Genomic DNA, 172,448 nt, shown 5'->3' with positions numbered 1-172,448 from the left:
TTATCTGCTCTATGGTAAAGAATGGCTTTTCGTTCTTATCATCAATGGCAATATCAAGTCTTGTAAAATGGAAGTTATCCAGTCCGTATCTTCGCTCACAACGTCGGAACATATCTCCAAAGGTACAATTCCTACTATCGAGAATACGGAAAATATCATCACAACCTCTGCCAGTCATAACAAGATAACAGCCTAGCCCCTGTGGGTTGTCCTCTGTCTTTCTTGCGTCCCCCGATACATAAATATCTCCAATCTGCCAGCGTGCTTGATAAGTCTTGAATTTTATCGTTGCTGGATAAACATTGAAAATGTCAGTCGGTAAACCTAAAATGTGCATGATTACATCTTCAGCGGTTGCAGTATCAAATACAATGCTGATGTAATCAATCTTAACGGATAAATTTTTGTGTGTAGTTATAGTGCATTACTCCTTTCGTACTTCCCGTTTTTTTGCGGGGTAAAAATCGTGTTTTGTCCTTTATTTATCACAGTTTCTAGGTACTATGACATGTATGCGCAGGGCGGTGTTACATATACGCCCTTTATGAACGCCTAAAGGCGTTCCCTTTCTTCCTGTGTCTGATCCGTTCTTAACGCTCACGAGCCTTGTAAGACTCGTGGCTAAACGGAACAGCCCCAGTCAGAAACCTTATTTTCGGTCTGATAGTCCATGCTTATTCATGCTATCAAAATGAAAATACATCTTTTCTATGCTTACTCAAGCGTGTGATTGACCCTAGCGTGCTTAATCACCCTATCTAATACGATAATAACGCCATTAGAATTACTTGTCAAGAAGTTTTGATTGACTTTTTAATAAATATTAAGTATGATATGCTTATAAACACCGAGAAAAGCAACGAAAGGAGCGGTTATACTAAGTTATGGAACATTACGAAAAGAAAATCAGTTTCTTAGGAGAGAATATACAGACCATAAGAAAACACAGAGGAATGAAACAACAGGAACTTGCGGATAAAATCGGTATCAATATGCAGAGCCTTTCCAAGATTGAACGGGGTGTGAATTATCCTACCTTTGACACATTAGAAAAGATAATGGACGTGCTGGGAGTAACGCCCAATGAATTATTATCAGGAGAATGGAAGTATATTGACCACACCGAACCATATATCATGGATATTATCAAACGGGAACAGGACTTCAATGTTTCCTTAGATTATTTGTCTGAAAATGAATTTTTCAATGATGAAAAAGAATGCAGATTTTACATGGAAACCAAACTCATACAGTATATCCATAACTACATTACCAATGAGGTTACGGAGTTAGAAGAACTTATGGAAATCAAGCAGTTGATACAACGTCAAAAAATAGAACGCATGATGAAAGTACATAAGGAAATGCGAGGGTTAGACCGATACAGAGAACAGCCCAAAGAGTATAAATACCATGACCCTTATGATGACTGGATATTCCGTCAACTTGCGGACATAGACAGCAGAAATAACATTCCCGACACTTCGCCACAGTTAGATTTTGATGAAACGGACTATGAAGATTATCTGAAAGAGAAATGGAACAGAGGTCTTTAATTTTCCTCTTGAATGAAAGATACAGCAAACAAAAAGCCCAGTAAAGAGTGCAAAGCACCACCAATGGTGGCAAGGCTCTTGACAGGGCTTTTTCTTTTCTGTGGTTGGTAATCAAGAGGAAGAAAGAAAAAGTGTGTATTTTTCAAGACAGAAAAATGTCAAGGGGGGTGTGCTGATTTTTGTTGTGGCGGATATATGGAACTGTTATAATATGGATATGTTTAAATTACGTTATAAGCAAGAATATTCTGCTGATTTGTCAAAAAACATCATTGCAACTGCCAGTTGACATATTTCCATATCTAAATGGTGGCTATGCAACTGATAATATTGCTAAAATTACACCATGAAAGAAAGGAGTGTTAGCTAATGAATATGGCAGACAGAATACAATATTTAAGGAAATCAAAAGGAATATCACAAGAGGAACTTGCGGATAAAGTTGGAGTTTCAAGGCAGGCTGTTTCCAAATGGGAAAGTGAACAAAGTACGCCTGACTTAGAAAAAATAATTATAATGAGTGATTTTTTTGGAGTAACAACTGACTATATCCTAAAGGGAATTGAACCAGTAGCAGACAAAGAACAAAAAAATAAAGAGCTTACGAGTAAGGTACTTTATATATCATCAACAGCTTTTGTTGCTATTGGGCTGTTTTGTGCATTTGGTAATTGGTATGCAGAACAAACAATGGAAGCAGTTTGGGGTTCAATGATTATTCAAGCTATAGGGATTGTTGGATATTTTATAGCGAGAATACTATCGGAAGAAAAATCCCCCTTTTATGTAAATTGGCTTAATATAATCGGAGTTGCTTTTATGCCTATTTCTATGATTACAGGATATATTTCAGGATTGGTTTTCAAACTAGAAGGGTGGATTGCACCTTATCCGATAGGAATATTTCATACTTTAGTTTTCGTGTTAGTATTCTTTGTAGTTGTGATTGCAAGCTATATTATTCTAAAGAAACAAACAAAATAGTGATTACCTTTATTTTGCAAAAGCAGTTAGTCTTAGGATTGACTGCTTATTAATAAAAGACACCACTTCAATGTGTCAATGGTGTCTTTTTAGTGCTATTTTATCGTCATATCAAGGCTCGTTCAATCGTGGTATATTCGTGGTAAAATGAGTGTTTTTCTATACTTCGAAATGCTTGAAAGTGTAATATTTATAGGGATAATCAAAAATCAGATATAAAGTTTATTGATAAATATACTTCATAAATTTTCTTTTTCCAATGTTTCCATCGAATCTGATCTAAACTCCCCTCCTCTAAACATTCTAGCACAGAATATCCATCTACCTGTTCATCCAGAGAAAGTGATTCTATAAATTCCAATATCAAATTTTTACCGGATGCTGCCTGATAATAATGAAGTTCCATATATTTTCCTTCTTCCCTTTTAATTTACAACATATTTATTGTATTGTAAACACTTTTATTAAAAGGCAGTTCAGAATATGTAATATGCAGGAATATGGAATAGAAATGTAACTGTCTTACAGCAGTTCTTGTTCCTAAATATTATCACTTTATACTCTATCGTCAGGGAATTAAAAATATCTTATTCCCTTCTTTTTTCTGAAACATCTCAAACCCTTTTTTCCATTCTGATAATGGCAGCCGCTGGCTTACCAGTTCTTCCAGCTGCAGGTTATCCTGTTGGTATAATTTCAAAAGTTTTTCCCAGGTTGAATGGGCTGTGGCAAAGGTTCCGTGAAACTCAATTTCTTTCCTGCAGATCGTATCCATGTCAACAGAAATATTCTTTCCGAACATTCCCACCTGAGTATAACGCCCCTGCTTGCGGATCAGTTCCAGCGCTCCGGCCATGGCCCCTGCGCTTCCTGAACACTCAAGTACCACATCCACGCCCTGCTCTGTACAGGAAGCAACAATTTCCTTTAAAGTATCCGGCTGATCTGCTGTCTGGTCCGCTCCCTGTTTTTTTGCAAGCTTTAGCCTCTCTTTATCCAGTCCGGTACCGGACACAATCACATAGGCCCCGCACAGTTTTGCAAGCTGTGCGCAGAGCAGCCCAATGACCCCCGGCCCTGTTACAAGCACCTTATCTCCCGGTCCGATTTTTGTCTGTTCCAAAACTCCCCGGACACAGCAGGCAAGAGGTTCGCTCAAAGCCGGAATATCCTTTCCTTTCATAGATTCCGGAACAACCATTGCATGGTCATAAGGAGCTGTCACATATTCTGCCATTCCTCCGTTTAAATTCACACCAATGGACTGTTTTTCGCTGCAGAATACATAATCCCCCTTCATGCAATAATGGCAGTGCCCGCACCCGATAATATTATGTACAATCACCTGATCTCCTATGGAAAATCCTTTAACGTCTTTGCCCATTTTCTCTACTATCCCGGTAAATTCATGGCCTAAAACTACCGGAACACTGTGGGGATAAGCATCTTCCATAATATGAATATCTGTGCCGCAGATTCCTGCCGCCATAACTTTAATCAGCAGCTCCCGGCTTTCCGGCTCCGGTTTTGGGATATCACACAGCACAATTCCATCCATCCCTCTGCCTGCTTCTTTTTTCATTAAAGCTTTCATTTTATATTCCTCACCTTCTGGTTTTTCAGATTTTAAGCCAGCGCTTTTTTTACTGCCGCAAGAATTTCCGGACATTTGCAGTCTGCCTCAAACAGTTCCAGACGTTTTCCTGCAAAAGCCTCCCGGATCATTTCTTTTACATCGGCGTCTTTACTGGAAAGAATTTCTTCCAGACTGTGATGAGAAGCAGCTTTTAATTTATTCAGCAGAGCCGCGTTTCTCTGCTCAGATGCTGCCGCATGCTCCGGATATCCGCCTCCCGGCTCTTTGGCAAACAATTTTTCAAAAACATACTCCAGATTGATTTCGGCGCCCCAGCCCCAGCCTTTTGCAAATGGAAGAGACATGCAGTTTCCGCCGTTTACCTGAGTGAAAAGGTAAGAATCCGCAGGATCCACAACAAATCCGCAGCATACCCCCGGCATAGCATTGGCTGCCAGCATTGCCCCCTCTCCGGTTCCGCAGCCGGTAATCACAAAGTCTGCTGCTCCTGAATTTAGAATTGCAGCCGTTAAGACCGCATTCTGATTGTAAGTCTGTCTATGGTCTTCCATATCAAACTGTCCATAATTCACCACCGTATGTCCATTTGCTTGGGCAGCCTTCTTTAATGTCTGATAAACGATCTCATTTCTCTCACAGGTACTCCATTCCATTACTAATGCAATTTTCATTTTTCTTCTCCTATTTTCTTATCATTCTTTCATCTAATACCATTCTTTGTTCATCTGCAATAATATCTGCAATCAGCCGGTGCCCCTGCCGGTTTGGGTGTACACCGTCAAAAAAATAATCCTGAATCCGGCCCTGAGTACGTTTTTTAAACCGGTCATATAAATTGATAAACGGCACCTGAAATACCCGGCAGAATTCCTCCATCCAGATAGACATCTGAAACAATTTCTGATCCACTTCACAAAAGTCTGAAATCTGCTTCCAGTCCGGACGGATGTGCGCCGTATCACCGGAAATTTCCGCACAGGCAATCACGTTTATTTTTGCAGCATAGGCCTGATGAACCATCGCCATAAGATTTGATTTTACAACGCTGATATCACATCCCATAATCAGATCGTTAGATCCGCCCATAATCAATACTGTGTCCGGCATTTCTGCCAATACCTCTCTGTGAAATCTTGCCAGCATTCCTCCGGAAGTATCACCGCTGATTCCCCGATTAATCACCTGACGAAAGCTTCTTTTATTTAAAAGCTCCACCCAGTTATCCTCTACAGGAACACCAAGCCCGTAAGTAAGACTGTCCCCGATACAGATCATCTTCTTTTCTTTCATCATTTTTTTGTTCTGTGCCCTTAATCCTTCTTTCCTACATTGCATGAACCGCTTTATCATAAGCAGACATAAACGCTTCCATCACTGCTTCCGAAACGGTAGGATGAGGATGTACTGCATGGAGCACTTCTTCCGCCGAAGCTTCCAGATTCATAGCCGCAGACACCTCCGCAATCATATCTGTGGCATGTACACAAAACATATGAACCCCCAGGATTTCATTTAGGTCTCCATCTAAAATAACTTTGATCATACCTCCCGTTTCACCTTCAATCAGCGATTTTCCATTGGCAGACATAGGGAATTTTCCAACCTTTATATTTTCGTACTTCTCCTCTGCCTGCTTTTGGGTAAGGCCGATGGAGGCAATTTCCGGCTCTATATAGATACAGGAAGGAATTGCATCATAACTCATCACTGCCGGTTCTCCCAGAATATTTTCAACAGCTGTAATCCCTTCATGACTGGCTGTATGAGCCAGCATAGAAGTCCCGTTTACATCTCCAATGGCAAATATATTCTCTACACTGGTACGCATATGCTCATCGGTTCGAATTGCTTTTTTATCAAAAGCAATCCCAATTCCTTTTGCATTTAATTCTCCGGTATAAGGAACTCTTCCCACTGCCATCAGTGTCATTTCAGCGTTTACTGCTTCTTCTGTGCCATTTTTTTCAAAAATGACATTTGTATCTTTTATCTTTTTCACTTTTGCCCCTGTATGGAAGACGACTCCTGCTTTTTCCAGAGATTTTCTGGCCAGCTTTGAAATATCCTCATCTACCATGGGAAGAATCTGTTCCATCAGCTCCACAACTGTTACCTTTGTTCCAAGATGCGCATAGATATACGCAAATTCAATTCCGATAACACCTCCGCCGATAATAACCATACTCTCCGGAATTTCCTGCAGGGAAAGCGCTTCTGTGCTGGTAATGATTCTGGTATCTCCCTCATACGCTATAAAGCCCGGCATTAATGTTTCCGAACCGGTGGCAATGATGAAATATCCGGCAGTCACGCTCTGTTCCTTTATCTGCACTGTATGTGCATCCGCAAACCGGGCCGTTCCGGATAAAATCGTCACTTTGTTTCCTTTCAGCAGTGCATTCACGCCCCCTGTCAGCTGTCTGACAATTCCCTGTTTTCTTTTCTGAAGCTTTTCCATAGAAACAGTAACCTTTGACAGGTCAATTCCTTCAATGGCAAAATCCGCTGAGCGCAGAATTTCTTCATAGACATTTACTGTTTTTACAAGAGCTTTTGTGGGAATGCAGCCTACATTCAGACAGGTTCCGCCTAAGCTTTCCTTTTCTATAATGGCCGTCTTTTTGCCGGCCTGGGCGGCTTTTATGGCCGCCACATATCCTCCCGGTCCGCCGCCGATTACTACCACATCATAATCGTAACTCACTGATATATTCACCTCCTGTCTGCTACATCAGAATTTTTAATGGATTTTCCAGCAGTTCCTTCATATAGCCTACAAACTGCGCAGCCAGCAGACCGTCGATCAATCTGTGGTCCACCGACAGCTGAATATTCATCATGGGACGGATTTCTATTTTGTCCTCTCCGTCTTTCTCCACAACCACCGGAGTTTTTCTCACGGAACTGACCGAAAGAATTGCCGCTTCCGGAGGATTAATAATTGCTGTAAAATTATCAATTCCAAACATTCCCAGATTTGAAATAGAAAAAGTTCCGCCTGTATATTCTTCCGGTTTTAAGTGACCTTCTTTTGCCCGGTCCACCAGATCTCTGTTTTCTTCCGAAACTTTTGTCAGGGATTTCTCCTGTACATTTTTAATTACCGGAACAACCAGTCCATTGTCCCCTGCCACGGCCACGCCAATATTAGTGCTTTCATAAGTAACGATATTTCCATCAACCAGAGAAGTATTAATACCCGGGAATTTTACAAGGGCCTTGCCTGCCGCATAAACCAGCAGATCTGAAACTGTAATTTTGCGCTCGGATACCTGATTCATCTCTTTTCTGAAAGCAGTCATATTGGTGGTATCCACTGCATCGGTAAAATACAAATGCGGTGCAGTAAATTTACTTTCTGCCAGCTTATCTCCGATAATTTTGCGGACGCCTTTATAGGGAACTGCAGACAGCACTTTTTTCTCAGATGTATCTTCTGTATAGGCCTGATGTTCGGCGGCTCTTTTTACGTCCTCTTTCATAATTTTTCCGTTTACACCAGTACCCTCTACTGCCAGGAGATCAACTCCGGATTTTTCTGCAAGTTTTCTTGCCAGTGGAGAGGCTTTGATATCTTTTGCAGTGATTCCTCCCTGATATCCGGTTCCGGTAATCTTGGCAATAGACACCGGATCCAGGCTTTCATCCAAAATCAGCTTTCTTGCTTTTGGCGTCAGTTTTAAGTCTTTGATGTCTGTTTCTGATACACCGCTCTGGCACTGCGCCTCTGACTGGGGCTCTTTTTTGTTTTCTTCTGCTTTCCCATCTGCTGATGACTCATCTACCCTGCCGTCTAAAGAAGCAGTTGCCACTCCCTGTGCCAAAACAGCATCCGGATCCTCGCCTTCCTGTCCCACCACAGCTACCGGTGTAAATACCTCAACAGTCTCTCCTTCTTCCACCAGAATTTTTAATACCACTCCGTCGCTGGTAGCTTCAATGGGCATTGTTGTTTTATCCGTATTGATCTCAAAGAACAGTTCTCCCTTTGCGATGGGATCTCCGGCTTTTTTATGCCAGCTTACCAGTTCTCCCTCATCCATATTAAAACCTAACTTCGGCATAATAATAACTTCTGCCATAATTTCCTCCTTCTTCTGACCCTTTTATATCAGATGTGAGATGACTCCCGCCTAATATACGCTCTCGCGAGACTTGAATCTCATTTGATTTCTTATCCAAGAATTTCCTTTACCGCTGCCTTGATAGATTTTAAATCCGGAATTAACGGAAACTCCAGCGCCGGACTGAATGGAAGAGGCACATCTGCCAGACCAAGACGCATAATCGGGGCTTCCAGATCATAAAATGCATCTTTCTGAACGCGAAGCGCGATTTCTCCGCTGATTCCAAAACTTTCATGCCCTTCATCTATAATCAGCAGTTTTCCTGTTTTTCTCACAGATTTTAGAATCGTATCCATATCCAGCGGCACGATGGTCCGCGGATCAATAACTTCTATACTCTTTCCTTCTTTTGCATATGCTTCCGCCGCTTTCACGGCATGATTTACCATTGTGGAAGTAGCTACAATGGTAAGATCCGTTCCTTCTCTTACTACATTTGCCTGGCCGAAGGGAATCAGATATTCTCCCTCTGGAACTTCAAAGTTCTGGGTATACTGCAGTTTATGTTCTATAAAAATAACTGGACTGTTATCACGAATGGCTGTTTTTAATAATCCCTTTGCATCTGCTGCATTAGAAGGCATAACAACTTTAAGTCCCGGAATATGTGCAAAAAATGCATGAAGATTCTGAGAATGCTGAGCTGCTGAAGAACGGCCGGCGCCCATTGTGGTCCTTATTACCATAGGAAGTTTTGTCTGTCCGCCGGACATATAAATAATTTTTGCTGCCTGATTGCAGATCTGATCCATACACACCAAGGCAAAGTCATTAAACATCAGTTCCGGCACCGGACGCATACCTGCAATTGCCATACCGACACTCATACCGATAAATCCGGACTCACTGATTGGCGTATCTTTACATCTTAAATCTCCGTATTTTTCTCTCAATCCCGCAGTACATTTAAAGGTACCGTCATTAACCCCTACATCCTCACCTAAAATTACAACATTTTCGTCCCGTGCCATCTCTTCATCCAGCCCTTCGCGAATGGCATCTCTGTACATGATTGTTCTCATATTATGTTTCCTCCTGCAGCCTGATTAATCTGAAAATACATCCGTATATGCTTCGCTGACATCTGCATACGGGCTTTCTTCTGCAAATTTGCATGCTTCTTCGATTTCTTTGTCAATATCATTTTTGATTTTCTGAATTTCTTCTGTTGTCAATAATCCCAGTTTTTCCAGGTTTAAAATCGGCTCTTTCTTTTTCCACTCTTCCAGTGCTCCCTGTGGTCTGTAAGCAGCCGGATCCCCTACATGATGTCCCTGCCACCGGTAAGTCTTGCACTCAACAATTGTGGGTCCCTTTCCTTCTCTTGCACGTTCTGCCCCGCGTTTTACTGTCTCATACACCTTAAACACATCATTTCCGTCAATGGTAACACCTTCTATCCCGTAACCCACTGCACGTTTCGCCAGATCATGTTCTTTCGTTACCCGGTGGATATCCACGGAAATACCAAAGGAATTATTCTCAATAATATATACAATAGGCAGATCCCAGGCAGCCGCCATATTAATGCTTTCATGGAATGTTCCCTGATTTGAAGCCGAATCCCCAAGAAAACACAAAACAACCTGACCACTGTTTCTGTATTTCGCCGCATAAGCAGCACCGGTTGCAATGGGAATCTCTCCTCCTACAATACCATTGGCCCCGAGAATTCCTTTATCCATAGCAATAATATGCATAGAGCCGCCTTTTCCTTTGGAATACCCGGTAGCCTTACCTAAAATCTCTGCCATCATACGTTTTGTATCAGCTCCTCTTGCCACCAGATGACCGTGGCCCCTGTGAGTACTTCCGATATAATCCTTTTCTTCCACCGCCGCACAGGCTCCGGCGGCAATGGCTTCTTCTCCCAGATACAAATGCGCCAGTCCCGGCATCAGACCTCTTTTATAAAATTCAAATACCTCTTCCTCAAATCTTCGGATTCGATACATAGATGTATAAAATTCCCTGGCCAACTGCTTCTTTTCTTCTGCTTTCATTTTAAAACACCCTCCTTCTATCATCTGCCTTTTATTTCGGCATACCTGCAATCACTAACATAGATGCAGGCATATTCGTTTCATTGATCATTGCTTTTTTCTCTCCGATATTAAAATGAACGGAATCGTACTTCTGCAGCTTACAGGTTCCCTCTTCTGTAACCAGCGTAAGCTCCCCTTCCAGTACAAAATAAATCAGCTCCACACCTGCCTTTAGAAAATCTGTTTTTCCTGCCGGCAGAAAATGGGAAACACCCAGGGTGAAATCCTGGCAATTGCTGGTGTCTGCTCCCTGGAGCCGCAGACAGCGCATATCATAATGTCCTGTTGTGGGGTACTCTTTTGCATCACTGACTTTCATTATCTTCATGGTTCTTCCTCCTCGTCTTATATAGCCATAAGCGATGCTGCTTATTACTGTAATTTTTTCTTTCTCATTACTATGAAGCAATATCCATACTAGTTTTTCTTTTATGCATGTTCCAGCTTCGCTGCTTCTTCGGCACTCTTTTTCTGAGATACATTATTAAAACGAACGGTAATACACAAAATAACAATCAGCAGAATCCCTTCCACTGCTTCCGCAATGGTACTAGAAACCTGACATACTGTTAAACCATTCTCAATTACAATAATGGTAATGGAACCAAGCAGCACTTTATAAAGCTTAGCGGAAAATCCTCCGCTTACCAGTACTCCTCCCAGGAAAATGGCCATCTGAATTCTCATTTCCATCATATTGCAGAGTGTATTTGTGGAACCGCCTACTTTGCACAGCTGGATAAATCCGAAAATTCCAGCCATACATCCGGATAAAGCAAAGCAGATCAAACGGATTTTATTAACATTGACACCAACAGACCGGACCGTTCTCTCATTTTCTCCAATGCATTTACAATAAAATCCGAACTTTGTATGTTCAAAGATAAAATAAATCAGCACAATCAAAATAATAAGAATCAAAAAACTAAACCAGAAACTTGTAACAAAGGATAATTCAGCAGGCGCATACACAAGCTCCAGCGTTAATACATAATTTAATAATCCTTTAATGGCAATTAAAAATGCCAGTGTCGTCATAAAAGAATCCATTTTAAATTTTGTTACAATAAATCCAATGAGCATTCCCATGGCTATACTAAGTACCAGTGCAAGTGGAATTAGAATCCACGGGCTGATCCTCCCTGCAAGCATAGCTGCAATGGTAGAACATAACGCCGCACTGGCTCCTACAGAAATATCGGTGCTTCCAAGGGCCACTACAAAAATAACACCAAGACTTCCGATGGCAACAGGCACTACCTGGCTGACCAGATTTTTTAGATTATAAGCGGTTATAGTATTGCCGTCAGAGGCAATTACAAAGATCAGAAAAATAACTGCCAGAGTTATCACAGGTATAATATCCAGTAAATTTACAGATTTAAGTTTTTTCATCAGATCATCACCTCTATCATTTCTTCTTCATTAAAGTGGGAACTCCGGGCAATTTTCTTTTTAATGCCTCCGTTTTTCATAACAATAATGTGATCGGACATACCCATTGCTTCTGTTAACTCATCGGTAATGAGAATCATAGAGATTCCCTTCTTTTTTGCTTCTTTCATACACTGATAAATATAAGATTTTACCCCTACATCAACACCTCTGGTGGGACAGTCAATAATAAGAAGCTGAAGATCCTTTAACAGCCACCGGCCCAGATTTACTTTTTGTTTATTACCGCCGCTTAAACCATTCATGTTCTGCAGAACACTGGTACATTTAATGTTAAATTCCGCTTTTGCATCCTCCGCCATTTTTTTCATATGGGATGCGCTGATATATCCCGCTTTTCCTCTGATCTGCTCCATGGAAGTGAGGCAGAGGTTTCTTAAGATTGTCGTTTTCATCATTAAAGCTTCGCCGTCTCTGTCCTTGGGCACATATGCCATTCTGTGATTTAAGGATACATTGGTACTGACAATTTCAACCTGGTCCGAATGAAGCATAATCTTTCCTTTTTCCGGTTTCATAAGCCCGTAAGCTGCCTGTCCGATATCATGTATCCCGGAATCACTTAAACCGCAGAACCCAAGGATCTCTCCTTTATGAACATCAAAGGACACGTCTTTTAATCCGCTTTCTGTGGAAACTTCTGAGAACGAAAAAATTACTTCATCTTCATAAATTTCTTCTTCATCACTGCGGTAATAGTCACCTTCAATATTTCTGCCTACCATACGCCGTTTCAGCTCATCCTCTGAAATTTCCCTGCTGTTTACTGTATCCAGAAGTTCTCCGTCTCTTAAAATTGAAATGGTATCAGTAATTCTTAAAGTTTCTTCCAGATCATGGGAAATCAAAATAATGCTCCGGTTCATTTCTTTAAATTTTTTCAGCAGCTGATAAACAATATTTCTGTTATCATGGGACAAAGACTGGGTGACTTCATCCAATATCAGAATATCCGGATCACTGGAAAGGGCCCGCACCAGCTCTATCATTTTTCGATTCTCAACATTCATGCCTCCGGCCAGAGAACGGAAATTCATTTTGGGCAGTCCCCATTTTTCCAGTTCCGCATTTGCTGCCTGATATACTTTTTTCAGGCTCAGATATCCAAATTTTGTAAACTGTCCTGTTTTTCCAAGAAACGCATTGACCCCTGCCGGCAGATCTGCAATCAAACCAAGCTCCTGTACTACAATGGCGATTTTATGGTCTCCCGCATCAATGGGGTTTTTTGGTGCATAAACTTCTCCGTCTTTATACATAGTTCCGGAATCGCTGTGATAAATCCCTGCGATCTGTGAAAGCAGTGTGGATTTTCCACATCCGTTTTCCCCTGACAAACCACGGATTTCTCCTTTATGCAGCTCCATACATATATTTTTATTGGCATGAGTAATGCCAAAACTTTTATTCAGGTTTTCTATTTTTAATACGCATTCTTTTTTCACTATTTTACAACCCCCTTTACATTCTTCTGTGCCAGGATGCCAAATACTACAACAATAACGCCAAGCAGTGTTTCCTGGAATGTTCCGGAAGGCACTCCCAGCAGCGTCAGTACATTAAATACAAGAACAATCAAAAATGTTCCGATTGGAATCGCTGCAATTCTGTTTATGTATTTGGAAAGGGCTTTTGCAAGCAGCACAGCCGCCAGAGGCTGAAACGTGGTAGAAAGACTAGAAAGACCGCTCTGGGCATTTACAAAGCTTGCATAACTTTCCTTGATAATACCTGCATATCCAAAAAAGAATCCGGATACCAGACCTCCGAGAATTAAAGCCTTTGAAACACGAATTCCCATAACAGACGCCACATCCTCATTACAGCCTGCAGCCCGCATATTAATTCCAAGGGTTGTGTGGTTATACAGAATATAAGCTGCCACCAGTCCGATTATCAGCATAATATAGATTCCCGGCTGCTGCCCCAAAAAGCGCTTATCGTCTTCCAAAACAACTACTTTTAATCCCTGTGCTGCACGAACACTGGAATAATATCCTACAATCGCTTCATAAACCATGGTCATGCCCAGTCCCGCAATCCATGGGGGAATCTTTGTTACTCTGTAAATCGTAAAGTTTAAAAGACCGCATCCCATACCAAGCAGAATACTGCCGATAATCATAGGGACGACTCCGAACTGATTTCCAAGCACACCGGCTGCGGTAGCTGTGAGAATTACCAGTGCACCCGGAGAAAGGTCCGTAACATTACATGCAAACAAAAATGTGAATCCCAGAGCAATCATCGTTGGGACGGTTGCCGAACTGATCATAATCTTGATATTTGAAACTGACAGCAGCTTCCCTTCTGTAATAATGTTTAAAATCACCAGAGCGGCAATGATGACTATCAGGACCGCAATCGCTTTTGTATAAGCTTTTAAACTTCTTGCAGAGATTTCCTTTTCTTTCATTTTGTATATCCTCCGTTTTCCATTTACCTTCTCTTCTTACTTTCCTTTTTCGAACAGATTATATACAGATACCAGTCTGACAAAATTGTTTCCTTTTCACCTCCATATCATGACTGTACACACTTTTATATCTGTCTCTATTCCTGATCTCTGCTCTTATATTAAGCAATTTCTATGCCATTTTTCAGATCAGGACAGGTTTAAGTCTCGCTCTTGCGAGACTTGGTGCAGCGTATATCAGATGTGGAATTGGCTGTTCAAAGGCTCATAAATCAAAGCAGAGGAAAAATACAAGAAGAACATTCCAGATTTTTTTCTTTTATTTCTAAGTTCTTCAGACCGTCAGTTTTTTTTCGCTGGTATTTTTTGCATGACTGCTTTTTCTCTTTTCCATTTTGCAAAAACCTGGCGTCCACCTGCGAAAAAGGCGGCAGACCATTTTCATGTCTGCCGCCTTTTTTGCTGCTGTAAATGCAGTAATATTTTATTTTACTCCTACTTTTTCATAAACAGATGTTTCATAATTTTTCAGAAATTCATCATAATAATCATAATCTACATCCGGATTATTTCTGTACAGTAAATTCTGATATTCTTCTGCTGTAATTGTTTCGGTACCGTGATCCTTCAGGAATCCATAAAACTGATCTGCTGTCTCTTTTGTAATAACATACTGAGATTTTTCTCCAAAATATGGCGGATTTCCATCTTTATCCAAAATCGGATGCCCGTCCAGATAATTTATCAGTAATGGCAGAGCCAGAGCGCCACATACCCCTTCACCGCCTGTAACCGCTTCCACTTTACCTTCTTTGATCAGAGTGCACACATCCGGACTGGCATTGGAACCATATATTTTACAATCCTTCACAGAAGCAGAATCCAATACTGTTGCCGCCGCTGTAATATAATCTTCTCCAGCTCCGTAAATACAATCAACATCCGGATATGCAGTTACAAGATCACTTGTTTTTGTAACACCTTCTGAAGGATCGGCTGAATGAGCAACCGCATGTACGGTTCCACCTCCTGCTTCAAAGGTCTCTGTAAATCCGTCAATTCGTCTGTCATGGGCATAATCGCCGGCTGCTCCTGCTGAAATAACCGCTGTCTTACATCCGTCATCTAAAGCCATCTGAGCCATACGTTCCCCTTCCTCTGTGGGACTGTAAATAACCATTCCACAATAATTGGGATTTTCAGAAATCTTTTTCATATCCTCGTCTGTAGGACTGCAGGCGTAAAATACATACGGTGTATTAGCATCCTCACAGATCTTTGCCGCTGTGGGGAACAATGTTTCCGAAATTCCCAGGAAAGCCACGCCGTCCGGCTGCATGGCAAGCTGGCTTTGCAGCTGAGTAATTACTTTATCCACGGTAAATTCATTATCCGTAATGTTTAATTCCATTCCTGTGGCATTGCAGGCTGCCTGTTCATTCTGTACCATCATATCCAGAGGATATGCTCCGGCTCCAAAATTGTTTGTTACAAATAAGTAGGAATCTTTCGAGTCTTTTTTCTCTGCAGATTTTTCTCCTTTGGCAGAAGTATTTGTGTCTTTTTCATTTCCACATCCTCCAAGTACCATTGTTCCAAGCAACGCGCCTGCCAGCAGCATGCTTACAATTTTTCGCTTCTTCATATTTCTTCTCCTTTTTCATTTTATCATTTATTTAATTCTTACGAATTAGATACTTTATTTAAAAGCAATTATCATGCCAACAAAAATCTCACAAAATCTTCCTCTTTTTTTCAAATATTACAGATTATTTTTGCATTTCTGCAAGTTTCATTTGCATTTCTGTCTGATCTGTCTCTTACAATCTTTCCCCCTGAACCTCTGTGCCATCCTAATCTTTGACTTGCACATTTCTTTTTTTCTTTCTATAATATTTTTAGTCATCTTTTGACTAAAGTGCACAGATAAATATTTACAAACTCTGTTCTGCTGTCTTCCAAAAAATCTTCCGTATGCAGGTTTTACAGCAGAATATTTATAAATATCCAAAGATGGAGAAATGAGGGAACTTTTATGACAGACCGGCAAATTATGCTGAACGCAGAACAGCAAACCAATGAATTAATCAACCTGTTATCTGTTGACAGACCTGTCAATCGGATGGACATACGTCAAAAACTGGTGGAAATCAGAAATCACATTCATAAGGTGACAACCAGTGCCATTGATTATCAGGTCATTGTAGATAATCTGGATGATAATATTCTGATTACAGATGCAGATGAACGGGTTTTATATATTAATCCTGCCTATGAACAGCACACCGGGATTCCCAAAGAGGAAATTATCGGTCAGACTGTCACGGAAATTTTAAAAACAAAAAAATATTTCACAGTAGCTACCGTTCCGGATGTCATTAAACGAAAAGAAAAGGTAATGAAGCTTTCTAATATGTCAGCCAAAAAGAATCCTGGAATCGTTATCGGCGTTCCGATTTTTGATCCACAGAATAATCTTCAATATGTAGTAGCCAGCAACCGGGGACTTTCTACTTTTGTAAATCTACGGGAAAATTTTGACCATTTTGTGCACTCTCTCAACGATCTGCAGCAGGACACGGATGCAGTTCAGATTTATGAAAGCTCCAGCAGCGTACCGCAGGAACATACCATGATTGGAAATGGTGTGGAAATGCAGAAAATACACCATTTTATAAAAAATGTCGGAATGACGGATGCTACTGTTTTAATTACCGGAGAATCCGGAACAGGTAAAGAATTAATTGCAGATGCGATTTATAAAAACAGCAGACGTTCGCAGAAACCCTTTATAAAAATCAATTGTTCTTCCATTCCTGCCAGCCTGCTGGAATCAGAGCTGTTCGGCTACGAAAAAGGGGCATTTTCCGGTGCCAGCGCCCAGGGTAAAAAGGGACTGTTTGAAGCGGCCAATACAGGAACGCTTCTTCTGGATGAAATCGGCGATATGCCTATGGATCTTCAGGCGAAACTGCTCCGGGCAATCCAGAGCAGTGAGATCACCCGCGTAGGAGGAACCGCCCCCATCAAACTTAATATCCGCCTGATTGCATCTACCAACTGTAATTTAAAAGAAAAAATTGCAAATGGAACCTTTCGAAGTGATTTGTATTACCGGCTGCATGTTATTCCTATCAGTGTACCCCCTCTTCGGGACAGAAAGGAAGATATTCCTCTTTTGTGCCGGCACTATCTGAATATTTTTTCCGAAAAATATAACCGGCCGGTCTCTTTGTCAGAGGAAAATCTGGATACACTCACCAACTATTCCTGGCCCGGCAATATCAGAGAACTGAGAAATATTATGGAATATCTGGCAGTCTGCTGTGCAGATTCTCCCCAGATTGAAAACTCCTTTTTGTACAGTATCTTTGATATGGAAACGGATAACGCTTACCTTGAGCTGAATCAGAATATGACCTTAAACGAAGCTGTTTCTACTTATGAAAAAGAATTTTTAAAAAATACCATCAAGGATGTAAAAAATCTAAAAGAGGCAAGCCAGATTTTAAATGTAGATATTTCTACTGTCTCCAGAAAATTAAAACAATATGGTCTCTCTATCAAACATTAATAAAAGCTGTCTTTTTTCCCGTTTTTTAAAAATTATAAACTGGCACGAATATTGCTGTAAAATACTTGGCAGACATTTCTAATATATAAAGACCTGTGCCTCTCTCCTATATGATTGTGCTTAAAGTTTACCTCCTTACATAATTTTTTCAAAAATCAGGTACAGGCTCTTGGTCCTTTAAAGGACACAAACAAGCTCCCTTCCAGGTGACAGGCTTTTATTATTTTACCTGTCCGCCCGGAAGGGAGCTTATCATATAATCAAAAACACATTTTTATTCTGCTGTTACTTTAGAATTGCAACTTCCTCAACGAAAACAAGACACCTTTTTAAACAAATATTTTTAGCCCAAATATGTAGGAATAAAATATAAATAATCTACACTTAACCACTTTCATCTATTTGTAAAATTCTTGCCTTGTAACCATTCCTTCATTACATTTTCACAACAAGAAAAATCGCAATATTTATGTCTAACAATCTGTGTTTCTTTTTGATGTTTATAAATTTTTTCTGCTCTTTTTAATATCTTATCTTTTATCGTCAAGCAGAAAGCATATTCTTTTTCAAATAAATCTTTATATCGCTCATCGCTCAAGTCCTTAAACACAATTCTTTCATAAGCATTATCCGGAACCGGTATCATTTTCTTCATATCCAGCACAGACATCACATGCATCTTCTTTTCATCTGAATATGCTTTATATACATCACTTGGAATATTTATAGATTTATCTATGATTTCATATATCAAAAAATGCTCATCACAACTATTTTTCCATTTTACATGTTTTTCTTTCGCAGAAGTTAGCGGAATGAAATATTTACAAATTGTCATATCTATTATAATACCGATAAACGGTTTTATCGCATTTCTATAAGATGCATTGTAATATACTTCCGAATGCTTACTATTTAAAAATTCCAGATAATCTGTGTCAATGGTATAAAAACCAAAGTTCTCAAATTCAGCCATATTTCTCCTTAAACAAAAAGTGGAGAAGATTTCTCTCCTCCACTAAACTTTAATGTTCCACCTTTGGGATATAGGTAGCGGGACACCTTCTTTAACGTTCCACCTTTACAATGGGTAGCGGGACACCCTCTTTAACATTATCTCTTTTCTTACTTCGAATATACATTAGTATATGTTCAAAGTCAATAAGTTTTACAAAATCATGACAAAATCGGTAAAAGCTTATCAAAAATAGTAAATATTCACCTTATAGGAATATCCTATAGAATTAATATAGGAATAACAACACTTTTTCACATTATCCCACTACTAACTATTGCAAAAAACGGCTTAAACACGCCATTTACTAGAATCTACCCTCTTTTGAAGCCATCTCAACAGCCACCGCTACTGCCACTGTTGCGCCTACCATCGGGTTATTTCCCATGCCGATCAGTCCCATCATTTCTACATGGGCCGGTACAGAAGAAGAACCTGCAAACTGAGCATCGGAATGCATACGGCCCATAGTATCTGTCATACCATAAGAAGCCGGTCCTGCCGCCATATTATCCGGATGAAGGGTACGGCCTGTACCACCGCCGGAGGCAACGGAAAAATACTGTTTTCCCTGCTCGATACATTCTTTTTTGTATGTACCTGCTACCGGATGCTGGAAACGTGTAGGGTTGGTGGAGTTGCCGGTAATAGATACGCCTACATTTTCGTGATGCATAATAGCAACGCCTTCTACAACATCATCTGCACCGTAACATTTTACAGAAGCTCTCAATCCTGTAGAATAAGATTTTTCATATACAACCTGAAGTTCATTTGCTTTGTAATCAAACTTTGTCTCTACAAAGGTAAAACCATTAATACGTGAAATAATCTGAGCCGCATCCTTTCCAAGACCGTTTAAGATAACCCGCAGTGGTTTCTGGCGTACTTTATTTGCTTTTTCTGCAATACCGATAGCACCTTCTGCTGCTGCAAAGGACTCATGTCCTGCCAGGAAACAGAAGCATTCTGTCTCTTCTTCCAGAAGCATTTTTCCAAGGTTTCCGTGTCCGATACCTACATTTCTGTGGTCTGCTACAGATCCCGGAATACAGAAGGCCTGCAGGCCTTCACCAATGGCCGCTGCTGCATCTGCCGCTTTCCGGCAGCCTTTTTTAATTGCAATAGCTGCACCTACGGTGTAAGCCCAGCACGCATTCTCAAAACAGATCGGCTGAATCTTTTTTACCTGCTCGTAAACATCCAGTCCAGCATCTTTTGTGATTTTTTCTGCTTCTTCAATAGAAGCAATTCCATAAGTATTTAAAACAGAATTGATTTTTTCAATTCTTCTTTCATATGATTCAAACAATGCCATCTTTAATTACTCCTTTCTTGGGTCAATGATTTTTACTGCGTCATCCACACGGCCATACTGACCTTTTGCTTTTTCCCAAGCAGTATTCGGATCATCACCATTTTTGATGAAATCAGTCATTTTTCCAAGGCTTACGAACTGATAACCGATTACTTCGTTATCTTCGTCAAGAGCAATGCCTGTGACATAACCTTCTGCCATTTCCAGATAACGGACACCTTTTTTCTTTGTGCCGTACATAGTTCCAACCTGAGAGCGGAGTCCTTTTCCCAGATCTTCCAGTCCGGCTCCTACCGGGAGGCCGTCATCAGAAAATGCACTCTGGGTACGTCCGTAAACAATCTGCAGGAATAATTCTCTCATCGCTGTGTTGATTGCATCACAGACAAGATCTGTGTTTAATGCCTCCAGGATTGTTTTTCCCTGTAATATTTCTGCTGCCATAGCTGCAGAATGTGTCATACCGGAACATCCGATTGTTTCAACTAATGCTTCTTCAATAATACCTTCTTTGACATTTAAGGTCAGCTTACAGGCTCCCTGCTGTGGAGCACACCAGCCTACGCCATGTGTTAAACCGGAAATGTCTTCAATTTTTTTGGAATGAACCCATTTACCCTCCTCTGGAATTGGAGCAGGTTCATGCTTTGCGCCTTTTGCAACAGGACACATTAATTCTACTTCTTTTGAATAAATCATTGTTGAACTCCTTTCTCTGTGTATGTTTATGGCTCTTGCCGTCATAACATTGTTATGTTTTTAACACAATCTCATTTTGCCATATTTTGCGCATTTCGTAAAGATATTTTATCAAATTTTTTCCACTATTTCATTCCTGTTTTTGTAGATAGAATTAGCAGGTACAACGCCTCTTACCATAGACAGCGGATAGATATTGGAATTGGGACAGACAACGGTTCCCGGATTTAATACACTGTTGCATCCCACCTCCACTTCATCTCCCAGCATTGCACCGAATTTCTTTCTGCCGGTTTCAATTTCTTTTGTTCCGTCTTTTACAACTACCAGCGTTTTGTCTGATTTCACATTGGAAGTAATAGATCCCGCCCCCATATGAGCTTTATACCCAAGAATGGAATCTCCCACATAATTGTAATGAGGAACCTGTACTTTATTAAATAAAATCACATTTTTAAGCTCTGTGGAATTCCCCACAACCGCCCCTTTTCCTATAATGGCAGAACCGCGGATAAATGCGCAGTGGCGCACCTGTGCCTCCTCATCAATAATCAGCGGAGCGCCAAGATAAGCAGTTTTGGCTGCTTTGGCAGATTTCGCCACCCATACATCCTCTTCTATCTGCTCATAAACTTCCGGGTCCAGCGTACGTCCAAGTTTTCTGATATAATCCGATAAACCGGCAAGAAGTTCCCAGGGATACTCTGCCGTCTTTAAATATTCTGCGGCAATGGTCTCTTTTAAGCAATACATATTTTCAATTCTGCACTGTTTCATATTTTATGTTACCTCTTCTTTTACTTCTTTTTCTGCTTTTTTCTTTTTACTTTCCGCTTCCGAATCCTTTCCGGTGTTCTCTTTTGTTTTTTTATCGGTTTTCTCTCCGGCCTTTTTTTGTCCTTTTGTTGTCCCGGAGGATTTTTTATAATGTACCGATGCATTTTTAAAAGCAGTATTTAAAAGACTCTGATTCCGAAGCCCCAGCACCCCGCTTGTTCTGGAACGGATAAAGTTCTCAAGTTTATCCATATACTCCTTGGGTGTAATACTTCCCTGGGCCACATAGTTTAAGCCCTTTTCCCAGCTGGCTGTCAGCTCCGGATTTAAAAGGGAACGAATGGAAGCGTTTACCACATCAAAAATCATTTCTCCCTGAAGAGTAGGGGTAATAATCTGCGTTTTTTTATTCAGATCTAAATATTTATTATTCACAAGTTTTTTTAAAATTTCAGCTCTGGTGGCGCTGGTGCCGATCCCGCAGCCTTTGATCTGGGCTCTCAGTTCCTCATCTTCAATAAGCTGTCCGGCATTTTCCATAGCCAGAATCATAGAACCTGAATTGTATCGTTTCGGAGGGGATGTCTCCCCCTCTTTGATGGTCAGCTCCTTCACAGGCAGGACAACGCCTTTTTTCAGAGCCATTACTTTTTCCAGAAGATCTGCGTCACAGACAGTTTCATCCGTATCCTCAGTTTTCCCCGGATCCTCACCTTTTTTCTTTGTCTCTTCCTCCGATTCTTTGTCAGGCCTTTTTTTCTTAAAGGAATAATCCATAACCTTCAAATAGCCCGGATCCAGCAGTACCTTAAAAGATGCAAAAAAGGATTCTGTCTGCATCTTTGTGCTGAAAGAAACTTTCTGATACACGGCCGGAGGATAAAACACTGCCAGAAACCGCCGGACAATTGTTTCATATACTTTTAAGGCCAGAGGGTTTAAAGAACGCATTGCACCAAGCCCCTGTCCGGTAGGTATGATCGCATAATGGTCGGTAATCATTTTATCGTTTACATACCGGGTTTTTGCAATATTTTTATAGCTTCCCTGCTCTAAAATCTCTTCGGCAAATGCTTTTACTGAATTTATGTTTTTCAGACCGCTGATATTCTTATATATTTCTTTTGCCACAGCCGACGAGAGCACTCTGGCATCTGTTCTTGGATAAGTCACAAGCTTTTTTTCATACAGCTCCTGCACCACCCTGAGTGTCTCATCCGGACTGATTTTAAAAATTTTAGAACAATTATTCTGGAGCTCTGCCAGATTATACAGCAGGGGCGGATTTTTTTTCTCTTTTTTCTTCTCCACACCGGCTACCGTACACTCCATGGGATCGGGCTCTGACAACATCCTGATCAGTTCTGCGGCATCTTTTTTCTCTTTAAAACCATTTTCCTTATAAAGCTTTGGAGACTGAAAGTACCTGGAGCCTTCTACTGCCTTCCATTCTCCTTCTATCTCCACCCCGTCTAACTCCATAGAATTTAATACCCGGTAAAAAGGGGTTTTTACAAAGTCCCGGATTTCACGCTCACGCCGGACAACCATCCCCAATACACAGGTCATCACCCGTCCTACAGATACCACAGCATATTTTTTATTCAAAAATGCGGCAATGGTATTTCCATATTTTAAGGTCAGAAGTCTGGAAAAATTAATTCCCATCAGATAATCTTCTTTGGCCCGCAGATATGCAGACTCTGACAGATTGTCATAATCTGATAAGTCCTTTGCCTCATGGATTCCCCTTAATATTTCCTCTTCTGTCTGAGAATCAATCCAGACCCGCCGGCGCGCCTTTCCCTTTACCCCTGCCATCTGCTCCACCAGACGGTAAATATATTCTCCTTCCCGCCCGGAGTCTGTACATACATAAATAGTAGAAACATCCCCACGATTTAAAAGATTGGATACAATTTGAAACTGTTTGCTGACTCCCGGAATAATTTCATATTTAAACTGTTCCGGTAAAAACGGAAGGGTGGAAAGGCTCCACCGCTTAAGTTTTTCATCATATACTTCCGGATAACTCATGGTCACCAGATGTCCCACGCACCAGGTCACAACGGCATGTTCTGATTCCATATAGCCGTCTTTTGTTTTCATTTCTTCCTTTAAAGCTTTTGCGAATTCCCTTGCCACACTTGGCTTTTCCGCTATGTATAAAGATTTTGCCATAATACTTCTTTCTATTGCAGCTTAATTTATTATTCTACACTCTTTTTCCTGCCAAATAAGAAATTTTCTACAGCATGAAAAAGAGCAGTACAGATCTTTTGAATCCATACTACTCTTTATTTTAGCAAACTTTTTCATGCAAAACAACCGCTGCATCATTTTTACTCAGGCTTTACTTTTTTGCAATATACCCTCTGGATTTTAAAAGTTCAGCGCACAGAATTGCTCCTCCTGCAGCTCCCCGGACCGTATTGTGGGACAGTCCCACAAATTTCCAGTCATAAACCGTGTCTTTGCGGAGACGGCCAATGCTGACGCCCATTCCGTTTTCATAATCCACATCCAGCTGAACCTGAGGACGGTTATCCTCCTCCATATACTGAATAAACTGTTTCGGCGCACTTGGAAGGTTCAGTTTCTGAGGTGCTCCCCGGAACGTTACAAGTTTTTCAATCAGTTCTTCTTTTGTAGGTTTCTTTCTGAATTTTACAAATACTGCTGCTGTATGCCCGTTTAATACCGGAACACGGATGCACTGGCAGGTGATAACCGGTGACTGGGCGGGAACAATGACACCGTCTTTGATCTCTCCCCAGAGACGAAGTGGTTCTTTCTCGCTTTTTTCTTCTTCTCCTCCGATATACGGAATAATATTTCCAAGCATTTCCGGCCAGTCCTTAAATGTCTTTCCGGCCCCTGAAATTGCCTGATATGTAGTTGCTACCACTTCATATGGCTCAAATTCCTTCCATGCTGTCAGAACCGGTGCGTAACTTTGAATGGAACAGTTTGGTTTTACCGCTACAAATCCCCGCTCCGTACCGAGACGTTTTTTCTGAAACTCGATTACTTCCATATGCTGGGGATTGATTTCAGGTACTACCATCGGTACATCCGGCGTCCATCTGTGGGCGCTGTTGTTGGACACAACAGGAGTCTCAGCCTTTGCATAAGCATCTTCGATTGCTCTGATCTCTTCTTTTGTCATATCTACAGCGCTGAATACAAAATCAACGCTTTCTGCAACTTTTTCCACTTCATTGACATTCATTACAACAATGTCTTTTACAGCTTCCGGCATTGGTCTTAACATTTTCCACCGGGAACCAATGGCATCCTCATACCGTTTTCCTGCGGAACGCTCACTTGCTGCAATGGTTGTCACCTCAAACCAGGGATGATTTTCCAGCAGCGAAATAAATCTCTGGCCTACCATACCGGTTCCGCCAAGAATACCAACTCTTAATTTATCACTCATATTAATATCTCCTTTTCTCTCCACTTTTATTATGAAACACACTTTTTATTTTATGTCCGTTTACCACGTACATTTGTCTTTCTGTTAAGAATACTAAAACAAATGGAAAGAAAATGCAAGCCTTATTTTAAATATTCTTTGCAAATTTCAATGACTTTTTTCATGGCATCCTCTCCCGGCGCCCCGATAGTCAGACGTTTATTGACACAGGTTTCCATGGAAATAGCGTCAAAAATGTCTTCTTCAAACACCGGGCTGATGGCTTTTAACTCCTCTAATGACATGTCATCAATGGCAATGTTTTTATCAATGCAGTAAAGTACAATCTGCCCCACAATACCATGTGCATCCCGAAAGGGCACCCCATGGTTTACCAGATAATCCGCCGCATCTGTGGCATTGGTAAATCCGTGGCGGGCGCTTTTACTCATAACTTCTTTATTAAATTTCATGGTTGCAATCATACCTGTAAACAGCGCAAGACATCCTTTCACTGTGTCAATAGCGTCAAAGGATAACTCTTTGTCTTCCTGCATGTCTTTATTATAAGCCAGAGGGATTCCTTTCATAGTAGTCAGAAGAGACATCAGGGCACCATATACACGGCCGGTTTTTCCTCTTACCAGCTCCGCAATATCCGGGTTTTTCTTTTGAGGCATAATACTACTTCCGGTACTGTATGCGTCATCCAGCTCCACAAACTGGTATTCATTGGAGTTCCAGATAATGATTTCCTCTGAAAAACGACTTAAATGCATCATAATCGTACTCATAGCCGATAAAAATTCAATGAGATAATCCCGGTCAGATACCCCGTCCATACTGTTTAATGTGGGGCCGTAAAATCCCATCAGCTGCGCTGTATAATCCCTGTCTAAAGGATACGTGGTTCCTGCCAGCGCGCCGGAGCCTAAGGGGCAGTAATTCATTCTTTCATAAATATCATGTAACCTTGACCTGTCCCGCTTAAACATTTCAAAATAAGCCCCCATATGGTGAGCCAGCGTAATTGGCTGAGCCTTCTGCAGATGGGTAAAGCCTGGCATAATGGTATCTGTATTTTCTTCCATGATTTTAAGGATCGCTTTTAACAGATCTTTTACCAGCTCATCCATTACAAGTACTTCCTGTCTTGTATAAAGGCGCATATCAAGAGCCACCTGATCATTCCGGCTCCGTCCGGTGTGAAGTTTCTTTCCGGTATCTCCCAGACGGTCAATCAGCTCTGCCTCCACAAAGCTGTGGATATCTTCATATTTATCTGAAATTTCCAGCTTGCCGCTTTCCACTTCTTCTGAAATTTCTTTCAGTGTTTTTACAATCTCCTGCATTTCTGCTTCTGTGAGAATCCCCTGCTTTCCAAGCATAAGCACATGGGCAATACTGCCTTCAATATCCTGTTTATAAAATTTCTGATCAAAAGAAATAGACGCGTTAAAGTTATAAACCAGCTGATCTGTTTCTTTTGTAAATCTTCCTCCCCATAACTGAGCCATTGTTTTTCATCCTTTCTTATCCTGCCGCATTCGTTCCTGACGGGAAAAAATACATCCGCAGTAGTCCTGGCGGTACAGATCATATTCCCCGGACAATTCCACCGAACGCTTATATCCGTTTTTCTTCTTAAAATCTGAGTTCAGAAAAGAAACCTGGTATTCCGCTGCTAAAGCCTCTCCGATTTCATTCAGCTTCCCGGCATTTTTTAAAGGACTGATAGTCAGCGTTGTTGTGAAAAAATCAAATCCTTTTTCCCTGCAGACTATAGCAGCCTCCTCAAGACGCAGCCTGTAGCAGGCAAAACAGCGCTCTCCGCCTTCTAACACCTGTTCCATTCCTTTGACTGCCGCAAAAAAACGCTCTGGTTCATAATTTCCCTCCAGAAAATCTACCGGATACTTAAAAGGCATACGGGAAATCAGATGCTTTTGCTCCCTGACTCTTTTCTGATATTCCTCTGCCTGAGTAATGTTGGGATTATAGTAAAATACTGTAATCTTAAAATACTGTGACAGGTACTCCAGAACATAACTGCTGCAGGGTGCACAGCAGCTGTGCAGCAGCAGTGACGGAACACAAGCCTGCTCTGTCAGGGTTTTTAATTTTTTTTCCAGTTCTTTTTGATAATTTCTTTTCTGATCCATGGAAATTATTTTATATGATTCAGCTCATTTTTACAATAGCACATTCCCTTTCTTTTCATACATTAGAGTATAGAACAAAAAAGGAGGCATGGTATGGAATCTATTTTTGAAGTAAATCATGTAAACTTCGCTTATCATTCTATGCAGGGTGAAGTTCCTGCTTTATCAGACATTTCATTCTCGGTTCAGCCGGGTGAATTTATAGCCATCGTGGGCCCCAGCGGATGCGGCAAGTCAACACTGCTGAATCTGCTGGCGGGTATGTTACAGCCCGAATCCGGAAGCATCTATTTATTCGGTCAGCCTCTGACCCCAGAGCTTCGCTGTCATATGGGTTATATGCTGCAGGATGATCAGCTGCTGGAATGGCGAAGTATTTATAAAAATGTACTGCTGGGTCTTGAAGTCAGACACCAGCTGACAGAAGCAAATAAATCTTATGCAAAAGAACTTCTTGAAACTTACGGCCTTTTGGCCTTTGCCGATGCAAGGCCATCTCAGCTGTCCGGAGGTATGCGCCAGAGAGCCGCCTTAGTCCGCACCCTTGTGCTAAAACCGGATCTTTTGTTTTTGGATGAACCATTTTCGGCGCTGGATTATCAGACCCGTCTGACAGCAGCTAATGATATCGGAACCATTATCCGGTCAGAACAAAAAACTGCGATTCTTGTCACCCACGATCTAGCGGAAGCGGTCAGTCTCGCAGACCGTATTATTATCTTAAGCAAACGCCCCGGAAGCATTCAAAAAATTGTCTCTGTGAAGCTTCCCGAAGGTTTAACACCTATGCAGCGGCGTAATGCAGATGATTTCAAACACTATTTTAATCTTATTTGGAAGGAGCTGAATCATGAGCCAGAGTCTCTCCAATCAGGAACAATACCTGAAACAACAACTGAGGCATAAACGCGTAATCACCTGGATGCGGATTTTGATTTTCGTATCTTTTTTTGCTTTATGGGAGCTTGCTGCAGATCTTGGCTGGATTGATGACTTTATCTTCAGCAGCCCCAGCCGTATGGTCAAATGTTTTATTTCCATGATCGCTGACAAAACTCTGTTTGGCCATCTTGGAATCACCCTGCTTGAAACACTGGTAAGTTTTGGGCTTGTGGTGGCATTTACACTCATCATTACCATCCTTTTATGGATGAATGAATCCGTCTCAAAAATTGTAGAACCGTACATGGTTATTTTAAACAGCCTGCCAAAGTCAGCCCTTGCGCCGCTTTTAATTGTATGGCTGGGCGGAAATTACAAAACCATTATTGTCACAGGTATGTCTGTCGCCATTTTTGGTTCAATTTTAAGTCTTTATACAAACTTTATGGAGGTGAATCCCAACAAAATCATGCTGATTAAAACCCTTGGGGGAACCCGCAGGGATATTTTATTTAAAGTGCTGCTCCCGGCCAATATCCCTGCTCTTTTATCCATTATGAAAGTAGATATCGGCCTTTGTCTGGTAGGCGTTATTATTGGCGAATTTATCGCTTCCCGGCAGGGACTTGGATATCTGATTATATACGGCAGCCAGGTATTCAAGCTTGACTGGGTTCTTATGAGTATTGTAATTCTATGTATTATCGCTATGATTCTTTACTGGATTATCAACAGAATTGATAAACAGTATCTAAAGAAGTTATAGACAGCCAAAAACAATTCCGGCGCACAGTCTAAATTTCTGCACACAAAAAACCACCCAGATATCACAGAGAATTTTCTCCGGATATCTGAGTGGTTTTCTAGTTTTTTATTACCATTCCAACAACTGACTAAGCATTTCCTTATTATGACAATCTGACAAAACCGCAAGATATTGCTTCTGTACATCTACAGGTACAATTAACTTCTCCTTAAAATTAGTTTCTTCCAATGTGTCATACATTTTTTTACAGTCACGTTCCAGTACCGTTTTTAGAAGGCTCTTTAATTCATCCTTATCATAATTTTTCTCTATAATCTGTTTTGGAGTCTCACTCATCTCATAAGAAAAATAAAAATCATACGTATTTTCTTTATATAAGTATTCCTGCATTTTTGCTGCATCCACAAATATTCCTTCTACCTTAATATCATATTGTCCGAACTGATCTGCAAACTCTTTATAGTACATCCTTGCAATGGTATTGTCGGGACATAAAAATTTTAACGTGGCTCCATTTAACTGTTCTCTTAAAGTTTTTGACAATTTTTCTGCATTCAGCCCCTTTGCCAGCTTTCGAAAAGATTCTCCGCCTTTTGCAGCTGCAGTAATTCCTTCTGCCGTCATATATTCTACAGATGGACTGTTTACAGAACGAATATTGCGGTATATCCCTGCAGGATCAGTTACTGCACAGACAGCCTCCTGCACTGACTTCTTACAGTCCGGAGAAAACCCTATATAAGAATAGTTCCCGGAAGGAAAACCATAAATATCATAACACTCCTGCTGCTTAAACAGATCTAGACTCGTCTGTGCACTGATAATCACTGCATCCGGCGAAAACTCTTTCATCTGACTATTTAAAACCTCTAACGGCATATTTACAAATCGTATCGTACTATATTCATACGGATTCTTTTTGGCATAAGTGTTTTCTGACAGTATAATTTCCTGCATTCCTTTTACACTTTCAATCTGATAGGGCCCCGTACCGGAGTATGTTTCTTTATTTTCAATCTTATGTATCACTGGCATGGAAAAAACCTGCATATTATTCAGAAGAACATCCTGAAACTGAAATCTCAGCTGTTTTTCGGAAAGAACTTCTATACCTGAAATATCTTCCGCTGTTCCCTGCTGATATTCCTCCATTCCCACAACTGACTTCATCAGATCCATTCCGGCATAAGAAGACCCTGGCTGATTTAATATAAGATAGGCCTCTTTCACTTTCTCTGCAGTAAGGGCTGTTCCATCAGAAAAAACAGTTTCACGTATTACCACATCCGCCACGGTCCCTTCTTCATGGAAAGAAATCTCTTCTGCCAATATAAATTCTATATCTTTTGTTTCCGAAATAGAAACCAATGATTCATAGATAAAACGGGATATCATTTCAGCTGTTTTTCCACTTTCCCACAATACCTGGCCTGACTGTGGAATATCGGAGCTTCCAATAATAAATTGCTGCATCCGCTCCTGATCTTTATCTATCTTACTTTCTGTCCCCTGATATTCCAGATATGGATGTTTTGTTGACGAAAAATACTTCAAACTGAAAAATAAAAGACCTAACACTGCAAGTGCCACAACTGCCAGGATCATTTTTTTCTTTTTCATAAACATTTATCTGCTCCTTACATCTCATTGCTTGTAATAGTATATCATAAAAATAACACGGAGAAAATTTTCTCCGTGTTATTTACTAACATTTCTGTCTTTTTCTAGAATACAAAACAACAAAGATAAATAAACATGACACACCAGACATTAAGAGCAGGAAGCTCCACCTTGATTCATCTCCTGTTTTCGGCGCCAGAATCCTGCGAAGCACATCTAAAAATCCCGCATTCATCTGATCCTCCAAAATTGGTTTTACAAAATCAAAGCCTTCTGATACATATGCTTTATTTGTAGTAGCATCGGCTGTTCTAGAAAGCACCAGACACTGGTCCAGCTCAGAGGATGTGTTCAGCAGCTGAAAATTTTCCTGTAATAATTTACTGTCCTTTATACCGTGGTTGGCCATATATGAGGTGACTTCTACATTTTCAGGAATATTTTCCACTTTTAACTGATATCCTGTCATACAACGTAAAACACTGCCATCCTCATTTGTGTATTTCAAATAAAGAGGTAAATTATCTACAGCATATTTTCCATTCTCATCACTGTAAACCGATTGTGAATATTCCGGAACAAAAATCCACTGTCCATCTATCCTTACATACTGATGAACGGAAATCTGTATGCCAGGAATCTTCATTTCACTTTCATCCAGCACTCCATCTCTGTTCTCATCCAGCCATACAGTACCTTGAATTTCTCCGTTTTCAAAAAGTGACAGCCCTGCATCATAACCGGTAATATCTTCTGCATATAAAATACTATACCGGCTGCCGCCGACAGTTCTTATTGTATTCTCACCGGCATTATCATGATTCTGAGTACTTTCTTTTGCAAGAACAATGTATTCATCTTCCTCTAAAAGCTCCAGATTGTCCGATCTTAAATCACTGTCCAGATCACGCTGGCTGCCCTGACGGTATTTTCCTACAGCCCATTTATCCGGTATACTTTCTAATCAAAATTTTGATACCTACAATTCTTTAACACCTAACTGGTATTATAAAGTGTTACGATAAAATCCGCAATGCCTTGATTTTACTACAGTTTTGGCAAGTGAGCTTTCCCTTAGACTTTCCCTTATGTTATATCCTTTTCCCTTGTGTTACGACACCTCATAAGGGCAAAAACAAGGGAAGCAAAATCCGGTAACAGCTAATAACATTATATAAATCACATAATCGGCTGGAACTGGTCAAGATGCTTCTACAACTGAAACAGATAAGAGAAAGGACTTTGCAATATGAATATCGTTCATGCAGAATATAATAAATATCACAACATCATAGACATCAATTATTACAATGGCTACATACTTCGGATTGACTGTGGCAAGGCAGAAGATGGATTGATTACTACTCCTAACTCTCAACGAATGTTGGATGCACTGGCGATTGACAATCCACTAGAATATGCCCGTTTGTATCTTGATTCAGAAATGCAAGATTGGGTGAATGCGATGAATATGGAATGGTATAGCACTTGATAAAAGAACATAAAAATGAGAAGAAATCTGTCAAAAGTATTTCTATAAAATACGATATTTCTTTAGCCCTTCCATAAATAATGAAATAGAGCCGATAACTCACAATCGAAATAACGAGTGATTCATCGGCTCTATATTTTATGGTTATGGATATCATGAGTATCGCTTTATATGCAATTGCTATTTTGTTAATTCCCAATATTTATGACCCATAAAGAAGATTGTTAATTCGTTTTGATCTACTTCTATCTCAAAATTCACGCTATTATCTCTCTGTTCCACAAAAATCATATTTGAGGAAGATATGCTATATAATGCATTGCCACAGGTAATACCCAATTCGGGCATATCTTTGTTTACAACAAGTCCTCCATTTTCTTGAAAGGTAAACACTTCCTCTGCATTTGCATTCTTCCATGTACCAATAATATTTTTTTTATTCTGAATGTGCTTTATTTTTCCAACACATACAACGATAAGTATAGCTACACTTACAATTAAAGCAATGCCTACAACACTCTTTGCCAATTTCTTTTTATTCAATTTCTATTATCTCCATTTTTAGTTTCTTTAAGATTGAATGATTCCATATTGCTTAATTCAGTATCTCCATGAATTTCTAACATTGATACGCTTCTCACAGGAAATAGAATAGGAGAGATTCATTCATAAATAATTAAATCATTCATACTTACCTGAATTTGTAATGTTTTTCCATATTTTCTCATAATTATCTACTATAGTTTTTTCTGAGGTCAAAAATGCAAACATAGATATACTTGAATAGAGAGTTTCCGCCGAATCAAAAACCACACAACTTTCATCATGAGTTAGATTTCTCTTTGAATATATTTCCGATACAGGCATAAATGAATTTTCTTCCTCTTTGGTGTATTTATACCCATCAATACATCCTAGATTTTTTAAAAATATTAAATAAGTATCTTCGGTCTTCAGATATTGCCATCCGTTAGTGTAAAATTCTTCACCTCTAACAAATGATACAGGTTCTATAATGTAAATACAGTCACCTACTGAAAGATTAGCAGAATTATCCTTATAGATTTCCTCTATTTTTACCATTGTTTTTGTTGATCGTAAACTCATTTCACGAGAATTTGTTACAGTTATACGAGCTATTAAAGAAGAATCTTTTTCCATATCATCCAATGAGTAATTACTTTCATTGTTAAAGTAAGAAGTTTTCTGCCCTCCTGTATAGAAAATTTCCATAGCTGTATTTTCTGATAAAGCAATATCAGGATCATGAACCCCTGTAGTTGTTTTTATCCCAGTCTTTCCATAGAATAAGGCTGTCACCATACAAATGATTACAACACAGATAGTTAATACAAATTTCTTCATTACATCAACTCCTTAATTTTACCAAATTCCATGCATATCTTCTCATCCGCTAATATTTCAATATCTTCTTTATTATGGCTTGTCAGTATAGTAATGGTATCATTCTTTTTTTCTTCCAATATACGTTCACGAAATAAATCAATGCTATGCTGATCCAATGCGTTAGTTGGCTCATCCAAAAGCAAAATTTTTGGATGTTCCATCAGTGCTTGACAAAGAGCTAGTTTTTGACGCATTCCTAATGAATATTTATTTACTTTTTTCTTTGATTTGGGATCAAGACCAAAGTATATCATTATTTCATATATTTCTTCATCTGATACAATTCCTTTTATATTGGAAAGCATTTTCAAATTTTCAAATCCTGAATACATACTCCAAAAAGAAATATTTTCAATAACAGCTCCTAAATCTGGTAAAACATCCATATCTTTATGTAATGCCTTGTGATTATATTTTATGTATCCTTTGTCTGTATTTATAAAACCTGCAATGGCTCTGAGTAGCATTGTTTTACCTGAACCATTTTTACCATATATTCCATATATTTTACCAGATTCAAATGTATAACTGATATCATCAAGCACTTTTTCACCTTTAATTGACTTTGAAATAGATTTTACATATAAATTCATGGATATCATTCACCTCACAATATTTGTTTTTTTTCGCAAAGAAATTTACCTATCCACACCAAAACAGCGGATGATATAACTGAAATGAGACAGCTTGACTTAAAATTCAATAAATCTATATTGCTTGTAGTCCATTCGTAATTTTCTTCGACATAATATATAATAAGCTTGTTATGCCAATTAAATAAAGGAATATGTAGCAAGGAATAATGCCAAATTTTCCATATAACATTTCCCATTGAAAAATAAAATCCACACACCATTACTGGAATAAAAAATACAATAAATGCAACGATGTATCCTATAATTGAATCTTTCCAAAATGAAAACAAATAACTAATCATTTGCAAATGAAAAATCTCTATCAATAGCATAAAAATAACTTTGAAATCTTCTAAGCCATTAGAGGTATGCTCTACAAAAAGAAAAAACAAATAATCGGAAACAACTACAATACAGTCACGTAATATCATTTTTATTAATATATCCTTATAAATTATGTGTTTTTTCCCATAACGAGGAAGTAGAATTACCATGTTATCATTTGCATCATTAAATAAGTCCATTGTAAGATAACAAATCTCAAGGATAAACAAAATCGCAAAAAATGATAAAGATATAAGGTCAAACGAATGATCTATTAGTATTCCCCCAAAATATATTTGTGAACGTACTCCTTCTGTTATTGTAACCAGACTATTATGAAACCCCAAGTACACATTAGCATAAAAATATCTAATTACAAATGTTATAAGTGATACTAGTAAGCATTTTCCAACATTAACATTCAAAATTTTTTTCTTATATAACTTCATAATTTTTTATTTTTCTCTGTATAATGCCAATACTTAATCCAAAAATAAGCAATATCAGAACAATTTCTCCTATTATATTTCCATGAACATTAGGCATAATATAACCTTGTATAGAGAATTCATTTAGCCCAAAGACAGAAACAATCAAATTAAAAACAATATAGAATATAAACAAAGCACCAGGTATCTTTGCGAAATATAGAACTTTCATTTTGTTATAATATGAAAGAGCATAAGCTAAGATAGCTAATCCCGAGCCAAAAATTCCGTAATTAAAAATGTATATTAGATTATATAAAGTTGGATGTTGCAATCTCACCATATCAAGAAAATTGTCAGCGTTATATGATACCAAACCTATAGCGTAATCAGGTTCTCCCCAAGCACTGTCATATCCATGTATTGGATATGTCAAGTGGCATAATAATAAATTTATGAGCATTGGTATTGTTATTGTCAAAAAGGTTACAATCAGAATGCCAAATAATTTTCCTGCTAAATATTTCTTTTTCCCGATTCTTTGAATAAGTAGGATTGAACTATTGCTTTTTTCTTCTCTTATTAAGGAAAGTGATGCAATAATTGTTGCATAAACAGGCAATAACAGATACATTATATATGGAATATATGCCGCTTCAGTGCCCTGTAATACGAAATTTTCATTTGCTGAACGAATAAATTGATAACTTTTTCCTATATCATTTTTTACACATAAAATATACGAAGCAATATTTAAAATCATTAGAGCAATAAAAACAACTTTATATTCTGCACGATCAATACAATGTTTGATTTCTATAAGAACCATTTTTTTCATAATCTTTACCAAAAGGGCATAAACCCACGAAGAGGTTTATGCCCATCCCTTCTGTTATCTAAAATCTACATTTCCACTTACAAATGCAGTTGATAATTGAGATTGATAATTTTCCATTCCCATACCGACCTGTGTGTTAGTAGAATTATAACCGCTCTTGGTAAAGATTAAATTACAAGATCCTGTTCCAACACCCTGCTTATACTTATTAGATATTTTACTCTTGCTGTTATTGACAGCCCAGAAATTTGCGTAAGAGGTATTGGTAATTGCTGTTACCTCATTTGTGATGTAATCATCGGATGTTGTTTTTGCATGCATAGAGGTAAAGTTATTAGTCTTATTCAGTTTAAGTGCATAAGCGGTGTAAGATGCCGCCTGAGAATATGCTGCTGAAGAAAGAAATACACATCCTGCACAAAACAAACCAATACCTACTTTTGCAATCTTCTGTTTTAAACTTTTTAACATCATAGTCAATTCCTCCCAATCTTATTTTTTTAACTGCGTTGGTACTTTTGGTTCATACAACAAACCACGGCACAATGAATTTGCATTACTTCGAGCAATAGCAGTCACTGCCTGAAGTACGAGACGGGCACTTTTCTGGGGTGCCTTGTTTACTTGCTTATTGTCCATCGTTTTCACCCCCCCCCCTCCTTAATTGTCTGACAATTACAGACAACTTTATTTGTTTACCATGGTATGTGCTTAATATAACAGAGTATTTAATTTTTTTCAATCCCTCTATGCACGAATGGTAGCCCAACATGCACGAACTGTTCTACATATAGGTATAAAACCGAAAAGATGGCAGATAGGTTAAGCACCTACCTGCCATCTTTAATCTATATATTTCAGAAATAATGATTAATTATTGTCAGTCTCATATATAGATTTATAACGCTCTCGATCAACTGGAATAATCTCATTATCATTAGCATCTTTATATGTAATAAACTCATCGTATTCTGTAACTGATTTTTCCTCTGAGACAGAATTAATAGAATACATATTCGAATCGTTACACATTACATTTGAATTTGGACCAGAAATTAGTAACGAACCATCCTCTTGTGCATATGCCAAAAAGATATAAATGGAATTTTCGGAAGGCAGTGAATCATTCTCAAACAGATAAATAGCATCTTGTTTTTCTGAAATTCCGCCTTGTTTAACAATAGGAATAGGTTTATCTGTAATAAGTTCACCTTTTATATTTTCGAGAACCTGAATAGTATAATTAGTGTAAGGCGAACCGACCTCCTTAGGATTTCCTTTTTCATCTTCAGTCGTTATAACATTTCGATACTCGGTTCCATCGCAACTGACAACCTTTGCTACAAATACGTAATCACAGATACCAACAGCTTCGCGAATGTTATCAGTATCATATACAAAAGATGCGTGCATCTGGTGGATTGGCAAGTTAGATACATTTGTATTCAGTTGACTTGCATTATTTTTGGATGCACATCCTGTAAAAAACATTCCTACGATAAGAACAATAGACAAAATACCATAGATACTTGATTTTTTCATAGCGTTCTCCCTCCCCTAATAATTATTATATGCGGCATCATATGAATCTTTATCATTTTGAGATAATGCCTGCGTACTAGTATGTCCCGTAATTGCTGCATCCATAACATCTGTTGAAGTACTGTGATCCAACCCTAATGCATGTCCCAATTCATGTGTCGCTACATTCTGTTTTTTACTATTACTATAACCGCTCATATAATAGGTATTGAGTTCAATTTTACCACTAGAATATGTCATGCCTGCCCATCCATTCGAAGCATTGACATCGCTTACGTATACATCTTCTACAACAAAAGCACTGTCTTTTCTGATTACTCCAGATTTATATGCATTCCATGTGGCAGCCCCAGTGTTAATATAACTCATGTAAGTGCTGTTTCCGTCATAGTCTAGATGTTTGCCAGAATCAACAAGATCCCATGTTTGTACATAAGCTTGTGCAAATGCCGTAATAGGAAATAGCATTGCTATAGCCATTAAAGTTATAATGCTATACAATAAATGATTTTTTAAAACAGATTTTTTAAAATGCATACTCCTTCACTCCTTTTCAATCATGTAACAACGGTTATCTTCAATTATTCTTAAAGGTTATCTTTATGAAAATTGAAACGCAACACATACTAGTACACATTATATATCCTGTTAATATTCCTAAAGTACGACATCTTATCATCTCCACTCCATATTATAGATTCTCAGAATACTTAAGATGTAGTAGTATACCTTGAATATAACAAAATCTTTATACTTTTCAATACCTCTATGCATGAATGGTAGCTCACTATGCACAAACGGTAGCATATTATGTTGTGTACCTACTTTATTGATGATAAAATATGACGGAGAATGATTAAAGGAAGTGGTAGCTATGCTATATATTGACTCAATATGGGAATATATTGTTAATTTCTTAGAACTGGCATTGTTTATAATATTTATCCATAAAAAATTGCGTATTCGAGCAAATTATAAACATCAAGCAGTTTTGATGTTTCTTTTCGTATCATTTCAGTTTGCTGTGTTATGCACGCTGAATAAAATGGGAATATCATCCTACAGCACTTTGATGTCATCTTGTGTTTTGGACATTGGATATGCAGTATTGTTCTATCGTGATAGTATAATTCGCCGTATCTTTTGGGGCTTTTCGTATTCCATCATTTGCTTAGTTGCAGAACAGATTTCGTTCTTTATTCCCGTTACTCTTTATAAAGGAGCGTCTCTGGAGCTATTATTAGGTGGAACATTACGGAAGCCATATACCATGTTATATTTGGCAATGATAGCTGTTTTTGTCTTGTTATTTCATTCTATTGGAAACAAAGACATATCTCTTTCACCGTTCCAAAAAGTTGCATATATTTTCATCGCAATTTCTGGACTTGCAATCGGGCACTACATATTAAGGCTGACTTTGGAATCTGTTGATAAATTTGGTGATTCATCCTTTTCAGCTAGGCTATCATTGGTTGACTTGTTTTTTATTATTTTATTTTTAGTATTGATGCTATACATATACCAGCTAGGTTATTCAAAAGAAGAAAACATACGATTACTGGAAGAACAAAAGATTTATGAGCTGGAAAGGACTGAGTTCAATAGCTTATCTGAGACAACTGAACGATTACGAAAAATGAAACATGATATGCAGATTTATGTGGATGCAATCAACGTATTAGCAAAAGACAAGAAATGGGATGAACTTATAGCATATACAGAGCAATACCATAACACTCTTGCAACTACGCAAAGTGCCATAGCAACGGGAAATATTGCTATTGACTGCATACTTACCGCAAAACTTGATTATGCTGAAAAACACGGAATTAAGACAGAATATTCTATTATGGCTCCTGAAAATTTTCCGCTTGATTCTGTTGAGCTTTCATCCATACTTGGAAATATATGGAATAATTCCATTGAAGCAGGAGAAAGACTTATAATCTCTGATCCAACCGAGCATCCATACATTTATTTTTATATTAAACCTTACCAGAATATGATACTGATTCACATTGAAAATAATTATGATGGTGTGATAAAAGGTAGCATTGATGGAGACATTTTGAGTGTTAAACAAGGAAAAGAACATGGACTTGGGATAAGACGAGTAAAAGAGCTTGTAGAAAAGGCAGATGGCGTATTGCAGATTACATCTGATAACAAAATTTTTTCCGTACATATTATGATACCGGATAAGGAGAATAACAAACTACTATGAAAATGAAAATAACCATACTTGAAGATTCTGTGATCGAATCAGAACGGCTGAAAAATGGAATAAGAAAATACGGGCAGCAATATGATTGGGATATTGAAATTGACGAATACGAATCGGGCGAAGAATATTTTTCAAAAAATTCTGAAGGCACAACTATACAGGCTTCAGCATTTTTCCTTGACATACAAATGGGGCAAATGAATGGAATTGAGGTTGCTAAACGCCTTCGTGAATCTGGTTATCAAGGTATTATTGTATTTTTAACAGCTTTTAGAGAATATGTATTCCGAGGATATGAAGTCAGAGCTTTAAACTACTTGCTAAAACCCGTCAAGGAAAATACTCTTTTTCTGTGTTTGGATGAAATCGCGAAGGAGTTATCTAATAATACCTACATATACCGAAACAAGCAGGAAATTGTAAGTATTCCCTATGCAGATATATTGACATTTTCGAGCAGATTACATTATGTGGATATATTGACCGTAGACGGCAAATGCTATGAACAAATGTCTACCCTAAATAAGATTATTGTCCATTTGCCAAGTGAATTTATCCGAACCCATCGTTCTTATATTGTAAATATGGCACATATCTATCGTATTACATCAGGAACGATTGAATTGTCAAATCATCTAACTACACAAATCGCACGTTCTTATTCCAAAGACGTGATAAGTGCTTTTGCCAAATATACAACAAGATTTGATACAAGCGGGGATTTTGAATGATTACGAAGTGGGCTACATCTATTGCTAATAAGTTAGCAGAACTATCCGGGGAGGATGTTTCTGCGGATCAATTAGAAATATACATATATGGCTTAGAATGTTTTTTGAATACTTTTATAACCATAGTGTTATTGTTCGTATGGGGAGTTTTATCACATACACTCGGCTATACCCTAATTTGGGTAATTACCTTTTCATTGTTACGACATTATACCGGAGGTGCCCATGCTCCAACGCAGTTAACATGTATCTTAGGCAGCTTTTTTCTCGGTTGTCTTGATAAGTGGGCTATAATCTATTTAAAGCCAACTGTACTAGGATATTTGATACTTGTCCTTATGTGTATATTATTTGCACCTATAAGTAACCATAAAATATGTTTAACCACCAAACAAAAATGGATACATAAACTTATTTCTGTGATAATTGTTAGCATTGGATTTCTGCTGTTTTATAAAATTGGAAACACGAAGATGAATACCACATTGTTTTATTCCTTTTTCTGCGTAATCATTCTTATGATAGTCGAAACAATTAAAAATCTAATGAGACACTTTAAATAGCAGGATGACTTTTCATAAATATTCAAAAAAGATAAAGAATTTGATGGTCTTTATCTTTTTTGAATTTAATTAGATTATCTAGCTCCTCTGTCTGATGGCGAACGATAGTTAAAATCTCTGTCCTGTTCCCGTTTCTGAACTTCTGCCTGTTTTTCTGCCAGCTTTCGATGGATTGAGTTTTCTCCATACTTGGAGTTCCATTCCTTGTTTGCTTTGACATAGGATTCATACTCGGACTTGCCTTGTTTATAGACTTGCAGGAACGCATCTACCGTTGGATATTTGTAATCCTGCACGATATGGGATAATCCCTGCTTCATAATCTTAATCGTTTCTGCGTATTTGTTAGACTGTGCCTGCAATTCCTTTCGTTTCTTTCCTTGGAATAATCCTGTACAGTTCTTCAAATCCTCGTCAATAAGGTCTTTTTTCACTTCCTGCGTATGAATGGCTCTGTTTTGTCGTTTAAGTTTCTCCATAATCTCTTCAAGTCGCATCTCATAATCGTGTGCCAGCTCAGACATTCTTGGTCTTGGCGGAATAACGGTCTTTTCTGCGGTAGTAGTAGCAGGTGCTTTGAATGGTTGGGTCACAGCAGGAATTGTCTGATTGTCTGTCTGTGTAACGGATGGAGCTGGTTGTTTCTCTTGTTTTTCATTTCTTCGCTCCATAAGGTCGGAGATTCTGGCTTTCTGTTGTTCCTGTTTCTGTATCAGCAACTTTATGAGTTCTTTTAACAGCTCGATTGCCCGAAAGATAATCATAAACAAAAGCTCCGGATGATTGCCATACTTGTGAATGGATTCCTTAATCGGAGTTGAAATCTGTTCCTGCTTTACCTTTAAGATTTCCTTTCGCTCCATCCCCGATACCAAAGCGTGATCCACAGTACGATTCCAGTCCTGTATGACCTTATTATTGAGTGTAATCTTATCTGCCTTTGGATTGTTCTTACCGATTTTCTTAGTGGCAAGATAGACATCCCCACGCTTGAATGCAGACAGCTTTTCTTTCTCATCTTTGACAAGTCCGTTGATGACATCGGTATAAAATACCTTGACCTCATCTAAGAAATGTTCCTGCTTAAAGCGAGCGTCCTTGATGGTAAACATCTGTCTTTCGTAGACCTCACCTTTCTTGATCACCTTACACCTTTTACGGATAGTTCCATTCTCGTCTAGGATTTCTTTCTTGGTACGAACATGATTACCTTTCTCATCATAGAACATATTTCTGGTGGCAATCTTTTCTATCGGTTCGTCAAGATAATTTCGTTCTGCAAAGATAAGATGGATATGATAATTCGTCTTTCGTTTGTTATGATGGAGTGCTGCAATACAATCAACACCATACCGACTTTTGAATTTATCCGTCATATATTTTAATAGTCCGTCTGGCGGATAATCCACAAAGGATTCCGGCAGGGCAATGATAAATTCTCTTGCTTCGATACATTTTCCCTCTGTACCGCTTTTCTTAAATTCTGCCTGATTGCACTTGGCAAGTTCTGTCCAAAATTTTCGGTCTGTGGTTTCATATACCGCATAGAGATTTTCCTGTTTTTTGTCACTGGAGATATAATAGATTCTTCCACGAACATTATGGAGCTTTGACATCTGCACAAATGAATTTCTTGGCATAGCGATTTCCTCCTTTCCCAGTTTTGATTTTGGAAAAGAGGACAGATAAGATAGATGAGATGTGAGTAGTAAACTTTCCCTGTGAGCGAGTGCATAGGCACTCGTCTTGCGAACACATCCGCCTTGTGGCGGCTAAGCCTCGCAGAGCGAAATACACAGAGTACAAAACGAAGTTTTGTGCGATGGGTGTATTTCGCTCTCAAACGCCGAGGGCTTGCTTATGAAGTTCACTTTTAGCTGTAACTGTTCCCTCAGCACCTAATTTTGTGCCTTTAATGGCACACTTTTTATGTGCCGTATCCGGCACTCCCTTTTCTTAACAGAAATGCTAGAAGATTGCTATGAAAATCAGCGAAACAATAGACGAATCCGTTAGCACTTTTGCCTTAACAATAGCATTGTTCTATTATTCAGACTTTTTAGCAAAAACCGTAGAAACAGTAGAAGTCTGCTATTAAAATCGAAAAAACAATAGCACGATTCGTTAGCATTTTTGCCCTGACAATAGCATTGTGTTACTTCGCTTACTTTTAAACTGTGTCTGGCAAGGAAGTGGTAGTAAAAGTTCCTATTAAATTTCATTTTTAATAGTGCATTGTTTTATTACATTTTGATTTTAATAGAGCTTTTTACTATTAACTCTTTGAAAATGTACCCCATAGATTGGACACTCAAAATCATAGTAGCGTACACTTTTTGTCATAGGTCGGACAGCTTTTTTCATAGCTACACTTGGTATGACTTCTCACAGCACTTTTTGTAAGTTGGGTGGACTTGTCCTACCAGTCGGCTTCACTTGGGTGGATGGTTGCACCCACTTCATTTTCTGGCTTGGGTGGACTATTCATAACACCTTTTGCATCTTGGGTGGACTTGTCCTACCAACAAGCTATAACTGGGTGGACGATTGCACCCATTCACATCCATCTTGTCCTCATTTTCCAAAAGTTCTGGTTGTATCTGAGGACTTGTCCGTGATATAATCTATTTGCGTGTAGGTATATCATGGCTTTTAGTCAGATACATACCAGAGGGATGGTCTTAGGACTGTCCCTTATTCATTTTTCATTGTTCCCTTGACCGCTTTTACTGCGTGTCTGTCTCGTAAATCCTTCCCCTCATTGAGAATCAGAAACTCGTCTAATCGTTCCCTGCGGATTAAGATTTTTCTTCCCACTCTAAGGATAGGCAGCTTTTCCCATTCCACAAGATTTCTAAGAGTGTTTCTTCCGATACCTGTATAGTCGGCAGCTTCTTCAATGGAGAGAGCAAACTTTAATTCTGTCATTCGATCACCTCATTCCTGCGTAGGATTACAAGTCTTGTATATCAGAGGATGTTCCTTTTTGAAGAAAGGATTAGCCTTTTTTAAAACTTGCGTTACGCAATTCTGATTAAAGTATATATCTTTTATAACGCTATGTCAAGCCTTACGAAATTCTATCATCTTTTATAGAATTGCGTATTGCAATATATCGTGTTATGTGGTATAGTAATGACATACCGAAAAAGGAGGTTCGCAAGTATGTTAAAAGATAAAGAATTGCGAAAGACAATCGGTAGCAGAGCAAAAAGCCGTAGACAGGAGTTAGGATTGAACCAGCCTTATGTCGCTGAAAAAATGGGCGTGACAGCCTCAACCATTCAGAGATACGAAGCAGGAACGATTGATAACACCAAGAAAATGACCTTAGAAGGTCTGGCAGATGCACTTCATGTATCTGTGGAATGGCTGAAAGGTGAGACGGACGAATACGAAACAGACATTACGGATAAAAGAGAATTACAGATTCGTGATGTGATGACTTCCATTCTGAATAAGCTCCCTTATGATATGGAACAGTCCGAAAGTGATTTTTCCAAAGACCTGCTACTACTGATGTTACGGGAATACGAGCTGTTCGTGGATTCGTTCCAGTTCGCTTGTAAGAATTTCAAAGGAAATACAGATAACAAAATGCTCGCCCAGACAATGGGGTTTGAATCCAATAAGGAATACAATGAGATTATGTTCCTTAGAGAAATCACCCACACCGTCAACGCATTGAACGATATGGGCGATATTGTAAGACTGTATTCTAAGAATCCTGAGACAGCGAAAAATCGACTAGCCAATCTTTTATCAGAAAAAGATCCCGATTCGGTATAGATAGGCAGACGGAGCTATGATATACTTACACGCAAGAAGCATTTCACCAGTTCCGATTGCCGATATCGAAAGGAGAAACGATTATGGCAAAAGGTTCTGTAAGGAAGAAAGGCAAGAAATGGTACTACCGCTTTTATGTGGAGGATGCAAGTGGTAACTTGGTTCAGAAAGAATTTGCAGGTACGGAGAGCAAATCAGAGACAGAGAAAATGTTACGCAAGGCTATGGAGGATTATGACGCAAAGAAATTTCTAGCCAAAGCGGACAACCTCACACTCGGACAGATGCTAGATGTATGGGCAGAGGAAGATTTGAAAACGGGTTCACTTAGCAACGGTACAGTCGGTAACTATTTACAGGCAGTAAACAGGATTAAACAACACCCAATCGGAAACAGAAAACTAAAGACAGTCACTTCGGAGCATTTGCAGAAGTTTATGGATTTACTTGCATTTGGCGGTGAGGAAGGAAATTTTAAGTCAAAGGGTTACACCATCGACTATATCCGTTCTTTCCACGCAGTCCTGCAACAGTCCTTCCGATTTGCAGTCTTTCCAAAGCAGTACATCACATTCAATCCAATGCAGTATGTGGTAATGCGTAGGAAAGCCGAGGAAGATGTGGATTTGTTTTCTGATAATGATGAGGATGCAGAGGTTATCAACCCGATTACACCAGAGCAGTATCAAACGCTTATGGAGTATCTGGAAGAAAGAAACAAGCCTGCTGTCCTGCCGGTACAGATAGCGTACTACACAGGTCTTAGACTTGGAGAGGTATGCGGACTGTCTTGGAGTGACATTAACTTTGAGGAACAGTATCTGACAGTACGAAGAAGTGTCCGTTACAACGGAGCAAGGCACAAGACCGAGATTGGTCCGACAAAGCGAAAGAAAGTCCGTATCGTGGATTTCTGTGATACGCTCGCTGACATCTTAAAGAAAGCGAAAAAGGAACAGAGAAAGCAGGTATTCAGTTACGGAGAACTCTATCAGAGGAACTACTACAGGGAAGTTAAGGAAAAGAATCGTATCTACTATGAGCTTTATCATTTGGATGGCACAGAGGACATTCCGCTTGATTACAACGAGATTAACCTTGTATGTATCAGACCGGACGGAGCATACGAAGCCCCTGCAACGGTTGAGACAGCTTTAAGGACAGCAAGGAAACGATTGTCGGAGCTTGATGATAATTTCCACTTCCACACCCTGCGACACACTTATACCACAAACCTGCTCTCAAATGGAGCAGCACCAAAGGATGTACAGGAATTACTTGGACACTCGGATGTAAGTACCACTATGAATGTCTATGCACACGCTAACCGAGAAGGTAAGCGAAACTCAGCCCGACTACTTGATAAGGTGGTTGGAGAATAAAATCGAATAAGAAAAACTTTCCCTTGTAGATACCTCATAAGGGCAAAAACAAGGGAAAAGGATACATATAGAGTGGCAAGGCATACCGCCAAGTCGCATAAAATAAGGAAAGTTGAGATTTTAGTTATACAAATTTCAATTTATAAGAAAGCAATACATCCTTTTCTTCTTCCCAGCCAGAATCATTCCATTCCATACGCATAGAGGTTGGAAGATCATCAAAGTGATACCAGCCTTCCTCATTAGTCTTAGCTGTCATACGGAAAGAATCATCTTTCTTCCATTGAGAATCATGGTAATAATAACGCTCTAATACAACCTCCAGACCAAAAACACCGGGTTCTTTTGGATCTCTGATACCATCATAACTCTGATCATCCCAGATCATACCTGAAACAGATCCGGTCTCATGAGCCGTTATGCCGCCGTCACAGCCAGGAATCTCTGTTCCGTGTACGATATCGTATCCTTCCACAACATTTCCAGGATCTTTTACAGATTCACTGTCCGCTTTAACTGCTGTAATCAGATACTCATCTTTTTCAGTAAGATATCCGCTGTCATAAATTAAGTCACTGTCTGCCAAACTATCATCCCCCATCTGATAACGGGTTACTGAATAACCGGATGGAATTGTGCTTAATTCAACCCGCACTTTATAGCCAAACAAATATTTTGTTCCATCAATGACACAATATGTATCCAGTGCATCAAACAGATAGCTTCCATCTGCTCCTGTCTGTACGGTATACTCCGCAAACGTCTCATCCTTTTCCCAGGAGCCTTCTTTTAAGAGATAACGCTCCAGTGTCACAGACACATCCTTGATTCCGCTCTCTTTTTCCTGGCGGATTCCATCATAGTCTGCATCCTCCCAGACCACTCCGGTGATGCTTCCTCCATCGTACTCTGAAAGTCCCCCGTCATAACCGCTTACAACTCCCGCTGTCAGCATGTCATAGCTTACCCTGCGGCCCTCCACATCTGTGAGGTCTACCACGGAACTGTTGGCCGGCTTCTCTTCGTCTTTCACTAACGCCACCGGTATGTATTCCCCGTCTCTTACAAGAGAGCCGGTAGAAGCAATCAGGTTGCTGTCCGCTCCCCGGTCCTCTCCTCTCCAGTACTTGGTTACGGCACGGTCTGACGGCAGATCTTCCACATACAAACGATAGCCTGCAAGACACTGCTTTCCAGATATCTTTATACTGGCTTCCAGATCTTTAAATTCATACCTGCCGTTTTCATCACTTTCACTGGTTAAGGCGCCAAAGCTGTCATCCTTTTTCCAGTTTCCGGCAGCTTCATCATAATAATAGCGCTCCAGCACAACTTCCAGTCCTTTATAACCGGCTTCTTTCTCCTCACGGATTCCGTCATAGTCCGCATCTTCCCAGATCACTCCGGTGATGCTTCCTTTCTTGTACGGTGCAAAGCCCGCGTCCTGGCCGCTGTAAGTGCGGGATTTCAGCATGTTATATACTGCTTCGTCTCCGTCTGCTGTCTTAACTGCTGCCTGGGCAAGATCAGGGATCTCTCCTTTTGTTCCTTCTCCGGCCGCCACCAGGTATTCTCCATCTCTTGTCAGAGAAAGTGTATCCGCACGCAGGTCACTGTCTTTCTCCCGGTTATCTCCCTGGCGGTAACGGGTGATTCCATAGCCATCCGGCACTCCGTCTACACGCAGCTGGTACCCTGCAAGATATACATGATTGTCAATCTGTACATTTGTTTCCAGTTCTTTAAATTCATAGCTTCCATCTGTCCGGCTTATTTCTTTTAAATCCTGGAAAGACGAATCTTTTTTCCATTCTTTTCCATCATAATAATACCGGCTCAGCGTCAGTTCTCTTCCGGCAATCCCCGGTTCTTTCTCATTCTGGACACCGTCATAGTTTTCATCACTCCATACCTGTCCGCGGATTACTCCGGTTGGAAACAGCACCAGGCCTCCGTCATAACCGGACAGCTCTAAGCCCCGCACCACATCGTATCCTTCTACGATATTTTCCGGATCCTTATAAGACTCACTGTCCGCCTTCTTCGCCGGAATCAGATATTCGTCTTCTCCGGTGAGGTAACCTGTTTCGTATATCAGATCGCTGTCTGCTTCTGTCCGCTCTCCCTGACGGTACTGCGTCACTGCACTTCCTTTGGGGAAGCTGTCTTTGTCTGTCCTCAGGCGGTACCCGTACAGATATTTCACCTGGTCTATCACACAATGCGTATCCAGTGCATCAAACAGATAGCTTCCATCTGCACCTGTCTGTACGGTATACTCCGCAAACGTCTCATCCTTTTCCCAGGAGCCCTCTTTTAAGAGATAACGCTCCAGTGTCACAGACACATCCTTGATTCCGCTCTCTTTTTCCTGACGGATTCCATCATAGTCTGCATCCTCCCAGACCACTCCGGTGATGCTTCCTCCATCGTACTCTGAAAGTCCCCCGTCATAACCGCTTACAACTCCCGCTGTCAGCATGTCATAGCTTACCCTGCGGCCCTCCACATCTGTGAGGTCTACCACGGAACTGTTGGCCGGCTTCTCTTCATCTCTCACTAACGCCACCGGTATGTATTCCCCGTCTCTTACAAGAGAGCCGGTAGAAGCAATCAGGTTGCTGTCCGCTCCCCGGTCCTCTCCTCTCCAGTACTTGGTTACGGCACGGTCTGACGGCAGATCTTCCACATACAGACGGTAGCCTGCAAGACACTGCTTTCCAGATATCTTTATGCTGGCTTCCAGATCTTTAAATTCATACCTGCCGTTTTCATCACTTTCACTGGTTAAGGCACCAAAGCTGTCATCCTTTTTCCAGTTTCCGGCAGCTTCATCATAATAATAGCGCTCCAGCACAACTTCCAGTCCTTTATAACCGGCTTCTTTCTCCTCACGGATTCCATCATAGTCCGCATCTTCCCAGATCACTCCGGTGATGCTTCCTTTCTTGTACGGTGCAAAGCCTGCGTCCTGGCCGCTGTAAGTGCGGGATTTCAGCATATCATATACTACCTGGTTCTGATCTGCATCCTTTATTCCTACCGCAGTATAATGATACAATCCGCCATCCGCATTTTCTGTTGCAGTATCTGCTGTAATCAGATATTCATTGTCTCTTACCAGCGATAATGTGTCAGCCCGCAGATCACTGTCCTTGTGACGGTCATCACCCTGACGGTAGCGGGTAATTCCATAGCCATCTAAGACTCCGTCGATGTTCAGCTGATATCCTGCAAGATATTTTTTACTGCCTATCTGAACATATGTGGAAAGTCCATCAAACTCATACTGGCCATCCTGCCGGATAACAGTTGTTTTGTCTGAAAATCCCTGATCTTTCATCCATGTTTTTCCGTCATAGTAAAAACGGCTCAACGTCAATGTGCTGCCTGTAAGTCCTGCCTCATTTTCATCCTGAAGTCCATTATAGTTGAGATCTTCCCACACAAGACCACGAATAGATCCTTCTGTAAAGGCTACAAGCCCTCCATCCTGGCCGGAAATATCCGCCCTTGTCAGCATATCATATGTTACAGACTGTCCATCTGCATTCTGAACTGTTACAAGCTGCTGACGGGATCCGTCCAAATCTGTGTCTTCCTCTGCAGCACCTGCAGGAATCAAATATTCCTCCGGCCTTACTAAAAACAAATCATCCACTTTCAAATCACTGTCAAGGGAACGATCTGTTCCCTGGCGGTAACGGGTAATTCCATAATTATCCGGAATGCTATCTCCGTCTACTTTTAGGCGATAACCGGCCAGATACACCTTTCCTGCCACTGTTACCTGAGTATCCAGATCATCAAACTGATAATTCCCCGAGATATCTGTTCTGTCATCTTTTGGAGAAAAGGCCGGATTTTTCTCCCAGGTGCTGCTTTCGCTTACATAATAATACTGCTCCAGCACTACTTTTATCTGTTCTATACCGGTCTCATTATTATCCTGAATACCGTTATAATTAGCATCTGACCAGATTTTTCCTGAAATCTGACCATTGGGGTACGGAACCATGCCTCCATCAATCCCGCTGATATCTCTTCCCGTTAAAAAGTCGTACACAATACCATCGTGGAAGGAATCTGTTACCTCTACACTATGATAAGGATACTCATTACCTTCCTGATTTCTGACAGCTTCTTTAGCCAAAATCAGATACTGTCCCTTTTGTACCAGTTTTAGGTCTTCCGCCATAAGATCACTATCTTTTGCCGGATCGCTCCCCTGATGATATAGAGTCACGCCATAACCGGACGGTAACTCATTCACCTTTAACTGATAACCAGCCAGATATTTTCTGCCATCCTTTTCCATATAGGTGGGAAGATTCTCAAAGCTGTATTCCCCTGTGGAACTGCTGGTCTGAGTTATGGGAGCCTCATTGGCCGGCTTCCAGCGGCTTCCATCATAGTAATAACTTTGCAGTTCTACATCCACTCCGGACATGACATCTTCTCCGGGGTCTCGAAGCCCATCATAATTACGGTCTTCCCAGATGATTCCCTGAATGTCTCCCGTTGGATAACGAAGCAGGCCACCATGATACTCCTTAATATCGCCCTGTTTATGGATGATATCATACGACGTATTTCCATCATTCAATACATAAGGAGAGTTTTTCAGAGTATCCGTTTTTTGAGCAGCCAAGAAATAGTCTCCCGCGTCAGGCGATGTCAAATAATTCTCAGAGCCGGCGTACTGATTTGTAATCCAATCGCTGTTCAATGCCCCGTTTTCTGCTGTCTGCTGATATCGGGTTACACCATATCCATCCGGAACATCTGCCCGAAGCCGATAGTAACACAGCTTCTTTTCACCGCCGATCGTAAGAAATACCGGCACCTTTGAAAAGCAATAGCCTCCATTATCATCGGTTTTAACTGTCTGTGTACCTTCATAATCGGTCCCATCTGCCCTTTTTGCCGCCGAATCCTTTTCAACCTTTTCAAATGTTCCGTCTGCTTTTTTATAATATGTTTCCAGATATACTGTAACATTTTTAAGCCCGGTTTCATCCTTATCCATAATACCGTTATAGAAATGATCCTCACTTCCGTTGTCATTCCAAATGGTGCCTTCTACTTCACTGTACTCATAAGCCGCAAAGCCGGCATCATAGGTCAGAATTGTCTCTGCATCACTGATATCATAAGTCTTTCCCTGATAAGAAACTGTATTCTCAGGCACCGAATTTTGATCTGCCTCTACCGCAATAATAATATAATCATCATTCAGATAATAATTTCCATCAGCAATGTCCAGATCACTGTCCTGAACACCATGATTTGCCTGATAGTGAGTAACGCCATACTGTTTGAAAATCTTATCATTTACAGTTGGATCAATCTTCATCCGATATCCGGTCAGATAATTCTGTCCGTCCGCCTGATAATAACTCATGACATTGTCAAATACATAGACACCAGCGTCATTGGTTGTCATAGTACGTTCTGATGAACCTCCCGGAATTGGATACCACTGATTATTTTTATAATAATAAGATTCTAACGTGACAGTTACATCTTTCATTCCGCCCTCAGACGCATCCATAATTCCATTGTAATTCTCATCTTCCCAGACAAATTTTCCAAGAAATCCCCGTCCGGAATGAATCATCCCAAGATCAATATTCCTGTTAAATTTGAAAGACTGCTCTGTACTGTCTTCAAATACCGGATTTCCTGATGCGTCAAATGGAATCTCAGCTTTAAATGCTTTTGTCTCATACTCTTTGCCAATTTTCGAAAGGTCATTATCACTGTCGGCCTCTAAAGGATTATTCGTAAATGTCCACGGTGTAGGCTTTAGCATACGGGTTTCTTTTGTTGATTTATCTTTTGCCCGAATAATATACTCTTCCCCAGGTTTTAAACGGAACTCATACTGCCCGTCAGAAAGCGTCTTGTAAACTGCCGGATTTCCATCCCCGTCCAGACAAGGCTCAGACATATCCTTTGTGTTATAGACAGATACTTCGATATCTTCTAGCGGTGTCTCCCCAGGCGTAATATAACCGTCGCTTTCAATTTTTTGTCCGCCGCTTCCATCCGAAACCAGGCTTTCATCCAGCCAGACTTCTCCTCCGTATGTATAGGCCCGTCCTACTCCTACATTATAAGAAGTCATCTTCTGATCGTATTCGGCAAAGTTTTTTTCATCAACTGCAGAAATTTCAACTGGCCGCGCAGTCTGTATTACCAGACGGTCCTTTGGTAAATCTCTGACTGTGGATGCGCCCGTTTCCACTCCGCTGTACACACACTCTCCATCACGATAAACAGCAACCGGAATTTTGGTATCTCCTAGTTCCGTTGTAGTTACAGAGTACTGATTATAAGTTTCCGGAAATGTATATTTTAAGTTATATTTTCCGGGTTTTAAGTTCGACAAAATATAATAACCGTCTTTTCCGTAATAATCACTTTCTGTATCAAATTCCACTGGTCCGCCATGTTTAGAGTGCAGATAAACGGTATCATGATCTGTAGACGGCGTCTGAATCGGCTGTCCGGTAATCTCATCAATTAAAAGATAATGTCCCTCATGTCCTTCTTCCGGAATCACTGCTTCACCTTCCCGGTTGCAGGGATATCCATTCTCCGTCAGCAGCTGGACTTTTACTCCATTAATACCTGGATCGTCCTTTGTTTTGTCAAAATCCAGATCAGTGGTCCGGTTTTTAAGATGAATACGTCCGGTTTTTTCTTCTGCTGCATATTCACCCTCACCATCATCAGGAACACCGCTGTAATCCGCATCATTCCAGATATAACTGCCAATATACCCCCGCCCGGACGGCGCATTTACATAAACTCCCGCTTTCACATTCTCAATCCGGTCGCTGTCCCAATGAGAAACAAAAGTATTCCATCCGCTGTATTCAGCAACGGTCTCATTATATTCAAGATTTGGATCTTTTACCGTCTCATCCGATGACAGACTTACAGTTCCCGGATACGCAGGCAGGTTTAATGGACTGTGCATACTGAAAACTAATTTCAGCCGCTCATTTGCATCAAGGGAAACATTATCTTTCATCTGTACCCAGACTGCCCGGATACTTTTTACAAGTGTTTCCTTTTCCATGCCCTCCGGAAGATTTTGTATATCAGAAAGTTTAACAAAATATCTGGATTTTTCGGCTGTACTGCTGCGCAGTATATCATAAGTTTCTTTTTTATTTAATTCTTCCTGGGTTGGAAGATCTGACACATCACCCACACGCACTGTTCCGTCCGGCTGTTTTACCATGGGCCCTACCCAGATTTCATAATCTGACGGGTCCACCTGATGCTCTTCTGTCTCACTTCCTCCCGGCAGTACCTGATAATCCACAACCTTAATGGTATCCGGAAGGATCCAGCCATGCCATTTGGAATTACGGGGAACTTTGGCGCCGGTACTGCTGTCCGTATTTTTAATCTGATAATCACCGGTATCCGGAAGCACATCATAAAAGACAAGTTCATCATAAGAGTTACCTGAACTTTTATTAATCATAGACGCTTTAAATTCATAATCCTTTCCTTCCGGAACAGGAACTGCCCTGGAGTCAATATTACTGTCAAGCTCTGTAGTAGTTGTTTTATTCTGAACAATACTTGATGTTGACTTAAATGTAATTGCATTAGACAAACGGGTAATCGTCATATCTTTCTGTGATCCGTTTTCATTTACGTCATTGCTGTCATACTCATAGCCAAGATTATTCCAGGCACTGCCATCAGGCTGAATATGGGGTTCAAAACTTCCCTTTTTAAATCCAAAAGCTTTGCACTGCAGCATATTGGTTGGCACAGCATTACCATCTGTATCCTCGATAGGAACCATAAATTCCACCATAAGCTTTTGGCCCGGCTTTAGCTGTCCTTCAAAATAAAAATTCAGAATTGTACGCTGGTTTGTGGTCATATCAATGGCCTTACGTACAAACACAGGATCCTGTTTCAGTTCCAGATCCTTCTTCAGTTCATCCGGCATTAGAACAGAACCATCAGCATTCAATACATACCATGTCCACAGAGGTGTATAGTTGTCCAGATTATGTTCAACTTTGTCTCCTCCGTTTTCAGTATTTCCATATAGGTCTCCCAGGTAATAATCGCCCTGATATTTGCCGTCTGCATCCGGAATCTGATATTCAGCATACTGAAACTCTTCCTGCTTTAACCGGTCAACATAAGGAACAGCTACCGCAATGCTGGGGTTCGTTACATTATCCTGCGTAATATTAGGATCTTTCTCTTTACTGATACTTTCATAACCAACCTTATATTTTAATACTTTGCTGATACCGGTATCTACAATTACATTTGAATCCCACTGATATCCTTTTTGAATGCTTCCGCCAAAATACAGAGTATCAATGGTAAGATCCACCACCGGAACCTCTGGATCCACATAAAAGCCTGCCCGGGCTCTTTCAGAAGTCTGACTGAATTTGTAATCATCGTACTGTGGAAATGCTGCTGCGAAATGATTGGTATGTTTGTTTACACCATCATCATCGTTTTTTGGCGCAGTCTGAAGCTCAATAAAGGCACAGTTATCACGCACATTCTGCTCTGCCTCTACCCTGTTTAACCGCTCCGGATCAATATCATCCATTTCCTGTTTTCCGTTGGAATCATCTCCGTCAGCGTCTATATCCATCCGGAAACCAGCTGGTACCGGATAGTAAACAGGCGCCTGTACATCACTGTACTTTGTATTATCCTCGCCGGTAAAACTTTCACACTTAACCACCCAGCGCACCTGATACGTGCTGTCTGCCAGTTCTTTATAGTCTTTTTCAAAATCTATAACTGCATTTTCCGTAAGTCCGTATCCCTGGGTTTTCCCTATTGTCTGCCACTCCTGGCTGTCTGACGGGCCCGGATAATAGTTTCCTGTTTCCGCCCAGGGATCTGTCTTTTTCAATACCTGAACATATACTTTCAGATGTTCTTCTAATATTTCCCTGGATTCCTGATCCACGTCAGCATCTGCCGGAATTTCCCATGAACCGCTCCGCAATTTATGAATGGTCTGCTTCATCGGCTTACCATTGGATGCGTCTGCCGGATTCGAGGTCCCTTCATTTGTCCCATAGTATGGCAGATTATAATTCACAATAAATGTATTTACTGCTGCTGTTTTATTGACTGCCTGATCCAGCCGCATCTGCATAATATAAGCAGATCTTACGTGAGCATCCTCCATAATATACCGATCTGAATCGGGATCATTCACCCTTAAACGGATTTTACTTGTATCCAATCGAACACTAGCTGCAGGTTTTACCAGAGCAATTTCCCCTGACCCGGATGTTACATAATTGCTATCGTACTCCTGATCCCGGTCATAGTCCTTTATCAGAGAATCATCCGTATCTTTTTCATCTGAAATTTCCTGCTTTTCATTCCAAAGACACTGCTGCTGCCCTTGTTCCGTAAAGGCATGTCCTTCTGCATTTTTAATATCATAACCGTTATAATTTCCTGCCGGAACAGTAACGGCTCCGGTATCATCCGGCTTAGCAAATGTTCCGTCAGCTGCCAGAGCATATTTTCCATCTGTATCATGGATTGTTGCATACACCTGGGAACGGTACCCCTCCCAGATCTCAGGCTGTTCCATCACATTTGTTTCCGGCTCTTGATTCACTCTTGTGCGGATTTTGAAATTCATCCAGCTGCCGGAAGGGAAATACCCTGCAGGTTTTTCTCCTGCAACATAGGAATTATAATCCGTAAAACCAGATGTCTTCGGGGTTGTAATTTCAAATGTAACAACCTGTCCGTCGCGGCTTAAGGATGCAGGATCCCATTCTTTAGAGGAGTCATTCAGCAATTCAACGCCCCATCCCTGTTCCCGCATTTCCTTCTGGGTTAACATTATTGTTTTCTTTTCCACAGGATCATAATATTCCAGACAAAAATCATTCAGGTTATTATACATATAGCCCTGATCATTATTTTCCACATTCCAGTTTGCGGATCCTGTATACTGTACAGACTCCGGCAAATGGAAGGCTACAACCATTTTTGAATGATGCACAGCTCCTTTTTCTGAATAATCCTGATCTGATATTGGACTGTTGGTAATTTTAGCGCTATACCATACAGAATCCGAATACTCAAATTCCTGCTGGCTGCCCCCTTGAGTTTCTCCAAGACTTTCGGCATCCGGCGCCGCAAAATGTTCCACTGAAAGCCTCGGGACAGACGTACGGATCTTCAGGGTATTCATAATACCCTGGTCGCTCAGCGGCTGGGTCTTGTCCCAGTCTGTATAGGTCAGCTGTCCATTGGCATTAAAATCTTTCTGCGTATCATTTAAAACAGCCGGATTATTAACAGATAAATAGTCTTCGATCTGATGCGTATCCGTCTCTTTATACTTTTTCAGCGCTCCAATCAGAGGCGTATTTGTTTCATATGTATGATCTAATCTGTCATCCGGCAGATTGCCTCTCTCATAGCTTGTCTTATTGTACGTATAACTTTTTTGAACTGCATCCAGACGCGCATCCGGTATCTGGCCATTATAAAGGAACTGTCCATAGGAACCTACCGTATACGGATTTGTAAAGCTTGTAGTTTCTGCACTGCTCTTTTTAATATCCTCGTCTACAAGGTACTTAAATCCATCTATTTTACTTCCAACATAGGTTCGGTTATTTTGATAATTCTTGTACAGTTCACTCTGAAGTCCTTCATGATCTGTTTCGGCTTCAGGAGCACTCACTGTAAAGGTATCAATGGAGTAAATATTAGCTTTCTGCGATGCAATACGCGCTTCTTTCTCAAACGCACTGCCATCTGCATCAGCGGCTGGTATAAGCCGTACAACATAGCGGCCTTGCGTCTGCCCGGTACTATTTCCCTGACTGTCCTGGCACTCCACCTGTTCATAAGTTACAACGCCTTGATATTTTGCCTTTTCTTCCGGTGCTTCTATAACACTCTTTACATCTGCACCGGCAGTCAAATCCCTCTGATACAGTGTCCAGTTCAATTCTTTTACAGCATTCTCATCATTATTCTGTGAAAACAGCGTACCATCCTTGGCCACAGGGACCACGCCATATGGAAGAATATTTGTGATAACCGGAAGAATCAATGTTCCTCTAGAACCGCCGTCCACTTCATAATTATGTACAAATTTAGAATACTGATAGCTGTACTTGCTTTCTGCATTTGGAGCATATTCATCCAGCCAGTACTTATTCTCCACATGAATATTCAGCTGGTTCCGCTCTCCTTCTGTGTCTGTATAATAGTCTTCTCTGGTATTTCCAGTGACATCATCGCCTATAGTCGCCCACATCCGGACAAACGGCTTCCTCATAACCGCCCTTGTACCGGTCTGAGCATACAGATTTGTTTTATCCGCATCTCCATAAGCAGTATATGCGTTATCGGTAACAGTTCCCATATAATCGCTGCCGGAAATCTGCACCTCATTATTTTGAATATTATATCCGTCAATATAAGGCGTATTTGGAGAACCGCTGGTATATTCATAAGCATCCTTCCAGTCATCATACCACATATAATCCATGCCATACTGCTGGTTATGACGCATTTTATCTTTTACTGCACCTTCCCAGTGATCGTAATCCAGAATCTGATAATAGTAAAAATTCTCAGAGTCCGGTGCTGTATAAGGCCTGACTGTCACCCGGTCGTACCAGTGCTCATTCTCATTTGTCAGATATACATTTCCCGGAATCTCAACCTGTATCTTATAACCACTGGCACTTCCCCGGTTAAACCACTTTGTCAGCGGCTTTTTCACTACAATTTTCAACACCCATGGCTGCGTATCTTTCGTATTTTCTCCGGCTGCATAATAAGTATCATCTACCTTCGAATTCCACAACGGATCCTGCTCTTTATCTGGAGCCCGATATCCCGCATCCGCTCCGTCAGGTGTCTGTAAAACAGTCACTTCAATATCCTGCTCCTCAATAGGAGTATAGGTTTCTTTTCCTGCACCTGCCACTGTGGATAGAATCTGTGCTTTTACCTCAGAGCCGTCTATCTGCCCCTCAGCATTCAGTTTCGGCCGTATTCCTCTTGGCATCGTATAGATAAATTCCACACCGTCCAGATCCCAGTCTCCATAGTTTAATGCATGCAGACGTATTGTAAAATCTTCATTATATTCCAGTGCTGTGATCCTGCTGTCATCTGTTAGTTTTCGATATGTATTATCTTGTCCGTCACTAGAATAATAATTTTTATTTGCAGAGTAGTTTGGGTGAGCTGCAAATCCAGTCGTAAGACCATCCCCGCTTGTAGCCTCATACTGATAGTTACCTGCTTCAAACTGACTAGCTCCTACCAGCCAGGCTTTATTCAAATGAAGCCTGGTTTCACTCCACAGCACAGGCATCTGGTCAGGATTCTGATCCATACCATCCCAGTTCTGACCAAACCTCGTTCGATGAGCCAAAATCAACTGATACCAGTCCCTGACATTTTTCCCATTTGTCATCGTCTGTCTCTCAGGGAGCGCATCTGTATTTTTGTTTGTACTATCCCCGGAATAGATTACATTCTGCTGATAATTGGCAGTGTTAATATCTTCATCAAACAATACACCGTTATTGCCAAGATAATTATTTCTCCAACTAGAATAATCCTGAGAACTCCCCGGTATCCTTGTCTGGCTTCCATTTAAAAACTCCCACCGGTCAACCTGCTCATTTTTATCCGCAGACAGCCCAATATCGTGAAGCAGAAAATCCAAATCCATCTGCCTGTTTTGATTCGTAATAGCTCTTGCCCCGTCAGTTCCTGAAGAAGCAAATGGAAAAGCCTCTCCGTTAGAATCCACTGACTCATCATAACTGTAATACTCTCCATTTCTTGGAAAATAACCTGGATGCTGATCTTTAACAGTGCCTAGATCCCGGTCTTCATCTACATAAACCATAGGCAGATTGTCTTCTCTAGCCTGTACCTGATACCAGATCTCAATGGTATCCCCTACTTCAACCCGGACATCCGCTCCGTCTTTTTTCTGAAAACGCATCTCATAAACGGTATAATCTATTTCTTTGGAATTTTCTTCCGTAACCTTAAGATCACTAAAGTGTTTCATATTCTTATTTGCGGTTGTATCTGCATTGGATTTCGGATAATACATCCAGCCGCCATAATCATGCTCTCTTATATTACGGGTTTTTTCTACCTTCAAAACAGCATCCGGGTTTTTAGGGTTACCATCAATATCTTCCCAGCGAATTTTAAATTGACTGCTCTCCAAGTGCTCAGAAGATAAATATTCCGGAAGTTTATCATAAAAGACCGGATTTAAAAGTACACCCTGATCTGCCGTCTGAACTCCGTTCTTCGCTGAATGCTGATTCAGCAGCACAATTTTCTGCCACATTTTCTCATTGGGACGATAACCGGTTTTCTGCTCCTTATTCAGCTTATAGGAGGCTTCAGCCTGATCTTCCTGATCAAAAACCTGTGTATAAAACTCTACCTGTGGATTCTCCCTGTAAACATCCCGGTTATATACAGCTGTCTCCGTTAAATCCGCCGTTTTATCCAATGTCACGGACTCCTGGGAATCCAGCACTGTCTTGGTCTCCTCATTATGATGTACATGCTGAACCTGAGCCTGTATTTTGGCATTATAGATTTCTGCCATGGAATCTTTAGAATGATCTGGACGAATGTCCTCGTATTTTCCTTTTCCATTTAAAATGACATCATCAAATAGTAATTCTTTCTGGTCTGTGCCATAGGCATCAATTTCATAATAGGTCCAGCGGATCTTTTCTACCGTCTCAAAAAATTCTGCACTGGCAGAATCTTCAGCCTCAGTCCAGTCGTCCGCGCCTTCGCAGAAATATTCCAGTTTAATTCCCGGTTTTGACGCCGCATCTGCTAGCAGCTTTGGATATGATATCTCCGGTTTTTCTGTCAGCGTAAATCCCCGCAGACCATCCGCATCCAGAAAGGAAAGAGTGACAGTCATACTGTCAAGGGCATGGAGGGTATCGTTCCGGATTCCGGATACAAGAAGTCTTGCTTTCTGGCCATCATAAGCATACTCTTCATCTTTAAATTTATAATCCACTTTCACAGCTTCGGTATCTTTGTATTTCAAAGTATTAACCATGCGGGACTCATAAATCTGATTCTCACCTCCCTTTTCTGCAGCCTTATAATTTCTGGAATATTTTGTACTTCCCCCAAGATCCGTGTCTGTCCGGTACTGCCCTAGTTTTGACGTGGAGCTGTTTCCATAAACAGACTGCTCTTCTACAGAATACTGTGGATATGCATGGGAATGGTCTGCCGTTACCCAAATATTCGTATCCAGTTCCTGGGACTCAAATGTACTATTCTCTGTTTTGAGTTCTTCTGTCAGCTGAGTGGTAATCCGCAGGCGAATGGTCCTGCCCTTTGGAATCTCTGCTCCTGTTTCTCCGGCGGTAACTGTCAGCTTTCTGTAAAAAGCAGGCTCGCCATTTGAAGTCAGTGAATAATCGGTGAGCGGCCTAGCAGTTTTATCTGAACCGTCATTCCCCGATAATACAGCTGTAATCTTATCATCCGGAATCCCGGTATCATTTGATATAATTTCCCACTTTACAAGCTGCTGCCCTTTTGGTACTTCAAAGTTCATAACAGGGCGTTTCAGATTAATTGGCGAATCTTTTTCTGCACCAAAAGAAACCGTATATTCCACATAATCATATGGAAGCAGATGATCCTTATCTACCTCAAGAGGACTTTTGGGATTTTTGTCATTGTCATAAGCAAAAACTTCTGACTGCCCATCCGCTGCTATACGATTTCTAGTAACGTTTGTAACCATCGTTGCCGTCAGATTTCGCACATTGTTGTAATCCCATTTTTTTGAATTGGTCAAAATCGTGCTCTGATAAATATTCGCATTGGGATCAACAGATTTAAATTCCGCCGTTACACTGTTATACAGACTCCAATATCTGTGATAATAGTAATCTTCGGTATCGTGAAAGAATGTATTTGGGTTCTTCCCAAAGGAAGGCGTGGAATTTTCTGTCCATGTATTATCCTTAAATTCCTCTTCTGTCCGGTCCACATATATACCATCATACCAGTATGCGTATCCGTTCTTTTTATCAACAGATAAATATTCCCCATTTTCCAGAACAGACCCTGAATCCTCCCGGGTTGGATTCACCGCCCGGAATGTAATATCAAATCCGGATACATAGGCTTTTATATAAGTTTCCCAGTTAGTCTGGCCGTTTGCATATGAAACAGCATACTGCTCCATGTTATCCCGTATCAGCTGTTCCACATCAATCTCATAACAGCCCGGCTTGCTGGCAGAAACAGTCAGCAGTTTCGGTTCTAGTACCACACTGTGAGCCTTTCCATTTATATTTAGGTTCAATGCCGATGCCCGAAACCAGTCCCCGGTAATAAACTCCTCCGGAATATAAATATGCCGCAGGCGGTAATAATTATTAAAGGTATTTTTAGCGACAGCCTCTGACACCCTGGCCACCTGATGTTCACCAGTATTATCACCTGTGTTATACTGGTTATAAAGTTTCACGCCAAAGCCTGCATTGGTGGGCGTCTCATTGTCTGCTTCGTAATCAGTAATTGCTACAGGTGTTACATCCGCATCTCTGTCCAGAGCATATCCTGCATGAAAATCAATCAGAAATCCCATTAAACGAGCGGTATCATAATACGTTGTGTTATTATGCTCCGAAATAATAATATTCTGATATTCTTTCTCTTCATAGTCTGTCTTCGTAAATGGCTGAATCTTATTTGTGCCATCTGCATCCGGATCATTCCGCTTTACAGTATATGGCTTTCCGTAAATAATCAAATCAGTATCGTTGCTGCCGCCATTTAGATCAGGGGTTCCTTTTAAACCAACTTCTTTATTATATTCACCATTTCCCATCATATCTTTCAGGTGAATATCATAACCAACCACAAACTGTCCCGGTCTTAATATCAGCTTCCCATCCGTTAATTCCTCTGTCAGCTCTGTTCCTGGAACCGGATTGGAATCCGAATCTTCCTCTGCATACTCAAAATCCAGTGTCTTTATTCCATTTTCGCTCTTCAGATCTGAGGAATCCACTGTAATCGTTTTCTCCCTTGTTCTAACTCCAGCTTCATCCACATAGGCCAGTTTCAGCTCCATCGTATCCAGATACTTTGCAATGGCCGGCTTTAGCTCAAGACCGGCTGCCAAAAAACCATAATATTGATAGGTACTGTCAGGACGGATTACTGGCATGGTATCTCTTAAAATCACCTCATCCGCATATCCGATTTTTCCTTTCCAGTCATCCGCATCCTGTTCATACCAGTTATTTTTATTACCTGTAGTCTGGTACTTATAGTAATAATCCGGATTATACCTGTCATACCGGCTGTTTCTGTAAAAACTCACAAGAAACTGATTCGGCTGTCCAAAATCTGCTTTATCGTTATACTCATTCCCCGGCGTTGTAGTAGCACCTTTAATCACCCGGTCAAAATCATGAACTACATGAACATACGTCTCAGATTTCAGATTGGCCGATCTGAAAGGTGCCTCCGTTTTATTAGAATCATAATACGGATATACATAATAGTAATAATAATCCTGAAAACTCCATTTGGATTTTTCGCTGCTTCCGGAAGTTTTACGTTCCTGGCTTCTCCCGCCGCCGATGGTCAGATCAGTTGTTGCAGTTGCTTTTACCTGTCCGTTTTGATTAGGATTTTCTTCCATCTTGTAATAACGGCCGCTGACCTCAAACATATATTTGGCATTCTCATCCGTATCAAGATACCAGGTTCCATAATCAGGCTTATTTGCAATATCTGTATTATCCTCTGTATGACTCTGCTTCTGGTTAATACTTAAATTGATAATTACCGACTGAACCGGATTTTCCGGATCTTTTTTTTCATAGGATTCCGGTGTCCGGTAGAAATCCTCTTCTTTGCTGGTAAATCTTGTATCCGAATCCGCCTTCATAAGATTTACACGGCAGAACGCTCCCTGATCATTTGTCTCCTGAGCGCTGTACTTTAACTCCTCTCTTTCTAGTACCTCTTTGGTTCCATCTTTTCGTATTGTAGTAATAGAATTGATATAATCCTTGGCCCGGGGATCTATTTTCAGATAATAAGCTTCAAAACTTTGATACGGAAGATCTACTTTCATATTTACAGTAGCTGCAGTATTTAATGACTGTGGTTTTACATATGAAAATGTCTGATGTTCCTGCCTGCTTGCTCCATCCGGCAGACTGGATCCCGTATTCAGATACTGTCTGAAATCAATCATAAAAGAGCCCAGGGCTTTATAACCAATTTCCAGCTCACTGTTGTCCCCAAAGCTGCCGCCGCTCTTGTTATGCTGTGTCCGGACATCTTCTAACGGTGTTGACACCTTGGAAAATTTGCGGTCCGTCTCATTATCGTTATATCCGGCAGTAATAATCGTATCAAAATACATTTTAGACACATAGGTCAGCACATCGTCTTTTGCTTCCACCTCATATGCTTGCGCATCCCGCATGCCATCCAGATAGTTGCTGCTTTTAGCAGTCTGGATTTCACTGCTTCCAAGAGCCGCATCCTCATATCCGCAAAAATCCACATAATACTGCTTCTTTGGATCTGTTATCTGATATCCGGTTCCGGTCATCAAAAGTTCCGTCAGCTCATCCATCCCAAGTTCCGATTCCATCTGTTCTTTTGTCAATCGGAATCCATCGCTTTGCAATGAGCCGATTACCTTCCCCGTCTCATTTTGAAACGTCTGCTCCTTGGCATGGTAAGTCAGAAAGACCTCTTTATTATTGATATCTGTCAGCTTCAATCCTGAAAATTCCCGGTAATTTTTAATAACTTCCGGATAAATGCAAAAGGATGTGGTATGAAATCCTCCGTCAGTTTTACTGAGTGCAAGCTGAAATGTTGTATCTACATCATCCAATACAGATATAGTCTCATTGACTATCTCATTTCTGAAAATGAAATCACGATCATAGGGAACAGCAAGAGCCATTCTGTTATTATCACTGTTTTCGTCATTAACAGTAGATTCCTCTTTGACATCATCGTAAATCACATGAGAATAGATTCCCTGCGCCGGACGCTGTACATAAAATGCTGCTGTTCCTGAAACAATGTCTTTTTCCGTATAAATTTTTTCTTTTGGTATAAAAGAACATTCTGCATTTAACGTATCATACCAGTCTGTATTTCCATGAATCTGCAAATGAAATGCTGTATCTTTTTCCTGGTCTGCGGTTGTTTCTCCGAAAAACTGATCGCAGCAGATTCTGATAAACTTTAACCTTGTTATTTCCTTATAGGCCTGACGGGGCAGTACAAGACTTCCATCTGCCTGTTCATATGCATCTTTCAGCTCCTGCAGCGTAAAGCTTACCTTTGGAGAATCCTTCCCGGGATCCTGGTCCCAATCGAATAAATCAATCCGCTGAATAGACGCTGCCTGCTCATAAGATTTGCCGATTATAATCTTACCGGTGTCAAACCCCTGAACCTGAACATCTGCTCCATCTTTTTTATTGCCCACGCTGGACAAATCTACCGTGATTTCTGAAGTTTTCGCAGACGATTTGGATTTATTTTCAATTATAAAATCATACCAGCCTTCTGCTTTGTTGGGAACCGTCAGCGGATTTCCTGATTCGTCCTGATAATTTGCTGTTCCGGTGACCTTTGGTTCTATTTTCAATACGCTTAAATATGCCGTTCCCTCTGCCAGATCATCTTCTATATCATCAACATTATACTGGGTAGTCCATACTGCGTCAGCGCTGTAATCCCCTACTTTATTGGGAACTCCCCGAAAGTCAACAAATGCCTGCTGTGCCAATTCCACTGAGCCGTCAAAGCTTTTAAATATAATTTCTGCGCTGGTTAACGTCTCAAAATCTGCATCTGCCTTTTTCCATGTTTCCTCTTTTAAAACAAGGTCATCTCCAGATTTTTGCAAAGAGGAGGAGGATAGAGTCACGGTTCTTCCATTCTGGTCAGTCAGCACAATCTCTTTTACTTCCGAATGTTCATTTAACACCGCTGAAAAACAAAGTTCATGAACAAAAAGTCCATGAACCTCACCGTCCTTTTCTACTGTCACCAGCGGGCCAACTGTCAGTTTACCCGGCCACATTTTAGAATCGCTGCTGTTTCCCAATACATACCGTACTGCAGACGCATCTTCATTTACCGGAACATTCTGGGCCTCATTTACCGGTCCCGCTTCATCTTTATGATCCTTTCGAAAAACTCCATAAGTTTCTATCAGGGGCATTGCCCTCCGGGCAGTCAAAGAAGCCTCCTGTGGGGAAGCTTTCTTTCCGCCTTCCACTTCATATCCATCCGTGGGGTTATCTGCAGTGGCAAGACGATAATACCAGTGTTCATATTCTGTATTTAACTTATTAACATATTTATACAACTGAGGCATCGTACCAGTCACGGCGATTTTTCCATCAAACGTTTCCCCAGGTTCGATCCTTTCTTTCAGATAAAAATTTATATTTCGGTTAAATTTCCAGTCCTTATGCTCCTCCTGAGCCAGAAAATCTGCGACAGCAGACCCCAAAGGATACTGCCATGTTACATTTCCGGATGCGTCTGTACTCTCTCTAGGGGATACTCCCAGCTCTGACACGGAAACTTCCACGATCTTATCCGACTCATTTAAAAATTCAAGTTTTATGGGTTCTGTTTTAAACCAGTCAGACAATTGAGGTGAAGAAGCGGTTTTAGTTTTATTTAATGTAACAGAAATTTCATCCAGCTGCATTTTATCCGGAAGAGAATCTTTTGCAACCGCATTAAATACCGGAACATTTCCTGTATTGTCAAATCCGTCCAGATAATAGCTGTCTGATGCACCGATGGAAATACTTTTATCATCTTTCGCCTCATTACTGTCATCATCTAAAACATACTTTCTATTCTGAAGCTCATACTTCTTCTTTATAAATTCTCCAGTAAAATTCCCGGTATCTTTTGTCCAGGCTAAATCTCTTCCTCCAAAGAAAATAGTTGGCCGGAACACAGAGACACACTCCAGACTTCCACGGAAATTATTTGGATAGGGAACCGCAATATAATATTCTCTGTAATTATATTTTGTTTTCCCGTCTGCAGCTGATTTCGGATACAATTTCCCATTTTCCCCGGAAATCGGCACACCGATAACGCCTGCACTTGAATAATTATAAGGAAGTGCTTCTCCAAGATTCGTGAAGTCTTCCAAATCAAATTCACTGCGTTCTTCTTCTGAAAAATCAGTTACATCATAAATAAGCGCCCCTCCCTGATTCGGGACGCCAATAAAACTTTTTTCTCTGGCAGCATCTGTATAATCATCATTTTTAACAGGGCCTTCTTTTGTATCCTCCCACTGCATCATGTCCTTTTCTAGTACTCCGCCCCGGCCTTCTGAGGTAACATCACTCTGGGTAGAAAAAATCAGCGTATACCTGTCAATCATACTGCTTTTATCTTCCGAATCATTTGAAACTTTTACTTTATATACAAGGTAATTGTATTTATCCCATAACACAGATGTTTTCACCAGACTGATCTCCGGTTTCCAAAGCAGGTTGGAATTAACCAGATTAATAATTCTTAAAGAAGAATCATCCCCGTCAGGATTTGCCGCCCCCGGTTCAATATCATATCCATAGCTGGACTGGTTCCCATTTTCATCATGATAATATTGATATCCAGCCCCTAGTTTCACGGAAACAGACTCATTTTCCGGCAGCTTCCCAAAAAAGCGCAATGTAATATCAAAGGATTTCGGCTGGCTAGATACTTCAACAGTATCATTATATGTACGGATCAGCAGCACTCCCCTGCGGAAGCCATCTGCCCCCCTCTCTCCTTCACTGTTCTCTACTGTCCAGTTTCCAAGGGCTGTTTCAGATATATTTGCTTCCACACCCATAAGCTGGTCTTCTGGAACATCATCAGGTTTCTTGTCTGAAATCACAAGTTCCCCATCACTATCTTTATACAAATACGGAAGCACCATTTTAATATAGGCCCCGGTCACATATCCATCCGTATAATTGGGGGTATATCTTACTGTCATTACGATCTCAGAGTCATTACTGACTAAATAAGTCCCTTTGCTCACGGCGTCTCCGCCGCTTAATGGCTTTTCTTCAAAGGTAACGCCTATGGATGGAACCGCAGCCTCCTTGTTTCCAGCCGCATAAACAATACCAGACATTGTATCCAGGCATATATTTAACAAAAAGACAGCTGCAAGGAAAAAACAAAAACCCCTCTTCCATGCTTTTGTTTTCTTTTGTTTCATAGCTTTTGTACCTCCTAATTTTTCTAACTCAAAATCCCCAAAAGGACTTATTTTATTTACAATTTTATTTTGATAAGTTACGGTTTCTTATCAATTATAATTGTATTCATATTTCTTTGTCAACTAGTGCAGAATCATATTTCTTATTATCACTTTTTGTTACAAATCTTCCATTTTTTTCTACATTCCACCCCAGCTTATACTTCTTTACTTCTCTTTAGTCCTTTTTAACTTCCACTGACACTCCTCCGGATGGAACAACAGCACAAAGGGCACCATTTTTCCTTCCACTAATGCCTGGCAGGTATATTCCCAGGTCAAAATACCCGCATACCATTTTTTCTCTGCGCGCAGTACGATAATATGATCCACAGTTAAAATTTCCTGCCGGTCACTTTGAAGTTTCATCATCAGAGGCATCGCTTTTCCACCTGCTGTAAACCAGCATTTTACTGCTGCTTTTTGCAGTGTTCCCCTAATACTTCCAAAATCCCGGCTTCTGATATCTCCTTCTGCCCGAAATGCCATTTTTACCACTTCCTTTCTGACTCTTTTTGTTCTGCTTCATAATCCACAGTTCGTTTTTCACGGCTGATGCCTCCGCTCATATGATCTATGTTCAGCGGATGATTCACAAATACCCCGCGCCTGAGAGCATCCGGTCCATAACGCTTTCGCACACTGTCAACTGCCAGATTCCACATCTTTAACTTCCCATAGTCTGTCCTGTCAAACATATCAATCTGCCTCATATCCAGAGCTTCCCTGATTTTTCCGGTGTAAACTCCAAGATGCCGGATGGGTGTGCCATCCCACATCTGCATAAAGATCTCCACGGCATACTTATAAATTTCTTCTGTAATGTCAGTGGCAGAAGAAAGCGTCATCTGATGTCCGTAATATCTGAAATCATATGTTTTTATTCCCACTGCAATAACTTCTGCCTGTACTTTTGCCTGCCGCAGACGCATACCAACTGTTTCTGCTAATGCCAGCAATACCAGCTTTGCTGTGGGTACATCCCTTACATCAAAAGCAATGGTAGTGCTGCTTCCATAACCTTTTTGCGGCTCCGGCACGGCCTGTACAGGATCAGCATCCCGCCCGTTGGCAAAAGCCCAGATGATTTCCCCGTGCTTTTTCAACGTTTTTTTCAAAAAAGCGGGGTCTGTCCGTGCCAGCTGCCCTATGGTGGATATCCCAAAGCTGTGCAGTTTCTGTTCCGTGGCCCGTCCCACAAAAAACAGTCTGCCCACTGGAAGACTCCACATCTTATTTTCTATCTCTCCCGGAAATAATGTATGCACCCGATTGGGCTTTTTAAAATCTGATGCCATTTTCGCCAGAACTTTATTTGTAGAAACTCCTATATTTACAGTAAAGCCAAGTTCTTTTAAAATTTTCCCCCGCACCTGCTGTGCCGCCTCCTTTGGCGTTCCCCACAGCCATTTTGTTCCACTCATATCCATATATGCCTCATCAATGGAATACTGCTCCACACAAGGAGTATATTCTTTTAAAATCTGCATCAAAGCTTTAGAACAGCGCTCATACAGATCATAATGAGGCGGTACCACAAGCAGTCCGGGACATTTTTGCCTTGCCTTTAAAATACTGTCCCCTGTTTGAATTCCGTATTTTTTTGCAGGAATCGACTTTGCCAGAATAATACCGTGGCGCATAGCTGTATCTCCTCCCACCGCCGAAAGTTCTTCCCGCAGATCTGTCTGCACCCCCAGATAGTTCATCCGATGTACCGCCTCCCAAGATAAGAAAGCAGAATTGACATCCACATGAAAAATAATCGGTTCCATAAAAATAAGCTCACCTCTTCCCAGCATTCTCAGAACTGTGAATGATTCTGTTATTATATATGCATTATACCGAACATATATTCGTTTTTGTAGTGTAAATGTCTTCCAGCACAGAATGCCAGGGAACAGACCGACTTCTATAGAAAAGAATGTGTAAAGCACATTCTCCGCCTGCGGCGGGTCGCTTTTGCGACATGACTCCATTCCGCCGCAGTGCGATCCACAGCGAAGCGTTTTTTTGCTCTATAGGAATCGGTACTTTTCAGTTTTATCGCAACACAGCATTTCCTATAGAGTAACAAAAAACTCTCACGGAAAAGTATTCTAAACCAGATAAAATTCTGTTTAAAATACCCTTCTGTGAGAGTCTCCTTCTACTTTTTCCTATCCAAGAATTGCCTTGTCATTTGAAAATTCTCCACCGCTGGCCTGCTCAAATTTATGCAGCAACTCCTCTACCGTGAGTTTTTTCTTTTCTTCACCCCGGATATCCAGAATCACTTTTCCTTCCATCATCATAATCAGTCTGTTTCCATGGGCGATGGCATCTTTCATATTATGGGTAATCATCAGCGTTGTCAGATGCTCCCTGTTTATAATTGTTTCTGTGGTTTCCAGCACTTTTGCGGCAGTTTTTGGATCCAGAGCCGCAGTATGTTCATCTAAAAGCAGCAATTTGGGCTTTTTTAAAGTCGCCATCAGCAGTGTAAGCGCCTGACGCTGGCCGCCGGATAACAGCCCTACTTTGGATGTCAGTCTGTCTTCCAGACCAAGATCTAAAATTTTTAACAGTTCTTTATATTCTTCCCGTTCTGATTTTTTAATACCGGGACGCAGAGTCCTTAGACATCCCCGCCTTTTTGCCAGCGCAAGGTTTTCTTCAATTCCCATGGTGGCGGCAGTCCCTGTCATAGGATCCTGGAACACACGTCCTAAAAATTTAGCCCGTTTATGTTCCGGCAGCCTTGTTACATCCTCACCGTCAATAAGAATCTGACCTTCGTCTACAGACCAGGCTCCTGCAATCGCATTAAGCATGGTGGATTTCCCGGCTCCATTTCCGCCGATGACGGTAACAAAGTCCCCTTCCTCCAAAGTCAAAGATAATCCGTTCAGCGCTACTTTTTCATTTACAGTACCGGGATTAAAGGTTTTGTATATATTTCTAATTTCCAGCATTTGAAGCGCCTCCTCTTCTTATTCCTTTTGAAAAATATCTGCTCTTCCAGTATGGAACCGCAAGGAATATAGCTACTACAACAGCTGTCAGTAATTTCAGCAGGTCTGTATCCACGCCCATAAGAATCACAATCTGAAGCACCAGATAATAGATGATAGATCCAAGTGCAACAGCAACCAGACTTAAGGCAAAATTTCTGAAAATCTTTCCGAAAATCGCCTCACCGATAATCACTGCTGCCAGGCCGATAACAATTGCTCCACGTCCCATATTAACGTCTGCAAAACCCTGATACTGCGCCAGAAGCGCACTAGAGAGACCTACCAGTCCATTTGAAATCATCAAACCAAGCACTTTATTAAAATTCGTATTAATCCCCTGTGCTCTTGCCATATTTCCATTACATCCGGTAGCCCGGAGCGCACACCCGATTTCTCTTCCGAAAAACCAGTACAGCACGGCAACCAGCACTACAATCATAATGGCAACTACAAAAATGGTATTTTTATACCACGGAACATCCTTTACAAAACGCAGGGAAACTAACAGATCATATTTATCCACATTAATAGACTGATTTGCCTTAGTCATAATTTTCAGGTTAATGGAATACAGCGCCAGCTGTGTTAAAATACCGGATAAGATTGCCGGAATCCCCATAAACGTATGAAAAATTCCCGTAATCAGTCCGGCCGCCATACCCGCAAGCGTAGCCACAATCAAAGATACCACAACTCCGTGACCAGAAAGCATCATCATAATACAGACTGCTCCACCGGTACACATACTTCCATCCACCGTCAGGTCCGCAATGTCCAGAACTCTGAATGTTACATAAACGCCGATAGCCATAATGCCCCAGATCAGCCCCTGGGCAACTGCTCCCGGCAGTGCATTCAATAAAATTGGAATACTCATGTTCCTTTCTCCTCTCGAATTATCTCTCAGTCGTTTTTAAACAATAAACAGTAAAATGGCAGCGAAACCACCATCTCGCTGCATAGAAGTACGGGAAACCAGTGCAGCCGGCTTTCACCGAAGGCTGCACTGCTGTATACAGGATTCCTCCTGTATAAAAAACCCTTCTTTATTTTTCAATTGCCACCGCTTCATCCGGAACTTTAATGCCCAGTGCCTCTACATTCGTAGGATTGTATTTCATTGTAATATTCTGTGAATATTCAATGGGCATCTTAGAAACATCTGATTCACCGGTCAGAATTTTAGCTGCCATCTCTCCGGTGGTGTAACCGATGTCATAATAATCCACGCAGATTGTAATCGTACCGCATCCGCCGCAGATTCCCTGGTCTCCGCCCACTACAGGTACTTTGGCTGGAAGGCAGATATTATCAATGATTCCTGTATTAGATGCAACCGTATTGTCTGTGGGCACATAAATCAAATCGCTTGCTCCTGCTGCTGAACTTACAACTGAAGACAAATCATTAGAATCAGAAAAAGCATAATATTCGCATTTATATCCCATTTTCTCAAGATACTCTTTCATAGTATCTACCTGGTATTTGGAATTTGCCTCTGCAGAGCAGTAAAGAAGCCCAACATTTTTTGCATCCGGAAATACACTCTGAACAAGCTCTGCTTGTTTATCCAGCGGCGCCAGATCAGCGGTTCCTGAAATATTTCCGCCTACAGTACCGTTGAAATCGTCAATCTCCAGGGCAACACCATACTCTGTTACACAGGTTCCAAGAACCGGAATGGTATTGGTTCCTGCTGCTGCCGCCTGAAGCGCCGGCGTGGCATTCGCCAGAATCAGGTCAACGTCATTGGAAACAAATCCGTTAATAATTGTAGAACATGTATTAGAATCATTCTGTGCATTCTGCTCGTCAAATTCTACCTTATCTCCCAGCTCCTCCTTCAATGCAGCCATAAATCCTTCTGTAGCCGCATCCAGAGACTCATGCTGTACCAGCTGGCAGATACCAACCTTATATTCCGCCTTCCCCGATGCGCTGTTCTCAGACTTTGCTGAAGATTTAGAATCATCTGCTTTTCCACAGGCCGCAAGCCCGCATACCATTAATGCAGTCAGTAAAACTGCTACCATTTTCTTTTTCATCTCGTCCTCCATTAGTCCCAAATATGTTTATTATTTTACATTCTCTAATCCGTAAAGTCAATTTAATTATGACTTTTTCTGCATAAAAATCATAACATTTTTTTTATGAAACAAAATTATCTTATAAAAAGAACCAGTGCGCTCCTGCATGGAATATTTTTCTGTTTGACAAGAATTTTAAAGAAAATAAAAAACCAGCCTTTAAAATCTCCTCCTATGAGATGATTCCAAAGACTGATTTTTTTCATCTGAATATTATTTTGATATTTCTGCTGCTTTTCCTTCACAGCCTAATACTTCACGGATCTTATGAGAAACTACCTCTTTTACATAGGCACGGCCTACTTTTAAATATTCTCTAGGATCAAATGCTTCCGGATGCTGGAACAATACTTCTCTGATTCCGGCTGTCATTGCAAGACGAAGGTCGGAGTCAATGTTAATTTTACATACAGCTGACTTTGCCGCCTGACGAAGCATCTCCTCCGGAATACCAATAGCATCCGCAAGATTTCCTCCGTTTGCCTGAATAATCTTTACATATTCCTGAGATACGCTGGAAGCTCCGTGCAGAACAATCGGAAACTCTGGGAGACGCTTTGTAATTTCTTCCAGAATATCAAAACGAAGCATTGGCTTTTGTCCCGGTTTAAATTTAAATGCACCGTGGCTTGTTCCAATTGCAATTGCAAGAGAGTCAACTCCTGTGCGGTCAACAAACTCTTCCACTTCATCAGGATGTGTATATTTCGCGTCTTCCGCGCTGACTTTTACATCATCTTCCACACCTGCCAGCTGGCCAAGCTCACCTTCTACAACAACACCTTTGTCGTGAGCATATTCTACAACTTTTTTTGTCAGCGCAATATTATCCTCAAAAGAATGATGAGAACCATCAATCATAACGGATGTAAATCCACCGTCAATACATGCCTTACAGATTTCAAAATCTGCGCCATGATCCAAATGTAATGCAATGGGAAGATCATTTTCAATCAGCGCAGCCTCAACCAATTTCACCAGATAGGAATGGTTTGCATATTTTCTTGCACCTGCAGATACCTGCAGAATCAACGGTGCATTTAACTCTCCGGCAGCTTCTGTAATCCCCTGCACAATTTCCATATTGTTTACATTAAATGCTCCGATGGCATAACCGCCTTCATATGCTTTTTTGAACATCTCTTTCGTCGTAACTAAGCCCATTTCAATAAATCCTCCTTGTTAATATCAATCAGAATTGGATAAGAAACTAACAATATCCATACGTATATCTTTGCGCATTTAAGACGCTTTGTCAATAAAATCTTTGCTTATTTCTGCATTCCTGACAAAAAATTAACAAACTGTTGAGCTGTTCTTCCGGAAATTCCTCCATGACTCAGTTCCCATTTATTTGCCTCCCCACACAGCAGCTCCTCACTCATAGTAATCCCGTTCTTTCTGGCAAGCTCTGTTACAATATGGAAATACTCTTTCTGGGTGGGTTTGGAATAATTTATAGTACAGCCAAAACGATGCACAAGGGAAAGTTTTTCTTCCATTGTATCTGAACGGTGCATTCCGTCAGCCTGCTCCACATCATTTCTGTCGCTCCAGTTTTCTTTAATTAAATGACGTCTGTTGGAAGTTGCATAAATCAGAATATTATCCGGTTTCGTTTCCACACCGCCCTCAATCACTGCTTTTAAAAACTTATATTCAATCTCAAATTCTTCAAAGGACAGATCGTCCATATAAATAATAAAACGATAATTTCTGTTTTTGATCTGAGCAATCACATTGGACAAATCTTTAAACTGGTGCTTATAAATCTCTATCATCCGCAGGCCCTGGTCATAATATGCATTTACAATGGCTTTAATACTGGTAGACTTCCCGGTTCCGCTGTCCCCAAACAATAAAGCATTATTCGCTTTTCTGCCCTGAACAAATGCTTCTGTATTCTCAACCAGTTTCTTTTTCTGAATCTCATATCCCACCAGATCGTCCAGCATAACTTTTTCCATATTATTGATAGGCAGAAACGTTACCTCTCCATCATTGCGGTCCTGAATCCGAAATGCTTTATTCAGGCCGAACATTCCAACGCCATATTCTTTATAAAAATCTGTAACCATCCGGAAAAATTCCATCTCATCTTCAGCAGTCTCAAGTTTTTCGCTTAAAGCCTGCACCTTTTCACTGACATTTTTATTATACATCAGCTCTTTTTTTACAATAGCCTTATAATTGGAAATATGACTGAAGCAATCAATCTGGAGTTCTTTTTCTATGGTTGAAAAATCATAATCAAAGAGAGCTTTCAGTGCTTTAAAATCATTCAGTGCAAAATAATTCACACTTCCATCGTTGGCACCAACCTTTTCGCTTGTTATGCTAAAAGAATTTTCATTGGTAATCAGAAAATAAGTGAGATAATTATGCCACAGATTTTTATCAAACCCATATTCTGTGGACAGATTCAGCAAATGCTTGATCTGAGTATATATTTCCCTTGTTAATCCCGCACGGGAAACTGTTTTTTCCTCAAATTTCCGAAAAATCTCCCCCATCTGATATAAAATCGTATCTTCTTTTAAATCTCCATATAAAATCAGTTTTGCAATCTCCTGATACATAACCGTTCATCTTCCTTCCTCTATCGGATTTTTGTATATGCTGAAAGGGAGACTGTATATCAGCCTCCCTTTAAACAAGCTTCGAATGGGACTCGAACCCACGACCCCTTCATTACGAGTGAAGTGCTCTACCAGCTGAGCTATCGAAGCGGATTTGAAATTTCATCTCTTGAAAAACCTTTATTTATACCATTTTCCTTGATTTATCAGGCTTTTCAGCTATTCTTATATCACTTATTAGTTGTCTGACAATTCCTTTTTAATATCCACAGATCTTATTAAAGTTGAAGCTAATTGTGGTAGAAAACTCCATTGTGATAGAATTGTAATAGAATCAATTTCTCATGCGTAAATCAGTGTAAACGATTCAATAGTTCTTGTCAATATATTTATGACAATTAGGGCGTATTCCATAGAAAAAGAATCAATACTCCAGAAATTAACTTTGGCGGAAAAACTGAGAGAAATCATAAATGCAGAAATAAAATAAGCCGAGAGATCCCCTGTTAAGACAAACCTCCCGGCTATGTAAAGTTCCTTTATTGCTGCTGTAAATGGCCTACAGACCGTAACCCACTTTACAAGTCATCACTTTGTCAATTTTTTCTTTTTAATTATAACTATCCCAATTGCCCATAGCAAGGAAGATATCGCAGCTAAAGAAATATAGAATTCCATATTGAATCCATCACCTGTCTTTGGATTATCCAAACTTTGAGTGGTATTAGATACAGACGGTTTATCTGGCATCTGTGGTTCATCGGATATAGACGGCTTATCTGGCACCTGTGGTTCATCTGGTATAGATGGCTTATCTGGCACCTGTGGTTCATCTGGTATAGACGGTTTATCTGGTATTTCATCTTTTTGATTGATAAACAAGACTTCCGCATTTCCATTTTCCGGCACTGCTCCCTGGGCATTCTTGGCAGTTGTCTGATATCCTTCCTGGTCTGCTTCCTTTTCTTCTACCCTATAGCCAGTCCCGGACGGAAGCTCCTCTGCCTTCCTGCTCTCCTGGTCTTTCAAGGTGAATTCCGCGATTCCCTCTTTAAATTCCATATCCCCGTATCTTCCGCTGATTGTTTTATCATCAAGAATAACTGTGAAATGAAACTCTTTATTCGTATCTCCATGCGTTCCTGCAACTTCCTTTGTTACTGTCAGGCTTCCTTTTATACTTTTTGCATTTGTAAACAAGACTTCCGCATTTCCATTCTCCGGCACAGCTCCCTGGGCATTCTTGGCAGTTGTCTGATATCCTTCCTGGTCTGCTTCCTTTTCTTCTACTCTATAGCCTGTTCCGGACGGAAGACCCTCTGCCTTCCTGCTCTCCTGGTCTTTCAAGGTGAATTCCGCGATTCCCTCTTTAAATTCCATATCCCCGTATCTTCCGCTGATTGTTTTATCATCAAGAATAACTGTGAAATGAAACTCTTTATCCGTATCTCCATGTGTCCCTGTAACTTCCTTTGTTACTGTCAGGCTTCCAAGTTTTGGCGGTTGATACGTGTTGGTAATTTGAATCGTAATAGTGCGGGCATCATGGTCAATCATTGCTTCTGTATAACTTGGTATAAAGTTATCTGGTACTGGTTCCTCTACAACAGCGTATGAAAGAGCATCTGCCAGCGTATCGGGAGCCGGAAGCTGTGTAAATTCTGATTCCCATTTATTTGTCTCATCAAGTATTATCGAATCAAGAACAGTATCTCCGACCTTTAGATAAACTGTAACGGGCTCTTTTAAATTTTCATCCGTGTCTTTCCAATCTTTTTTTACCTTCAATGTATACTCATTATCTTTTTCTCCCATGATAATGGCTCCATTTGTACCGATACCGCCTCCACGAGCTGCTTTATTATTTCTGATAAAGAGATCTGCGCTACTTTCCGCAATTTTTTTTGCATTATCAGAAACAACGGCCTTCAAAGCATAGGGCTCCGTACTATTTTTAATTTGTGAAATTGGCTTATCATTACCTTCAGGATTATAGCGTGCAGAACCATCTGGATTTCCTATGACACTACTATCTGCAGCCAGTCCGCCATCTTTGTACCAAAGTACTTGTCCCCCGCCCAAAATACGGTCAGCAAGTGTTAGTATGTAGTTCTTCCCGCTAGTCTTAACGGACACCACATCATCTCCAGCACCGTCTGAGGTATTGTCATAAATCCCCACACCATTCGTAACAAACACCTCTGTATCGCCAGTAGGACACGCCCATACGCCACCCCCAAGTATGGTCGCCTTATTGCCAGTTACCACAGCGTCATGAATGGTCAATTCGTAAGGAACCGAACCGACATACACACCTCCTCCCTGTTTTTCGGCTTCATTATTTTCAATGACCCCCTTTTTAAGGGTTACTTCATTTGAAGAAGAATAAATACCTCCGCCGCAGCCGCCGTCTCCGCCGATCTCTCCCTTTGTCACTTTATTGCCACTGATTGTTCCTCCATTCATTGTAAAACCGGCAGGATACCATTTACTATATGTACCGATGGGCCACCCCTGCTGTTCCGCCTGCTCTACACTTCCAAAGGTACTTAAATATCCGTCAGCGGTAGCCACGCCGCCACCTAATCCACTATTCACAGTATTATTTGAGATTTCTCCTCCCTCCATAGAGACTACAGCATTCCCCTGAATATAAATACCTCCACCTGCCGCTTGGTAGGAGCTATTCGATTGCTTCCATCCCGTACAAGTATTATTTCTAATAACCCCTGCATTCATAACCATCTCTGCACGATGCTCATAATTAGAGCCGATAACGGAAACACCTCCTCCACGATAGCTCGTATTATTTTCAATGAAGCCGCCGTTCATTTCAAAATAAGTGGAACTAGTCGTAAGTCCAGCTTCTCCAAGAACTATAACGGCACTGGCATTGAGCTGCCCATTGTTATTGATATCCATTATCGTCCCATTATTCATAAAGAACTTTCCATTACAACACACCCTAACACCGCCAGCACCATAAAGTGGCACGGCACTCTTTATCGTACCACCGTCCATGATAAATACAGCTTTGTTTCCGCAGACTTGAACAATACCTCCGGCATAATCTGTTTTATCCCATCCATCATTAATTTCATTCCCCTGACAATCCAACGTTCCTTTTTTCAGTTCAAAGGTACCATGACAAGCAATCAAACCACTTAAATAGTCTTGGTATTTCTCTCTTTTGAGGGTTAAACAATCGCTGTCGATGACAAGGGCAGCCCCCGGCTCGATGACAAAAGCTGCATAGTTTGAATTTTCTTTCATTGAAGTCATCATAACCGTATGCTGATTTTCATCACTTGTCAGCGTAACTGACACACCTTTAGGTATCGTAATACTTTTAGACAGTTCTATATCGGACACCACTTTTACTGTAGCATCATCTGTAATATTTTTAATTGCTTCATCAAGGGATGCATACTCTGTATCACCGACTATAGCAACCGTATCAACCGTAAGTGTACTGGTCTTTTCGTTTTTCCTGACTTCATTTTTAATTAAATTTTCGCCACTGACATTACTATCCTGCGTTTCTTCACTATTGGTATTTTTCTTATCTTGATCGCCAGTCCCATTGTTCTCTGATATCATTTCCACACTTTCCGTTTCTTCCTCTATATGGGGTCCAGTGCTCTTCAACACTTCCTGGGACTTCGCGCTTTCATTATTTTGATTGTCCAACACATCATTGTCTGGCATTTCATCTCCATCTCTCATTTCAGATGAGGTCTTTTCCAAACTGTTATCCTTCGCATAAATAGTAATCGGAAATCCACTTGACATACCAGAACATACCAATGCAAAAATTAAGAAAACAGTTATCAAAACCTTTTTCTTTCTTCTCATTCCAATTTTCCTCCTTCACGCTATATAAAAATCTATATAAAAAGGCGCAAACCACCTATTAATTAGGTAATTTGCACCTTTAGAATTTTTATAAAAATATGTATGAAAAAAGAACAGACCTATCTGTCTGTCTGTCTGTCTGTCTGTCTGTCTGTCTGTCTGTCTGTCTGTTCAGAACATACCAGTTACTAAACATAACTGTCAAGTCCTTTCTTTAATATTTTCATTTATAATACTATATCTTCCCCAAAATGTCCAGTATACTTAAATCTTTTATAGACATTCAATCCGAAGTTTATAAGAACAGCAAACGATAAAGTCCTCTATTATGACTGCCAACAAACTACTTCTTTGAAATGTACGATAAACCTAATGCAGTAAAAACTGCAATTTTACTATTTTTCTTTTTTATGAGGTATGTTATATTTTTAATGTAAAATTTTTCTTTATCAAGTCTTCATAATTCTATTACACATTCCCGGACTCCCATTCAGGAGTATTATGGTTACAAAACTACTTAAATTTACCGGAAAATTTTTTCTTTTTTCTGTTACAGGATTTCTTCTGTTTCTGCTGTTACTGCATCTTAGCGGTTTCAAATCCTATTATGTTTTATCAGGTTCCATGGAACCTGAGATAAAAACCGGAAGCATGGTGATTGTAAATACAAATGCAGACAATTTTCAAATTGGTGACATTATATGTTACCAGCTCTCAGATACCCGTGTTACACACAGGATTTTGTCTATTACATCAAAAGATTCTTTTATCACCAAAGGGGATGCAAACGAAGCTCAGGATTTTTTTCCTGTAAACCGGAATATGATTATTGGAAAAGCAGTATTCCACATTCCTTATCTGGGATATCTTTTTCAGATGATTTCAGAAATCCTTACATTCAAATAAATCTTCTGCTTACAAGAAAAATACTTGTAAATACATCATTCGTGAACTGAACTTTAAAGCAGCCACGATATCATTTCTGTCCCGCAAAACAATCCAAATACCAGATATCTGGTCCGGGTAATCTTTCATCTTTTGCGGGACAGCTTAAAATATTTTGTCTCTATTTTACAGTTATTGAATTATTAATCATATCTGTGTGGGTATAATCATCCCAGATACATTTTACATTTTCAAACGTGACAGATGTTCCTTTTAGTTTCTGCTGTAAATTTACAGTAGTCTTAAAAAGCTCTGATGGTTTGTCTCCATACGCACCCTCTTTTATCTTCTGTATGGTAACATTATTATACAAACTGCTGACATTCTCCAGACGGTAACGCAGAGAAAAATTTTCTTCTACCTGATAAGCGGTACCGGCAGGTATATTGAAAAATGTATGAGATACTGTTACAAACCCGCTGCCATCCGGCTTCAATTCATCTGTAAACTCCAGCACCGTACCATATTCATGAGATTTTCCGGCCAGATCCTTTCCGCTGACAGTAAACCGGAAGATAGGATTTCCGTGTGCAAAGGTAATTTCCGAAAACTTCAGTTTTTTTACAACAGTAAGACTGCCATACGGAACATCCTTCATTTCAAAAGTCTGGATTTCCGGTTTCTCTTCGATTTTCACTGTTACCGGATCAGCCAGCGCATAACCTTTGGGCGCTTTTGTTTCTATCAGCGTATAGGTTCCTGCCGGAATCCGGGCAATCTGTTTTGGCGTATCCTTGCTGACAAATGTCAGATAAGTTTTATCGGAGCTGTCCACCAGCTTTAAATGTGCTCCGGCCAGGGGCTGTCCTGTAACAGCATCCAGTTTCCTGATCTGTATTTGGATAGGGGAATTTTTAACCTGAAAGGTTTCCTTCACTTTTCCCTGAATCAGACCTTCATCATCCACCAGAAACTCCCTGACAGTGTCATCCTTTATATATCCTGACGGCGCACCGGTTTCCTGATAAAAATATCTGCCCGGTTTTAAATCTGTCAGTGTAATTTTACCACTGTCATCAGTTTCTAATATCTGATCAAAGGTTTGATCCTCTCTCCAAATATGAAACTTTACCTGACCTATTTTAACTTCCTCCGTTTCCGAAAAAACTTTTTCAGACACTTTTTGCAATATTACCGTTGAGTCCACAATCTTATGTTTTGCCTTTACAATGACAAGATTGGTTTCCATATCAGAATCATTTCCAAAACGCTCCATATGACGCTGTGCAGTATTTTCCCAGGAATAAGTCTCTGTCACAATCCCGTTAGATGCGGTTTCACTGCTCATTTGTTTTTCCTGACTGTTCTTTAGCGAATCCAGATCTTTCACACAACATTTAATTCGAAACTTATAACTGTGCCCATAAAAGCTGTTCTTTTTCAGATAATCTGCTTTTGCCCGAAAAGTAACCTTACTCCCTTTTACAGACACATCAAAATATTTCGTAACATCCGTTCCGTTTTCGTTGTATACACTGCACTGCCCGGTATCTGTTTTCAGAAAATCTCTCAACGTATCTGTAATTTCCAGCTTATCATACTGAAATTCTGCAAGGCTTTCATATGGCACATACTGGTAAATATTGTAATAAAACAGATGATCTGTTTTTCCCAGCAATGCTTCATTCAAATCTTCCTGGACACTAGAAACATGATTTTCTGTAAAATCAGAAGCTTCTACACTTATTGTTTTTACGGGATCCGGCATATTCTGCGCCATAGGTGCATCTGCACTTAATTCAAAAAATGTGTTCATAAACATACCGCCATCATATTTCGAATTTGAATCCTGATAATTATATCCGGTATAGTCTTTTGCATCATAAGCACTCTTACACAAATCATAAAAATGCTGCCATTTGCTGTTGGTTACATTTCCATAGATTTCCTGAAATGCTCCTTTGATAGACTTGGCCGTTCCATTAGTACCGGGACGGTATTTCCCATAATAATAGAAACTCACTTCAGAACCGCTAAAAGACTCCATCACCATAGCTTTTTTCAGGCCATTGGCAAAATTGGTATCCGTATCTGCATAAAAAACATATCCGGATGAATATCCAGTGGTATTCACTTTCAAATTACTGTCCGAATCATCATACACATAGTATTGCTTTACATTGTTTTTGTACATCAGAACTCCCTGATTTACATCCACATCTCCAATATTAAAATGCCCTGACAAGTTCAGTTTTTTGTTGGTCCCATGCTCATAAAAAGTCAGTGTCATCTTGACTCTTCCATACCTGGACATAAGTATTCCAATAGACCCTTTTTCAGCCGCAAAACTAAACGGGAAATTATTTCCGTCATCGGTTTTCGCAAAAGAAACACTATTTACCGTTACTTTAATATCCACAATATGAGGATTGTCTGAATTATCATACCAGGTTCCCACATTTGCATATTTAATCCAGCAGTCTGAAAAATCTTCTTCTGATGTTCCGGCAAAAATAAAGCACGGCTTTGATAAAATATCTGTTTTGGAACAATTAGACATTGCAGGCGAATCATTGGCCCCTTTTAAAGCTGTACCTTGGGCTGTCACCACAGTTTTACTGTTAACTCTGGGTGTAAAGGAGTAGGTTCCGGAAAGGGTGGACTTATCATTTACAACCGTAATCAATTTGTCCCCGTCCATTTTATATGCATACTGGTCTGCAGCATTTACCGGCATAGGCAATAACAAAAACACCATACAGAGTATAACCGCGATACATACAGCAGCAACGGACTTCTGTGTTAAATCAGCTCTTTTTCTCAAGAAATCCCTCCTTCTTCAGCCTGCCAGAAAGATATCCTACACCAGCACCTAAAATGCCTGCACCCCCAAAGCATAACATACTCTTCCATAGAAAATCTGATGTTTTCGGAACCTGTATGACAGCACTCTGGTCATCATGATATTGTGCAGTGAATATCCACTGAGTTTCACAGGTTTCCAGTGCATATGTATTATCCAGCTCTTCTGGAACTGTCAGCTTAAAATCCAGTCCCGCATTTGTTTTACCTTTAAATGTTCCAAGCTCCATTCCTTTTTCCAGTATTTCAGAAGACAGTTCTCCATGAAATAATCTCTCTTTGTCACAGGAAATTGTAAGCTGGATTTCTTCCATTAGTTTTTTCTGAATATCTGATAAGCTTTCCGGATTTTTTACAGAAAACAAGATACTTACATTTTTTTCGGATTCATTATTCAGATAAATCTGATCCTTTAGCTTATCCCCAGGCATCAGATTCTTTAGATTTATGAAAAAATCATCCGGCGCAGAAAGCAGTTCTGACGCTGCTCCATTAAAAGTAACTGACAGATTCTGATACTCGCTTTGTCTGGATACAGCCTTTCCATTGCTCTCTTTTATACTTTCCAGAATTTTTTCATCCCTCCAGGGCTTCTGTGAATCAAAATCCGGTATAAAATTATCTGCCTGGATTGCATCCGCCTGAATCAGAATACATGTGTTCTGATCTGAACTTTCTTCTGTAAAATATTCTGGAAAAGCAACCTCCCGAAATAATTCTACACATTCTCCCGTGTTAAGAATCTCTTTGTAATAATAATAATCACCGATTTTTAACCATTGGTCACTGATCCCTTTCAGGCAATTTTCGTCTGCCAGGAAAATCTGTTCCGGCTTTTCCGTCCTGGCGCTGACATTTTCAAAAGAAACTTTTGCCCTGATGTAAACCGGTTCATTCTGGTTTGTAATCGTGGGAATTTTAGACACTGTCTGCCCGGGAACAATAATCTGATAATCAGTAAATTCCTCTTTTTCCCCGTCATCATTGACAGCATATTCTTTGAGTCCAATCCGAACATTCCCTACTTGTGCATGATTTGTGACCGCAGTGACAAAAGACCGCATAGCAAAAACCCCCTGAATCGTACAAACAACTGCCGCAGCTGCCAGAAACACAGGCAAAATTATATACTTATTTCTCTTCACTTATATCCCCCTGTCTCTGCTCTGTATAATAATTCCACGCTTCTTTATAATCACGAAACACCCGATTACCATGTACTGCCTGTACAGACTCCTCCGAAACATATACCTGGAAGGATTCTGTTTCCGTCAGAGAACCGGTATCTTTTTCTTTGGGTATCTTAATACCATCAAAAAGATCTGTAGTGGATTCTCCCGGTGAAAGCATTTTCCTGTAATAATAACAGTCGTCTTTCATATCATAAATCCAGTCATCTGTATCCAGATTCAAAAGCTCTGCATTCCAGTCACTGCTGCTGAATGTCACAGACAGACGGACATAGGAATCAACGATGCCGTTGTTTGTAACACATGCCTTTTTGCTGATAATTTTCTCTTCCTCTTTCTCAAAATCTTCCGGATAAAATTCTTCTGTTACAGATGTATCCAGCTTTCCAATCATAAACTGATTTACAGAAGGTTCCCCTTGATCACTTAAAAAGGCCTGTGTCCCGGAAAAAATCCCCCAAATAGCAGCAATAGAAAAAAACAAAGAAAAAATCACGGTTAATTTCCTTTTATATCTTTTCATTCATATACAGCAGCGGTCTGCCTGCCTCCTTTTTTCCGTTTTTCTATTTTTCTTCTTTTCCATTTGTATTTACCACCGTTCCTTCCTGACCAAGATTCTGAATAATATATTTGTCATAGGCATTTTTAGCCTGCTCTGTAACACTCTCAGAATCCCCTCCGGTATTTAAGGTCTGTATTGCATAATACCCTACCTTAACATCCAGCTTTTCTTCATCCAGCTGCCCTTCTACCACATTAGCAAATGTAATCTTGTGAAACAGCGGTTCCGAAGTTTCCTCCGGTTTTAAAATTTTATTAAAACAAAACGTATAGACCATGCAGTTATTTATTTCTTTTTTGTAAAGAAGTGTCCACGAATCATTCTGTTCACTGATACCAATCCCATCTGTTAATGTCTGAACAACTTTCTCTTCACCATCAAACTCAAACAATTCAATATGAGATAGTTTTCCATCATTGGCCCTTTTTCCTGATGCATCCGTATAAATAACATCTGCCATAGGAACCGACACTTCCATATACACATAGGCGTCATTTTTCCCGACATTTCTGATCTGGGGATCTTTCCTCCAGGATTGTGTCGGCACTATATCTTCTGCAATTCCACCCGGATCATCGTTCCCGTCCGGGTCCCACCCGGGTTCCTCTCCTTCAATAGATACTTTCCCTACTGTAAATGTGTTAACAGTCTCTTTATGATCCGTCAGATAAGCCATAGTTCCACCGGCAAGACCCGCTGCACTAACGGCACAAAACAGAACTGCCAAAAATCTCAGTGACTTTTTGTTCTTTTTTAAAGCTTTACGAAATGCCATATAAATATCTGTTCTCCTTTTTGATTCAAATTAAATTTTTTGTTTTTTGGAAATAACGTACAGAATTGTACAGGATAAAAATTGTAAGATGACCTCTCAGTCCGTGTATGTACGACAAGTATATCACAGCAAAATATTTTTTCAACTACATTTTTTATTTTTAGTTATAATACACAAAAAAATTAAACTATTTTTGTACATATATATTTCTGTAAACTACTTGCTGCCATAAAAATTTCATGCTACAGTTTAACTATCATTTTCGTCCACACTATTCCTTTCCTGAGAAGGAGGAACAATGAATTATCAATCTTTTAAAAATTCTATTATAGAATATATCCGGTATCAGCTTGGCAGTACCTATCATATCTTTATTCAGTCAATTATAAAAAACAATGGTATCCGGCTGGATGGATTAATCATCATGCCGGAAGAAACTAATATCGCCCCTACCATTTATTTAAATTACTACTTTCAAAAACTTAAACAGGGAATCCCTTTTGAAAATATCTGCACAGAAATTATAAATTACTATCAAAAGCACCATCCGGAATCATCTGTTGATATTCAGTTCTTTACTGATCTAGAACAAATCCAAAGCCACATTGCCTATAAATTAATTAATTTTGAAAAAAATTTAAGTCTGCTGGATGATATTCCCTATATTCGTTTTCTAGATCTGGCAATCGTATTTTACTGTCTGCTCCCTTCTTCCTCAGAGCAAAATGCTTCTATTCTCATTCACAATCAGCATCTGAGTATGTGGAACCTTTCCCTGACAGATCTCTACTCTATTGCCAAAACAAATACACCTGATCTTCTTGGATATGAACTTCTAGATCTGCATTCCATTTTACGTAATTCCGATGTTTCAGAAATTCCCCATCAGGAATTTTGTCTGACAGCCACCCCCTGTGCCTCTGATGAACAGTATCCCATGTATGTTTTAAGCAGTCAGAACCGTCAATACGGAGCTGCCTGCATTCTTTATCAGAATCTGCTAAAACATTTTTCACAAAAAACAGATATGGACTTCTATATTCTTCCCAGCAGTATTCACGAAGTGATACTCGTTCCTACTGCCAACAGGTATTCACTTTTTGAACTCTCCGAAATGGTCAGTTCTATCAACCATTCAGAAGTAAATCCCGAGGATGTTCTTTCAGACCACGCCTATTACTATTCCAGAGAAGAGGATCGTATTTCCATGTGACAATCACAAACTGGAATTCAAGTCTCGCTATATGAAATCAGCAAAAAATAAAGGCAGACTGCTCTGATCCTGTCTTTGGATATCCCTGCAACCTGCCATTCATTTACTTTCGCTTTTTACTAGTTGATCTTTTATTTTTTCCTGCTGTTTTCTTTGGTTTCGAATCCTCTACCTTTTTTCCCATAGACTTCTGAGACAATGTCTCATCTACTTTTTTCCGCAGCAGAACCGCAGCCTTTTCCGCTTCCTGCCGCACCTTCTCCTGTTCAATTTCTGTACTTTTTATTTGAACTAACATATCATATAATTCCGCATATTTTTCAGCTGACTTTATCCAGGAATAATCCTGCTGCATTCCCCTCAACACAACATCATTCCACTGTTCTCTATGATTCCTGTATACATGGTAGGCACAGCGAATCACAGACATCATATCATCTGCATGGTACGCGGTAAAAGAAAAACCTGTCCCTGTTTGATTACCTTCTTGATATGGCTTGATAGTATCCTTTAACCCTCCGGTCTCCCGCACAATTGGAACGGTTCCGTATCTTAGGCTTATTAACTGGCTTAAACCGCATGGTTCAAACATAGAAGGCATTAAAAAAGTGTCTGCTGATGCATAAATACGATGTGCCAGCTCCTCTGAATATCCGATTCTCACCGCCATGCGGTGTTGATACTTCTTGGAAAAACTCACAAGCATTGATTCGTATTTTTCTTCTCCGCTCCCCTGCAGGACAAGCTGTACATCCTGCAATTTCATAATCTCTTCTATTTTCTGCGCTACAAGATCAAAACCCTTTTGATCTGTCATTCTGGAGACCATTCCGATTAAAAAAACATCATCCCGGACTCCAAGTTCCATCTGTTCCTGCAGCGCTTTCTTATTCAGTTTTTTTTGGTCCTGCCAGTTTCCAACACCAAAATTCGCCGCTATCAATGGATCTGTCTCAGGATTATATACTGAATAGTCCAGACCATTTATAATTCCAAACAGCCGACAGCCGCGCGCCCGCATCAGACCATCTAGGCCTTCTCCGCCGTCACGCTCCTGAATTTCCTTGGCATAACTTTCACTGACAGTTGTAATGATATCGGATTCTACAATCCCGCCTTTAAAAGGATTCGCCTGACCATAACATTCCATTGTGTCCATGGTAAAACAGGAATCCGGAAGGCCGGTAATATCCCGATATGCATCCATATACCATCTTCCCTGGTACCGCATGTTGTGAATTGTAAATATTGTTTTTATATGCCGGTAAAAACTGTCTGCCTGAAACTGTGTTTTTAAAAACACAGGAATCAAACCGGTCTGCCAGTCATTGCAGTGAATAATGTCCGGGCAAAAATCAAGCAGGGGCAATACAGTAAGAACCGCTTTTGAAAAATATGCGAACTTCTCTGCATCCAGATAGATTTGATCATACGGAGCCGGGCCTGAAAAATAATATTCATTATCAATAAAATAATAAATAATCCCGTCTGCCTCTCCCTGATACACCCCGGCATATTGCTTTCTCCAATTCAAACAGACCTCTGTCTCCGCTGATTTTTTTAATCCTCGCAAAAGAGACCTGTCCATACATGCATATTTCGGTAAAATCACACGTACATCATATTCTTTCTTATCGAAATATTTGGGCAGCGAGCCGATCACATCAGCAAGCCCCCCTGTTTTTATAAATGGAACAGCTTCAGAAGCTGCCAGTAATACGTTTTTCATCTGCTTTCCTCCGGGACTCATCCACGTACTGTCAAATAAAAAGCTTAAGTCATTAACAACTGTCTTTTTATATGACCCATTATACATGATTACCCGTCAGGAAACTACTGTTTTCCACCTATAAATCATATTCCAGTCTGATTTTATCAGATATTAAAGCTATAAACTCTGAATTTGTAGGTTTTCCTTTTCCATTATGTATGGTATAACCAAATAATTCATCAATTGTATCCATTTTCCCTCTGCTCCATGCTACTTCAATAGCATGACGAATCGCCCGTTCTACTCTGCTTGGCGTAGTCTGATATTTTTTCGCAATGGTAGGATACAAGATCTTTGTAATAGAGTTCAGCATATCAATATCATTTACAGACATGATAATTGATTCTCTTAAGTACTGATAGCCTTTGATATGTGCCGGTACTCCGATTTCATGAATAATATTTGTTACATCATTCTCCAGATTTCTTTTTGAAAACTGTTTCACATTTTCATAGGCTCCAACGGAACGGATCTCGTTTGGTCTTTTCTGATTATTTCTCTTCACCATTTTAATCCTGTTGACAATAATATCTCTGTCAAAAGGCTTCATGATATAGTAATCTGCACCTCTGCGGAACGCATCTTCTGTAATTTTTTCCTGCCCGATTGCACTAACCATGATGAAATTCGGAAGTTTTTTCAAATTTTTGTCATTTCTTACTTTATCCATGACACCCAATCCGTCGAGTTTCGGCATGACAATATCTAACAATACCACATCCGGTTCCTTCGTTCGAATCATTTCATATGCTTCTTCTCCATCTTTCGCAGTTCCTATCACTAGTAATTCTTCATCATTTCTGACAATATCTGAAAGTAAACGTACCATATTCTCGTTATCATCTGCGATAGCGACACTTAACTTTTCCATAATTACCTCCGTTTTTGTCAAAAGTATTCTATCAATGGAACTAAAGGTATTATAATCATACTCCAGATAGACTATTGTCGAAGACTGTCGATACCATAAACCAATATAAAACGTTAAATTCCTTCAAATTTCTTCATTTCATATTGTTTCGGTATATTATCATGAAAATCCACAAAATACTAGGCGTAAATCCATATTTTTCCTATTTCACTAAATATTCAGCAATAACCTTGCTGTCAATGGTAAATTCTGACGGTCCCATATAGCCTGGTGCCACTTCATACTTGTCAAAACAGATCACAATATTACCTTCCCTGTCAAAATAAAATTTTTGGTTTTCCTGAATTGCTTTAAAATTTCCATCTCCTATTTCCGAATTGTTTAACCAGTAAATCACATCCGGATCCGCATCCATCTCCTTTTTCATCTGCTTTTTAATTTCATTGCTGATAACCGCTCTATAGTCTGAACCCCGTTTAAAAATGTCTTTCAGCTGAGCAATTTCACCTGTTACTTTGTTAATATGATAAAAATAAGAATAAAAATTACTGCTTCCTGCAGCTTCATATACATCAATCCGAAGAGTAAACCACTGATCCGTATTTGTTACAACCTTATGGCTTACGGTGACTCCTCCGTAACTTTGTCCGTTTTTTACATCAGCTTCAAATTGCTGAATCAGACGTTTTGTCATCTCATCAACTTCTCTGTTAATTTCATCCGCCGATTTTTCTATACCGGCTGTTGATGTACTCTCTTCTACCACAAGCCTGGGTACTGACACATCGGCCTGATATCGCTCGCTTTCATAGCGGTATTCCTCTGGAACTACAACACTGATAACAGCACCCAGAACCGGTATTTTCTGCATAGCATAGGCAATTGTTTTAGAAGTATTGGGCAACACAAAAATCAGCAGCAATACAGCCGCAGCTGCCAAAACACGTCCCAGAAACCGTTTTCTTTTTCTATCCCTCTTTATTTTTACTGCCAGTTTTACGGCTGTCTCTACACCGGATCTTCCTTCTGATGGAACCGGAATATTCTGATACTCTTTTTTCAGTTCTTCAAGTTCTCTCCATTCCGTCAAGATCACCCCTCCTGTTCCATTGCCTTTTTCAAGGATTTCAAAGAACGATACAGTCTGCTTTTTACGGTGTTCTCATTCTCTTCCAATATTTTAGCAATCTGAGAGATAGGCAGTTCCTCAAAAAACCTTAATCTGATAATCGTACCTGCAGGTTCTCCCAGCTGCCGGATAGCATTTTTCAGATCCACATTTTCATAATGATCTTCTATTCCTTCTGCAATATCAGAAATCTCAGCAAACTTCTGTTCCTGTTTCCGTTTTTTTATATAATTCAAAGCAGTACGGATCATCACACGATAGATCCATGTTTCTATAAATTCTTTCTGCCGGATACTGCCGCATTTTAAAATAGCTCTGTAAGCCCCTTCCTGTACAATATCCATAGCATCCGCTTCATTTTTTGCATAACTGTATGCCAGACGGTAATACCTGTCATAATTTTTCGTCAGCGCCTGATGAACACAGTGCTCTATATTCAAAGCTTCTTTTTTCTTAACAGTTTTGTCCTTTTCCAAATCACTGTTTTTGCTATTGACTTCCTTCATAACATTAGACACTTTTCTTCTCCCAAAAGTTTCTCTTAAAGTTAAATTTCACGTACTTCATATTTTCTTCTGCTGCAAAGACTTGCATGTTTTGATCTATCTCTTATAATAAACATAGTAAATGAAAGGAGTATGTTGTTTATTATGCAGTCAAAAATTCAGCCTTCTGAATCTGTTTTTGTTATATCACTTCTGGCAGTCACCGGCGGTTTTTTAGAATCTTACTCTTTTGTCTGCCGGGACCAGGTTTTTGCCAACTGTCAGACCGGCAATCTGGTTTTGTTTGCTATGTATCTATCTTCTCAGGAATTTTTCCGGGCTCTTTTCTATCTGATTCCTATTTTGGCATTTATCGCCGGTATCCTGCTGACAAACCGGATTCGAGACCGGCTGTCCCCAAATTTTCTGCACTGGAGACAGATGACCCTGGTACTTGAAATGATACTGATGTTTCTTGTGGGCCTGATTCCCTACGGCACTTACAATATAGCTGCAACCACACTGATTGCTTTTGCCTGCTCCATTCAGGTAGAAACTTTCCGGAAAATAAAAGGAACCGGCTGTGCAACTACCATGTGTACAGGAAACCTTCGCAGTGCTGTCGATTTTTTGTATCAGTTTTTTGTAAACAGAGACACAAAAAATCTGACAAAATCCAGGTATTATTTCATTATTATCGGAACCTTTTTGCTGGGTGCAGTACTTGGCAGTATTACAACAGGCATCTTTGGCATTCCCGCTGTCTGGTTCACTTTGATTACACTTGCGGCCGCCTTTGCCTCCATGTTTCGGAAAGCCTAATCCCACTGACGGTATCCCTGCTTATTTTACTTTAATCTCCAATTTTATACAATAAAAGAAATCCTTAATTTCAATGGAAGGCGTTACTTATGATAACAAAAAATATGATTCAATCAGAAATAGAACACTTTATTCAAAAGTATCCGCTGCCGGATGATTTCTCCCATATATGGGAAGCACCATTGACAGGATATGCCGATGCCTCCCACCCTTACTGGAAAGAATTAAAAAACCTGGTACACCGGGAACATGACCAGCCTATGGAGATTCTTCCGGGCGCAACAGTTGTTCTGGCATATTTCATTCCATTCTCTAAAAATATCGGTCAATCTAACCGTTTTTGCGGACTTGCTTCTCCGGAATGGGCCAGAGCCTATGAAATAACCAATGCAATGTTTCCAAAATTGAACCAGCATATCATTCATTTTATTACAGAGCACGGCTATCAGGCAGCTGTTTCAAAGGCATCCGGATTTTTTGATCGTGAAAATATCACCGGCAGATGGTCATTCCGACATATTGCCTTTCTGGCAGGCCTTGGGACTTTCGGTCTGAATCGTATGCTGATCACAAACAAAGGCTGCTGCGGCAGATTAAACGCCATTGTTACAACACTTCCCTTTGCGGCAGATGAACCTTCTGTATCTGAAAACTGCCTGTATAAATCCTCCGGCAGCTGTATGGCCTGTGTCAAAAACTGTCCTTCAGGAGCTCTTACATCTTCCGGATTTGACAGAAAGCTCTGTTTTACGCAATGCCTGAAAAACGCATCCGTGTACACCCAGTTTGGAAGTTCCTATACAGAAGGAAACGGCAGTGCATCCGGCAGTGAAGTCTGTGGAAAATGTCTTACACCTCTCCCATGCACATTTCAAAATCCCTGCCAAAAACAGAACTGACATCCTCTCTGTTATTGCAATAAAAAAAGAATCCCGCAAAAGCAGGACTCTTTTTCTATTGCAATACCTTTAATGATAGTTTCCTGTGGCATCAGGAACGATAATCTCCGTTAATTTTTACATAATCATATGTAAGATCACATCCCCAGGCTTTCGCACAGGCATCTCCTTGATTCAGATTAATCTCAATCCCAATTTCATCTGCACTAAGTACTATTTTTGCCTCATCTTCTGAAAAGGGAACACCTGCTCCATTTTCACAGACATGAATCCTGCCCTTATCAGAGACAAGGTCTACCGCTACTTTCCCTATATCAAATTCAGCGGGAGCGTATCCCACCGCGCACAAAATTCTTCCCCAATTGGCGTCTTCCCCAAACATCGCACATTTAAAAAGCGGAGAACGAATTACACTTTTTGCAACGACAATCGCAGTATCCAGGTCAGGGGCCTGGCTGCAGGTACACTCTAACAGCTTGCTTGCGCCCTCTCCATCTTTTGCCAGCAGTTTTGTCATAGTCATCATTACCGCATATAAAGCATTTTTAAATACCTGATAATTTTCATCCTCTGATGAAATCTGTTCATTCCCTGCCATTCCATTTGCAAGAATACACACCATATCATTGGTAGAGGTATCTCCGTCAATACTAAGACAGTTATAAGTTATCTTTACAATTTCTCCCAGTGCCTTTTTTAGCAGCTCAGAAGAAATATCTGCATCCGTTGTAATAAAATTCAGTGTAGTTGCCATATTCGGATGAATCATTCCACTGCCTTTTGCCATTCCGCCAATCCGGCAGACCACATCTCCAATTTTAAAAGATACCGCCACCTCTTTTGGAAATGTATCTGTAGTCATAATGGCATTGGCCGCCTTTACATGATTCTCTGTGGAAAGACCTTCTGACAATTCCTTTATATGAAGCTCTATTGGTTCAATGGGCAGAACCTGGCCAATAACCCCTGTGGAAGCTACAATCATCTCTTCCGGCTTCACCATAAGAGCCTCTCCGGCAAGGCGGCACATGGCTTCTGCCTTTTTAACCCCGTCAGCATTGCATGTATTGGCATTTTTGCTATTTACAATGACACCTCTTGCTCTTCCCCCGGTAAGTTCCAGATTCTTCTTTGTAACAAGAATTGGAGCCCCTTTCACCTTATTTAAAGTATATACTGCAGCTGCATTACATACACGCTTACTGAAAATGAGACCCAGATCATTTTTTTCCTTTACCGGATTTAGTCCGCAGTTGAGACCATTTGCCAAAAATCCCTTTGCTGCACATACACCGCCTTCTTCACATAAAAAACCTTCAATTTTTTTTGCTGTCATATCAATCACTCCTGTTCCTTTCCGGCCGCCGGACCTTCTTTTGTACCCGCCTTTTCATTCAATCGTTTTTCCCACAGATAATATCTGGTTTCTTTTACAACTACACCGCTTAACAATAGCAGTGAAATCAGATTTGGAAATGCCATAAGTCCATTCATCAGATCTGAAAAAGTCCAGATAATATCAAGAGATATTACTGCACCAACAAACAGTACTGCCAAAAAAATAATTCTGTATATTTTTACACTTTTTAATCCAAACAGATATTCCGAACAGCACTCTCCGTAATACGACCACCCTAAAATTGTAGTAAAGGCAAAAGCACTTAAGGCAATTGTTAAAATCAGGCCACCCCCTGCAGGCAGCTGGGCAAAGGATATCTGTGTCAGTCCATCATCTGCCGCCTGAGCAAACTGCCCCGGAATGTGAAGCATGGAACTTACAATCACAATCCCCGTCATTGCACAAACAATAACCGTATCCCAGAAAGTTCCCGTCATAGATACCAGCGCCTGACGAACTGGATTTTTCGTCTGGGCAGAGGCAGCCGCAATGGGTGCTGTTCCAAGCCCTGATTCATTGGAAAATAAGCCCCGGGCCATACCATACCGGCAGGCAGTCATTATGGTACTTCCAATAAATCCGCCTGTTGCCGCCTGAGTTGTAAATGCAGATTTTAAAATCAGCGAAATTGCAGGAATCAAAAACTCACGGTTTATGATGAGAATTGCAATACATCCGATAATATAAAACAGTGCCATAAACGGAACCAGTTTTTCACATACTTTTGCTATAGTTTTCACACCGCCAAGGATAACAAAAGCACACAGCACCGTTACTACTGCTCCGCTGACAGCAGGCGGTACATGATATGTAGTCTCAATAATATTAGTAATCGCATGGGACTGAACGGTACACCCTGCTCCAAAGGTGGCAAGAATCGTAAATAATGCAAAAATCACTGCCAGCCATTTACATTTCAGTCCCCGTTCAATGGTATACATAGGACCGCCCTTCATAGAACCATTTTTATCCTTGACTCTATATTTGACCGATAATACAGCCTCAGAATATTTCGTGGCAATACCAAATACACCGGTAATCCAGCACCAAAATACCGCTCCTGCACCTCCAAGAGCAATGGCTGTAGACACACCAATAATATTTCCCGTTCCAATAGTAGCTGCCAGAGCCGTGGCCAAAGCCCCAAACTGACTGATATCTCCCTGGCTGTCCTCATCTTTAGTTACACACAGCCGGATTCCTTTAAACGTATATTTCTGAATAAATTTCAAACGTACTGTTAAAAACAAATGTGTTCCGAATAAAAGAATCAGCATAGGCGCGCCCCAGACGACGCCATTAAGCCCCGATAAAACATTTCCTATCATTTGCATATTTCTTTTTCCCCTTTTTGACCATAATGTATTAATTATAGCAATATATTGATTCCCCTGCAACCAGAATCCAAATTCCTTCCCGCTGTATTTTGGAACCTGTACTTTTTGAATCCAAACTGAATATTCAAGTCTTGCTCTCGCAAGACTGTGTGCGCGATTCGGGTCAGCTTTGCTGACAACATTCTATTCCGAATCTCTGCACATCCTCGCGGAGCGTATATCAGGTGGGGGATTGACTCCCGCCACTGATATCTACTTGTTGCTCACCGCCTATAGAGGCGGGAGTCATCTCACATCTGGTATATTTTATTCAAAGAAAAATACAGGCAGTCTCTGAATAAATTCTTCATTAACTGCCTGATTGCTGGAGAGGAAATTCTTTACGCACATTTTTCTGTTTCTTCTAGCATTGTTTCCGCAAATATTCCATATCCTTCTGTGGGATCGTTCACCATTACATGGGTAACCGCCCCTATTAGTTTACCATTTTGAATGATTGGACTGCCGCTCATTCCCTGGACAATTCCTCCGGTCTTATTCAGAAGACGTTCATCTGTCACATGAATCAGCATACTTTTATTTTTGTTTTTGCTGTTAATATTTACCTCTTCAATTTCAATGTCGTATTTCTGGATTTCTCCATCTACATTACACTGAATCTGAGCAGGACCTGTTTCAATCTCCTGTTTATAAGCCACAGGAATCGCCTCCATATCTGCAAGTTCATCTGAAGCATTTTCTAATCTGCCAAAAATTCCGGCCTGACTGTTGTACTGAATATTTCCAAAATAGTTATCCGACGTGTAATAAATCATGCCTACCAGTTCTCCGGGGGTTCCCTTTTTCCCTTTGTTGACAGCTACAATATCAGACTGATACAACTTGCCGCTGCTTAATGAAATCAGCTGCTGTGTCTCACTAGAACTGATACCATGCCCCAGAGCACCGAAACGTCCTTGTTCATCAATATACGTAATGGTACCCACCCCCGCAAGATCATCTTTTACCCAGAGTCCGATTTTATAATCGTCCTCTCCGGTTTTTACAGGCTTTATTTTACAGTCCATCTGTTCCCCGTTTCTTACCAGAGTAAGAATCAGATCTTCCCCCTTACAGGAAGCCACTGCTTTTGATAGATCCTCCTTCGTGGAAACAGCCGTTTTATTCACAGCTTTGATGTAGTCGCCGGGCTTTACAATATGACTGGCCGGATCCTGAAACTTTCCGCTGACGTCTTCTATTTCACTGGTATCCACAACATATACTCCATCCATTTCCAGAAGAATGCCGGCGGTCGTACCGGCCGGGATTACCTGCTGTTCATCAACTACCTGTACCGTAACACTTTTTACAGGTATAATTCCAAGAAACCTGCAGTTCAGCTTATAGGTGTCACTGGTTCCTCCTGCGAACACTTCCTCTTCATCTTTCCACTGGTAAGAAACCGGAAGATTCTGTCCGAGAGTCAGCTTAGAAGGATCCGAAATCTGTATACGGTCCGGAATCAGCTGTATCAGCGAAAACCAGGCAAAAACCAGCAGTCCCATAAACATTCCGATAAAAATACTTTTTCTTTTTAACTGAAACCATTGAAAAAATTGCACCTTAAACACCAGACTTTCTTTTCATTGGAAAGAAAAAAGGATACACCAATTTGTGCATCCTAAAATTTTTTCATTCCTGAAATAGTATGTGAAAGAAAGCCTGTATCCACACAGGTATTATTTTACCGAATCTGCCATTTCTTTCATTTCTCTGGCACTCTGTTTAACAGTATCCGTGATCTTTGCCCCGCCAAGCATTCTGGCCAGTTCCAGGATACTTTCTTCTCTATCCAGAGGACGGATATTTGATACGGTTGTTCCCTGTCTGGCTTTTTTTTCAATTAAAAAATGAGCGTCGGACATAGATGCAATCTGGGGAAGATGAGTAATACAGATAATCTGATGTGCCTTTGCAGTCATCTTCATTTTCTCGGCAACCTTCTGAGCCGTTCGTCCGCTGATGCCAGAGTCAATTTCATCAAAAATTAAGGTCTCTATCTCATCATTTCCGGCCAAAACTGTTTTTAAAGCCAGCATGATTCTGGAAAGTTCTCCACCAGAAGCCGTCTGTTCTAACGGTTTTAATGCCTCTCCCGGATTCGTGGATATAAAAAACCGAACCTGGTCAGTTCCCTCTTCCGTAAAATTTTTTGTTTTTTCAAAGCGGATATCAAACTGTACATCCAGAAAATTTAAGTCCTGCAGTGCCTGCGTCATCTCCGCTATAAGCTCTTTTGCATATTTTCTGCGGATCCGGCTAATTGTATCCGAAAGCTCTGTAAGAATTTCTTCCAAATTTTCCAGATTTGTCTGTAGTTCTTTTCTATAATTTTCATAATTTAAAAGCTGTTCAATCCTAGCTTCTTTTTTTTCTTTTTCTTCTAAAATTTTTTCTACAGAATCTCCATACTTTGATTTCAGATGATTAATCAAATCCAGTCTCTGCTGAACCTTAACAAACATTTCATCAGAAAAATCAGCCTCTGAAAGATAATCAGAGATCTCCCGGTTAAAATCACTCAGCAGACTGTCAATGTCCTGCAGCTGTCCTGTCAATTCTTCCAGCTTTGGGTCATATTCACTGACAGACATCAGTTCTCTTAAGGCACGTCCCATCAGATCAGATGCATTTTCCACTGCGTTTCCTGTAAACTCATAGGACAATCCTGCCGCTTGTATAATCTTTCTGCTATTAGAAAGTTTCCGATATTCTGATTCCAGATCCTGATCCTCCCCGGATACCAGACATGCCTCCTCAATCTCATGAACCTCAAACTGAAGAAAAGAGATTTCTCTTGCCTGCTGTTCTTCGTCCATCGACGCTGCATGTAACTCTGCCTTCTTCTCCTGATATTTATGAAATGCTTCTGAAAGCTGCTTTTTTAATCCGTCAAGGTCCCCCTGCCCGTATGCGTCTACATACTTTAAATGATTTTTAGCTAAAAGCAGGGACTGATGCTCATGCTGTCCGTGTATATCAATCAGCAAAGATGCAATGGTCCGCATATGAGAGGCTGAAACGGTTTCCCCGTTAATTCTGCAGATGCTTCTGCCAGTCATAATCTTGCGGGTCATAATAATTTCATCCTCTTCCGGAAACACCTCCAGCTGGTTCAGCCTTTTTCTTAATATTTTATCCTTTACAGAAAAAACCAGTTCCACCAGCCCGTACGGGGCATCCTTTCTGATCAGATCTGCAGAGGCCTTTGCTCCCAGGGCAAGATTCACCGAGCCTATAATAATAGACTTTCCGGCACCGGTCTCCCCGGTCAGTATATTTAATCCATTTTCAAAATTTACTTCCGCTTCATCAATTAAAGCAAGATTTTTTACATGTAAGCTCTGTAACATAGATACTTCTTTCTACTCTCCCGTATCAATCTCATTCATCATTTTCCGCAGACGGTTCATCAAATTTGCCGTATCTTCTGTTGTTCTGACAGCGCACATAATGGTATCATCGCCTGCAATGCTTCCCACAATTTCATCAAAATCCATGGCATCTAAAGCAGCAGCCAGAGCCATAGCCATTCCCGCAACTGTTTTTATTACCAGAATATTCTGCGCCATATCCATAGATATAAAACCGTCTTTAAAAATCCGGATAAATTTCTCACCCATATTATCCCGCTTATCCGTCAGCGGCATATATTTCTGGCGCCCTTTATTATTTGAAACTTTCGTCAGCTTCAGTTCCCGTATATCTCTAGATACAGTCGCCTGAGTCACCCGATATCCTTCCTGATTTAATTTTTCGCACAGCTCCTCTTGAGTCTCGACTTCATATTTTCGAATAATCTCCAGAATCTTAGCATGTCGGTTTGATTTCATTCATGCCTCCTAATGGTATTCCTGCATCTTTTTCCGAAGAATCTGCAGAAAACTTACGCGGTTTAATCGGACAATTTCCGTACATTTATCAGCTTTTTTTACAACCAGTTCATCTCCTACGTGCATATGAACGATTCTGTCGCCGTCAAAATTAATCCAGGCTTCTTCATCCCGTTCCGCTCTGCGCTGAGCTACCTTAACAGTTACCACGGCATCAGCTCCAACCACGATACTTTTAGAATTTATATCATGGGAATTAACAGGAGTAATTAAAATCAGATCTGCTTTGGGGTCAACAATTGGTCCCCCGGCGGACATGCTGTAGCCGGTAGAACCGGTAGGTGTTGAAAGAATAATCCCATCTGCACTGTAAGTATTCAGATATTCGCCGTTTACAGAAACAACCAGATCCATAATCTGCGTCATCCCTGCTCTGTGAATTACAATATCGTTCAGCGCAAGAGTCTCACCCTGTTCTTTCCCCCCACAAATACCAACGCCGCCCAGCAGCATCCTGTGTTCAATATCGTAACGGTCCTCAAACAATCTGTCAATGGCATCAAATACTGTTTTCCGCTCCAGCTCACACAGATATCCAAGCGTTCCTAAATTAACACCAATCAGAGGAATCCCCTCCCCTGCCAAATCCCTTGCGGCACGGACTAACGTCCCGTCTCCTCCAAGGACAATTACACATTCTGTATGTTCCGGAACAACCTTCTTTTTTTCCTGGTTTTCCTCATTCCAGTTTGATTTTGTACTTACAAAATAACTGCAGGTTCCTCCCTTTTTCAAAATGTAATCCTGAATTTCTTTTGTCACATTCAGGCCTTCATCTTTATGTTCATTGGTAATTACAAAAAAATTTCGCATATTACTTATCAAGTTCTGCATGCGCCTGCTCTACAACCTCATGCGCATTCACTGTTTCCTCCTGTAATTCATTGCTTCCTTTTTGAAGATGTACCAGATACTCAATATTTCCCTCCGGTCCTTTGATGGGAGAATACTCCAGATTTAATACTGTAAATCCTGCCTCTTTTGCAAAACGGATAATCGTTTCAATGACTTCAAGATGTACTGCTTTATCCCGCACTACACCTTTTTTCCCAACTTTTTCTCTGCCGGCTTCAAACTGCGGTTTAATCAGGCAGACCATCTGGCCCCCATCCCGCAGCAGTTCCTTTGCCGGCTTTAAAACTTTTGTCAGAGAAATGAATGATACGTCCACCGACGCAAAATCAAGCATATCGTCAATATCCTTTGGAGTTACATACCGTATATTCGTTTTTTCCATACAGACCACCCGTTTATCCTGCCGGAGCTTCCAGGCAAACTGTCCGTATCCTACATCTACCGCATAGACTTTCACAGCTTCATTTTGCAGCATACAATCGGTAAATCCGCCGGTGGAAGCACCGATATCCATGCACACACAGCCTTTCAGCGAAATCTGAAAATGCTTCATGGCCTTTTCCAGCTTTAGGCCTCCGCGGCTCACATATTTCAATGTATTCCCGTGAATTTCAATGGGAATTTCTTCCGGAAAAGAAGTTCCCGCCTTATCCTCTCTCTGGCCGTCCACAAACACATTTCCAGCCATAATCATAGCTTTGGCTTTTTCCCGTGAAGGCGCAAGCTGGCGTTTTACCAGCAGCACATCCAGACGTTCTTTCATGTCTTTTCTTCCTTTTCTATTTGTGACAGGAGAAACCTGTTTCTCCTGAAATTACCTGCCTAAATCTGATCAAACCCCCGAATAATCTGCTCTGTTACTGATTCAGCATCAAGGCCGATGGCTCTGCGAAGCTGTTCTACACTTCCCTGCTCCACAAAACAGTCTCTAATTCCAAACATTTCCACCTTCGTCTGAATACCGGCCTGCTGCAAAGCAGCCATCACAGACTCCCCGTATCCGCCTTTGATTACATTATCCTCCAGTGTTGCAATCATCAGATGCTCCCTGGCTGTCTCAAAAAGCATTTCTGTATCCAGAGGCTTCACAAACCGTGCATTTACCAGCGTACAGTCATAACCTCTCTCTTTTAACAGATCATGCACTTTTACTGCTGTCTCCATCATATTCCCCACGGCAAACAATGCAATCTGGCTCTCATCATATATTTTCTCACTTTTTCCAAGAGCAATTTTCTGATGATAATTTTTAAGCCCCTCATAGGCCTGGCCTCTGGAATAGCGCAGAGCAACAGGGCCCTCAAAATTCACAGCCCATCTCAGCATTGCCGCAAGCTCCCACTTATTTTTAGGCGCCATCACCGTCATTCCCGGCATCATGGACAAATAAGACAAATCAAAAATTCCCTGATGGGTCTCTCCATCCGCCCCTACCAGTCCTGCCCGGTCTATGGCAAATGTAACCGGCAGCTTCTGCATACAGACATCATGGACAATCTGGTCAAATCCCCTCTGTAAAAAAGAAGAATATACGGCAAATACCGGTTTTAACCCCTGTGCTGCAAGTCCTGCCGAAAAAGTAACTGCATGCCCCTCTGCAATTCCAACATCAAAAAAACGGTCTGGAAACGCATTGCGAAAACGCTTTAATCCAGTGCCATCCGCCATGGCAGCCGTCACCGCCACCACAGAAGGGTCCTGGTCTCCTATTTTTTTCATTACGGAAGAAAAAACATCTGTATAATCTGCTTTTTCCTTTACTTTTTTCAGTTGTCCGCTTTCAATATCAAAAGCCGCTGTTCCATGAAACTTTGCAGGATAACGCTCTGCCGGCGTATAGCCTTTTCCTTTTTCCGTCAGAACATGTACAACCACCGCTCCGTTTACTTTCACGGCCTCCCGCATAATCCGAAGCATATCCTCAATATTATGTCCGTCCACGGGCCCAAGATAAGTAACTCCGAGATTTTCAAACATCATGCCCGGAATTAAAAGCTGTTTCAAACTGCTTTTTGTTTTCTGTATTCTGCGTATCACGCGGTCCCCGTAAGGCAGTTTATTTAATGAAGAATGCACGCCGGATTTAAAATCCTGATAAGCTTCCGCTGTGCGCAGAGCCGCAAGATGTGTGGAAAACCCTCCGACGTTTTCCGAAATAGACATTTTATTATCATTTAAAACAATAATAAAATTTGTTTTTAACCTGGAAGCATTATTTAATGCCTCATAAGCCATGCCGCCGGTAAATGCCCCGTCGCCAATTACAGAAATCACTTTATAATCCTCTCCCAGAATCTCTCTGGCCTCCGCAAAACCAAGTCCTGCAGAAATGGAGGTAGAACTGTGGCCGGTATTAAAGCTGTCGCAGGCACTTTCCGAACGTTTCGGAAAACCGCTTAAACCTCCAAACTGTCTTAATGTATCAAATGCATTCTTTCTTCCCGTGAGAATTTTATGGGTATAGGACTGGTGGCCTACATCCCAGATCAATTTGTCCTTGGGAAAATTACAGATTAAATGAAGCGCCATTGTAAGTTCCACCGCTCCCAGATTAGAGGCCAGATGCCCTCCTGTAACGGAAATGTGCTCAACCAGAAACTGGCGGATTTCCTCTGCCAGCAGATTTAACTCCTGGCTGTTTAAATCCTTGATATCATTCATCTGATTTATTTTATCTAAAATTGCCATTTTACTTTCCTTTATTATTTTTCACGATCCATCAGGTATAAAAGCAGTCTGCCTAAAAATTCATTTTTCACAACCAGTGAATCCATCAGGTCTAACGCATCATTCATCAGATGCTGCACATCCCGCTTCGCCTTTTCAATCCCTTCTAATGTAACATATGTTACCTTTTCATTTTTCTCATCACTTCCAATGGGCTTTCCAAGTACTTCTACCGTACTGGTCACATCCAGAATATCATCCTGAATCTGAAATGCAATCCCGATATTTTTGGCAATCCGCAGTACCGTTTCCTGTTCCCCCTTGGTTGCCCCTGCAAGGATTGCGCCAATCAGCATAGATGCTTCTATCAAAGCTCCGGTTTTTAATTCATAAATAAAGTCCAGTTTCTCTTTATCTAACGCTTTACCCTCATGTTCCACATCTACTGTCTGACCGCCCACCATGCCGTAAATCCCTGCCCGGCCGGCAAGAATCCTAAGGGCCTTTCCCGTCCTTAGATTTCCCGGATCCTTAAAAAGAGCCTCTACAGCTGTCTCATACGCAAGATTTAACAGTCCGTCCCCTGCTAAAATTGCCATAGCTTCGCCATATACCACATGAGTCGTCCTGCGCCCTCTTCTATAATCATCATTATCCATAGCCGGGAGATCATCATGTATCAGGGAATACGTATGAATCATCTCTATGGCAGCCATAAAAGGCTCCACAATCTCAGAACGCCCCCCGAACATCCGGTAAGTCTCCAAAAGCAGCATGGGACGCAGCCGCTTCCCCCCGGAGAGAAAACTGTAATTCATAGCCTCTATCACTGTTTTCTGATATCCTTCTTCTTTTGGAAGGTATTTTTTAATTATGTCCTCCACCTGACTTGTGTGGATGGCAATTTCCTGTCTGATTTCCATGGCCTAACCTCAAACTCTATTGAAACGGAACCGTCTCACCATTCTGGTTCAGTTCCAGCATTTTCTTTTCTATTATATCCAGTTTTTCATTACACTGTTTTAATTTTTTCAATCCGCTTTCATACATGGCAAAAGCCTGATCCAAAGGAAGCTGATCCTGTTCCATTTGTTCTATCATCTCATCCAGCTGATGAAACATTTCCTCAAGAGAAATCTCCTGGTGCTCTTTTTCACTCATTTGTCACTGACCTTTCTGTAATTTGGGCTGACGCTTCCCCATCCTTCATTCTCAGCGCGATCTGGTCTCCCGGCTGCAGTTCTCCCACAGTCTGTATCAGTCTGCCGTTTCTGTCTGTTACTAAAGCGCAGCCCCCGCTTATTTTCTTAAGAGGCGACAGGCCGTCAAGAAGGGAAGCATACATCTGAAGCTTATGCTTTCTGTCTTTTAGGAGCCGCTCCATACGCCAGCTGAGACGTTCTTTTAATTCATCACAAATCTGACGTTTTTCCTGAAGCTGATTTTGAGGGTTATAATAATTCAGCCTGGTTCGATATTGTTCCAGAATCCCTGCTGTCTGCTCCAATCGCCGTACCATAGCGCAGTTTAAATGCATTTTCTTTGTGTCAAGCTCCGCAAGTATCCCCCGCAGATCAAAGACAGCAAGTTCTGCTGCCGCAGATGGTGTAGGTGCACGCAGATCTGCAGCATAATCAGCAATAGTTGTATCCGTTTCATGCCCCACCGCTGAAATAATCGGTACTCTGCACTCAAAGATGGCCCTTGCAACGATCTCCTCATTAAAAGCCCATAGATCTTCAATAGAGCCACCTCCCCGGCCTACAATCATAACATCCACACCGTAATCTTCCAGGGCACGGATTCCTTTTACAATACTCTGTGCCGCACCTTCGCCCTGAACCTGGGCCGGATACAGCACAAGCTGGACGCAGGGGTTTCTTCTGGATGCAATATTCTGGATATCCCGTACTGCAGCCCCGGTGGGCGCTGTGACAACTCCAACGGTACGCGGATAAGAGGGGATTGGCTGTTTATATTCTTCCGCAAACATCCCCATCTCTTCCAATTCCTGTTTTAACTGCTCATATTTCTGATATAAAAGACCGGCGCCTTCCAGTATAATGCTCTCCGCATACAGCTGATACTTTCCGTCTCTTTCATATACCCGGACAGCTCCAAGAACAACTACCTTGTCCCCTTCTTTCATCCGAAATCCCAGTCCCATTTTTCTGCTGCCAGAAAACATCACAGCACTTAAGGTCCCTGTTTCGTCCTTCATAGTAAAATAAATATGCCCGGATGTATGATATTTGCAGTTGGAAATCTCACCCCGGACATAAATATGATTCATCATAAAGTCCTGGGCGAACATATTTTTAATATAGGTATTTACCTGTTTTACCGAATAAATATTTTTTGTCATACTAACTTGGCCAGAATACCATTGACAAATCCGGCCGATTCGTCTGTTCCAAATTTCTTTGCCAGCTCTACCGCCTCATTAATGGCCACGGAAACCGGTATTTCCTCATCATAACGCATTTCATATACGGCCAGCCGGATAATCGTTAAATCTACCTTGGCCATACGGGAAGTTTTCCATTTTTCTGCAGCTTCATTTACAGCCTCATCAATGGTATCCAGAACTTCTTTGATTTTAGTTATTTTATTTTCAATGTACAAAAGATCCGCCGGGCTGATATTTTCAAGATCTTCCTTAAACAGCTCTATCTGCTCCGGCAGTTCCTCCTGGGTGTAAAATTCCACCCGGAACAGCATTTTAAAAATCTGTTCCCTGATTTCTCTTCGACTCATTCTTTTCCTCCGGGAGTTTCTTAATTTATTATTACCATAACGGCGCTGTACCACAGATACGATCTGCCACAGAATGCCGCACCAAACGTATTTCTTCTGAATATGTAAAGCAGGGTGCCGGCAAAACAGCACCCTGAAATTTAAGATTCATTCCTGTATGCTTTATACACAATCCGGATCCGTTTTTATAACATGTTTCTTCTCCTAATTGCCGCACATCTGGCCTATCTTATTTTTCCGCTTTCATATCTACCTGTGCAATCCGGATATTAACTTTGTCCACTTCCAGCCCCGTCATATTTTCAATAGCGGTTTTCACACGGTCCTGAACTTTTTCGGACACAACCGGAATTTCATATCCATATGCAATATTGATTGCAAGATCTACGGATACTACATTGCTGTTCATTGAGATACGCACCCCTTTAGAAAGATTCTTCATTCCAAGACGGCTTACCAGATCATTTGTTATATTTCCAGCCATTGAGCTGACACCTTCCACTTCAGTTGCAGCCAGTCCCGCAATAATAGCAACCACTTCATCTGCAATCTGAATTTCTCCAAGATTGTCCTCTCTGATCTTATATCCTTTTCTATCGTCAGTCACAATGCTACCTCCTCATTGTTATTTCTCATACTTTTGTCTATTATAGCAAAATTCACTATATTTGAAAAGATTACAATCTCATCTTTTCCCCAAAGGGGCACCCAGAATCTACTTTTTCACTGAACCTCTGCTCTGTAAATACACTTTATCCGGAAGTTTAACCAAGCCAGAGCCCCAGCAGATTACATGCTCCAAGAGATATACCTGCAGAAAGCAGAACCATAAAGATCGGCCGGACCTTCCCTCTCTTTTTCCACCACAGATTTCCAAGATAAATACCTCCGGTAAGAAGCAGCACAGGCCAGAAGGGCCAGCTATTTTCAGCAGCAATTTCCATGTTCTGATAAAGCATAGAAGCGCTGACACTTAACAGCAGACCGGCTACAATCGGGCGGATATATATTTTTATCATGTAAAAAATATCAAGATTTTCAAATCTCTCATATATGTACATCGCTGCTGAAAATGTCCCGCCGGATGCTGCCACACTGCAGGCAAATCCGCAGAGAGCCAGCGCAAACCCCGCCAGCATATTATTTTCAGCTCCGTATCCGATAACGTATCCGATTCCCGCTAAAACCTTACAGAGTATGGAACCTGGCAGAGCATTTGCCGAAGCTGCAATTTTTTGATAAAAGTCAGAATAGCTGATCATATCCGTATTGACAAACATGCCGTCAGCAATAGCAAGATATGCGTCTCCTCCCCCAAAGGATAAAACCGCTGACAGCAGTCCTTTTCCCGCAAACAAAAGCGTGTCTTTACAGAGAATAAACGCCGGAATAGATAAAATAATCAAAAACAAAAACCAGGAAACTTCTTCCGCCAAAAGCTTTTTAAAGGATCTTAAGGAAAACTGCATTCTGCCTTTCAGGCTTCTTGAGAGCCCGAAAAGGGCCAGAACAATCATTAAAATCTGTAGAACACTCCGAAACCAGACAGCAGAAATCAAATGCGCCTTTCCCACGCAAAGCATATATAAAACAACAACTGCCGCCGATATCACAGTATTCACCCGGGTCATTTTTCCTCTTGTAAAAAAGATAACAAAAAAGGTCATGGCCAGAATCTGAATAGTAGATATATCAAATACAGGAGTTGCATCCAGCTGAAAAATCTGAAACAATTCCTTTCCGCTGGTAGCCAGAAATACCGCCGCCAGAAAAAACATCCCGCTCCTGGCATTTCTGTTTATTCTGCACTCCCGAAAGGTTCCTTTGGCATATTCAATCAGCATGAAAATAATATATGCCGTGACTCCCGCTGACGCAAATAAAATCTGCTGCAGCAGTCCGGAACTTGATTTATTAATCATAGATATAATGGCCACAGTTAAAAATGTTCCGGGAACGGCCATCAAAACTGCCGCCAGAATCATACCTCGGATACCATTGACTTTTCTGCCGATTCCTGCCGCAATTTCCACAGGAAGTGCTCCTGGTGTAATATTTGCAACGATAACATCTTTATTATATTCATTTTCGTCAATCAGCTGGTATTCTGAAACTGCCTCTTCTTCTATGACCGGAATCAGCGCGCTGCCGCCTCCGAAACCGATACACCCAGTTTTAAACATAACAGAAAGAAGCTTTCCCATCTTTCCGCTCTTTTTCTCTTTCTTTGTATGCTCTGTCATACTGCTATTTTCCAATCATTTCTATAAACTGTTCTTCTGTAATTACCGGGATTCCAAGCTGCTGTGCTTTTACCAATTTACTTCCTGCATTCTCTCCGGCCAGCACATAGTCCGTCTTTTTGGATACAGAACCAGAAGCCTTGCCGCCGTATTTTTCAATTAATTCAACAGCTTCCCGGCGTCCAAGTCCCGGAAGAGTTCCTGTTACTACAATTGCCTTTCCCTCTAAAAGCTGCGGTGTGTCATCCTCTTTTATCTGCATATTAACCCCCGCATCTTTCAGCCGTTTTAACATCCGCCGGTTTGATTCTTTCTGAAAAAATTCCCGGATAGCAGCGGCGCTGACAGCACCCACATCATTTACCTGCTGCAGCTCTTCTTCGGAAGCATCTGACACCCTGTCAATAGATTTGAAATATTTCAATACCGATTTTGCCGCCGCTTTCCCGATATTGGGAATGCCAAAACCTGTAAAAAGCTGGAAGGCCTCATTCTGCTTTGATTTTTCAATCATATCCAGAAGTTTATCTGTATTTTTTTCTTTTCCGATGAGCCCCTTTTCAATTAGTTCTTCTCTGTAGTTTTTCAGCTCATAAATATCTGCAATGTCCTTTAAATATCCCTGTTTTACCAGTTCTTCCACATAAGCGGCTCCAAATCCTTTAATATCCATGGCATCTCTGCCCACAAAATTAATAATATGCCGTTCTTTCTGCGCAGGGCAGTCCGGAGACGTACAGCGTATATCCGCTGTATCCTGCTCCCGGACAGTATGAGAGCCACAGACAGGACATAAATCCGGAATCTGAAAACGCACCACTCCCGGCATCCGCTTTTCTTTAATTACTTCTTTGATTTTAGGAATAATCTCTCCTGATTTATAGACAACAACGGTATCTCCAATTCCCACATCCAGTTCATTAATAAAATCCTGATTATGAAGGGTTGCTCTGGATACACTGGTTCCACACAGACGTACCGGCTCAAACACCGCAGTAGGCGTAATCCGCCCGGTCCTTCCTACTGACAATTCAATGTCCAGAATTTTGGTCTCCTTTTCTTCCGGAGGATACTTATAAGCAACCGCCCACCTTGGAACTTTAGAAGTGGCCCCAAGAAGTTCCCGGTCTGCCAGACTGTTGATCTTTACCACCGCTCCGTCGATATCATATGGCAGTCTGCCTCTGCTGTCTCCAATTCTTTCAATGGCATTCCAGACTTCATCCGCTGTTTTGCAGACGGTATAATCCTCTATAACAGGTATCTGATTGGACTTTAAAAACTCATACCCTTCTGTATGGGTTTTAAATTCAGCTCCCCGTATCTCCTGGATGTTAAACACAAACATGGAAAGGCCTCGTTCCCTGGTCACTTTACTTTCCAGCTGACGCAAGGTCCCCGCCGCACAGTTTCTGGGATTTGCGAATTTCTTTTTGCCAAGAAGCTCCTGCTGCTCATTTACCCTTTCAAAGTCTTCATTTTTCATGTATACTTCACCCCGGACTTCTATATACGCAACCGGGTGCTTTAGCCTGCATTTCACATCTTTAATAACCTTGGCATTGGCAGTAACGTCTTCCCCCTGAAACACACCATCCCCTCTGGTAACAGCCAGTTTCAGCTGGCCGTCCTCATACCGCAGTGCCATAGAAAGACCGTCTATTTTGTATTCAACTACAAACTCCGGCTCCTCAAGCTTTTCCTGCATCTCCTCCACAAATTCATAAACATCTTCTTTCTGAAATACATCCTGCAGGCTGAGCATGGGAACGTTATGCCGTACTAAAACCCCTGCGGTCCGTTTCGCACTGCCCCCCACTTTCTGTGTGGGAGAATCTTGTGTAATCCAGTCAGGATGCTCTTTTTCAATCTGCTTTAATTGCTGCATCAGCATATCATACTCGTAATCACTGATCTTTGGCGCGTCCATATTATAGTAAAGATTACTGTGGTATTCTATTTTCTTTTTTAACTCTTCCAGATACTTCTGGTCTGCTTCTATTTTCTCCATGTTCTGCCGCCTCCAGCCCATTCGTTTATTACCGTTGTCTGAGAAGAATGTTTTGTCAGATTCATTAGCACCTGATACTCTTCTTTTGTTACTTTCCGATAAGCTCCGGGCTTTAAGCCGCCCAGATGGATGTTCATAATCCGAACCCGTTTCAGGCTGACTACACGATATGAAAAAACCTGGCACATTCTGCGAATCTGACGGTTATATCCCTGCGTAAGCACAATGGTAAACTGCCTTTTTCCTGTCTGACTGATTTTACATCTTCTTGTGGTAACATCCAGCTCTTTTAAATATACGCCATTTGCCATTCCCTGAATAAAATCCGGTGTTATCTCTTTATGAACCTCTACAATATATTCTTTCTCATGCATATTTCCCGCGCGCATAATTTTATTCACCAGAGCCCCCTGATTAGTCATCAAAATCAGCCCCTCGGAATCTTTATCCAGTCTTCCCACCGGATAAATGCGTTTGGAATATCCGACAAAATCTACAATATTATTTCTTTCTTTTTTCTGAGAAGTACAGACAATGCCTCTGGGTTTATAAACCGCCAAAAGAATCTTTTCCTCTTCCTTCTGCACAGGCCTGCCGCCAAGATAAACTGTCTGTCCGTCTATCACCCGGTCTCCTATCCGTGCCGTTTTTCCATCAATTGTTACATTTCCGGCCTCGATCTGTCTATCTGCCTCACGTCTAGAGCAAATCCCTGCTTCACTGAGATACTTATTAATTCTGATCCCATTTTCAGTTCCGTTCTGATTCATCCTCTATCCCCTGTTATTCAATTTCTGCAATATCTGCGTCTCTAAAATTTGACAACGGTGATATTCTAACATATTCCGGTAAAATTATAAAGAATAAGGCAAAAAAAGAATCCTGCCGCTTTAAAGACCTCCGCTGATACACACCAGCGGCTTTTATAAATAAATTTTCAGCTTCTTTGCCGCAGCTTCCTCAAAATCTATGATCTCCTTTGCCAGCTCCGTGGCATAAAGTCCCGCTTCTTTCCATTCATGAATCACATATTTCAAATGATCTGAAGTCTTCTGGTTTTGATCTATAAGCCTTTGTACCAGCTGCTCATCCGGCACTTTGGATATCCTTTGTTTTTCTATTTTTATGTCTTCTAGATCTGTCAGCTTTGTTTCCTGCTGTTCCTCCAGGTTCTTTCTCATTACAGCCTTCCAGATCTCTGATTGATCTGTTGCAAGCTTTGAGTTGTCCAGAACATCTGTATCTATTCGTTTTTCCGCCTTTTTTGCAAACAGCTTCCACTGTTCCAAAAACAGATTCATTTCTAGACTAAGCTCTTCATCCAAAATTTTTGCCAATCCCTGTTCAATCTCTTTTGCTGCCTGACTTGCGTCTTTATACACCTGTTTTAATACCTGCTGTTCATCCTGCCTGTTCATACCATTCTCCTTTTCTAATAGTATGAACCTTTCCCTCTTTTTCTAATCAAAAAGCAGGATATCTGTTCATAAGATATCCCGCTGTTTTTACTTTACATCCCGGCAAGTACATCTGTTTTTATATATCCTACTTTACCGTTCCAATTTACTTTTGTCCAGCCCTGTGCATAGCTTTCCACTACTGTAACTGTTTCTCCGGAATAAGCCACACCAACCCGGTCAGAGCCTTCACTCATAGCAGATCTGACATTTACCGTATCCTGCAGATAAATCTTTTTCCCTGGAGTCAGGGAACCGGTCTTTGCAGCAGGTTTTTTCGTGGAAATAAACTCCGATTTCACATAGCCGGTTATATTTCCGGTTTTTACTTTGCTCCATCCGCTGTCTAAAACTGCAACCCGGGTCATTTCTGCTCCATAAAGAGCCGAGCCAACGGTATCCGCTTTTGTACTGGCTGACTTGCGGATGTTAATATTATCTGTTGCATATACCTTTTCATTTACTGCCTTTTCTTTCTTTGCAGCTTCCTGCTTTTTCTGCTCTTCTTCCTGTTTCTGCTTTTCTTCTTCCTGTTTTTTCTGCTCCTCTTCTTGCTTCTTTTGTTCCTCCTGCTGAGCCTCTGTATCGTCTTTTTCAAGCTCCTGCGCCCAGTTAGAAACAGCTGCCGGAATGGTCTCTTCTACCAGCTTTTTCAGATCAGCATCTTTTTCTACCGCTTTATCGTACTGCGCCTGTGTCTGGCTTATCAAATCCTGAGTATCCTTTGTCTCTTCGTACCTGCCGATCATAGCCGATGTTTCTGAATCCTGTTCTAGTTCCTGATAATTCAAATTGTACGCACTGTATACGTTATCAATATATACTTTTCCACTGTCATCTGTTTTTACATAAAAGAAATATAATCCGGGAGCGGCTGTTTTAATGTCTTTAAATTTAACGGCTGTGTATACGGATACTATATAGGTTCCCGCATCGTCTCCGGATTTTGTATAACAGTTAATGTTTTCAAACTTGTCCACGTATTCACTGTACAGCTTGATATAGCTCTTTTCCTTATCCGTAACCGGATATGCATAATTCATCAGCTCATCGGTATCACCCGCCGCGTAAGCGGTAAAATAGTTTTCAATTAATTCATTAATATCTTTATGCTCATTTAATTCATAGCTTTGTTCTGAACTTTCTGTGACTGCCGGTGCTCCTTTCGGACCGCTGTGTTTTTTCACTGCCACAACAATGGCCGCAATAGCAACTACCACTACCAGAACGGCAATTCCTATTATGTGTATATATTTTCTGCAAAAGTCAATAGATTTATCCCGCTGAATCTCCATGGAATCTGATGTTCTGCGCCTTGTTTTTTTCCATTTTACATTTTTATCCTCCGCAGCAGATACATCCGCCATTTTCGACTTATCTTTTACTGATTCCTCATCTACAAATACAAGATCCTCATCTAATATCTTTTTTTCTTCTTTTTTATCTGACATTCAGGCCTACCTCCTTAAAAGCTAAAAAAGCAGCCCGGAGAACTCTTCCGGATATGCTGCTGCCCCCTTTTAATATGTAAAAGGTGTTCCAAAACTAGTATTCACTCTATAAATCTGCATATGAAATCTTGCGTTTTCATATTGTTTAACACACACCATAATACCATAGTGACAAATATTCGTCCAGAAGCATTCTGATTTTATATCCATAGGAATATTTCCTGTTATACCAATTTCTGGCAAATTTCGTAAGACGTAAATTTCTATGATATGAAAAAGAATGTGCAAAGCACATTCTTTGCCTGCGGCGGGTCGCTTTTGCGACATGACTCCATTCTACCGCAGTGCGATCAAAAGCGGAGCGTTTTTTTGCTCTATAGGAATCGGTACTTTTCAGCTTTATCACAACACGGTATTTCCTAGAGAGCAAAAAAAGAATCATTGAAACCATCTAAACATGCTCAACGACCCTTCATCTAAATGCAACCGGCGGGAATCGAACCCACATTACAGGAGTCGGAGTCCTGTGTTCTATCCGTTAGACTACGGTTGCGAATATACGACTGAACAACTTTAAAGGGGATAACATCCAAATTCTGTCATTCAGCGCTTCTTATTTTACCACAAGCTTTCAAAAAAAGCAAAATAATTTTTAATTTTTAAACAAAGAATCTCTCAGGGGAAATTGAATACGCCTGCACCTACAGCTTTTCTGCAATTTCCTGTGCAATTTCTAATGGGGTTTTTCCGTCGGTGGATACCATTTTATCACAGGATTTTTCATAGACCCCGCTCCTTTGTTCCATCAGCTGGGAAATTCCCGAAATACTCATCCGGTCCTTTAAAAGAGGACGGTCTTTTCCATGTTTCACTCTGTGATACACGGTATCCGGACGAGCCGTCAGCAGAATAATCTGTCCGCTTTCTTTCATCAGCTTGACATTTTCCTCCCTTAAGACTGCTCCGCCGCCGCAGGAAACAATGGAACTATCTGTTTTGGAAATGCTTACAATACACGCCGTTTCCTGTTCCCTGAAATAGGCTTCTCCATATGTTTCAAATATTTCCGGGATTGACATGCCGCAGCTCCTGGCAATTTCTTCATCCATTTCTACTTCTTCCCAGCCCAGCAGTTTTTTTAGTTCTTTAGACACAGTGCTTTTTCCTGTCCCCATAAATCCAATTAAATATATATGTTTCTTCATTTTTATGTCCTTTTGTTCTGCTATGCCTGTATCAGACTTTCGTGGAGTACATCCAGAATCTGGTTTAATGCATCCGCCTGTATCTGTCCGGGAGCCGAAACCTTTCCGGCAGCCCCAAAGGTAATACAGGAGCCAAAAAATTCTCCGCTGATTCTGCTGATAACTCCATAAGGCCCCATAGCCATTGTCACAACAGGTAAATCCGGATACTTTACTTTTATGTCAAAGGTAAGCTCAAGCAGCCTTAATACATCCTCCGGCGACTTTGGCATTACGGCCAGCTTTGCAATATCTGCACCCCCGGCTTCCATCTGCTCCATGAGCATCCTCATAATCCTTTCATCAGGAGTATCTGAAAAATCGTGATGGGATGCAATCACCTTTACCCCCATACGCTGAAATCTTCGGATTTCTTTTTCCGGCCGGCTGGCCTCAAAAAATTCCAGATCAATCAGATCTGCACAGCCGGATTTGGCAGCCAGCTCATTCAGATACAAAATTTTCTTTTCTTCTAGATCACTGCAGCCTCCCTGCTGTCTGGTCCGAAAAGTAAACAAAAATATGGTTTCCCCCAGCATAGGACGGATTTCTTCTAAAATCTCCTGCACCTGCTTTGGATCTGTATTTCCCAAAAATGTATCTGAGCGCCATTCAATCATCTGAACCTTTTTTTCTGTCAGTTCTTTTATCTTTTTTATAATCTGATCTTTTTCTGTTTCTACTACAGGAACACAGACAACCGGTCTGCCCTGCCCCAGGGTAATCCCTTTTATCCGGATTTCTTTTCTCATATGATTTCCCTTTTTTCTCCTAATCTCTGGATTTCCATTGCAAATAAGTATATAATATCCAGATTAATGACGCAAGCCATTGACATTTTTTTTCATTCAGACTATGATATTATTTACAAATAAGTTATGAAAGGTATAACAAAAACATTATGAATATTACAGGAACCACTATTTTGACGGGGCTGCTTGGCAGTCCGGTTTCTCACAGCATCTCACCTCAGATGCACAATGAAGCCTTTCGTCTTCTGGGTCTTGATTATGCCTATCTGGCGTTTGATATAGGAGAAGCGCAGCTAAAAACGGCTGTGGAAGGTTTAAGAGCACTTGGTGTCCGGGGTTTCAATCTAACTATGCCCCATAAAACTGCTATCCTTCCACTGGTAGACGAGCTTACGCCGGCAGCTAATCTCTCCGGCGCCTGCAACACCGTAATCAATGAAAACGGGCGGCTGATCGGACATACTACAGACGGCGTTGGTTTCATGCGTTCTGTGAAAGCTGCCGGGCATACTATTATCGGAAAACAGATTACACTTCTTGGAGCAGGAGGCGCTGCCAAAGCGATCTGTACTCAGGCTGCGTTAGACGGTGTCAGAAAAATTACAATTTTCAGAAGAAATAAGGAGCAGGCTTTCGCTAAAACTGTGGCCTTCGCCAATAAAGTAAGCAGGCACACCGGCTGTCAGATTACAGTCTGTGATATTGCCGACACTTCTTTGTTAAACCAGATGCTTAAAACAAGCGCTCTGCTTGTTAATGCCACAAATGCAGGAATGGAGCCTGCACCGGAGGGCTGCCCCATTTCCCATGAAGTGATTCTGCCGCCCCAGACAGCAGTCTGTGATATCATCTATAATCCACGCACTACCAGACTTATGGAGAGGGCCAGACAATCCGGCTGCGATACCTTTAACGGTTTATATATGCTGCTCTATCAGGGAGCCGCTGCATTTACCTGCTGGACCGGCAGGGAAATGCCGGTAGAACAAATCCGGCAGAAATTTTTCAGCTGAACAGATCAGGCTGTCAGACCAGACATCCATTATTTTCACACTGCCAATACGGCACAACCATTGATTATAACTAATTTGATAAAGAAGGGACATGAACATGAGCTTTACATTTATGAAAAAACTTCCCACACCGGAAGAGATCAAAAAGGATTATCCGCTTTCTGATCATCTAAAAAAAATAAAAGCGTCTAGAGACGCTGAAATTGCCGATATTTTAAAAAGCCAGTCTGATAAATTTCTTGTGATTATCGGCCCCTGCTCCGCAGATAATGAGGACGCCGTCTGCGACTATACTCTGCGGCTGGTGGATATTCAGGAAAAAACCAAAGAAAAATTAATGATTATACCCAGGGTATACACAAATAAACCCCGTACCACAGGAGCCGGCTACAAGGGAATTGCCTCTCAGCCTGACCCGGAAAAACAGCCTGATATGCTGGCAGGCCTCATTGCCATGCGGAAAATGCATCTGCGCATTTTTCAGGAAACCGGGCTGTCTGCCGCAGATGAAATGCTGTATCCGGAAAACTGGGGCTATGTAGAAGATCTTCTCTCCTATGTTGCAATCGGAGCACGCTCTGTAGAGGATCAGCACCACCGGCTGACTGTCAGCGGATTTGATGTGGCCTCAGGCATGAAAAATCCAACCAGCGGCGATTTTTCCGTTATGTTAAATTCCGTCTATGCTTCACAGCATGCACATCAGTTTGTCTATCGGGGATACGAAGTAAATACAACCGGAAATCCTCTGGCCCACGTTGTGCTCAGAGGCGCCGTGGATGCTTTTGGAAATAACAAACCCAACTATCACTATGAGGATATCCGCAGACTTATAGAAATGTATCATGAAATGGAACTGGTAAATCCTGCCTGCGTCATTGACGCGAATCATTCTAACTCAAACAAACAGTACGCCCAGCAGGTACGCATTGTAAAAGAAATTCTGCACAACAGAACGGAAAGCACAGAAATTCACAATATGGTGAAAGGCCTGATGATTGAAAGCTATATCGAACCCGGCTCGCAGAAAATCGGGGAGCACATTTATGGAAAGTCTATTACAGATCCTTGTCTTGGCTGGAAGGAAACCGAAGAACTCCTGTACTATATTGCAGACCATACCTGATATTCATTCATCAGAAAATTTTATAGTAAATCTATTGCTGACTCTGATTAAGAGCATCAAAAAGGAACCCGCTGATACCGGAAAAACCGGCTGGCAGGTTCCTTTTCTCATTCATAAATACTAACATTTTATTTTGTTCTGTCATCCCCTGGGATGAGCTTTTTTATATTCTTCCTGCAGCTTTGTCCTGGCCATATTGGCATAGATCTGAGTAGTAGAAATATCAGAATGCCCAAGCATCTCCTGCACAGAATGCAGATCTGCACCATTGCTTACAAGGTGGGCCGCAAAAGAGTGTCTGAGCGTGTGGGGCGTCAGCTCGCCATCAATCCCCGCCAGTTTCCCGTATCCTTTGATGAGTTTCCAAAACCCCTGGCGGCTCATGGCATGACCGGAACAATTGGTAAACAATACATCTGTATCTTCATTGTTTACTAATTTGGGCCTGCCGGATTTCAGATACTTCTTTACCGCATCTTTTGCCACATCTCCAAAAGGAATCATCCGTTCCTTGTTTAAGTCCCTGCAGACCATATATTGAAGCTGAAGGTTCAAATCAGAAACCTTTAAAGAAATCAATTCACTGACGCGGATACCCGTTGCATAAAGCAGTTCCAGCATAGCCCGGTCCCTTAATTCCTTCGGACTGCTGCCGGATGGCTGCTCTAACAGCCGTACCGTCTCATCCATAGACAAAATTACCGGTACTTTTTTTTCTATTTTAGGAGCCTTTAGCTTAAGAGCGGGGTCATAGTCTACTGCCTTTGTTTCCAGCAGATACAAAAAAAAGGCCTTCACAGAAGCAATATTCCGCGAGATTGTCGCCGGTTTCATTCCGTCCTGCTGCAGATGTTCTAAATATTCATCCAAAATATCTTCTGTAATCAGCGAAACAGACCTGATTCCCCTGGCCGTACAATACATATTCAGTTTTTTTAAATCCCGGGCATAAGAAAGCTGCGTATTTTTCGACTTCTGCTTTACCTCCTGTAAATACCCGGCAAATTCCCGAATATAACTTTCCATGAACTCAATTACTCCATTTTACCTTAAAAATCAGTGAAAATATGACCTTCACACTCCACCTGACCTAAAAATACCAGTCAGGTCTATTATAAGTGCTATTTTACATAAAATCAAATACTAATTAACTTAATTACAATATGATTACAGTATTTTTACAATTTGATTTAATATGTATGGGTTTACATAATTTTCCGCAAATATGCCGCACAAGAATACTGCTGATAAAATCACACAAAACACAAGATAAACCACTTTTTTCTGTACGGTCATACTGCCGCCCCTGCCAATCTGTTCCTGTTTCCCTCTCCGGTACATCAACATCAGCCGGTACATCAGAATAAAACTTACAAGATAAATCAAAAATTGAGGAAAACACATTCCTGCAAAAACTGCAATTCCCCGAATCCCATACCGCGCCAGCATAGCAGAAAAAATGAAGCCAAAGGAAATCCCCTGCCAGCCCGCAAACACTCCCGCATAAATAAGCCCGGGAACGGTCTGGCTAAAGCAGACTAAAATCAGCCAGTAAGGCAGTCTTTGTTTTAAAATCAATGCCATGTGGCTTTCTATCTGGCCTGTACCTGCCATCTGTTGAATAAAACTGTTCTCGTTTAAATAGCCGATCCAGGACGCCTCGCTTTTCCACCCAATATTGGCAAGTAATATAGCAGCAAAAAAGCACCCGAAAAACAGCAGGCGGTAAATAAGGGCCGCTGAAATTTTTGACGGATACTTTTGTACATATGTATAAACATCGTGTTGATAACTTTCCATACAGACACAATCCTTTCTGAAATAAGACTTCTCCTATAACAGCATATGCCTGTCTGAGAAAATTATTTACAATATTTAGATATGGGAATGTTCCATTCTGCATTTATAGGCCAGAATACCTGATACTGTTTTTGCATCCGTAATTTCCTGGGTAAAGATCTTATGGCACAGTGTAGGAAGATCCCAGATCTCCACCTGAAGAAATTCATCCCTATCAAGCTGTTGATGGGTTTTTATCAGCTCTGTTGCCAGATAGATCTCGATGGACTCATTACAAAACGCTCCCGTTGTGCAGACTGTAATCAGCTTTTCCATTTTCCCGGCCCGGTAGCCGGTCTCTTCTTCTAGTTCTCTGGCCGCACAAGCCTCAGATGGTTCAGTTCTTCCGTCTTTAGCTCCCGCAGGAAGCTCTAACATCTCCCGGTTTAACGCATTCCGGTACTGGCGGACCATTAAAATTCTGCCGTCAGAAAGAACAGGCAGTACTGCTGCAGCGCCGTTTCTGTGTTCAATATAATCCCAGTGGGACACAGAGCCGTCCGGAAGCTCCATCAAATCATCATAAAAGTCCAGAATCGCTCCCCGGTATTTTAAAACTCTGTCAATTCTTTCTGCTTTTTCCATATTTTACAGACCTCTCATCGGTTGTCTATTTTTTCCGGATACAGATCATGATTGGCCAGCCTGTTCCATGCCACTTCTTCCCATCTTGTTCCCGGTTTTCCATAATTGCAGTAGGGGTCAATAGAAATCCCTCCTCTTGGAGTAAACTTTCCCCATACCTCGATATATTTAGGATCCATAAGACGTATCAGATCATTCATAATAATGTTCATACAGTCCTCATGAAAATCTCCGTGATTGCGGAAACTAAACAGGTACAGTTTTAAGGATTTACTCTCCACCATCCGCTCTCCAGGCACATAAGAAATTGTAATTGCCGCAAAATCCGGCTGGCCGGTAATGGGGCACAGACTTGTAAACTCCGGGCAGTTAAACTTCACAAAATAATCATGGTTGGGATGTTTGTTTACAAATGTCTCAAGTACCTGCGGAGCATAATCATCCGGATAAGCCGTTCCCTGATTTCCAAGGAGTGTAATTCCCTTTACTTCTTCCTGATTTCTTCCTGTCATAAAATACCTCCTGTTAAATCCCTGCTGGATCGCTGATCCCGTTTTCTTCAAAAGCCCGTGCCCGGTCCAGACACGTCCCGCAGACACCGCAGGGATGCTCTGCTCCCTCATAGCAGCTCCAGGTCAGTTCATAGGGCACCTTAAGGGCAAGCCCCGTCTTCACAATCTGTGCTTTGGAAACGTTCACAAAGGGCGCCTCAATAGCCACCTGTTTTCCGCTTCCCAGATAAATGGCTTCGCCCATAGCCCGGTTGAACGCCTCAGAGCAGTCTGGATAGGCGCTGCCCGCCGCATCATCACTGTGGGCCCCGTAATAAATAACACTGCAGTTTCTGGATAAGGCAATACTTGCAGCACTTGATAAAAACAGTCCGTTTCGAAATGGTACGTATGTGGACACCGGCTTACCGCCACTTTTTTCTATCTGCTCTGCATAGGATTCCTCAGGTATTTCCCGCTCCGAATGAGATAACAGGGAACAGTCGCTGTATTCAAAAATCTCCCCCAGGTCCAGGTACAGATGCTCAACCTCATAATATTCCGCAATCTTTTTAGATGCTTCAATTTCTTTTACATGTTTCTGCCCGTATGACACGGACAGAGCTGTAACATTTTCTTTTCCATATTTTTCTACTGCCAGAGCCAGACAGGTTGTACTGTCCACGCCTCCGCTGAATAATACCAGTGCTCTCATTTTTTATCCTCTTATTTTACATTTAGTCTCATCTGAAGCATAACATCTGTCTGAAATCTGCCCCTGAGTGTACTTGTATATGTTTTTGCATCCGTTTTTTTAATTCCTCTAGCAGTCATGCAGCTGTGACATCCTTCAATCAGTACCGCCACATCCTCGGAACCGGTTACTTCCTGTATAATCTCCGCAATATCTGTTCCAATCCGCTCCTGTAACTGCAGACGTTTTGACACCATATCTGCGATTCTGGCTATTTTGCTGAGGCCTATCACCTTTCCTCTTGGAACATAGGCCACCGTAACCTTCATGTCATACATCAAAGCCATGTGATGCTCGCAGTAACTGAAAATATCTATATCTTTTACAATTACAAAATCACTGTTTTCCCGCGAAAAAGTCAGATCTTCTTCAAAGGTTTTGTCAAACATCTGCGCAATCTCATGGTTGGTATAATTCATTCCCTCAAACACTTCCGCATACATCCGGGCCACTCGCTTAGGCGTATCCTTCAGCCCCTCTCTGTCTGGGTTATCTCCAAGGGCTGCCAGCAGACCTTTAATATGCTCTTCTACTGCCTTTTGATCAATTGCCATTCTGCACTCTCCTCTATACGCCCCGCAGCTGTGGATCCCAGATAATTTTATGCATCTGCAGCTGCATCGTCACTCCATTCATACAATTTCGTTTCATAAAATACACGATCTCTTCCAGGTCTATTTCTCCGTATACAGGACTTAAATAGACACTGCATTGTTTTGTCAGATCAAACTGTTCAATAACCGCTTTGGCTCTCACAAGATCTTCCCAGCCAGCCACAACAAACTTTACCGTGTCTCTCTGATCCAGACAGCTAAAATTTTCCGTCAGCATATGAGCTTCCATTTCACTGCCCGGCAGCTTATAATCCATGGTAAAAGAAGGTCTGTTTTCCATTGCAAGAAACGGTTTTAAATCAACACTTCCATTTGTTTCAATCTCAACATGCAGTTCCTTTTCTTCTGCCAGATTTTCTAATAATACGCCAATATCCTTTTGCAGCAGAGGTTCCCCTCCTGTAATTGTAACATTTTTAATCCCCATACTGTGAATCAGTTCCAGTATTTCTTCTGTGGAAGTCCAGTGATACCGGCAGTCTTCTTCATTGGCCCATGCAGTATCACAATATCTGCAGTTTAAATTACAGCCCTGCATCCGGATAAACACTGCCAGCTGGCCGGCCCGTTTACCCTCTCCATTAATACTGCTGAATATTTCTACTACTTTATAATTAGCCATTCTGCCTCTCTTTCTGCTCACAGTATACGGCACAATTATTTGGCGTCTCATATACAGATACCGCATGCATCTGATATCCCTTTTCCTTTAACAGCTCATAAAAATGTCTGGAAAAATTTTCTGCTGTAGGGCGGAAGGGCACCCAGATAATCCGAAAGCCTTCCTCCTTGAAAGCCTCTTTTGTAGCCGGCTTTAGCGTCCCCTCTTCTGCAATCAAGGCATGATCATAAAAATCTGCCAGCTCCTGCAAATCCTTCTTTATATCTCCAAAGTCTGTCACCATTCCTTTCAGCTGGCCTTGTGGCTGCAGCGTATCGGCACAGATCTCTGCCACCACACGCCATCTGTGACCATGGAGATTTCTGCATTTTCCTTCATACCCATATAAAAAATGGGCCGAATCAAAACTTTGTTCTGTCTTTAATATATACATAAATTTCCTCTCAATCTATTCAACTGTTTAAAAAAGAATGTGCAAAGCACATTCTCCGCCTGCGGCGGGTCGCTTTTGCGACATGATTCCACTCCGCCGCAGTGCGAGCATCAGCGGAGCGTTTTTTGCTCTATAGGAATCGGCACTTTTCAGCTTTATCACAACATGGTATTTCCTATAGAGTAAAAAAAGCCGCAGAACAGACTGCGGCCTTTACGATCTCTCATAAATTGGTAGTCCTGGTTTTATTTAATGACAGGATGGTACAAACGAACTGTCAGTTATTTAGCTTCTTACCATTTCTGAAATTGTGTGAATCATCTCCATATCTTCTTTGGTAAGTTTCACATTTGTGGAGAGTTCTTTCCCCTCTGTTGTTTTTATGGAAATGGATATTACGCTTCCTTCCTTTACACCGGATTTAGCGGCCGCAGAAAAAAACTGCCGGAACTTAGGATGATTTTTCTGAAATTTTCCCCACATTGGTTTTAACTGAATCAATTTCATTGGATTTATCATAATCGTATACCTCTTCTTTATTGTATTAATTCTGGGCTTCTAACATCTCTATAATGCCGTACAGTTCACTTCCATGTGCCGGTGCATCGCCTATAATTTCGTATTTTCCTTCCAAAGTTACACAGCCTAGTTTATTATCATCTGCATCCTTTGTTTTTTCAATGGTATAATACTGTACTTCATCTGTCTGTGGATTCCATACCAGATAAACGCTCTGGCAGATTCCCGGGGCAAGATTTTTCTCCGGAAGCCCTATAGCTGTCACTGATAATGTATCGCTGATCTCTAAATCCATAATATCAAAATCATCTTCCGTATACGGAAACGGCGCCTGGTCTTTATACAGGCTCTTATAAATATTCATCACCGCCAGCTCCCGGTCCTTTGAGATGCGCTCCATAAACTTTCCCTTTTCCTGAAAAGCCAGCTTTGGAAGCAGACCAACCTCTACATTTCTCCGGATAAATACATGAAACTGCTCCGGCGTCATACGGATTTCCTTTTTCTCACCACTTTCTGCCGCGCCTGCTTCTTTTAGTGCATCTTCCACAGACATCCCTTTCACTACTTTTTCCATCAAAGTCAAAAGTTTCGGATTTAAAATCAGCTTTGTACTTCCCGGATTAATCAAAATCCCTCTGGTATTTGTGTCTTTGGCATTTGCCACCTGAAGCACCGCTACAAAATCCACAGTCATAATAACATTATATTTATGATTTTCAGGCAGATGTTCCTTAGCCGTAAAAGCCGGGGCAAATCTGACACCGTCTTTATTTACAACAAGAACCGGCATCATTCTTGGAAGCTCTTCCGGTTTTAACCGTTCTTTGTTTTTCATTTTTTCCATAACTGCCGGGTCAATCTTTTTGGGAAAATCAACGGGCACTAAAAATTTCGCATCTTTTAACGCCTTTATAAAATCTACAAGGCTCTCAGGTGTCTTTGCTTCCATATAAACCTTCATGGCCTCTTCTAGCTTCTGATTATCCAGTTCTAATACTTCCGGATTTAAATATTTTTTCTCCATATTATATCCCCTATATCATCAAAGTGATCTCTTATTTATAAGAACCATCTGCAAATATCCCGCCGGTTCCAGGTTTAAAATCCAATCCGGCTCCATAAAACAAAAATATCTGCAGATTAGGTAAATTCCTGAGTTATTATAGCATAATTTCCGGTTACTTGTACAATGAATTTATGGAAGTTTCATTTTTCCGGAAAAGCAAAAGCACTTTGTGCAAAAAAACACGGAGCCGGAACAAAAAATACTGTTGATGCGCACCAGCACGGATTTTTTCTGTTTCACCGAACCGATATAGAAATAACCGGGAATCCTCCCGGCCATTTCTAATCATATTGGTGCAGCCCCATACATCGGCTGATTTCATCACTGCGAAATCCTTTGCGAAGTAAAAAATTATAAATTTTTCTGCGCTGTGAGTCATCCGTGCATCCCCGCTGGTATCCTTTTTTCTCTAACAGCTTTAAAATCAGATCTTCAGAAGAAACCTGACATTCTTCCTCCATGGCATTGTCTATGATTTCGGAAGAAATACCTCTCTTAAGCAGATCCATTTTCATCTGAAGACGGCTTTTTTTCTCCTGCTGATAACGGATTAAATTTCTTGCGTACCGTTCATCATCAATATAATGATACGATTTCACATAATCAATAGCTGCGTCCATAACGTCTGCAGGATACATGCCTTCTTTCAGCTTATCCCGAAGCTGCTTTTCCGAACGGTCCATTTTCTCTAGAAGATGCATGGCCCGTTTTTTGGCCCGCTTTTGCAGTATCTCTGTCTTTATGTAAAGCCACTGCTCTTCTTTCAGCTCATCCCCTGCTTTCAGCTGGAACTTTCCTGCTTCAGACTTATAAAGCAGGAATTCTATATGATCTTCCAGCCGGATTTTTACTTTTCCGTTTTTCATTACAGTTATCTCTTCAATCAGCATCTTCCTTTGCCTCACAAACAATCTGCCGCGCAGCTATCATTTAAACCTCCTGCTCTGATACCCCTTCTTCGTTCTCAGGAATTTCCTCACCTCCGTTTAAGTGATAGAATCCACGGACTTTCACTTCAATCTCATCCCGGATGGCAGGATTCTCACGCAGAAAGTTTTTCGCGTTTTCCCTTCCCTGTCCAATCTTCTCTTCATTATAGGCATACCATGCGCCTGATTTGTTCACAACACCAATATTTGCCGCTAGATCAAGAATATCTCCTTCTCTTGAAATGCCCTGGCCAAACATGATATCAAATTCCGCCTCCTTAAATGGCGGAGCAATTTTATTCTTTACTACTTTGATCCTTGTACGGTTGCCCACAATCTCACCACTCTGCTTCAATGCCTCGATCCTTCTGACATCCAGACGGATGGAAGAATAAAACTTTAACGCACGGCCTCCTGTAGTCGTCTCCGGATTGCCAAACATAACCCCTACCTTCTCACGAAGCTGATTGATAAAAATAACAATACAGTTGGACTTGCTGATAACCGCAGTAAGCTTACGCAGGGCCTGAGACATCAGACGGGCCTGAAGTCCCACATGAGAATCACCCATGTCTCCGTCGATCTCTGCCTTTGGCACCAGTGCCGCCACAGAGTCCACAATTACAATATCAACCGCACCGGAACGCACCATGGTCTCTGTAATCTCCAGGGCCTGCTCTCCATTATCCGGCTGTGAAATATACAGATTGTCAATATCCACTCCGATATTCTTGGCATAAACAGGATCCAGTGCGTGCTCTGCATCAATAAATCCGGCAATTCCGCCGCTTTTCTGAACCTCCGCAACCATGTGAAGCGCTACGGTTGTCTTACCGCTGGACTCCGGTCCGTACACTTCTATAATTCTGCCCCTTGGCACACCTCCCAGCCCCAGAGCGATGTCAAGACTCAGCGCCCCTGTAGGAACCGTTTCTACATTCATATCAGCGCCGGAATCCCCAAGCTTCATCACAGCGCCTTTTCCATATTGTTTTTCAATCTGCGAAATTGCAGCATCCAATGCTTTTAATTTATCGTCTTTAGCCATTTCTAATCTCCTTATACGAACTTATGTTCGTTTGTCTATGTCTAATATATTATAGATTCAGAAAAAAGTCAACTCAAAGTTTTATCTTTTCTTTTTGTCAGGCCGGTATGGAAATATGCCCTTAGATTCCAGGCAAACATGCACAAAGATCATCTCGCTGATAGGAAAACTATACACTGCCGGACCTTTTCCGGCAAGCAGTTTTTATATATCAGGGAAGACGTTGGCAAAAACTTTCCTGTAACGTAAAATACCGGCAGCCAAAACCTCTGGCTGCCGGTAAACATTCAAGTCTGATATATTTAATTTCTTCCAAACTCAGATAACATTAAACCTTCATTTCGATCCAGGGTCATACCCACGCTCCAGCTGTTTACAAACAAAAGCAGCGGATTTCCCTTCAGATCTTTTATTTTTTTCATGTCAGAGGTTCCGGACAGCTTGTCCAGATCAATCTCTTTATTTTCAATCCAGCGGATATGCTCATATGGAAGATTATCCAGACGGATTTCTACATTATATTCATTTTCCAAGCGGAATTTTAAAACATCAAACTGAAGAACACCTACTACACCCACAATGATTTCTTCCATTCCGGTATTATATTCCTGGAAAATCTGAATGGCGCCTTCCTGGGCAATCTGGGTAATTCCCTTCACAAACTGTTTCCTCTTCATGGTGTCTACCTGACGTACCCGGGCAAAATGCTCCGGCGCAAAGGTGGGAATTCCCTCAAAGGCAAATTTATCCGCAGAAGTGCTTATGGTATCTCCAATGGAAAAAATCCCGGGATCAAACACACCGATAATATCCCCGGCATAGGCTTCCTCCACAATTTTACGTTCCTGTGCCATCATCTGCTGGGGCTGAGAGAGCTTCATCTTCCTGCCTCCCTGAATATGGGTCACTTCCATCCCCGCAGTAAACTTACCGGAACAGATACGCATAAATGCGATTCTGTCGCGATGGGCCTTGTTCATGTTGGCCTGTATTTTAAACACAAATGCGCTGAAATCTTCTGAAAAAGGATCTATCTGGCCAATATCCGCATTGCGGGGCAGCGGAGATGTGGTCATCTGAAGAAAATGCTGTAAAAATGTCTCCACTCCGAAATTTGTCAGAGCCGACCCGAAAAACACCGGAGAGAGCTCTCCTTTGGATACCAGCTCCATATCAAACTCTGCACTGGCCCCGTCTAAAAGCTCAATTTCCTCCATCAGCAGATCTTTTTTTTCATCGCCAATGACTTCACAAAGCCTTGGATCGTCAATCTCATATTCCGTTTCAACACCCTCTTTTGTTCCTTTCAGAGTGTCGGAAAAAGTCATTACTTTTTTTGTATTTCTATCATAGACCCCTTTAAAATTCTTACCGGATCCAATGGGCCAGTTTACCGGACAGGTGGCAATTCCAAGCTCTTTTTCAATTTCATCCAGAAGATCAAAGGTATCGTTGGCATCCCGGTCCATTTTATTAATAAATGTAAAAATGGGGATGTGACGCATAACACATACCTTAAACAGCTTTCTTGTCTGAGCCTCTACACCCTTAGAGCCGTCAATTACCATAACAGCAGAATCTGCCGCCATCAGCGTACGGTAGGTATCTTCTGAGAAGTCCTGATGCCCCGGCGTATCCAGAATATTAATACAATAGCCGTCATAATTAAACTGCAGCACCGATGAAGTTACTGAAATACCTCTCTGTTTTTCAATTTCCATCCAGTCTGATACCGCATGCCGTGCCGTCGCTTTTCCTTTTACGGAACCAGCCAGATTAATAGCTCCGCCATAAAGCAGAAACTTTTCTGTCAGGGTTGTTTTTCCTGCATCCGGATGGGAAATAATCGCAAAGGTTCTTCGTTTTTCTATTTCTTTCCTTAAATCAGCCAAAATGCTTCCTCCAACTGTTTATGATTTCTATTTCTGATCATTCACAAACTTTAATTTTAAAGGAGCAGCAATCCGTTGTCAAGCATACTCTTTCCGCTGATTTTGGGCTTAATCCGAAAATAATCAAGGACCGAGGCCCCGATATCCGCAAAGCTTTCTCTTGTTTTTAAATTTACTCCCCCTTTTACCGGTTTTCCATAAATAACAAAAGGTGTGTACTCTCTGGAATGATCTGTAGAGGGCGTACTTGGATCACAGCCGTGGTCTGCCGTAATCATCAGAATATCCTCTTCCTTTAATTGATCTAATATTTCCGGCAGACGGCTGTCAAAATAAGTCAGAGCTTTTGCATATCCGTCCACATCATTGCGGTGGCCGTACAGCATATCATAATCCACAAGATTCACAAAGCACAGCCCTTCAAACTCCCGCTCCATATACGCAAGCATTTTGTCAATGCCGTCCGCATTATTTTCGGTCCGCACAAACTCTGTAATTCCCTCTCCGGCAAAAATATCATTGATTTTTCCCACTGCCAGCACCTGATATCCGCTCTCTTTTAACTGATCCAGCATGGTTGTCTTTGGGGGCTTTACAGAAAAGTCATGGCGTCTGGCGGTTCTTACAAAACTGCCCGGTTCACCGGTAAAAGGTCTTGCAATAACCCTGCCAACATTATGCTCCCCGCTTAACAGTTCTCTTGCCATCCCGCAGTACTCGTACAGGGTCTTAACGGGTATGACATCCTCGTGGGCGGCAATCTGGAATACAGAATCCGCTGACGTATATACAATCAGCTTTCCGGTTTTCATATGCTCCTCTCCGTAATCACGGATTACCTCCGTTCCGGAATATGGCCTGTTGCAGAGAATGCCCCGCCCGGTTTTCTGCGAGAAGGCTCTGAGGATTTCATCCGGAAAACCCTGGGGATAAACAGGCAGAGGTTTTTCTGAAACGATTCCCGCAATTTCCCAGTGGCCAATGGTGGTATCCTTTCCCCTGGAACGTTCTGTCATTCTGGCATAAGAGCCTTCCGGCTGCCCCTCTTTTTCTCCAATCTGCACGCCATCTATATTAAAACAGCCCAGTTTCCGCATATGCTCCATGGAAAAATACGGACTTTCAGAAGCAGCTTTTAAGGTATTGCTTCCTGCATCATTATATTGATCTGCATCCGGCATTTCTCCAATTCCCACACTATCTAGTACAATTAAAAATATGCGTTTCATCTGTGTTTCCTTCTTTCTTTTGCTATGCAGTTATCTTCTGCCAATCTGTGTATTTATATTCTACTCAGAAATGGGAGTGATTACAATATTTTCTGCAGACACACCTGTTTTTCTTTTCATAATATCCTCAATCTGAGCCCGTTTTGCATCTGTAACATCTCCCATATTTAATACTACATCAGCACCATCATCTGTAATACTCACTACCACATCTGTGAATCCCTTGGCTTCCAGCAATATTTCTGCTGCGTTTTCCCGCTCTGCAATATTGGTCATCTCCACCATTTTATCAATGGCATTTTGTTTTTGTGCCTCGGTAATCGAATTATTATTGATAATCTCCATGAGATCTTCTTTATTTTTAGACCGCATCTGCTCCCGGTTCAGCTTCATCTCTGAGGCAAAATCTACAGATTTAGCATCTGCATTTGTAAGCACTGTCTCCCCGGGATTTTCACTCTTACTGTCTGTTTTTGTACTGTCAGAGGATGTCTCTTTCGTATCTTTTGTATCATCCGTTTTTGTATCCTTATCATCTGTCTTTGTATCCTTTGCATCACTCTTACTGTTATCTTCTGTATCTGTAAATACATCGGCAGCCAGATCCTCATCTGAGATATCATAGGTTGTATTAGCCGACGCCGTCTGATCTGTCTTTGTTTTTACTACATCTTTATCCGAGTCATTAGACTGTGTATAACTTATGTATCCGGCTACTGCAATCATCAATGCCAGTGCTGTTATAATTACCTGATTTTTACGAAATATTTTTTTCACGATTACCCCTCCTGCATGTTCATCTTTACTACCTTAATTTTATGAGCTTCAATTCCAAATAATGCCTCTACTGCTTCAGAAATATTTTTTGCCGTTACAGTATCTCCTCCCCCCTGAGCCACAACAAGGACGCCTTCAATTTGGGGCATGGTTTCCTTCGATATAAAGGGTGAACCATCTTGTGTGCCATCCTGGTATACAGTACTTTCTTCCTGCTGATTTTCCACAGTTTTTCTGGTGCCTCCCTGGCTGTCGCTCTCTTCTGTGGTATTTCCTGTGGTATTAATATCTTTTTCCACCACAGATTCTCCGGTATCTTTCAGGGTTATCATTACCTGAACCTGTCCTGCTCCATCCATCTGCTTTAAAACCTGTTCCAGCTTCTTTTCTAGCTGCCCCTCATAATCAGAATCACTCTGATTTTCACTCTTTTGATTCTTAACTGTCTGTTCCGCCTGTGTATCTTTCGTATTCTCCGACTTTTTTCCTGAATTTACCGGTATGGCAATCACAAGCAGCAGCACCCCTGCTAGAAATACAATCAGCCACTGATCTTTTTTCCACTTTTTCCATTGTTTTTCTTTTATAAATTTCCTGATATCCATCTATTCCTCCAAAATCTGTATCTGATCTTCCGGAATTTCAAACAATGATACAATTTCTTCTTTCAGCTTCCCAGATCTGGCCGCCGATACTTCTTTTTTTTCTCCCCCGTCATCTGCAATCTTTATTTTTATTTCTTCCACTGCAGTCCGCTCCTGTTCTTTTGTCTCATCTGCCTCCCTGACAAAAACCGTTATTTTTTCCGGCTCCCCGGAGCCCTCTTTTAGTTCAATGCTGCTGCCGGTCATTTCAAATCCCTGTTCGGCTGCCGCTTTGTCTATCAGCTCAGACGCAGCCTGTTTCACCTGTTCCTGATAATATTCCTGCTGCTGGCTCTCCATATATTCAAAATCCAGACTGACTTTCTCACTTTCCTGCTGATAGGCAAACTGCTCAAAAATATTCTCTGACAAATCCCCTTTAGAAAAAAACTTAAAAACCGGAGATACCGCAAGAATAATAAAAATCATCCCTGCAAAAAAACGTATATATTTGCGGTATTTTTTCTCCGGAATCAGCTGCATAAAAATCGTAAGAAACAGAGAAAAAAAGATTAATGTTTTCACCCACCCGAATATGGCATCCATCTGCTCTTCCGCCTTTCTTTCATTACCGCACCGCGGCCGTTATAATTGCAATTGTCACCATAAACATCATCATAGCTGCCAGAAGTACTTTCAGCAAAAGAGAAGCGCCCTCTCCTACACTGCTGATACATCCGCACACCCTGCTGTCCGAAATAGGCTGTACAACAGCTCCGGTCACTTTATATAAAAACGTCAGAACTCCCATTTTAAACAGCGGCCCTAGGCATAATACAAGCAAAATAATTAAAGCGGCCACTCCGATTCCATTTTTAATCACAACCGCCGACCCTAAAAACATACTGGTAACTGCATTTGCGGAACCTCCAAGTCCCGGTATCATATTCAGCGTTTTGGTGATGGCCGTATTTTTCAGCCCGTCAAGAGCAGGTGCAATCAGACTCTGAATAATATTCATCCCTGTAATAGCCGCCACCATAATTTTAAGTCCCCAGGTAATAAACTTTTTTAACAGACCTGTAATTCTGGAAATCATTGCCTCTCCGGTCATATGGTTGAGCATCTGCAGCACTACATAAATATGGATTCCCGGAACAATCACATACAGTAAAATCCGTTCAATAAGATAAATAACCGCCACAATAATCTGATAAAAAACAGCTGCCGTTGAGGCCGCAGAAGAAAACATCAGGGCCATACAGAAAGCCGGTATCACTGCCTGCATAAAGTCCACCAGACTGCCCAGCACCTCTGTGAGTATCTGATGGGTCAGCAGATAGGATCTCATTAAAAGTGTAATCAATGCCATATAGAACATATAAAAACAGGTGGTATGAATCTGACTGTTTTCAAACACATTGGCAAAATTGTGCAGAACCGCAAAGGCCACGCACATAATCAAAAGCTGGGCAAAAATACTTTTGCTCTCCACAAGCTCTTTAGCAATCAGATTCCAGATCTGTGTAAACACCCATTTTTTATCAACCTGTCCATCCTGAGAAATAATGGTCTCCACAAGCTGACGAAAAGTAATGCCGTCTGTTTCTTTTGTTTCATTCAGAAAATTATCAATATCGGTAAAATCAATTCCATTAAGCATAGACTCATCTACCTGATTGCTGCCATCTGTCTCTTCGGATATCACCGGCCCAGCAGTATCCCCATTCGAAAGATCCGCCGCCCGCACCGAAAACTGAAAAACTGCCGTTAGTAAAAAAACAAGAAAGATTCCATTTACGATCTTTTTTTTCATGTTAAAAACCCTTCAACGGTTTCTATGAGAGCCAGCAGAACCGGCATACTGACTGCCATAATGGAAAATTTTCCAAACATCTCTATCTGCGCCCCTACAGAAGCATATCCTGCATCCTTGCACAGCCCCGACGCAAATTCTGCCACATAAGTAATTCCAATCATCTTAACAAGCACCTTTACGTAACTGCTGTCAATTTTAATCACCGACTGAATTTTTTCAATGGATTCCATAACTATCCCCAGTCTGTTTACTGCCAGCAGTAAAATCAGCACAGCCGCTCCCATACTGATATACAGTGCATACTCATTTTTCTGCTGCTTTAAAAATACCGCCAGCAATACTCCGCAGACGCCTATCATCGCAACTTTTATTACACTCATATTACTTCCCTCTACAGCGAAAACAGATCCCGGATATTCGAAAACAAATCATATATGTACGGCACAATCCAGAAAAGAACAATTAACAGTCCCGCAAGACTTACCAAAAAAGCATGTTCTTCTCTTCCGCTGTGTTTTAGTACCTGTCCAATAACAGTTACCAGGATTCCCACCGCCGCTATTTTAAATATCAGATTGACACCCATAGTTCCTCCCGTTTTAAACCAGTAATAATACTACCATTGCACCTGCCATCATACTTAAGCTGCGGTACAATTTTTTCTTTTCTTTTTCTGTTTTCTCTGTCTGTTCCAGAAATCCCGCCATCTGTTTTTGATACAGTGTCAGATGCTGTACCTGCATCTGTACATCCAGATATCCGAGATTTTTTCCAATCCCTTTTACTACCTCCATCTCCTCTGCTGTAAAATAAAGTTCCTTCTGCGCAGCCTGAAACTTATTCTCCCAGACCACTTCCAGGCTTTTATAATTATTCTGACAGATCTCTTTGGAAATACTTTTTAAAATGCCGGACAGGGGCTCTTTCAGACGGGCAGCAATCAAAGAAAACGCATCCTGAAGGGGGGTTTTCCCGTAACGAATCTCTCCGATCAGAAGTTCTGTCATTTCTTTGCAGGCAAACAGATTATCTCTGTGTCTTACAAGCTGTGCCACAAGCCCGCTGCCGTATCCCCATGCAGCAGCCAGCACCAGAACAATCCCGGCAATTTTTAACATAACTGCACCATCCCCTCGTCGTATACTTGAAACGTCCGGTTTCCCCGGAGATTTTTTAACAGCACATACCTAGAAAACAGCTGTCTGTTGACAGGATCCTTCCAAAATGGTTTGTCCATCAGTTCCTGTATCGTAGAGCAGTGCATCGTTGCAAATACCGCACATCCACAGTTTAAGGCATACGTTACCGCCTCAAAATCTTCTTTCGTACCGATTTCATCAACTGCCAGAATCTCCGGTGACATGGAGCGCACCAGCATCATCATTCCCTCCGCCTTTGGACAGCCGTCCAGCACATCCGTCCGGATTCCAACATCATTCTGTGGAACGCCGTTTCTGCAGCCGGCAATCTCAGAACGTTCATCTACAATCCCTACCTTCATCCCTGGGTAACGCCTGTCCCCATCAGAAAGAATCCGTACCAGATCTCTTAGCATCGTTGTTTTCCCCCCTCCCGGAGGAGACAAGATCAAGGTATTCTTAAATCGCCCCTCGCTCTGAAGCCAGCTGACTAAATCTCGGGCACATCCGTATACCTGATGGGCAATCCGGATATTAAGATAGGTAATCGGTCTTATGGTCCGCACACCTTTACCCTCTGGCACAACCTGTCCAGCTATTCCCACCCGGTGTCCTCCCTGAAGCGTCAGAAATCCTTTCTGTATTTCATCATCAAAAGCATAAATAGAACACTGGGAAATATAGGAGACCATCTGGCTTAAATCTTCCTTTGTCATACGGTAATTTTCCAATCCGGGGATTTTATATTCCCCTTTTCCTGTTATAACAATCAGGGGCTGAGCCACCCGTATTCTGATTTCTTCTATCTCTTTTTCAAAAATCCGGCTGTCATTGATTTCCTTCCTGAGATGAAGGGGAAATAGTTGAATCATCTGTTCCATAATTTTCCTCCCGGTCCTGTTCTTGTCCCTGACCTTAGTCAAATATATGATTTCATTTTCAATTTAGAACAACAAAAAAAGGAAATAACCATTTACATGATTATTTCCTCTTTCAGTTTGTCTGAACTAGTTATATTTACGTTTTCTAGCTGCTTCAGATTTCTTTTTACGTTTTACGCTTGGTTTTTCGTAATGTTCTCTCTTACGAATCTCCTGCTGGATACCAGCTTTTGCACAATTTCTTTTGAATCTGCGTAAAGCGCTATCTAAAGTTTCGTTTTCTTTTACGATAACATTTGACATAGAATCACACCTAACCTCCCTCCAGTTGCGTATTGTGCATATTCAACTGATTGGGTAATATTTTTGCACTGCAAGTTATTATAGCATATCTGACGGATTAGTCAACCCTTTTCCAAAATTTCATAAAAGTCCCAGATTAATTTTCAAACGCAGCACCCTTAGTACTGATTCATCAATCTGCTGCCGGCTGATCTCTCCGGATTTTACAGCTTCCAAAACGGCTGGGATCTGCACTTCAAAATCTGTACAGCACAAAAGGTCATTCCCGGCTTTCACCGCCAGCACAGCAGCCTGCTCCTGCCCGGCAAATTCTTTTACTCCGTCCATCACAAGATCATCTGTAATAATCACTCCGGTAAATCCCAGTTCCTCTCTTAAAATCCTGTGCACTTTTTCCGAAAGAGAAGCCGGATATGTTTCATCCATACATTCCACTATATTATGAGATACCAGTACAAGATCAGCCCCGGCATCAATTCCCCCCTGAAAGGGAAGAAAATCCGAAGTTTCAAACTCCTTGAGGGGCCGCTTGTCATAAGCAATTCCCGTATGTGTATCCGTGTTATTTCCGTAACCCGGAAAATGCTTTAAGACAGATGCCATCTTTTTATCTTTCATAACCGCTGTAACAGCCTTTACATATTCAGCAGTTTCCTCTGCCCCCTGCCCCAGAGTTCTCTGATAAATAAAATCATCCGGATTCTCAGACACATCACAGACAGGAGCAAAATTTACATTTATTCCCAGTTCCTGCAAAAACTCACACTTCTCCTGGGCATCCTGCTCAATAGCGTTTAGTCCCCCCTGCTCGTAAAGCTCCATAGGGGACAAAAAAGGAATTTTACGAAACTGTGGATAACGGCTGATGCGGTTTACCGTACCGCCTTCCTCGTCCACCCCAATCAGCAGTGGAATTTCTGAAGCCTCCTGATAACTCTGAATGTTTTCTCTGGCTTCTTTTGGAGTATTCTCTTCAAAATCCTGGCCAAACAAAAGATAACCGCCAATATGATAGTCTGTAACCATCTTGGCGGCATTTTCTTTCGGGCACCGCACAAAAAACATCTGACCTACTTTTTCTTCCAAAGACATCTCATCTAAAAGAGCTCTGGCCCGGATCTCATCCTGATTTTCTGCATGGACTCCTGTCTCAAGGGCTTCATCTCTGCTTTTTTCTTTTTCAGATACGGAAATGTCCGTTTTTTGTCCTTCAAATGAACAGCCGGCAGCTCCGGACAAAACTGCCAGAGCTGCCGCTGCCAATATTAGTTTGCATAATTGCTTCATTATTTTTCAACCTGCAGAGCAAATGCTTCTTTCGCTGCTGCAATAGCATCCGGAATGCCAGCCGGATTCTTTCCGCCGGCCTGAGCCATATTCGGACGTCCGCCTCCGCCTCCGCCGACTTTTGCCGCTACAGTTTTAATCAGATTTCCCGCATGAGCCCCCTGCTTCATAGCTCCCTCTGTTGCCATAGCTACAAGGCTGACTTTCCCGTCCTTTGCAGATGCCAGTAATACCATACCGTCGCCCAGCTTTGCCTTCAGCTGATCGGAAAGATCACGCAGACCGTTCATATCCACATCATCTACAACCGCTGCCAGAAGCTTTACTCCATTTACTTCTACAACCTGATCCATTACATCCCCAAGGGCATCCTGAGCCGCTTTGCTCTTTAAAGATTCATTTTCACTTTGAAGCGCTTTTAACTCAGTCTGCAGATGCTGAATTTTTTCCAGAACTGAGGCCGGATTTGTCTTTAACGCTTTTGCCGCCTGATTTAAGGTATCCTCCAGCTTATCATAATATTCAAATACAGCTTTTGAAGTCAGCGCCTCTATACGGCGTACTCCCGCTGCGACTCCGGTTTCGGAAAGAATCTTAAAAGCCATAATAGAACCTGTATTGGATACATGAGTACCGCCGCAGAGCTCTGTGGAAAAATCCCCCATAGTTACTACACGGACACTCTCACCGTATTTTTCACCAAACAAAGCCATAGCTCCGGTCTTTTTTGCTTCCTCTAATGACATTACAGCAGTTTTCACCGGAAGATTCTCTTCAATCTTTTGATTTACAATAGCTTCTGTTTTTGCCAGCTCCTCCGGTGTCATAGCAGAAAAATGTGTAAAGTCAAAACGCAGTCTGTCCTCGTTAACATCGGACCCTGCCTGCTCCACATGGGTTCCAAGCACTTCACGCAAAGCCTTTTGAAGCAGATGAGTGGCACTGTGGTTTTTACCGATTGCAAGACGCTTCTCCTGATCTATGGACAATTCTGCCAGATCACCAACCTTTACCATGCCTTTGACTACGGTTCCGATATGACCTGCCTTGCCGCCTGAAAGTTTCACAGTATCCTTCACCAGAAACTCTCCGTCTTTTGTACGAATGACGCCGGTATCTGCATTCTGTCCGCCCATGGTTGCATAAAATGGCGTCTCTTTTACAATAACTGTTCCGTTTTCTCCCTCTGTCAGCGCTTCTGTCAGTTCATCCTCTGTTGTTAATACAATAATTTCTGACTGATGGGTATATCGGTCATAACCAACAAACTCTGTGGTAACAGACGGATCAATAGACTCATAAACAGTCACATCCGCGCCCATATAGTTGGTTGTTTTCCGGGCTTTTCTTGCCTTGGTGCGCTGCTCTTGCATTGCCGCCCCAAAGCCCTCATGGTCAATATTTAATCCTTTTTCTTCCAGGATTTCCGCTGTCAGATCTATAGGAAAACCATACGTATCATACAATTTAAAGGCATCTGCACCGGAAAGTGTCTTCTTGCCGGCTTCTTCCATCTCAGCCTGCATTTCGGCCAGAATATTAAGCCCCTGGTCAATGGTTTTATTGAATTTTTCCTCTTCCTGAGTCAGAACACGGAAAATAAAATCTTTTTTCTCTTCTAACTCCGGATATCCGTCTTTGGATTCTGAAATTACAGTCTCACTTAATTTTGCCAGGAAGGTTCCTTCTATTCCAAGCATTCTTCCATGTCTTGCCGCCCGGCGGATGAGACGCCGCAGCACATAGCCCCGTCCTTCGTTGGAAGGCATAATTCCGTCAGAAACCATAAATGTGGCAGAACGGATATGATCTGTAATCAGACGAATGGAAATATCAGAAAGCTCATCTGTCTGATAAGTTTTGCCGCAGAGCTCACAGACTTTGTCACGGATTGCCTTCATAGTGTCAATATCAAATACGGAATCTACATCCTGCATAACAACAGCAAGACGCTCTAATCCCATGCCGGTATCAATATTTTTATTTTCAAGTTCTGTATAATGGCCTTTTCCGTCACCGTCAAACTGTGTGAATACATTATTCCACACTTCCATAAAACGGTCACAGTCACAGCCTACCTTACAGTCAGGGCTTTTACATCCGTATTTTTCCCCTCTGTCATAATAAATTTCCGAACAGGGACCGCAGGGACCTGCTCCGTGCTCCCAGAAGTTATCGCATTCACCGTTTTCATCCCGGTAAAAACGTGTGATTTTTTCTGCAGGAACCCCGATATCCTTGGTCCAGATTTCAAAAGCTTCCTCGTCCTCTCCGTAAATAGAAGGATAAAGACGTTCCGGATCCAGCTCCAGCACCTTTGTCAAAAATTCCCAGGACCAGGCAATGGCTTCCTTTTTAAAATAATCTCCAAATGAAAAGTTTCCAAGCATCTCAAAAAATGTAAGATGACGGGCTGTCTTTCCTACATTTTCAATATCACCGGTACGAATACATTTCTGACAGGTAGTCATACGCCGTCTTGGCGGAATCTCCTGACCGGTAAAGTATGGTTTTAACGGTGCCATTCCCGCATTGATCAACAGCAGACTGTTGTCATTATGAGGCACCAGGGAAAAGCTTTTTGCTGCCAGATGATCTTTACTCTCAAAGAATTCCAGAAACATTCTGCGCAGATCATTTACTCCGTATTTTTTCACAACAATTCCTCCAAATTTATTTTCAAAGGGGGCTGTCCCCTTTGTTATCCAAACATTCCTATCTTAGCACAGTGTTTTTTCATTTTCAAGGCAGTCCCTGCACTCAGCTCTCGTCAAGATCATCTTCCAGAAGACAGGATCCGTCTGCAGCTGCAGTGGCCAGACGGTCGCACCGTTCATTTTCCGGATGCCCGTCATGTCCTTTTACCCAGTGAAAGATCACCTGATGAGGTTCCATGGCCGCCAGCAGTCTCTGCCAGAGCCGCACATTTTTCACCGGCTTTTTGTCGGCCTTTTTCCATCCTCTGCGTTTCCATCCATCTATCCAGTGCTGATTAAAAGCATCTGTCAGATATTTGGAATCAGAATACAAATCCACCTGGCAGGGACGGTTTAAAGCCTCAAGCCCCACAATAGCAGCCATAAGCTCCATCCGGTTATTGGTGGTTTTTTTATATCCGGCAGACAGCTCTCTTTCATGAAGTGTTCCGGCTGCGTCCACAAACTGAAGTACGGTGCCGTATCCTCCCGGACCGTGGGGATTTCCTCTGGCCGCTCCGTCTGTATAAATTGTTACTTTCATAGATACTCCTATTTCATACTGCGGATAATTTCATTTGCTCTGCGGTATACCTCTTCCGGCTCAAATCCTATATAAAACTTCTGATCTTCATATAGAATCTTTCCGTTTACCATGGTCATTTTTACATTCTGCTTGCTTCCGCTGTACACAATATTTTTAACGATATTATTTTCCGGCTGCATATTAGGCTGTTTTAAATCAAGCATAATCAGGTCTGCTTTCTTTCCTGCCGCCAGACAATCGCAGTCAGAAAGGCCCATGGCTTTTGCGCCTCCTGCTGTTGCCATATATAAAATCTTATCTGCGCTGACACACTCCGCATCCATTTCTCTTACCTTTGCAAGGGCAGAAGTAAGAAACATCTCCCGAAACATATCCAGACAGTTGTTGCTGGCCGCTCCGTCAGTGCCGATAGCCACATTAATTCCCTCTTCCACAAACCGTTTCACCGGCGCAATCCCGCTGGCAAGCTTCAAATTAGAAGCTGGATTGGTCACTGCCGAAAGTCCTTTCTTTTTAAAAATCTCAAAATCCTGATCGTCAAAATATACGCAGTGATAGCCGCCGCCGCCGTATTCATACATCCCAAGGCTGTCCGTAATCTGTGTGGGAGACATCTGGTAACGGTCCCGGCACTCTTTTACCTCCAGAGCGGTTTCTGAATTGTGCATAAATACCGGCGACCGAAACTTCTGTGCCAGTCCTGCCACCCCTTCCATCAGCTCTCTGGAAGTAGTGTATTCTGCATGAAATCCAATCATAAAGCTTACAAGATCGCTCATTTCATTGACAATATGATAATTTTCCTCCATCTGTTCCACAGTTCCGCCGAAATTATTCAGCCCCGGCACTAACACCGTACGGAAACCGCAGTCCACAGAAGCTTTTGCATCTGTCGGCGGGAAAAAATACATATCAAAGTTAGAAGTAATTCCACTGGTGAGATATTCCATAATTCCAAGAATATTCAAATCATATACATACTCCGGCACCAGCTGGTCCTCCTTTGGAAATACCTGCTGAAACAGCCATTCCTGCAGAGGCAGATCATCTGCATAAGAACGTAAGAATGTCATAGCCGTATGTGTATGGGCATTTTTAAAGCCCGGCATTAAAAGATTGCCCTCTGCATCTATTTCACGTTCCCAGCAGATGGGGCCGTATTCTTTCAAAACCTGATCTGTATCCTCTCCGTTTCCAATATAACAAATAGAATTTCCTTTCACCCAGAGCTCTCCAAAGATAATCTCAAAGGTTTCATCTTCTTTCAGAGTCAGAACTTTAGCGTTATAAAAGCGAATATTCATATGCCTCTTCCCCCTTACTGATGCAGTGACTGATAGATGCTGCAGATAGATTCTGTTACCAGCTGTTTAAACATTGGCGCCACACGGTCTGCTGTCTCCTGAATCTCTTCATGAGTCAGAGGCGTTGGTGAAATTCCTGCTGCCAGATTGGAAATACAGGAAATTCCGCATACCTGCATTCCCATATGGTTGGCCGCCATAGCTTCCACCGCTGTGCTCATACCTACCGCATCCGCTCCCAGCACACGGCACATATGAATTTCCTGAGGGGTTTCATAATTTGGTCCCGTCAGCTGAATATAAACACCTTCCTTTAATGGAATATCAAACTTTTTAGCGGTTTCTTTAATGACTTCCCGCAGACTGCTTCTGTATACATCACTCATATCCGGAAACCGCACACCCAGTTCATCAATATTCGGTCCGATCAAAGGAGAAGGCACAAAGTCAGTAATATGCCCGTTAATCAGCATAAAATCTCCTGCCTGCATCCCTTCCTGAATTCCGCCGGAAGCATTGGTTAAAAACAGCACCTTTGCCCCCATCATTCCCATCAGACGGGTGGGAAGCACCACATCTGTCATGGAATATCCTTCGTAATAATGAACACGTCCCTGCATAATAACAACAGGAACATCTTTTACATATCCGAATACAAACCGGCCTTTATGGCCCAGGGCTGTAGAAACCGGAAATCCTTCTATTTCATGATAATCCAAAACCGCCTCAATCTGAATGCTCTCCGCATAATCCCCAAGACCGGAGCCCAAAATCAATGCCATTTCCGGCTGAAAGTCAATTTTTTTCTTTACACTTTCATAACATTTTAAAAGTTTCTCATATACTGGATTCATAAGCTTTTTCGCCTCCTGTTTTCGCTCATTTACATATTGCCTTATTATAGCGAAAAAGGAATCTTTTGTAAACCGAAAGCAGAGAGCCGCCCCCTGCACTCTTTCCTGTACATAAGCTGCTTTCAAAGATATTCTTCCGCCTGCGGCGGGCGGCTTTTGCGACATGACTCCATTCCGCCGCAGTGCGATCATCAGCGGAGCGTTTTTTGCTCTATAGGAATCGGCACTTTTCAGCTTTATCACAACACGGTATCTCCTATAGAGTAAAAAGTCCTGAAGCGCCAGCACTGCACCATAAAAAGCAGAAACTTTCATAATGCCAGGCTGCCCCTCCAGGACTTTTTCAAATATTTACACTTTTAAATAATAATACACACCAGTCCGCCATTGCTGTCATTTACAATTTTCTGCATGGTATCCTGAAGCTTCATCTGACTGTCATCATCCATCATTGTAATTTTCCGGTTAATACCGTCTTCCACCAGTTCTCCGATGGATTTTCCAAAAATATTTGTTTCCCACAATCCTTCTTCTCTGTTTTCGTTATCCAGAATATAAGAAACCAGATCTTTTGCCTGATCCTCACTTCCGATAATGGGCGCAATTTCTGTTTCTACATTGGCACGGATCATATGGATAGAAGGAGAAGATGCTTTCAGTTTTACACCGTACTTGTTCCCGTGACGGATCAACTGAGGCTCCTCTATCTGGATATCAGACATAGACGGCAGAACTACGCCATACCCTTTCTGCTGAACGCTCTGCATGGCTTCCGCCACTTTTTCATACTCCTTTTTCACAGACGCCAGCTCCCTGATCAGAGAGATCAGCTGATATTCTCCGCTGATATCCATACCGGCCATCTCACTCATATTTTCATAATATAGTTTTTCGTCCACATCCATCCGGATTTTTACATTTCCGCTGGAAAAATCCACCTGCTCCATCCGCATGGATTTTATTTCATCTCCTTCGGGCTCAAAGCTTTCCACAGCAGCATCCTTTACAAACTGCAGATTTTTCAAAATTGTACCCGCATTTAAAATAGCCGCTTCTTTTACTTTATGGGAGCTCTCAAGCATTTCCACCCATTTGGGAATGAAAAACTCGATTCTGGTAATGGGAAACTCATAAAGCACACTCTTTAAGATTCGATTGATATCATCTTTTTTCAACTGCTCACAGTTTACCGGCAATACCTGAACCTGATATTTTTCAGAAAGCTGCTGGGCTAACTGTTCGCTTTCTGCCTGGTATGGCCGGGGCGTATTCAGCAGTACCACAAAAGGTTTGCCGATTTCTTTTAACTCTGCGATGGTTTTTTCCTCTGCCGGAACATAATTTTCCCTTGGTATCTCCGTAAAGGAACCGTCTGTAGTCACTACAATCCCAATGGTAGCGTGTTCTTTGATTACCTTTTCCGTTCCGATGCTGGCCGCCTGAGAAAAAGGAATTTCCTGTTCCATCCACGGAGTCTTCACCATACGCTGATTTCCCTCTTCCATATGACCGTTTGCCCCCTCAATGAGAAAGCCCACACAATCAATTAACCGAATCTGTACCGGCAGATCTTCCGCCAGAAAAATATTAGCTGCCTCTTTTGGAATAAATTTGGGCTCTGTTGTCATAATCGTTTTTCCCTGAGCCGACTGGGGCAGCTCATCAATGGTCCGTTCTCTGTCCGAAGCATCCTCCATATTCGGCAGTACCATCAAATCCATAAACCGTTTGATAAAAGTTGATTTTCCGGAACGCACAGGCCCCACCACTCCAAGATAAATCTCTCCGTTGGTTCTTCTCTGGATATCTCTGTAAAGATCATATGTATTGGTATTTATTTTGTCCATAAAAAATCCTCCCGTCTATACTGTTTTATGTATATGCGGGAGGTTCTCATTACATGACATCCAGATGCAGAGACTGGCAGAAATCCATAAATAAAGTTGCGGCCTGATTTTTGCAGTCACTTTTTTGTATCACACAATACTTCTGGGGAGATTCCTGAGGCAGCTTTAATACCGCCACAGAGTCATCCTGTATCTCTTTTACAAAAGAGGGCACAATGGCCGCTCCATGCCCTGTTTTTACCATTAAAAGCTGGGCTCCAAGACTATTAGTCTGCACCATATTCTCCGGAGCAAAACCAAGGTCTCTTTGCAGCATGGTTTTTAACATTTTCAGAGAATTTAAACCATTATCCTCACAGTTGGTTACAAGATATTCTTTTTTCAAAATCTCTGCTACCTTACTGCCCTGATACTGCTCTGCTTTCTGCCGGCTGATCACCAGAACATTTTCGCTGGAAAACAAGTCCACTGTCCGTATTTCCTCTTTTTTAAACTCTTCCCTGCACATATCCAGGGATATGATCAGGTCCAGACTTCCGGTTTTAAAACGTTCTGTCAAGGTGCTGTAAGGAAACTGAAAGATATCTACCTTTACATCCGAATACATTTCCAGAAATTTCGAAAAATACTGCTCGGTATTGCTGTATTCATAAACTCCGATCCCCACCTTTACATGCCCCTGGTATTGATTGGCGGCAGCCCTTGCCCGTTCCAGCAATTCTTCGTGTTCTTTTAATATTTTTTCCACACCTTCTGCATACAGCCTTCCTGCTTCTGTCAATGTCACTTTTCTAGAGCTTCTCTCAAACAGTTTCACGCCTACCTGTTCCTCTAAAGATGCAATATATCGGCTCATAGCAGTCTGGGTAATATGATATTTGCCGGCTGCCTGAGTAAAATTCAGACAATGGGCAAGGGTTATAAAATACCGGATACTTTTAAAATTCATCTGCTTTCTCTTTTCTTTTTATTTCCTTAATCGGGCATAATTTATCATCTGATGATAAATTTTCCCGGCCAGTTCCTGACTTAAGGCATCAGGCTTCATCCGCCATTTCCAGTTATTCCCTGTGGTAGACGGAATATTCATCCGCGCCTCATCTCCCAGCCCTAACAGATCCTGCATAGTCACAATCGCCGTATCTGCAACACTGGCCCATACAGCCTTCATCATCCCCCAGTTGGCATCCTTCACAGTCAGCCCCAGATACTCTGCGGCATACTCCACAGTTTCTCTCGGGGAATTTTTCATCCAGCCAAGAATCGTATCATTATCGTGGCTTCCGGAATAGACCACACAGTTTTTAATATGGTTATGGGGCAGATATGCACTGTTATCTCTGGCATCAAAGGCAAACTGCAGCAGTTTCATACCCGGAAAACCGCAGTCCTGAACCATTTTCAACACTTCAGGGGTCAAAAATCCCAGATCTTCCACAATAATATTCAAATCTCCCAGCTTCTGTTTGAGGGCCTGGAACAATCTCAATCCCGGTCCCTTTTTCCAGACGCCCCTTTTTGCATTTTTATCCCCTGCCGGAATGGCATAGTATGACTCAAAACCCCGGAAATGATCAATGCGCACAATATCGAACAATTCTGATAAATGCCTCACTCTTTTTGTCCACCAGGCAAATCCGTCCTGTTCCATTTTATCCCAGCGAAACAGTGGATTCCCCCACAGCTGGCCGTCTTCTGTAAATGCATCCGGCGGACATCCCGCAACTTCTGTGGGATTTAAGTCTTCATCCAGAACAAACAATTCTGGATCTGCCCACACATCTGCACTGTCGGAGGAAACATAGATGGGAATATCTCCAATCAGCCGGATTCCCCTTTCATTTGCGTACGCCTTCAGGGAATGCCAGTGGCAGAAAAATAAAAACTGCGTCATCTTCCAGAAATTAATTTCTTTCTGAAATTTCTGTTTAGCTTCCTTTACTGCCTGAGGGTCTCTCCGCTTCAAGGCCCCGTCCCACTGATGCCATGCGCTTCCCTGATTTGCCTCTTTAAACGCCATATATACGGCATAGTCTTCCAGCCAGTCTTTATTTTTTTCGCAGAACTCCTGATACTCGTACGGTATTCTGCATTGAAATCTTTCATACGCCTGTTTTAAAATTTTCATACGGTTCCAGTATACAAGTCCATAATCCACCGCTGTCTTATCACTTCCCCAGTCATAGGAGCAGCATTCCTCTTTTGTAAGCAGACCATCGTGACATAAATAATCAAGGTCTATAAAATATGGATTTCCTGCAAATGTAGAAAATGACTGATAGGGAGAATCCCCAAAACCAGTAGGGCAGATTGGGAGAACCTGCCAGTAGGTCTGACCGGAAGCGGACAGAAAATCAACAAATTTTTTAGCTTCTTCTCCAAGAGTGCCTATTCCATAAGGCGACGGCAGAGAAGAAATATGCATTAATATACCGCTGCTTCTCATAAATCCCTCACAAAATTTACTTATTTTCATCCTTGTACTGCTGTGGAAATAGTATTTTTCCTGCAATCTCCGCAGCATCCTCTATGCATCCGTCACAGCTGCGCAGTACCTTCTTTGTGTCCACACCTTTTAACTCTCTGCAGATCAGCGACTGGTTCTTCTCTTTAAAGGCCTCCCGCAGCTCCTTGATCAGCTTCATAGTCTCCGGCTTGCTGGAACATGCCTGCAGATCTCCGCTGCTGTTTACCAGTCCTGCCGCCATAAACATTCCGGTTACTGCGCCGCAGGTTCCCATCATCCCCATACCAAGACCAAATCCTTCTGAAATACGAAACAACACTTCCTCATCTATTTCCAGCAGATCACTGTACGCGCAGAGTACTGACTGGGCACAGTTATATCCTTTTTTATGATTTTCAATTGCCCTTTTCTTACGTTCTTCCATTTTGATTCCTCACTTCTTATTTCATAATTCTGAACCCTATTTTATCATACTTTTCCGCATTTGGAACTACTTCACGAAACATATTCCGGTATTTACAGTTTTTTTGCAGCTGTCCCTCCTGCTTATAGCTGAATAGTTGTATTTTTTTAGATATTTACGGATTTTTCCCTTGAAAAATCCGCTGTTTGTGATACAATGATGAAGGTTACCTGGATGATACTGAATTACTTTTACAGACAGCGTGTCAGTTTAACCTATAAATATACGATACAGGAGGTGCGCCTATGAACTATGTCAATCCTTATCATTTCGTCACTAACTGCATCTCGGGGAAATGGAAAATGACCATTCTTCACCATATTCATCATTATGGTAAGATCCGTTTTAATGAAACCAAAAAAACACTTGGTGTCAGCGAAAAAGTCCTCAGCCAGCAGTTAAAAGAACTGACCAGCGACGGATTGGTAGAGCGGATCCAGTACAATACGATTCCTTTAAAAGTCGAGTATATCCTTACTCCCCTGGGCGAAGATCTAATACCTGCTCTTGATATTTTATACATCTGGAGCGTACGCCGTCTGGCTGATTTGAATCTGCCAATAGATCCGGATGCTTTTAAAGTTCATACCGAAATGAAATACGAGGATCAGCTTATGGATATCATGGATACCTACAAGCAGAAACAACATCCTGAAGGCAATTAAAAAATAGTACAAGTTTCTTACTCTCAGAAACTTGTACTATTTTTTACTTTTATTTCAAATCAAACTACTTTTCCGTTACATAATCATAGATTGCTTTTGCCGCCTGCTTTCCGGCGCCCATGGCAAGAATTACCGTTGCCGCCCCGGTTACTGCATCTCCGCCGGCATAAACACCTTCCTTAGTTGTCTTTCCATGCTCTTCATCTGCTACAATACATTTCCATTTATTAACGTCAAGACCTTCTGTGGTAGAAGAAATCAATGGATTCGGAGAAGTTCCAAGAGACATAATAACCGTATCCACATCCAGAATAAAATTAGATCCCTCTACTGTTTGAGGACGTCTTCTGCCGGATTCATCCGGTTCTCCAAGCTCCATCCGGACACATTCTAGACCGCTGACCCATCCGTTTTCATCCTCGTGAATCTGTACTGGATTGGTCAAAAGATCAAAGATAATGCCTTCTTCTTTTGCATGGTGAACCTCTTCAACTCTGGCAGGAAGTTCCGCTTCGCTTCTCCGGTACACAATATGCACTTCAGCTCCCAGACGCAGGGCGGTTCTTGCTGCGTCCATGGCAACATTTCCGCCACCTACTACAGCCACCTTCTTACCGCTGTGGATAGGAGTATCGTACTCATCCAGATAAGCCTTCATAAGATTATTTCTTGTAAGATATTCATTTGCGGAAAATACACCATTTGCATTTTCACCAGGAATGCCCATAAACTTTGGAAGCCCCGCACCGGAACCGATAAATACCGCTTCGTATCCTTCTTCATCCATAAGCTCATCAATGGTAACGGATTTTCCGATGATAACGTTTGTTTCTATTTTTACACCAAGATCTTTTACCTTTTCAATTTCGTGGGCCACCACTTCCACCTTCGGGAGACGAAATTCCGGAATCCCATACCGAAGTACTCCGCCCGCTTCATGCAGCGCTTCAAAAATAGTGACCTCACATCCCATTTTTGCCAGTTCTCCCGCACAGGTTAATCCGGCAGGTCCGGAACCGATTACTGCAATTTTATGTCCGTTGGCCGGCTGGGGTGCCGGCTGACTGTAATGGCTGGCCGCAGCTGAATCTGCCACAAAACGTTCTAGCTTTCCGATGGACACCGGTTCTCCTTTGATACCCCGGATACATTTTCCCTCACACTGGCTTTCCTGTGGGCAGACACGCCCGCAGACACCCGGAAGAGAGGTATATTTTGAAATTTCCTGATAAGCCTCTTCGATATCACCGGTTTTAATTTTTCCAATAAACGCCGGAATATCTATAGAAACCGGACATCCGGCTATACATTTTGCATTTTTACAGCCGATACATCTTTGGGCTTCCTGCATGGCTTCCTCTTTATTATATCCATAGCATACTTCTTTGAAATTCTTAGCCCTTGCCGCTGGATCCTGTTCACGTACAGGTACTTTTTTCATTACATCCATCAGTGATCACCTCCGCAATGTCCGCATCCGCCATGGTGGGTTGCTCCTTCTCTGACTCTTAAGACTGCTCTGCCTTCCTCTGTTTTATACATCTGCTGACGCTTCATTGCCTGATCAAAATCTACCAGATGACCGTCAAACTCAGGTCCGTCCACACAGGCAAACTTCACTTCATCTCCCACCTGCAGACGACAGGCTCCGCACATTCCGGTGCCGTCAACCATAATAGGATTCATAGATACAATCGTTGGAATTTCAAGTTCTTTGGTAAGCAGGCAGACAAACTTCATCATAATCATAGGACCAATTGCCACACAGACATCATATTTTGTGCCCTTATCCGCCAGTTCTTCAATAACTGTGGTAACCATACCAGGTGTACCGTAACTGCCGTCATCTGTACACACATATAATCTGCCGGCTACCTGCCGCATCTCATCTTCTAGAATCAGCATTTCATGATTCTTTGCTCCGATGACTACATCTACATCAATTCCCTGCTGGTGCATCCACTTTACCTGGGGATATACCGGCGCCGTTCCCACACCTCCGGCCACAAACAGTATTTTTTTCTTTTTTAATGTATCAAGATCCTCTTCCACAAGCTCTGAAGGACATCCGAGAGGACCTACAAAATCCATAAACGTATCTTCACCATAAAGTCCGGCCATCCGCTCTGTAGAGGCTCCCACAACCTGAAAAACAATGGTTACCGTTCCAGCGCTTCTGTCATAGTCGCAGATTGTAAGAGGAATCCGTTCCCCTTCTTCATCCATTTTTACGATGACAAACTGACCCGGTTTACAAGCTTTTGCAACACGCGGCGCATGTACTACCATCAGGTAGATCTGGTCCGCCAGTTTCCTTCGTTCTAAAATCGTGTACATACATACCTCCATTTACAAATTCAAATCCGGTTTTCATTTGTTAATTATTTATCTATCTATAATGTATTGTATCGAAAAACCTCTGAAAAGCAATACAATTATTGTTTTTATTCCTATACATTTAGTATATTTTCCGTTTTTATACAGGGAAAATTCCAGGGATTGTTAATTTCATGTCATAAGCTTCGTTTCTCTTTTCATGTACGTAAAAAGGCCCCCTCGGGGAGCCTTTTTAAATGGTATAATTTTGGAACGAATGATCGACTGCTTACTTTTCTACTTTTACAAATGTTTTGGCGGTCTCTTCTCCTCTTTGCACACGCAGCGCCCCAAGAGCCAGAGATTCCATTTCATTTTCACCTGGATAAACAATTACAGGTGCTATAAACTTCACACGCTTTTCCACTTCTTTTGTGAAATATTCCGAATAGGCGATTCCACCGGTTAAGATAATATTGTCTATTCCACCATCAACATATACGGCCAGCTTGGCAATATTGCGGGCCACATTTAATATCATGGCATTATAAATCAGTCCGGCCTTTTTATCACCGTCCTTCATCATTTTCTCAACGATTCTGGTATCGTTTACGCCAAAATATCCCATCAGGCCGCCCTGGCTTTTTACGGTCTTCATCATGATCTTTTTATCCATACCTTCTGATGCAGCCATATCAATTACCTGGAACACCGGAAGGCCGCCGGCTCTTTCCGGAGAAAAGGGACCTTCATCATCAGAAATCATGTCCACAATCCGGCCATGATGATGCAGGGATAAAGTAATTCCACCGCCAAGATGAGCCACCACTACAGAAATATCATTGTAAGATTTTCCACTTTCTTTGGCATACTTCATAGCCGCTGCACGCATATTCAGATTATGTCCCATGCCTTTGCGCTGCATAGATGGCAGACCGGTAACTCTTGCAAGAGGCTCTAACTCGTCTACCGTTACCGCATCATATATGTATGCAGGAATATCATTCAATTCTTTGCTGATGGCGCGGGCTATCACAGCTCCCAGATTGGAGGCATGCTCATTCTGCGGTGCATAGGTAAGCTGCCATACCATATCGTCATTTACTTTATAAGCTCCTGCTTCAATTGGCGGCAGCAGACCGCCTCTAGATACAATGGCGGTCAGGTCTTCTTTCTTTACACCATTTTTCTCCATAACATCCAGTATGAGATCTTTTCTCATCTCATACTGTTCTATAATTGTATCAAACTTTTTCAGTTCATCCTGGGAATGTTCTATACTTTCCACAAATACAGGTGTCTCATCCTGATAGACCGCTATTTTTGTAGAAGTAGAACCCGGATTCATCACCAGAATTTTTTCCATCTTTTTCCCCTTCCCGTACTTTATTTACCTGCACTTACTGCTGCTGCCAGTACCAGTGAAAGGAATTTTTCTTTTGCAGAGGAGCCTCTAGAAGTTAATACAATAGGAACTTTAGAGCCTACAATAAAACCGGCCATATTACCTCTTGCAATCACTGTAATAGATTTTCCAAGAATATTTCCTACCTGGATATTCGGCACAAGAATCACATCGGCGTCACCTGCCACCGGACTTTCAAATCCTTTGATATCAGCAATTTCTTTATCTAAAGCAATATCAAGGGAAATCGGACCTTCCACAACACAGTCTTTGATTTCACCGTTTATATTCATCTGTTTTAACTGATCAGCCTCTACGGTCTCAGGCATCTTTGGATTTACTTTTTCAACTGCTGCCACCACTGCAATCTTTGGATTTTCATATCCAAGTGCTTTCAGCGTATCTACTGTATTTTCAATAATCTGTTTTTTCTGCTCCAATGTCGGATATGTCATCATACCGCCGTCAGTTGTAACAAGCAGTTTGTGGTAAAAGGGAAGCTCATCAAAAACAAAATGTGACATTACACGTCCGGTTCCAAGTCCGGTTTCTTTATTCACTACCGGTTTCAAAATCTGTGCAGTCTCCAGTTTGCCTTTCATAATAAAGTCGCCTTTTCCTTCATGAATCAGAGCAACTGACTTTTTAGCTGCCTCGTCAGCATCCGGAACATCATAAATATCTTCTTCAGAAACGGATATATTTAATTTTGCCAGAATTTCATCAATTTTTGCTTTATCGCCAACCAGCACCGGTTTCACAATGCCCTCTCCCATGGCATGGGCAATTGCCTCTAATGTATGTTCATCTCCTGCTGCCGCCACAATAACACGCATAGGTTCCGGAAAACTTTTTACTTTTTCAATTAATACATCAAAATTTTTTAATACCATAATCATTCTCCTTTTTGTAAAACATTATTTTTGTTTTTATTAAGTTAAAAGACAGAGCACCGTCTTTCGTCAGCCGGTATTTTTCCGCCTGTGCAGATACTTCAAAATCTTCCGGCATCCTTTAATTCACACATTTATTACTGATGGAATTATATCATAATCTATATGCAAATACAAGAATATTTTGCGAGATGTATTTTATATTTTGCACGATATTTTTTGTTAATTGTGATGCGTTTTGAATTTCATATGAACAAAAAATGAGACCCGCAAAAGCAGATCCCATCTTTTTCTTCTGTACGGAAACAGTGAAACCATTTCCCTCTTTATGATTATTCTCTTGGACACATTACAATAATTTTCTGAGGCGTTGTCTGGGGAGGAATACTGAAAGTTGTAACGGTATAATAAACAAGCAGTTCAGCATTTCCAGGTGCACAGCGGTAGCGCTGTCCGTTCTGAGTCTCGATAATTGTCAGCGGACTTAAATTCAGCTGCAGGGACTCATCTTCTGCCAGCAGATTTTCATCAAAATACTTTAATGCCGCATTCTGATCTCTCCGCAGGGATGTAATCAGCTCCGCCTGGTACCTGGCCGGATAAATCGCCGGAGCCGGAAGGCTTGTGTCATAGAATGCCGCCACCCGCATTCCCCTTCTGAGCCTTACATTATCAATAATTCTTGTGTCTCCGGTTACAACAAAATTAATATTCTCGGTATCTGTCTGCACAGTTACCATCCATGTACAGCAGGATTCTCCCATACTGATTTCCCGTATTGTTCCAATAACAATCTGATACGATGTGTAATCCATGAAAAATTCCTTTTTTCTTTTACAATATGCCGGGCAGCATATTTTGTTCCGGAAAAACAGTTATTATTTTACACTTTCAGCTAATACACTTCCATTCTGCATATACTTAATTTTACATGATTGTTTGTGCGACAACACATTTTGACAGAAAACATAACGTTTCCATATAAGATCTTACTTAGAATTTTATGTTCCAAACCTGAATGTTATTAAAATCCAAATGGATCAGTATTCAGATAAGCTGATCCATGCTTAAATTTTCAAACAATTCCTAAAGATTAAATTCCCTAAATAATTTATGAAGATAAACTTTATCTTTTGCCGCCTTTTTCAAATCTTCATAGCGTTCCTGACGAGCCAGAATGTCAATAAGCTCCCCCATTCGCTCTTCTCCAAGATTCTGTCCTTCTTCCAGGGCTTCCTTTCTTTCATTGGATAAAATTTCTTCAAACAGCATATATCGTTCCTCCCACTTCCTGTTTGTCTTTAGGTTTCTGATTTTTCTTGACACCAATCCTACTACACCAGAACTCTGTTCGCTTTTAAGATACTTAGATGGATTACAAATATATTCCAAAAAATCCGAAAGTGAAGCTGAAATTTCTGTAGACATAGTTCCTTTCGCATTTAAAAAAATTTTTTTTGTCCCATCACATAAAGGCATATCCTCTTCCAGACATCGCTCTTCAAATGTATAAACACAGCGATTTTTTCCAAATGGATCGAATGTACAAATAAATATCACAAAACTCTTTGGCAGATTAATAAAAGGATCTCCTGGTTTTAAAGCAGATATATCCAGATATGACTGATAATAACGGCTTCGATACGGCAAGTCCTGATGATTTGTCGTCTGCATCTCAATATTATATATGCTACTGTCTCCAGTCAGACAAACATCCATGCGTATACCTCTATAATCACTATTGAGCCAAAAAGCCTTCTCTACTTCCACATGAGCCCATTCCACTGTTTTTCCCAGTATCAACTGAAGAACCCTTTACATATTTCTTCATCTTCCATAACAGCCGCAAATAAAAATGCATCCAAGTATTCCAGATCTTGAAATTTTTTCCGTGTCTTCAATAAATTCCTCCATTCCCGAAATACAGAATGGACTATGCATTAGTAACTATTATTATAATTCATTTTCATAACAATGTAAACTGTGTAACCAGAAATTACAGCTAATTTCTGGCTTTTACAGTCTCAAGATTTTTTAATATATACTTTCTGGCCCAGAGCTGATGTCCCTCCAGTCCATCGCAGACTTTGGCAAAGTCGTTTTCTTTTACTGCTTCGTAAATTGTTTCAAAGTAGGTGATTCCGGAATGATACTGTCCGCCGCTGCCTCCTTTTTCTCTTGGCATGGAAAATAAAGAATGTAAAATTTCATCCATTCCATTTAGAGACTCCAGCTTATTCAAAAGCAGATCATTGTCAGCAGTTTTATAAAATACATATTTTATATTTTTGATACATTTACAGCTTTCTAGTACTCCGCTGGATTTTCTGTAATCCTCAATGTATTCATAAATCTTTTCTGCAAGCTGTGCCGTGTCCCCGCGCTTCATGGCATATCTGGCAGCCGCCATTTCATAGGCAAAGGATACTTCCTGGAACTGACGGACATCTGTCTCTGTCACATCAATGACTCTTGCTCCTACATTGTTTTCAAATTCAATGAGTCCCTCATTCAGCAGGCGGTTTAACGCCTCTCTGACCGGCGTGGAACTTACGCCGTACTCTTCCTGAAGTTTGCTTACATTTAATTTACTCCCAAAGGGAACTTTCAGCTGTACAATCCGTTCCTTTAATTTCTCATATACCTGATCAACCAGTGATACCCGTTTAATTAATGCCATATTTTCCTCCCTGTTTCCTTACATTACCGATCTGATATTTTGCACAATATCAAATTATGATTCTATTATGCCACAGGAAAGCTCACTTGTAAATAAATCCTTTATCCGATAAAAGAATAAGGATGACCTTATTTTGCATAACTGCAATCAAGATCATCCTTAGATCAAATCAAAGTTTATTCTACTTCAAAATATTCAGCGTCATCCAGAGTACGTGCACCTTCTTTTTCATACACACCCATCACTTTACATTCCGGGCAATATCCGAACTGATCACCAAACTCTACCATTAAATCCGTGGCATACTCAAATTTCATACCGCATTTCGGACAGTGGTAATACATATATAAAGCGCCCCAGCTCATACGCGGTCCTCCTTAAGCCTGATTATTTTGTTAAGCCTAAGATTTCACGTGCTTCTGCAGGTGTAGCAACTTCGTTGCCGAATTCTCTGATTACCCGGGCAGCTCTCTCTACAAACTGAACATTGCTTTCTGCAAGCTGTCCTTTTGCATACATAACATTATCTTCCATACCTACACGGATATTTCCGCCTAATGCTACTGCGCCGTATAACATTTCCAGTGCACTGTGTCCAACACCGAAGCAGGACCATGTAAAGTTGCCTTTGCCGATTAATTCTTCAGCTGTCTCTTTCATGAAGATCAGATTTTTCATTGTTCCAGGGATACCATTTGCACATCCCATGCAGAACTGGAAGTGAAGAGGAGCTTTTAACACGCCTTTTTTCAGGTAGTAAGCTGCATTTCCAATCATACCCGGATCGAATGCTTCGATTTCCGGTTTTGTATTTGTCTCCTGGAATAATAATCCGCAGTCTGTTAAGAATTTCGGTGTATTTAAGAATAAGCTGCTGTGTAACCAGTTCATAGAACCACAGTCGTAGGAAGCCATTTCCGGTTTTAATTTTTTAACATGAGCAACACGAAGTTCATCATCTGCATGAATATCTCCGGATGTTGTCAGGTTTAAGATAATATCGCAGTCCGGATATTTTGTATGGATCAGGTTTACTGTTTCTTCGAATTTAGCTGTATCCATTGTTCCATTGCCTTCATCATCTCTCATATGAAGATGAGCAATTGCAGCGCCTGCTTTCCAGCATGCATATACATCATCTGCAATCTCTGCCGGAGTCATAGGTACATTTGGATTATTTTCTTTTTTTGGCCATGCGCCTGTTACAGCGGCTGTAATAATTGTTTTCTTTGCCATTTTTCATTCCCTCATTTCTTATTTAAAATTAAGTTACAAACCTCTACTCTTGAATTTTATTCCATTTCGAGTATGCTTGTCAAGTTTTATCCTGACAACTCACAAAGAAGACCGCTGCAGTGACGCAACGGTCTGTCTTGTGTCTGAATTTCAGCGGTTCAACAACAATTAGTTTGTGAATCCGTAATTATCTCTATCCTGGCATCCTGTTCCACAGTACATATATGTTCTTTCCGGAACATCATTCACGTCTGCTTCATCAATTTCTGCTACGCAGCGAGCCATAGATCCGTCACCCATGTACCATCTGAGTGGGAAGCAGTAGAATCTGAAACGTTTGCCGGAAACCTTATCCAGATCACCACCAAGGTTTTCAACACCAACGATGCCGTGTCCAAGTAATGTTTTGTGGCATGGTTCCCATGTTCCCCAGCATCCGATCTCTTCTAAAGCACCGAATTTTTTGTCGTATGCTTCCTGTCCGTGAAGTTTGATATATAATTCTTTATCGAATTCAGCATAAGCTTCTTCACCGAACTGCTCGATGTATTCCTGAGTAATAGGTCTTCCGGAAGCTCCAAGTAAGTTCATTCTTGTCATACCATTGTTGCCCATAGCTGTATGAAGCGGATGATCAAGAGCCTGCATATCCATAGCTACACATTTAACTTTGTGATCTACAAACCACTGGCCTGCTTCAACACCTGTACCACAGGAGTAATGATAATATTCTTTAGAGTCGTCAAATTTACGATGCATACCTGTGTTAAGGCATACAACCATTCCTTCTAATTCTTCTGGTTTGATGTTTGCACGTTTGCATGCATCTTCAAGATGTTCAGCTGTGATCAGACCCCAGCGCTCAACATTGATTTCCAGGCAGACTGCATCGCCTGTATATGCATCAACTGGCATTTCATGAGTATAACGGGCTCTTTTGCCGTCAAATTCACGTTCCATAACGTGACGTGGTGCGTCACAGTGTGTACCTGTATGCATTGTACAACCGATATACTGTGTTAAAACACCGCCTTTTGCCATAGAGTGTTTACTGTCAATTAATGGTTTGTCAAAGTAAGGCCAACGTGGAATCTCAGCGCTGAAAGGATGTGTTAAGTCAACAAATATTTTTCCCATTTTTATCATTCCTCCATACTATTTAAATTAATAGTGATATATTTCACTCATCGGGAGCCGTCAAGTGCTCCCGATGTCATGAACGTCATTTATTTACCGTAAAGCATTTTGATCAGATATTCATTCAGGCCATTATTAATCTCAGAAATTTCTTCATCTGTATACTTCATAAAGCCTTCGTGAACGCCGTCTACTGCTTCTGCACGGAATCCCATTTTACCGGCATCAATCATTTCTTTCAGAAGTGGAGATGCATCATGTCTGTCTTCCAGATCCTGCAGCACATAGCTGTGAATATTATATGTAAGCTGTGTACTTACCATATCGGAATTTACCAATGGCGGCAGATAAGGAAGTCTTAAACCGAAGCTGTATTTGCAGGCATCATCCACTGTTTTTGCATCAGCAATACCGCGCTCAACAATTGAGATCGCTTCACGCCACAACGCATGCTGCATTCTGTTTGCAATAAATCCGGGAACGTCTTTTTTGCAGAGAACCGGCTTCTTGCCAGCTGCTGTAAGCACGTCCATAACGGTCTGTGCAACTTCCTCTGTTGTATCAGGAGTTTTAACAACCTCTACCAACGGAATCAGGAAAGCCGGATTCCAGAAATGAGTACCGCAGAGTCTCTCTTTATGTTTACATTTTGAAGCAATTTCTGTAGGGCTCATTACAGAAGTATTGGTACAGAAAATAGCATCTTCTGCCACTACTTCTTCCAGCTGTGCAAACAGATTCTGTTTCATTTCCATTTCTTCTAGAACGCATTCAACAACAAACTGTGCATTTTTCACGCCGTCGCTGTGCATGTCCTGTGTAAAACTGATTTTAGAAACAATGCTGTCTACTTCTGCCTCTGTAACAACACCTTTTTCTACTAATAATTTCATGTTATTGCGGACTTTTGCCTCCACATCAACAGGGAACACGTCATAAACGGTAACCTCTGCTCCGTCAAGTCCTGCGAGAATCTGAGCGATAGCGCTGCCCATCATTCCGCCGCCGCAAACTAAAAATCTTTTTATATCACGCATCTTTTATTTCTCCTAACTTAACTGACAATCATCTGATATTAGCAGGTCAGGTAGCCGCCGCTGCAGTCACAGTTAGCGCCTGTAATATAATTAGAAGCGTCAGAAGATAAGAAGATAGCATAACCTACGAAATCTTCCGGCTCAGCCAGACGTCCGATAGGCTCACGTTTCATGAAGTTCTGGTATACAGCTGATTCAGGATCAAACATCCACTCTGTTAATTCGCTGCGGAATACAGTCGGGCAGATAGAGTTAACGTTGATTCCGTACTGCGCACTTAAGTCGCATGCCATACTAGAAACCATCAGATCAGCGCCGCCTTTAGATGTACAGTATCCTGTATATCCTGCCATGCCGCGTTTGGAACGCTGAGATGTAACAACAACGATTTTACCGCCTTTACCCTGGTCAACCATCTGCTGTGAAACATATTTACATACGATGTAAACAGATTTACAATCAGCATCCATGATATACTGCCAGTCTGCAACAGACTGCTCAAGAATGTTCTGTGGTTTGTTGAATCCGTGGCAAACTGCAAGGATATTAACTTCACCGTATTTTTCAACGCATGCTTTTACAAGCGCATCAACATCTTCTTCTTTTGCAGGATCAGCTACACAGTATGCACATTCGATATCTTCTGCTTTGAATTCATCTTCCAGTGCTTTTAATTTAGCATCGTTACGTCCTGTCATGAAAACTTTTGCTCCTGCATAACCATATGCTTTTGCAAGAACTTTACCAAGTGCTCCTGTAGCGCCTGTTACTAAAGCAACTTTTCCTTTTACGGAAAACATATTATCAACAAAATCTTTTTTTACACTAACCATTTTTAAAATCCTCCTGAATTGCTGCCAAACCTCCGGCAGGGATGTGTCTGATGATCTAAAAAGCTCCTATTAAACTCCTGGATATGTAATAATTACAAGTACGAATACAGGATAATCTGTTTCATTTTCGAAATAACGCTCTTCATAAGGTCCCATAGAGAAAGAATCACCCGGATTTAATTTCCATTCATTGCCTTCTCTGTCTTTTACAGTCATCTGGCCCTGAAGCATAAAATAAACTTTTTCACAACCATTATCTTTATAGCCCCAGCCTGCACCGCCGTGTGGCTCAAAGTGAGAAAGACCTACCCAGAATTTCTCTGCGCCTGTCTCTTCTTTACCGTGGAATCTTCTTAAAACAACTCCATGATGTCCTGGTGCCTCATAAACTGTTGCGGTTTCAAATGAATTCTTTACCATAATTACTATCTCCTTTCGGTATTCGATACTATTTGAATTCTGCCAAATCATTTAGCAAAATTCGTTATCTTTAGTATAGAAGAATTTCCGTTTTTATGCAATACATACAATAATGTTATCTAGGAACCTTTTGGTAACTCTCCCATTTATTTAATTTTTTGTGAATTTTATACATTTTTTACTATTTTTTTTGCTATCTGTCAAAAATTAAACGTTCTTTTTTTGTCTATTTTGTATAATTTGTATTTTAACTTTCCGAAATAGAAACTAAGTATCTTTTTCTATGTTTTTCCGGTTTCTTTTGTCACACATTCTCCATGCCTTTATAAAACAAAAAGAGGGCCATCGGTTAATGGATAGCCCCATCTTTTCATGTACAGAATTACATGCTATAATTCTTTTTTAGTATACTTCTAAAAATTAAAAATCTATTCAACTTTTGACAGCAGAATCCTGTCATTGTCAAACTGCTTTCCAATCCCCTCCCGGAATTTATCAAGCATATCATCTACAGTCATTTTATCCCGCTCCTCTCCTCGTACATCTAAAATGATATTTCCGGAATCCATCATTAATGTACGGTTTCCAAGCTCTAGTGCGGACTGCATATTGTGGGTAATCATCAGGCAGGTAATTTTATTTTCCTTTACGATCCGTTTTGTCAGTTCCAGCACTTTTTTAGCTGTTCCCGGATCTAGAGCTGCCGTGTGCTCATCCAGCAGCAGAATTTTAGGTGTCACTACAGTAGCCATTAATAATGTCAGTGCCTGTCTCTGCCCTCCGGACAGCAGCCCCACGGGATTTTTCATCCGGTCTTCCAGCCCCATATCAAGAAGTGAGAGCTTTTCCCGAAACATCTCTTTTTCCCGTTTTGATATCCTGCCAAAAAACTTCCCTCCAACGGAAGACGCACGCAGATATGCCAAGGCCAGATTTTCTTCAATACTCATATGAGGAGCGGTTCCTTTCATGGGATCCTGAAACAGATGGCCGATATATTTGCTTCTGTGGTGTTCTTTTACATAAGTAATATCTTCACCGTCCAGCAATACGCTTCCTTCATCTACATAAAAAGTTCCGCAGATGGCGTTAAACATTGTAGATTTTCCGGCTCCGTTACTACCTATTATAGTAGCAAAATCACCGCTTTCCATTTTCAGATTTATCTGATTCAATGCTTTCTTTTCATTTACTGTACCCGGATAAAAGGTTTTTGAAACATCAAGCAATTCCAACATGTTATACCATCCCCCTTTTTCTTTTTTTTATGGCTGCCCGTTTTACTTTCAAAAAAGCCGCTTTCTGTTTTAAATACGGAAGGGAAATGGCCACCGCTACAATAATTGCCGATACAAGCTTTAAACACTCCGCCGGAACATTCAGCCGCAGCGCAATTGCCACAATAAACCGGTACAGACAGCTGCCTAAAATCACGCCAAACACCCGCTTTCCGATTTTTCCTTTTCCCACCAGAGTCTCCCCGATTATCAGGCTGGCCAGTGCAATGGTTACCTGGCCAGTTCCGATATTGATGTCGCAGGATTTCTGATACTGAGCTAAAAGCCCGCCGGAAAGTCCGGTCATGGCATTGGCAATGCAAAGTCCTACTGTAATGGTAAATACAGAACTAATGGAGGAGGCCCGGATCATAAATTCATTATCACCGGTTGCCCGGATGGAAAGCCCCAGTCTTGTACCTAAAAACCAGATCAGAATCAGGGCAATTACAATAACGATAAGCAAAATCACCATCAGTTCTGTCCAGTCAGAATCAAACACCTTTTTTGCTCCTTTAAAGATCGTATTACTTGCAAATAAATTGACATTGGATGCAAATCCCATGACAGCAATATTAATTGTGTACAATCCGGTGTTGACAATAATTCCCGCCAGAATCGACTGAACCCCCAGTCTTGTCTGCAGAAATGCCGTAATATAGCCAGAAAGAATCCCGGCCCCCATAGCCGCAAACAGTCCCAGAATCGGATGCCCATTTAAAGTTACAATAGCACAAACCGCGCATCCCAATGTAAAACAGCCATCTGTAGACAAATCCGCAATATTTAATATAGAAAAAGATACAAACAGCGCCAGGGCTACAAGCCCGTAAATACATCCCAGCTCAATGGCGCTCTGGGCCAGGGACACTGTAAATATAGATGATAACATAACTTATACTCTCTCCTCTCAGTTCTCAGACCTTCCGGCAAAAAGCCGCAAACGGGAGCGCCCTTTACCGCGCCCCCTGTTTGTATTATTCAAACTCTTCTGCTGTAACAGTTTCCTTTACCGCCTCACACATATCTTTAAACTTACTGTAATCCAGTCCAATAGCTTCTGCGGTATCTGTATTAATTGTAGCGATACCATTGTCTAGTGTCTGAACCGGCATCTCTGACGGATTCTTTCCATTTACAAGAATATCCACTACCATATCTGCCGTTGCTTTTCCAAGCTCTTCATAATTTACTCCATATCCACAGAAGGCGCCGTTTAAAGCAAAGGAATCGGCACCGCAGTACTGGGGAACTTTCGCTTCCTGGAATTTTTCAAAAATCGCCAGCTGTGCAGTCATAACCGTATTATCTGTAGGGGTAAATACTGCTTCACATCCGGCTGCAATCAATGCATCTGCCCCAAGAGAAATTTCATCTGTGGTATTACCGGTTTTTTCTATATATTTAATGCCTTTCTCATCCAAATATTCTTTTGCTTCCTTGATTGGAACCAGAGAAGAATCCTGGCCTTTGTCATATAAAAGTCCTACCGTTTTAATATCAGGGTCTGCCGCCAGCATCAGATTCAAAATAGCCTCTGTATCCAGGGCATCTGACGTTCCCGTAATATTGCTTCCGGGTTTTTCCATACTTTCCACCAGCCCGGCGCTTACCGGATCAGAAACAGCAGAGAAGACAACCGGTGTCTGCGATTCCGCTGTGGATGCCTGAATTACCATTGCTACCGGAGTAGCAACCGGTACAACAGCGTCCACATCTTCAGCTTCCAGATCGGAAGCAATCTGATTCATCACAGTGGCGTCAGCCTGGCCGTTATAAGTGTAATCACCGTAATCAAATGTCACCCCAAGTTCTTTCCCTTTAGCATCCAATTCATCCTGCACAGATGCTACAATCTGATTTAAAGATGCATCATCCACATACTGCACAATTCCTACCTTATATACTTTACTTCCTTCATTGGAAGCAGAGGTATTTCCTTTGTTGTCAGATGCGCCCTGGCATCCTGTAAGAGCTGCTGCAGCAGCTAATCCTGTTAATACACATGCTAAAATTCTTTTTTTCATCTTCTTTTCCTCTTTTCTTTCTTCTTAAAATTACAGAACAAAGTATGTTGAGTCAGTGTTTATCAAGGGACCGCCATATTTTCGCGCCAATGCGCTTCCTCGCGGTTTTTTTCATACACCAGGAAATGAAATTTCCTGGTGTATAAAAAAACCGCCTCAAGCATAATGCTTGAGACGGTAATAAAATACTTATTATCGCGGTACCACTCAAATTGACAAAGTTGTCCTCTCTCTCATGTACTATCATACATGCCGGATTGATAACGGGTTCGGTTCCCGGCAACACCTACTGCCTGCGGCATTCGGCACTGCCCTCAAAAGTCCATTCAGCTAATGCATCCATACTGCAATCCCACCACCTGCAGCTCTCTGTGATTTCAGCTAAGAAGCTTACTACTCTTTCTCAACGGTTTGTTCTATGTGCTATTTAAGATAATCCTTTTTTTCAGATTTGTCAACCCTGTTTTTTATTTTTCATTTCCGGTTTAGTTAAAGTAAACCAGTTCTTCCTGGGGCGCCTGTGTCAGCTTTACTTCTTTAGCATACAGCACAGGCCCCTTTCCACGGTACTCTTTCGCAAATTCATAATGCACTTCTGCAGTTAAATCTACCCAGGATTTGTGAGAAATTTCTTTTGCATTTTCATATTTACACTTAAATCCTACAAACTGGATATCCTCCTCGCAGCAGGTCATTGCGAAACGGCCGGGTACAAAAAACGGCTTCCTCCCATATTTGTCAGGCCGGTATACAAGCCCTAGAAACCGGATCGTTTTGCCTTCATATTTTTGAGGATGATCCTGCACATCCAGATAGAAGATGCCATAATCCTCATCTGTTATGTGAATGAAATCCTGGTTGATATCATAGGGAAGTTCCTCCATATCATTTTGATCAACGGTTCCGTCCTCCCGCTCATAAACAATCTGGGCTTTCCTGTTTACTGCCTTTACGCTCCGGCGGAACTTGCCCTTTGGCGTATCATCCGTGCACCGGTTAAAAATAACCACATCAGTATGAAATACCTGTTCCATCATCATGGGGCGCATATTATTTAAATACATTTCATAGGTAGATGCATCTACTGTGGCAAGAGACTGTACCAATACCCAGTCTTTCGGAAGATCCATTTCCAGAATCGTCGCAGAATCCCAGGTGCCATTGTATTCAATAAACACCTGATCCGGTTTAAATTCCGTATCACAGGCCTGCAAATACGCTTTCGTAAAAGTCTCTTCTTCCCCTGCCGCAACTACTGTAGTCTGAATTTCGGCAAGCTTTTCTTCATCGTATTCCGTTTCACCATCTTCACAGGCTATAATCAGATTACGATTCCCTGTGCCAAAATCATTTTCCAGCAGGGTTTCCATAATCAGAGACGTCTTCCCGCTATCCATAAATCCGGTAAATAAATATACTGGAATCTCCATATCTTTCCCTCTCTGCATTGTTTCTTCTGTTTCGTTATTCAATGCCAAACAGTCTGCCAAGGTCTTCTTCTTTTACATCTGTTCCAATAACGCACAGACGGCCGGTATAATCCGGCTCTCCCTGACGGATCTCTACTTCCCCCGGTACCATATCAAAATAAATCCAAGTTCCATCCTCTGCCGGAACCATTCCTTTCGCCCGGAGTATCACACCATAATCTTCTGTATCACTAAGTGTATTCAAAATGTTCTCTATCGTTTCTTTTGTATATTTGTGAGGAGTTTCTTTTCCCCAGCTGGTGAAAACTTCATCTGCATGATGGTGATCATGGCCATGATGATGATCGTGGTCATGATGATGGTCGTGATCATGGTGATGGTCATGATCATGGTCATGATCATGGTCATGATGATGGTCATGGTCATGGTCATGGTCATGGTGATGGTGATGGTCGTGATCATGATGACCACATCCGCATTCCTGTGCGTGCTCCGCCTCTTTTAACATTTCCTCCAGCAGATCATCCTGTTGTTCAATCACCTTTAATATCTGTTCACCACTGATATCATCCCAGGGAGTTGTAATAATTGCAGCCTTTTTATTTACAGCCTGAAGCTCCCGGACACTTGCCTCAAGCTTCTTTGGATCCGCATTCTGTGTACGGCTCAATACAATGACTGCTGCATGCTCCACCTGATTTTTGAAAAATTCTCCAAAAGCCCGCATCTGTTTAGAAACCTTTAAAACATTGGCAACTGTCACAACTGCATTTACTTTTACGTCGTGGGTTTTTTCCATTTCCTGTACAGAGGTGAGCACATCAGACAGTTTTCCAACGCCGGAGGGTTCTATCAAAATCCGGTCCGGATGATAGGTTTCAATCACTTCATTTAAGCTTCTGCTGAAATCCCCTACCAGCGTACAGCAGATACAGCCTGAGTTTAATTCCTTGATTTCGATTCCGGCATCTTTTAAAAATCCGCCGTCGATTCCTACTTCACCATATTCATTTTCAACAAGAACTACCTTTTCATCCTTGAATACCTCTTCCAGCATCTTTTTAATAAAAGTTGTTTTTCCTGCTCCTAAAAATCCGGAAATAATATCTATTTTTGTCATGTTGATTTCTCCTTTCTTGTATCAGCTCATAAAATCCACCGCTGTCTTCTGCTTTTACACAGTAGAGTAATCCCCCCTGCATAAAATGTCAAGCAGCCCGGGGATTCTGCCGCCTAAATCTGTTTCTTATTGCCGCTGCAATTATTTCTATGCGAGAGTTACTACCCCTTTTTCCATCAGAAATACAGGATGATAGGATTCCTTTGCCCGCCGCAGTCCTTCTGCACCGGTATCCTCTTCCCGGTTCACATATGGATAATTCATTGCCTCATGCAGTACAAACTGCTGATTAATCATGGGATATGCTCCCGGAACATCTGGAAATGCCTTCTCAATATGAACCACATACATATCCGGATTTAACTCTTCCCCAATGCAAAAAGCTACTACCTCTCCGTCGGCACGAATCAATCCCCCGGTAAGCTTTAGTTCATTCATCAGCCGCAGTGCATTAAGGGTCACACACATCTCATCCCTTTTTTCATCATCCAGATCACATTCATTGATATGGCGCCATTTCAAAGCCATCTGAAAACATTCTTCCACGTTATTATCTGTAATTGCTTCATAGCTCCAGTCCGGATACAGCTTTTTAAATTTGTTTACGTGATTTTTTTTACCGTGATATTTTTTTCCCGACAGACTGGCAAGCTTTTCTGTTTCATAAACGTAATCCGCCATATCTCTGTCATAGGCAATCTTATAACGTCCCGGAAACCAGCTGTTTAGCTTTTCAAAATCACTAGGCGTCACAAGATGCAGACGGAAAGGCTTCTGCTCTGCTTTTGCCTCTGCCTCTAATGCTTCCACGGCTTTTTTTCTGTTTTCATCGGTTCCAAAAGGAAAGGCATAGCTAAAGTCCTCTCCCGGGTCTCCAAAGACAAGACAGCCCTCTAGAAATGTATAGCCGACTTTATACTTCCTGCTCCAAAGATAAATATCTGCAAAAGACATATCACAGCATTTATCCTGTTTCAAATTCAGATACTGATTCATCAGATCTCTGTCACTTAATTCTACTTTCTTCAATTCCATACGATTTTTCTCTTTCCCTTTTGTATTTTGTTTACTGAAACTGCATGGTATACAATTTTTTGTAAACACCATCCTGCTTCATCAGTGTTTCATGATTTCCACTCTCTTCAATTCCATTCTCCGTCAGCACAAGAATCCGTTTCGCATTCCTGATGGTAGACAGGCGATGGGCTATTACGAAAGTAGTCCTGTTTCTGGCAAGATGCTCTAAGGAATCCTGTACCACTTTTTCACTCTCGTTGTCAAGTGCAGATGTCGCCTCATCAAAAATTAGTATGGGCGGATTTTTTAAAAACACTCTGGCAATGGACAGGCGCTGTTTTTGTCCTCCGGAAAGCTTCACCCCCCGCTGCCCGATATCTGTATCATATCCGTCGGGAAGTCCCATAATAAATTCATGAGCATTTGCATTTTTCGCGGCGGCAATAACCTCTGCCTCGGATGCCTCCGGCTTTCCATAACGGATATTATCCAATATGCTGCCTGCAAACAAATATACATCCTGCTGTACAATTCCGATATGACTTCTTAAGCTTTTCAGTTTCAGTTCCCGTATATCCCGACCATCTATTTTAATATTCCCCTCATTCGCTTCATAAAATCTTGGAATCAGGCTGCAAAGGGTGGTTTTTCCTGCTCCTGACGGACCCACCAGCGCAATATACTCACCCGCCTTCACATCTAAAGACACATGATTCAATACCTGCTGGTCATGGCCGGCATAATGAAAGGAAACATTCTCAAATGTAATATCTCCCCGAACCGCAGTCAGCTCTTTGGCACCTTTTCGATCCTGTATATCCGGTTCTATGGCAAGAATTTCTAAAAAACGCTCAAATCCCGAATATCCGTTTTGAAACTGTTCCGTAAAATCAATCAGCGTTTTTACCGGCTCGGTAAATACATTGATATATAAAAGAAAGGCAATCAGATCGGTTACCTGACAGCTTCCCCGGGTAATCATAACGCCCCCTGACATAATCACAACTACAGTGATTGCCATGGTAAATGCATTCAATCCGGCGTGATAACCGCCCATATACCGGTAACTGTTTTTCTTGGCTGTCAGAAAACCATCATTGCCCTTCTTAAATTTTTTTCGCTCTACTTCTTCATTGGCAAAGGATTTTACAACACGGATTCCCGAAAGATTATCTTCTATCTGACCGTTAATCTCGGCAATTTTTACTCTGTTTTCCTTAAACGCCCGTTTCATACGGATATTAAACAAAAAGGCATAGATCAACATCACAGGAACTAAGGCAAAAGCTGCCAGCGTAAGCCTGGGGCTTATAGTAAGCATAATTACAAACGCTCCCGCCAGTTTTATTATGGAGATTACAATATTTTCAGGGCCATGATGCAGCAGTTCACTGATGTCAAACAAATCCGAAGTAATTCTAGACATCAGCTGACCTACCTTCTGATCATCATAAAAGCGAAAAGAAAGTTTTTGATAATGAGAAAAAATTTCCGCCCGCATATCATACTCGATCTTTGCCCCCATCACATGACCGTAATTGGTAATAAAAAAATTGCAGAATGCCTGAATGGCAATTAAAACCAGCATAAAAATTCCAAGCTGAATAATAGTATCCAGCGCATCTTTCACCCCACGGTAAACAACATCAGAGGTAATATACCGCACCAGCAGCGGAATCACCAAAGATACTGCCGCCGCTCCCAGGGCAAATATCATATCGGCCCAGAAAATTCCTTTATAGGGCCTGTAATAAGAAAACATTTTTTTCAGATTCTTTATCATTATTTTTCACCTCAGTTAAATATCTAATGGTATCACAGATCATTTTGAAACCTTTTCTCATTTATGTTAAGATGGTTTCAGTACAAAAAGGAGGTTATTTACATGGATCCAAAACTTATTTATTTTGAAAGGGCTGCCGATACCATTATTAAAAATCTGCAGAAACGCCGCATGGAAGGTTTTTACTGCAAAACCCGCCAGGAAGCCCTAAAAAAAGCCTTAAGCTTTCTTTCTCCCGGTGACTGTGCATCTTCCGGCGGTTCCATGACGCTAAACCAGATCGGTCTTATGGATGCCTTAAGAGCTGATCCGGATATTAAATTTATTGACCGGGAAACCGGAAAAAATCCGGAAGAAATGCTGGATCTACAGCGCCATGCATTTTTCAGTGATTATTTCTTTATGAGCACGAATGCCATCACCATGGACGGCGAACTGATAAACATAGACGGAAGCGGCAACCGGGTATCTGCTTTGATCTACGGTCCCAAAAATGTTATTATCATTGCAGGCATGAACAAAGTTACTCCCGATGTACACAGCGCTGTGAAACGCGTCCGTGGAACCGCTTCCTCACCCAACTGCATCCGGCTGAACAAAAAAACTCCCTGTTCTGTCACAGGCATCTGCGGAAACTGTCTCGGTGATGACTCCATCTGCAGCCAGACAGTCATTACCCGCAGAAGCGGAATTGTGGGACGTATCAAAGTAATTCTGGTTGGAGAAGAGCTTGGGTATTAATGTTAAAGAGTAAAAAAGAATCTCGCATGCGAGATTCTTTTTTATGCAAAAACTAATAAGGAGCCGTCCTGATCTTCTCTACATCCGGTCCGGAGCCGAAAATCCCAGTACGTCAATACAGGTTTCTAAAATCCCTTTGGTAAGCTCCAGCAATTTAATATATCCTGCCTGTATGTCAGCATCTTCTTCTGTCATAATCTTAGTCTCATGATAAAAATGGTTCAGCGCATTTGCCAGATCATAAATATAAGAACATACTTTGTGAGGCGCAAGTTCCTGGAAAGCATTTTCCATCACACCGTTAAATCTTGCAAGCTCCAGCATTAGTCCCTTTTCACTTTCAGACTTTGCAGCCAGAATCTGCTTTCCGGAAGCGGATTTTCCGCTTTCCTGGTATTTATTTAAAATAGATTTCATCCGTACAATTGTGTACAGAATGTATGGCCCGGTATTCCCCTCAAAAGATGTAAAACGGTCAATATCAAAAATATAATCTTTGGAAGCCTGATTAGAAAGATCTCCATACTTAATAGCAGAAAGCGCTACCACTTCTGCAGTCTTTTGAGCTTCGTCCTCAGACATGGACTGATTATCTTTGATTTTCTGATACATCTGCTCATTGATATCATGCACCAGCTTTTCCAGGCGCATCACACCGCCCTCCCGGGTTTTAAAAGGTTTTCCGTCTTTCCCGTTCATAGTTCCAAAACCGATAAAGGTCAGTTTTGTATCATCCTTCACCAGACCTGTTTTCCTGGCGCATCGAAACACCTGTGTGAAATAGAGTTCCTGGCGCTTGTCCACCACATATATAATCTGGTCCGGATGATAGTCCCGCATTCTCCAGACAATGGTAGCCAGATCGGTCGTATTGTACAAGGAAGCCCCATCTGATTTTAAAATCATACACGGCGGTATTTCCTTTGTATCTGTCTCTTCTTTCACATCTACTACAAGGGCACCGTCACTGATATAGGCAAACCCGTCTTTTTTCATCTTATCTACCATATCAGGAATAAATGGCTGGGCGTCTGACTCCCCTTTCCACAGCTCAAAAGAAACATTCAGATGTTCATAATTTTTCTTTAAATCCGTAACGGAAACATTGAGAATATGGGAAAGCAGCGCCTGGTATCCCGCTCTGCCATGCTGCAGCTCAAAGGTCGCCTGCATTGCCGCTTCTTTATATGACTCATCTTCTTTTGATTTCCTGCTTGCAGTAGGATAAATCTCCTCCAGCTCAGAAATTGTAAAGGGAGCTTCTTTGGGATATTCCCCCCCAAAGCTTTCATCAAAATAAACAAGATCCGGTCTTCGCAGCTTAAGCTCTGTAATAATCAGCCCCATCTGCAGCCCCCAGTCTCCAAGATGCACATCGCCAATCATATGATGCCCCATATATGTTCCGATACGTTTGATGGACTCTCCAATCACCGCAGACCGCAGATGTCCCACATGCAGCGGCTTGGCCACATTTGGTCCGCCGTAATCAATCATAATCGTCTGCGGATGCTGTGCCTGCTCTGTTCCGTATCTGCTCTCCTTCTGCATCTGATTCAAATACTCTGCCAGATACTCTTCCCTTAATTTCAGGTTTAAAAATCCGGGTTTTACAGAATCTGCAGCAGAAAACATGGAATGTCCGCAAAGCTTTGCGGCAACTGCGTCCGCAATCATAAAGGGTGCCATCTTATACTGTTTTGCCGCCGCCATTGCTCCATTACACTGAAACTCACACAGATCTGGCCGGTTAGACAAGGTCACTTTTCCGTATTTTTCTTCATAGCCGGCTTCTTTGAAAGCCTTTGTCACTTCTTCTGTTATCAAATCAAGGATTTTTTTCATCTGTCTTTCCTTTCTGTCACAACTTTTTTTAGTATAATGCTTTTTTTCAGAGGGCGCAAGCCTTTCATCCCCTCTCCACATATTTTGTCAAATAATTTTTGCTTCCGGCGTGAATAGATTCCACCAAAAACGTGCATTCTCTTATTAACAACTCATCTGGAGGTATTAAATTTATATGGCCGCTTATAAGGTAGAAATCTGCGGAGTAAATACATCCACACTTCCCATACTGAAAGAAGAAGAAAAAGCATCCCTCTTTCAGCGGATTCAGGAAGGAGATAAAGCAGCACGCGAAGAATACATCAAAGGAAACCTGCGTCTTGTTTTAAGCGTTATCCGCCGCTTTGCAGGAAGCAATGAAAACGTTGACGATTTGTTTCAAATCGGATGTATCGGTTTGATCAAATCTATTGATAACTTTGATCCTACCATGAATGTTAAATTCTCAACCTATGCGGTTCCCATGATTATCGGGGAAATCCGCCGGTATCTGCGGGACAACAACAGTGTCAGGGTCAGCCGCTCTATGCGTGATACCGCATACAAGGCTATACATGCCCAGGAGCTTATGACCCGGAAAAACAACCAGGATCCCACACTTTCAGAAATCGCAGAAGAAATCGGTATTCCGGAAGAAGACATTGTCTTTGCCCTAGACGCCATACAAAGTCCTGTCAGCCTGTATGATCCCATCTATACAGACGGCGGGGATACACTCTACGTGATGGACCAGATCAGCGATAAGAAAAACAAGGAAGAAAAATGGGTAGAGGAGCTTTCTCTTTCCGACGCTATGAAGCGCTTAAACGAACGTGAAAACCGGATTATCCGCCTGCGTTTTTTTGAGGGCAAAACACAGATGGAAGTAGCAAATGAAATCCACATCTCCCAGGCCCAGGTCAGCCGCCTAGAAAAAGCCGCTCTAAAAAACATGAAGCAGTTTCTGTCAGTAAGATAAGGAATGACATTTTCTATTGTTATATTTTGCACTATAGGAATCGGTACTTTTCAGCTTTATTACAACACAGTCTTTCCTGTAGAGTAAAAAACACCTGTGAAATTCCCTTAAAATCAAAACTCCAATGATTTCCAGGGTATTTTCACAGGTATTTTTTAATATACTACAACCGGTGTTCCGATTGTTACGGCCTCATATATTTTTTTCGCATTTTCATAAGGCGTATTTACACAGCCATGGGAGCCATTGGTTTTATAAATGCTGCCTCCAAAGGTATCTCTCCAGGTTGCATCATGGATTCCCACATTGCCATTAAATGGAAGCCAGAAATTTACATGGGAACGATAACCCTCTCCGGTAAGATAATAGTCTGTTGTTCTGGCATCAATGGCCCAGACACCTCCGGAAGGAGTGGCACGCCCTTTGATATTAATATTGCCGGTTACAACAGGAGTATCTACAATCAGCTTTCCGTCCTTGTAGCACCACATTCTCTGCCGGGCAATGCTTACTTCTATGTAAGTTCCTCCAATATCATTGGTATTTCTGTCTTTTCCCTTGTACAGATACTCAGGTTCTATCGTACCGCTTTCACCGGCCAGAATCTTCTCAATTAAAGCTTCTGCGGATTTGCTTTTATGGATACACCAGCCATAATCGCCGCCCTTTAGGGTAATGGTTTCACCGGTACTTGTTTTAAACTGACGGCTTAAACCAAAAGTATCATATTTGTAGCCAAGCTCTTTCTCATAAGCTTCCACCTTTTCCTGATCTAGATCAAAGGTAAAATTATCCCCAAAGGTAATCCACTGAGAAATCAGGTCACTGTCCACAACCTCACTGCGGTCTCCGAAATCATAGGTAATCTTTACTTCAAGAAGCTTATTTACCTTACTCTGCTGGCTTTTCAGTTCTTTAGAGTCTTCGTATACAGCGGGAGCAGTATAACAGCCGTCTGCATCCAGATCCAGCATCTCTTGGCCCTCTGTTACCGCCTGCTGCAGAGCTTTTAGCACGGTATCATTCTCCAGCCATGTACCTTCCGTCTCTTTTACAATCTGAAAGCTTCCGTCACTGTATGAAAGATGCGCATCTTTGGGCTTTTCCATTTTTGATTCATCCATACAATTTAAGGCACTGACTGCCTGACGAAGCTTTTCCTCATCATAGGATACCTCTGCCGGAAGATCATCTTTTCCGGAAAAAGGAGCGGTAAACCACAATAATGCCCGCTGGCTTTTTTTCAGATTGTCAACGGTTCCCTTATCATCATAGACAAGACCGATATCAGAAGCGCCAATTGATTCATCCCCGGTCCGTGTTTTCACTGTCAGCTTATAGTCTTTGATATTCTCTTCTATTTTGTCCTTGACCTCGCTGACAGTTTTATTTCTTACACTTACTCCAAACACCGTATCCTTTCCATACATATGCCTGGAATAAAAAACGGCTCCTATGACATAAATAACTGCCAGCACAAGAACTGCCAGCAGCAGGATTCTTTTTGGAGTTAACAACTGATGTTTTTCTTTTGTTTTCTTCACACTTTCACTTCCTTGTATTTTGTTTCATACTATACGCGCTTAGTTTATAATTGTATACTCTTTTTTTATTTCATCAACCCTTTTCACTTAAAATTAATGATATTGTAAAAACTATTACAATCTCTATTCATACTTTACAATTTCTTTTTTCAGACGCTTCATAATCTTTTTTTCCAGTCTTGAAATATAGGACTGGGAAATTCCCATAAGATCTGCCACTTCTTTTTGTGTCATCTCTTCTCCGTCCGCAGAAGTCAGTCCATAGCGCAGTTCTATAATTTTCCGTTCTCTGGGCGGAAGCTTATCTACCGCCTTCTTCAGCAGTTTTTTCTCCACTTCCAGTTCCATGTCTTTGTAAATAATATCCTCTTCCGTTCCCAGAATGTCAGATAAAAGAAGCTCATTGCCATCCCAGTCCACATTCAGCGGTTCGTCAATGGAAACTTCCAGTTTCATTTTACTTGTTCTTCTTAAATACATCAAAATTTCATTTTCAATACAGCGGGACGCGTAAGTGGCAAGCTTTATGTTTTTTGCCGGATTATAAGTATTGATGGACTTTATCAGTCCGATGGTTCCGATGGAAATCAGATCTTCCACCACAATCCCGGTATTATCAAATTTTTTTGCTATGTAAACTACCAGCCTGAGATTATGCTCAATAAGCATCCCTCTTGCTTCCTCAAAATCATCGGTGCCAAGTTTTTCGATGCAGG

The 172,448-nt window shown here is 41.3% G+C and carries 146 protein-coding genes, 2 tRNA genes, 1 pseudogene and 1 other annotated feature (1 of these 150 only partly in view); of the genes and pseudogenes, 20 read left to right on the top strand and 129 right to left on the bottom strand.

The genetic code is table 11. The annotated features are described in order from the left end of the window. Positions 1–337, bottom strand: a pseudogene (locus tag OCV88_RS01850) (replication initiation factor domain-containing protein); the annotation flags it as partial. A gap of 547 nt (positions 338–884) precedes the next feature. On the opposite strand from OCV88_RS01850, the gene OCV88_RS01845 reads away from it, so the two are divergent. Continuing rightward, on the top strand, positions 885–1,556 hold the full coding sequence (locus OCV88_RS01845) for a helix-turn-helix domain-containing protein (protein ID WP_008393244.1): 672 nt from the start codon (positions 885–887) through the stop codon (positions 1,554–1,556). 369 nt (positions 1,557–1,925) lie between these two features. After that, positions 1,926–2,540 (top strand): helix-turn-helix domain-containing protein, encoded by a 615-nt coding sequence (locus OCV88_RS01840; RefSeq protein WP_008393242.1) that lies wholly within the window; start codon positions 1,926–1,928, stop codon positions 2,538–2,540. Positions 2,541–2,742: 202 nt separating this feature from the next. Here the strand turns inward: OCV88_RS01840 and OCV88_RS01835 are convergent, their stop codons facing one another. From OCV88_RS01835 to OCV88_RS01775, 13 genes are all read right to left on the bottom strand, one after another. After that, positions 2,743–2,946, bottom strand: a complete 204-nt coding sequence (locus OCV88_RS01835; protein ID WP_158423929.1) for a hypothetical protein — start codon at positions 2,944–2,946, stop codon at positions 2,743–2,745. A 162-nt stretch (positions 2,947–3,108) separates the two neighbouring features. Then, positions 3,109–4,134: a zinc-dependent alcohol dehydrogenase gene (locus tag OCV88_RS01830; RefSeq protein ID WP_262590594.1), complete on the bottom strand. Its 1,026-nt coding sequence runs from the start codon at positions 4,132–4,134 to the stop codon at positions 3,109–3,111. Positions 4,135–4,166: 32 nt separating this feature from the next. Then, positions 4,167–4,808: an RpiB/LacA/LacB family sugar-phosphate isomerase gene (locus OCV88_RS01825; RefSeq protein ID WP_158423927.1), complete on the bottom strand. Its 642-nt coding sequence runs from the start codon at positions 4,806–4,808 to the stop codon at positions 4,167–4,169. Between the two features lie 10 nt (positions 4,809–4,818). Continuing rightward, positions 4,819–5,430, bottom strand: a complete 612-nt coding sequence (locus OCV88_RS01820; RefSeq protein WP_262590593.1) for a GDSL-type esterase/lipase family protein — start codon at positions 5,428–5,430, stop codon at positions 4,819–4,821. 31 nt (positions 5,431–5,461) lie between these two features. Next, on the bottom strand, positions 5,462–6,841 hold the full coding sequence (gene lpdA / locus OCV88_RS01815) for a dihydrolipoyl dehydrogenase (protein WP_262590592.1): 1,380 nt from the start codon (positions 6,839–6,841) through the stop codon (positions 5,462–5,464). A 22-nt stretch (positions 6,842–6,863) separates the two neighbouring features. After that, on the bottom strand, positions 6,864–8,219 hold the full coding sequence (locus tag OCV88_RS01810; protein WP_158423924.1) for a dihydrolipoamide acetyltransferase family protein: 1,356 nt from the start codon (positions 8,217–8,219) through the stop codon (positions 6,864–6,866). Positions 8,220–8,311: 92 nt separating this feature from the next. Beyond that, positions 8,312–9,286, bottom strand: coding sequence for an alpha-ketoacid dehydrogenase subunit beta (locus OCV88_RS01805; protein ID WP_158423923.1), 975 nt, complete (start codon positions 9,284–9,286; stop codon positions 8,312–8,314). 24 nt (positions 9,287–9,310) lie between these two features. Continuing rightward, entirely contained in the window at positions 9,311–10,267 is a 957-nt protein-coding gene (locus OCV88_RS01800) for a thiamine pyrophosphate-dependent dehydrogenase E1 component subunit alpha (protein WP_158423922.1), read from the bottom strand. A gap of 31 nt (positions 10,268–10,298) precedes the next feature. After that, the gene (locus OCV88_RS01795; RefSeq protein WP_158423921.1) at positions 10,299–10,637 is read right to left on the bottom strand and encodes a cupin domain-containing protein; all 339 of its coding nucleotides are present in this window, start codon (positions 10,635–10,637) and stop codon (positions 10,299–10,301) included. Positions 10,638–10,738: 101 nt separating this feature from the next. Continuing rightward, positions 10,739–11,704, bottom strand: coding sequence for an ABC transporter permease (locus OCV88_RS01790; RefSeq protein WP_158423920.1), 966 nt, complete (start codon positions 11,702–11,704; stop codon positions 10,739–10,741). After that, the gene (locus tag OCV88_RS01785; RefSeq protein ID WP_158423919.1) at positions 11,704–13,209 is read right to left on the bottom strand and encodes a sugar ABC transporter ATP-binding protein; all 1,506 of its coding nucleotides are present in this window, start codon (positions 13,207–13,209) and stop codon (positions 11,704–11,706) included. Before OCV88_RS01785 ends, OCV88_RS01790 begins: the two co-directional genes overlap by 1 nt. After that, positions 13,209–14,180: an ABC transporter permease gene (locus OCV88_RS01780; RefSeq protein WP_158423918.1), complete on the bottom strand. Its 972-nt coding sequence runs from the start codon at positions 14,178–14,180 to the stop codon at positions 13,209–13,211. The genes OCV88_RS01785 and OCV88_RS01780 overlap by 1 nt, the downstream gene beginning before the upstream one ends. A gap of 484 nt (positions 14,181–14,664) precedes the next feature. Further along, the gene (locus OCV88_RS01775; protein ID WP_158423917.1) at positions 14,665–15,825 is read right to left on the bottom strand and encodes a sugar ABC transporter substrate-binding protein; all 1,161 of its coding nucleotides are present in this window, start codon (positions 15,823–15,825) and stop codon (positions 14,665–14,667) included. Positions 15,826–16,215: 390 nt separating this feature from the next. Between OCV88_RS01775 and OCV88_RS01770 the strand changes: the two genes are divergently transcribed. Further along, on the top strand, positions 16,216–17,754 hold the full coding sequence (locus tag OCV88_RS01770) for a sigma-54 interaction domain-containing protein (protein ID WP_158423916.1): 1,539 nt from the start codon (positions 16,216–16,218) through the stop codon (positions 17,752–17,754). 394 nt (positions 17,755–18,148) lie between these two features. On the opposite strand, the gene OCV88_RS01765 is transcribed toward OCV88_RS01770, so the two are convergent. The 8 genes from OCV88_RS01765 to OCV88_RS01730 all read right to left on the bottom strand — a co-directional run bounded on the left by OCV88_RS01765 (position 18,149) and on the right by OCV88_RS01730 (position 27,143). Beyond that, entirely contained in the window at positions 18,149–18,730 is a 582-nt protein-coding gene (locus OCV88_RS01765) for a type III toxin-antitoxin system ToxN/AbiQ family toxin (protein ID WP_158423915.1), read from the bottom strand. A gap of 346 nt (positions 18,731–19,076) precedes the next feature. Beyond that, positions 19,077–20,087, bottom strand: a complete 1,011-nt coding sequence (locus tag OCV88_RS01760; protein ID WP_158423914.1) for a GGGtGRT protein — start codon at positions 20,085–20,087, stop codon at positions 19,077–19,079. A gap of 6 nt (positions 20,088–20,093) precedes the next feature. After that, the gene (locus tag OCV88_RS01755; RefSeq protein ID WP_158423913.1) at positions 20,094–20,786 is read right to left on the bottom strand and encodes an iron-sulfur cluster assembly scaffold protein; all 693 of its coding nucleotides are present in this window, start codon (positions 20,784–20,786) and stop codon (positions 20,094–20,096) included. A 111-nt stretch (positions 20,787–20,897) separates the two neighbouring features. Beyond that, complete coding sequence (locus OCV88_RS01750; protein WP_158423912.1) at positions 20,898–21,563, bottom strand: LbetaH domain-containing protein; 666 nt, start codon at positions 21,561–21,563, stop codon at positions 20,898–20,900. A gap of 3 nt (positions 21,564–21,566) precedes the next feature. Then, positions 21,567–23,744, bottom strand: a complete 2,178-nt coding sequence (locus OCV88_RS01745; RefSeq protein WP_158423911.1) for a DNA topoisomerase — start codon at positions 23,742–23,744, stop codon at positions 21,567–21,569. A 172-nt stretch (positions 23,745–23,916) separates the two neighbouring features. Further along, entirely contained in the window at positions 23,917–25,002 is a 1,086-nt protein-coding gene (gene asd / locus OCV88_RS01740) for an aspartate-semialdehyde dehydrogenase (RefSeq protein WP_158423910.1), read from the bottom strand. 122 nt (positions 25,003–25,124) lie between these two features. Further along, positions 25,125–26,498 carry an argininosuccinate lyase gene (gene argH / locus OCV88_RS01735; RefSeq protein ID WP_158423909.1) on the bottom strand — a complete coding sequence of 458 codons (1,374 nt, stop codon included), beginning with the start codon at positions 26,496–26,498 and terminating at the stop codon, positions 25,125–25,127. 6 nt (positions 26,499–26,504) lie between these two features. Continuing rightward, positions 26,505–27,143 carry an epoxyqueuosine reductase QueH gene (locus OCV88_RS01730; protein ID WP_158423908.1) on the bottom strand — a complete coding sequence of 213 codons (639 nt, stop codon included), beginning with the start codon at positions 27,141–27,143 and terminating at the stop codon, positions 26,505–26,507. Between the two features lie 93 nt (positions 27,144–27,236). Here OCV88_RS01730 and OCV88_RS01725 point away from each other — a divergent pair, with 93 nt between their 5' ends. Beyond that, positions 27,237–28,049 carry an ABC transporter ATP-binding protein gene (locus OCV88_RS01725; RefSeq protein WP_158423907.1) on the top strand — a complete coding sequence of 271 codons (813 nt, stop codon included), beginning with the start codon at positions 27,237–27,239 and terminating at the stop codon, positions 28,047–28,049. Continuing rightward, positions 27,994–28,791 carry an ABC transporter permease gene (locus OCV88_RS01720; protein WP_158423906.1) on the top strand — a complete coding sequence of 266 codons (798 nt, stop codon included), beginning with the start codon at positions 27,994–27,996 and terminating at the stop codon, positions 28,789–28,791. The genes OCV88_RS01725 and OCV88_RS01720 overlap by 56 nt, the downstream gene beginning before the upstream one ends. A gap of 108 nt (positions 28,792–28,899) precedes the next feature. Here the strand turns inward: OCV88_RS01720 and OCV88_RS01715 are convergent, their stop codons facing one another. Both OCV88_RS01715 and OCV88_RS01710 read right to left on the bottom strand, forming a co-directional pair. Then, positions 28,900–30,411, bottom strand: coding sequence for an ABC transporter substrate-binding protein (locus OCV88_RS01715; protein WP_262590591.1), 1,512 nt, complete (start codon positions 30,409–30,411; stop codon positions 28,900–28,902). Between the two features lie 85 nt (positions 30,412–30,496). Then, positions 30,497–31,057, bottom strand: coding sequence for a hypothetical protein (locus OCV88_RS01710; protein WP_158423904.1), 561 nt, complete (start codon positions 31,055–31,057; stop codon positions 30,497–30,499). 603 nt (positions 31,058–31,660) lie between these two features. Between OCV88_RS01710 and OCV88_RS01705 the strand changes: the two genes are divergently transcribed. Next, on the top strand, positions 31,661–31,903 hold the full coding sequence (locus OCV88_RS01705; protein WP_008397019.1) for a DUF6061 family protein: 243 nt from the start codon (positions 31,661–31,663) through the stop codon (positions 31,901–31,903). Between the two features lie 180 nt (positions 31,904–32,083). Here the strand turns inward: OCV88_RS01705 and OCV88_RS01700 are convergent, their stop codons facing one another. From OCV88_RS01700 to OCV88_RS01660, 9 genes are all read right to left on the bottom strand, one after another. Further along, complete coding sequence (locus tag OCV88_RS01700; protein ID WP_008397018.1) at positions 32,084–32,446, bottom strand: hypothetical protein; 363 nt, start codon at positions 32,444–32,446, stop codon at positions 32,084–32,086. Positions 32,447–32,584: 138 nt separating this feature from the next. Beyond that, positions 32,585–33,268: a hypothetical protein gene (locus OCV88_RS01695; protein WP_008397017.1), complete on the bottom strand. Its 684-nt coding sequence runs from the start codon at positions 33,266–33,268 to the stop codon at positions 32,585–32,587. After that, the gene (locus tag OCV88_RS01690) at positions 33,268–33,903 is read right to left on the bottom strand and encodes an ABC transporter ATP-binding protein (protein ID WP_015559483.1); all 636 of its coding nucleotides are present in this window, start codon (positions 33,901–33,903) and stop codon (positions 33,268–33,270) included. The genes OCV88_RS01695 and OCV88_RS01690 overlap by 1 nt, the downstream gene beginning before the upstream one ends. Positions 33,904–33,917: 14 nt before the next feature. Continuing rightward, a complete protein-coding gene (locus tag OCV88_RS01685) occupies positions 33,918–34,718 on the bottom strand; it encodes a hypothetical protein (RefSeq protein WP_008397014.1) in 801 nt (266 codons plus the stop codon). Next, the gene (locus OCV88_RS01680; RefSeq protein WP_008397012.1) at positions 34,705–35,535 is read right to left on the bottom strand and encodes an ABC transporter permease subunit; all 831 of its coding nucleotides are present in this window, start codon (positions 35,533–35,535) and stop codon (positions 34,705–34,707) included. Before OCV88_RS01680 ends, OCV88_RS01685 begins: the two co-directional genes overlap by 14 nt. A gap of 54 nt (positions 35,536–35,589) precedes the next feature. After that, positions 35,590–36,009 carry a hypothetical protein gene (locus OCV88_RS01675; protein ID WP_008397010.1) on the bottom strand — a complete coding sequence of 140 codons (420 nt, stop codon included), beginning with the start codon at positions 36,007–36,009 and terminating at the stop codon, positions 35,590–35,592. 18 nt (positions 36,010–36,027) lie between these two features. Then, on the bottom strand, positions 36,028–36,174 hold the full coding sequence (locus OCV88_RS01670; RefSeq protein WP_015568874.1) for a cyclic lactone autoinducer peptide: 147 nt from the start codon (positions 36,172–36,174) through the stop codon (positions 36,028–36,030). Between the two features lie 231 nt (positions 36,175–36,405). Continuing rightward, a complete protein-coding gene (locus OCV88_RS01665; RefSeq protein ID WP_008397007.1) occupies positions 36,406–37,077 on the bottom strand; it encodes a hypothetical protein in 672 nt (223 codons plus the stop codon). Positions 37,078–37,092: 15 nt separating this feature from the next. Continuing rightward, positions 37,093–37,614, bottom strand: a complete 522-nt coding sequence (locus OCV88_RS01660; RefSeq protein ID WP_008397006.1) for a matrixin family metalloprotease — start codon at positions 37,612–37,614, stop codon at positions 37,093–37,095. A 337-nt stretch (positions 37,615–37,951) separates the two neighbouring features. On the opposite strand from OCV88_RS01660, the gene OCV88_RS01655 reads away from it, so the two are divergent. Genes OCV88_RS01655 through OCV88_RS16045 form a run of 3 tightly spaced genes read left to right on the top strand, consistent with a single transcriptional unit; the run spans position 37,952 to position 40,598 of the window. After that, positions 37,952–39,304 (top strand): ATP-binding protein, encoded by a 1,353-nt coding sequence (locus OCV88_RS01655; RefSeq protein ID WP_008397004.1) that lies wholly within the window; start codon positions 37,952–37,954, stop codon positions 39,302–39,304. Next, positions 39,301–40,035 carry a LytR/AlgR family response regulator transcription factor gene (locus tag OCV88_RS01650; RefSeq protein ID WP_015559482.1) on the top strand — a complete coding sequence of 245 codons (735 nt, stop codon included), beginning with the start codon at positions 39,301–39,303 and terminating at the stop codon, positions 40,033–40,035. Before OCV88_RS01655 ends, OCV88_RS01650 begins: the two co-directional genes overlap by 4 nt. Then, positions 40,032–40,598 (top strand): accessory gene regulator B family protein, encoded by a 567-nt coding sequence (locus OCV88_RS16045; RefSeq protein ID WP_008397001.1) that lies wholly within the window; start codon positions 40,032–40,034, stop codon positions 40,596–40,598. The genes OCV88_RS01650 and OCV88_RS16045 overlap by 4 nt, the downstream gene beginning before the upstream one ends. Before the next feature lie 74 nt (positions 40,599–40,672). Here the strand turns inward: OCV88_RS16045 and OCV88_RS01640 are convergent, their stop codons facing one another. Further along, positions 40,673–42,238, bottom strand: coding sequence for a MobA/MobL family protein (locus tag OCV88_RS01640; RefSeq protein WP_015559481.1), 1,566 nt, complete (start codon positions 42,236–42,238; stop codon positions 40,673–40,675). Between the two features lie 1,054 nt (positions 42,239–43,292). Continuing rightward, positions 43,293–43,526, bottom strand: a complete 234-nt coding sequence (locus OCV88_RS01635; RefSeq protein WP_008396997.1) for a helix-turn-helix domain-containing protein — start codon at positions 43,524–43,526, stop codon at positions 43,293–43,295. A gap of 237 nt (positions 43,527–43,763) precedes the next feature. Between OCV88_RS01635 and OCV88_RS01630 the strand changes: the two genes are divergently transcribed. Together OCV88_RS01630 and OCV88_RS01625 are read left to right on the top strand one after the other, a co-directional pair. After that, a complete protein-coding gene (locus OCV88_RS01630; RefSeq protein ID WP_008396996.1) occupies positions 43,764–44,387 on the top strand; it encodes a helix-turn-helix domain-containing protein in 624 nt (207 codons plus the stop codon). An 83-nt stretch (positions 44,388–44,470) separates the two neighbouring features. Further along, complete coding sequence (locus OCV88_RS01625) at positions 44,471–45,769, top strand: tyrosine-type recombinase/integrase (RefSeq protein WP_055164152.1); 1,299 nt, start codon at positions 44,471–44,473, stop codon at positions 45,767–45,769. A gap of 124 nt (positions 45,770–45,893) precedes the next feature. On the opposite strand, the gene OCV88_RS01620 is transcribed toward OCV88_RS01625, so the two are convergent. The 10 genes from OCV88_RS01620 to OCV88_RS01575 form a co-directional block, all read right to left on the bottom strand. Next, on the bottom strand, positions 45,894–67,106 hold the full coding sequence (locus OCV88_RS01620; RefSeq protein WP_158423903.1) for an SdrD B-like domain-containing protein: 21,213 nt from the start codon (positions 67,104–67,106) through the stop codon (positions 45,894–45,896). 207 nt (positions 67,107–67,313) lie between these two features. Then, positions 67,314–67,634 (bottom strand): hypothetical protein, encoded by a 321-nt coding sequence (locus OCV88_RS01615; RefSeq protein ID WP_158423902.1) that lies wholly within the window; start codon positions 67,632–67,634, stop codon positions 67,314–67,316. 2 nt (positions 67,635–67,636) lie between these two features. After that, complete coding sequence (locus OCV88_RS01610; protein ID WP_262590590.1) at positions 67,637–68,920, bottom strand: DNA polymerase Y family protein; 1,284 nt, start codon at positions 68,918–68,920, stop codon at positions 67,637–67,639. Positions 68,921–69,304: 384 nt separating this feature from the next. Further along, positions 69,305–70,099, bottom strand: a complete 795-nt coding sequence (locus OCV88_RS01605) for an ABC transporter ATP-binding protein (RefSeq protein ID WP_158423901.1) — start codon at positions 70,097–70,099, stop codon at positions 69,305–69,307. Next, entirely contained in the window at positions 70,086–71,018 is a 933-nt protein-coding gene (locus OCV88_RS01600) for an ABC transporter permease (protein WP_158423900.1), read from the bottom strand. The genes OCV88_RS01605 and OCV88_RS01600 overlap by 14 nt, the downstream gene beginning before the upstream one ends. 169 nt (positions 71,019–71,187) lie before the next feature. After that, complete coding sequence (locus OCV88_RS01595; protein WP_158423899.1) at positions 71,188–72,186, bottom strand: ABC transporter substrate-binding protein; 999 nt, start codon at positions 72,184–72,186, stop codon at positions 71,188–71,190. A gap of 255 nt (positions 72,187–72,441) precedes the next feature. Then, complete coding sequence (gene fba, locus OCV88_RS01590) at positions 72,442–73,392, bottom strand: class II fructose-1,6-bisphosphate aldolase (RefSeq protein WP_158423898.1); 951 nt, start codon at positions 73,390–73,392, stop codon at positions 72,442–72,444. 107 nt (positions 73,393–73,499) lie between these two features. Further along, positions 73,500–74,807, bottom strand: coding sequence for an ATP-binding protein (locus OCV88_RS01585; RefSeq protein WP_158423897.1), 1,308 nt, complete (start codon positions 74,805–74,807; stop codon positions 73,500–73,502). Between the two features lie 77 nt (positions 74,808–74,884). Continuing rightward, positions 74,885–74,957, bottom strand: a tRNA-Thr gene (locus OCV88_RS01580). 438 nt (positions 74,958–75,395) lie between these two features. Further along, a complete protein-coding gene (locus OCV88_RS01575) occupies positions 75,396–78,662 on the bottom strand; it encodes a DUF7601 domain-containing protein (protein ID WP_158423896.1) in 3,267 nt (1,088 codons plus the stop codon). Between the two features lie 501 nt (positions 78,663–79,163). Here OCV88_RS01575 and OCV88_RS01570 point away from each other — a divergent pair. Continuing rightward, positions 79,164–79,568, top strand: coding sequence for a signal peptidase I (locus OCV88_RS01570; RefSeq protein WP_158423895.1), 405 nt, complete (start codon positions 79,164–79,166; stop codon positions 79,566–79,568). A gap of 160 nt (positions 79,569–79,728) precedes the next feature. On the opposite strand, the gene OCV88_RS01565 is transcribed toward OCV88_RS01570, so the two are convergent. The 4 genes from OCV88_RS01565 to OCV88_RS01550 form a co-directional block, all read right to left on the bottom strand. Further along, positions 79,729–82,371, bottom strand: a complete 2,643-nt coding sequence (locus OCV88_RS01565; RefSeq protein ID WP_158423894.1) for an MSCRAMM family protein — start codon at positions 82,369–82,371, stop codon at positions 79,729–79,731. Beyond that, the gene (locus tag OCV88_RS01560) at positions 82,355–83,554 is read right to left on the bottom strand and encodes a hypothetical protein (protein WP_158423893.1); all 1,200 of its coding nucleotides are present in this window, start codon (positions 83,552–83,554) and stop codon (positions 82,355–82,357) included. The genes OCV88_RS01565 and OCV88_RS01560 overlap by 17 nt, the downstream gene beginning before the upstream one ends. Then, positions 83,541–84,095 carry a hypothetical protein gene (locus OCV88_RS01555; RefSeq protein WP_158423892.1) on the bottom strand — a complete coding sequence of 185 codons (555 nt, stop codon included), beginning with the start codon at positions 84,093–84,095 and terminating at the stop codon, positions 83,541–83,543. The genes OCV88_RS01560 and OCV88_RS01555 overlap by 14 nt, the downstream gene beginning before the upstream one ends. Positions 84,096–84,165: 70 nt before the next feature. Further along, complete coding sequence (locus OCV88_RS01550; protein WP_158423891.1) at positions 84,166–84,939, bottom strand: SipW-dependent-type signal peptide-containing protein; 774 nt, start codon at positions 84,937–84,939, stop codon at positions 84,166–84,168. 298 nt (positions 84,940–85,237) lie between these two features. Here OCV88_RS01550 and OCV88_RS01545 point away from each other — a divergent pair, with 298 nt between their 5' ends. Continuing rightward, on the top strand, positions 85,238–86,152 hold the full coding sequence (locus OCV88_RS01545; protein WP_158423890.1) for a DUF5688 family protein: 915 nt from the start codon (positions 85,238–85,240) through the stop codon (positions 86,150–86,152). 103 nt (positions 86,153–86,255) lie between these two features. On the opposite strand, the gene glgA is transcribed toward OCV88_RS01545, so the two are convergent. The 4 genes from glgA to OCV88_RS01525 all read right to left on the bottom strand — a co-directional run bounded on the left by glgA (position 86,256) and on the right by OCV88_RS01525 (position 90,441). Continuing rightward, positions 86,256–87,881, bottom strand: coding sequence for a glycogen synthase GlgA (gene glgA, locus OCV88_RS01540; RefSeq protein ID WP_158423889.1), 1,626 nt, complete (start codon positions 87,879–87,881; stop codon positions 86,256–86,258). A 118-nt stretch (positions 87,882–87,999) separates the two neighbouring features. Next, positions 88,000–88,794 (bottom strand): sporulation transcription factor Spo0A, encoded by a 795-nt coding sequence (gene spo0A, locus OCV88_RS01535; protein ID WP_158423888.1) that lies wholly within the window; start codon positions 88,792–88,794, stop codon positions 88,000–88,002. Between the two features lie 202 nt (positions 88,795–88,996). Further along, positions 88,997–89,884, bottom strand: coding sequence for an anti-sigma-V factor RsiV (gene rsiV, locus OCV88_RS01530; RefSeq protein WP_158423887.1), 888 nt, complete (start codon positions 89,882–89,884; stop codon positions 88,997–88,999). A 2-nt stretch (positions 89,885–89,886) separates the two neighbouring features. Beyond that, positions 89,887–90,441 carry an RNA polymerase sigma factor gene (locus OCV88_RS01525; protein WP_262590589.1) on the bottom strand — a complete coding sequence of 185 codons (555 nt, stop codon included), beginning with the start codon at positions 90,439–90,441 and terminating at the stop codon, positions 89,887–89,889. 132 nt (positions 90,442–90,573) lie between these two features. Here OCV88_RS01525 and OCV88_RS01520 point away from each other — a divergent pair, with 132 nt between their 5' ends. Together OCV88_RS01520 and OCV88_RS01515 are read left to right on the top strand one after the other, a co-directional pair. Further along, a complete protein-coding gene (locus OCV88_RS01520) occupies positions 90,574–91,230 on the top strand; it encodes a YoaK family protein (protein ID WP_262590588.1) in 657 nt (218 codons plus the stop codon). Positions 91,231–91,319: 89 nt separating this feature from the next. Next, entirely contained in the window at positions 91,320–92,129 is an 810-nt protein-coding gene (locus OCV88_RS01515) for an epoxyqueuosine reductase (RefSeq protein WP_262590587.1), read from the top strand. Between the two features lie 91 nt (positions 92,130–92,220). Here OCV88_RS01515 and argJ read toward each other — a convergent pair whose 3' ends face one another. The 21 genes from argJ to aroD form a co-directional block, all read right to left on the bottom strand. Further along, a complete protein-coding gene (gene argJ, locus OCV88_RS01510; RefSeq protein WP_158423885.1) occupies positions 92,221–93,465 on the bottom strand; it encodes a bifunctional glutamate N-acetyltransferase/amino-acid acetyltransferase ArgJ in 1,245 nt (414 codons plus the stop codon). Positions 93,466–93,470: 5 nt separating this feature from the next. Beyond that, on the bottom strand, positions 93,471–94,862 hold the full coding sequence (locus OCV88_RS01505; protein WP_158423884.1) for an alanine/glycine:cation symporter family protein: 1,392 nt from the start codon (positions 94,860–94,862) through the stop codon (positions 93,471–93,473). Positions 94,863–95,245: 383 nt separating this feature from the next. Further along, the gene (spoIVB, locus tag OCV88_RS01500; protein ID WP_158423883.1) at positions 95,246–96,478 is read right to left on the bottom strand and encodes a SpoIVB peptidase; all 1,233 of its coding nucleotides are present in this window, start codon (positions 96,476–96,478) and stop codon (positions 95,246–95,248) included. A 108-nt stretch (positions 96,479–96,586) separates the two neighbouring features. Continuing rightward, the gene (recN, locus tag OCV88_RS01495) at positions 96,587–98,260 is read right to left on the bottom strand and encodes a DNA repair protein RecN (protein WP_158423882.1); all 1,674 of its coding nucleotides are present in this window, start codon (positions 98,258–98,260) and stop codon (positions 96,587–96,589) included. A 12-nt stretch (positions 98,261–98,272) separates the two neighbouring features. Further along, the gene (gene argR, locus OCV88_RS01490; protein ID WP_158423881.1) at positions 98,273–98,740 is read right to left on the bottom strand and encodes an arginine repressor; all 468 of its coding nucleotides are present in this window, start codon (positions 98,738–98,740) and stop codon (positions 98,273–98,275) included. 9 nt (positions 98,741–98,749) lie between these two features. Beyond that, positions 98,750–99,634 carry an NAD(+)/NADH kinase gene (locus OCV88_RS01485; RefSeq protein ID WP_262590586.1) on the bottom strand — a complete coding sequence of 295 codons (885 nt, stop codon included), beginning with the start codon at positions 99,632–99,634 and terminating at the stop codon, positions 98,750–98,752. Beyond that, positions 99,615–100,418, bottom strand: coding sequence for a TlyA family RNA methyltransferase (locus tag OCV88_RS01480; RefSeq protein ID WP_158423880.1), 804 nt, complete (start codon positions 100,416–100,418; stop codon positions 99,615–99,617). Before OCV88_RS01480 ends, OCV88_RS01485 begins: the two co-directional genes overlap by 20 nt. 59 nt (positions 100,419–100,477) lie before the next feature. Next, positions 100,478–102,343, bottom strand: coding sequence for a 1-deoxy-D-xylulose-5-phosphate synthase (gene dxs / locus OCV88_RS01475; RefSeq protein ID WP_158423879.1), 1,866 nt, complete (start codon positions 102,341–102,343; stop codon positions 100,478–100,480). 14 nt (positions 102,344–102,357) lie between these two features. Then, a complete protein-coding gene (locus OCV88_RS01470) occupies positions 102,358–103,245 on the bottom strand; it encodes a polyprenyl synthetase family protein (RefSeq protein WP_158423878.1) in 888 nt (295 codons plus the stop codon). Between the two features lie 16 nt (positions 103,246–103,261). Continuing rightward, positions 103,262–103,483 (bottom strand): exodeoxyribonuclease VII small subunit, encoded by a 222-nt coding sequence (gene xseB / locus OCV88_RS01465; protein WP_158423877.1) that lies wholly within the window; start codon positions 103,481–103,483, stop codon positions 103,262–103,264. Beyond that, the gene (gene xseA / locus OCV88_RS01460; RefSeq protein WP_158423876.1) at positions 103,476–104,687 is read right to left on the bottom strand and encodes an exodeoxyribonuclease VII large subunit; all 1,212 of its coding nucleotides are present in this window, start codon (positions 104,685–104,687) and stop codon (positions 103,476–103,478) included. Before xseA ends, xseB begins: the two co-directional genes overlap by 8 nt. Beyond that, positions 104,684–105,079 (bottom strand): transcription antitermination factor NusB, encoded by a 396-nt coding sequence (nusB, locus tag OCV88_RS01455; RefSeq protein WP_158423875.1) that lies wholly within the window; start codon positions 105,077–105,079, stop codon positions 104,684–104,686. The genes xseA and nusB overlap by 4 nt, the downstream gene beginning before the upstream one ends. A gap of 229 nt (positions 105,080–105,308) precedes the next feature. After that, entirely contained in the window at positions 105,309–105,686 is a 378-nt protein-coding gene (locus OCV88_RS01450; protein ID WP_158423874.1) for an Asp23/Gls24 family envelope stress response protein, read from the bottom strand. A gap of 157 nt (positions 105,687–105,843) precedes the next feature. After that, positions 105,844–107,322 (bottom strand): chromate transporter, encoded by a 1,479-nt coding sequence (locus OCV88_RS01445; RefSeq protein WP_158423873.1) that lies wholly within the window; start codon positions 107,320–107,322, stop codon positions 105,844–105,846. Positions 107,323–107,326: 4 nt separating this feature from the next. After that, positions 107,327–109,333, bottom strand: coding sequence for an NAD-dependent DNA ligase LigA (gene ligA / locus OCV88_RS01440; RefSeq protein WP_158423872.1), 2,007 nt, complete (start codon positions 109,331–109,333; stop codon positions 107,327–107,329). Next, on the bottom strand, positions 109,321–110,103 hold the full coding sequence (locus OCV88_RS01435; RefSeq protein WP_158423871.1) for a pseudouridine synthase: 783 nt from the start codon (positions 110,101–110,103) through the stop codon (positions 109,321–109,323). The genes ligA and OCV88_RS01435 overlap by 13 nt, the downstream gene beginning before the upstream one ends. A 153-nt stretch (positions 110,104–110,256) precedes the next feature. Next, a complete protein-coding gene (locus OCV88_RS01430) occupies positions 110,257–110,751 on the bottom strand; it encodes a hypothetical protein (RefSeq protein WP_158423870.1) in 495 nt (164 codons plus the stop codon). Positions 110,752–110,843: 92 nt separating this feature from the next. After that, on the bottom strand, positions 110,844–112,241 hold the full coding sequence (locus OCV88_RS01425; RefSeq protein ID WP_158423869.1) for an SH3 domain-containing protein: 1,398 nt from the start codon (positions 112,239–112,241) through the stop codon (positions 110,844–110,846). Between the two features lie 481 nt (positions 112,242–112,722). Beyond that, positions 112,723–112,794 (bottom strand) — tRNA-Arg (locus tag OCV88_RS01420). A gap of 148 nt (positions 112,795–112,942) precedes the next feature. Continuing rightward, positions 112,943–113,446 carry a shikimate kinase gene (locus tag OCV88_RS01415; RefSeq protein WP_158423868.1) on the bottom strand — a complete coding sequence of 168 codons (504 nt, stop codon included), beginning with the start codon at positions 113,444–113,446 and terminating at the stop codon, positions 112,943–112,945. 20 nt (positions 113,447–113,466) lie between these two features. Further along, a complete protein-coding gene (aroD, locus tag OCV88_RS01410; protein WP_158423867.1) occupies positions 113,467–114,237 on the bottom strand; it encodes a type I 3-dehydroquinate dehydratase in 771 nt (256 codons plus the stop codon). Between the two features lie 149 nt (positions 114,238–114,386). Here aroD and OCV88_RS01405 point away from each other — a divergent pair, with 149 nt between their 5' ends. Continuing rightward, a complete protein-coding gene (locus OCV88_RS01405) occupies positions 114,387–115,250 on the top strand; it encodes a shikimate dehydrogenase (RefSeq protein WP_158423866.1) in 864 nt (287 codons plus the stop codon). 97 nt (positions 115,251–115,347) lie between these two features. After that, a complete protein-coding gene (locus OCV88_RS01400; RefSeq protein WP_158423865.1) occupies positions 115,348–116,376 on the top strand; it encodes a 3-deoxy-7-phosphoheptulonate synthase in 1,029 nt (342 codons plus the stop codon). Positions 116,377–116,517: 141 nt separating this feature from the next. Here the strand turns inward: OCV88_RS01400 and xerD are convergent, their stop codons facing one another. The 32 genes from xerD to OCV88_RS01240 all read right to left on the bottom strand — a co-directional run bounded on the left by xerD (position 116,518) and on the right by OCV88_RS01240 (position 145,329). Further along, positions 116,518–117,402, bottom strand: a complete 885-nt coding sequence (gene xerD / locus OCV88_RS01395) for a site-specific tyrosine recombinase XerD (protein ID WP_158423864.1) — start codon at positions 117,400–117,402, stop codon at positions 116,518–116,520. 141 nt (positions 117,403–117,543) lie between these two features. Continuing rightward, entirely contained in the window at positions 117,544–118,176 is a 633-nt protein-coding gene (locus OCV88_RS01390; RefSeq protein ID WP_158423863.1) for a hypothetical protein, read from the bottom strand. 75 nt (positions 118,177–118,251) lie between these two features. Further along, the gene (locus OCV88_RS01385; protein ID WP_158423862.1) at positions 118,252–118,800 is read right to left on the bottom strand and encodes an NUDIX hydrolase; all 549 of its coding nucleotides are present in this window, start codon (positions 118,798–118,800) and stop codon (positions 118,252–118,254) included. A gap of 14 nt (positions 118,801–118,814) precedes the next feature. Beyond that, positions 118,815–119,312, bottom strand: a complete 498-nt coding sequence (gene queF / locus OCV88_RS01380) for a preQ(1) synthase (RefSeq protein WP_158423861.1) — start codon at positions 119,310–119,312, stop codon at positions 118,815–118,817. A gap of 13 nt (positions 119,313–119,325) precedes the next feature. Next, on the bottom strand, positions 119,326–120,006 hold the full coding sequence (gene queC, locus OCV88_RS01375) for a 7-cyano-7-deazaguanine synthase QueC (protein ID WP_158423860.1): 681 nt from the start codon (positions 120,004–120,006) through the stop codon (positions 119,326–119,328). Between the two features lie 11 nt (positions 120,007–120,017). Next, positions 120,018–120,599, bottom strand: a complete 582-nt coding sequence (gene folE, locus OCV88_RS01370; RefSeq protein ID WP_158423859.1) for a GTP cyclohydrolase I FolE — start codon at positions 120,597–120,599, stop codon at positions 120,018–120,020. A gap of 13 nt (positions 120,600–120,612) precedes the next feature. After that, a complete protein-coding gene (gene queE, locus OCV88_RS01365; RefSeq protein WP_158423858.1) occupies positions 120,613–121,281 on the bottom strand; it encodes a putative 7-carboxy-7-deazaguanine synthase QueE in 669 nt (222 codons plus the stop codon). After that, positions 121,274–121,714 (bottom strand): 6-pyruvoyl trahydropterin synthase family protein, encoded by a 441-nt coding sequence (locus OCV88_RS01360; protein WP_158423857.1) that lies wholly within the window; start codon positions 121,712–121,714, stop codon positions 121,274–121,276. The genes queE and OCV88_RS01360 overlap by 8 nt, the downstream gene beginning before the upstream one ends. Before the next feature lie 285 nt (positions 121,715–121,999). Beyond that, positions 122,000–122,233, bottom strand: a complete 234-nt coding sequence (locus OCV88_RS01355) for a hypothetical protein (protein WP_158423856.1) — start codon at positions 122,231–122,233, stop codon at positions 122,000–122,002. A gap of 25 nt (positions 122,234–122,258) precedes the next feature. Further along, positions 122,259–123,260, bottom strand: a complete 1,002-nt coding sequence (locus OCV88_RS01350; protein ID WP_158423855.1) for an SseB family protein — start codon at positions 123,258–123,260, stop codon at positions 122,259–122,261. 323 nt (positions 123,261–123,583) lie between these two features. Next, on the bottom strand, positions 123,584–124,168 hold the full coding sequence (locus tag OCV88_RS01345; RefSeq protein WP_262590585.1) for a regulatory protein RecX: 585 nt from the start codon (positions 124,166–124,168) through the stop codon (positions 123,584–123,586). A gap of 64 nt (positions 124,169–124,232) precedes the next feature. Then, positions 124,233–125,279: a recombinase RecA gene (gene recA, locus OCV88_RS01340; RefSeq protein WP_158423853.1), complete on the bottom strand. Its 1,047-nt coding sequence runs from the start codon at positions 125,277–125,279 to the stop codon at positions 124,233–124,235. Positions 125,280–125,581: 302 nt separating this feature from the next. Then, a complete protein-coding gene (locus OCV88_RS01335) occupies positions 125,582–127,171 on the bottom strand; it encodes a peptide chain release factor 3 (RefSeq protein WP_158423852.1) in 1,590 nt (529 codons plus the stop codon). A gap of 56 nt (positions 127,172–127,227) precedes the next feature. Beyond that, a complete protein-coding gene (locus tag OCV88_RS01330) occupies positions 127,228–128,400 on the bottom strand; it encodes a phosphopentomutase (protein WP_158423851.1) in 1,173 nt (390 codons plus the stop codon). 60 nt (positions 128,401–128,460) lie between these two features. Further along, positions 128,461–129,177 (bottom strand): SpoIIIAH-like family protein, encoded by a 717-nt coding sequence (locus OCV88_RS01325; RefSeq protein WP_158423850.1) that lies wholly within the window; start codon positions 129,175–129,177, stop codon positions 128,461–128,463. A 2-nt stretch (positions 129,178–129,179) separates the two neighbouring features. Beyond that, entirely contained in the window at positions 129,180–129,782 is a 603-nt protein-coding gene (locus OCV88_RS01320; RefSeq protein ID WP_158423849.1) for a stage III sporulation protein AG, read from the bottom strand. Then, complete coding sequence (locus tag OCV88_RS01315; protein ID WP_158423848.1) at positions 129,783–130,367, bottom strand: stage III sporulation protein AF; 585 nt, start codon at positions 130,365–130,367, stop codon at positions 129,783–129,785. It lies immediately after the preceding gene. Positions 130,368–130,389: 22 nt separating this feature from the next. Continuing rightward, the gene (locus OCV88_RS01310; protein WP_158423847.1) at positions 130,390–131,577 is read right to left on the bottom strand and encodes a stage III sporulation protein AE; all 1,188 of its coding nucleotides are present in this window, start codon (positions 131,575–131,577) and stop codon (positions 130,390–130,392) included. Further along, positions 131,574–131,960: a SpoIIIAC/SpoIIIAD family protein gene (locus OCV88_RS01305; RefSeq protein WP_158423846.1), complete on the bottom strand. Its 387-nt coding sequence runs from the start codon at positions 131,958–131,960 to the stop codon at positions 131,574–131,576. The genes OCV88_RS01310 and OCV88_RS01305 overlap by 4 nt, the downstream gene beginning before the upstream one ends. Before the next feature lie 11 nt (positions 131,961–131,971). Further along, positions 131,972–132,166 carry a stage III sporulation protein AC gene (gene spoIIIAC / locus OCV88_RS01300; RefSeq protein ID WP_158423845.1) on the bottom strand — a complete coding sequence of 65 codons (195 nt, stop codon included), beginning with the start codon at positions 132,164–132,166 and terminating at the stop codon, positions 131,972–131,974. Between the two features lie 13 nt (positions 132,167–132,179). Then, a complete protein-coding gene (locus tag OCV88_RS01295; protein ID WP_158423844.1) occupies positions 132,180–132,698 on the bottom strand; it encodes a stage III sporulation protein AB in 519 nt (172 codons plus the stop codon). After that, complete coding sequence (gene spoIIIAA / locus OCV88_RS01290) at positions 132,692–133,600, bottom strand: stage III sporulation protein AA (RefSeq protein ID WP_158423843.1); 909 nt, start codon at positions 133,598–133,600, stop codon at positions 132,692–132,694. Before spoIIIAA ends, OCV88_RS01295 begins: the two co-directional genes overlap by 7 nt. Before the next feature lie 126 nt (positions 133,601–133,726). Beyond that, on the bottom strand, positions 133,727–133,903 hold the full coding sequence (rpsU, locus tag OCV88_RS01285; protein ID WP_021737899.1) for a 30S ribosomal protein S21: 177 nt from the start codon (positions 133,901–133,903) through the stop codon (positions 133,727–133,729). Positions 133,904–134,023: 120 nt separating this feature from the next. After that, positions 134,024–135,190 carry a glycoside hydrolase family 3 protein gene (locus OCV88_RS01280; RefSeq protein WP_158423842.1) on the bottom strand — a complete coding sequence of 389 codons (1,167 nt, stop codon included), beginning with the start codon at positions 135,188–135,190 and terminating at the stop codon, positions 134,024–134,026. Continuing rightward, complete coding sequence (gene alaS, locus OCV88_RS01275; RefSeq protein ID WP_158423841.1) at positions 135,190–137,847, bottom strand: alanine--tRNA ligase; 2,658 nt, start codon at positions 137,845–137,847, stop codon at positions 135,190–135,192. Before alaS ends, OCV88_RS01280 begins: the two co-directional genes overlap by 1 nt. A 103-nt stretch (positions 137,848–137,950) precedes the next feature. After that, positions 137,951–138,430 carry a ribonuclease HI gene (gene rnhA, locus OCV88_RS01270; protein WP_158423840.1) on the bottom strand — a complete coding sequence of 160 codons (480 nt, stop codon included), beginning with the start codon at positions 138,428–138,430 and terminating at the stop codon, positions 137,951–137,953. A gap of 8 nt (positions 138,431–138,438) precedes the next feature. Continuing rightward, positions 138,439–139,737: an amidohydrolase gene (locus OCV88_RS01265; protein WP_158423839.1), complete on the bottom strand. Its 1,299-nt coding sequence runs from the start codon at positions 139,735–139,737 to the stop codon at positions 138,439–138,441. Positions 139,738–139,751: 14 nt separating this feature from the next. Next, positions 139,752–140,591, bottom strand: coding sequence for a purine-nucleoside phosphorylase (locus OCV88_RS01260; protein WP_158424390.1), 840 nt, complete (start codon positions 140,589–140,591; stop codon positions 139,752–139,754). Between the two features lie 359 nt (positions 140,592–140,950). Next, positions 140,951–142,438 carry a stage IV sporulation protein A gene (spoIVA, locus tag OCV88_RS01255; RefSeq protein ID WP_158423838.1) on the bottom strand — a complete coding sequence of 496 codons (1,488 nt, stop codon included), beginning with the start codon at positions 142,436–142,438 and terminating at the stop codon, positions 140,951–140,953. 49 nt (positions 142,439–142,487) lie between these two features. Then, positions 142,488–143,387 carry a LysR family transcriptional regulator gene (locus OCV88_RS01250; RefSeq protein WP_158423837.1) on the bottom strand — a complete coding sequence of 300 codons (900 nt, stop codon included), beginning with the start codon at positions 143,385–143,387 and terminating at the stop codon, positions 142,488–142,490. Positions 143,388–143,405: 18 nt separating this feature from the next. Continuing rightward, the gene (malQ, locus tag OCV88_RS01245; RefSeq protein WP_158424389.1) at positions 143,406–144,884 is read right to left on the bottom strand and encodes a 4-alpha-glucanotransferase; all 1,479 of its coding nucleotides are present in this window, start codon (positions 144,882–144,884) and stop codon (positions 143,406–143,408) included. A 16-nt stretch (positions 144,885–144,900) separates the two neighbouring features. After that, the gene (locus OCV88_RS01240) at positions 144,901–145,329 is read right to left on the bottom strand and encodes a C-GCAxxG-C-C family protein (protein ID WP_158423836.1); all 429 of its coding nucleotides are present in this window, start codon (positions 145,327–145,329) and stop codon (positions 144,901–144,903) included. Positions 145,330–145,613: 284 nt separating this feature from the next. On the opposite strand from OCV88_RS01240, the gene OCV88_RS01235 reads away from it, so the two are divergent. After that, the gene (locus tag OCV88_RS01235) at positions 145,614–146,033 is read left to right on the top strand and encodes a winged helix-turn-helix transcriptional regulator (RefSeq protein WP_158423835.1); all 420 of its coding nucleotides are present in this window, start codon (positions 145,614–145,616) and stop codon (positions 146,031–146,033) included. A gap of 64 nt (positions 146,034–146,097) precedes the next feature. Here OCV88_RS01235 and gltA read toward each other — a convergent pair whose 3' ends face one another. From gltA to OCV88_RS01135, 20 genes are all read right to left on the bottom strand, one after another. Then, a complete protein-coding gene (gltA, locus tag OCV88_RS01230; RefSeq protein ID WP_262590583.1) occupies positions 146,098–147,483 on the bottom strand; it encodes an NADPH-dependent glutamate synthase in 1,386 nt (461 codons plus the stop codon). Further along, positions 147,483–148,370 carry a sulfide/dihydroorotate dehydrogenase-like FAD/NAD-binding protein gene (locus OCV88_RS01225; RefSeq protein ID WP_158423833.1) on the bottom strand — a complete coding sequence of 296 codons (888 nt, stop codon included), beginning with the start codon at positions 148,368–148,370 and terminating at the stop codon, positions 147,483–147,485. The genes gltA and OCV88_RS01225 overlap by 1 nt, the downstream gene beginning before the upstream one ends. A gap of 268 nt (positions 148,371–148,638) precedes the next feature. Further along, positions 148,639–149,715: a butyrate kinase gene (gene buk / locus OCV88_RS01220; protein WP_158423832.1), complete on the bottom strand. Its 1,077-nt coding sequence runs from the start codon at positions 149,713–149,715 to the stop codon at positions 148,639–148,641. 20 nt (positions 149,716–149,735) lie between these two features. Next, positions 149,736–150,647 (bottom strand): bifunctional enoyl-CoA hydratase/phosphate acetyltransferase, encoded by a 912-nt coding sequence (locus OCV88_RS01215; RefSeq protein ID WP_158423831.1) that lies wholly within the window; start codon positions 150,645–150,647, stop codon positions 149,736–149,738. A gap of 332 nt (positions 150,648–150,979) precedes the next feature. Then, positions 150,980–151,462: a hypothetical protein gene (locus OCV88_RS01210; RefSeq protein ID WP_158423830.1), complete on the bottom strand. Its 483-nt coding sequence runs from the start codon at positions 151,460–151,462 to the stop codon at positions 150,980–150,982. A 271-nt stretch (positions 151,463–151,733) separates the two neighbouring features. Next, positions 151,734–152,450 (bottom strand): Rpn family recombination-promoting nuclease/putative transposase, encoded by a 717-nt coding sequence (locus OCV88_RS01205; RefSeq protein WP_158423829.1) that lies wholly within the window; start codon positions 152,448–152,450, stop codon positions 151,734–151,736. Between the two features lie 199 nt (positions 152,451–152,649). Beyond that, the gene (locus OCV88_RS01200) at positions 152,650–153,327 is read right to left on the bottom strand and encodes a GntR family transcriptional regulator (RefSeq protein ID WP_158423828.1); all 678 of its coding nucleotides are present in this window, start codon (positions 153,325–153,327) and stop codon (positions 152,650–152,652) included. A gap of 176 nt (positions 153,328–153,503) precedes the next feature. Next, positions 153,504–153,692, bottom strand: coding sequence for an excinuclease ATPase subunit (locus OCV88_RS01195; protein WP_158423827.1), 189 nt, complete (start codon positions 153,690–153,692; stop codon positions 153,504–153,506). A gap of 22 nt (positions 153,693–153,714) precedes the next feature. Next, positions 153,715–154,563: a beta-keto acid cleavage family enzyme gene (locus OCV88_RS01190; RefSeq protein WP_158423826.1), complete on the bottom strand. Its 849-nt coding sequence runs from the start codon at positions 154,561–154,563 to the stop codon at positions 153,715–153,717. A gap of 168 nt (positions 154,564–154,731) precedes the next feature. Next, on the bottom strand, positions 154,732–155,700 hold the full coding sequence (locus OCV88_RS01185) for a cyclase family protein (protein ID WP_158423825.1): 969 nt from the start codon (positions 155,698–155,700) through the stop codon (positions 154,732–154,734). A gap of 89 nt (positions 155,701–155,789) precedes the next feature. Beyond that, on the bottom strand, positions 155,790–156,737 hold the full coding sequence (locus tag OCV88_RS01180) for a 3-hydroxyacyl-CoA dehydrogenase family protein (RefSeq protein ID WP_158423824.1): 948 nt from the start codon (positions 156,735–156,737) through the stop codon (positions 155,790–155,792). A gap of 38 nt (positions 156,738–156,775) precedes the next feature. After that, positions 156,776–157,570 (bottom strand): SDR family NAD(P)-dependent oxidoreductase, encoded by a 795-nt coding sequence (locus OCV88_RS01175; protein WP_158423823.1) that lies wholly within the window; start codon positions 157,568–157,570, stop codon positions 156,776–156,778. A gap of 69 nt (positions 157,571–157,639) precedes the next feature. Next, positions 157,640–157,990: a cupin domain-containing protein gene (locus tag OCV88_RS01170; protein WP_158423822.1), complete on the bottom strand. Its 351-nt coding sequence runs from the start codon at positions 157,988–157,990 to the stop codon at positions 157,640–157,642. 428 nt (positions 157,991–158,418) lie between these two features. Then, positions 158,419–159,228, bottom strand: a complete 810-nt coding sequence (locus tag OCV88_RS01165; protein WP_158423821.1) for an ABC transporter ATP-binding protein — start codon at positions 159,226–159,228, stop codon at positions 158,419–158,421. Between the two features lies 1 nt (position 159,229). After that, on the bottom strand, positions 159,230–160,159 hold the full coding sequence (locus tag OCV88_RS01160; RefSeq protein WP_158423820.1) for an ABC transporter permease: 930 nt from the start codon (positions 160,157–160,159) through the stop codon (positions 159,230–159,232). Positions 160,160–160,244: 85 nt separating this feature from the next. Next, positions 160,245–161,294 carry an ABC transporter substrate-binding protein gene (locus tag OCV88_RS01155; protein WP_158423819.1) on the bottom strand — a complete coding sequence of 350 codons (1,050 nt, stop codon included), beginning with the start codon at positions 161,292–161,294 and terminating at the stop codon, positions 160,245–160,247. Between the two features lie 167 nt (positions 161,295–161,461). Next, positions 161,462–161,710, bottom strand: a binding site (T-box leader). A gap of 69 nt (positions 161,711–161,779) precedes the next feature. Further along, the gene (locus OCV88_RS01150; RefSeq protein WP_158423818.1) at positions 161,780–162,724 is read right to left on the bottom strand and encodes a TIGR03943 family putative permease subunit; all 945 of its coding nucleotides are present in this window, start codon (positions 162,722–162,724) and stop codon (positions 161,780–161,782) included. A 34-nt stretch (positions 162,725–162,758) separates the two neighbouring features. Beyond that, positions 162,759–163,844, bottom strand: coding sequence for a CobW family GTP-binding protein (locus OCV88_RS01145; RefSeq protein ID WP_158423817.1), 1,086 nt, complete (start codon positions 163,842–163,844; stop codon positions 162,759–162,761). Between the two features lie 147 nt (positions 163,845–163,991). Beyond that, positions 163,992–164,879 (bottom strand): DUF2156 domain-containing protein, encoded by an 888-nt coding sequence (locus OCV88_RS01140; protein WP_158423816.1) that lies wholly within the window; start codon positions 164,877–164,879, stop codon positions 163,992–163,994. A 31-nt stretch (positions 164,880–164,910) separates the two neighbouring features. Then, positions 164,911–166,644, bottom strand: a complete 1,734-nt coding sequence (locus OCV88_RS01135; protein ID WP_158423815.1) for an ABC transporter ATP-binding protein — start codon at positions 166,642–166,644, stop codon at positions 164,911–164,913. A gap of 102 nt (positions 166,645–166,746) precedes the next feature. Between OCV88_RS01135 and OCV88_RS01130 the strand changes: the two genes are divergently transcribed. Further along, positions 166,747–167,385 carry a lactate utilization protein gene (locus OCV88_RS01130; protein WP_158423814.1) on the top strand — a complete coding sequence of 213 codons (639 nt, stop codon included), beginning with the start codon at positions 166,747–166,749 and terminating at the stop codon, positions 167,383–167,385. 78 nt (positions 167,386–167,463) lie between these two features. Here OCV88_RS01130 and argS read toward each other — a convergent pair whose 3' ends face one another. Then, complete coding sequence (gene argS / locus OCV88_RS01125; RefSeq protein ID WP_158423813.1) at positions 167,464–169,230, bottom strand: arginine--tRNA ligase; 1,767 nt, start codon at positions 169,228–169,230, stop codon at positions 167,464–167,466. 175 nt (positions 169,231–169,405) lie between these two features. Between argS and sigG the strand changes: the two genes are divergently transcribed. Further along, positions 169,406–170,188: an RNA polymerase sporulation sigma factor SigG gene (sigG, locus tag OCV88_RS01120; protein WP_158423812.1), complete on the top strand. Its 783-nt coding sequence runs from the start codon at positions 169,406–169,408 to the stop codon at positions 170,186–170,188. Between the two features lie 155 nt (positions 170,189–170,343). Here the strand turns inward: sigG and OCV88_RS01115 are convergent, their stop codons facing one another. Both OCV88_RS01115 and sigE read right to left on the bottom strand, forming a co-directional pair. Continuing rightward, positions 170,344–171,732 carry a L,D-transpeptidase family protein gene (locus OCV88_RS01115; RefSeq protein WP_158423811.1) on the bottom strand — a complete coding sequence of 463 codons (1,389 nt, stop codon included), beginning with the start codon at positions 171,730–171,732 and terminating at the stop codon, positions 170,344–170,346. A gap of 123 nt (positions 171,733–171,855) precedes the next feature. Next, positions 171,856–172,448, bottom strand: the 3' portion of a protein-coding gene (gene sigE, locus OCV88_RS01110) for an RNA polymerase sporulation sigma factor SigE (RefSeq protein ID WP_158423810.1). 148 nt of this gene lie beyond the right edge of the window; only the last 593 of its 741 coding nucleotides appear in the window; its start codon lies beyond the right edge, outside the window; it ends in the stop codon at positions 171,856–171,858.

Source organism: Brotonthovivens ammoniilytica, from assembly GCF_025566885.1.
Taxonomy (GTDB): Bacteria; Bacillota; Clostridia; order Lachnospirales; family Lachnospiraceae; genus Brotonthovivens; species Brotonthovivens ammoniilytica.
The sequence above is the reverse complement of the archived record's forward strand: the minus strand, read 5'-3'. Positions and strand labels throughout refer to the sequence as shown.

Bases quoted from the DNA above. Each gene is read 5' to 3' on its own strand.
- OCV88_RS01670 (WP_015568874.1), bottom strand. From the start codon at position 36,174: ATGGACAATAAGCAAGTAAACAAGGCACCCCAGAAAAGTGCCCGTCTC.
- ligA (WP_158423872.1), bottom strand. From the start codon at position 109,333: ATGGAGAAAATAGAAGCAGACCAGAAGTATCTGGAAGAGTTAAAAAAG.
- OCV88_RS01170 (WP_158423822.1), bottom strand. From the start codon at position 157,990: ATGGTAAAGAATTCATTTGAAACCGCAACAGTTTATGAGGCACCAGGA.
- OCV88_RS01515 (WP_262590587.1), top strand. From the start codon at position 91,320: ATGATAACAAAAAATATGATTCAATCAGAAATAGAACACTTTATTCAA.
- OCV88_RS01765 (WP_158423915.1), bottom strand. From the start codon at position 18,730: ATGGCTGAATTTGAGAACTTTGGTTTTTATACCATTGACACAGATTAT.
- OCV88_RS01470 (WP_158423878.1), bottom strand. From the start codon at position 103,245: ATGGAAATCAGACAGGAAATTGCCATCCACACAAGTCAGGTGGAGGAC.
- OCV88_RS01295 (WP_158423844.1), bottom strand. From the start codon at position 132,698: ATGTTAAAAATTGCCGGGATTGTTCTGGTGCTGGCTGCTGCATGGGGA.
- asd (WP_158423910.1), bottom strand. From the start codon at position 25,002: ATGAGTGATAAATTAAGAGTTGGTATTCTTGGCGGAACCGGTATGGTA.
- OCV88_RS01385 (WP_158423862.1), bottom strand. From the start codon at position 118,800: ATGGAAAAAGCAGAAAGAATTGACAGAGTTTTAAAATACCGGGGAGCG.
- OCV88_RS01600 (WP_158423900.1), bottom strand. From the start codon at position 71,018: ATGAGTATTCCAATTTTATTGAATGCACTGCCGGGAGCAGTTGCCCAG.
- OCV88_RS01775 (WP_158423917.1), bottom strand. From the start codon at position 15,825: ATGAAGAAGCGAAAAATTGTAAGCATGCTGCTGGCAGGCGCGTTGCTT.
- OCV88_RS01425 (WP_158423869.1), bottom strand. From the start codon at position 112,241: ATGTCAGATAAAAAAGAAGAAAAAAAGATATTAGATGAGGATCTTGTA.
- sigG (WP_158423812.1), top strand. From the start codon at position 169,406: ATGGCCGCTTATAAGGTAGAAATCTGCGGAGTAAATACATCCACACTT.
- OCV88_RS01345 (WP_262590585.1), bottom strand. From the start codon at position 124,168: ATGAAAAACGGAAAAGTAAAAATCCGGCTGGAAGATCATATAGAATTC.
- OCV88_RS01140 (WP_158423816.1), bottom strand. From the start codon at position 164,879: ATGGAATTGAAGAAAGTAGAATTAAGTGACAGAGATCTGATGAATCAG.
- OCV88_RS01485 (WP_262590586.1), bottom strand. From the start codon at position 99,634: ATGCAGAACTTGATAAGTAATATGCGAAATTTTTTTGTAATTACCAAT.
- xseB (WP_158423877.1), bottom strand. From the start codon at position 103,483: ATGAGTGAAAAAGAGCACCAGGAGATTTCTCTTGAGGAAATGTTTCAT.
- OCV88_RS01520 (WP_262590588.1), top strand. From the start codon at position 90,574: ATGCAGTCAAAAATTCAGCCTTCTGAATCTGTTTTTGTTATATCACTT.
- queE (WP_158423858.1), bottom strand. From the start codon at position 121,281: ATGGCTAATTATAAAGTAGTAGAAATATTCAGCAGTATTAATGGAGAG.
- OCV88_RS01685 (WP_008397014.1), bottom strand. From the start codon at position 34,718: ATGAAGTTATATAAGAAAAAAATTTTGAATGTTAATGTTGGAAAATGC.
- OCV88_RS01550 (WP_158423891.1), bottom strand. From the start codon at position 84,939: ATGGCATTTCGTAAAGCTTTAAAAAAGAACAAAAAGTCACTGAGATTT.
- OCV88_RS01760 (WP_158423914.1), bottom strand. From the start codon at position 20,087: ATGGCATTGTTTGAATCATATGAAAGAAGAATTGAAAAAATCAATTCT.
- OCV88_RS01650 (WP_015559482.1), top strand. From the start codon at position 39,301: ATGAAAATGAAAATAACCATACTTGAAGATTCTGTGATCGAATCAGAA.
- OCV88_RS01780 (WP_158423918.1), bottom strand. From the start codon at position 14,180: ATGAAAGAAAAGGAAATCTCTGCAAGAAGTTTAAAAGCTTATACAAAA.
- OCV88_RS01635 (WP_008396997.1), bottom strand. From the start codon at position 43,526: ATGACAGAATTAAAGTTTGCTCTCTCCATTGAAGAAGCTGCCGACTAT.
- OCV88_RS01755 (WP_158423913.1), bottom strand. From the start codon at position 20,786: ATGATTTATTCAAAAGAAGTAGAATTAATGTGTCCTGTTGCAAAAGGC.
- OCV88_RS01830 (WP_262590594.1), bottom strand. From the start codon at position 4,134: ATGAAAGCTTTAATGAAAAAAGAAGCAGGCAGAGGGATGGATGGAATT.
- OCV88_RS01210 (WP_158423830.1), bottom strand. From the start codon at position 151,462: ATGGATTACACATCGTATCAGATTGTTATTGGAACAATACGGGAAATC.
- OCV88_RS01265 (WP_158423839.1), bottom strand. From the start codon at position 139,737: ATGAATATTCGCTTTTATAACGCTAAAGTTCTGACTCTGAAAGAAGAT.
- OCV88_RS01235 (WP_158423835.1), top strand. From the start codon at position 145,614: ATGAACTATGTCAATCCTTATCATTTCGTCACTAACTGCATCTCGGGG.
- OCV88_RS01835 (WP_158423929.1), bottom strand. From the start codon at position 2,946: ATGGAACTTCATTATTATCAGGCAGCATCCGGTAAAAATTTGATATTG.
- OCV88_RS01690 (WP_015559483.1), bottom strand. From the start codon at position 33,903: ATGAATTTATATGTAAAATCTATTTCAAAGTCAATTAAAGGTGAAAAA.
- argJ (WP_158423885.1), bottom strand. From the start codon at position 93,465: ATGACAGCAAAAAAAATTGAAGGTTTTTTATGTGAAGAAGGCGGTGTA.
- OCV88_RS01725 (WP_158423907.1), top strand. From the start codon at position 27,237: ATGGAATCTATTTTTGAAGTAAATCATGTAAACTTCGCTTATCATTCT.
- OCV88_RS01715 (WP_262590591.1), bottom strand. From the start codon at position 30,411: ATGAAAAAGAAAAAAATGATCCTGGCAGTTGTGGCACTTGCAGTGTTA.
- OCV88_RS01790 (WP_158423920.1), bottom strand. From the start codon at position 11,704: ATGAAAAAACTTAAATCTGTAAATTTACTGGATATTATACCTGTGATA.
- OCV88_RS01215 (WP_158423831.1), bottom strand. From the start codon at position 150,647: ATGGTATTAAAAAATTTTGATGTATTAATTGAAAAAGTAAAAAGTTTT.
- OCV88_RS01745 (WP_158423911.1), bottom strand. From the start codon at position 23,744: ATGGCAAAATCTTTATACATAGCGGAAAAGCCAAGTGTGGCAAGGGAA.
- OCV88_RS01610 (WP_262590590.1), bottom strand. From the start codon at position 68,920: ATGGAACCGATTATTTTTCATGTGGATGTCAATTCTGCTTTCTTATCT.
- OCV88_RS01310 (WP_158423847.1), bottom strand. From the start codon at position 131,577: ATGAAAAAAAAGATCGTAAATGGAATCTTTCTTGTTTTTTTACTAACG.
- argH (WP_158423909.1), bottom strand. From the start codon at position 26,498: ATGGCTCAGTTATGGGGAGGAAGATTTACAAAAGAAACAGATCAGCTG.
- OCV88_RS01400 (WP_158423865.1), top strand. From the start codon at position 115,348: ATGAGCTTTACATTTATGAAAAAACTTCCCACACCGGAAGAGATCAAA.
- OCV88_RS01445 (WP_158423873.1), bottom strand. From the start codon at position 107,322: ATGACAGAGCATACAAAGAAAGAGAAAAAGAGCGGAAAGATGGGAAAG.
- OCV88_RS01625 (WP_055164152.1), top strand. From the start codon at position 44,471: ATGGCAAAAGGTTCTGTAAGGAAGAAAGGCAAGAAATGGTACTACCGC.
- OCV88_RS01630 (WP_008396996.1), top strand. From the start codon at position 43,764: ATGTTAAAAGATAAAGAATTGCGAAAGACAATCGGTAGCAGAGCAAAA.
- OCV88_RS01280 (WP_158423842.1), bottom strand. From the start codon at position 135,190: ATGAAGCAATTATGCAAACTAATATTGGCAGCGGCAGCTCTGGCAGTT.
- OCV88_RS01145 (WP_158423817.1), bottom strand. From the start codon at position 163,844: ATGACAAAAATAGATATTATTTCCGGATTTTTAGGAGCAGGAAAAACA.
- OCV88_RS01615 (WP_158423902.1), bottom strand. From the start codon at position 67,634: ATGGCATTTCGGGCAGAAGGAGATATCAGAAGCCGGGATTTTGGAAGT.
- OCV88_RS01675 (WP_008397010.1), bottom strand. From the start codon at position 36,009: ATGATGTTAAAAAGTTTAAAACAGAAGATTGCAAAAGTAGGTATTGGT.
- OCV88_RS01820 (WP_262590593.1), bottom strand. From the start codon at position 5,430: ATGATGAAAGAAAAGAAGATGATCTGTATCGGGGACAGTCTTACTTAC.
- queF (WP_158423861.1), bottom strand. From the start codon at position 119,312: ATGACAGGAAGAAATCAGGAAGAAGTAAAGGGAATTACACTCCTTGGA.
- OCV88_RS01190 (WP_158423826.1), bottom strand. From the start codon at position 154,563: ATGGCAAAGAAAACAATTATTACAGCCGCTGTAACAGGCGCATGGCCA.
- OCV88_RS01810 (WP_158423924.1), bottom strand. From the start codon at position 8,219: ATGGCAGAAGTTATTATTATGCCGAAGTTAGGTTTTAATATGGATGAG.
- OCV88_RS01695 (WP_008397017.1), bottom strand. From the start codon at position 33,268: ATGAAGAAATTTGTATTAACTATCTGTGTTGTAATCATTTGTATGGTG.
- OCV88_RS01225 (WP_158423833.1), bottom strand. From the start codon at position 148,370: ATGTACACGATTTTAGAACGAAGGAAACTGGCGGACCAGATCTACCTG.
- OCV88_RS01620 (WP_158423903.1), bottom strand. From the start codon at position 67,106: ATGAAACAAAAGAAAACAAAAGCATGGAAGAGGGGTTTTTGTTTTTTC.
- OCV88_RS01160 (WP_158423820.1), bottom strand. From the start codon at position 160,159: ATGTTATCATCTATATTTACAGTGTCCCTGGCCCAGAGCGCCATTGAG.
- OCV88_RS01805 (WP_158423923.1), bottom strand. From the start codon at position 9,286: ATGAGAACAATCATGTACAGAGATGCCATTCGCGAAGGGCTGGATGAA.
- OCV88_RS01200 (WP_158423828.1), bottom strand. From the start codon at position 153,327: ATGGCATTAATTAAACGGGTATCACTGGTTGATCAGGTATATGAGAAA.
- recN (WP_158423882.1), bottom strand. From the start codon at position 98,260: ATGTTACAGAGCTTACATGTAAAAAATCTTGCTTTAATTGATGAAGCG.
- OCV88_RS01505 (WP_158423884.1), bottom strand. From the start codon at position 94,862: ATGCAAATGATAGGAAATGTTTTATCGGGGCTTAATGGCGTCGTCTGG.
- OCV88_RS01415 (WP_158423868.1), bottom strand. From the start codon at position 113,446: ATGAAGAAACATATATATTTAATTGGATTTATGGGGACAGGAAAAAGC.
- OCV88_RS01840 (WP_008393242.1), top strand. From the start codon at position 1,926: ATGAATATGGCAGACAGAATACAATATTTAAGGAAATCAAAAGGAATA.
- OCV88_RS01660 (WP_008397006.1), bottom strand. From the start codon at position 37,614: ATGCATTTTAAAAAATCTGTTTTAAAAAATCATTTATTGTATAGCATT.
- gltA (WP_262590583.1), bottom strand. From the start codon at position 147,483: ATGGATGTAATGAAAAAAGTACCTGTACGTGAACAGGATCCAGCGGCA.
- OCV88_RS01240 (WP_158423836.1), bottom strand. From the start codon at position 145,329: ATGGAAGAACGTAAGAAAAGGGCAATTGAAAATCATAAAAAAGGATAT.
- OCV88_RS01250 (WP_158423837.1), bottom strand. From the start codon at position 143,387: ATGAATTTTAAAAGTATCCGGTATTTTATAACCCTTGCCCATTGTCTG.
- OCV88_RS01155 (WP_158423819.1), bottom strand. From the start codon at position 161,294: ATGAAAAAAAGAATTTTAGCATGTGTATTAACAGGATTAGCTGCTGCA.
- OCV88_RS01150 (WP_158423818.1), bottom strand. From the start codon at position 162,724: ATGGAGATTCCAGTATATTTATTTACCGGATTTATGGATAGCGGGAAG.
- OCV88_RS01305 (WP_158423846.1), bottom strand. From the start codon at position 131,960: ATGAGTGTAATAAAAGTTGCGATGATAGGCGTCTGCGGAGTATTGCTG.
- argR (WP_158423881.1), bottom strand. From the start codon at position 98,740: ATGAAATCAAACCGACATGCTAAGATTCTGGAGATTATTCGAAAATAT.
- OCV88_RS01640 (WP_015559481.1), bottom strand. From the start codon at position 42,238: ATGCCAAGAAATTCATTTGTGCAGATGTCAAAGCTCCATAATGTTCGT.
- OCV88_RS01605 (WP_158423901.1), bottom strand. From the start codon at position 70,099: ATGCTGGAAATTAGAAATATATACAAAACCTTTAATCCCGGTACTGTA.
- xerD (WP_158423864.1), bottom strand. From the start codon at position 117,402: ATGGAAAGTTATATTCGGGAATTTGCCGGGTATTTACAGGAGGTAAAG.
- OCV88_RS01185 (WP_158423825.1), bottom strand. From the start codon at position 155,700: ATGGGAAAAATATTTGTTGACTTAACACATCCTTTCAGCGCTGAGATT.
- xseA (WP_158423876.1), bottom strand. From the start codon at position 104,687: ATGACAAAAAATATTTATTCGGTAAAACAGGTAAATACCTATATTAAA.
- OCV88_RS01195 (WP_158423827.1), bottom strand. From the start codon at position 153,692: ATGAGCTGGGGCGCTTTATATATGTATTACCACTGTCCGAAATGCGGT.
- OCV88_RS01665 (WP_008397007.1), bottom strand. From the start codon at position 37,077: ATGAAAAAATCAAGTATCTATGGTATTTTGTCTATTGTTCTTATCGTA.
- malQ (WP_158424389.1), bottom strand. From the start codon at position 144,884: ATGAGAAGCAGCGGTATATTAATGCATATTTCTTCTCTGCCGTCGCCT.
- OCV88_RS01320 (WP_158423849.1), bottom strand. From the start codon at position 129,782: ATGGATATCAGGAAATTTATAAAAGAAAAACAATGGAAAAAGTGGAAA.
- OCV88_RS16045 (WP_008397001.1), top strand. From the start codon at position 40,032: ATGATTACGAAGTGGGCTACATCTATTGCTAATAAGTTAGCAGAACTA.
- OCV88_RS01795 (WP_158423921.1), bottom strand. From the start codon at position 10,637: ATGAAGATAATGAAAGTCAGTGATGCAAAAGAGTACCCCACAACAGGA.
- recA (WP_158423853.1), bottom strand. From the start codon at position 125,279: ATGGCTAAAGACGATAAATTAAAAGCATTGGATGCTGCAATTTCGCAG.
- OCV88_RS01825 (WP_158423927.1), bottom strand. From the start codon at position 4,808: ATGAAAATTGCATTAGTAATGGAATGGAGTACCTGTGAGAGAAATGAG.
- spo0A (WP_158423888.1), bottom strand. From the start codon at position 88,794: ATGGAAAAGTTAAGTGTCGCTATCGCAGATGATAACGAGAATATGGTA.
- OCV88_RS01180 (WP_158423824.1), bottom strand. From the start codon at position 156,737: ATGCGTGATATAAAAAGATTTTTAGTTTGCGGCGGCGGAATGATGGGC.
- OCV88_RS01720 (WP_158423906.1), top strand. From the start codon at position 27,994: ATGAGCCAGAGTCTCTCCAATCAGGAACAATACCTGAAACAACAACTG.
- spoIIIAC (WP_158423845.1), bottom strand. From the start codon at position 132,166: ATGGGTGTCAATCTGATATTTAAAATAGCGGCGGTGGGAATCCTGGTA.
- OCV88_RS01655 (WP_008397004.1), top strand. From the start codon at position 37,952: ATGCTATATATTGACTCAATATGGGAATATATTGTTAATTTCTTAGAA.
- OCV88_RS01845 (WP_008393244.1), top strand. From the start codon at position 885: ATGGAACATTACGAAAAGAAAATCAGTTTCTTAGGAGAGAATATACAG.
- OCV88_RS01260 (WP_158424390.1), bottom strand. From the start codon at position 140,591: ATGAATCCAGTATATGAGAAACTTTTAAAATGTTATGAAAGTGTAAAG.
- OCV88_RS01705 (WP_008397019.1), top strand. From the start codon at position 31,661: ATGAATATCGTTCATGCAGAATATAATAAATATCACAACATCATAGAC.
- OCV88_RS01750 (WP_158423912.1), bottom strand. From the start codon at position 21,563: ATGAAACAGTGCAGAATTGAAAATATGTATTGCTTAAAAGAGACCATT.
- OCV88_RS01130 (WP_158423814.1), top strand. From the start codon at position 166,747: ATGGATCCAAAACTTATTTATTTTGAAAGGGCTGCCGATACCATTATT.
- OCV88_RS01355 (WP_158423856.1), bottom strand. From the start codon at position 122,233: ATGATAAATCCAATGAAATTGATTCAGTTAAAACCAATGTGGGGAAAA.
- argS (WP_158423813.1), bottom strand. From the start codon at position 169,230: ATGAAAAAAATCCTTGATTTGATAACAGAAGAAGTGACAAAGGCTTTC.
- OCV88_RS01480 (WP_158423880.1), bottom strand. From the start codon at position 100,418: ATGAAAGAACGTCTGGATGTGCTGCTGGTAAAACGCCAGCTTGCGCCT.
- buk (WP_158423832.1), bottom strand. From the start codon at position 149,715: ATGGAAAAAATTCTGGTGATGAATCCGGGTTCTACTTCTACAAAAATA.
- OCV88_RS01710 (WP_158423904.1), bottom strand. From the start codon at position 31,057: ATGAAGATTCCTGGCATACAGATTTCCGTTCATCAGTATGTAAGGATA.
- OCV88_RS01800 (WP_158423922.1), bottom strand. From the start codon at position 10,267: ATGAAAGCAGAAGAAAAGAAGCAGTTGGCCAGGGAATTTTATACATCT.
- OCV88_RS01730 (WP_158423908.1), bottom strand. From the start codon at position 27,143: ATGGATCAGAAAAGAAATTATCAAAAAGAACTGGAAAAAAAATTAAAA.
- dxs (WP_158423879.1), bottom strand. From the start codon at position 102,343: ATGGCAATTTTAGATAAAATAAATCAGATGAATGATATCAAGGATTTA.
- fba (WP_158423898.1), bottom strand. From the start codon at position 73,392: ATGGGCTTAGTTACGACGAAAGAGATGTTCAAAAAAGCATATGAAGGC.
- spoIVA (WP_158423838.1), bottom strand. From the start codon at position 142,438: ATGGACAAAATAAATACCAATACATATGATCTTTACAGAGATATCCAG.
- spoIIIAA (WP_158423843.1), bottom strand. From the start codon at position 133,600: ATGGAACAGATGATTCAACTATTTCCCCTTCATCTCAGGAAGGAAATC.
- OCV88_RS01585 (WP_158423897.1), bottom strand. From the start codon at position 74,807: ATGTATCAGGAGATTGCAAAACTGATTTTATATGGAGATTTAAAAGAA.
- OCV88_RS01175 (WP_158423823.1), bottom strand. From the start codon at position 157,570: ATGGTTAGTGTAAAAAAAGATTTTGTTGATAATATGTTTTCCGTAAAA.
- OCV88_RS01315 (WP_158423848.1), bottom strand. From the start codon at position 130,367: ATGGATGCCATATTCGGGTGGGTGAAAACATTAATCTTTTTTTCTCTG.
- rpsU (WP_021737899.1), bottom strand. From the start codon at position 133,903: ATGTCAAATGTTATCGTAAAAGAAAACGAAACTTTAGATAGCGCTTTA.
- OCV88_RS01135 (WP_158423815.1), bottom strand. From the start codon at position 166,644: ATGATAAAGAATCTGAAAAAAATGTTTTCTTATTACAGGCCCTATAAA.
- OCV88_RS01570 (WP_158423895.1), top strand. From the start codon at position 79,164: ATGGTTACAAAACTACTTAAATTTACCGGAAAATTTTTTCTTTTTTCT.
- OCV88_RS01330 (WP_158423851.1), bottom strand. From the start codon at position 128,400: ATGAAACGCATATTTTTAATTGTACTAGATAGTGTGGGAATTGGAGAA.
- folE (WP_158423859.1), bottom strand. From the start codon at position 120,599: ATGGCAATTGATCAAAAGGCAGTAGAAGAGCATATTAAAGGTCTGCTG.
- OCV88_RS01430 (WP_158423870.1), bottom strand. From the start codon at position 110,751: ATGAACAGGCAGGATGAACAGCAGGTATTAAAACAGGTGTATAAAGAC.
- OCV88_RS01575 (WP_158423896.1), bottom strand. From the start codon at position 78,662: ATGAGAAGAAAGAAAAAGGTTTTGATAACTGTTTTCTTAATTTTTGCA.
- OCV88_RS01435 (WP_158423871.1), bottom strand. From the start codon at position 110,103: ATGAATCAGAACGGAACTGAAAATGGGATCAGAATTAATAAGTATCTC.
- OCV88_RS01595 (WP_158423899.1), bottom strand. From the start codon at position 72,186: ATGAAAAAGAAAATGGTAGCAGTTTTACTGACTGCATTAATGGTATGC.
- queC (WP_158423860.1), bottom strand. From the start codon at position 120,006: ATGAGAGCACTGGTATTATTCAGCGGAGGCGTGGACAGTACAACCTGT.
- OCV88_RS01405 (WP_158423866.1), top strand. From the start codon at position 114,387: ATGAATATTACAGGAACCACTATTTTGACGGGGCTGCTTGGCAGTCCG.
- glgA (WP_158423889.1), bottom strand. From the start codon at position 87,881: ATGAAAAACGTATTACTGGCAGCTTCTGAAGCTGTTCCATTTATAAAA.
- OCV88_RS01770 (WP_158423916.1), top strand. From the start codon at position 16,216: ATGACAGACCGGCAAATTATGCTGAACGCAGAACAGCAAACCAATGAA.
- OCV88_RS01165 (WP_158423821.1), bottom strand. From the start codon at position 159,228: ATGTTGGAATTGCTTGATGTTTCAAAAACCTTTTATCCGGGTACAGTA.
- OCV88_RS01680 (WP_008397012.1), bottom strand. From the start codon at position 35,535: ATGAAAAAAATGGTTCTTATAGAAATCAAACATTGTATTGATCGTGCA.
- OCV88_RS01360 (WP_158423857.1), bottom strand. From the start codon at position 121,714: ATGTATATATTAAAGACAGAACAAAGTTTTGATTCGGCCCATTTTTTA.
- OCV88_RS01390 (WP_158423863.1), bottom strand. From the start codon at position 118,176: ATGGAAAGTTATCAACACGATGTTTATACATATGTACAAAAGTATCCG.
- OCV88_RS01545 (WP_158423890.1), top strand. From the start codon at position 85,238: ATGAATTATCAATCTTTTAAAAATTCTATTATAGAATATATCCGGTAT.
- OCV88_RS01350 (WP_158423855.1), bottom strand. From the start codon at position 123,260: ATGGAGAAAAAATATTTAAATCCGGAAGTATTAGAACTGGATAATCAG.
- aroD (WP_158423867.1), bottom strand. From the start codon at position 114,237: ATGAGAAAAGAAATCCGGATAAAAGGGATTACCCTGGGGCAGGGCAGA.
- nusB (WP_158423875.1), bottom strand. From the start codon at position 105,079: ATGAGTCGAAGAGAAATCAGGGAACAGATTTTTAAAATGCTGTTCCGG.
- rnhA (WP_158423840.1), bottom strand. From the start codon at position 138,430: ATGAAAGTAACAATTTATACAGACGGAGCGGCCAGAGGAAATCCCCAC.